General features: G+C 43.1%; 204 protein-coding genes, 3 tRNA genes, 1 other RNA gene, 1 pseudogene and 1 riboswitch (2 of these 210 only partly in view). Of the genes and pseudogenes, 85 read left to right on the forward strand and 124 right to left on the reverse strand.

Annotated features, from left to right (window positions below; all coding sequences use genetic code 11):
- The 9 genes from ribBA to DRB05_RS19840 form a co-directional block, all read right to left on the reverse strand.
- Window positions 1–207 carry the 5' portion of a bifunctional 3,4-dihydroxy-2-butanone-4-phosphate synthase/GTP cyclohydrolase II gene (ribBA, locus tag DRB05_RS19800; RefSeq protein WP_128728446.1) on the reverse strand. It extends 906 nt beyond the left edge of the window, so only the first 207 of its 1,113 coding nucleotides appear in the window; its start codon is at window positions 205–207; its stop codon lies beyond the left edge, outside the window.
- 28 nt (window positions 208–235) lie between these two features.
- Window positions 236–892 carry a riboflavin synthase gene (locus DRB05_RS19805; RefSeq protein WP_128728447.1) on the reverse strand — a complete coding sequence of 219 codons (657 nt, stop codon included), beginning with the start codon at window positions 890–892 and terminating at the stop codon, window positions 236–238.
- A 1-nt stretch (window position 893) separates the two neighbouring features.
- On the reverse strand, window positions 894–2,006 hold the full coding sequence (ribD, locus tag DRB05_RS19810) for a bifunctional diaminohydroxyphosphoribosylaminopyrimidine deaminase/5-amino-6-(5-phosphoribosylamino)uracil reductase RibD (RefSeq protein WP_128728448.1): 1,113 nt from the start codon (window positions 2,004–2,006) through the stop codon (window positions 894–896).
- Window positions 2,003–2,452, reverse strand: a complete 450-nt coding sequence (nrdR, locus tag DRB05_RS19815; protein WP_010372109.1) for a transcriptional regulator NrdR — start codon at window positions 2,450–2,452, stop codon at window positions 2,003–2,005. The genes ribD and nrdR overlap by 4 nt, the downstream gene beginning before the upstream one ends.
- An 85-nt stretch (window positions 2,453–2,537) precedes the next feature.
- Window positions 2,538–3,794: a serine hydroxymethyltransferase gene (glyA, locus tag DRB05_RS19820; protein ID WP_010372111.1), complete on the reverse strand. Its 1,257-nt coding sequence runs from the start codon at window positions 3,792–3,794 to the stop codon at window positions 2,538–2,540.
- A gap of 257 nt (window positions 3,795–4,051) precedes the next feature.
- Window positions 4,052–5,335, reverse strand: a complete 1,284-nt coding sequence (thrC, locus tag DRB05_RS19825; RefSeq protein WP_128728449.1) for a threonine synthase — start codon at window positions 5,333–5,335, stop codon at window positions 4,052–4,054.
- Entirely contained in the window at window positions 5,335–6,273 is a 939-nt protein-coding gene (gene thrB, locus DRB05_RS19830) for a homoserine kinase (protein ID WP_128728450.1), read from the reverse strand. The genes thrC and thrB overlap by 1 nt, the downstream gene beginning before the upstream one ends.
- Before the next feature lie 5 nt (window positions 6,274–6,278).
- Window positions 6,279–8,693 carry a bifunctional aspartate kinase/homoserine dehydrogenase I gene (thrA, locus tag DRB05_RS19835; RefSeq protein WP_128728906.1) on the reverse strand — a complete coding sequence of 805 codons (2,415 nt, stop codon included), beginning with the start codon at window positions 8,691–8,693 and terminating at the stop codon, window positions 6,279–6,281.
- Window positions 8,694–8,933: 240 nt separating this feature from the next.
- On the reverse strand, window positions 8,934–9,299 hold the full coding sequence (locus DRB05_RS19840) for a response regulator (RefSeq protein WP_128728451.1): 366 nt from the start codon (window positions 9,297–9,299) through the stop codon (window positions 8,934–8,936).
- 189 nt (window positions 9,300–9,488) lie between these two features.
- Between DRB05_RS19840 and DRB05_RS19845 the strand changes: the two genes are divergently transcribed.
- The 3 genes from DRB05_RS19845 to DRB05_RS19855 all read left to right on the forward strand — a co-directional run bounded on the left by DRB05_RS19845 (window position 9,489) and on the right by DRB05_RS19855 (window position 13,558).
- A complete protein-coding gene (locus DRB05_RS19845; RefSeq protein ID WP_128728452.1) occupies window positions 9,489–11,249 on the forward strand; it encodes a HAMP domain-containing sensor histidine kinase in 1,761 nt (586 codons plus the stop codon).
- 148 nt (window positions 11,250–11,397) lie between these two features.
- On the forward strand, window positions 11,398–12,312 hold the full coding sequence (rdgC, locus tag DRB05_RS19850) for a recombination-associated protein RdgC (RefSeq protein ID WP_128728453.1): 915 nt from the start codon (window positions 11,398–11,400) through the stop codon (window positions 12,310–12,312).
- A 373-nt stretch (window positions 12,313–12,685) separates the two neighbouring features.
- Window positions 12,686–13,558, forward strand: a complete 873-nt coding sequence (locus DRB05_RS19855) for an EamA family transporter (protein ID WP_240036279.1) — start codon at window positions 12,686–12,688, stop codon at window positions 13,556–13,558.
- Window positions 13,559–13,608: 50 nt separating this feature from the next.
- On the opposite strand, the gene DRB05_RS19860 is transcribed toward DRB05_RS19855, so the two are convergent.
- The gene (locus DRB05_RS19860; RefSeq protein WP_128728455.1) at window positions 13,609–14,448 is read right to left on the reverse strand and encodes an HDOD domain-containing protein; all 840 of its coding nucleotides are present in this window, start codon (window positions 14,446–14,448) and stop codon (window positions 13,609–13,611) included.
- A 394-nt stretch (window positions 14,449–14,842) separates the two neighbouring features.
- On the opposite strand from DRB05_RS19860, the gene DRB05_RS19865 reads away from it, so the two are divergent.
- Window positions 14,843–16,543, forward strand: coding sequence for a Zn-dependent hydrolase (locus tag DRB05_RS19865; RefSeq protein ID WP_128728456.1), 1,701 nt, complete (start codon window positions 14,843–14,845; stop codon window positions 16,541–16,543).
- A gap of 168 nt (window positions 16,544–16,711) precedes the next feature.
- Window positions 16,712–17,329 carry a hypothetical protein gene (locus DRB05_RS19870; RefSeq protein WP_128728457.1) on the forward strand — a complete coding sequence of 206 codons (618 nt, stop codon included), beginning with the start codon at window positions 16,712–16,714 and terminating at the stop codon, window positions 17,327–17,329.
- Window positions 17,330–17,349: 20 nt separating this feature from the next.
- On the opposite strand, the gene DRB05_RS19875 is transcribed toward DRB05_RS19870, so the two are convergent.
- Together DRB05_RS19875 and DRB05_RS19880 are read right to left on the reverse strand one after the other, a co-directional pair.
- A complete protein-coding gene (locus DRB05_RS19875) occupies window positions 17,350–17,802 on the reverse strand; it encodes a hypothetical protein (RefSeq protein WP_128728458.1) in 453 nt (150 codons plus the stop codon).
- A gap of 146 nt (window positions 17,803–17,948) precedes the next feature.
- Window positions 17,949–18,341, reverse strand: coding sequence for an HIT domain-containing protein (locus tag DRB05_RS19880; RefSeq protein ID WP_128728459.1), 393 nt, complete (start codon window positions 18,339–18,341; stop codon window positions 17,949–17,951).
- A 112-nt stretch (window positions 18,342–18,453) separates the two neighbouring features.
- Here DRB05_RS19880 and DRB05_RS19885 point away from each other — a divergent pair, with 112 nt between their 5' ends.
- From DRB05_RS19885 to DRB05_RS19905, 5 genes are all read left to right on the forward strand, one after another.
- Complete coding sequence (locus DRB05_RS19885; protein ID WP_128728460.1) at window positions 18,454–20,685, forward strand: S9 family peptidase; 2,232 nt, start codon at window positions 18,454–18,456, stop codon at window positions 20,683–20,685.
- A gap of 220 nt (window positions 20,686–20,905) precedes the next feature.
- Window positions 20,906–22,546, forward strand: coding sequence for a methyl-accepting chemotaxis protein (locus DRB05_RS19890; protein ID WP_128728461.1), 1,641 nt, complete (start codon window positions 20,906–20,908; stop codon window positions 22,544–22,546).
- A 147-nt stretch (window positions 22,547–22,693) separates the two neighbouring features.
- The gene (gshB, locus tag DRB05_RS19895) at window positions 22,694–23,740 is read left to right on the forward strand and encodes a glutathione synthase (RefSeq protein WP_128728462.1); all 1,047 of its coding nucleotides are present in this window, start codon (window positions 22,694–22,696) and stop codon (window positions 23,738–23,740) included.
- On the forward strand, window positions 23,730–25,703 hold the full coding sequence (locus tag DRB05_RS19900) for a flavohemoglobin expression-modulating QEGLA motif protein (protein ID WP_128728907.1): 1,974 nt from the start codon (window positions 23,730–23,732) through the stop codon (window positions 25,701–25,703). The genes gshB (DRB05_RS19895) and DRB05_RS19900 overlap by 11 nt, the downstream gene beginning before the upstream one ends.
- Before the next feature lie 59 nt (window positions 25,704–25,762).
- Window positions 25,763–26,548, forward strand: coding sequence for a hypothetical protein (locus tag DRB05_RS19905; protein ID WP_128728463.1), 786 nt, complete (start codon window positions 25,763–25,765; stop codon window positions 26,546–26,548).
- Between the two features lie 9 nt (window positions 26,549–26,557).
- Here DRB05_RS19905 and DRB05_RS19910 read toward each other — a convergent pair whose 3' ends face one another.
- Window positions 26,558–26,836, reverse strand: coding sequence for a hypothetical protein (locus DRB05_RS19910; RefSeq protein WP_128728464.1), 279 nt, complete (start codon window positions 26,834–26,836; stop codon window positions 26,558–26,560).
- Entirely contained in the window at window positions 26,833–27,609 is a 777-nt protein-coding gene (gene yaaA / locus DRB05_RS19915; protein ID WP_128728465.1) for a peroxide stress protein YaaA, read from the reverse strand. Before yaaA ends, DRB05_RS19910 begins: the two co-directional genes overlap by 4 nt.
- Window positions 27,610–27,882: 273 nt before the next feature.
- Here yaaA and tal point away from each other — a divergent pair, with 273 nt between their 5' ends.
- Complete coding sequence (gene tal / locus DRB05_RS19920; RefSeq protein WP_128728466.1) at window positions 27,883–28,833, forward strand: transaldolase; 951 nt, start codon at window positions 27,883–27,885, stop codon at window positions 28,831–28,833.
- Window positions 28,834–29,242: 409 nt separating this feature from the next.
- The gene (locus DRB05_RS19925; RefSeq protein ID WP_128728467.1) at window positions 29,243–29,434 is read left to right on the forward strand and encodes a DUF3545 family protein; all 192 of its coding nucleotides are present in this window, start codon (window positions 29,243–29,245) and stop codon (window positions 29,432–29,434) included.
- Between the two features lie 40 nt (window positions 29,435–29,474).
- Here the strand turns inward: DRB05_RS19925 and ung are convergent, their stop codons facing one another.
- From ung to DRB05_RS20030, 21 genes are all read right to left on the reverse strand, one after another.
- Window positions 29,475–30,143 (reverse strand): uracil-DNA glycosylase, encoded by a 669-nt coding sequence (gene ung, locus DRB05_RS19930; protein ID WP_128728468.1) that lies wholly within the window; start codon window positions 30,141–30,143, stop codon window positions 29,475–29,477.
- On the reverse strand, window positions 30,140–30,991 hold the full coding sequence (locus tag DRB05_RS19935; RefSeq protein ID WP_128728469.1) for a cobalamin-binding protein: 852 nt from the start codon (window positions 30,989–30,991) through the stop codon (window positions 30,140–30,142). The genes ung and DRB05_RS19935 overlap by 4 nt, the downstream gene beginning before the upstream one ends.
- Window positions 30,991–31,587, reverse strand: coding sequence for a cob(I)yrinic acid a,c-diamide adenosyltransferase (gene cobO, locus DRB05_RS19940; protein WP_128728470.1), 597 nt, complete (start codon window positions 31,585–31,587; stop codon window positions 30,991–30,993). The genes DRB05_RS19935 and cobO overlap by 1 nt, the downstream gene beginning before the upstream one ends.
- Window position 31,588: 1 nt before the next feature.
- On the reverse strand, window positions 31,589–33,061 hold the full coding sequence (locus DRB05_RS19945; protein WP_128728471.1) for a cobyric acid synthase: 1,473 nt from the start codon (window positions 33,059–33,061) through the stop codon (window positions 31,589–31,591).
- On the reverse strand, window positions 33,058–33,597 hold the full coding sequence (cobU, locus tag DRB05_RS19950) for a bifunctional adenosylcobinamide kinase/adenosylcobinamide-phosphate guanylyltransferase (protein ID WP_128728472.1): 540 nt from the start codon (window positions 33,595–33,597) through the stop codon (window positions 33,058–33,060). The genes DRB05_RS19945 and cobU overlap by 4 nt, the downstream gene beginning before the upstream one ends.
- Window positions 33,597–34,379, reverse strand: coding sequence for an adenosylcobinamide-GDP ribazoletransferase (locus DRB05_RS19955; protein WP_128728473.1), 783 nt, complete (start codon window positions 34,377–34,379; stop codon window positions 33,597–33,599). Before DRB05_RS19955 ends, cobU begins: the two co-directional genes overlap by 1 nt.
- The gene (gene cobT / locus DRB05_RS19960; protein ID WP_128728474.1) at window positions 34,379–35,434 is read right to left on the reverse strand and encodes a nicotinate-nucleotide--dimethylbenzimidazole phosphoribosyltransferase; all 1,056 of its coding nucleotides are present in this window, start codon (window positions 35,432–35,434) and stop codon (window positions 34,379–34,381) included. The genes DRB05_RS19955 and cobT overlap by 1 nt, the downstream gene beginning before the upstream one ends.
- Window positions 35,427–36,452 carry an iron ABC transporter permease gene (locus DRB05_RS19965; RefSeq protein WP_128728475.1) on the reverse strand — a complete coding sequence of 342 codons (1,026 nt, stop codon included), beginning with the start codon at window positions 36,450–36,452 and terminating at the stop codon, window positions 35,427–35,429. The genes cobT and DRB05_RS19965 overlap by 8 nt, the downstream gene beginning before the upstream one ends.
- Window positions 36,449–37,246: an ABC transporter ATP-binding protein gene (locus tag DRB05_RS19970; protein ID WP_128728476.1), complete on the reverse strand. Its 798-nt coding sequence runs from the start codon at window positions 37,244–37,246 to the stop codon at window positions 36,449–36,451. Before DRB05_RS19970 ends, DRB05_RS19965 begins: the two co-directional genes overlap by 4 nt.
- A gap of 69 nt (window positions 37,247–37,315) precedes the next feature.
- Window positions 37,316–37,471, reverse strand: a riboswitch (cobalamin riboswitch).
- Window positions 37,462–38,061, reverse strand: a complete 600-nt coding sequence (locus DRB05_RS19975; protein ID WP_128728477.1) for a histidine phosphatase family protein — start codon at window positions 38,059–38,061, stop codon at window positions 37,462–37,464. It overlaps the preceding riboswitch by 10 nt.
- A gap of 80 nt (window positions 38,062–38,141) precedes the next feature.
- Window positions 38,142–38,354 carry a (Na+)-NQR maturation NqrM gene (nqrM, locus tag DRB05_RS19980; protein ID WP_010372193.1) on the reverse strand — a complete coding sequence of 71 codons (213 nt, stop codon included), beginning with the start codon at window positions 38,352–38,354 and terminating at the stop codon, window positions 38,142–38,144.
- Between the two features lie 100 nt (window positions 38,355–38,454).
- Window positions 38,455–39,486 carry an FAD:protein FMN transferase gene (locus DRB05_RS19985; protein WP_128728478.1) on the reverse strand — a complete coding sequence of 344 codons (1,032 nt, stop codon included), beginning with the start codon at window positions 39,484–39,486 and terminating at the stop codon, window positions 38,455–38,457.
- Window positions 39,487–39,594: 108 nt separating this feature from the next.
- Window positions 39,595–40,821: an NADH:ubiquinone reductase (Na(+)-transporting) subunit F gene (nqrF, locus tag DRB05_RS19990; RefSeq protein WP_128728479.1), complete on the reverse strand. Its 1,227-nt coding sequence runs from the start codon at window positions 40,819–40,821 to the stop codon at window positions 39,595–39,597.
- A 20-nt stretch (window positions 40,822–40,841) separates the two neighbouring features.
- Window positions 40,842–41,450 (reverse strand): NADH:ubiquinone reductase (Na(+)-transporting) subunit E, encoded by a 609-nt coding sequence (nqrE, locus tag DRB05_RS19995; RefSeq protein WP_088529916.1) that lies wholly within the window; start codon window positions 41,448–41,450, stop codon window positions 40,842–40,844.
- Between the two features lie 10 nt (window positions 41,451–41,460).
- A complete protein-coding gene (locus DRB05_RS20000; RefSeq protein WP_128728480.1) occupies window positions 41,461–42,093 on the reverse strand; it encodes an NADH:ubiquinone reductase (Na(+)-transporting) subunit D in 633 nt (210 codons plus the stop codon).
- Window positions 42,093–42,842: a Na(+)-translocating NADH-quinone reductase subunit C gene (locus DRB05_RS20005; RefSeq protein ID WP_128728481.1), complete on the reverse strand. Its 750-nt coding sequence runs from the start codon at window positions 42,840–42,842 to the stop codon at window positions 42,093–42,095. Before DRB05_RS20005 ends, DRB05_RS20000 begins: the two co-directional genes overlap by 1 nt.
- Window positions 42,832–44,034, reverse strand: a complete 1,203-nt coding sequence (locus tag DRB05_RS20010) for an NADH:ubiquinone reductase (Na(+)-transporting) subunit B (protein ID WP_128728482.1) — start codon at window positions 44,032–44,034, stop codon at window positions 42,832–42,834. Before DRB05_RS20010 ends, DRB05_RS20005 begins: the two co-directional genes overlap by 11 nt.
- A 2-nt stretch (window positions 44,035–44,036) precedes the next feature.
- Entirely contained in the window at window positions 44,037–45,380 is a 1,344-nt protein-coding gene (locus DRB05_RS20015) for a Na(+)-translocating NADH-quinone reductase subunit A (protein WP_128728483.1), read from the reverse strand.
- Between the two features lie 427 nt (window positions 45,381–45,807).
- Complete coding sequence (gene fabV / locus DRB05_RS20020) at window positions 45,808–46,998, reverse strand: enoyl-ACP reductase FabV (protein ID WP_128728484.1); 1,191 nt, start codon at window positions 46,996–46,998, stop codon at window positions 45,808–45,810.
- A 105-nt stretch (window positions 46,999–47,103) separates the two neighbouring features.
- Window positions 47,104–47,418 carry a BolA family protein gene (locus tag DRB05_RS20025; RefSeq protein WP_128728485.1) on the reverse strand — a complete coding sequence of 105 codons (315 nt, stop codon included), beginning with the start codon at window positions 47,416–47,418 and terminating at the stop codon, window positions 47,104–47,106.
- Between the two features lie 45 nt (window positions 47,419–47,463).
- Window positions 47,464–48,057 (reverse strand): alpha-ketoglutarate-dependent dioxygenase AlkB, encoded by a 594-nt coding sequence (locus DRB05_RS20030; protein ID WP_128728486.1) that lies wholly within the window; start codon window positions 48,055–48,057, stop codon window positions 47,464–47,466.
- Window positions 48,058–48,095: 38 nt separating this feature from the next.
- On the opposite strand from DRB05_RS20030, the gene DRB05_RS20035 reads away from it, so the two are divergent.
- The 4 genes from DRB05_RS20035 to DRB05_RS20050 are packed head-to-tail and all read left to right on the forward strand — an operon-like array spanning window position 48,096 to window position 51,800.
- A complete protein-coding gene (locus DRB05_RS20035) occupies window positions 48,096–49,226 on the forward strand; it encodes a methyltransferase (protein WP_128728487.1) in 1,131 nt (376 codons plus the stop codon).
- A 4-nt stretch (window positions 49,227–49,230) separates the two neighbouring features.
- The gene (locus DRB05_RS20040; RefSeq protein ID WP_128728488.1) at window positions 49,231–49,788 is read left to right on the forward strand and encodes a YajG family lipoprotein; all 558 of its coding nucleotides are present in this window, start codon (window positions 49,231–49,233) and stop codon (window positions 49,786–49,788) included.
- Entirely contained in the window at window positions 49,788–50,405 is a 618-nt protein-coding gene (locus DRB05_RS20045; RefSeq protein ID WP_128728489.1) for a peptidylprolyl isomerase, read from the forward strand. Before DRB05_RS20040 ends, DRB05_RS20045 begins: the two co-directional genes overlap by 1 nt.
- A 9-nt stretch (window positions 50,406–50,414) precedes the next feature.
- On the forward strand, window positions 50,415–51,800 hold the full coding sequence (locus DRB05_RS20050; protein ID WP_128728490.1) for an MFS transporter: 1,386 nt from the start codon (window positions 50,415–50,417) through the stop codon (window positions 51,798–51,800).
- Between the two features lie 45 nt (window positions 51,801–51,845).
- Here the strand turns inward: DRB05_RS20050 and DRB05_RS20055 are convergent, their stop codons facing one another.
- Entirely contained in the window at window positions 51,846–52,088 is a 243-nt protein-coding gene (locus DRB05_RS20055; protein WP_017216404.1) for a helix-turn-helix transcriptional regulator, read from the reverse strand.
- A gap of 747 nt (window positions 52,089–52,835) precedes the next feature.
- Window positions 52,836–53,174, reverse strand: a complete 339-nt coding sequence (gene erpA, locus DRB05_RS20060; RefSeq protein ID WP_010372235.1) for an iron-sulfur cluster insertion protein ErpA — start codon at window positions 53,172–53,174, stop codon at window positions 52,836–52,838.
- Between the two features lie 295 nt (window positions 53,175–53,469).
- Here erpA and DRB05_RS20065 point away from each other — a divergent pair, with 295 nt between their 5' ends.
- From DRB05_RS20065 to DRB05_RS20085, 5 genes are all read left to right on the forward strand, one after another.
- Window positions 53,470–55,152 (forward strand): chloride channel protein, encoded by a 1,683-nt coding sequence (locus DRB05_RS20065; protein WP_128728491.1) that lies wholly within the window; start codon window positions 53,470–53,472, stop codon window positions 55,150–55,152.
- A gap of 20 nt (window positions 55,153–55,172) precedes the next feature.
- Window positions 55,173–55,607 (forward strand): CopD family protein, encoded by a 435-nt coding sequence (locus tag DRB05_RS20070; RefSeq protein WP_128728492.1) that lies wholly within the window; start codon window positions 55,173–55,175, stop codon window positions 55,605–55,607.
- A gap of 124 nt (window positions 55,608–55,731) precedes the next feature.
- Complete coding sequence (locus DRB05_RS20075; protein WP_128728493.1) at window positions 55,732–56,748, forward strand: aspartate carbamoyltransferase; 1,017 nt, start codon at window positions 55,732–55,734, stop codon at window positions 56,746–56,748.
- Between the two features lie 12 nt (window positions 56,749–56,760).
- The gene (gene hemL, locus DRB05_RS20080) at window positions 56,761–58,041 is read left to right on the forward strand and encodes a glutamate-1-semialdehyde 2,1-aminomutase (RefSeq protein WP_128728494.1); all 1,281 of its coding nucleotides are present in this window, start codon (window positions 56,761–56,763) and stop codon (window positions 58,039–58,041) included.
- Between the two features lie 346 nt (window positions 58,042–58,387).
- Window positions 58,388–60,229, forward strand: a complete 1,842-nt coding sequence (locus DRB05_RS20085) for a methyl-accepting chemotaxis protein (RefSeq protein ID WP_128728495.1) — start codon at window positions 58,388–58,390, stop codon at window positions 60,227–60,229.
- Window positions 60,230–60,273: 44 nt separating this feature from the next.
- On the opposite strand, the gene mrcB is transcribed toward DRB05_RS20085, so the two are convergent.
- The 4 genes from mrcB to DRB05_RS20105 all read right to left on the reverse strand — a co-directional run bounded on the left by mrcB (window position 60,274) and on the right by DRB05_RS20105 (window position 65,757).
- Entirely contained in the window at window positions 60,274–62,595 is a 2,322-nt protein-coding gene (gene mrcB, locus DRB05_RS20090; RefSeq protein WP_128728496.1) for a penicillin-binding protein 1B, read from the reverse strand.
- A 161-nt stretch (window positions 62,596–62,756) separates the two neighbouring features.
- Entirely contained in the window at window positions 62,757–63,986 is a 1,230-nt protein-coding gene (locus tag DRB05_RS20095) for an ammonium transporter (protein ID WP_128728497.1), read from the reverse strand.
- A gap of 13 nt (window positions 63,987–63,999) precedes the next feature.
- Entirely contained in the window at window positions 64,000–64,338 is a 339-nt protein-coding gene (locus DRB05_RS20100; RefSeq protein ID WP_010372259.1) for a P-II family nitrogen regulator, read from the reverse strand.
- Window positions 64,339–64,527: 189 nt separating this feature from the next.
- On the reverse strand, window positions 64,528–65,757 hold the full coding sequence (locus tag DRB05_RS20105; RefSeq protein ID WP_128728498.1) for a diguanylate cyclase: 1,230 nt from the start codon (window positions 65,755–65,757) through the stop codon (window positions 64,528–64,530).
- Between the two features lie 277 nt (window positions 65,758–66,034).
- Here DRB05_RS20105 and DRB05_RS20110 point away from each other — a divergent pair, with 277 nt between their 5' ends.
- The 5 genes from DRB05_RS20110 to serA all read left to right on the forward strand — a co-directional run bounded on the left by DRB05_RS20110 (window position 66,035) and on the right by serA (window position 70,844).
- A complete protein-coding gene (locus DRB05_RS20110; RefSeq protein ID WP_128728499.1) occupies window positions 66,035–67,546 on the forward strand; it encodes a carboxypeptidase in 1,512 nt (503 codons plus the stop codon).
- A gap of 139 nt (window positions 67,547–67,685) precedes the next feature.
- Window positions 67,686–68,219 carry a hypothetical protein gene (locus DRB05_RS20115; RefSeq protein ID WP_128728500.1) on the forward strand — a complete coding sequence of 178 codons (534 nt, stop codon included), beginning with the start codon at window positions 67,686–67,688 and terminating at the stop codon, window positions 68,217–68,219.
- On the forward strand, window positions 68,216–68,845 hold the full coding sequence (locus tag DRB05_RS20120; RefSeq protein ID WP_128728501.1) for a 5-formyltetrahydrofolate cyclo-ligase: 630 nt from the start codon (window positions 68,216–68,218) through the stop codon (window positions 68,843–68,845). Before DRB05_RS20115 ends, DRB05_RS20120 begins: the two co-directional genes overlap by 4 nt.
- Window positions 68,846–68,949: 104 nt before the next feature.
- Window positions 68,950–69,603 (forward strand): ribose-5-phosphate isomerase RpiA, encoded by a 654-nt coding sequence (gene rpiA, locus DRB05_RS20125; RefSeq protein ID WP_128728502.1) that lies wholly within the window; start codon window positions 68,950–68,952, stop codon window positions 69,601–69,603.
- 11 nt (window positions 69,604–69,614) lie between these two features.
- The gene (gene serA, locus DRB05_RS20130; RefSeq protein ID WP_128728503.1) at window positions 69,615–70,844 is read left to right on the forward strand and encodes a phosphoglycerate dehydrogenase; all 1,230 of its coding nucleotides are present in this window, start codon (window positions 69,615–69,617) and stop codon (window positions 70,842–70,844) included.
- A gap of 63 nt (window positions 70,845–70,907) precedes the next feature.
- On the opposite strand, the gene mdh is transcribed toward serA, so the two are convergent.
- Window positions 70,908–71,840, reverse strand: a complete 933-nt coding sequence (gene mdh / locus DRB05_RS20135; protein ID WP_128728504.1) for a malate dehydrogenase — start codon at window positions 71,838–71,840, stop codon at window positions 70,908–70,910.
- A gap of 241 nt (window positions 71,841–72,081) precedes the next feature.
- On the opposite strand from mdh, the gene argR reads away from it, so the two are divergent.
- From argR to DRB05_RS20155, 4 genes are all read left to right on the forward strand, one after another.
- A complete protein-coding gene (gene argR / locus DRB05_RS20140) occupies window positions 72,082–72,549 on the forward strand; it encodes a transcriptional regulator ArgR (RefSeq protein ID WP_095729866.1) in 468 nt (155 codons plus the stop codon).
- 403 nt (window positions 72,550–72,952) lie between these two features.
- Window positions 72,953–73,564 carry an OB-fold-containig protein gene (locus DRB05_RS20145; protein WP_128728505.1) on the forward strand — a complete coding sequence of 204 codons (612 nt, stop codon included), beginning with the start codon at window positions 72,953–72,955 and terminating at the stop codon, window positions 73,562–73,564.
- Window positions 73,565–73,647: 83 nt separating this feature from the next.
- Window positions 73,648–75,825: a hypothetical protein gene (locus tag DRB05_RS20150; RefSeq protein ID WP_128728506.1), complete on the forward strand. Its 2,178-nt coding sequence runs from the start codon at window positions 73,648–73,650 to the stop codon at window positions 75,823–75,825.
- Between the two features lie 71 nt (window positions 75,826–75,896).
- Window positions 75,897–81,395, forward strand: coding sequence for a DNA repair ATPase (locus tag DRB05_RS20155; RefSeq protein WP_128728507.1), 5,499 nt, complete (start codon window positions 75,897–75,899; stop codon window positions 81,393–81,395).
- Window positions 81,396–81,528: 133 nt separating this feature from the next.
- Here the strand turns inward: DRB05_RS20155 and DRB05_RS20160 are convergent, their stop codons facing one another.
- The 6 genes from DRB05_RS20160 to DRB05_RS20185 form a co-directional block, all read right to left on the reverse strand.
- Window positions 81,529–81,930 carry a hypothetical protein gene (locus DRB05_RS20160; RefSeq protein WP_128728508.1) on the reverse strand — a complete coding sequence of 134 codons (402 nt, stop codon included), beginning with the start codon at window positions 81,928–81,930 and terminating at the stop codon, window positions 81,529–81,531.
- A 315-nt stretch (window positions 81,931–82,245) separates the two neighbouring features.
- Window positions 82,246–83,160 (reverse strand): Dyp-type peroxidase, encoded by a 915-nt coding sequence (locus DRB05_RS20165; RefSeq protein ID WP_128728509.1) that lies wholly within the window; start codon window positions 83,158–83,160, stop codon window positions 82,246–82,248.
- Window positions 83,161–83,190: 30 nt separating this feature from the next.
- The gene (locus DRB05_RS20170) at window positions 83,191–84,222 is read right to left on the reverse strand and encodes an ABC transporter ATP-binding protein (protein ID WP_128728510.1); all 1,032 of its coding nucleotides are present in this window, start codon (window positions 84,220–84,222) and stop codon (window positions 83,191–83,193) included.
- Window positions 84,222–85,853, reverse strand: coding sequence for an iron ABC transporter permease (locus DRB05_RS20175; RefSeq protein WP_128728511.1), 1,632 nt, complete (start codon window positions 85,851–85,853; stop codon window positions 84,222–84,224). Before DRB05_RS20175 ends, DRB05_RS20170 begins: the two co-directional genes overlap by 1 nt.
- Window positions 85,853–86,806 (reverse strand): Fe(3+) ABC transporter substrate-binding protein, encoded by a 954-nt coding sequence (locus DRB05_RS20180; RefSeq protein ID WP_240036291.1) that lies wholly within the window; start codon window positions 86,804–86,806, stop codon window positions 85,853–85,855. The genes DRB05_RS20175 and DRB05_RS20180 overlap by 1 nt, the downstream gene beginning before the upstream one ends.
- A 1,394-nt stretch (window positions 86,807–88,200) precedes the next feature.
- Complete coding sequence (locus tag DRB05_RS20185) at window positions 88,201–88,866, reverse strand: DTW domain-containing protein (protein WP_128728513.1); 666 nt, start codon at window positions 88,864–88,866, stop codon at window positions 88,201–88,203.
- Between the two features lie 144 nt (window positions 88,867–89,010).
- Between DRB05_RS20185 and DRB05_RS20190 the strand changes: the two genes are divergently transcribed.
- Entirely contained in the window at window positions 89,011–89,553 is a 543-nt protein-coding gene (locus DRB05_RS20190) for a GNAT family N-acetyltransferase (RefSeq protein ID WP_128728514.1), read from the forward strand.
- A 51-nt stretch (window positions 89,554–89,604) separates the two neighbouring features.
- Here the strand turns inward: DRB05_RS20190 and DRB05_RS20195 are convergent, their stop codons facing one another.
- The 3 genes from DRB05_RS20195 to zntR all read right to left on the reverse strand — a co-directional run bounded on the left by DRB05_RS20195 (window position 89,605) and on the right by zntR (window position 92,541).
- Window positions 89,605–90,699, reverse strand: coding sequence for a 1-acyl-sn-glycerol-3-phosphate acyltransferase (locus DRB05_RS20195; protein ID WP_128728515.1), 1,095 nt, complete (start codon window positions 90,697–90,699; stop codon window positions 89,605–89,607).
- Window positions 90,700–90,866: 167 nt separating this feature from the next.
- Window positions 90,867–92,141, reverse strand: coding sequence for an SO_0444 family Cu/Zn efflux transporter (locus DRB05_RS20200; RefSeq protein ID WP_128728516.1), 1,275 nt, complete (start codon window positions 92,139–92,141; stop codon window positions 90,867–90,869).
- Window positions 92,134–92,541: a Zn(2+)-responsive transcriptional regulator gene (gene zntR, locus DRB05_RS20205; RefSeq protein ID WP_010606066.1), complete on the reverse strand. Its 408-nt coding sequence runs from the start codon at window positions 92,539–92,541 to the stop codon at window positions 92,134–92,136. The genes DRB05_RS20200 and zntR overlap by 8 nt, the downstream gene beginning before the upstream one ends.
- A 91-nt stretch (window positions 92,542–92,632) precedes the next feature.
- Between zntR and DRB05_RS20210 the strand changes: the two are divergent.
- Window positions 92,633–93,579, forward strand: a pseudogene (locus DRB05_RS20210) (D-2-hydroxyacid dehydrogenase).
- A 197-nt stretch (window positions 93,580–93,776) separates the two neighbouring features.
- Window positions 93,777–94,157, forward strand: a complete 381-nt coding sequence (locus DRB05_RS20215) for a DUF3192 domain-containing protein (RefSeq protein WP_128728517.1) — start codon at window positions 93,777–93,779, stop codon at window positions 94,155–94,157.
- A 121-nt stretch (window positions 94,158–94,278) separates the two neighbouring features.
- On the opposite strand, the gene DRB05_RS20220 is transcribed toward DRB05_RS20215, so the two are convergent.
- From DRB05_RS20220 to DRB05_RS20240, 5 genes are all read right to left on the reverse strand, one after another.
- On the reverse strand, window positions 94,279–94,668 hold the full coding sequence (locus DRB05_RS20220; protein WP_128728518.1) for a hypothetical protein: 390 nt from the start codon (window positions 94,666–94,668) through the stop codon (window positions 94,279–94,281).
- A gap of 139 nt (window positions 94,669–94,807) precedes the next feature.
- Window positions 94,808–95,710, reverse strand: a complete 903-nt coding sequence (locus DRB05_RS20225) for a diguanylate cyclase (protein WP_128728519.1) — start codon at window positions 95,708–95,710, stop codon at window positions 94,808–94,810.
- Between the two features lie 9 nt (window positions 95,711–95,719).
- A complete protein-coding gene (locus DRB05_RS20230) occupies window positions 95,720–99,415 on the reverse strand; it encodes a response regulator (RefSeq protein ID WP_128728520.1) in 3,696 nt (1,231 codons plus the stop codon).
- A 68-nt stretch (window positions 99,416–99,483) separates the two neighbouring features.
- A complete protein-coding gene (locus DRB05_RS20235; RefSeq protein ID WP_128728521.1) occupies window positions 99,484–100,884 on the reverse strand; it encodes a PhoH family protein in 1,401 nt (466 codons plus the stop codon).
- Window positions 100,885–100,973: 89 nt separating this feature from the next.
- Window positions 100,974–101,180 carry a hypothetical protein gene (locus tag DRB05_RS20240; RefSeq protein ID WP_128728522.1) on the reverse strand — a complete coding sequence of 69 codons (207 nt, stop codon included), beginning with the start codon at window positions 101,178–101,180 and terminating at the stop codon, window positions 100,974–100,976.
- Between DRB05_RS20240 and rapA the strand changes: the two genes are divergently transcribed.
- The 4 genes from rapA to DRB05_RS20260 all read left to right on the forward strand — a co-directional run bounded on the left by rapA (window position 101,179) and on the right by DRB05_RS20260 (window position 106,933).
- Window positions 101,179–104,076 (forward strand): RNA polymerase-associated protein RapA, encoded by a 2,898-nt coding sequence (gene rapA / locus DRB05_RS20245; protein WP_128728523.1) that lies wholly within the window; start codon window positions 101,179–101,181, stop codon window positions 104,074–104,076. The two genes, DRB05_RS20240 and rapA, sit on opposite strands and share 2 nt — an antisense overlap.
- Window positions 104,077–104,179: 103 nt before the next feature.
- Complete coding sequence (gene rluA, locus DRB05_RS20250) at window positions 104,180–104,833, forward strand: bifunctional tRNA pseudouridine(32) synthase/23S rRNA pseudouridine(746) synthase RluA (protein ID WP_193554590.1); 654 nt, start codon at window positions 104,180–104,182, stop codon at window positions 104,831–104,833.
- 197 nt (window positions 104,834–105,030) lie between these two features.
- A non-coding RNA gene (gene ssrS, locus DRB05_RS20255) (6S RNA) lies at window positions 105,031–105,213 on the forward strand.
- 361 nt (window positions 105,214–105,574) lie between these two features.
- Window positions 105,575–106,933, forward strand: coding sequence for an L-cystine transporter (locus DRB05_RS20260; protein ID WP_128728525.1), 1,359 nt, complete (start codon window positions 105,575–105,577; stop codon window positions 106,931–106,933).
- A gap of 45 nt (window positions 106,934–106,978) precedes the next feature.
- Here DRB05_RS20260 and DRB05_RS20265 read toward each other — a convergent pair whose 3' ends face one another.
- Window positions 106,979–107,428 carry a response regulator gene (locus DRB05_RS20265; protein ID WP_128728526.1) on the reverse strand — a complete coding sequence of 150 codons (450 nt, stop codon included), beginning with the start codon at window positions 107,426–107,428 and terminating at the stop codon, window positions 106,979–106,981.
- A 78-nt stretch (window positions 107,429–107,506) separates the two neighbouring features.
- Window positions 107,507–109,837, reverse strand: a complete 2,331-nt coding sequence (locus DRB05_RS20270) for an ATP-binding protein (protein WP_128728527.1) — start codon at window positions 109,835–109,837, stop codon at window positions 107,507–107,509.
- Between the two features lie 154 nt (window positions 109,838–109,991).
- Between DRB05_RS20270 and yacG the strand changes: the two genes are divergently transcribed.
- Window positions 109,992–110,234 carry a DNA gyrase inhibitor YacG gene (gene yacG, locus DRB05_RS20275; RefSeq protein WP_128728528.1) on the forward strand — a complete coding sequence of 81 codons (243 nt, stop codon included), beginning with the start codon at window positions 109,992–109,994 and terminating at the stop codon, window positions 110,232–110,234.
- 79 nt (window positions 110,235–110,313) lie between these two features.
- Here yacG and DRB05_RS20280 read toward each other — a convergent pair whose 3' ends face one another.
- Window positions 110,314–110,622, reverse strand: coding sequence for a helix-turn-helix transcriptional regulator (locus tag DRB05_RS20280; protein WP_128728529.1), 309 nt, complete (start codon window positions 110,620–110,622; stop codon window positions 110,314–110,316).
- A 377-nt stretch (window positions 110,623–110,999) separates the two neighbouring features.
- Complete coding sequence (locus DRB05_RS20285; protein WP_128728530.1) at window positions 111,000–111,461, reverse strand: Spy/CpxP family protein refolding chaperone; 462 nt, start codon at window positions 111,459–111,461, stop codon at window positions 111,000–111,002.
- 207 nt (window positions 111,462–111,668) lie between these two features.
- Here DRB05_RS20285 and DRB05_RS20290 point away from each other — a divergent pair, with 207 nt between their 5' ends.
- From DRB05_RS20290 to DRB05_RS20300, 3 genes are read left to right on the forward strand one after another with little or no spacing between them, the layout of a single operon-like run.
- The gene (locus DRB05_RS20290) at window positions 111,669–112,355 is read left to right on the forward strand and encodes a response regulator (protein ID WP_128728531.1); all 687 of its coding nucleotides are present in this window, start codon (window positions 111,669–111,671) and stop codon (window positions 112,353–112,355) included.
- 3 nt (window positions 112,356–112,358) lie between these two features.
- A complete protein-coding gene (locus tag DRB05_RS20295; protein WP_128728532.1) occupies window positions 112,359–113,720 on the forward strand; it encodes an ATP-binding protein in 1,362 nt (453 codons plus the stop codon).
- A gap of 2 nt (window positions 113,721–113,722) precedes the next feature.
- Window positions 113,723–114,685, forward strand: coding sequence for an alpha/beta hydrolase (locus DRB05_RS20300; protein ID WP_128728533.1), 963 nt, complete (start codon window positions 113,723–113,725; stop codon window positions 114,683–114,685).
- Here the strand turns inward: DRB05_RS20300 and DRB05_RS20305 are convergent.
- Complete coding sequence (locus DRB05_RS20305) at window positions 114,637–115,443, reverse strand: cation diffusion facilitator family transporter (protein WP_239965702.1); 807 nt, start codon at window positions 115,441–115,443, stop codon at window positions 114,637–114,639. The two genes, DRB05_RS20300 and DRB05_RS20305, sit on opposite strands and share 49 nt — an antisense overlap.
- Here DRB05_RS20305 and DRB05_RS23050 point away from each other — a divergent pair.
- Together DRB05_RS23050 and trmL are read left to right on the forward strand one after the other, a co-directional pair.
- Complete coding sequence (locus DRB05_RS23050; protein ID WP_235956684.1) at window positions 115,388–115,525, forward strand: hypothetical protein; 138 nt, start codon at window positions 115,388–115,390, stop codon at window positions 115,523–115,525. The two genes, DRB05_RS20305 and DRB05_RS23050, sit on opposite strands and share 56 nt — an antisense overlap.
- A gap of 295 nt (window positions 115,526–115,820) precedes the next feature.
- Window positions 115,821–116,285: a tRNA (uridine(34)/cytosine(34)/5-carboxymethylaminomethyluridine(34)-2'-O)-methyltransferase TrmL gene (gene trmL / locus DRB05_RS20310; protein ID WP_128728534.1), complete on the forward strand. Its 465-nt coding sequence runs from the start codon at window positions 115,821–115,823 to the stop codon at window positions 116,283–116,285.
- Between the two features lie 103 nt (window positions 116,286–116,388).
- Here trmL and DRB05_RS20315 read toward each other — a convergent pair whose 3' ends face one another.
- Both DRB05_RS20315 and DRB05_RS20320 read right to left on the reverse strand, forming a co-directional pair.
- Window positions 116,389–116,982 carry a CBS domain-containing protein gene (locus DRB05_RS20315; RefSeq protein WP_128728535.1) on the reverse strand — a complete coding sequence of 198 codons (594 nt, stop codon included), beginning with the start codon at window positions 116,980–116,982 and terminating at the stop codon, window positions 116,389–116,391.
- Window positions 116,983–117,029: 47 nt separating this feature from the next.
- Window positions 117,030–117,305, reverse strand: a complete 276-nt coding sequence (locus tag DRB05_RS20320; RefSeq protein WP_128728536.1) for a hypothetical protein — start codon at window positions 117,303–117,305, stop codon at window positions 117,030–117,032.
- A gap of 416 nt (window positions 117,306–117,721) precedes the next feature.
- On the opposite strand from DRB05_RS20320, the gene cysZ reads away from it, so the two are divergent.
- Together cysZ and DRB05_RS20335 are read left to right on the forward strand one after the other, a co-directional pair.
- Window positions 117,722–118,447, forward strand: coding sequence for a sulfate transporter CysZ (gene cysZ, locus DRB05_RS20330; protein WP_128728538.1), 726 nt, complete (start codon window positions 117,722–117,724; stop codon window positions 118,445–118,447).
- 79 nt (window positions 118,448–118,526) lie between these two features.
- Complete coding sequence (locus tag DRB05_RS20335; RefSeq protein WP_128728539.1) at window positions 118,527–119,744, forward strand: glycerophosphodiester phosphodiesterase family protein; 1,218 nt, start codon at window positions 118,527–118,529, stop codon at window positions 119,742–119,744.
- 335 nt (window positions 119,745–120,079) lie between these two features.
- Here DRB05_RS20335 and DRB05_RS20345 read toward each other — a convergent pair whose 3' ends face one another.
- The 7 genes from DRB05_RS20345 to DRB05_RS20375 all read right to left on the reverse strand — a co-directional run bounded on the left by DRB05_RS20345 (window position 120,080) and on the right by DRB05_RS20375 (window position 127,959).
- Window positions 120,080–121,612 (reverse strand): PepSY-associated TM helix domain-containing protein, encoded by a 1,533-nt coding sequence (locus DRB05_RS20345; RefSeq protein WP_128728909.1) that lies wholly within the window; start codon window positions 121,610–121,612, stop codon window positions 120,080–120,082.
- Window positions 121,613–121,638: 26 nt separating this feature from the next.
- The gene (locus tag DRB05_RS20350; protein ID WP_102057403.1) at window positions 121,639–121,929 is read right to left on the reverse strand and encodes a DUF3649 domain-containing protein; all 291 of its coding nucleotides are present in this window, start codon (window positions 121,927–121,929) and stop codon (window positions 121,639–121,641) included.
- A 59-nt stretch (window positions 121,930–121,988) separates the two neighbouring features.
- Window positions 121,989–124,139 (reverse strand): TonB-dependent receptor, encoded by a 2,151-nt coding sequence (locus tag DRB05_RS20355; protein WP_128728541.1) that lies wholly within the window; start codon window positions 124,137–124,139, stop codon window positions 121,989–121,991.
- Between the two features lie 89 nt (window positions 124,140–124,228).
- Window positions 124,229–125,566, reverse strand: a complete 1,338-nt coding sequence (locus tag DRB05_RS20360) for a histidine kinase sensor domain-containing protein (RefSeq protein ID WP_128728542.1) — start codon at window positions 125,564–125,566, stop codon at window positions 124,229–124,231.
- Window positions 125,563–126,249 carry a response regulator transcription factor gene (locus tag DRB05_RS20365; RefSeq protein ID WP_128728543.1) on the reverse strand — a complete coding sequence of 229 codons (687 nt, stop codon included), beginning with the start codon at window positions 126,247–126,249 and terminating at the stop codon, window positions 125,563–125,565. The genes DRB05_RS20360 and DRB05_RS20365 overlap by 4 nt, the downstream gene beginning before the upstream one ends.
- Before the next feature lie 396 nt (window positions 126,250–126,645).
- Window positions 126,646–127,725: a tyrosine-type recombinase/integrase gene (locus DRB05_RS20370; RefSeq protein WP_128728544.1), complete on the reverse strand. Its 1,080-nt coding sequence runs from the start codon at window positions 127,723–127,725 to the stop codon at window positions 126,646–126,648.
- Window positions 127,726–127,731: 6 nt separating this feature from the next.
- A complete protein-coding gene (locus DRB05_RS20375; protein ID WP_205125742.1) occupies window positions 127,732–127,959 on the reverse strand; it encodes a DUF4224 domain-containing protein in 228 nt (75 codons plus the stop codon).
- Window positions 127,960–128,271: 312 nt separating this feature from the next.
- Between DRB05_RS20375 and DRB05_RS20380 the strand changes: the two genes are divergently transcribed.
- The 3 genes from DRB05_RS20380 to DRB05_RS20390 all read left to right on the forward strand — a co-directional run bounded on the left by DRB05_RS20380 (window position 128,272) and on the right by DRB05_RS20390 (window position 129,967).
- Entirely contained in the window at window positions 128,272–128,979 is a 708-nt protein-coding gene (locus DRB05_RS20380) for a hypothetical protein (RefSeq protein ID WP_128728546.1), read from the forward strand.
- Between the two features lie 36 nt (window positions 128,980–129,015).
- Window positions 129,016–129,228 carry a hypothetical protein gene (locus tag DRB05_RS20385; RefSeq protein ID WP_128728547.1) on the forward strand — a complete coding sequence of 71 codons (213 nt, stop codon included), beginning with the start codon at window positions 129,016–129,018 and terminating at the stop codon, window positions 129,226–129,228.
- A gap of 409 nt (window positions 129,229–129,637) precedes the next feature.
- The gene (locus DRB05_RS20390) at window positions 129,638–129,967 is read left to right on the forward strand and encodes a hypothetical protein (RefSeq protein WP_128728548.1); all 330 of its coding nucleotides are present in this window, start codon (window positions 129,638–129,640) and stop codon (window positions 129,965–129,967) included.
- Window positions 129,968–130,148: 181 nt separating this feature from the next.
- Here DRB05_RS20390 and DRB05_RS20395 read toward each other — a convergent pair whose 3' ends face one another.
- The 7 genes from DRB05_RS20395 to DRB05_RS20425 form a co-directional block, all read right to left on the reverse strand.
- Window positions 130,149–130,736 carry a hypothetical protein gene (locus DRB05_RS20395; RefSeq protein ID WP_128728549.1) on the reverse strand — a complete coding sequence of 196 codons (588 nt, stop codon included), beginning with the start codon at window positions 130,734–130,736 and terminating at the stop codon, window positions 130,149–130,151.
- Window positions 130,737–130,784: 48 nt separating this feature from the next.
- Window positions 130,785–131,840, reverse strand: a complete 1,056-nt coding sequence (locus DRB05_RS20400) for a PIN domain-containing protein (RefSeq protein ID WP_128728550.1) — start codon at window positions 131,838–131,840, stop codon at window positions 130,785–130,787.
- Between the two features lie 164 nt (window positions 131,841–132,004).
- Window positions 132,005–133,669: a conjugal transfer protein TraG N-terminal domain-containing protein gene (locus DRB05_RS20405; RefSeq protein ID WP_128728551.1), complete on the reverse strand. Its 1,665-nt coding sequence runs from the start codon at window positions 133,667–133,669 to the stop codon at window positions 132,005–132,007.
- The gene (locus tag DRB05_RS20410; protein ID WP_128728552.1) at window positions 133,666–134,013 is read right to left on the reverse strand and encodes a hypothetical protein; all 348 of its coding nucleotides are present in this window, start codon (window positions 134,011–134,013) and stop codon (window positions 133,666–133,668) included. Before DRB05_RS20410 ends, DRB05_RS20405 begins: the two co-directional genes overlap by 4 nt.
- Before the next feature lie 140 nt (window positions 134,014–134,153).
- Window positions 134,154–135,083, reverse strand: a complete 930-nt coding sequence (locus DRB05_RS20415) for a hypothetical protein (RefSeq protein WP_128728553.1) — start codon at window positions 135,081–135,083, stop codon at window positions 134,154–134,156.
- Window positions 135,076–135,294 (reverse strand): hypothetical protein, encoded by a 219-nt coding sequence (locus DRB05_RS20420; protein WP_128728554.1) that lies wholly within the window; start codon window positions 135,292–135,294, stop codon window positions 135,076–135,078. Before DRB05_RS20420 ends, DRB05_RS20415 begins: the two co-directional genes overlap by 8 nt.
- 14 nt (window positions 135,295–135,308) lie before the next feature.
- On the reverse strand, window positions 135,309–136,193 hold the full coding sequence (locus DRB05_RS20425) for a phage integrase N-terminal domain-containing protein (RefSeq protein ID WP_128728555.1): 885 nt from the start codon (window positions 136,191–136,193) through the stop codon (window positions 135,309–135,311).
- 732 nt (window positions 136,194–136,925) lie between these two features.
- Here DRB05_RS20425 and DRB05_RS20430 point away from each other — a divergent pair.
- On the forward strand, window positions 136,926–137,516 hold the full coding sequence (locus DRB05_RS20430; RefSeq protein WP_128728556.1) for a sce7726 family protein: 591 nt from the start codon (window positions 136,926–136,928) through the stop codon (window positions 137,514–137,516).
- Here DRB05_RS20430 and DRB05_RS20435 read toward each other — a convergent pair.
- The 7 genes from DRB05_RS20435 to DRB05_RS20465 all read right to left on the reverse strand — a co-directional run bounded on the left by DRB05_RS20435 (window position 137,473) and on the right by DRB05_RS20465 (window position 142,204).
- Window positions 137,473–138,567 carry a beta family protein gene (locus tag DRB05_RS20435; RefSeq protein ID WP_128728557.1) on the reverse strand — a complete coding sequence of 365 codons (1,095 nt, stop codon included), beginning with the start codon at window positions 138,565–138,567 and terminating at the stop codon, window positions 137,473–137,475. The genes DRB05_RS20430 and DRB05_RS20435 overlap by 44 nt on opposite strands.
- A complete protein-coding gene (locus DRB05_RS20440; protein ID WP_128728558.1) occupies window positions 138,564–139,799 on the reverse strand; it encodes an XRE family transcriptional regulator in 1,236 nt (411 codons plus the stop codon). The genes DRB05_RS20435 and DRB05_RS20440 overlap by 4 nt, the downstream gene beginning before the upstream one ends.
- Window positions 139,796–140,314, reverse strand: a complete 519-nt coding sequence (locus tag DRB05_RS20445) for a hypothetical protein (protein ID WP_205125744.1) — start codon at window positions 140,312–140,314, stop codon at window positions 139,796–139,798. Before DRB05_RS20445 ends, DRB05_RS20440 begins: the two co-directional genes overlap by 4 nt.
- 370 nt (window positions 140,315–140,684) lie before the next feature.
- Entirely contained in the window at window positions 140,685–141,482 is a 798-nt protein-coding gene (locus DRB05_RS20450; RefSeq protein ID WP_128728559.1) for a hypothetical protein, read from the reverse strand.
- Window positions 141,483–141,763: 281 nt separating this feature from the next.
- Window positions 141,764–141,839 (reverse strand) — tRNA-Phe (locus tag DRB05_RS20455).
- A gap of 150 nt (window positions 141,840–141,989) precedes the next feature.
- Window positions 141,990–142,065, reverse strand: a tRNA-Thr gene (locus tag DRB05_RS20460).
- Window positions 142,066–142,128: 63 nt separating this feature from the next.
- Window positions 142,129–142,204, reverse strand: a tRNA-Phe gene (locus DRB05_RS20465).
- Window positions 142,205–142,968: 764 nt separating this feature from the next.
- Between DRB05_RS20465 and DRB05_RS20470 the strand changes: the two genes are divergently transcribed.
- The 6 genes from DRB05_RS20470 to DRB05_RS20500 all read left to right on the forward strand — a co-directional run bounded on the left by DRB05_RS20470 (window position 142,969) and on the right by DRB05_RS20500 (window position 152,430).
- Entirely contained in the window at window positions 142,969–145,848 is a 2,880-nt protein-coding gene (locus DRB05_RS20470; protein ID WP_128728560.1) for a hybrid sensor histidine kinase/response regulator, read from the forward strand.
- 576 nt (window positions 145,849–146,424) lie between these two features.
- Window positions 146,425–147,861: a peptide MFS transporter gene (locus tag DRB05_RS20480; RefSeq protein WP_128728561.1), complete on the forward strand. Its 1,437-nt coding sequence runs from the start codon at window positions 146,425–146,427 to the stop codon at window positions 147,859–147,861.
- Window positions 147,862–148,279: 418 nt separating this feature from the next.
- Window positions 148,280–149,326: a 4-hydroxyphenylpyruvate dioxygenase gene (gene hppD, locus DRB05_RS20485; protein WP_128728562.1), complete on the forward strand. Its 1,047-nt coding sequence runs from the start codon at window positions 148,280–148,282 to the stop codon at window positions 149,324–149,326.
- 132 nt (window positions 149,327–149,458) lie between these two features.
- Complete coding sequence (gene fahA, locus DRB05_RS20490; RefSeq protein ID WP_128728563.1) at window positions 149,459–150,772, forward strand: fumarylacetoacetase; 1,314 nt, start codon at window positions 149,459–149,461, stop codon at window positions 150,770–150,772.
- A gap of 142 nt (window positions 150,773–150,914) precedes the next feature.
- Window positions 150,915–151,997 (forward strand): M23 family metallopeptidase, encoded by a 1,083-nt coding sequence (locus tag DRB05_RS20495; protein WP_128728564.1) that lies wholly within the window; start codon window positions 150,915–150,917, stop codon window positions 151,995–151,997.
- A 37-nt stretch (window positions 151,998–152,034) separates the two neighbouring features.
- On the forward strand, window positions 152,035–152,430 hold the full coding sequence (locus tag DRB05_RS20500; RefSeq protein ID WP_128728565.1) for a polymer-forming cytoskeletal protein: 396 nt from the start codon (window positions 152,035–152,037) through the stop codon (window positions 152,428–152,430).
- On the opposite strand, the gene DRB05_RS20505 is transcribed toward DRB05_RS20500, so the two are convergent.
- The gene (locus DRB05_RS20505; protein ID WP_010606036.1) at window positions 152,427–152,897 is read right to left on the reverse strand and encodes a hotdog fold domain-containing protein; all 471 of its coding nucleotides are present in this window, start codon (window positions 152,895–152,897) and stop codon (window positions 152,427–152,429) included. The two genes, DRB05_RS20500 and DRB05_RS20505, sit on opposite strands and share 4 nt — an antisense overlap.
- A gap of 163 nt (window positions 152,898–153,060) precedes the next feature.
- Here DRB05_RS20505 and DRB05_RS20510 point away from each other — a divergent pair, with 163 nt between their 5' ends.
- Entirely contained in the window at window positions 153,061–154,239 is a 1,179-nt protein-coding gene (locus tag DRB05_RS20510) for a multidrug effflux MFS transporter (protein ID WP_128728566.1), read from the forward strand.
- A 363-nt stretch (window positions 154,240–154,602) separates the two neighbouring features.
- On the forward strand, window positions 154,603–155,475 hold the full coding sequence (yghU, locus tag DRB05_RS20515; protein WP_128728567.1) for a glutathione-dependent disulfide-bond oxidoreductase: 873 nt from the start codon (window positions 154,603–154,605) through the stop codon (window positions 155,473–155,475).
- A gap of 199 nt (window positions 155,476–155,674) precedes the next feature.
- Here yghU and DRB05_RS20520 read toward each other — a convergent pair whose 3' ends face one another.
- Both DRB05_RS20520 and DRB05_RS20525 read right to left on the reverse strand, forming a co-directional pair.
- Window positions 155,675–156,232, reverse strand: coding sequence for a GNAT family protein (locus DRB05_RS20520; protein WP_125251611.1), 558 nt, complete (start codon window positions 156,230–156,232; stop codon window positions 155,675–155,677).
- 89 nt (window positions 156,233–156,321) lie between these two features.
- Complete coding sequence (locus DRB05_RS20525) at window positions 156,322–156,927, reverse strand: hypothetical protein (protein ID WP_125251610.1); 606 nt, start codon at window positions 156,925–156,927, stop codon at window positions 156,322–156,324.
- A 1,827-nt stretch (window positions 156,928–158,754) separates the two neighbouring features.
- Between DRB05_RS20525 and DRB05_RS20530 the strand changes: the two genes are divergently transcribed.
- Together DRB05_RS20530 and yeiP are read left to right on the forward strand one after the other, a co-directional pair.
- Window positions 158,755–160,086 carry a tetratricopeptide repeat protein gene (locus DRB05_RS20530; RefSeq protein ID WP_128728568.1) on the forward strand — a complete coding sequence of 444 codons (1,332 nt, stop codon included), beginning with the start codon at window positions 158,755–158,757 and terminating at the stop codon, window positions 160,084–160,086.
- An 83-nt stretch (window positions 160,087–160,169) separates the two neighbouring features.
- Window positions 160,170–160,739, forward strand: a complete 570-nt coding sequence (yeiP, locus tag DRB05_RS20535) for an elongation factor P-like protein YeiP (protein WP_010606026.1) — start codon at window positions 160,170–160,172, stop codon at window positions 160,737–160,739.
- 83 nt (window positions 160,740–160,822) lie between these two features.
- On the opposite strand, the gene DRB05_RS20540 is transcribed toward yeiP, so the two are convergent.
- The 5 genes from DRB05_RS20540 to sixA form a co-directional block, all read right to left on the reverse strand.
- Window positions 160,823–161,662: a DNA ligase gene (locus DRB05_RS20540; protein WP_128728569.1), complete on the reverse strand. Its 840-nt coding sequence runs from the start codon at window positions 161,660–161,662 to the stop codon at window positions 160,823–160,825.
- A 167-nt stretch (window positions 161,663–161,829) separates the two neighbouring features.
- Entirely contained in the window at window positions 161,830–162,483 is a 654-nt protein-coding gene (locus DRB05_RS20545; protein WP_128728570.1) for an HAD family phosphatase, read from the reverse strand.
- Window positions 162,484–162,510: 27 nt separating this feature from the next.
- Complete coding sequence (locus tag DRB05_RS20550; RefSeq protein WP_010374748.1) at window positions 162,511–162,810, reverse strand: hypothetical protein; 300 nt, start codon at window positions 162,808–162,810, stop codon at window positions 162,511–162,513.
- Between the two features lie 83 nt (window positions 162,811–162,893).
- Window positions 162,894–165,197, reverse strand: a complete 2,304-nt coding sequence (locus tag DRB05_RS20555) for a TonB-dependent receptor (RefSeq protein WP_128728571.1) — start codon at window positions 165,195–165,197, stop codon at window positions 162,894–162,896.
- A gap of 554 nt (window positions 165,198–165,751) precedes the next feature.
- Entirely contained in the window at window positions 165,752–166,213 is a 462-nt protein-coding gene (gene sixA, locus DRB05_RS20560) for a phosphohistidine phosphatase SixA (RefSeq protein ID WP_128728572.1), read from the reverse strand.
- 286 nt (window positions 166,214–166,499) lie between these two features.
- Between sixA and DRB05_RS20565 the strand changes: the two genes are divergently transcribed.
- From DRB05_RS20565 to DRB05_RS20585, 4 genes are all read left to right on the forward strand, one after another.
- Window positions 166,500–169,169, forward strand: a complete 2,670-nt coding sequence (locus DRB05_RS20565; RefSeq protein ID WP_128728573.1) for an insulinase family protein — start codon at window positions 166,500–166,502, stop codon at window positions 169,167–169,169.
- A 264-nt stretch (window positions 169,170–169,433) separates the two neighbouring features.
- Window positions 169,434–171,671, forward strand: coding sequence for a bifunctional diguanylate cyclase/phosphodiesterase (locus DRB05_RS20570; RefSeq protein ID WP_128728574.1), 2,238 nt, complete (start codon window positions 169,434–169,436; stop codon window positions 171,669–171,671).
- A gap of 824 nt (window positions 171,672–172,495) precedes the next feature.
- Entirely contained in the window at window positions 172,496–172,891 is a 396-nt protein-coding gene (locus tag DRB05_RS20580; protein WP_128728576.1) for an MmcQ/YjbR family DNA-binding protein, read from the forward strand.
- A gap of 145 nt (window positions 172,892–173,036) precedes the next feature.
- Window positions 173,037–174,047: an ATP-dependent 6-phosphofructokinase gene (locus tag DRB05_RS20585; RefSeq protein WP_128728577.1), complete on the forward strand. Its 1,011-nt coding sequence runs from the start codon at window positions 173,037–173,039 to the stop codon at window positions 174,045–174,047.
- Window positions 174,048–174,105: 58 nt separating this feature from the next.
- Here DRB05_RS20585 and nhaD read toward each other — a convergent pair whose 3' ends face one another.
- On the reverse strand, window positions 174,106–175,554 hold the full coding sequence (nhaD, locus tag DRB05_RS20590) for a sodium:proton antiporter NhaD (protein WP_128728578.1): 1,449 nt from the start codon (window positions 175,552–175,554) through the stop codon (window positions 174,106–174,108).
- Window positions 175,555–175,700: 146 nt separating this feature from the next.
- Between nhaD and DRB05_RS20595 the strand changes: the two genes are divergently transcribed.
- The gene (locus tag DRB05_RS20595; protein ID WP_128728579.1) at window positions 175,701–176,390 is read left to right on the forward strand and encodes a 2OG-Fe(II) oxygenase family protein; all 690 of its coding nucleotides are present in this window, start codon (window positions 175,701–175,703) and stop codon (window positions 176,388–176,390) included.
- Window positions 176,391–176,435: 45 nt separating this feature from the next.
- Here the strand turns inward: DRB05_RS20595 and DRB05_RS20600 are convergent, their stop codons facing one another.
- Window positions 176,436–177,371 (reverse strand): DUF368 domain-containing protein, encoded by a 936-nt coding sequence (locus DRB05_RS20600; RefSeq protein ID WP_128728580.1) that lies wholly within the window; start codon window positions 177,369–177,371, stop codon window positions 176,436–176,438.
- 112 nt (window positions 177,372–177,483) lie between these two features.
- Here DRB05_RS20600 and DRB05_RS20605 point away from each other — a divergent pair, with 112 nt between their 5' ends.
- Window positions 177,484–178,329 carry a DUF3530 family protein gene (locus tag DRB05_RS20605; protein WP_128728581.1) on the forward strand — a complete coding sequence of 282 codons (846 nt, stop codon included), beginning with the start codon at window positions 177,484–177,486 and terminating at the stop codon, window positions 178,327–178,329.
- A gap of 8 nt (window positions 178,330–178,337) precedes the next feature.
- Here DRB05_RS20605 and djlA read toward each other — a convergent pair whose 3' ends face one another.
- Genes djlA through DRB05_RS20620 form a run of 3 tightly spaced genes read right to left on the reverse strand, consistent with a single transcriptional unit; the run spans window position 178,338 to window position 180,869 of the window.
- The gene (djlA, locus tag DRB05_RS20610) at window positions 178,338–179,183 is read right to left on the reverse strand and encodes a co-chaperone DjlA (RefSeq protein WP_128728582.1); all 846 of its coding nucleotides are present in this window, start codon (window positions 179,181–179,183) and stop codon (window positions 178,338–178,340) included.
- Window positions 179,173–179,865, reverse strand: coding sequence for an N-acetylmuramate alpha-1-phosphate uridylyltransferase MurU (gene murU, locus DRB05_RS20615; RefSeq protein ID WP_128728583.1), 693 nt, complete (start codon window positions 179,863–179,865; stop codon window positions 179,173–179,175). Before murU ends, djlA begins: the two co-directional genes overlap by 11 nt.
- An 8-nt stretch (window positions 179,866–179,873) precedes the next feature.
- Complete coding sequence (locus tag DRB05_RS20620) at window positions 179,874–180,869, reverse strand: phosphotransferase (RefSeq protein ID WP_128728584.1); 996 nt, start codon at window positions 180,867–180,869, stop codon at window positions 179,874–179,876.
- Between the two features lie 112 nt (window positions 180,870–180,981).
- Between DRB05_RS20620 and lptD the strand changes: the two genes are divergently transcribed.
- The 7 genes from lptD (at window position 180,982) to DRB05_RS20655 (ending at window position 189,855) form a co-directional block, all read left to right on the forward strand.
- Entirely contained in the window at window positions 180,982–183,228 is a 2,247-nt protein-coding gene (gene lptD / locus DRB05_RS20625) for an LPS assembly protein LptD (protein ID WP_128728585.1), read from the forward strand.
- Between the two features lie 15 nt (window positions 183,229–183,243).
- Entirely contained in the window at window positions 183,244–184,536 is a 1,293-nt protein-coding gene (gene surA, locus DRB05_RS20630) for a peptidylprolyl isomerase SurA (protein ID WP_128728586.1), read from the forward strand.
- Between the two features lie 5 nt (window positions 184,537–184,541).
- Window positions 184,542–185,534: a 4-hydroxythreonine-4-phosphate dehydrogenase PdxA gene (gene pdxA, locus DRB05_RS20635; protein WP_128728587.1), complete on the forward strand. Its 993-nt coding sequence runs from the start codon at window positions 184,542–184,544 to the stop codon at window positions 185,532–185,534.
- A complete protein-coding gene (gene rsmA / locus DRB05_RS20640; protein ID WP_010606006.1) occupies window positions 185,531–186,337 on the forward strand; it encodes a 16S rRNA (adenine(1518)-N(6)/adenine(1519)-N(6))-dimethyltransferase RsmA in 807 nt (268 codons plus the stop codon). Before pdxA ends, rsmA begins: the two co-directional genes overlap by 4 nt.
- Entirely contained in the window at window positions 186,321–186,710 is a 390-nt protein-coding gene (gene apaG / locus DRB05_RS20645; protein ID WP_010374721.1) for a Co2+/Mg2+ efflux protein ApaG, read from the forward strand. The genes rsmA and apaG overlap by 17 nt, the downstream gene beginning before the upstream one ends.
- Window positions 186,711–186,808: 98 nt before the next feature.
- Window positions 186,809–187,606 (forward strand): symmetrical bis(5'-nucleosyl)-tetraphosphatase, encoded by a 798-nt coding sequence (locus DRB05_RS20650; RefSeq protein WP_128728588.1) that lies wholly within the window; start codon window positions 186,809–186,811, stop codon window positions 187,604–187,606.
- Window positions 187,607–187,839: 233 nt separating this feature from the next.
- Complete coding sequence (locus DRB05_RS20655) at window positions 187,840–189,855, forward strand: methyl-accepting chemotaxis protein (RefSeq protein WP_128728589.1); 2,016 nt, start codon at window positions 187,840–187,842, stop codon at window positions 189,853–189,855.
- Between the two features lie 117 nt (window positions 189,856–189,972).
- Here DRB05_RS20655 and gltX read toward each other — a convergent pair whose 3' ends face one another.
- The 4 genes from gltX to proB all read right to left on the reverse strand — a co-directional run bounded on the left by gltX (window position 189,973) and on the right by proB (window position 194,172).
- A complete protein-coding gene (gene gltX / locus DRB05_RS20660; protein WP_128728590.1) occupies window positions 189,973–191,460 on the reverse strand; it encodes a glutamate--tRNA ligase in 1,488 nt (495 codons plus the stop codon).
- Between the two features lie 83 nt (window positions 191,461–191,543).
- Window positions 191,544–191,909, reverse strand: a complete 366-nt coding sequence (locus DRB05_RS20665) for a glutaredoxin (RefSeq protein WP_128728591.1) — start codon at window positions 191,907–191,909, stop codon at window positions 191,544–191,546.
- An 85-nt stretch (window positions 191,910–191,994) separates the two neighbouring features.
- A complete protein-coding gene (locus DRB05_RS20670; protein WP_128728592.1) occupies window positions 191,995–192,963 on the reverse strand; it encodes a GGDEF domain-containing protein in 969 nt (322 codons plus the stop codon).
- 63 nt (window positions 192,964–193,026) lie between these two features.
- Window positions 193,027–194,172: a glutamate 5-kinase gene (gene proB / locus DRB05_RS20675; protein ID WP_128728593.1), complete on the reverse strand. Its 1,146-nt coding sequence runs from the start codon at window positions 194,170–194,172 to the stop codon at window positions 193,027–193,029.
- Window positions 194,173–194,533: 361 nt separating this feature from the next.
- Here proB and DRB05_RS20680 point away from each other — a divergent pair, with 361 nt between their 5' ends.
- On the forward strand, window positions 194,534–194,761 hold the full coding sequence (locus DRB05_RS20680; RefSeq protein WP_128728594.1) for a hypothetical protein: 228 nt from the start codon (window positions 194,534–194,536) through the stop codon (window positions 194,759–194,761).
- A gap of 17 nt (window positions 194,762–194,778) precedes the next feature.
- Here DRB05_RS20680 and DRB05_RS20685 read toward each other — a convergent pair whose 3' ends face one another.
- Entirely contained in the window at window positions 194,779–195,279 is a 501-nt protein-coding gene (locus DRB05_RS20685) for a DUF1543 domain-containing protein (RefSeq protein WP_128728595.1), read from the reverse strand.
- 108 nt (window positions 195,280–195,387) lie between these two features.
- Between DRB05_RS20685 and DRB05_RS20690 the strand changes: the two genes are divergently transcribed.
- Window positions 195,388–197,028, forward strand: coding sequence for an amidohydrolase (locus tag DRB05_RS20690; protein WP_128728596.1), 1,641 nt, complete (start codon window positions 195,388–195,390; stop codon window positions 197,026–197,028).
- Here the strand turns inward: DRB05_RS20690 and DRB05_RS20695 are convergent.
- Window positions 197,019–197,237 carry a YgjV family protein gene (locus tag DRB05_RS20695; RefSeq protein WP_010379202.1) on the reverse strand — a complete coding sequence of 73 codons (219 nt, stop codon included), beginning with the start codon at window positions 197,235–197,237 and terminating at the stop codon, window positions 197,019–197,021. The two genes, DRB05_RS20690 and DRB05_RS20695, sit on opposite strands and share 10 nt — an antisense overlap.
- A gap of 284 nt (window positions 197,238–197,521) precedes the next feature.
- On the opposite strand from DRB05_RS20695, the gene DRB05_RS20700 reads away from it, so the two are divergent.
- Window positions 197,522–198,178 carry a Crp/Fnr family transcriptional regulator gene (locus DRB05_RS20700; protein ID WP_128728597.1) on the forward strand — a complete coding sequence of 219 codons (657 nt, stop codon included), beginning with the start codon at window positions 197,522–197,524 and terminating at the stop codon, window positions 198,176–198,178.
- A gap of 58 nt (window positions 198,179–198,236) precedes the next feature.
- Here the strand turns inward: DRB05_RS20700 and DRB05_RS20705 are convergent, their stop codons facing one another.
- The 8 genes from DRB05_RS20705 to DRB05_RS20740 form a co-directional block, all read right to left on the reverse strand.
- On the reverse strand, window positions 198,237–198,800 hold the full coding sequence (locus DRB05_RS20705) for a phosphoribosyltransferase family protein (protein ID WP_128728598.1): 564 nt from the start codon (window positions 198,798–198,800) through the stop codon (window positions 198,237–198,239).
- A 457-nt stretch (window positions 198,801–199,257) separates the two neighbouring features.
- Window positions 199,258–201,561: a DNA topoisomerase IV subunit A gene (gene parC, locus DRB05_RS20710; protein ID WP_128728599.1), complete on the reverse strand. Its 2,304-nt coding sequence runs from the start codon at window positions 201,559–201,561 to the stop codon at window positions 199,258–199,260.
- 8 nt (window positions 201,562–201,569) lie between these two features.
- Window positions 201,570–202,679 carry a PQQ-dependent sugar dehydrogenase gene (locus DRB05_RS20715; RefSeq protein ID WP_128728600.1) on the reverse strand — a complete coding sequence of 370 codons (1,110 nt, stop codon included), beginning with the start codon at window positions 202,677–202,679 and terminating at the stop codon, window positions 201,570–201,572.
- 1 nt (window position 202,680) lies between these two features.
- Window positions 202,681–204,570, reverse strand: coding sequence for a DNA topoisomerase IV subunit B (gene parE / locus DRB05_RS20720; RefSeq protein WP_128728601.1), 1,890 nt, complete (start codon window positions 204,568–204,570; stop codon window positions 202,681–202,683).
- 77 nt (window positions 204,571–204,647) lie between these two features.
- Window positions 204,648–205,211, reverse strand: coding sequence for a YqiA/YcfP family alpha/beta fold hydrolase (locus DRB05_RS20725; protein ID WP_128728602.1), 564 nt, complete (start codon window positions 205,209–205,211; stop codon window positions 204,648–204,650).
- Window positions 205,196–205,960, reverse strand: coding sequence for a metallophosphoesterase (locus tag DRB05_RS20730; protein WP_128728603.1), 765 nt, complete (start codon window positions 205,958–205,960; stop codon window positions 205,196–205,198). The genes DRB05_RS20725 and DRB05_RS20730 overlap by 16 nt, the downstream gene beginning before the upstream one ends.
- Window positions 205,947–206,402, reverse strand: a complete 456-nt coding sequence (locus DRB05_RS20735) for a DUF1249 domain-containing protein (RefSeq protein WP_128728604.1) — start codon at window positions 206,400–206,402, stop codon at window positions 205,947–205,949. The genes DRB05_RS20730 and DRB05_RS20735 overlap by 14 nt, the downstream gene beginning before the upstream one ends.
- An 11-nt stretch (window positions 206,403–206,413) precedes the next feature.
- Window positions 206,414–207,025, reverse strand: coding sequence for an NUDIX domain-containing protein (locus DRB05_RS20740; protein ID WP_128728605.1), 612 nt, complete (start codon window positions 207,023–207,025; stop codon window positions 206,414–206,416).
- A gap of 247 nt (window positions 207,026–207,272) precedes the next feature.
- On the opposite strand from DRB05_RS20740, the gene tolC reads away from it, so the two are divergent.
- From tolC to DRB05_RS20755, 3 genes are all read left to right on the forward strand, one after another.
- Window positions 207,273–208,619: an outer membrane channel protein TolC gene (tolC, locus tag DRB05_RS20745; RefSeq protein ID WP_128728606.1), complete on the forward strand. Its 1,347-nt coding sequence runs from the start codon at window positions 207,273–207,275 to the stop codon at window positions 208,617–208,619.
- A 105-nt stretch (window positions 208,620–208,724) separates the two neighbouring features.
- Window positions 208,725–209,648: an LpxL/LpxP family Kdo(2)-lipid IV(A) lauroyl/palmitoleoyl acyltransferase gene (lpxL, locus tag DRB05_RS20750; RefSeq protein WP_128728607.1), complete on the forward strand. Its 924-nt coding sequence runs from the start codon at window positions 208,725–208,727 to the stop codon at window positions 209,646–209,648.
- A gap of 26 nt (window positions 209,649–209,674) precedes the next feature.
- Entirely contained in the window at window positions 209,675–210,283 is a 609-nt protein-coding gene (locus DRB05_RS20755; protein ID WP_128728608.1) for a TcpQ domain-containing protein, read from the forward strand.
- Here DRB05_RS20755 and glnE read toward each other — a convergent pair.
- On the reverse strand, window positions 210,280–213,078 hold the full coding sequence (glnE, locus tag DRB05_RS20760) for a bifunctional [glutamate--ammonia ligase]-adenylyl-L-tyrosine phosphorylase/[glutamate--ammonia-ligase] adenylyltransferase (protein ID WP_128728609.1): 2,799 nt from the start codon (window positions 213,076–213,078) through the stop codon (window positions 210,280–210,282). The two genes, DRB05_RS20755 and glnE, sit on opposite strands and share 4 nt — an antisense overlap.
- A gap of 79 nt (window positions 213,079–213,157) precedes the next feature.
- Here glnE and DRB05_RS20765 point away from each other — a divergent pair, with 79 nt between their 5' ends.
- The 7 genes from DRB05_RS20765 to sdhC all read left to right on the forward strand — a co-directional run bounded on the left by DRB05_RS20765 (window position 213,158) and on the right by sdhC (window position 218,036).
- The gene (locus tag DRB05_RS20765) at window positions 213,158–214,051 is read left to right on the forward strand and encodes a hypothetical protein (RefSeq protein WP_128728610.1); all 894 of its coding nucleotides are present in this window, start codon (window positions 213,158–213,160) and stop codon (window positions 214,049–214,051) included.
- 11 nt (window positions 214,052–214,062) lie between these two features.
- Window positions 214,063–214,560 carry a hypothetical protein gene (locus tag DRB05_RS20770; protein ID WP_128728611.1) on the forward strand — a complete coding sequence of 166 codons (498 nt, stop codon included), beginning with the start codon at window positions 214,063–214,065 and terminating at the stop codon, window positions 214,558–214,560.
- A 69-nt stretch (window positions 214,561–214,629) separates the two neighbouring features.
- Window positions 214,630–215,364: a 16S rRNA (uracil(1498)-N(3))-methyltransferase gene (gene rsmE / locus DRB05_RS20775; protein ID WP_128728612.1), complete on the forward strand. Its 735-nt coding sequence runs from the start codon at window positions 214,630–214,632 to the stop codon at window positions 215,362–215,364.
- A 57-nt stretch (window positions 215,365–215,421) separates the two neighbouring features.
- Window positions 215,422–216,381 carry a glutathione synthase gene (gene gshB, locus DRB05_RS20780; RefSeq protein ID WP_010379037.1) on the forward strand — a complete coding sequence of 320 codons (960 nt, stop codon included), beginning with the start codon at window positions 215,422–215,424 and terminating at the stop codon, window positions 216,379–216,381.
- 19 nt (window positions 216,382–216,400) lie between these two features.
- Window positions 216,401–216,958 (forward strand): YqgE/AlgH family protein, encoded by a 558-nt coding sequence (locus tag DRB05_RS20785; RefSeq protein ID WP_128728613.1) that lies wholly within the window; start codon window positions 216,401–216,403, stop codon window positions 216,956–216,958.
- Between the two features lie 42 nt (window positions 216,959–217,000).
- Window positions 217,001–217,450 (forward strand): Holliday junction resolvase RuvX, encoded by a 450-nt coding sequence (gene ruvX / locus DRB05_RS20790; RefSeq protein ID WP_017217006.1) that lies wholly within the window; start codon window positions 217,001–217,003, stop codon window positions 217,448–217,450.
- Window positions 217,451–217,652: 202 nt separating this feature from the next.
- Complete coding sequence (gene sdhC, locus DRB05_RS20795) at window positions 217,653–218,036, forward strand: succinate dehydrogenase, cytochrome b556 subunit (protein WP_128728614.1); 384 nt, start codon at window positions 217,653–217,655, stop codon at window positions 218,034–218,036.
- A gap of 36 nt (window positions 218,037–218,072) precedes the next feature.
- Here the strand turns inward: sdhC and DRB05_RS20800 are convergent, their stop codons facing one another.
- The 12 genes from DRB05_RS20800 to DRB05_RS20855 all read right to left on the reverse strand — a co-directional run.
- Window positions 218,073–218,879: a metal-dependent hydrolase gene (locus tag DRB05_RS20800; RefSeq protein ID WP_128728615.1), complete on the reverse strand. Its 807-nt coding sequence runs from the start codon at window positions 218,877–218,879 to the stop codon at window positions 218,073–218,075.
- A 114-nt stretch (window positions 218,880–218,993) separates the two neighbouring features.
- Window positions 218,994–220,013: a Rieske 2Fe-2S domain-containing protein gene (locus DRB05_RS20805; RefSeq protein WP_128728616.1), complete on the reverse strand. Its 1,020-nt coding sequence runs from the start codon at window positions 220,011–220,013 to the stop codon at window positions 218,994–218,996.
- 17 nt (window positions 220,014–220,030) lie between these two features.
- Complete coding sequence (locus DRB05_RS20810; protein WP_128728617.1) at window positions 220,031–221,026, reverse strand: beta-ketoacyl synthase N-terminal-like domain-containing protein; 996 nt, start codon at window positions 221,024–221,026, stop codon at window positions 220,031–220,033.
- Entirely contained in the window at window positions 221,016–221,480 is a 465-nt protein-coding gene (locus tag DRB05_RS20815) for a 3-hydroxyacyl-ACP dehydratase FabZ family protein (RefSeq protein ID WP_128728618.1), read from the reverse strand. The genes DRB05_RS20810 and DRB05_RS20815 overlap by 11 nt, the downstream gene beginning before the upstream one ends.
- Window positions 221,477–221,797, reverse strand: coding sequence for a phosphopantetheine-binding protein (locus DRB05_RS20820; RefSeq protein ID WP_128728619.1), 321 nt, complete (start codon window positions 221,795–221,797; stop codon window positions 221,477–221,479). The genes DRB05_RS20815 and DRB05_RS20820 overlap by 4 nt, the downstream gene beginning before the upstream one ends.
- A gap of 48 nt (window positions 221,798–221,845) precedes the next feature.
- Complete coding sequence (locus DRB05_RS20825) at window positions 221,846–222,073, reverse strand: acyl carrier protein (RefSeq protein ID WP_128728620.1); 228 nt, start codon at window positions 222,071–222,073, stop codon at window positions 221,846–221,848.
- A 5-nt stretch (window positions 222,074–222,078) separates the two neighbouring features.
- Window positions 222,079–223,443: a salicylate synthase gene (locus DRB05_RS20830; RefSeq protein WP_128728621.1), complete on the reverse strand. Its 1,365-nt coding sequence runs from the start codon at window positions 223,441–223,443 to the stop codon at window positions 222,079–222,081.
- A 3-nt stretch (window positions 223,444–223,446) separates the two neighbouring features.
- Window positions 223,447–225,057 (reverse strand): AMP-binding protein, encoded by a 1,611-nt coding sequence (locus DRB05_RS20835; RefSeq protein WP_128728622.1) that lies wholly within the window; start codon window positions 225,055–225,057, stop codon window positions 223,447–223,449.
- Complete coding sequence (locus DRB05_RS20840) at window positions 225,057–226,337, reverse strand: acyltransferase (RefSeq protein WP_128728623.1); 1,281 nt, start codon at window positions 226,335–226,337, stop codon at window positions 225,057–225,059. Before DRB05_RS20840 ends, DRB05_RS20835 begins: the two co-directional genes overlap by 1 nt.
- A 31-nt stretch (window positions 226,338–226,368) precedes the next feature.
- On the reverse strand, window positions 226,369–227,559 hold the full coding sequence (locus DRB05_RS20845) for a beta-ketoacyl-[acyl-carrier-protein] synthase family protein (RefSeq protein WP_128728624.1): 1,191 nt from the start codon (window positions 227,557–227,559) through the stop codon (window positions 226,369–226,371).
- Window positions 227,560–227,623: 64 nt separating this feature from the next.
- Window positions 227,624–229,390 (reverse strand): non-ribosomal peptide synthetase, encoded by a 1,767-nt coding sequence (locus tag DRB05_RS20850; RefSeq protein ID WP_128728625.1) that lies wholly within the window; start codon window positions 229,388–229,390, stop codon window positions 227,624–227,626.
- Window positions 229,391–229,416: 26 nt separating this feature from the next.
- A protein-coding gene (locus DRB05_RS20855) for an SDR family NAD(P)-dependent oxidoreductase (RefSeq protein WP_128728626.1) crosses the window boundary here: on the reverse strand, window positions 229,417–230,686 show its end. The gene runs 1,760 nt beyond the window's last position; only the last 1,270 of its 3,030 coding nucleotides appear in the window; its start codon lies off the right edge, out of view; its stop codon occupies window positions 229,417–229,419.

A 230,686-nucleotide genomic window follows, 5' to 3' on the forward strand; every position in this document is an offset into this window, starting at 1 on the left:
GTTCAGCTGCTCACAGCGCTCCTGTGTCATGGTCAAACAGATTAACCCGCGACCATATGTTGCCATGAAATTAATTGCATCTGGTGTAATGTGCTCTGCTGCAATGATCAGATCACCTTCATTTTCTCGGTCTTCATCGTCCATCAAAATAACCATTTTACCGGCTTTAATGTCCGCGATGATTTCCTCAGCACTATTTAAACTCATAGTTTTCCCATTTTTACTTTGTCTGTGGCTACTTTATAAAGCCAGCTTTCGCCAATAGACTGGTTGTGAGAGTGGACTCGCTGGCAGCGCTTGGCTCACCCTGAATTAGTCTTTCGAGGTAGCGGGCGATTTGATCAACCTCTAAGTTTAGTTTTGACCCGACTTGAAAACCTGCAATCGTCGTTTCTTGCGCCGTGTGTGGCACTATGGTCAATTTAAAGCGGTTTTGTTCCACGGCATTGACCGTCAAACTGATGCCATCAATGGCAACCGAACCTTTATACGGAATATACTTCATTAGCGATGATGGCGCAGTCAACCAATAGTCAGTCGCTCTGGCATTAGCGGTTATCTCTACCACTTCAGCGATGCCATCCACATGGCCTGACACCAAATGACCGCCAAGGCGTGAAATCGGCTGCAGTGCCTTTTCAAGATTTACCTTTTGGCCTTGTTGGTACTCGGCAAAACGCGTCAAACTTAAGGTTTCGTTAGAAACATCGGCTTTGAAGCCATCATGAAACTTCTCAGTTACGGTCAGGCAAACCCCGTTCGTGGCAATACTATCACCCAAGTTTACATCGCTCATATCAAGAGATGTCGTGGTCACACGAACAATTAAATCGCCGCCCTTGAGCTGCAATTGAGTTAATGTTCCTGTTGCTTCGATAATACCTGTAAACATTTTACTTCTCTTTAGTCGCGATAAGTTTGAGATCAGGCCCCACTTGGCAAACGTCGCCAAACACTAACTCTGGTATTTGCGACATGGCACTCAATGGTGTGGTGTTAAACAGCCCTTTTCCAGCGCCAATTATTTTCGGTGCCAAATAGATGATATATTCATCAATTAGCCCTTGTTCATGCATTACTCCCGCAAGAGTGGCACCGGCCTCAAGCCAAACATAATTACAGTGCTTTTCAGCCAGCTTGTTGAGCACGGCTTTTAGGTCGAGCTTACCGTTGATTTCAGGCACGACAATTTGCTCTACGAAATGAGGCCATTGCACTGAATTATCAATAGTACGGCGGAAAATAATCACTGGAGATGCAATTGTAAATAGCGCAAGATCTGGTGTCAGACGATTTTGTGAGTCAATAATCGCACGTATCGGCTGGCGTAGCTCAGATTGAGGATAATCGGTGTCTTGCAAAAATTCTTCACGAACATTGAGTCTGGCGTTGTCTACCATAACCGTATCGGCTCCGGTCAAGACCACGCAACTTTGCGCGCGGTAGCGCTGTACGTCTAAGCGCGCTGCAGCTGAGGTTATCCACTTACTCTGGCCATTGTTTAATGCGGTTTTCCCATCAACAGAAGCGGCAAGTTTACAGGTCACGAACGGCACTCCATACTCCATTCGTTTCAAAAAACCATTATTTAGTGCCCTAGCTTGTAGCTCTAGCAAACCATAGGCTGTTGTAATGCCCGCGGCTTCTAACATTGCCAATCCACGCCCTGCAACCTGTGGGTTGGGATCAACCATAGCTGCAACCACTCTGCTGACGCCTGCGTCAATCAGACCTTTTGCACACGGCGGCGTTCTACCATAGTGACTACATGGCTCAAGCGTTACATAGGCTGTTGCACCAGCGGCTTTAGCTCCAGCTTGCTTAAGCGCATGTACTTCAGCATGGCCTTCACCTGCTTTTAAGTGTGCGCCTTCGCCGACAATTTCACCGTCTTTTACGATCACACAGCCGACGTTTGGGTTTGGTGTTGTGGTGTATTTACCGCGCTTTGCAAGCGCGATGGCACGGCTCATGTAATCATGGTCTTGCGCTGTGAACTGGCTCAATCCCCCAACCTCGCAATTTCTTCACCAAACTCACGGATATCTTCGAAAGAGCGATATACCGAAGCAAATCGCACATAAGCCACTTTATCGAGCTTTTTGAGCGCTTCCATAATACATTCGCCAATCATGTCGCTTGGTACTTCGCGTTCACCAGTACCCCGAATTTGAGATTTAATTTGGTGCACTACTTCTTCTATTTGTTCTGTGCTGACGGGACGCTTTTCCAGCGCTCGGTGCATGCCATTGAGTAACTTATCTTCATTGAACGGCTCTCTAGTACCATCTTGCTTTATCACGCGCGGCATTAAGAGCTCTGCGCCCTCGAAGGTAGTAAAGCGTTCGTGGCATAAAATGCACTCACGACGGCGACGGACTTGGTGGCCGGAAGCAACCAAACGTGAATCTATCACTTTGGTATCTTTGGCTGTACAGAATGGACAATGCATAGACGCTCTCGTTGACTCAAAAACAAAAAAGGCCGCTTGAATGCGGCCTTAATCATAACAAAAAACTGCTTTTTTGTGAGCGAAATTATGCGTAAACAGGTAATTTAGCGCAAATTGCTTTTACTTTTTCTTTCACTTGTGCCTGTACAGACTCATCGTTGATGTTGTCTAATACGTCACAGATCCAGCCAGCAAGCTCTTTCGACTCAGCTTCTTTAAAGCCACGGCGAGTGATCGCAGGAGAACCGATACGCAGACCAGAAGTAACGAACGGTGAGCGTGGGTCGTTTGGTACAGAGTTTTTGTTTACTGTGATGTTTGCACGGCCAAGCGCTGCATCCGCATCTTTACCTGTGATGTCTTTATCAATCAGGTCAAGTAGGAACAGATGGTTTTCAGTTTTGCCAGAAACCACTTTATAACCACGCTCCTGAAGTACCGCAACCATAGCTTGTGCATTTTTAACCACTTGCTCTTGGTATGACTTGAACTCTGGTTGTAGTGCTTCTTTGAACGCAACCGCTTTTGCAGCGATAACGTGACATAGAGGACCACCTTGGCCACCTGGGAATACCGCAGAGTTTAGCTTTTTGTAGATTTCTTCATCATCACAAGCAGAGATGATAAGACCACCACGAGGACCCGCTAGCGTTTTGTGCGTTGTTGTTGTTACAACGTGTGCATGAGGCACAGGGCTTGGGTAGATACCAGCGGCAACAAGACCTGCAACGTGCGCCATATCAACAAGTAGGTAAGCGCCTACTTTGTCAGCGATTTCGCGGAACTTAGCCCAGTCAACGATACCTGAGTATGCAGAGAAACCGCCGATGATCATTTTTGGCTTGTGCTCAAGTGCTAACGCTTCAACTTGCGCGTAATCGATTTCACCAGTTTCTTCGTTTAGACCGTACTGGATAGCATTGTACGTTTTACCAGAGAAGTTTACGTGTGAACCGTGCGTTAAGTGACCACCGTGAGCAAGGCTCATACCTAGTACAGTGTCATGTGGCTGAAGTAACGCTTGGAATACCGCCGCGTTTGCTTGTGAGCCAGCGTGAGGCTGAACGTTTGCGTAAGTCGAACCAAATAACGCATTGGCGCGGTCAATCGCAAGTTGCTCAACCACGTCAACGTGCTCACAACCGCCGTAGTAACGCTTACCTGGGTAACCTTCAGCATACTTGTTTGTTAGCTGAGAACCCTGCGCTTCAAGTACACGTGGGCTACAGTAGTTCTCAGAAGCGATAAGCTCGATGTGCTCTTCTTGACGTGAAGTTTCTGCTTCAATCGCTGCAAATAGTTCTGGGTCAAAATCTGCAATATTCATGTTACGTTCTAACATGGTTTCTCCTAGGTAAACGTAAGGGTATTTTTAAAGACAATCTAGCATCACAAGATAACCAGTTTGCCTATGAAATCAGCATGGGCATATTTAAGCAGGGATTGAATTTATTTCACACCCCTATCGCGATGATATTTTTTTATTTAAACATTAATATTTTAAATAAGACAACCTAAGTTGCATTTGAAAAGCTAATATAGTCTCGAAATTGACCTTATCTGAATGGGCATTCTACCCACCCAGACAAGCTCTCTGATTTAGTTGAGTTTTGCTAACATTGCTGCCTTCAAAGCATCATAATCCGCGCTAAGTGGCTCAGCTAAACATGGTTTTTGCAATGCATCGGCCAACGGTTTCGGCATATCAAGCTCCTGATTTAAAACACCTTCTACAGATTCTTTAAACTTCGCAGGATGTGCAGTGGCAAGGAAAATCCCGGTTTCATCCGCTTGAGAGTCCAGCGCTAATCCCTCGTAGGCTATCGCAGTGTGCGGCTCGGCCAAGTAACCTTTATCATGTAATTCTTGCATCACTGTTTGAGTGCGTGCTTCCGACACCGAACGTGAATAAAAGTCATGTTTGTTAAAATCCCCTCTTTCCAACATGATTTCAACTCGAGGCCAGTTATTAGGTTTACTCACGTCCATCGCATTAGAAAGTGACTCCAAAGTGTCGTTTGGTTGCCACTCACCCGAGGCGATGTAACGGGGCACTGTATCATTTTGGTTTGTCGTGGCACTTAACTTGGCAATAGGTAATCCAATCGCCGCTGCAATCATCGCTGCACAGACGTTACCGAAGTTACCACTTGGTACTGAAACATGTACTTTATCACGCTGAGACTTAGGTAATTGCGCTAGTGCTTCAAAGTAATAACACACTTGCGCTACTAAGCGGCTGATATTGATTGAGTTTGCCGAATTAAGACCAAGCTTTTGCTTTACCTCGTCATCAAGAAATGCTGACTTCACCATCGCTTGGCAGTCATCAAAGCTACCATCTACAGCATAACAATGAATGTTTTTCCCAAGTGTTGTAAACAGCTTTTGTTGAGCAAGGGAGATTTTGCCATGAGGATAAAGGATCACAACATCGACATTTTCTTTTTCATAAAATGCATGGGCAACGGCGGCGCCTGTATCACCACTTGTTGCCGTGAGGATAGTCACACGCTCACCTTGATTAAACATGCTAATGCATTCCGCCATAAAGCGGCCGCCAAAGTCTTTAAACGCTAATGTTGGACCATGAAACAACTCTAAGCAATGCTGATTCTTAGCAACTTCTACTAGCTTAGCCGGGAAATTAAAGGCGCGTTTTACCATCGCATCGAGCGTATCTTGTGGTAGTTCATCACCAATAAGGTGATGTAGTACCTTGGCACTACGCTCAGCAAAAGGTAATTCAAGTAATGCATCAACATCCGCAATACGCTCAAATGTAGGAGGAAAAAAGACCCCTTGGTTACGGCCTAAACCAATTTTTACCGCTTCTACAAATGAAACAACCTGATGTTCGTCTTTTAAATTCACTAATTTCATTACTTTTGATCCTTTAATTCTCTTGTGCCTTGCGCATCTAATCGGCAAATATGGCTAAAACCCGCTTCATTAATGTAATTTTGTTGCAACCACTGCTGCACTGCATTTGCCTGTTGCTCAGACTTACAAATGCTAAATAGCGTAGGCCCAGCCCCTGAAATGCTCACCAGCTCGGCACCGAGGGCTGGTAGCGCGTCTTTAGCTTCGTTAAAGCCGGCAATGAGTGGTGCTCTCGCTTCCTCGGCAATACTGTCTTTCATCATCGACAGTGCTTTGTCAAATTGACCTGACTGCATCAATAAGCAAAAGCCCGACAGTCGCTGGGCAAATTCCACCGTATCATGCAAAGAAAACTGCTGTGGTAGTGCTTGTCTTGCTTTCGCTGTATTCAACGCAAAGCCAGGGTATGCAATAACATAAAACCAGCTTTCATTATGCGCAACGCTGATTGCTTTACTTGGAATGCAGTCTGCTGTCAGTTGTAGCCCACCAAGGTAGCAGGGCGTGATGTTGTCGTAGTGACGACCACCACTGACCTTAGCTTCAAAGTCGGCCATCAACTCAATAAGCGCCTCTTGGCTTAATTGTGTATTAGCAAAATCATTGAGTGCAGCAAAAGCGGCAACCACAGAGCAAGCACTTGAACCTAGACCTGAACCAACAGGGAGCCCTTTATACAAGGTCATGGCAACCGCAGGCATGTTGGGTGCCACATGCTGTTTAAAGTGCTGTAAGCACTGAAACGCCAAATTATCTTTAGGATCGGCGGAGAGCTTTTCAGCGTATGGACCAATACAATTGAACGTATCACGCTCTGCGGCTTCAACGCTGACCTGATCACCCAGTAAACTGCCATCAATAGGCTGGAGTGCGGCGCCAAGGGCATCAAAGCCAACACAAAAATTGCCCATAGACGCTGGTGCATAAAATGTTTTCATAACTCCTACCTCGACAGCGTTTTTAGGATATCAGCAAATACGCCTGCAGAGGTTACCTCTGCGCCCGCGCCATAACCTCTGATCACAAAAGGCTTTGGTTGATAATATTGGCTTAAAATAGCCAGTGCGTTTTCACCATCGCGAATATCGTACAGAGCGTGCTCTTTATCTACCGCTTCAATGCCAACGCGGCATTTACCGTCTACGATTGAACCGACATAACGTAGCACTTGGCCTTGTGCGTTTGCCGCAGCAATACGTGCTGCGAACGCGTCGTCTAATTGCGGTAATTGCGCCATAAATTCATCAACATTGGCGCCCTCTGCAAACCCTTCAGGCAACACAGATTCAACTTCAATATCACTGAGTTCCAACGGCAGCCCCGATTCACGGGCTATGATAAGCAGCTTACGCGCGACATCCGTACCAGATAAGTCATCACGCGGATCTGGCTCTGTAAAACCGCTTTGTTTGGCTTTCTCTGTCGCTTCGGATAGCGATAAACCGTCCGACAATACGCCAAAGATATACGATAGCGAGCCAGATAAAATGCCACTGAATGAAAGCAGTTCATCTCCTGCGCCAAACAGCAGTTTAAGGTTGTCTAATACAGGGAGTCCGGCGCCAACGTTAGTTTCGTATAGAAAGTGACGGCGCTTAGCTAGTGCAGCTTGCTGCAGTGATTGATAATACTCATAGCTGCCAGTGTTAGCTTTTTTGTTAGCCGCAACGACATGAAAGCCCGCATTAAGAAAATCTAAATAGCCATCGGCAACGAACTGAGCTGCACTACAATCGACAATCACAGGGTTAATTAAATGATTTTGTCTCACAAACTGGCTAACCTGTTGTAAATCAAAGCCAGACTCCGCTTTCTCAAGCGCCAGCTCCCAGTTATCAAACGGTACGCCGTCTGGGTCTAAGTAACACTTACTTGAGTTTGCAATGCCATAAAGATTCAAGCGTATATTGCGTTTTTCAAGCCATGCTTGCTGCTTATGAAACTGCTTCATTAATTCTTGACCCACTAGACCGCAGCCAATTAAGAAAACATCGATGGACGGTACGTGCGTGAAGAAGTTCTCGTGGCACACTTTTACTGCATCTTGGCAAAGTTCACCGTCAACCACCGCCGAAATAGAACTCTCCGTTGAGTCCTGCGCGATGGCAACGATATTCACCTGAGCTTGTGCAAGTGAAGCAAAGAATTTGGCCGCAAGACCTTTGTGCGCTTTCATGTTGTCGCCGACCAAAGTCACGATAGCAAGGTTGCGTTGCACTTCAATTGGGTCGATCAAGCCGGCTTGCGTTTCAAGCTCAAATGCCTGCTCAAGCGCTGCCAGCGCGAGTGTTAAGTCTTGCTCATGAACACAGAAACTGATGCTGAATTCACAAGACGATTGCGTAATAAGGACGATAGATACGTTATCTGCTGCCAGTGCGGAAAATACCCGGGCAGCCATACCAACCTTGCCTTTCATTCCAGGCCCTGCCACGGTCAACATAGCCAGTTTATCAAGGCTCGAAAGCGCTTTTACTGGAGCCTCGCCACCGCCTTGAGCACAAATCAGTGAACCTGGTACTTCTGGGTCATGAGTATTTTTAATTTCACACGGCACATCGGCTTTGGCGCAAGGTAAAATGGTTTTTGGGTGCAGCACTTTAGCGCCAAAATAAGATAGCTCCATGGCTTCTTTATAAGATAACACGTCGACCTTAGTCGCTTTCTTTATCAGGCGAGGATCTGCACTGTAGACACCATCGACGTCAGTCCAGATTTGGCAGATTTCGGCTTCAAGACACGCAGCAGCGACAGCCGCTGAGTAGTCAGAACCATTACGGCCCAGTGTTGTTAGCTCACCCGCTTCATTGCTTCCAGTAAAGCCCGCCATGATATAAAAACGTGACGCTTGGGCACGCACCAACTCTGCAAAACATAATTTACTTAGCTTAAGATCAACTTCAGCATCAAGATACCCGCCCTGCGTTTTTACACAAGCGTCGGCACTGAGCGCCACTGAATCTGATTGCAGCATTGTGTCCATCAGCGCAACGCTAATGCGTTCACCAAAGCTAATAACATAGGCTCTTGCTTGATCTGGGCAATGCCCCAATAACTTAGCCCCATCTAGTTTATTCTTAAGTAATTCAAAGTCAGGCCAGCCTACAACACCACCATACACCGCTTGCACTTCATCGTACAAGCCTTGGCTACGGGATATAAATGACTGCCATTGGGAGTCAAACGCTTCTCCTCGCCCAGCCAAATCAGCAAGCTCAACGAGCTGATCTGTCATGCCACCTGGAGCCGACAGCACGATAAGCGCTTGCTGCTGACCATGATTTTTAACTAGCTCTCTGACTCTTTGTAAACAGGCAAAATCTTTGAGGGAAGACCCTCCAAACTTTAGTACTCTCATCATTTTTCCTCATTCCAAAAACAAAAAAGGCCTGTGTTCGTAGTGAACACAGGCCTTTTTCAAACTCGCACCGACCTATGCCACTATCCCGTCAGGATGGTGGTTGTAATAATGGTCGTAGTGATAATATTCGTTTTCATAATTTTAGAGTGCCTGATGTTTAGCCGCGCTGTCAATACGAAAGAGCAAAATAGATTATGCAAATTTTTAATAGTGACATTTATAATTTGCATAGATAAGCTACCGGATACCAAACTGGTGCAGTAATCCCAACAGCTGCTCAGCTTGAACAGGCTTTTCTAAAAACCCTAATGCTCCCAAATCTTCTACTCTTTTTTTCATCTTGGCTTGAATATCTGCCGAAATAACCACAACATAACATTCAATTCGATTGGCTTTTATTGCTTCTAGCACAGCAATTCCATCAAGTATTGGCATGGTTAAGTCGAGGCACAATAAATCTATTTGCTGAGTTTTCAGCAAATCAATCGCCTGCTGACCATTCTGTGCTTGATGTAAGGTCAGCTCTAATTTGCTCTGTAAGTTTTTAATGACTTGTTTACGGGCGACAGCCGAATCATCGCAAACTAAGACGGAATAACTCATAAGGTGGTCAGTCTTGTACTATTAATCTCAATGGACACAACTATCTTATAACATATTAAACTTTCCTAGGTAAGGCGCTAAAAAGCATATTTAATGAAGATAATTATTTATTTTTAACCATTTATTGGCTAACTTTAAAAGCAGATTATTCAAAGGCGATGAACTTACCGTAGGAGCTCAGCTTAATTCATGCTGCAAAAAAGCCTCTCAAAAAAATTGCTCACCAATGTGCTGTCGGTTTACTTCCTTCTAACCTTTGTCGTCACATGTGGTCAAATCATTGCTGAATACGTCAATACCAAAGACTATATTCGTAATGAACTTACCATGCTGCAAAAAACCTTTAGCCGAAGCTTGACCCGCGCTATTTGGGAACTTAATACAAAGCAAACTGTTACTACAGCAGAAGGCTTGCTCGCGATCCCTATGATCGAAGGGATTATTGTACGTGATGACAGTGGGGAAATTATTTCACAACTCGGTCGCTCGTTAGATATTCACGAACTTTACAGTCAGCAGCTTGTTCAAGAAGAAGCAATAATTGAAGATACGCCATCCGGTTTGTTTGGTTACACCTTTCCGTTGATTTTTGAATTCTCGGGACGCGCAACGCAAGTCGGTGACGTGACACTATTCTCTAGTCGAGAGGTCGTCTTTAGTCGCATCATGATCTCAATTTACTTTTTGATAGGCAATGCAATGATAAAGACAACGTTCTTGATCATTCTATTTTTAATTGCCTTTAGAAAGCTACTTACTGAACCGCTAACCGATCTCACCGAGCAAATAGAAGATTTTGAAGTCGACAACGTTGATGGTCATAAGATTGATATCGGAACCAAAGAGCGCAACGAGCTTAAGATCATGGAAGAGGCGTTTAATAAGCTGATTGACAAGGTCTCTGAATATCGGAAAAAACTCGATCAAACTCAAAAGGAGCTGCTGATCAGCAATGAAAAGCTTGATCAACATAATATTCAGTTGGAGCAAGAGGTCGCACGGAAGACCTCAAACCTTAGCCAAGCGATGATGGATCTCCAGCAACAAAAGTATGAATTAGAAAAGCAGAAGTTAACGCTCACAGAAGAAATTGATTTAAGAAAACAAACAGAAGAAGAGCTACTAACAAAACAAAAAGAGCTTGAGAAATACGTAGATGAGCTGAATATGGCACAAGAGCGCTTAGTGGGCTCTGAAAAAATGGCGGCACTCGGCGGCCTTGTTGCCGGTATTACGCACGATATTAATACTCCTGTTGGTATTGGCGTGACTGCGACGTCGTTCTTGCAGGAGCGCTTAGATCAGCTTGAAGCGGCGTACAACGGAAAAACCTTATCACCAAAAGCGTTAGAAGAATTCATTAGTGAAGCAAAGCAAAGTGCTAGCCTACTTACCACCAATTTAGACCGCGCCTCAGAACTCGTGGCGAGTTTTAAACAAATTGCAGTCGATCAGGCCAGTGAAGCGATTCGTACCATTAACTTTAAACAATACCTCGGTGAAGTGATCCGCTCATTACACCCAAAATTGAAGAAAACTCATCATCAAGTGAATATTGAATGCCCTGAAAACATGACACTAAACTTACCAGCGGGAGCAATTAGTCAAATATTCACGAACCTGATCATGAATTCTTTGATCCATGGTTTTGAAAATCAAGAGCAAGGCCAAATAGATATTAAAATTAAAGAAGACAATGGTATGGTAAATATCGTCTACAAAGACAACGGTAAGGGCGTAAGTAAGGCCCAACTAGACCGGTTGTTTGACCCCTTCTTTACGACCAAACGCGATCAAGGTGGCAGTGGGCTTGGTACCCATATTACCCTAAACCTCGTAAAACAAACCTTGAATGGGGATATCGAAGTAAATAGTGAAGAAGGCAAGGGTCTCACCTACTACATCAGCTTCCCAAAAGACTTACAAAAGCCAATGGCAATGTTTAGCTAACCACACGACAAGCGTCCAATACGCCAAGCTGCAAAGTGGCGTATTGGCGCAAGATACCTTCCCCACCACCAAACATCATCTAGTGGAATACAAGCTGTGACCTTTTTGCTATGATGACCGCAATTTTATTCCAGACGGGCATATTTCTATGTGGTTCAGTAACTTAATCTGCTACAAATTCAAACAAGATGTAACTTACGCACAAGAAGATTTCGAAAAAGCACTCGAACAGGATATTTTTCGTCCTTGTGGTAGTCAAGACATGACCACTTTTGGCTGGACTAAAGCTTTTGGCAAACATGGCCAAATGCTTTCACATTTCTCACAAGACAGTATCTTAGTTTGTGCTAAGCGCGAAGAAAAGGTGCTTCCTGCAGCCGTAGTCAATGAAATGGTCGCCGAAAAAATTGAGCAAATAGAGCAGCAAGAAAATCGTCCAGTAAAGAAAAAAGAAAAAGACGATATTAAAGAAAATATCCTAGCGACTTTATTACCTCAAGCGTTCAAAAAATCGAGCCTACAATTTGCTTTTATCGACCAAAAATCAGGTTGGGTTATTGTAAATAGTGCTAGTTTCAATAAAGCGGAAGAACTACTTGCACTACTGCGTAAATCTCTGGGCACGCTTCCTGTTGTACCTGCGTTTGCAAACTATGATTTAGACTTACAGCTAACACACTGGCTCACCGAGTTTAGTGCACCTGAAGGCTTTGCAATAGGCACCGACGCTGAGTTGCAAGAGCCAGACGACAACGGTGCTCAAGTCAAGTTAAAACAACATGACCTTTCATCAGATGAAATCAAAACGCACCTAGAAAACGGTAAGCGTGTGACTAAACTCGCGTTAGATTGGCGTGAGCGCGTGAAATTCGTTTTACAAAACGATGGTACGTTAAAGCGTTTAAGCTATGCAGAAGCACTTAAGGACCAGAATGCGGATATTCCGAAAGAAGATCTAGCCGTTAAACTTGATGCTGACTTTATTTTGGTCTCGGAAGAAATCAAAGAGTTGTTAGAAGATCTAACCAAAGGCCTTGGTGACGACGAAAGCCTAGAGTCTTAATCTTAGAGTCATCATCCAGAGCTTGTTGAGCTTTTGATACGAAAAATTGATAGCGGATATAGCTATCAATTTTTCTTTATCCAGCTCAATACTCTATCTTCACAAGGTTACTTTGTGCCAATAGCGAACGGACTGCACGCACTCAAGTGCAAACGTATAGTTACTGGCTCGCCACTTTATTTGCACTAACCAACGCATTTGTAGCGCTTTATTTACTCTTCAATGGCATGATAGGAGCCTGGCTTTGGCAGTAACGCTTTGCTAACCTGAATTTCAGGCATCGAAGACAATTTACATCAATAGTCCGATACCCGAAGCAGTAATAAGTACAATTAAACGGAGTTTGACGCGCGTGAATGTAAAAAGCATTTCATTGGCTTTAATAGTAGTGATAATTTGGGGGCTTAACTTTTCGGTCATTAAATTTGGCCTAGCAGAGTTGCCTCCTATTTTATTCTCAGGCTTGCGTTTTTTGGTAGTCGCGATCCCTGCAGTATTCTTTATTCCTTTTCCTAAAACGTCGGTATGGAACGTACTCAGTGTTGGGCTATTTTTAGGTGTGCTTAAGTTTAGCTTGCTGTTTATTGCGATGGAATCAAATGCGTCAGCTGGCATTGCTTCTTTGCTGCTACAAGCCCAAGTCATTTTCACGATTTTGCTAAGTGTTTTGTTGTTAAAGGAAACCATGAATCGCTTTCAAATGGTGGGGATCAGCATCGCAACGTTTGGCTTTAGTTTGTTTTTTATCAACTCGTCTGGGTCAACGACGATATTGGGCGCGGTGCTCATTCTGTTCGCGGCATTATTTTGGTCATTTTCAAACCTCATTATGAAGCGCCTGAAAAGCGTTAATTTACTCCATTTTATTGTTTGGGTAAGCCTTGTGCCGCCATTGCCACTTTTTACACTGTCTTATTTTATTGAAACTGACTCTCCATTGACCTTACTACTGAACACCACAACACAGTCTTGGTTATCCATTGCCTATGTGGGTTATATCTCGACACTGATTGCATTCGCAATATGGGGTTGGCTACTTAAAAATCACAAGGCCGCAGCAGTAACGCCTTTTGCTTTATTAATCCCTATTGTCGGCATTATAGGTTCAGCCTTATTACTTAATGAGCAGTTGATGCTAATGGAAGTTATTGGGGCTGGTTTTATTTTATGTGGCTTAACGATTTCAGTTACAGGTGCTCGGATAAGCAAAATATTTAGAAAGCCCCGAGCCGAGGTTTTGCCCTAAACGCCAAAGACCTCAACAGAGGTCTTTGTATTCAAAGGAAGCAAAAGGCACTAAGCAAACATTGTTTTGACGTCTTCGAGTACACTTAAATAAGTATCATCGGCAAACATGTTCACCTCCTTAATAACCCCCTTTTCTTCATACTGTTTTAATGCTGCGGACTTATCAGACACCTGTAAAATACCTTCTACGATTGCACCCACACGAATAAAGTCGACATAACAAACATGTTCAGGCCGATAATTAGGATTTGCCCAGCTTTCTGCGACCTCGACAAACTCGTCGGTGAATTCCCACTCACGCATTATTGCTCCACCTATCTTACCGCCTAATTTTTGGATGGCATGGGCTAAAAAGCTTGGGTTGGCAAACACTTCTGGGTGGCGTTCAGCCTCTGTCAAAATAGGTAAAACACCGATATTGAACACCAAAGAGGCCAACGTGATTGTATCTCTGTTGAGCGAAGTGTGCTTATTGACACGGAGATAAAAGTCCATTGTCGTTATCGCTTGGCAAGCGACTTTTAACGTTTTCTGCCAAGCTTTGTCCATGTATGTTTTGATGAGTTTGTTATTAGAAACAAATAACTGCTCCATTGCCATTGCAGTAGCAATATTCTTGATTTGTCTAAGACCGATCCGGGTTACCGCTTGGTTTAGGGTATTCACCTTCACCGAACGGCCCATAAAAGCGCTGTTGGCAACTTTTATCATACGCGCAGCAAGAGCTGGGTCATGAGAAATAACGTCAGCCATCTGCATCAGGTTAATTTCAGGATCATCTGCCGCTTGCCTAACACGCACTGCAATTTCAGGTAATGTCGGCAATACCAAGGTGTCGTTATTGATCCTATCAGTTAGAATCGTGAGCAAAGCATTTTCTGTAGACATGAAACCAAATCCCTTAATAACTGAATAAAAGACCCGACTGCAAACGTAAGTTTATAGCAAAAGTAGGCACTGCGCTTGCTGGTGGTCACACTGCTGATTTTTAGTATCTATGACGTAAGTATTGTCTAACTTTCGGATAAAGTTAAGAAAATCTAGGAAAATAATATTTTATTTATATACCATCAATAATTAGCAAGTTAGAATTCAGGGTATACCGTACTTTGCGGCACGCTTTACCGCAAAAATACCGAAAAAGACCCCAAAATGGGCACAAATGATGATCTTTCATGTTAACTGCAGCTTGCGTACCACATACCAATCTAAGTTAACTAAGCACAGTGATACAAAATCGTGTAAGGTGATCGCCACATAATTAAGACAACAAGGGAGCATTATGAAACACTCTATGATTTCAGTTGCAATCGCGCTTGCAACAGGTCTCACCCTAACAGGCTGCTCTGAGCCATCCACTTCTTCTGAAAAACCTAGCTCACAAACTAAACAAGTACAAAAAGATGCCAAGCAATCAGGCTATAAGCTGGTTAATGCATCTCAAGAGCGGCTAGATATTTATACCCCAGTAACGCTAGAAACAGACTTAAGTCACCTAAGCGATAATCAGAAAAAGATGCTAGCTTTACTCATCGACGCTTCGGCTATTATGGATGATTTATTTTGGCAACAAGCGTTCGGCGAAGACAAAGCAACATTCCTAAGCAAAATCTCAGACGAAAAAGTACGCCAATTCGCGGACATTAACTATGGGCCTTGGGATCGTTTAAATGGCGACCAAGTTTTTCTTTCTGGCTTTGAAGAAAAAGCACTGGGCGCGGAGTTTTACCCAAGCGACATCACCAAAGATGAGCTAAATAACGCCGATGTAAAAGATAAATCAGGACTTTATTCTCTTATCCGCCGCGATGAAAACGGCAAGCTATACAGCACTTCTTACTCATCCGCATATAAAGCAGAGTTGGATAAAGCCGCAGCGCTATTACGCCAAGCAAGTAAACTGGCACAAGACAAAGAGTTTGCAAATTACTTAAACTTGCGCGCAGATGCATTAGTCAATAATAGCTACCAAGCGTCTGACTTTGCTTGGATGGACATGAAGAATAACCCGATTGATGTGGTGATTGGCCCAATTGAAACCTATGAAGACCAGCTATTTGGCTATCGCGCCGCTTTTGAATCTTACGTTCTAGTTAAGGACTTGGCGTGGAGTGAGCGTCTCGCTAAGTTTGCCGCTTTTTTACCTGAGCTACAAACTGGCTTGCCAGTTGATGATAAATACAAGCAAGAAGTGCCAGGCTCTGATGCCGACCTAAACGCATATGACGTCATTTATTATGCAGGCCACTCAAACGCTGGTAGTAAAACCATTGCGATTAACCTGCCAAATGACGAAGAGGTGCAACTCCAAAAAGGCACGCGTCGCCTACAGCTTAAAAACGCTATGCGCGCAAAATTCGATAAGATCTTAGTACCGATCGCTGATCAACTTATCGTCCAGGAGCAACGTAAGCACATCACCTTTGATGCTTTCTTTGCTAATACCATGTTCCATGAAGTCGCCCATGGACTAGGTATTAAGAATACCATTACAGGTAAAGGTACTGTGCGCCAATCACTGCAAGAACACGCCAGTGCACTTGAAGAAGGTAAAGCCGATATTCTAGGCCTATACATGGTTGAGCAACTACTTAAAAAAGGCGAGATCACCGAAGGTACGCTTGAGGATTATTACATCACCTTTATGGCTGGTATCTTCCGCTCAGTACGTTTTGGCGCATCCAGTGCACATGGTAAAGCGAACATGATCCGCTTTAACTTCTTTAAAGAAGAAGGCGCATTTTCTAAAAACACGGACGGTCTATATCAAGTGAATATGGAGAAGATGGGCGCAGCGATGGAGAAACTGTCTAACCTTATCCTAACGCTACAAGGTGACGGCGACTATCAAAAAGTCGATCAACTGATCGCCACGCACGGCGATATCAAAGCAGAACTACAAAAAGACCTAGATAAGCTTTCTAAAGCGAACATTCCTGTTGATGTTACCTTTAAGCAAGGTAAGCAGGTGCTAGGACTCTAGTACTAACAAGCGCACCATGCCATAGTGACTGAAGCGCAAGCTAAACGCCTATGGCATGACTTACCCCATTACACTGCAAGTTAAATAAAAATCGCGACATCACCTAAAGTAAACTAGGAACAAGGCCGATAGAAAACAAACATTGTGTTAAAACAAAAAGGAGTTTTTATGACAATGAACTTTCGCATCCATTCTGCATCACTGACTATGGCACCCGCAAAGCCTGCTGCTACACAAGTGAAAGCAGCGTCAGAAGCTGCTACCCCTAAGGGGGATGAAGTACAACAACCATCAGACAAGTCAAATGCTATTGCAGCCTACACTGGTGATATTCCCAATAGTTCACCTTACAATGCACTATTAAACCCAGAAGGTTTTGATTTTGACAATATGTCCCTCAATGAATTTTACGATGTTGTTGATGCGATTCGAACCTTAGAGTTTGATATAGAACGTGCTAGTGGTAATACGGGAAGTTTACGTGATACATTTTGGCATGATGTGATGTCTGTTAAGGGCTCTTTGGAAGGTGTAAATTATGAGAAGCAAGGAATAAAGCCTGACGAAAAAATCAACATTTCACAATTTTATGGGCAGTCAGTAGATGAAGCCAGAAATATGGAAGAAGAGAACTACCGCTCTTTTCATGGTGTATTAGGGTATGCTCAAGAGCAACAAGAAACTGTAGCGCTCATCACTTCCGAATCTTTTATTAAAGAATATCAAGAAAAAGCAATCAGCTTTTTAAAAAGCCAAGAAACTCAACTAATTGATACGCAGGCTTAAGTAGCCTGCGTAATATTGAATTAATTCTCTCGGTATTCGTAACGTACACCACCACGAGTGCCTGTACCACCGCCATTATTCATTAACGCTAAGCGATAGTTACCACGAGGTAGATATCTACCAATATGCGTGCCTCGGTCAATTATTTTGCTATCACGATATAAAATTAGCTCCATATCATGGCCGTCATAGTTTTTCTCTATGGTGAAGAAGTAAGAGTTGCAGCTAATACTAGCGCTAGAAAAGCGAGTTAGGGTAACTTCTTGGCCCACTTTAGCGCTCTTATATCTGGTGTACTTATAAGTCTCACAGCGCCCTCGATTAACACCCTGCTCACCCACCTCCATATTTTCTGCGCTTATCACGACGCCTTGCTGCGAGCTCAACTCACCTCCCGCGAGAGCATAAGACATAGCTGAAGCGCCAACCAAAGAAGCAAGCACAATTGATTTAAATAGATTAGTAACTTTCATAATATTCCTTTGTTTTAGAAGTTATTCTTATTTGGCTTGAGCTGGAAAAGAGAGGTAAAGCTATTATGGAACACCTTTCAAATCCCTTTTACAGAAACAAACTCAATGAAACTTTAATCGACCCTCGTCCCTAATACAATACTTATCTATTCAAAACTCGCTTTTAGCTGCTCAACTTCCTCATCACTATAGGGTTTTGCTGGATAGAGTCCCCAAACCGGTTTTGGCCATGCAATATCGGTTTTAAATCGCGCGATGTGGTGCACATGTAGTTGTGGCACCATATTACCAAGCGCAGCCACATTTAATTTATCTGGGGTAAAGGTGTCTTGCAACAAACGACTGAGCTTGGCCGATTCTTGCCAAAATTGAACTTGCTGCGACCCAGGTAAATCAATAATTTCTTTCGCGCCCACAATCCTAGGTACTAAGATAAACCAAGGGTACTGAGCATCATTCATTAACAACACACTACACAACGGCCACTCGGTAACTAGGATACAGTCTCGTTGTAATTCTTTGGCTAATTCAAATGACATAGTGAACTTCTTTAAATCCGATTTACTCGGCACTCTATCCGAATTTGTTGCTATTGCAAAGTAGCTTCATTACCATCCAATCAGACTTTAAAAATATAACAAGGTGGCTACCGTGCACTCTCGCATTAAACACTACACCATCGCTCTTCCATTAGCACTTGCCTCTGTCACCGCTAGCGCAGAGCAACTAACGCTAGAGCGACTTTTTGACGACCCGTCTCTGTCAGGTAAAGCGCCTGTAAAACTGCAATTTTCTCCTGACGGTTCTCGTGTTACTTATCTTCAAGGTAAAAAAGAAGACTATAACCGTTACGACCTTTGGGAATACAATCTAAAAGACAATACCAACCGCTTGTTGGTAGATTCTGCAGCGCTATTTTCTGGCCCAGAGAACCTCTCAGATGAAGAAAAAGCACGACGTGAGCGTCAACGTATTTTTGGCCGTGGTATTTTAGAATACAAATGGTCAAAAGATGGCAAAGCGCTACTTTTCCCACTCAATGGCGACTTGTACTACTATGAAATCGCTTCAGGTAAGAGCAAGAAACTAACGGAAACTGAAGCATTCGAAACCGATGCTCGCTTCTCACCAAAAGGTAACTTTGTTTCATTTATTCGTGAGCAAAACCTCTATACCATCAATCTCAAGTCAGGCAAAGAAACGCAATTAACTAAAGACGGCGGTGGCGTAATTAAAAACGGCATGGCTGAGTTTGTTGCCCAAGAAGAGATGAGCCGCATGACAGGTTACTGGTGGTCGGGTGATGAGCAACAAATTGCTTTTACTCGCATTGATGAAAGCCCAGTTCAAGAAGCCATTCGTAACGAAATCTATGCCGAAGAAGTCAAGCTATTCAATCAACGATACCCATACACCGGGACTGCTAACGTTGAGATTGAATTAGGTGTTGTAAAGATCAATGACCAAAAGGTGGATTGGATTGATCTAGGCGAAGATAAAGACATTTACATCGCCCGTGCAAACTGGTTGAAAGACAACAAAACATTGTCATATCAGTGGCAAAATCGCTCACAGCAAAAACTGGAACTGCGCTTTTACGATACTAAAAGCAAAAAACAGCAAGTCGCCCTAACCGAAACCAGTGATACCTGGATTAACCTGCATTTTGACCTTGAGTTCTTAAAAGACAAAAAGCATTTCGTTTGGGCATCTGAGCGCGATGGCTTTAAACACCTTTACCTGTACAGAACCAATGGCCAACTTGTGCGCCAAATCACTAAAGGCGATTGGATTGTTGAAAGCCTTCAGGGCATTGATGAGAAAAAAGGTATCGTATACTTCTCTGGCCGCAAAGACACGCCGCTCGAAAGCCACCTATACAGCGTACCACTTTTTAAAGATGGTGAAGCAAAACGTATTACCGAAAAAGGCAGCTATCACAGTGTTGTACTGGCGAAAGATAACCGTACCTTTATCGATAAAAGCTCTTCTGTAAACCGTCCACCAGCCGTTGCGCTACGCAAAGTGAATGGAGACTTTGTTACTTGGCTTGAAGAAAATGCGCTGAATAACGAACATCCGTTAACGCCTTATTTGAGCAATCTAGCTACGCCAGAATATGGCACGCTTAAAGCGGAAGATGGTCAAACCATGTATTACCGCTTATTTAAGCCCGCAAAGCTTGAAAACGGTAAGAAATATCCTGTTATTGTGAACGTGTATGGCGGACCTCATGCACAACGCGTGACCAACAGCTGGCGTAGCAAAAACTTGTATTTCCAATATCTTGCACAGCAAGGTTATGTGATTTTCCAATTAGATAACCGAGGTTCATATAACCGTGGTAAGAAGTTTGAAGATCCAATCTACAAGCATTTAGGCGTCGTGGAAGTAGCCGACCAAATTAAAGGCGTAGAGTTCTTGCGTACGCTAGAGTACGTCGACCCTGAGCGTATCGGTATTTATGGTCATAGCTATGGTGGTTATATGGCGCTGATGACAATGTTTAAAGCTGGCGACTACTTTAAAGCCGGTGTTTCTGGTGCGCCAGTAACTGATTGGGCTCTATATGACACACATTATACTGAGCGTTATCTTGGTCACCCAAATACAAATGCCAAGGGCTATGAGCAAAGTGCAGTGTTCCCTTATGCTGATGGACTAAAGGGCCCGCTGATGATCTATCACGGTATGGCCGATGACAACGTACTATTTACCCATGCAACTAAACTATTTAAACAGTTGCAGGACGAAGTTAAGCCATTTGAAATGATGACTTATCCAGGCTCGAAGCACAGCTTACGTGGCAAAAAAGTACAAACCCACTTGCATCAAACCATTACTGACTTTTTTAATCGTCATTTTGAGGTTGAAGCTAAGTAAACACTTAATAGCGCTCAGCCTCTTATAAGCTGAGCGCTTCTTCTCCTTTTTCAACATTTAGTTCTAATCCATTGGTCTAATTGTTTATTCGTCAAGACTAAGAAAAACTGAAATTATTGTTCTATCTCAAGTTATGACTACTAAGATTAATTAGTATGAATTGATGAGGCGTTCGCGCCGCTTGCTACTTTCAATAATAAAACGACATAAGGATTGCATTATGTCCAAACAGTTTTTCCGAAACCTCACCATCTTCCAGCGACTCGCGTTACTGATCATAGTGGTTATTATTGGCGTTATCCTTCAAAGCGCAGTGAGCTTATCGCAGCAATATGATGCACTCGAAAAGCAGCAATATCATAAAACCCAAAACCTTGTTGAAAATGCCTATAGTTTAGTGGCTTACTTCCATCAACAATATGTATCTGGGGAACTCCCTGAAGCGCAAGCTCAATCCGCAGCCCTTAATGCCGTTGCCGCATTACGATACGAAGGAAATAATTACTTTTGGATCAACGACTATCACCCAAAAATGGTGATGCACCCTTTCAAGAGCGAGCTTAACGGCAAAGATCTCAGCCAATCAAAAGATCCCAACGGCAAGCGCTTATTCGTTGAAATGGTACAAGTGGCAGAAAAAAGTGGAGCAGGATTTGTTCCTTACCTGTGGCCAAAGCCAGGCAAAGATGCTCCTGTCGAGAAAATATCTTATGTCAAAGCATTTACACCTTGGGGTTGGATCATTGGCTCCGGTGTATACCTCGACACGATAGAAGCTGAGTTTTCCTATATTCGAAATTTGCTGTTAATTGAAATGGCTGTACTCATCGTGCTGTTATTCCCGTTTAGCGCACTCATTAGTAAGAGTATTATCGGCCCTATCACACAAGCCAAAGACATGATGAAAGATATCGCACAGGGCGAGGGTGATTTGACTCGACAACTCGACGAGAGTGGTAAAGATGAAGTAACCGCGCTTGCCAAGTACTTTAACTTATATACTGAAAAGATGCGTCATTCCATCGCGACAGTGGCCCATAACGCCAAAGAAGTGGAAACACTGGCCAATCAGGTAAAAGCGGCTGGTGAAGAGAATCTTGCATTTATTGAGTCACAAAATGACAATAGTCGCCAAGTAGCTACTGCTGCAGAACAAATGACCATGCAAGTTCGTGAGATCAGTAGCAATGCAGATACTGCCGAGCATTCCGCCGCAGACGCACGTAATTACAGTGAAAAAGGCAAACAAACAATTTCTCAAACCATCGCCGCCATTAAAAAGCTGTCGGAGCAAATTCAATCTGTGAGCGTGACAACAACGAGTCTTGCACAAGAGAGTCAACATATAGGATCTGTGCTCGATGTTATTCGAGGTATTGCCGAGCAAACTAATTTACTTGCGTTAAACGCGGCGATAGAAGCGGCTCGAGCAGGTGAACAAGGGCGCGGCTTCGCTGTTGTTGCCGATGAAGTACGCACCCTTGCAAGTCGTACGGGACAAAGCACAGATGAAATCCACAACATGATCGAGCGACTGCAAAAAGAAGCGCAGCAAGCCGTAGCTGCGGTTAAAATTAGCCAGCAAATCTCGGAGCAAACAGTGGAACAGGTCCAACATGCAGATAGCGCATTGACAGAGATTGAGCGCCTAATTGACGCTATCTCGGATATGAGCACCCACATCGCCAAAGCCACTGATGAGCAGAGTCTTGCAGCACAAGAAGTCAACGAGCGAATAGCTCAACTTTCTGACTCCACCCACCACTCTTTGGATACCACACACTCACTCAACAATACCAGTGAGCAACTCACACAGGCAAGTCACGAATTGAGTGACATAGTTAACCGCTTTAAAGTATGATATCCGCCTTGCAGAGCACCAGTCAGTGCTCTGCTTCTTGCCCAATAGATGATTGATATTCCTTATCTTGTCGATAAAAATAATCCGTGAGCATCTACGCTATTTTACCGCTATATTGCCAATTTATTTGCTGAGCAAAAATAGCCCGTGAAAATCTGTTTTATTATGTACCCTTGGGAGCGTGTAGAAGCTGAAAACGACAGCACGCTAAGACTTATCCACGAAGCCGTATCACGCGGTCACGTCGTTGCTATCACCACCGTAAACAACCTCACTATTCGCGAAAGTGTCGCCAGTGCCTTCTGTGATGTATTTGTTGCGGGCCAAAAAGTATCTGACAACTTAGTGAGCTTTTACAACAAAGCTGAGTTTAAAAAAGTACAACTTCCTTTGGCAGGTTTTGACGCGATATTTATGCGCGCCAACCCACCGCTTGATACCTTAGCGATGAACTTTTTAGACTCTGTTCGTGATGACACTTTCATTGTCAATGATATTGATGGCCTGCGTATCGCAAATAACAAGCTATACACGGCGTCTTTCCAAGGTATTGCGAGAGAATTTATTCCAAATACGCATGTATCTAAAAACAAAGAGTATTTAGAGCGTATATTCTCTGAATCAGAGCAAGAGAAAATGATCTTAAAGCCGCTTGATGGCTTTGGTGGTCGCGGTGTTATCGTCGTTGAAAAACGCGCGAAGCAAAGCTTTAGTTCACTCCTTGAGTTTTATATTGGTGGCGACGAGGCCGGTAAAGGCAGCAACTATGTCATTTTACAAGACTATGTTGAAGGTGCCGACGAAGGTGATGTTCGTATCCTAATGCTTAACGGCGAACCGATTGGCGCCATGAAACGAGTGCCTGCAGCAAATGAAGTGCGTGCTAACGTGCATGCTGGCGGCAAAGTGGTAAAACACAAACTCACCAACCAAGAAAAAGCATTATGTAAGCATATCGGTCCTAAGCTTGTGCGTGATGGTTTGTACTTTGTAGGCATTGACGTAATAGGCGGCAAGCTTATTGAAGTTAACGTACTCTCGCCTGGTGGGATAACCCGTATTAACCGTTTAAACCGCTGCAAGCTGCAAGTGCAAGTTATCGATTTTGTAGAGAGTGTGGTGCATGCCAAAGAGCTAGTAACGCATCGCAAAAACCAATTCCGCCAAGTAATAGAAGATGCTCATGCTATCTGAACAAGTCATCATTGCCGCGCTTGAAGCCGGTAAACCCATCAGTGGACAATTTGCTGAAGGCGCCTTTCACCTCGAAGTGAGAGAATACGTACCTTATGTCGCCACCGCTGTACACGCAGGCCACCGTACCCGTGCTAGCCTAAAAGGCTTGTTCGCCATTAGCGATGCTGAACGCTTACAAGAAGAAGACCCTTTTACCGATGGCATGATTGAATCATTACCCATCACACTTATCGCGCGTGACTCACGTTACGAATACGATCTTAACCGTGCGCCAGAGCTTGCGATATACAAAGAAGCATGGGGTAAACAAGTGTGGAACCAAGCGCTACCAAATGCAGACATAGATATTAGCTTGTCAAAGCATGCAGCCTATTACCGTGTGCTCAGTGCACTATTAACCACGCTTGAGCGTAAGTTTGGTGCCTGCTTGCTATTTGATGTGCACAGCTATAACTATCAAATTCGTAGCTACCCTTATGCACCAACCTTTAACATTGGCACTGCACAACTGGATACCTTGCGTTTTCGTGCCGTATTAGATGAACTGAAAAAACAGCTAGGGCTGAAAAAACTGGCAGGCCAGCTGGTGGATTGTGCTGAAAATACAGTCTTTCAGGGCCAAGGTTATCAAGCGCACTATGTTACCTGCCACTTTGATAACACCTTAGTGGTACCGCTGGAAGTGAAAAAAGTCTTTATGGACGAAAACAGTGGCGAATTATTCCCTGTGGTGTTTGAAAAACTACAGCGCAACATGCATGTAGCTTTGAGTAAAACGGCAAAAACATTTGCTAAAAATCACTGCTATAAGCCACTTCGCAAAGCAAAATCAGCGTCGCAGCTTGACCCTGCACTGATTAATGTAGACTCTGCACTTTACCGCATAGCCAAAAACCTTGAAACGCTGCATTACGTTAACCCAAGTAATATCGCGCAAGAGAAACGACGCTTTTTCTCGAAACGTCATTACCAGCCTGCGTTTAAATATCGTCCGCTGAAAATTGACCCGTATGAGTTTAAAGAGCAACTCTATCGCTTGCCCGTTGGAAAAATTCAAGATCCGATCGTAAAAGACTTATATCGTAAAGTGATCGATAGCTACGCCACTAAAATCGAACTGATCACCCAAATTGGTCGCGAAGCCTTTTTGTATAACTCGCTACGCTATTATGGTGAGCCGGATTACAACGATATAAATAATGCGACCTTCTTACTGCACGCGCGCGAAACAGAGACCTTGCCAAAAAAAGACATTACAGCCGAGCAAGCCTTGGTACGTTTTAATCAAGCGATTGAGACTATGGGCTTACCTTGCAAGGTCGCGATATCAAGCAAGCTCGTTGCCAAAGCAATGGTCGACAATGGTAAGCGTCTTCTGCTTGTAAATAGCGGTGCGATGCTATCTGAGCTCGATATCAATGCCTTGATAGAGCATGAAATTGGCGTGCACTTACTCACGACTTTAAATGCTGACGCTCAGCAACTAAAAGTGCTGCACTTAGGTCTACCTGGTAATACTTACACCCAAGAAGGCCTTGCCATCTATCGCGAGTATCAATCAGGGCAAATAAATCTGACACGATTAAAGGTACTAGCGCTTAGGGTGATTGCGGTTAATATGCTACTTAAAGGCGATAAATTCTATCAAGTGTATGAGTTTTTAGCTGACTCAGGCGTATTAAACGTCAATGAAGCCTTTGCGCTGACCACACGTATTTTCCGTGGTGGTGGCTTTACTAAAGACCATCTCTACTTAAAAGGCTTTAAAGACATAGTGCAGCTTGCCAATGCTCGCAGCTTGGATAATTTATATCTCGGTAAAACGGGCATTGCACACTTAGATGCGCTGGACGCGTTAGTAGAACAAGGCATCTTTACAAGACCTAAGTATCTGCCGGACACGAGCCGAGATCCAGAGCCAGATGCAATCCTAAGTTATTTAATTTCTTCAATTAAATAGGCCAAATTCGCCACTGTGGTTATACTAGTACTACCTCGTATCGACACAGTGGCTTTGTTTTGAAACAACAGGAAATTGATTTACTCGCTTTTGAACTTGCAAACCTTCGGCTCAAAGCCGATCTTACACTCGCGCCAAAGTATCCCTATTTCTCAGATAAACCCTACCCGCTTGGTCGCTGCTTAGAAATTCGCGATGAAATGTTTAAACTCGTCACAACTGAACTAAAACAAAATTCAGAATGTTTATCTGTACTCAGAAATTATATGCTTAGAGAAAATGCCGAGCTCAAAAAGGTATGGGGTTCACTGCGCGATGAATACTTTCAAAATGCAATGTTTGTAGGAGATTGGTATATAGATACTGCTAACGATACCGTGAACGCAAACAAACCCAGAGTTGAAATTAAGCCCATTGCACAATCAGGCTTTTCAGCCATCACCAGTTTCGAGCAGTTCGTGAAGATTGCCCGATCTTATTGGCAAGTGGATGTGTTTCAAAACACAGCCTTTCCAGCCATCGCACCTTATTTACCGTTAATTTGTGTCAACGCAAAAGGCGCTACTTGGCTAGCAGCGGCTAATGACGATATGATCAAAGTCGCTACCAACAGTGAATTTAAGCTATCTGAGCAAATCCTCTCCCAGCTACCAGAGCCAGACACTAACATAGTATCACGCTGGAAGCAGACCCTAACTGACATCGATTCTTTAGATGACATTTTATTACAAACAGGGAAGCCCGAAGGGTTTTGCCAGCTATACAGAACGGCTGCAAAAGCAGAAGATTTAACATTTAGAGATCGAGTCGTACGCGCCTACATGAGCTTGCCCAAAGGCGCGTAGCATAGTGAATTAGAAGGTAATGGGATAAGTCGGTTTTTCGTCAGTAATTTCCCATTTATCTTCTGTCGGTCTATCTACTCGACATTGATTTTGCTGTTGGAAGCAGCGGTCCTCACAGTTTTGCACTTGCATCGGATCAGAGTAATCTTTGCGGCAACTATGCGAGCACGAACGTGAATCGCCTTCGCAATCGACCGGCACATTGCTAACTCTAGTTGTAAAATGTCCACTACAGCCGCTAACAAACACAGCAGCGAACACGGTTGCTACCCATAATTTTGTTGTCATTGTTCGTCTCTCAAAAACACCGGTTCTTGGGCCTTTTGCGTCGCTTCTTCGCTAAAGCGGTATCCTGCAATATCAAACGCTTTCAAGCTTTCCAAATCCGATACTTGGTTCTCAATGATATACCTTGCCATCATACCGCGCGCTTTTTTCGCGTAAAAACTGATGACTTTGTATTGACCATTTTTACAATCTTTAAAGATAGGTGTGATAATCTCGCCTTTTAACGCTTTCTTATCTACCGCTTTAAAGTACTCGTTTGAAGCTAAGTTCACCAAGTATTGTGTTTGTGCCCCTTCCATGACCTTATTCAGTTTTTCGGCGATTATCGTGCCCCAAAACTCGTATAGGTTTTTGCCACGCGGGTTACTTAACTTTGTACCCATTTCTAAACGATAGGCCTGCATTAAGTCAAGTGGTTTTAGAATGCCATACAGCCCAGATAAGATACGTAAATGATTTTGCGCATAATTTAAATCAGCCTCAGTTAGGCTTTGCGCTTCTAAACCGACATATACATCGCCATTAAAAGCAAAAATAGCTTGTTTAGCATTGTCTTGTGTAAAGGGCTTTGACCACTCGGCAAACCTTGCCGCATTTAAGCCTGCGAGCTTGTCGCTTATCTTCATTAAGCTGCCGATCTGTTGTGGAGATAACTCACGACAAACTTGAATAAGTGACTCGCTATGCTCCAGCAACTCTGGCTGAGTATGCGTCTTGATTGGTGCGGGTGTTTCATAGTCTAGGTTTTTCGCAGGAGAGATAACTGTGATCATGGTTTGCCTATTGACTTAGCTAGTAATTAATGTCAATTTCAACACTATCCCCAAGTAACTTCAAGTGTTTGTCCGCTTTCACTTGGGTTTAAGTAATTCGCTGTAGAAAGTACAGCTTCGCTTTACAACTCGACCTTATATAACAATAACCTTAAATAGCGAGTGTGATATGTCGCCCGATACGGACATATGACCTATTCAGCCATTTAATGGTGTTGCAACATAAGGCGTCTAATATCACTTCGCTGTTATCAATATTGGAATGAGGAACACATGACTTCAGCATTAGATAGGCTAAAACAACATTCATCAATCGTCGCTGACACCGGTGACATTGAAGCCATCCGTAAGCTACAGCCAGAGGATGCAACGACCAACCCTTCTCTTTTACTTAAAGCAGCAGAGACGCCTGCTTATCAGCCTTATCTAACAGAAGCTTGGGATTATGCCAAAGCCAATGAAAGTGACGCTGACAAGCAATTAGCGCTTGCTTGTGACTATTTTGCCGTTGTGATTGGTAAAGAAATCGCGAACTCTGTGCCGGGATATATCTCAACCGAAGTAGACGCACGTTTATCTTTTGATACCGAAGCGACTATCGCAAAAGCAAAAACGCTATTAAATTTATATGAAGCGCAAGGCGTTAGCAAAGACAAAATCTTGATTAAGATTGCATCGACTTGGGAAGGTATTAAAGCCGCTGAAACACTGGAAAAAGAAGGTATTAAGTGTAACCTAACGCTACTATTTAGCGAAGCGCAAGCGCGTGCATGTGCCGATGCAAACGTATTTTTAATTTCGCCATTTGTTGGTCGTATTCTAGATTGGCACGTTGCCAATGGCTTAGAAAAACCAACTGACCCACTACAAGACCCGGGTGTGCAATCTGTTCGTAGTATTTTTGAATTCTATAAGCAGCACGGTTATAAAACCGTTGTAATGGGCGCCAGCTTCAGAAACACAGGTGAAATCCTAGCCCTAACGGGTTGTGATAAGCTCACGATTAGCCCTTCTTTATTAGAAGAGCTTGCTGCAATGCCTGCAAACGAAGATTACTTACTTGAAGCTGACTTTGAGCCTAAAGCAAAACCTGCAGCGCTTAGCGAAAGTGAGTTCCGCTGGTTACATAACCAAGATGCAATGGCCACTGAAAAGCTAGCTGAGGGTATCCGCTCATTTGCCGATGCGCAAGAAACACTAGTTGCACGCTTTAAAGCATTATAAGTGCCTTAAACATTCGAATTCAAAGCGCCGCATAATGCGGCGTTTTTTATAACTTTAAGCCCTACTCCACACTCTGCATTAAAACTCTCCTCCACGCCTTCTTTGACTTTCATCAAACTGTCACTTGCTTTTAACCCAAAAGACACAATTGTGTTTTATTTTTATCCCGTCTGTGGTATATCAATATCACTTGAAGTGAAAATTGATACCGCTACCTTCTGGTTTTGGTACAAAAAACAAGCAACATGGGGTTGTTTGTAACGTACTTTAGCTATCAGACTTTTATCGGTTCCTCATGTAGAGGTTTGCCAAATAGTATGAAGAAATCAACGGTGTCATTGCAGTTGTAGTACTAACAACAACCAAAGCAAATGTCACTTTAGGTTGTTTTTATCAATAGGAGATTTTCATGGATACCCTAGACGAGTTATTAGAATTATTAGAAAGTCCGGATACTAGGAAAAAAACTTCATCTAAGGGCAAAAAGAGAAAATGGCGTGAAATTGAAGCGCTAAAAGATAAACAGCGGCTACGCAAAGAACTACAGGAATTAGATATTTTCGCAGACAATGTTGATTTAGACGAATTTGATTTAAGCTAAAAAGAGCGCCCTTCACGGCGCTCTTTTTGGTTTCTATCTGCTATAGCTCGGCCAATCGCCAATCGATTGGCTGCTTACCCATTTGTGTGAGCAACTGATTGGTTTTACTGAAATGGCCACTTCCAAAGAAACCGCGATGTGCAGAGAGCGGCGAAGGATGTGGTGCGTGTAAAACATGGTGACGATTTGTGTCTATACTCTTACCCTTTTTCTGGGCGTGTGATCCCCAAAGCAAGAAAATAACACCTTCGCTGTGAGCATTCAGCTTTTCAATCACTACATCTGTAAAGCGCTCCCAGCCCAAATGCTTATGTGAATGGGCTTGGCCTTGTTCTACTGTCAACACCGTATTTAACAACAGCACGCCCTGCTTAGCCCAATCAATTAGGTAGCCGTGATTGGGTATGCGAAAACCATCAATATCCTGCACTAACTCTTTATACATATTATTTAACGACGGCGGCGGCTTAATCCCCGGCAGCACAGAGAAACATAGACCATGGGCTTGATTGGGGCCGTGGTAGGGGTCTTGCCCTAAAATTACCACTTTCACCTGATCGAAAGGCGTGACTTTGAACGCTTCAAATACCTGTTCATGGGGCGGAAACACATTTATACCTTGAGCGCGACGCTCTGCCACGTAATCCATGGTTTGTTTAAAGTAATCTTGTTGTTTTTCCTGACCTAACACGTCACTCCACGTTGTCATGCTTCACCTTTTTTCATCATATTATAATGGCTTCGAGAAACGTCGAGTTTACCACATAAATCCGATATTCCCTCGAGCATACGATAGCTATAGCGATGGAGCAGATCGGCATCTACCGAAATAGTTTGTTGATACTTTACCGCCGGGATCGACGGCCATTGCTGCCATGCAATTGCTTTAACTTCTTGTTTGGTCTTTTCTTCAGGGATCACAATCACTTGTGGTGATTTCAACAGAACATTCTCAATGCTAATTTGCGGATAGTCCGTGGTGGCGTCAGCAAAAACATTTTTCACATTACACACAGTAAAGACTTGCTGTAACCAACTTTCGCCTCCCACGGTCATCAGCGGTGATGGCCACAATTGATAAAATACAGCTAAGCTAGCGCTTTGTTTATACTGGTCTTTTAGCTCATTTAAACGTTTAGCAAATAAATCAGCCTGTTGCTGTGCTTGAGCTCCAAGGCCAGTAATTTTACCTAGGCGTAGCAACTCCTCGGGTAGTTTATCTAGATATTTCGCTTCACTGTAAATCACGTCAACACCAAAGCTTTCGAGCTTTTCAAGCATAGGAACGTGACTTGCATTTTTCCACGCAATGATAAGATCAGGCTTAAGTGCCAAAATTTTCTCAACCGAAATGCCTTGATAGTCGCCAACTTGAGGCAGTTGCTTGGCTGATTCTGGATAATCGGCATAGGCGACCGTGCCTACAATCCGCTCCCCAGCTCCTATTACATACAAATTTTCGACAATATGAGGCGCAAGCGCGATGATCCGCTCTGCGGGCTTAGCATTAACGCTAAAGGCCAAGCCTAGTACAATAAATAAGGCGAATTTTAGCATCAGTAGTCAAACCCTTTTTGCGCCTTAATGCCGGCCTCAAACGCATGCTTCACATTACGCACTTCACTCACGGTATCTGCAAGCTCGGTCAGGCGTCGATGTGCACCGCGTCCAGTTACAATCACTGACTGCATGCTAGGACGGTTTTCTAGCGCCGTTATGACTTCGTCCAAATCTAGATAGTCATAGCTCAACATATAGGTAATTTCATCGAGCAATACCAAGTCGATGCTTTCGTCTTGTAGCCATACTTTTGCTTGCTGCCATGTCGCCTGTGCAGCGGCAGTATCGGTTTCACGGTTTTGCGTTTCCCATGTAAAGCCCGTTTTCATGACCGCAAATGGTACGCCGACTTTTTCGAGCAGATTGCGTTCACCACAATCCCAGGTTCCTTTAATAAACTGCACAACTGCTGCGTTCATACCATGACCGACACAACGCGCAACGGTGCCAAAACCAGATGTTGACTTACCTTTACCGTTACCTGTGATCACTTGCAAAATGCCCTGCTCTTGCTGCGCTGCGGCAATTTTTTCATCGACTTGTTGTTTTACTTTTTGCTGTCGTTGCTGATGCTTATCTTGTTGTTCGCTCATGTTATTCCTCAATTATTTTCATCAATTTTTGCCAATCTAAATGTGCTTCACAGCTGTCGGCAAGACGCGTAATTTGCTGCTCTCTGTGCTTCGCTAAATCAATCGCGGCAGTGCCCGCTTGCTTACTACCGGCCCAAGACAAGATAGCCTGTGTGGCGGCGACCGTATCAAATAAACCATGTAAATAGGTGGCTGCAATTTGATTATCTCGGGAGATAAAACCGTCCTGCACATTGTTATTTGGATGTGTGTTAAATCGCAAGAATGGCACCTCTAGTGCCGCTCCAGAAGAAACCCCTGCATGGATCTCATAACCACAAATTTCAGCACTTTGCTCATCCAATTGACAAATGCCAGATACTTGCGTCAGTACTTTTTGTTCTGAGAGTGTGGTCTCAAAGTCAGCCAGACCAAGCCCAGCGACTTCACCGAGTGTTGATTCCACCGCATTTGGATCTCTGATGAACTTACCTAACATTTGCAAACCGCCACACACACCTAGTACCTTACCACCATATCTCAGGTGCCGTTTGATTTCTTCTGCCCAACCCTGTTTGCTTAAGAAGGTTAAATCGCTCAACACATTTTTACTGCCAGGCAATATGATTAGGTCACAAGGACCGATAGATTCTTGATAGCGTACATAACGCAAATCCACTTCAGGGTTTAAGCGCAAGGTGTCAAAGTCGGTGTGATTGCTAATATGAGGAAATAGTAAAACCCTAACACTTAACGATCCCCGTTCACAGATATTGTCCACCGTCACCGCATCTTCTGCATCGAGCGCTAAGCCGTGCAAATAGGGCAATACCCCAAGTACAGGCTTACCCGTTTTTTGCTCGAGCCAGTCAAGTCCTGATTGCAATAACGCAATATCACCACGGAAGCGATTGATCACAAACCCTTTCACCAAGCTTTGTTCATAGTCGCTTAATAGTGCAAGTGTGCCAACCAAGTGTGCGAACACCCCGCCTTTGTCGATATCAGCGATAATGATCACGGGGCACGCGACTTCACAGGCAAACCCCATATTGGCTATGTCATTTTCACGCAGATTGATCTCAGCAGGGCTCCCCGCCCCTTCCACTATGCACAGCTCAAATTGTTCGCTGAGGCGTTGATGTGAGGAAAGTACGGCGTCCAGCGCTACCTTTTTGTAATCATGATAAGCGGCTGCTTCCATATTGCTAATGGCTTTGCCGTGAATGATCACTTGTGCGCCAGTGTCGGAATTTGGCTTAAGTAAAATTGGATTAAAGTCTGTGGATAGCGGGACTTTTGCGGCTTCGGCTTGGAGTGCTTGTGCTCGACCAATTTCACCGCCGCAAGGTGTGACGGCACTATTTAGTGCCATATTTTGCGGCTTAAAAGGTGCAACCGATAAGCCTCTTCGTTGCAGCACCCGGCAAAGTCCCGCAACCAGTGTACTTTTACCGGCATCAGACGTGGTGCCCTGTACCATTAAGGTTTTCATACGTCTTGACCTTTTAAACATTGTGGCAAGCCTGCAATAACAAAATCGACTCTGTCGGCCACTTTAGCAATGTCTTGATGTAGCCAACCAGACTCATCAACAAACTCACGGCTTAGCTCGCCAAGCGGGATTATCCCATGCCCCACTTCATTACTCACCAAAATAACAGTGGCAACGCAGCTTTCTAGTGCCACCAGCAAATGCTCTTTTTTGTCTATGGTCGCGGCTTTACCCATTTCGCATAAGCCAAAACTCAGCCATAAGGTCAAACAATCGATAAGTAACAGCGTATCTTCGCGTGCAGTAGCAATAAGCTTATCAATATGCCATGGCTCTTCTACTAGATGCCAGCGGCTATCGCGCTGCATCTGGTGAGCAAACACTCGGCTTTTCATTTCTTCATCTTGAGCTTTTGCAGTTGCAACATAGTAAAGTTCGTTCACCGCACCTTGCTCTAACAATAGAATAGCGCGCTGCTCTGCCAAGCGACTCTTGCCTGAGCGAGCACCGCCCAGTATTAACTGTATTTGTGCCATTAGAGATGACCCACAATAAAAAGCAAAATAACAAGCTCAGCAAGTTGCTGCGCAGCCCCTAAACAGTCTCCGGTGTAACCACCAAGCTGAGCGTTAAACCATTTAATGCACACAAGTCTTAACACAAATAAGCAAGTACACAGCATCAGCAAGTCGAACAGTGAAAGCGCAAGCCATGGCCAACAGAAAATTAAAATCGCGATGGTAGTGAGCGTAAGGCGAGTCGCCGCAGCACTTGATAGATGTTTCGCTACCGGCTTAACTTTGCTCAGCTCATCAGCCTGTACATAGTTAAGTGCACCGATTAAAGACACCGCAAAGGCACGGCTGAGGCTATGGGCTAAAATAAGTGCAGCGAGTGTCACTGCAAAGTCATTAAAGAGCATGGCCAAAAGCGAAAATTTGGCCAATAACAGCAATATCAGCGCACAACTACCGTATGTACCAAGACGGCTATCTTTCATGATCTCAAGCTTTTGTTCACGACTCCAGCCACCGCCAAAACCGTCAAAAACATCGGCAAGACCATCTTCGTGAAAAGCCCCGGTAAGTAAAATACTCACAGCCAGTGCAACGACGGCGCCGAACATTGGCGCTACACTACTACCGGCAACATAGCCAAGTATGGCCGAGAAGCTAGCAACAAATAAACCAACTAAAGCAAAGTAACCACTCACTTCGTTAAGTTCATCAGATGAAGGGGCAGGATCCAAACGAATTGGCACCCGCGTTAAAAACATCACAGCAAGCTTAAACAGTCGCCACTCTTGTTGCCACTGCATTATGCGTCTACCACTTGCGTAACATGGGCATCGGCAAAGCTTGCCATTTCGCAAAAAAAGCCTAGCGCAGCTTGTAATAATGGAAGCGCTAGAGCGGCGCCCGTTCCCTCACCCAAGCGCATATTTAAATACAGTAATGGCTCAGCGTTTAACTGCTCTAACATTAACTTATGGCCTTGCTCCATAGAGCCGTGAGCAAACACCATATATTGCTTACTATGTGGTGCTATTCTACTTGCCAACATAGCCGCTGCGGTGGAGATGAAGCCATCCACTATAATCACTTTTTGTGCACGAGCAACCGCCAGCATGGCACCAACCATTTGCACAATTTCAAAGCCACCTAGGCGCTGTAAAATTTGTTCTGGCGTCGCAAGCTTATCTTGATGATATTCTAGAGCCTGTTTGATAAGTGCCCGTTTTTTGCAAAGCGTTTCATCGTCAATGCCTGTACCGCGCCCCACACATAATTCCACACTCGCCCCGCTGAGCGCCGCTAAAATTGCAGCTGCAGAACTGGTGTTGCCAATCCCCATTTCACCAAAAGCAATCACGTTGCTACCCGCTTCAATAGCGGACATCACCACTTGCTCTCCATATTCAAGTCCTTGTTTGAGCTGCATTTCACTCATCGCAGGCTGTTTATGGAAGGCATGAGTAATATCGCCAAGTCGCTGTGAGCGCAAATTCGGCGCAGGCTCACATGGCACTAATGTGCCACAATCTACTACGGTTAACTGCCAACCAAGTTGTCGACAAAAGACGTTGATCGCTGCACCGCCCTGCACAAAGTTTGCAACCATTTGCCCAGTCACTTCGCTTGGCGCAATAGAAACACCTTGACTTGCAATACCATGGTCGCCCGCAAAAACAAACATTGTAGGGCGTGTTATTGCTAACTGATCTACGTCTAATTGCGCCTGCCCTTGTGAGAAGATCTGTACTAGCTGCGCAGCCAAAGCTTCAAGCTTACCTAGCGCACCTAGCGGTTTGGTTTTTAAGTCAATGCGCTGTTGAATAAGCGTGTTTAAGCGAGTATCTAACGGTTTAACCATGGGTAACTCCGACGCCTCCAGAGCGGCGATTTTTGAAAATAAGCAATGCTAAGAAGAACACGCTGCCAATGGCGGCGGTAATCACACCCACAGGAAGTTCCTGATTATCGATAAGCGTGCGCGACAATACATCCACCCATAGCATCAAAAGCGAACCGCACAGCGCGGTGGCCACAAGCCCAATGACCTTTGCTTGCGAGATAAAAAAGCGCACGATATGCGGGATCATCAAGCCTACAAATCCGACTCCGCCGCACGCAGCCACAAGTACTGCAGTGAGTAAAGAGCTCAATAACAACATACCTATTCGCACTCGTCCTACATTCACGCCAAGCGTGGTGGCGCTTTCATCTCCGAGCAACAAGGCGTTGAGTGGCCGACGCATCACTAAAAGCGTGATAAAACTCAGCAACACGACCAAACATGGAAGCCATAGCCATTGCCAGCTCGCCCTTGCAAATGAGCCTAGATTCCAAAACAAGATTGCACTGATGGCTTGAGGGTCACTCCAATAAAGCAACAAGCTGGTAAAGGCACTGAACAGAAAAGAAAGTGCGACGCCCGCCAAGAGCATAGTTTCCACCTGCTGTAGTGCATTGCGCTTTGCTACAAATAAAAGCAGTATGATCGACAGCAAACTTCCGACAAATGCAGCCCCAGACATCATTAGGCTAGACTGTGCACCAAATAGCGCAATAAGCACCACCACACCGAATGAAGCACCTGAAGAAATACCAAATAAATAAGGATCAGCTAGCGGGTTACGCGTCACGGTTTGCAAAATAAGACCCGCTATCGCCAGTCCTGCTCCCGCACTCATCGCCAGTAACGTCCGTGGCAGACGAAGTTCAACTACCACCCGTTGTTGAAGTACGTTGGGATCGAAATTAATAATCGCTTGTATAACCGTATGCCAAGATAAATCAATCGCACCGATCTTAAGTGCCATCAGCATGCTAAAACAGCATAAGCTCAATAACAGTATCGAGATCAACGCGATCCGCTTTGCGGCAATCATAACTGATACCCGTAATGAAAGCGTATATGTGGGATCTCACCGTTATTTGGCGGATGACGGACAGTAGAAACCTCTGCACATACCCCAAAAACTTGGCTTAATAGGGTTTCGTTAATGACTTCAAGTGGCGACCCATCTGCAACCAGCTCACCGTTATTTAATACTAATAAGCGATCGCACAAGGCGCTAGCCAAATTTAAGTCGTGAAAAGACGCAATGATAGTAACACCAAGCTGTTTGGCCAGCTCCATAATTTGGATTTGATATTTAATGTCCAAATGGCTGGTGGGCTCATCCATTATCAATACTTGAGGCGCTTGCACCATGGCACGTGCGATCATTGCCCTTTGCCTCTCCCCGCCAGACAAGGAGCTAAAACATTGCTCCAACTTATGGCTCAATCCAACCTGCTCAATGGCATGTAAGATTGCCTGTTTTTCAGCAGCCGTCGTTGTCGCGAGCAGTGATTTGTTCGGTGTTAGACCCATCAATACCATATCAAATAATGGCAGAGAAAACTCAGCGGGGATGTCTTGTAGCACCACAGCAACATGTCTCGCGTAGGCCTTACGTCCATAACTAGCTAGCGGCTTACCGTTGAAAAATAGCGTCCCAGAGCTTGGTGCTGTGTATTGATATAAAGTGCGCAGCAAAGTCGACTTTCCAGCACCATTCGGTCCGAGCAAACCAATAAATTCACCCGAATTAATAGCAAAGCTGAGTGCCTTTAAGATGGCTTTACCACCAAGCTGCACGCTAAGTTTATCGACTTGAAACTGTGGAGTAACTGCCATAGCACCTCTGACTGGGCACGGCAAAGTAGTAGCTTATAGACAAGCGACAACTTTGACTTAAGTCTGCCCGCTTAAGTATATAGATAGGCCTTGGTATCTGACTTATGCAAGAGCCAAGGCTCAAGCACTTACAGTTGCGGGGACAGTTGAGGACTCACACCTCATTCCCAATATCTGCCTATCACGAAATTTGCAATATTATGAAGTCTAGACGTCTAAAATACAACTTTTGGCCAAGCGGTTTGGCTGCTGTCGTAAAACACCTCAACTTTTACTATACCCGCATAGGGAATATCTATCTTCGCTTGGTATGCGGTAAGTTCGGGCGATAGGTCAAGAATAAGTGCTACAAGCGCTTTTATTACTCCTGCATGCGCAACAACAGCGATACACTCTTCACTTGGCGACGCCAAAATGCTGTGCCACCACGTGGTGACCCGATGATGAAAATCATACATAGACTCGCCCTCAGGAGGCGTGTGCAGCCAAGGGTTTTGCCAAAAATCGCCAATACTTGGAGATTGGGTTTCTCGCCAAAGCGTATCATAAGGTTGTCCATCCCATAAACCAAAATCAAATTCGGCGAGATTTGGCTCCACCTCAACAGGGAGTTGATACTGCTTTGCAAAAGCGTTAGCAGTATTCAGGCAGCGCTTTCTTGGAGAGCTAATAATTCGCTGCAGGCCACTTAGGCTCGTTAATGATTGCAGCAATTGCTGAGCACCTATGTTACTGAGTTCGGGATCTGTCACTCCAAGTAAATGGCCTGATAGAGTCGTTTCACCATGACGAACAAAATATAGCTGCCGCTGCATTTTTACTTAACCTGAGGTTTGTTACCCAAAAAGCAAAAACGCAAGCTAAGCTTGCGTTTTCAATTGATATCATTCTACGATTACAGGATCTGGTTTTCTTTCCACATCTCTTCTTTTGCTAACCGCTTTTTGCGTTTGTCGCATGGATCGTCGCAATCACAAATTTTGTCAATGCCCATTGAGCCCAAACCACCACAGCTACTGGCCATGGATTTCTTTTGTACGATAACGCCTACTGCCATCGCAACAGCGATAAGCATAAGTAAACCGAAAGTAAGGAGGAATAAAGACATTATCTAGCCCCTTTTATTGCTACATTGAATTGAGTGACGACGCGCAAATTATACGCTTTCATGACGTCACTCACAATTAAATTATGGGGTGTTGTGCAGCTTAATTCAAGTACGGCTGAAAAGCTTCACTCGCGTAACTCTTGATCCCTTCTGGACTTTTATACATCAAATACACGGGGAGTTGATGCTCAGTGGCATAAGCCTTTGCACGCTCCGTGCCCATCACAGTCAATGCTGTTGCTAGGCCATCAGCCGTCATCGCAGATGGATGTAATACCGTTACCGATACCAGCTCATGTTTAACTGGGCGACCCGTTGTTGGGTCAATAAGGTGTGTAAAGGTTTCACCATCCATTTCATAAAAAATACGATAGTCACCTGAAGTTGCAATACCGTTTTTGCCTGGCTCTATCACGCGATGAATTTGGCGTTGACCAACAGGCGCATCGGGTTTCTCGATAGCAATACGCCACTCACCATCCGGCTTCTTGCCAGAAACGCGTAGCTCACCGCCGATTTCAACCATATAGTCATGAATATCATGGTTTTCAATCACCTCAGCGACCTTATCAATGCCATAACCTTTAGCGGTTGCTGAGAATGATAACTCGAGCCCAGCGATTGTTTTAGCAAGGCCGCTGTCATTTAATACAAGTTTATCGACACCGATACGAGTACGCATATCGTCTAACTCTGACTGTGACGGACGCATTGTTGGCCTTTTGTCAGGACCAAACCCCCACAAATCGATAAGCGGTCCCATGGTAACATCAAGCGTTTTGGTCGACTTCCCAAGGCGGATAGATTCTGCAACTACCAAGCGAAAGTCTTCACTGATAGGCATCACGGTATTCGCTGCTAAACGATTGAACTGGTTAATCTCAGAGTCTGGGATATAGGTGGACATAGATTGATTAACAGCCTTTAATGCTTGCTCAACCTCATCATGCAACTGCGCTTGTCCGAGCGGCTTTTCACCGGGGAATACTTTGATGTTGTATGTCGTGCCCATAGTTTTACCAGACAGCACGATTTCCTTGGTTTCAGGTTTTGCGTCTTGGCACCCTGCTAAAAAAACAAATAAAAACGAAATAATAAAAAATCTAGATAAAAAAGCGTAACTTGCTTGCATCTGAATTCCCTGAGTTTAGTACCAACGGGTATAAAAAAGCCCTCGAGCAAAGCATTTTGCTGGAGGGCTTATATCCTAACTTAAGTTCATTGTTAGACCGAAACCTAATTAACCACCGAAGTCATCAAGTAGGATGTTTTCGTCTTCAACACCTAAGTCTTTAAGCATGTTAATAACTGCTGCGTTCATCATTGGAGGACCACACATGTAGAACTCACAATCTTCTGGCGCTTCATGGTCTTTAAGATAGTTTTCAAAAAGTACGTTATGAATGAAGCCAGTGTAACCTTCCCAGTTATCCTCAGGTTGAGGGTCTGAAAGGGCAACATGCCATTCGAAGTTATCATTTTCTTCAGCTAGGCCGTCAAAGTCTTCCACATAGAACATTTCACGCTTAGAACGAGCACCGTACCAGAAAGACATCTTACGCTTAGAGTTAAGACGTTTAAGCTGATCGAAGATGTGCGAACGCATTGGTGCCATACCAGCACCACCACCAACGAATACCATTTCTGCATCAGTGTCTTTCGCGAAGAACTCACCGAATGGACCAGAAATAGTGACCTTATCACCTTCTTTTAGTGACCAGATGTACGATGACATCTTACCACAAGGTAATGTTAGGTTATTTGGCGGCGGAGTTGCGATACGTACGTTTAGCATGATGATGCCAAACTCTTCTGGGTAGTTAGCCATTGAGTAAGCACGGATCGTTTCGTCGTCAACTTTAGACTCTAGCTTAAAGAAACCAAAACGTTCCCAGTCAGCACGATATTCTTCAGGAATATCAAAGTCTGCATATTTAACATGGTGAGCTGGTGCTTCAATCTGAATGTAACCACCTGCACGGAAAGGTACAACTTCACCTTCAGGGATGCCTAGTTTTAGCTCCTTGATGAAAGTTGCTTTGTTATCGTTAGAGATAACTGTACATTCCCACTTTTTAACACCGAAGATTGATTCTTCAACTTCGATTTCCATGTCGTTTTTAACATTCACCTGACACGCCAGACGACAGCCTTCACGTGCTTCACCTTTAGAGATGTGGTCAAGTTCGGTTGGTAGAATATCACCACCACCCTCTTTAATATGTACGCGACACTGGCCACATGAACCACCGCCACCACATGCAGACGATACGAAAATACCCGCGTTTGCAAGTGCACCTAATAGCTTACCGCCAGCAGGAGTCTTGATCGCTTTTTCAGGATCGCCGTTAATATCAATTGTAACGTCACCGCTTGCTACAAGCTTCGATTTCGCTGCAATGATGATAAGCACTAGCATCACAACGATAGCGATGAACATGCTTACGCCTAATACAATAGTTTCCATCGTATAGTTTCCTCGCTACCTTACAGTGAAATACCAGAGAATGACATGAAGCCAAAGCCCATTAGACCTACAGTAACAAAGGTAATACCTAAGCCACGTAAACCATCAGGAACATCTGCATACTTCATCTTCTCACGAATACCTGCTAACAATACGATAGCAAGTGCCCAACCCACACCTGAACCTAGACCATAAACTACAGATTCACCGAAGTTTAGGTTACGCTCAACCATGAATGATACCGCACCGAAAATCGCACAGTTAACTGTGATTAGCGGTAAGAAGATACCTAGCGCGTTGTATAGAGCTGGGAAGAACTTGTCCAATGTCATTTCTAGAATTTGAACAAGCGCTGCGATTACACCGATAAACGTCAAGAAGCGTAGAAAGCTAAGATCCACTTCAGGGAAGCCTAACCACTCTAGGGCACCTGGCGCTAGCACTGCGTGGTAAACTAAGTTGTTTACTGGTACAGAAATACCTAGCACAACGATTACCGCAATACCTAGACCTAGCGACGTGGTTACTTTCTTAGATACCGCCAAGAAAGTACACATACCTAAGAAGAAAGATAAAGCTAAGTTTTCAATGAAAACTGCTTTGATAAATAAATTAATATATTGTTCCATCTCTCTCCCCTTATGCCTTCGCTTCTACTTGGTCTTTCTTCCAAGTACGCAGTGCCCAAATAAATGCACCTACGATGAAGAACGAACTGAATGGCATAACTAGTAGACCCATAGGCTGATACCAACCACCTTCAGAGATAAGTGGTAAGATTTCAACGCCAAACAATGTGCCCGCACCGAATAGCTCACGGATAAAGCCAACTGTTAGAAGTACAACAGAGTAACCTAAGCCGTTACCAATACCGTCAAGGAACGACATTGTTGGTGGTGACTTCATTGCGTATGCTTCTGCACGACCCATTACGATACAGTTAGTAATGATAAGGCCGATGAACGTTGATAGTTCTTTCGCTGTTGAGTAAACAACGGCTTGAAGCACTTGGTCTACAACGATTACTAGAGATGCAATAATCGTCATTTGTACAATGATACGCACACTAGAAGGGATGTGATTACGGATCATTGAGATAAATAAACTTGAAAACGCAGTAACCAATGTCAACGCGATTGACATGATAAGTGCATTTTTAAGGCTTGAAGTTACCGCTAGTGCAGAACAAATCCCCAACACTTGCAGTGCAATCGGGTTGTTCGCAAAAACAGGACCAAACAAGACTTCCTTCATTTCTTTTGCATTAGCCATTAGTTCAATGCTCCTTTACGTACTTTCGCAAGGAATGGACCAAACGCTTTGTCGCTTGTCCAGAAATCAACTGTGTGATCAACACCGTTAGAGGTAAGCGTTGCACCAGATAGACCGTCTATCTTGTGTTCGTTACCGCCAGCACTGCCTTTAACTACGTCTACAGGAAGCTCTTTACCTTCCCAAAGTGCAGTCCACTTAGGGTTTTGAATTTCGCCACCCAGACCTGGAGTTTCGCTGTGCTTATAAAAGTTGATTGACTTAATTGTCTCACCATCAGCTTCTAGCGCAAGGAAGCCATACATCACACCCCAAAGGCCATAACCTTGGATTGGTAGAATGATAGTAGAGACTTGACCTTGGTCATCTTTTGCAAAATAAACTGGAGAGTTATTCGTGATACGTTGAATACCTGCTTTGTCTTCTTCTTTTGAAAGCTTGTAACTACGTTTGGCATCAAACTTAGTTGCTTCAAAATCAAAGGTTTCCGCTTTGACGTCTTCTACAAACTCACCGGTTTTAAGACTCACAACACGCGATTCGATATTTTGGTTAAAAACTTCAGATACATTTTTAACTTTATCGAAGCCAGCAACGGCTAAAATATTTCGTTGAATATCTTCGTTTTTGTTTGCTTGCTGCATAGGGCGAAGCTGAACCGAAGCAAAAGATACTACGATTGCACACACTAAACATAAGCCAACAACTACGCCGAGCGTTTTGCCCATTGATTCATTATTAGTTGACACGTGCCAATCTCCTCTTCACATTTGACTGCACTACGAAGTGGTCGAATAGTGGAGCAAAAAGGTTAGCGAATAGGATTGCTAACATCATGCCCTCTGGGTATGCCGGGTTAACAACACGGATAAGCACAACCATTACACCGATTAGCGCACCGTATAACCACTTACCTTTGTCTGTGAAAGACGCAGATACAGGGTCTGTTGCCATAAAGAACATACCAAATGCAAAACCACCGAGTACTAAGTGCCAGTGCCAAGGCATAGCAAACGCAGCATTTGTTTCAGAACCGATTGCGTTTAGAACGAATGACATTACAACCATACCGATGAATGTACCTAGTACGATACGCCATGACGCGATTCGAGCATAAACAAGGAACAAACCACCAAGTAAGATTGCTAGTGTTGATGTTTCACCTACAGAGCCTTGGATAAAGCCGTAAAACGCGTTAAACCAAAGGTCCATGTTGTTGTAGTCTAGTGAACCTGCAGTCGCTTGACCTAAGTAAGTTGCACCAGAGAATGAATCAACAGCTGTCCACACTGTGTCACCAGAGATGTCAGCAGGGTATGCGAAGAATAAGAACGCACGGCCTGCAAGTGCTGGGTTTAGGAAGTTACGACCCGTACCGCCGAAGATTTCCTTCGCGATTACAACACCGAACGTAATACCTAAAGCAGCTTGCCATAACGGAATTGTCGCAGGCAGGATAAGCGCAAATAATACCGAGGTTACGAAGAAACCTTCGTTTACTTCGTGTTTACGAACTGACGCGAATAACACTTCCCAGAAACCACCAACTGCAAACACAGTAGCGTAAATAGGCAAGAAGAAACACGCACCATAGAACATCTTGGCACCCCAACCTGCATCAGCGGTTAATTCACCACCAAGCGCTTGGAAAATAGCTACCTGCCAAGTATTGGCAAGCTCAAAACCGTTACCTAGTGCAAGTGCAGCTTGGTGACCGATGTTGAACATACCAAAGAACATTGCAGGGAACGTCGCCATCCACACTAAAATCATAATACGTTTTAGGTCGATGTTATCGCGAACGTGCGTTGCACCTTTGTTTACATAACCAGGAGTGTAGAAGATAGTTGCTACGGCTTCATAAAGCGCGTACCACTTCTCGTGTTTACCACCAGGTTCAAAGTGAGGTTCAATGTCTTCTAAAAATTTCTTTAAGGCCATTTTTAACCTTCCTTCTCGATAGTAGTCAGGCAATCACGCAGGATTGAACCGTACTCATATTTGCCCGGACATACGTAAGTACATAGTGCTAAATCTTCTTCATCTAGCTCTAATGCACCCAACGAAATCGCAGAATCTAGATCACGCGAAATAAGATCACGTAATAATAGCGTTGGCAAAATATCGAGTGGCATAACACGCTCATAGTTACCGATTGGTACCATCGCACGCTTAGAGCCACCAGTAGACGTTGTCATCTTGAACAAACGGCTAGGTGTTAAGTGTGAAATGAATGTACGTGTTACTGAGAATTTGTCACTACCCGGAGCGATCCAGCCAAATAGCTCTTTCTCGCGACCTTCAAGTAATACTGATACTTGAGTATGGTAACGACCAAGGTAAGCGTGAGAGCCAGTTGCTGTTTTACCAGCTAACACAGAGCCAGAAATGACTCGGTTATCACCGTCTTCAAGCTCGCCTGCAACTAAATCTGTTAGCGACGCACCGACATGAGTTTTCACTAAGCGAGGATTCTTAACTCGAGGACCTGCTAAAGCAACAACTCTGTCTGAGTAGATTTCACCTGTTAGGAACAACTTACCAAACGCGATGACATCTTGGTAACCAATGTGCCATACTTGCTTGTTTGTACCTACAGAATCTAGGAAGTGAATGTGAGTACCCACGTTACCTGCTGGGTGAACACCTGCAAACTCATGAACTTCTACTTGTGAGATCGAAGAGCTAGGTACGTTAGCACCCGCTTTCTTACACACAAATACTTTGCCTTCAGTCAAACGAGATACAACCGCTAGACCCGCTTCAAACGCTTCCACGTTTTCCGCGATGATAACAGCAGGATCTGCTGCTAACGGATTAGTATCTGTTGCTGTCACAAAGATTGAGCTAGGTGTTGCACTCGGCACAGCGACACGGCTAAATGGACGTGCACGAAGTGCTGGCCACTGACCAGACTCGATTAGCACTTCCTTCACTTTTTCAGAGTCTAAGTTGCTTAAGTCAGCAGCTGAAAACTTCTCAAAAGTGATTTGCTCGTCGCCTTGAACTTCGATCACAACGGATTGAAGTACACGCTTAGCACCACGGTTAATTTCTTTAACTACACCAGAAGCTGGCGCAGTAAACTTGACGCCTGGGTTCTTTTTATCTTCAAAAAGAACTTGGCCTTTCTTGACTTGGTCATCCACACGAATATGCATGGTAGGACGCATACCGATGAATTCTTCACCTAGCACAGCTACTCGTTTGACAGCAGAACCATCATGAATAACTTGCTGAGGTGCGCCCTCTATTGGTAAGTCCAGACCTTTTTTTATGTTGATCATACGCACTTGCATTACATTAACGGAAAGAAACTGAAAATATCTTTAGTCACCACAGCGCCACCTCGTTTGTACTAAGTATTAGGTATAAAGAGCAGAAAGTTATGAGTCCGGATAGGGTTCCCAAACAGCCCCTTTAAAATACCCCTCAACGCGCACAAAAAAGCAGCGTCGTGATAAAAGTCCTCACATATTTCTCTGATTTTAACATTAATCGTACTGAGTATGCGAGTGGAATTATGAAATTAATACGACTTTAACGTGGATTTGGATTAGTTGAAAAATCCATCACAGAAAGGAGTATAGACCAAAGTGGTATAGATAAAATTTTTCTTACCCTAATCTGCAAAATAAGTAAAAAATTCGCTATTAAACAAAAACGGGCAAAGTACCAATTAGTACTTTGCCCGTAAATTCAAAAACCGTGAAATTAAACGAGATGATTAATTTCTACCGCCGCATTCACATCCGCTTCGTAATCTACGCCGTCTACTCCAAAGCCGAATAGCTTCAAGAATTCATTGTGGTAGCCAACATAATCAGTTAACTCATCGATTGTATCAGTATCAACAGTATCCCAAATGGTCTGTACACGCGCTTGAACACCGTCTTCTAGTTCCTTATAGTTTTGGAACAAGTGACCGCCATCATCAAAACGTGGCGATTGACCATATAGATTTTCAGTAAACAGCCCATGGATTTGCTCGATAGTCCCTTCATATGTGCCATCACCTTTCATCACTTTAAATAGTGCAGAGATATAAAGAGGCATAATTGGAATAGCAGAGCTTGCCTGCGTCACTACCGCATTCAAAGATGATACATACGCTTCGCCTTTAATATCCGCTGTGGTTTCGCGAATTGTCTGCGTCGCACGGTCCAAATCCTCTTTTGCTTTACCAATAGTCGCGTGACCGTAAATTGGCCAAGTCAGCTCCTTACCGATATAAGTGTATGCCGTTGTTTTAAAGCCATCAGCCAGCACATCCGCTTGCTTAAGCGCGTCAATCCAAAGTTCCCAATCTTCACCACCCATCACTTTAACCGTATTGGCGATTTCATCTTCGTTCGCGGCTTCAACCGTCATTTCATCAATGACGCGCTTTGACGTATTCAAGTTTTTAGTTGTGATAGCTGAGCCAATTGGCTTAAGTGTTGAAGAGTAAACTTCATCAGATTTAGGGTCTTTACGACGAGGAGACGCAAGGCTATATATCACTAAATCTATTTTGCCTAATTCAGCTTTAATGGTTTCGATGGTTTTTTGCTTCAACTCATCAGAAAACGCATCGCCATTAATATTTTTAGACCACAAACCCGCTTCTTCTGCAGCTTGCTGGAACGCAGCCGTATTATACCAACCTGCTGATGCGGTTTTCTTCTCTGAACCTTCTTTTTCAAAGAAGATGCCTAGCGTTTTCGCACCAGCACCAAATGCAGCAGTAATACGCGATGCCAAGCCATAACCTGTTGATGCACCAATTACTAATACATTCTTAGGACCATTCTCGATTTGGCCTTGTTGTTTTACGTATTCAATCTGTTCTTGAACGTGTGCTGCACAGCCTACAGGATGTGCATTAGTACAAATAAATCCACGAATTTTTGGTTTGATGACCATAAGAGATCCTATCCATTGATTTGATACAAAATAAAAGTGAGGTTGGACTCACTTTATTAAAATTACTGCGTAGTGTACTGGCAGATATGTAAAACACACATCTGATCAGCTATCGAACTTAGAACCACCCAAGCATTTTGGTGACTCAGGCGTCTGACCTTCCTTTTCTGAAAACTCTTCAGGTGTATAGGCATGAATGGCCAAAGCGTGAATATGATTTTGCAGCTCATCTTTTAGCACTTCATTGATTTTTCGATGACGCTGCAGCAGTCTCTGGCCAATAAATTGTTCGCTTACTACAATGACTTTAAAGTGAGACTCTTCGCCACGACTGTGCATATGGCTTTCATTGATAACGTTCAAGTGCTTGCATGCAACGGCTTCAGCTATCTTGTCATAAATCTGTGATTGCATTGACATTATACTTTGTCTCCTAGAGCAATTCGTGACGCTACTATACGCCGTTCAGCGCGTATTTCCAACACTTCGAAAGGTGAGATTAATGCGCCCTTGGGACACTTTGGTCTGCTTTGGCAAAGCATGTTGATAGTCGCGCTGACTATCACCTTGCATTACCAATAAGCTACCCGTTTCCAATAAAATATCGGTTACAGAGTGACTTACTTTGTGGCGTATTTTGAATTTGCGGGTCGCGCCAAGCGACAGTGAAGCAATTGTAGGCGTCAAACCGAGTTCAGGTTCATCATCACTGTGCCAGCCCATACTGTCTTGACCATCACGATAAAAATTAGCCAATACCGCATTAAAAGGAATATTAAATCTGCGTTCTAGCGTTTGTCTTATCCCTAGCAATACCGAAGGCCAAGGCGCATTTTCAAGTCGCTTCCCCGAATAACTGTAATGCACGTCAGAGTCGGCAATAAAGCGTTCTAGTCGAGGCGTTTGATGGGTCTTACCAAATAAGGTGATGGTATTTTGCTGCCACGCAAGGCTACTCAGTAGTACATTATATAGCGCTAGACTTTTATCGAAGCTAATAGCCTGTGCTTGATAGCTAAAACCGCTCGGCAAGTTCCGTGCTTTGTCTACTGCTCTCATGTTAAACTACCCGCTGCTTTTATTTATAGAATATTCACATGACGACTGATGCAATTCTAGCCGGAAACCCTTTTACGCTACATAGGTTTCCACTCGATCAAAAAAACCGTAGCTTACAAGCTTGGGATTCAGCCGACGAATACCTGTTAGATTATGTCTTTGAACATCACCACGATGCAAACCGTATTCTCATTCTCAACGATAGTTTTGGCGCGTTATGCTGTGCACTTGCCGACAAGCACTGCACGGTAGTGACCGACTCTTATGTGAGTACCCTCGCCTATGAGCATAATTTGGAGGCCAACGGACTCGCAGGCGCTCAGGTTGATGTACTCACTAGCATGGATGAGCTACCACAAGATATCGATCTGATATTAATAAAAATTCCTAAAAATTCAGGGCTATTGCAAGCGCAACTTGCACAGTTAAGTAAACTAACTTCAGGCATTCCCGTAATTGCGGCGGGCAAAGCAAAAGAAATTCACACCTCCACATTAAAAAGCTTTAGCCACTTTTTGACGGAGCCAACGACTAGCTTAGCGGTAAAAAAATCGCGCTTGGTATTCAGCAAGACGTCAGCCAAAGCCATTGATAGTAAATTCCCTGTGTCTTGGCCGCTGGAAAAAACCGATTTTACCTTGTCGAATGAAGCAAATGTTTTCTCACGAGATTCTCTTGATATTGGCGCACGTTTTTTTATTAATTACCTTCCTATGGGTAAGAAACCAATGAAGGTCATTGATCTTGGCTGCGGTAACGGTGTCATTGGATTGATGACGCTCGCAAAAATGCCAAATGCTACCGTCACCTTTATCGACGAGTCGGCGATGGCGGTGCACAGCGCGAAGCAAAATATCGTTAATAATTTACCCGAGCGTGTTGCTGATTGTCAGTTTGTCCAAAACGACTGTCTAACGGGTTTTGAAAATTACGGTGCGGATCTGGTACTGTGTAACCCGCCATTCCATCAGGCCAATGCAATCACAGATCACATCGCTTGGCAGATGTTTTTACAAGCTAAGGCAGCGCTTCGACAAGGGGGTGAGTTAAGAATTATCGGTAACCGCCACTTGGAATATGACGATAAACTCAAGCGTTTGTTCGGTAACAGCAAGACACTAGGCAATAACAAAAAGTTCACTGTTTTAAGTGCAATAAAGAGGAGCTAACTTCATGCGTTTTTCATTGCTGATTATTCTGCTAACCTTGATACTCGTGGGCTGTGAAAGCTCACCACGCAGTGTCATTCTTCATCCGGAATATCAAGGTCCTTCGTCAAACGCGCTCGCCGCCAACGTGGCGGTACAAGTAAACGACCTACGGACTACAAAATACACTATTCGCGTGAAAAACCAAGAACCCGCACTTTACGTACCTGATGCTAATTTACCAGTTAATTTTAATCAGGTATTAACACAAGCTCTCACTGCACATGGCGCGCAAATAACACCGGTCGCTGCAACGCAAATCACTGTGAATATCAATCGCTTTAAAGCCATTATTGAGGAGTCTTTCTCGAACCACCAAAGCGATGCTGAAGCTGACGTCACCGTACTGATAAAGCAAGGGGCTCGCAGTTTCAAAAAGCAATATAAAGGTAACGCTAATTTAAATGGTCCTCTAAAACACGACCAAGCCAAAATCGAAGAACAGCTCAACAACCTAGCTCAACAGGTTGTTACTCGAATCGTTCAAGATCCTGAATTTATTCAATTTGTGAGAGGAAGTTAATGAAAAAAATAATTCTAAGCTTAACCGCCCTATTATTAAGCATGAATGTCTTTGCCGAAATGAGCGGTAAATTTGTACAAAAGAATAATCTATTCCCTCGAGTTCAAATCAATACTAGTAAAGGGCCGATTATTGTCGAACTAGACAGATCGAGAGCCCCAATCACAGTAAATAACTTCTTAACTTACGTGATCAACAAAGATTATAACGGCTCTGTTTTCCATCGAGTTGAGCGTGATGAAGCCAATGAAAAAGACTTTGTTATCCAAGGTGGGGGTTACGACAAAGAATACGATGGTATGTTTGAGCGCGAAGCTATCTTCAATGAAAGCGGTAATGGTCTGAAAAATGATATGTATACCATTGCCATGGCATACCAAGACAACAAACCACACTCTGGTACCAGACAGTTTTTCTTTAATATGGACGACAACGATCACTTGAACCCGGGTAGAGGCTGGGGCTTTGCCGTGTTCGGGAACGTCTCTGAGGGCTATGAAACATTGGACGCAATTATGAAGGTGGAAACCGGCTACAATGAAAAGCTTGGCTATACCTTTATACCTAAAGAGCCCGTCATTATTCTTTCAGTCGAAGTATTAAAACAGCCAGAGTAATACCCTTTTATGTTGATATCATCTAGCTTTTCGCAATATCTTAGTTATTACAAAGACAAACGCCTCTTAACTGTCTTTGCTTTTGGAATAAGTAGCGGTTTTCCTTGGGTATTGATTGGCTCGGTGATGTCAGCTTGGCTTAAAGATGAAGGATTAAGCCGCAGCACCATTGGCCTATTTGGCCTAGTATATGGTGCATATACCATTAATTTTTTGTGGTCCCCACTCGTTGACCGCATAAAAATCCCCTTGCTGTATAATCGCTTAGGACAAAGGCGAAGCTGGATAGCAAGTTGCCAATTTATTATTATTATTGCCACCTTCGCATTAGCCACTATTTCAATTAAAACCCACCTTTCGTATGCTGCATTATTGTGCTTTATTATTGCGTTATTTTCAGCTACCCAAGATATTGCAATAGATGCTTATCGTATCGATATTTTACCAGAAGACGAAAGTGAAAAGGCAACGGCTGCGGCAGCGATGGCGACTTCAGGTTGGTGGTCTGGCTATGCCTTACTTGGTGCCATTCCTTTCTTTATGGCCGATTTACCCGGCTTTAGTTGGCCCATTATCTATCAGATGCTAAGCGTCGTCGTCGTGTGTTTATTAGTGGTCACTTTGTTGGCAAAAGAGCCAAAATCTCATCGCGAGCAAGTACAAGAGCAGCTACAGAAGAGTTACGAACAAAAACTTAACCACCGCGCTTCATCAAATGCTTCCAAAAAGGTCTATGCTTGGCTTGCCGTGACCCTGATTGAACCCTTTAAACGATTTTTTGAAAAGAATGGGGTTAAAACGGCATGTGCTCTACTCGCCTTTATTTTCCTATTTAAGATAGGAGAGGCCTTCTTAGCCCGCATGTCCATCGTATTTTATAAAGAAGTGGGGTTTTCAAACACCCAAATCGGACAATATTCCAAACTTGGGACCGGTGTGATCACCATTGTATTTGCATTTCTTGGCAGTATTTTTAACCACAAGTACGGTATCGTAAAAGGCTTGTTTATCAGTGGCGTCGCTATGGCCGCATCTAATTTAATGTTTTCTTGGATTGCAATTGCAGGCCCCAAAGAACACCTTTACGCACTAGCAATTGTAGTGGATGGCTTTACTCAGGCGTGGTCATTGGTAGCCATGGTGGCGTTTATTTCTATGCTCTGTGATAGAGCATTTAGTGCGACCCACTATGCCTTACTGGCATCACTTGGCAGTTTAGGCCGTACCGTGCTGTCGGGCTATAGCGGTTTTGTGATAGATGATTTGCTTGGAGGTAATTGGGCACTCTTCTTCGCGCTAACAGCGCTTATGGTGCTTCCATCATTATTATTTTTATATTTAATTCGGCACAAGCTTTATGCTATTGAAAAAGCGTATCATGCTAGCAAAAACTAGAGGTGCAGGTCCTTGCACCTTTTACGTTTTTTGCTAACTAAACGCTTATTGATCTTCTTTGATTAGCTGTAAGCCTTCATAAGGATCAACTTCTAGCGCTTCGCAGTAACGTAAAAACTCAATAACATCCAACCGGCGCTCTTGGTTTTCGATCTTACCAATGAATGAATGAGGCGTACCTAACACCTGCGCAAGGCTGCGCATTGTGTGACCTTTCTCGTGGCGCTTTGATTTTAGCCACTTGGTTAGTTTACCGTTTTCTTCAGAAGAAACCGTTTTACCCATCATAATTATACATCTCCTACTAGATGAAAGACTAAATTACCTAAATGAAATATGCCCGTCTCATTTAGTTATACTCTAAATACTACAGTTGTACCTGAACCCAAAACTTTACGAGGTAAAGTATTAAGCCTGCATGAACTTAAAGCTTACTACTACTCACTCTAAGCAAGATTACAGTTTACCCCCATTTTACTACAACTTACCAGATATCCATGGTAAATTGTGCCAAAATTAGTAACAGGTAGACAAATTGTTAACTTGTCCCTATGTACCCAATTAGGTATAGACTAAAACACAAGTAACACCTAATTAATTTTTTACTTTTTCTTAAATTGTTAAGGCCTGTAATATCCAGTAACACTTTAACAAATTTTTTAAAAAATGTACCAGTATTTGAAATAAATTATTTTCCTTTAAAAAATAAAAACTTAAAGCTAACATTTATTAAGAGGTTAAAAAAGAGGCTATTCTTAGATGATTCGATTACTGTTTTTACTGCCAATTCTACTGTGCTTAGGCTGGGTTTACTTCCTTCGCTCAAACGGCGTGCCGCTTAAGCAAGGAAAAAAAGGCTTTATCTACATCTTAGTATTTTCATCTTTTGTTTTAGGTTTTTTCGTCTTAATGATGTATCTAACAGGTAGTTTTTAGCGAATAAAGCAAATTGAGTTGTGGTGGGCAAAAACAAAAAGAGCCATGACCAAAGCATGACTCTTTAACGATATAGCGATATAGCGATTCTAATTTGATTTAGACGCTGAAACTTGCACCACAACCACAGGTGGTCGTTGCATTTGGATTATTTACGAAAAAACGCGCGCCTTCAAGTCCTTCGGTATAATCTACGATGCCGTCGATTAAATACTGAATACTCATAGGATCAACAACCATAGTCACACCATTCTTAACGATTTCTAAGTCACCTGGATTTACTTTTTCATCAAAGGTGAAACCGTATTGAAAGCCTGAGCAACCACCACCTGTTACGTAAACACGTAGTTTAAGATTGGCATTCTCTTCTTCTTCAATAAGTTCTTTTACGCGACTTGCCGCTGCGTCAGAAAACTGAATTGGTAACTGTTCAGACATAGATTTAGACCCCTAATCCTGTAATCCGTAAATTATCTAATACCTGAGTATTTTAATCAAGTATAGCGTTTGTACCAACCCCACCAAGATGCCACATATTTGAAAAACATAGTTTCATCAATACTATCGCCTGAGGCTAATTTCGCTGAGGGTTGTGACGCTTAATGTGATTCAGTTATCACTAGATTAAGAACAATAAAGTAATAATATCTCAGCGGCTTAGTTGCGCTGGCACAAGGACTTAAGATAAAAAATTTGTTATTCTTAACGTGTTTATCACTGTGGAATGACGTTCATGTCGTTGGATGCATTAAGACGAAGCCTTGCAAAACCTAAAACTTCAGCACAACTGTGCCTGCTTGGTGCTGGTGCAGGCCTGCTTGCGGCGATACTTATCATTGCTTTTCGTCTTACTATTGAATTGATCCAAGGCACATTTCTCGACAAACCAGATGACTTTACAGAGCTTTCTGAGCTACACCGGCTATTTTTACCTGTGCTTGCTGCTCTACTCATCGCAGTCTTTGCAGCATTAACAGGGTTTAAGCATTACCGTTTGGGCATTCCATATGTGATTAATCGAATCAAACACCATTACGGTCATATGCCAATTTGGAACTCTGCTAACCAGTTTTTTGGTGGTGCTGTCGCTTTGATCAGTGGCTTTTCTGTTGGTCGAGAAGGACCATCTGTACACATGGGAGCAACAGCCGCGAGTATTTTGTCAGAGCGCTTACATTTACCATTAAATGCTGCACGGACTTTAGCCGGTTGCGGTGTAGCTGCGGGTATTGCCGCCTCATTTAATACCCCGCTAGCAGCAGTGATATTCGTTATGGAAGTCGTGCTAAGGGAGTATAAAATCCATATTTTCGTGCCCGTGATGTTAGCCTCAGTGATCGGTGCAATGAGCACGCAATATGTATTTGGCAATAGCTCTGAGCTGGCACTCATTCATATCACTCCATTGAGCTTTTGGCATTACCCCTATTTAATTATTTGTGGTGCAGCATTAGGGGCAGTTGCTTTCGCTTTTAATCAAAACCTAATGCTGATCATCAAAACTTTTAAGCCCATCAGTATGTTTCCTCGTCTTTTATTAGCGGGGTTAATCGCGGGATTGATTGGCTATGCCGTGCCGGGTGCAATGGGCTCAGGTATGAGTGCTATCACCCAAGCCGTGGAGTCTCCACACAACCTACAGCTACTTACAACAATATTAATTGCTAAGCTGATGGCAACTATATTCGCAATTGGGCTTGGTATACCAGGCGGGCTTATTGGCCCAGTAATTGGGCTTGGGGTTATCATGGGCACTTTGATGTCTTTCTTTGCTCAATTTATTGAACCCAGTGTCGATGTTGCGGGAACTTATGGTGTCCTCGGTATGGCAGGCTTACTTGCTGCAACACTACACGCTCCACTTGCTGCGCTCACTGCGGTAATGGAGCTTACTTCCAACCCAAAAATAATTGTTCCAGCTATGCTAGTGATCACCACAGCTTACGTGACGGCTTTACAGGCATTTGGCAATCGCTCTATTTTTATTCAACAACTAGATTTCCAAGGACTGCCTTACCAAGTATCCCCTGCAAAAGAGGCATTACAGAAAGTAGGAATAGTAGCTGAGATGGATGAGAATTTTAAGCTGCTCTATTCTGACGATAAAGAGCAAATAAAAGAGACCCTGTCTGCTGTTGATAGCCAAACGCCACTCATTGTTTATGACGAACAAAGCGGCTACCGTTTAGCGGAATACGATTTGAACTTAATCTCTGAAGGTAGCGTATCGGTCTCTTATATCGAGCTACAAGGATTAAGTACACAAGCGACCTTAGCTGATGCCTTTGATGTGCTAAAAGACAAGCGTTCGGGCGCGGTGTATATATATAATCAAAAGGATGATAAACAAATACTTGGGTTATTGCGATGGGACCAAATTCGTCACATACTCACCACCAGAAACAGTTTACTCTAGTCTAAAAAGTGGAATTTATAATGAGCTTATTGCTAACGTATAAAGCCTTACATATCTTTTTTATGATTGCCTGGTTTGCAGGGATTTTTAATCTGCCACGTCTCTTTGTATATCACGCGATGACTGAAGAAAAATCTTGCAGCTCAATGCTCAAAATCATGGAGCGCCGTCTGCTCTTTTTTGTAACCCCATTTGCTATTCTCACCGCAGTGTTTGGGGTTTTAATGATTACAGAATACGGACGTGAGTGGTTTAAGCTCAGTATGTGGCTACACTACAAGCTGGCGCTCGTGATTTTAATTTATATTTATCATGGTTATTGCTTTAAATTACTTGCCGACTTTAAACATGATCGCAATCGTAAAAGCGACAAGTTTTATCGTTATTTCAACGAACTTCCCGTACTAATCTTATTAGCCATAGTCTTTCTTGCCGTTTTAAAACCTGCACTGTAACCGTGCATTATTGGGGGTTCTTGGGTATAATATGCGCCCAAGTAACCGCCCATATTCTGCGTGTTATCTGGATGGGTGAGCGACCTTGCAACCCGGTAGTCAATTTGTCTTTAGGAATCGCCAAATGTTCAGTTTCCAAGGTGAAAATATTCTTTCTGTCAACCAATTAGACAGAGATTCAATTGAACACATCTTCTCCATTGCAAAAAAAATGGAACCCTATGCTAAAAAGCAAAAACGTACCCAAGTACTCAATGGGGCGATTTTGGCAAATCTATTCTTTGAACCAAGCACAAGAACACGCGTAAGTTTCGGCACCGCATTTAACCTGCTGGGCGGCCTAGTCCGCGAAACCACCGGGATGCAAAGTTCAGCATTGGCTAAAGGCGAATCTTTGTATGATACCGCCCGCGTGATTTCTGCTTATGCTGACGCCGTGGCAATGCGCCACCCAGATGCAGGCTCAGTAGCCGAATTTGCGACCGGTTCCGACGTTCCTGTCATCAACGGTGGCGATGGTCCTAATGAGCATCCAACTCAAGCACTGTTGGACTTACTGACAATTGACCGAGAGCTTAGCCGCTTTGGTACTGGAATTGACGGCATGCACATCGCGCTAGTCGGTGATTTAAAATATGGTCGCACCGTACATTCCTTATCCAAGTTACTTAGTCACTACAAAGATATCCGCTTTACGATGGTTGCACCTGATGGCTTACAAATGCCTCAGTCTATTTTAGATGTCGTAGACAATGCAGGTCACCGTATTGAAGTCGTGTCTAAAATGGAAGGCAATTTAGCTGCCGATATCGTTTACCAAACCCGTATTCAAGAAGAGCGTTTCCCGTCTCAAGAAGAAGCAAACAAATACCGCGGCGGTTTTAGGATCAGCCAAGCAATTTATGACGCTCACTGTAAACCAAGCTCAGTATTAATGCATCCATTACCACGCGATAGCCGCAGCGATGCAAACGAGCTAGACAACGACCTAAATAACAATAACAACCTAGCTATCTTCCGCCAAGTTCAAAATGGTGTATTGATCCGTATGGCACTTTTTGCCCTAACGCTAGGTGTTGAAAACCAAGTGGAAAAATACGAGGTAGAAGTACCTTGGTTTAGCCGCAAACGTGAAAGCTAAAAAGGATCGACAATGACAATCAGTCAAGACTTATTCAAACGCGCCCAAGACTCAATCCCTGGAGGCGTCAATTCTCCTGTTCGCGCTTTTAATGGTGTAGGTGGTACGCCACTATTTATTACCAAAGCCGAGGGCGTTCACACCTTTGATGCCGATGGTAAACAGTACATTGATTATGTAGGCTCTTGGGGCCCGATGATCTTAGGTCATAACCATCCGGAGATTAAACAAGCAGTGCTTGCAGCGGTTGAAAATGGCCTTTCGTATGGCGCGCCGACGGAAACTGAAATCCTAATGGCGGAAAAAGTAAAAGCGCTAGTACCATCTATTGAAAAAGTGCGCATGGTAAGTTCAGGTACAGAAGCGACCATGAGTGCCATTCGCCTTGCTCGTGGTTACACAGGCCGCGATAAAATCTTAAAGTTTGAAGGCTGTTACCACGGCCACGCTGACTCCTTGCTTGTTAAAGCAGGCTCAGGTGCACTTACCATGGGTGTGCCGAATTCACCTGGTATTCCTGCAGATTTCGCCAAACATACATTAACAGTTTCATTTAATAATCTTGATGAAGTAAAAGCGATTTTTGACCAGTATAAAGATCAAATCGCGTGTGTGATCATCGAGCCTGTTGCTGGAAATATGAACTGTATTCCACCGGTAGAAGGCTTTTTAGAAGGTCTACGCGAAGTATGTACTGACAATCAAAGCGTGCTTATCTTTGACGAAGTAATGACGGGTTTCCGTGTTGCACTTGGTGGTGCTCAGCAGTACTACAACATCACCCCAGACTTGACCTGTTTAGGTAAAGTGATTGGTGGCGGTATGCCTGTGGGTGCATTTGGTGGTAAAAAAGAAATCATGGATTACATCGCCCCAGTTGGCCCTGTTTATCAAGCAGGTACGCTGTCTGGTAACCCAATTGCTATGGCTGCCGGTTTAAAAGCGCTAGAGCTGCTTTCAAAAGAAGGGCTACACGCAGAGCTTGAAGCTAAGAGTAAAGCCCTGTGCGAAGGCTTCCAAGCAGCTGCTGATGAAGCAGGTATCGCGCTTACGACTAACTACGCAGGTGGTATGTTTGGCTTCTTCTTTACTGACGCTAAGAAAGTAACCAGCTATCAGCAAGCAACTGAATGTGACCTAGAGCGCTTCAAAAAGTTCTTCCACCTAATGCTAGATGAAGGCATTTATTTAGCCCCATCTGCATTCGAAGCGGGTTTCGTGAGTACAATGCATTCTGACGAAGAAATCGCTAACACTATCGATGCTGCAAAGCGTGCTTTTGCCAAGTTGTAATCACAGATTAAAACTTACATTAGTTTCTATTTAAAAAGCCCATTCAGGGCTTTTTTTGTTTTTTCAGCTACGCTTTGAATAAGCTTTTCAAAAGCTTCGGTCTATTTAATACCAGTTGTATTAAGTAAATGATCTATCTTGAAGCGGGGAAATAGCTTTAGTAGCAAGGCAAAAATTTTGCTTTTTAGTTGTTCTAAATGAGAAATTTTTAACGAAGCTAATATGCTATTTCACCCTTCAAATTGATTAGAGAATTAATTCAATTGGTATAACCTAGACTCAAGTTATTTAAGCGCATTTAGTTAATAACGCTATGCAAAGTTAAAACTATCATACAGAGGAAGTGATGGCTGGATTTAATACGCTAATTAATCCTGCAACCCGTTTGATGGCGCGGTTGCGATACAAAACCAAAATGGCCGTTGTATTTGGTATTTTATTACTACCGCTAAGCCTCAGCTTGTTTTTTCTGAATGGCGTACTTAACCATTCCATCTCTGTCAGTGAGATGCAAAGACAGGGGCTCACGCTTTACCCTAGCATGTTGGAAAATATATTAGCGGGTAAAGCTTCCGATAATTCAATTTTATTGCAACGCGCTAAGTTGCCCAAAGTGAATGCCGCAGGTGCAAGCGCCCTTGAGCAGCTCTCTATTGCATCTCAACTTGCCGTCGATGATGATCTTGGACGCAGTTACCTGAATCGCACGCTTGTTGAATCTGCGCCAAGATTAATATCGCAAATCAATCAAATTGAAGCGCAAGCACGCGATATCATCAAAAGGGGAAGCTTTACTCCTGATAGCTTTATTGCACTGTCCAATTTAAACAAGGGTCTCCCAGGCGTTACTACACAATTCTCCGGCAAACTCAATATTGCAATCAATGATAGTCAGCAACTCAAAAAGCAGCTCAGTCAACCATTAGCTGAGCTTGAGTCTAGCCTGTCAGATTATCAGCAAGCGGTGAAAACAGGCTTGTTAGATCCTGATGAGCTGGCACTCTCACAAGCGCAATTTAACCGTTACTATCAAAGTTCAAGTGATGCTATCAAGCAGTTTGTTAATGTTGCGACACCCACACTTGCCGCGCTTGTCGCTGAAAAACAAAACCAACAACAGTGGATAAGGAACACTGTTGCCTTGGCTTCACTACTCGCACTAATTATTGCCATTTATCTTATGGTTGGCTTTTACTCCTCTGTCATGGGTACCATTACGACTTTCTCACATGCCGCTCAGAGCGCTTCTCGAGGGGATTTAAGCATCAAAGCGCAGACAACGGGTTCCGACGAGCTTAGTCAAATTATTGAACAATTTAATGCGGTACTAAACGCCTTTATCTCTTTACTTGGTAACGTTCGACTAAGTAGTAACGAGCTGCAGCAAGCAACAAAAACACTCAACCAAATAAGCCAAGATACTGAGAAGGATGTCGCACAGCAGGAGAATAAGATCCAGTCTATCCACCACTCACTCGAGAATATGGCGCAGTCTGCTCGCTCAGTCGAGGACGCCGCATTTAGCGCCACAGAGCTGGCCTCCGTAGCAGCTAAACAAGTAAAACAAAGCAGCGTCAATACCACAGCCTTAGCAGGACAAATGACCGAACTACAAGCTGAGTTTCAACAAAGTCGTGCGGCCTTAGATAAGCTCGCGGAAGACACGCAAAACATTAGCCAAGTGAGTTCTGCGATTAGAGAGATTGCCGAGCAAACCAATTTACTTGCGCTCAATGCCGCGATTGAAGCAGCTCGTGCAGGTGAACAAGGTAGAGGGTTTGCGGTGGTAGCGGATGAGGTTCGAACGCTTGCGCAAAGAACACAGCAACAAACAGAAGAAATACATAATATTATTCAATCACTACAAGCCGCGTCCAGAGACACGCAAGACAAAATGCGTAGCAGTGAAGATAATATGGCGCAAAGTGTTATCGCAGCCAATGAAATCAATGAAGTGCTTCAGCACGCAGAGCAAAGCATGCGAGACATAGATGAACAAGGGAAACTGATCAGTCAGTTAGTGCAACAACAAACCCAAGCGACTGAACACGCATTGAATGAATCATCTGAGATCAGTAACTTAGCACAACATACACTGGGCTCTGCAAGAGCAACTCAAAGCGATGCAAAAAAACTTGGTAAACTATCACAAAGTTTAAATAGAGAAATCGATAAATTTAAAGCCTAAGACTGACAGCTAGTATCAATAGATCCTAGCTGTCATTACTTGGCTCAACATCTGGGCCTTGGTTCGAACATGCTCTCTCTAATAGGTAGCTGTAATACAGGACCACAACTCGGAGGCGATTGCTTGCCCGTTTTCGGGTTGATAAACGCCCAGCGAATGGACTTTGGACGCTCATCAACAATCGCTTGTGGGTTCAGTGGTTTAAGATAACGAATATAGAGCTCAAGCGCACCTTGGCTGCCCGTTAATCCCGTTGGCTTATTATCATCACGACCAATCCAAGCAACGGTGACCGTATTTTGATCAAAGCCTGCAAACCAGCTGTCTCTTAAATCATTACTAGTCCCCGTTTTCCCTGCAAGTTGAATAGAGGGAAAGTGAAGGTTAAGACGTTTAGCCGTTCCTTTTTTGGTTACTCTCTTCATGCCATATTTCGTCATGTATACCGCGTCGCTGTCTAGGGTTTGGCTTTTTTGCACTGGGTGTTCGTATACCAGCTTACCCAGTGAATCGGTAATAGCCATGACACTGGTCAACTTGCTCTGCTTACCGTCTGCAGCAAGTGTGGTGTACGCCTGTGCAATTTCAAAACTGGATAGCTCTAACGCCCCCAACAATAAAGAAGGATAAAGTGGAATAGACTTAGAGACACCAAGATCATTCAAAGTTTGCGCCACTCGATTGACCCCCACATCTAGACCAAGGTTTACTGCTGGAATATTGATGCTATTGCTAAACGCTTCGAACATTGGCACTTGGCCTCTGAATTTATGATCAAAGTTTTCTGGAGACCAGACCCTACCTGAACCATCTGTCACTTCAAGGGGGCTATCATCAAGTAGCATACCTAGGTGATAGTTTGGATTCGACAAAGCGCTCAAATAAATAGCGGGCTTGACCAGTGAACCTATATTGCGCTCGGTGTCTAATACCCGATTAAAACCTGAAAACTTCAACTGACGACCAGCAACTAACGCAGATACGCCCGCTTTTTCAACATTGACTGACAGCATTGCAGTCTCTAGATCTTCCGTTTTAAAGCGACGCTCTAGGTAAGGTAAGCCCTTTTTAACGGCATCTTCCATCGCCGTTTGCTTTTGTAAATCGAGATAGGTAAAAATCCGAATTCCAGAGTCTACGATGTCATCATCAGGCACAAGCTTCTTTAACTCGCGATTCACCAACTCCAAATATCCAGGGTATGACTGCATACGGCTCGCTTTTAGAGGCTGTACATCAATCGGCCTTGCCAGCGCTGCGCGATATTCGGGCGTTGTGATAAGGCCATTTTCTACCATCAACCTTAAGACTAAATCGCGCCTTTCCATTACCCGTTCAGGGTAACGTCTTGGATTATAAAAAGATGGCCCTTTAACCATCGCAACTAGCATAGCGACCTGATCAAACTCAAGCTCATCGACTGGCTTACCAAAATAAAAGTCGGCCGCAAGCCCCATACCATGAACGCCCTGATTATAGGCTTGTCCTAAAAACACTTCGTTTAAATAGGCTTCAAGAATTTCATCTTTGCTGTAACGAAAATCTAAAATCAATGCGATGAATGCTTCATTCACCTTGCGAATTAAGGTGCGATCTCTAGTGAGATAAAAATTCTTTGCGAGCTGTTGCGTAAGCGTGCTACCACCTTGCACGGTTCGCCCAGCTTTGATGTTGGCATACAGCGCACGCAAAATAGACAGCGCAGAAACGCCATGATGTTCGTAAAAGTCTCTATCTTCTACCACTAGCAGTGTTTCTTTTAAAATATTAGGGAATTTATCGAACGGAACAAACTCTCTGTCTTGACGCGATTCATTGCCGATCCGAGCAATTTGCACCGGCTCCAAGCGAGCGCCGGCTAAGCGTCGACCTTGATTATCAACAATATTGGCAAGCTTCTTACCAGCAAAATTAAGCGTAAAAATACGTGCGGTTTCTGGGCCATCGTAGAATTCGAATGCGCGACGATGGATGGTGATTGTGCGACCTTGAACAATGTACTGACCGGTACGACTGATACGATTTACACGGGAATAATTAAGCCGTTTCAGCTCCCACAACACTTCATCCTCATTTAGGAACTGATCAGGGAAAAACTGCATCGATCTGGCATAAACCTGAACAGGAAGTTCCCATTTATTGCCTTCAAACTGCCGGCTTATTTTCGCGTCTAGGTAGATGATATAGATTGCTACAAGGAATATCGCCGCAATGGTCCCCTTCCAAAAGAAAGACCACAATGAGCTCAGTACACGGCTTTTCACTCTTTGCATCTTAGAACCGTTTTGCTGGGTATTGTTTTTACGCGAAGTGTTCGCTTTGACGTTTGATTTTTTGGCAGATGTTCTTTTCTTTTTATCCGTCATGACCCAAGTAAAACTAAAAAATGAATCGCAAGATGGTAGGGTAACCTAAATTAACAACTGCTGAAAGTAGAATAATATTTATAAAGAAAAGTGAGTCCTACTGGACTCACTTTGTTTAGACAACGAGAACTTTACAATATTGACCGAGAGCCAAATTGGTATTACTGTCCGCGAACTGTCACGAACTCGGGATAGGCATCTACGCCACAATCATGTTGATCCATACCACTTAGCTCTTCTTCTTCGCCAACGCGGATCCCCATGCTCGCTTTCAATACACTCCAGACAATATAAGAAGCAATGAAAACAAAACCTAAAATGGTAATAAGTCCCACAGCCTGACCTTGGAAAGTGGCGTCTGAGTTTGAAAATGGCACCATCATCACACCTAGCGCACCACATATACCGTGAACAGAAATAGCACCGACAGGATCATCAATTTTTGCTTTGTCTAGCGCAACGATACTAAACACTACCAATGCACCACCTAGCGCCCCAAGGATCAGTGCTAATACAGGTGTTGGAGAGGCAGGCTCAGCGGTAATGGTCACCAGACCTGCTAGTGCACCATTTAGCACCATAGTTAAATCTGCCTTGCCCCACATTAATTTACACACCAACAGTGCAGCAACCGCACCTGCCGCCGCCGCCGCATTGGTATTTAACATGATTTGGCTGACAGCAATGGCATTTTCTTTATCAGCAAGGAACAGTTGAGAACCACCGTTAAAGCCAAACCATCCCATCCACAAAATAAAGGTGCCAAGTGTCGCCAGGGGCATGTTGGAACCAGGAATTGGATAGATCTCACCGTTTTTTCCATACTTGCCCTTACGTGCACCAAGTAACAGGACACCCGCAAGTGCAGCTGCAGCGCCAGCACCATGTACAATGGCAGAACCTGCAAAATCAACAAAGCCAAGCTCAGATAAGAAACCACCGCCCCATGTCCAATAACCTTCTAGCGGGTAGATAAAGCCAGTTAACACCACACAAAATGCTAAAAACGCCCACAATTTCATACGCTCGGCAACAGCGCCCGAGACAATTGACATAGCCGTTGCAACAAATACCACTTGGAAGAAAAAGTCAGATTGCAGCGCATGGTCGGCGTCGTCAGCAGCACTGCCAATGAGCGTGCCAAGACTTGGTAAAACCCCACCTTCGGCATTATCAACATACATGATGTTGTAACCAATAAGCAGATACATAGTACAAGCAATAGCGTACAGCGCGACGTTCTTGGTGAGGATTTCAGTGGTATTTTTTGAGCGTACTAATCCCGCTTCAAGCATAGCGAATCCGGCTGCCATCCACATAACTAAGACGCCAGAGATCAGAAAGTAAAAAGTATTTAATGAAAATTGTAGTTCTATTATTGTATTTTCCATCGCTTGGCTCCCCTTAAATGGCTTCTTCATCAAGTTCGCCGGTACGGATCCGAACAACTTGGTCTAAGTCGTAAACAAAGATTTTTCCGTCACCAATTTTTCCAGTGAATGCAGCCTTTGTAACCGTTTCCACAACGCGCTCAGCGTTTTCGCTTAACGTCGCAATTTCTATTTTTATTTTTGGAATGAAATCGACTTGATATTCTGCACCGCGATACAGTTCGGTATGGCCGCGCTGACGTCCGAACCCTTTAACGTCAACAACCGTCATGCCTTCAATCCCCAGATCGGCTAACGCTTCACGTACCTCATCAAGCTTAAATGGTTTTATTATTGCACTTATCATTTTCATGCTGAGTCCCCTTAGGACAGTTGATCCTGTTGTATGCAGTAATCCAACCTTTGTGCCAAATTTTTTATTCCTTAATTAACAATGAATTAAAGTGGGGGATGGAATTTTACGCATAAAAAATGCACCATCTAGGTGCATTGATATTAAGACTGAACAGAGTTGGTGCATAAGCACACAAATAACGAAAAACTAATGCGCAATAACGCAATTGCGTTGTTTGTCTTTCGCTTTATAAAGGGCCTTATCTGCCTTGCGCATCACTTCGCTTAAACTCTTTGATTGGCAAGCGGCGAGGCCAATACTGATGGTGCAATAATACTTACCTGCTGGGATATTAAATGCCTGCTGAGCAAGACGTTCCCGGAAATCTTCCAACATTTGCTGCGCCACCTTCATATCGGAGCTTGGAATGAGTAACGCAAACTCTTCGCCACCAATACGTGCGACAATATAGTGGCCAAATGCACTACGCAGTAAATCAGCGACCTGTTTAAGTACATCATCACCGCTTTCATGGCCATATTGATCATTAATAGATTTAAAGTGATCGAGGTCTAACAATGCCAATATATGCTGACCCGGCTTGTTTTTGATTAAACGCTCCGCTTGCTGACAGAAATAGCGGCGATTATAAAGTCCTGTTAAATAGTCTCGATGGGCATATTCTTTGATTTCTGCAATCAAATTAAGCTGTTCCATCGTCTGCATGATACGGCAATGAAACTCTTCACTCATAAACGGCTTTGCCAAAAAGTCATTGGCGCCGTATTTGATAAACTTTGCTGACAAGCCATGGCTTCCGGCGCCAGACAAACCGATGATGGCCAACTCATCTCGCCCACGACTATTGCGAACGGATTTCACCAGCTCAAAACCATCCATCGTCGGCATTGCAAAGTCAGTCAGTAGCAGTTTAATTTCATGGTCAGATAGCAACATCTCCAGTGCCTGTTCACCATCTTCTGCCTCAAGCACCGTAAATAATTGCTTTTCAAGCATTTGCTTCATTACCGCTCGACTAATCACAGAATCATCGGCTATCAACGCCTTGCAACCTTGGTTTCTCAACAATCTAGATGCTAACTTAACCGCATATAGATATGAATCGCGGTTGTCTTTAATCACATAGTCCACCACACCCATTTCAAGCATTTGCTGGCGGCTATATTCATCTATTTTTGAAGTCAGCACCACGGTGGGGATTTTATGACTGAGCGTAAGCTGCACGACCTCTGCGTCCATCGCATCGGGCAGCGTTAAATCAACCAGCGCCAATGTATATTGGTGCTGTGCTAAAAAGGCCTTACTTTCCTTGAGGGACCAAGCAAAATCTATTTCAACATCAAGATGCTGGGCAGCAAGATGTCGCAATACCTGTTGTACGACTTTACTGTCTTCAACAATTAAAATTCTTTGCATGGAATGAAATCTCTTAAGTACAACGAGAAGCGCAGTGAAACAAGAATTTAACGGGGCTAAATACTTTATTACTACATAATTAAGTACCAAATATACGCGAATCTTGAACCAAAAAAAACCAAATCGGCTCAAATTCGTTACTTTTCGATATGTGAGGTTACAACAGCCTATTTTTTCAAACTTGCCGTTTTTTTTGTTCAGTTTGTCTCAATGACTTTGAATTTCGGGTGAAATACTTCTTTAATGCAGACACACTTATTGCATTACCGAGGAAGCAATGAAAAAACTACTGCCCCTATTGATCGTGAGCTGTGCTCTACTCTCGAGGCCAAGCATAGCTGAAGAGCACAACCGCGCCATTGAGATAGATCATAAAATAACAACTGAGCATAGAGCCGAAATAAAAGGCGAACGTATTAACTATACCGCGACAACGGGCACGCAGCCGGTGTGGAACGAAAACGGCGATGCAGTTGCAACGCTGCATTACACGTACTATAAGCGCACAAAAATCAAAGATATGAGCAAGCGACCGCTATTGATATCATTTAACGGTGGTCCTGGCTCTGCTTCCGTGTGGATGCACATTGCCTATACTGGCCCAAGAGTATTAAAAATTGATGACGAAGGGTACCCATTGCAGCCTTACGGCCTGAAAGACAACCCATATTCAGTGCTAGATGTTGCCGATATTGTTTATGTAAACCCAGTCAACACAGGTTATTCTCGCGTACTAAAAAATGCTGAAGGTAAATATCCGACTAAAGCCGAACAAACAAAGATGTTTTTTGGCGTCAATGCTGACGTTAAGTACTTAGCCGAATGGCTCAATACATTTATTCACCGCAATGAGCGCATGCTCTCCCCTAAGTACCTGATTGGTGAGAGCTACGGCACGACTCGAGTGTCAGGCCTTGCGCACGCGATGCAAAACAATCAGTGGCTTTATCTCAATGGCGTGGTGTTGGTATCTCCGACGGAGATCGGCATTAAGCGAGAAGGTCCTGTTAAAGTAGCAAACCGTTTGCCATATTACGCTGCTGCCGCTTGGTACCACAAAGCGTTGTCTTCTGAATTGCAAAATAAAGATTTACTGGAAGTACTGGCTGAGGTTGAACAATATACGATTGAAAAATATCTTCCCGCACTCGCCAAAGGCGCATTTATCAGCCCCCAAGAAAGGCAAAGTGTGACACAGGCCGTCGCTAAATATAGTGGTTTAAGCGAACGTTTTGTGGCTCAAAACAACCTAGATATTCCTACTGCGGCATTTTGGAAAGAACTGTTGCGTGACCGTGGCTATACGCTAGGCCGATTAGACTCACGCTATCTTGGTATTGATAAAAGAGACGCTGGTTCTCGCCCTGATTATTGGCCTGAGCTAACCTCTTGGCTGCATTCATTTACCCCTGCGATTAACCATTACTTCGCAACCGAGCTCACCTATAAAACCGATGTAAAATACAATATGTTTGGCTCCGTTCACCCTTGGGATAACAGCGATAATAATGTCGGTGAGCAATTACGATTAGCAATGGCACAAAACCCTTACCTAAACGTGATGATCCAATCTGGCTATTACGATGGCGCAACGAATTACTTTGATGCCAAATACAATATGTGGCAACTCGATCCGAGCGGAAAAATGCGTGATCGCTTAAGCTTTAAAGGTTATCGCTCCGGGCACATGATGTACCTGCGTCATGAAGATTTACAAAAGTCGAACGAAGATCTCCGCAAGTTTATCTTAAAAACAACACCAAAAGTGGATCAGTCAGCGCTTTACTAAATTTCCAACCAACTGTGGCCGCGCAAGCGGTCACTTATCTTAACGTGCACCAGATTGTAAAAATTTTCTTTTATCCGTCTACAGTTACCTATAATCTAGATATACTCAATACAATCTCTCTACAACTTAGGCACGCACCATGAACGAGCAGTTTAAAGTCGTCTTCGTTGGCATGGCCGACGGTAAGGATCAACAAAGCGCCGCTATCGCAATGGCAGAACGGTTGAAAACCTCACCCTCAAAGATTCAGCAATTTTACGCTGGCAAAAACTTGTTTGCTCCTGCAGATAAAACCAAAGCGTTGAAACAGGTAAAATTACTTGCAAGCGCTGGGATCAATGCCAAGCTGCAAGGCCAAACAACCGCCGCACCAACCAATGCAGATCAAGAGCGCGTATTTGAAGCGCTAGATTACATTACGAGCAGTCTAATACGTATCGAAGAGCGATTAGAGGAACTTGAACAGCGCATAGCCCCCACCACTCATACTGAAATTGAAGATACAGCAGACGAAGAGTGGGAGTCTAAAGAACTATTCGATGAGTTGGACTTTGAACCTAGCCCTCCTGCTAAATCGAAGACTTGGCTATATTATCTGCTCGCTGTACTCATTGTATTATTTATTCTGCTTGGCGTAAGTTTGTTTTTCCCTGAGTGGCTCGCGCTAGAATGAATAAAACTAATAGCAACATAAATAAATCTCAAGTTGTTCGTACTAATTTGAGAAAAATGATTAGAAACGCAAGAAATTCGCTGTCAGCAGAGCAACAGAGAGCAGCTGCGACAAACCTAAACATTAATTTTTTTCAACATATAGAGCTACCTAAAAATGCTAATGTAGGGGTCTATATACAAAACGATGGCGAACTAGATACATCCCTTTTAATTCAATCACTTTGGGATAAAAAACACCAAGTTTTCTTACCTGTAATCCACCCCTTTAATCATGCTAATCTGCTCTTCCAGAAGTATGAAAAAAACTCACCCATGAAGGCAAATCGCTATGCTATCTTGGAACCTAAGTTAGATTGCTCAGCAGTAGCACCGCTTGCATCATTGGATTTACTTTTGATGCCTCTGGTTGCTTTTGATGAGCAAGGTAATCGCCTCGGTATGGGCGGTGGGTACTACGATAGAACATTGGCGTTACACTACGCTGAGCAGCGAGCTAAACCAGCACTTGTTGGTCTTGCTCATGATTGCCAGCAAGTTCCAAGCTTACCAACAGCTGCTTGGGATGTACCGCTCCCAACTATCCTCACTCCAACCAAACTGTACACTTGGCCAAAAAATAATTGAGCAGGCAAATAGTTAAGCGCATTTTGAGGCGCTTTTGACCATGACGCTGACACTTTGATTGAGTTATACTCCATACAACTTCAATGACAACTAAGTGTAGCGTTATGACTCAAGATGAAATGAAAAAAGCCGCAGCATGGGCAGCTTTGAACTATGTAGAAGAAAACACCATTGTTGGGGTTGGTACAGGCTCAACGGTAAATCACTTTATTGATGCGCTTGGCAGTATCAAGGATCAAATCAAAGGGGCAGTATCAAGCTCTGAAGCCTCAACAGAGAAGCTAAAAGCACTTGGTATTGAAGTTTTCGAGTTAAACGATGTGTCAGAGCTTGCGGTATATGTCGATGGCGCAGATGAAATCAATAACACCAACGAAATGATAAAAGGTGGTGGCGCAGCACTGACGCGCGAGAAAATCGTTGCAGCAGTTGCCAAGAAATTTGTTTGTATCGTTGATAATACAAAGCATGTTGAGACGCTAGGCGCATTTCCACTACCTGTTGAAGTGATCCCAATGGCGCGTAGCTACGTGGCAAGAGAGTTACTAAAACTAGGTGGCGATCCGGTTTACCGCCAAGGCGTTATCACAGATAACGGCAATGTCATTCTTGATGTGCATGGCCTAGAAATTAGCGCAGCAAAAGCGCTTGAAGAAAAAATTAACCAGATTGTTGGCGTTGTGACTAACGGCTTATTTGCCGCACGTGGCGCTGACGTTGTAATAACAGGCACTCCAGAAGGGCCTAAAATCAACTAGTGAGATTACAGATGAGCAAGGTTTCGTTATCAAAGGATAAAATTCGAATTTTGTTATTAGAAGGCGTACATCAAAGCGCCGTTGAGACACTAAAGCGCAACGGTTATAGCAACATAGACTACGTTAAAACATCCTTACCGGAGCCTGAGCTGATCGAGCGGATCAAAGATGCTCACTTTGTCGGGATCCGCTCACGTACCCACCTTACAGAGGCAGTACTAGAACAGGCTGAAAAGCTGGTCGCTATTGGCTGCTTCTGCATCGGCACCAACCAAGTAGATTTAGATGCTGCTAAAAAACGTGGTATCGCCGTATTCAACGCCCCATTTTCTAATACCCGCTCTGTAGCTGAGCTCGTATTAGGTGAAATTCTCTTGTTACTGCGCCGTGTTCCTGAACGTAACGCAAAAGCGCATCGCGGAGAGTGGGATAAATCTGCCGACGGCTCGTACGAAGCCCGTGGTAAAACGCTGGGTATTATCGGTTATGGTCACATCGGCACCCAGCTCGGCATTATGGCTGAGAATATCGGTATGAACGTCGAGTTTTATGACATCGAAGATAAGTTAACGCTCGGCAATGCCACGCAGTTACACACGCTTACGCAACTGCTGCAAAGAGCGGACGTAGTCAGTTTACATGTACCAGAGACGCCACAGACCAAAAATCTTATTGGCATGGCTGAAATTGAAGTGATGAAGCAAGGCGCAATCCTAATTAACGCATCACGTGGAACGGTTGTTGATATCGACGCCTTAGCTGAAGCATTAGCGGCTAAGAAACTTTCCGGCGCTGCTATCGATGTATTCCCCGTTGAGCCAAAATCTAATCATGAAGAATTCGTCTCACCACTACGCGAGTTTGATAATGTTCTGCTAACCCCACACGTTGGTGGTTCTACCCAAGAAGCACAAGAAAACATCGGTGTGGAAGTCGCGGGTAAGTTGGCGAAGTATTCAGATAACGGTTCAACAGTCACGGCTGTTAACTTCCCAGAGGTTTCTCTACCTGAATTATCAAACCGAAGTCGTTTATTGCACGTACACGTAAACCGCCCAGGCGTATTAACGCAAATCAACCAAGCGTTCGCTCAGCACGGTATCAATATTGCGGCGCAATACCTACAAACGGATGAATCTATTGGTTACGTGGTTATCGACGTCGATAGTGACCACTCTGAAGTGGCGTTGAAAGAGTTAAGTGCGGTTGAAGGCACTATCAGAGCACGTATTCTTCACTAAGAAGAATCAAGCATAAAAAAACCAGTCACTGTGAAGCGACTGGTTTTTTTGTATCAATTTGGCTTACGCCATGAAATCAACACCTTCTTTGATGTCTTTTTCAAGTGTCGCTAGCATGTCGTCTTTTGCTTTTTGCTCAAACGCGCTTAGCTCACCGTAAGGAAGTAACTTCTCTACACCGTTTTTACCAAGGATGACTGGCTGTGCAAAGAATGTTGCGTCGCCTGTGTTACCTTCAACGTATGCGTACTCAAGTACTTCTTCACCTTGTAAGCCTTTCACTAGTGAGAAGCAGAAACGTGCTGCTGCTGCACCCATTGAAAGTGTAGCTGAACCGCCACCCGCTTTAGCTTCAACCACTTCAGTACCCGCGTTTTGGATACGAGTTGTTAGTGAAGCAACTTCTTCGTCAGTGAACTCAACACCTTCAACTTGAGAAAGTAGAGGTAGAATTGTAGTACCTGAGTGACCACCAATTACTGGGATCTTAACTTCAGCAACGTCTAGACCTTTAAGCTCTGCGATAAAAGTTTCAGCGCGGATAACGTCAAGCGTTGTTACACCGAATACGCGAGCTGGATCATAAGTACCTGCTTTTTTGAACACTTCAGCAACGATTGGTACCGTGCCATTTACTGGGTTTGTGATGATACCAACAAGTGCTTTAGGGCAGTTTCTAACGATACCTTCAGCAAGTGTCTTGATGATACCTGCGTTAACGTTGAATAGGTCAGCACGGTCCATACCAGGCTTACGAGGCATACCAGCTGGGATAAGCACTACGTCAGCACCAGCAAGAGCTGGGTCTAGGTCGTCTTTACCATAACCCGCTACTTTTACCGCAGTTGGGATGTGAGATAAGTCAACTGCAACACCAGGTACAACAGGTGCAACGTCATAAAGCGCTAACTCAGAGCCAGCTGGAAGACCATTTTTAAGCAATAAAGATAGAGCTTGACCGATACCGCCAGCGGCACCTAATACAGCAACTTTCATTTGAATTCTCCATAATTTGAAGGTGGAATTGAGTGTGCAGTAAAGATAATGAAAAGCGCTGTTAAACACAAATTAATCACGGTTATTTTCGAGATTTTTTGACTAATGTCTTAAATAAAAGTGTAAAGATCGCGACACTTTGTCTATTTATGCTTTACGACTGTCATTTTGGTCGCGCAAATTTGGGAATCTTAGTGGTTTTGTGTAGAATTTAAAGATTAGCCGTAAAAGAAGACAGACTATGCAGCCGCAAGAAAAACAAGAAGCACTTATCAAAGCATTTAAAGCCATTTTAAAAGAAGAAAACTTTGGCTCTCAAGGCGAAATTGTTGATGCTCTAAAACAACAAGGGTTTGACAATGTCAGTCAGAGTAAAGTGTCGCGCATGCTGAGCAAGTTTGGTGCTGTACGTACACGCAATGCTAAGCAAGAAATGGTTTACTGTTTACCCGCAGAAATGAGCGTACCGACAGCAAAAAGTCCTTTGCGTCAGTTAGTCGTTGATATTATGCACAACGAAATGATGATTATAATTCGAACCAGCCCGGGGGCTGCACAATTAATTGCAAGATTACTTGACTCTTTAGGTACCGCAGATGGCGTATTAGGTACCATTGCTGGCGATGACACGATTTTCATTGCGCCTGCAAAAGTCTCTGAAATCGACATTACTTTAGACAAAGTAAAAACCCTGTTCGATAACGTTTAGTCTGTTATTTTTATTAGTGCTGACTCACAAGTTAGCACTTACTCTGGTACTTTCCTCTGAGCAATTACGCTTTCTCACTATTACAATAAACAGAATAAACTGCTTATCTTTACAGCAAAAAATGTTTGACATAATATGTCCGTGTGTGGCAACTTTAGAAACGCAAGGTGGGATTTTCTCATTACGCGTGGATAGTTTTTTAAGCTGATTGATTAGCTTCTATAGCTTATTTTCGGCGGCATTTAAGCTCATTGGATCTGCTCGCTATTCTCTTTACTCAATCATCTCACTATCCTATGATACGGAACGGGGATTCAATCGCTCTGACAAATTAGAGACACCTAATAACATTGATAGGCCCCCTACCGCAAAAAATGGAAATACAAGGAACTAAGGAACAGCAATGGAATTTTTAAATACTGCATTTACGTTTCCCACTGTTATTTTTTCAACACTACTACTGATTGTGCTGTTGTTCTGGTTAATTGCTTTACTTGGTTTTGCTGATATCGATATCTTAGAAGGCGATGTTGATATTGAAGCCGAAGGCGCAAGCTCTGGTTCTTTTTGGGAGGTCGCTTTTGGTGGTGTCCCAGTGAGTATTTCATTGAGTTTAATCATCGCGCTAGGCTGGATTACCAGTATTTATGTGCAACAGTTTTTTGCTTACCTGCTGGGTAATGGCATTTTTTACTACCTGATGGGCACGGTATTTATGCTTGCTAGCCTCATTGTTGCATTACCACTAACCGCCGTCATTGTAAGGCCACTACGACGCTTTTTCGAAAGCCAAGAAACCACATCAAAGCAAGCGCTGGTTGGGCTCGAATGCGTTATTGCAACATCAAGAGTTAACAACACGTTTGGTCAAGCCAGAGTATATATTCAAGGAACAGAGCAACTTATCGAAGTGCGCTCGGACGAAGAAAACACTTTCACACTAGGAGACAATGCCTTACTTATCGAACATGACCCCCTTACACATAGCTACACGATTGTGGCTAAACCTTGGTAATAGTACGGAAAATAACGGAATTTAGGAACGAGTTGGCATAGCTAGTACCAACTCAAACAACATAGCGCAACGCAGGAAAAAACATGGAATTTCTAAACAACCTCGGACCGGTGCTCGCAATCGTGGGCATATCCATCGTCATTATTTTTGCCATTCTACTTCTGATTGGAAAGTTCTACCGCAAGGTCGAACAGGGTCAGGCATTGATCATCAACAAGATGAAAAATGAGCCTGATGTCACAACAACGGGCGGCATTGTGCTACCCGTGATCCATAAAATGGAAGTCATGGATATTTCAACTAACCGCATGGTATTGGAGCGTCGTGAAAATAGCGGCCTGATCTGTAAAGACAATATCCGTGCTGACATCGCCATCACTTTTTACATTCGCGTAAACGAAAACAAAGAAGATATCCTACGCGTTGCGAAACAAGTTGGCTGTGCACGTGCCTCGGCACCAGAAACCTTACAAGCATTATTTGAGGCAAAATTCTCCGAAGCCTTGAAAACCGTTGGTAAGCGCATGAATTTTGAGGAGCTATTTACACATCGTAACGAGTTCCGAGATTCTATTAAAGAAGTGATTGGACAAGATTTATCTGGCTATACGTTAGAGGATGTCGCAATTGACTATCTTGAACAAACCTCAATCGACAAGTTAGATCCAAATAACATTCTTGATGCTGAAGGTATTCGCCGTATTACCGAAAAAACCTCACGCCAAAACGTGGAAACTAACCAGCTTAAATGCGATGAAAAAGCACAAATCGACAACCAAAACCAAGCAGCATTTGAAAAAGCCGCAGAAGTCGAGAGACAAAAAGAAGACGCTAGCGCAAGACAGCGCCGTGAAATCGAATCAGTGCGCGCTCGCGAAGCCGCAGAAGCTGAACGTGTTAAGCATGAAGAGCGCTTAAAAGCCGAAGAAGCACGCCTCAAAGCGGACGAAGCAATTGCAATTGCAGAACACAATAAACAGCGTGAAATCGATGTTGCAGAGCAAAATCGCCTTCGCTTACTCGGCATCGAAGAAGAAAAAGTCACACGCTCTCGCCAGATAGAAATTATTGAGCGCGAACGCGAAACCGAAATTTTACGTATCCAAAAAGCCAAAGCACTGGAAGTCGAGCAAAAAGAAATCGCCGATGTCCAACGCGAACGTGTTGCCGTAGAGAAAACCGTTGCTGAAGAACAGGAGCGTATCAAAGACGTACAATGTATTGCAGAAGCTGAACGAGAAAAGCAAGCGAAAATTATTCTTGCTCAAGCAGAAGCCGAAGAGGCGTTGGTTAAAGATATTGAAGCAGCTAAAGCCAAAGAACAAGCTGCTGAATTTAAAGCCCGAGAAATGGAAAAAATGGCTGCGGCGGAGCTGCGTATTGCGAACCAGACCGCTGAGTCGAAGAAAATTCTTGCAGAGGCTGCTCAGGTTGAGGCTGCCGCACCAGGTCTTGCTGAGGCTGATATCATCAAGGCTAAAGCCACTGCAAGTGCGATACAAGGCGAAACAGATGCCAAAGTGCTACAGCAAAAACTAGAAGCCGAAGCGCAAGGTAAACGTGATATTGGCCGTGCCGAGGCCGAAGTACAAGCAGCAATGGCTGAAGCAACTAAGAAGCAAAGTGAAGCCGAAGCACAAGGCAAACGTGAAATTGGTTTGGCAGAAGCTGAAGTACAAGCAGCAATGGCTGAGGCAATTGAAAAACAAGGTGAAGCAGAAGCTATCAACCTTGAGCGTAAGATGTCGGCAGAAGCTAAAGGCCTTACGGAGAAGCTGGAAGCACTTAATAAGATGGATAAAGACGCCCGTGAATACGAAGGCTTTACACTACAGCTAAACCAACAGAAAGAACTGACGCTTGCGAATATCGAAGCGAACAAGCAGGTTTCTGCAAGTCAGGCTGAAGTATTAGGTAAAGCGCTGAGCGGTGCAGATATCAACTTTATGGGCGGCGACGGCCAGTTCTTTAACCAGTTTATGAATGCCATCACAGTAGGCAAGTCAATTGACGGCTTAGTCGGCGAAAGTAAGACGGTACAAACCGTATTCAAAGATCACCTAAACGGTGAGCGTAATTTGATGGACGATCTAAAAGGGGTATTAGCTGGTGCTAATGCGTCGTCAGAAACGCTAAAAAACATCAACATGAGTAAGTTCTTCCAACAACTAAGTAATAGCTCAGATGCGGACAAACAGCAGCTACTCAAGTTACTTGGCGGCTCGTTAAATGGCAGTAAACAAAGCGAACCACTAGAGTAATTAACCTTGAGGAGTCAATCTTCTTGGCTCCTCTCCCCCATTTGCGACAGCGCACAATAGGAAAGTAAAGAATGACGGAAGCAACGCAACAAGCGCCAGAGCGAACGCTCGAACAAGACTCTTATCAACTGATTAAGCGCCGACTTGGTAACTTTGGTAATGATCTAAAAAGCCAAATAGATAAACTCAACCAACAGCGTGTTGACACTTTTGGAAGCACCGAGCTTAAAGTGAAAGGTCGAGCAAGAGTGCGTACTGAGCATAACTGTGTACCGCGCGATATCGTGCTGATCGGCGACAAGCTTATCTTTGCTTACAATGTGTTTATGGGGCTTAAACAAAATACCCAAGTCAGCGATGTATTCACCGTACAAAAGCTGCACTTGCAAGAAGACCACTACGAAATAGAACCTTATCCGCAAGAAACCAAATTCCTCACTGACCAACGTTTCTTACGGGACTTTGATGAACTATACACATATTACAAAGACACCCGGCTACAACATCTATTTGTTAAATCAAACAAGCTCTTTGCGCTATTTCAAATTGGCGAAAAGCTCTCCGATGTTCGTGTGTTCCGCTGGCAAATCGCCAAAGACGAAACCTTAGATTATATTGATAATCGAGGAGAGCGTGACATAGGTGAAGTGGAAAACTTTGACTTTGAATGGCAAAAAACCGACCGCGCCGATCACGTCGAAGGCCGTCACCCACATATTAATGTAAACGACAAAGTGTTTATTGAAGTATCGGGTGGCAAACTCACCGTAAAAATAGAAAACAATACCCAAAGCGGTGAAGGTATTTATCAAGAAGCCGTCGATGACGCCAGCCAATCACTTGCAGATTGTGATTTACGTTTTGCCGAAGTTGGCGAAATGGTGCTGTTAAAGTTACTTCCCTACCGAGAAAAACAGTGGCGTTATTTTATTTATAATTGCCGCACCCAGCAGGTATTGCGCCAAGATGCGCTGGGTGGTGCCTGTGTTCAATTACCTGAGAACCAAGGGATTATTTTTCCTGGTGGCTATTATTTACAATCGGGGCAAACACGCTATTTTGACGACCAACTGGACGATTTAGTTTTCCATCGCCAGATCAAATCACCCAACGGTGAAGATGTACTGTATATCTTCTACGAACCAAACGAGGGTCGTTACGCACTTTTCTCTTACAATATTATTGAGAAAAACCTGCAAAATCCTATCTATTGTCATGGCTATGGTATCTATGATGATGGCTTAGCGCTAACCTTTAAAGCAGAGCCTGAGCCTGAGCGCGTGCACCCTATTCAAATCTGGCAAAGCCCATTTTGTGGCAGCGAGTTTGCCGCACAAGCCCCTCGAGCAACCGGCTTATTTGGCCGGATAGGCAATCCGGATTTAGTACGTGCAATTTCTGATTTATACAGTGTGTTCAAAGCCATTAACGAACAAAGCCCCACGGTCTTTCATTATGAAGATTTAATTGCACTCACCCGCAGTATCTTAGACCGCTATCATTGGCTTGCCGAGGCGGACTTTGCGGATGTCACAGCAAAACTACATGAAATTTTTGAAACCTCGGAGCAGGTACTAGACGAATTTGAAAAGGTAAGCCAAATTGAGGCCGACGCTAGGCGCGCAGAAGCCGAAATCGAACAAGCCATGCAAGATGTGCTTCGCGAGGTAAGACCTGATAGCTTTAAAACAGCCGAGCAATTTGTCCAGAGCTTAGAGTCTCTCAAACGCTTAAAAGGCAAAGTGATAAGCCTTGAAGAAGTGAAGTACATCAATCTTGACGCGCTATCTGCCATGCAGCAGCAGATTGATGAGCAAACCTTGGGTTTAAGCCATAAAACCGCGGAGTTTTTGCAGCAAGATAGTGCTCTGGCGCCCTACTACGAGCAGCTAGATTCCTTAGAGCAAGCCAGAGCGCAAACAGAGAGTGTTACCGAGCTTAACGGCTTTTTGGCGACCTTGGAAACCTTAAGCGCCGAACTTGATTTGCTCAACCATACCATGCTGGATCTCGATATTGACGATAGCCGTGTGCGCACTAAAATTTTGGAAGATGTCAGCGCCATTTATGGTCAAGTAAACCGCGCCAAAGCAGCATTAGAAATTCAGAAAAAGAGCGTGGGCAGTGTTGAAGCAAAAGCCGAATTCGCGGCTCGTTTTAAGCTTTTCAGCCAAAGTATTACCAGCGGTCTAAGCGCGGCCAAAACCCCAGAGCAATGTGACGACCAACTATCTCGCTTACTTATTCAATTAGAAGAGCTCGAGTCTCAATTTAGTCAGTATGATGAGTTTTTAACGGAGATCTTGGCTAAACGTGATGACGTTTATGAGAGCTTTGAGGCGCACAAACAACAGCTCATTGACGAAAGACAGCGCCGCGCCCTGAGCCTAGCAAACGCTGCCGAGCGGATTTTACAGGGGGTGACGCGACGCTCACAAAGTTTCAAAACCTTAGACGACATCAATAGCTATTTTGCCTCCGATCCTATGATTGGCAAGCTTCGCGATTTAACGCAAGAGCTAAAAAGCCTGAGCGATGAAGTGAAAGCGGATGATATTCAAGCCAAACTCAAGGCCTGCAAAGATCAAGCGATCCGCGCTTTGCGAGACAAGCAAGATATTTACATTGATGGTGGCAATACCGTTAAAATCGGCAAACATGCGTTTAGTTTCAATAAACAAATTCTTGATTTGACTTTACTGCCTCGTGGTGAAGAGCTGATGTTACACCTCACTGGCACTGAATATTTTGATCCTATTCCTGACGCCAAGGTCAATCAACAGCTCAATGACGCAAGCAAGTATTGGCAGCAAAACCTGATCTCAGAAAATCGTCACTTGTATCGAGGCGAATACTTAGCAGCTCAAGTATTAGCGGCTGCGGAGCAAGATGGCAACGACTTTAGTCAAGCAGATCTAGAACTTGCCGTTGATGAAGGAAGTTTACTGCCTATCGTACAAAAATTTGCAGAACCCCGATATCAAGAAGGTTATGAAAAAGGCATTCATGATCAAGATGCCAGCCTGATCTTAGCAAATTTACTGAAACAAAAACGACAGCTTGAGTTACTCGTCTACCCTGCCAGCTGTCGAATTGCGGCACAGCTATTTTATACTCAGCAAAGTAAGGCTGAGCTAACTGAATTGGCGTTTCAGGCTACACAAGCAGAGCTGATGGCAACGAAGTTAGATGACCATAGTTTTAGCCAACAGCTAAGCAAAGAATTGAGTGAAAAGATCACCACATTTTGCCAACAAAATTTATCGAGCTATTTGACCGAGCTACACCGTTTTTCAGGCGAGTTAAGCGCTACTTACTTAATTAAAGCCCTTGCCAAGCAAGTCAAGCCGAGACAATTTGACTTAGCTTCACCTGCAAAACACATCAGCGAGCAGTTTATCTCGATGGCAAAGGCCAAAGGCGTTTGGCAACAGCTTGAAGACTCATTAACACATTTGACTAAACTTGCGGACAAATGCCGCCTGTTAAGCAGCTGGCTGCGCGCCTATGGCAGTAAGCAAAATGAAAGTACTGAGACCTTGCTTGAGGCCGCTAACTGCATTTTGCTTTCTACCCAGTTAGATATCACATACCAAGTCAAAGAAGCCGAAATAAAAACCGAAATTTCAGGTTTGATGGGCCAACACCCACGTATCGAGAACCAAGTACTACACCTAGATTATGCAGACTTTTTTGCCCGTAGTAACGAGTATCTCACGGTTCATGTTCCGGCCTACAAACAGTACCAACAGCTAAAAGCGCAAGTGCTTGAGGCACAAAAGCAGCGCTTGCAATTGGATGAGTTTAAACCCAGACCGCTAAGCTCATTTGTACGTAACCAGCTGATTGACAAAGTCTACTTCCCTATTATTGGCGATAACTTAGCAAAGCAAATTGGGGCTGCGGGAAACAATAAGCGCACCGACTTGATGGGCATGTTGCTGCTTATCTCCCCACCGGGCTATGGTAAAACCACGTTAATAGAGTATGTGGCTAACTGCTTAGGACTCACCTTTGTTAAGGTCAACTGTCCATCTATTGGTCACGACCAAGTCTCTTTAGATCCTGCTCAAGCCATCAACGCGACCGCTGCAAAAGAAATCGAGAAGATTAACCAAAGCTTTGAGATGGGCAATAATGTGATGCTGTACCTTGACGATATTCAGCATACCAACCCCGAGTTTTTACAAAAGTTCATCTCTTTATGTGACGGTTCAAGACGCATAGACGGGGTGTGGAATGGCCGCAGTAAAACCTATGATCTCAGAGGCAAAAAGTTTGCCGTTGTGATGGCAGGAAACCCCTACACCGAATCCGGTGAATCCTTTAAGATCCCTGATATGCTTGCCAACCGAGCCGATATTTATAATCTCGGTGACACCCTCAGTGGCTGCGAACAAGAATTTGCCATGAGCTTTATTGAAAATACGCTCACTTCCAATGCAGTGCTTGCGCCGCTTGCTAATCGTGGTATGGAAGACTTATACAAGTTAGTGCGCATTGCCGACAGAGAAGACATCTCCATCAATGAATTGGAGTTTAATTACTCTCAAGCGCAAGTGAATGAAATTGTCAGCGTACTGAAAAAGCTGCTCATTATTCGCAACACCGTGCTCAAAGTAAATGCCCAATATATTGCCTCAGCAGCGCAAGATGATAGCTATCGAACCGAGCCGCCGTTTAAGCTACAAGGCAGTTACCGTAACATGAATAAGATGGCTGAAAAGGTGGTTGCTGCCATGAATGACAGTGAACTTGAAAACCTAATTCAAGATCACTATCGCGGTGAAGCACAAACACTTAGCAAAGGCAGCGAAGAAAACTTACTGAAACTGGCTGAATTACGCGGTACCTTAACAGCTGAAGAAACAACGCGCTGGCATGAAATCAAGGCCGAATATGCCCGCCTGCACCGCAATAGCGATGAGGGTAGTCCTGCACAGCTAGCCGTTGAACAGCTGAGCTTTGTTAATAAATCCCTTTCGCAAATCGCCGCTAAACTCGATAAAGAGCAGCTTAGCTTTGATTACAGCGCGCTGTTGCAACAATTGGCTCAGGTGTTTAATGAACAAGAGTTTGCCACGCAGTTAACTGAACTACGTGAGGCTTTAACGCAGCAACCTTACGCTACACCACTAAAGCAATTGATCGGTTCACAGCAACAAGTCGCAGAGGAAATTGCTGGGCTGCAAAACACCATCAAACACACCGCGAACAACGAGCAGCTACTCGCTAACCTTGGCAAACTCAATGACTTGCTCAGCAACCAAGCGCAAATACAACAAGCATTGGGTCAACAAGGTCAGCAGCAAAATACGCTATTTGAGAACCTGTCTGAGCGCTTAGAAGCGGTGGCACAACCACATATTCAAGTCGACAATCACGTTGATGATAGCAGTGCAAAAGCGCTTGAAGCCGTCACCACTTTGCTGACAAATACCTTAGCAAACTCAAGCGCTGAACAAGTCCAGCAGCAACAGCTAAAAGACGTTTTACAAAAGCTTGAGGAAATTCAATCAAGACCTGTAGTTAGTAACGCTTCACCGGCGAAAAATCCGTACATGTTGTAAGAAATTGTCGCACATAAAAAGCCCAAGGAAGGGCTTTGCACACCAATATATGGCAATGGATGCTAGAAGTAATTTCAGCGCAATTAGCGCTAAAACTAGTTACCAAATTGATATGAATTATCCAAGGCTCAGATTATTTGGACTCTGCGACTTTTTCCATTGAGTACTCACTCCATGACCAAGGGCTGAGCTCAAATATTTTATCGGACTGAGCTTCACCATTAGCGCAAACATCCTCATGTCCGATGATCCGAACAGGCAAACGCTCCGAATATGATTTTTTTAGAATATCAAATTGATATTGAGCTACAGGTGAAGAAAGGTCTAATTGCCATGTAAGTTCATCACCATTGCCGATACAAGCTTCAAAATTAGAGAGCTCTCTCATTACTTCAACTCTAAAGTAAACTGCGTGGTCGTCACTAGCGCCCGATCTTGTGATCAGTTGCTCGACAGTTCCATATACGTCATTTGCAGCACTAACCGACCATGAAAAAAGACACAGTGTAGTCAGGCAGAAGGTTTTTATTCTCATTATATTATCCATTATTAAAGTGATACAAACTTGCTTTTACCAATTCGCTTAAATAAGTGAACTATTTTGAGGGGAGTAAATTATGTTGATAATAACACTGCCCCGCAATTATAATTCCCAAAAAGAATAAGCAGGGAATTATTAATTACAGAAAATTACCATGCTGGATAGTTTGTAACAAGTAAATTTACAACTATTTGGGTTGAGTAAAGGACAGAGATGGCCATCGCCTCAATGGTTGCTATATATCATTTTCTGTCTAATTCCAGATAAGAAGGCCGTTCAGTCAAAATAATATTCAGATCAACTTGCGCCTTATTCCGGCATTTTTGCCATCACTGACAAGAACTCCAAAGATGGCGCAAAAAACGCGGAACCCATATCAGCACTGGAATAATCCAATATGGGGTCGTATTCATCCCCTTCACCCAATCGACTTCTAAGTACCTGCTCAAAAGCATCGCCTTTGGCGCTGCAACTTAGCAACAAGCTTCCTTGTTCAAATACATCACCAAACGGCATGCTTTGGTTAAGCAGTAGCGCATTACCGTTTACGTCTTTCAATTCGGTTAATGCTGCATGATTACAGGGGTCGCAACCTTCAATTAGGTCATTGTCTAAACGTGTACGCCCCATCAACTGTTCTTGCTCAGCGAGCGGCAACGCCTGCCAGCGCAGTAAATCAAACTTCACCCGCTGTACGTGAATATAACTACCGAGATGGTCGGCTGCATTCGGGTTGCGCACAAGTGCAACTTCCCGTTTGTTGCGCCCTCTAGGGGTGTCTGCACCATAAATAAAGCCATTAAAATCACGACCATCTAAGAAACGGAAAGCGCGCACATGTGCCACCATTTCGACTAGGCCATTTAGCATGTGTAGCACACTTTGAGCAAAGATATGATTAACGTCTTCCCGGTCGGAGCGGATCACATAAAGCAAGTCAAAAGGCTGGGTATGCACGGTGTGCTCAGCCTCAACAATATGAGGAAAACTTTTCAGCTCTTTAGGAATAAACTCAGGGTAAATGTGCGGCCAATATTGCGCACCAACTGCGACAAAGCTCGATAACATAGACTCGGAGAATCTATCTTCCAACTCCTCTTGCAAGCGTCCACAATTGGCGAGCGCCGCTCTTAGCGCCTCGTCTTGTCCTTCAAGCACATTGAAGAACAAGTGTAAGCCGTGCAAATTGGCTTCAGCACACACACCTGATTGGGCAAGCGCCATGCTCTACTCCCTGCGTTTATTCATTTGCTATTAAGAAAAGAAATTTACAGCATGTGCCTTAATTTTTAAAGAGATTGGTTGATTTAAGTCGAGCGGTTCATGCGCTGGATGCGGTATTTCGAGCTCTTGACCCTCTAATGCAACACGGTAAATGTACTCTGTTCCCATAAAGCGCTGATTGAGTATTTTAACGCTGCCAAGCTCGGCGTTTTCTAACGTGATGTGCTGCGGTCTCACATACATTTCGCCCTTCGCGTCGAGATCACCGAGCTCAACGAGAGATTTTACGGCACCAAATTGGGTTTCTACTGAAGCGCCATTCACTCGCTGTGCAGGAATATAAATACCCTGACCCAAAAACTCGGCAACCATTTTGCTCTTTGGTCGTTGGAATAATGTTCTCGGCTCGCCCACTTGTGCGATCTTCCCTTTATCCATAATTGCCAGCCGATCGGCAAAAGCAAAAGCTTCTTCTTTCGAGTGACTAACAAAAATCGCGGAAACTTGCTGATCTTTGATTATACGGCGAATATCGTTAATTAACTGAAACCGCACTTGAGCATCTATATTTGAAAACGGCTCATCAAGCAGCAACAGATTTGGCTTGTACGCAAGTGCGCGCGCAATCGCGACACGTTGTTGCTGGCCACCTGAAAGCTCGTGTGGAAAGCGGTCGCTGTAGTCTTGCAGCTGCACCAAATGGAGCATTTCAGCCACTCGGTCTTGACGTTCACGCTTGCTTTTTGAGGTTAAGCCAAACGCGACATTTTGCGCCACAGTGAGGTGTGGGAATAGCGCATAGTCTTGAAACATCATGCCAATATTGCGTTTTTGTGGAGGTACGAAAGTGCCGTTACCATTCATGGCTTTGCCTAAAATACTCACCGAGCCTTGAAATGGTTCGATCAAGCCTGCTATCGCCTTCAGCGTGGTCGTTTTACCGCAGCCACTGGCACCAAGCAAACAAACTATCTCGTTTTGTTCTACGGTCAGATTTAGGCTATCCACAACGGCTTCACCATCATAGCGATAAGAGAGATTTTCAAGCACTAAACTATGCATTAATTTCGCTGCTCCATAGAACGGTTTACAACATAAAGCGGAATTAAACCAACCAACACAATAAATAACGCAGAGACAGAAGCCAACTCCAGCTGCTCATCACTCACATATTGGAAAACGTGTGTTGCCAGTGTTTCATAATTAAAGGGTCGTAATAACAATGCCGCTGGAAGTTCTTTCATACACTCAATAAAAACCAACAATGCTGCGGTTAAAATGCCCCGACGCAGCAATGGCAAATGTATTGATAACATGGTTTTGAAACGATTGCGACCCAACGAAAAGCTTGCCATATCTAGACTTGGGCTGATCCGCTGATAACTCGATTCGACCGCACCTTGCGCAATCGCATAAAATCGTACAACGTAAGCGAAAACCAGCGCAAAAATCGTCCCACTGAACAGCAAACCTGGCTCAAATGAAGTACCTTCAAGCCAAGTATTTAGCTTATCGTCTAATAAAGTGAGTGGAATAAGTACCGCAATTGCCAGCACAGTGCCCGGTAGCGCATATCCGGTACTTGCAAGCTTGCCCGGTAGCATGACCCGTTTACCACTGCTAACTCGCTGGTTAAACACCACCAGCATGCTCATGATAATTAATACCACACTCACCCAAAACGCTATTTTTAAACTTTGCCACGCATACAAGAAAAAGTCGTCATTCCAAGCTTGTTGAAAATAGTCGATGGCGTAATCTGCAAGCACCCATGTAGGCACGATAAAAGCCGCAATAAGAATAAGCCAACAAAAAGCGCTCGCGAGCCAAGCCTGCACCCCTTTAAGATGATAAAGCGTGGTACTGTTAACACTTGATTGGCGCTCGTGCACTACCTGAGTTGGGCGGCTCACTCGCTCCAGTGTTAGGGCTAAAAATAAAAACAGTAGCATAATGCCTGAAATTTTAGCCGCAGCAGTCAGTGAATAATAACCCAACCAAGTATCGTAAACGGCGGTGGTTAGTGTGCTCACAGCAAAGTAATGTACGGTTGCAAAATCTGCCATGCTTTCCATGGCGATCAGCGCGAGCCCTGCCACAATCGCGCCTCGCGACAAAGGTAAACTTACCTTAAAAAAGCTCTGTGAAGGCGACTTACCCATCAATTGGCTAGCTTGAACCAGCTTAAACGACTGCTCCCTTAGCGCCGTTCTAAAAATCAAAAACAAATAAGGATAAAGCACCAGTGCAATCATCACGATAGCACCTGACAAAGTGCGAATATCAAAGAACCAATAATCGTCTGGAGATTGCCAACCAAACCACTCTCGCAGCGCAATTTGCACAGGCCCTGCGTAATCAAGCAAATCGGTATACACGTAAGCAATCAAATAGGTTGGCATCGCAAGAGGTAGCATCAACGACCACTCGAAAAAGCGCCGTCCAGGAAATTCACAATACGCGGTTAGCCAGCCAAGTGGCAGCGCAATCAAAGCGCAGAGGATGCATACACCCACAATCAGCAAAATCGTATTGTGGACATAATCCCACAAAACGGTATCCCAAAGATGAGCGAAGACTTCGGAGTCAGGTTGTAGCGACTCAAAGATTAAAAATATCAGCGGGACTGATAGGCTAAGCCCTATCAGCCACGCAAAACTCTGCCATTTAGACAGTGAAAATGATAATTGCATTAAAGGTCAAATTTTACCTCATCGATTAGCTTAAGCGCTAACGGACGGTATTTACTGATCTCTGACAATGGTAGGCTGTCTTCCTTAAACTCACCCCAAGATGCCACAAGTTTCGATAACTCGACGCCAGGTTTAACCGGGTATTCCATATTCATCGACGCATACATATTTTGCGCCTTATTGTCGGTCATAAACTCTATGAGTTTCAAGGCATTTTCTGTATTTTTAGCGTGCTTGGTCAAGACAACACCAGAAACGTTGATATGTGAACCACGATCTTGTTGATTTGGGAAGTTGATATATACCGCTTCAGCCCAGGCTTTTTGCTTCTCATCTTCCATCATCTTACCAAAGTAATAGCTGTTTCCGATGGCCAAATCACACAACCCTTCTTTTACTGCTTTGACTTGTGCACGGTCGTTACCTTGAGGCTTACGAGCTAAGTTTTTCTTCACGCCTTCAAGCCATTCTTTGGTTTTTGCTTCACCATGATGAGCAATCATAGACGCCACTAAACCAAGGTTGTAGGGATGCTTACCTGAGCGCGTACAAATTTTACCGCGGTATTGTTCATCCGCTAGCGCTTCATACGTAAGCCTATCTAACTTGCCTATGCGGTCTTTTGCAGAATATACGTTGCGCACACGCTTAGTAAGCGCAACCCACTGACCTTCAGGATCTCTGAAGTTAGCTGGGATATTCTTAGTGACCGTTTCACTGTCAATTGCTTGTGTTAAGTTTTCGTCCTCAAGCTGAATTAGCGCACTGAAGTTTGAAGTGAGTACAAGATCGGCACGACTATGTTTGCCTTCACGCTTTACACGCTCAATTAAGCCTTTTTTTGCAAAAACCACATTGGTCTTGATACCAGTTTGCTTGGTGAAGTCATCCAAAATAGGCTGGATCAGAAAAGGTTGTCTAAACGAGTAGATATTAACTTCCTCTGCAGCCATTGCTGGTAGGCAAGTAAGCGTTGCCAGTAAAGTAACAAGTGCTTTTTTCATAAAGACTCCATTAGGTAAACAATAATTATTATCAACTAATTCTACCTGTAATTGTGCCGTTTTACACCCTGAATATTTGAAACTACGCTCAAGATAAAATTAGCGTTGTAGAAAACGGGAGAATTACCTGTGAGATATATCTCACTTAACTACCAGAAATTGAGTAAAGACATGCTGAAATAACACTCGAAATTAAAGTAACCAATTAAAAAATAAAAAGTTATTTATTATTACTAGAAAAAGACTCAAAAAAGATTGGATTTCACTGCTCCCGATTTTTTTTAGTCTGCATATACTTTACAACATCTCAGGAAGAGAGATAAAGGATACACAGGATACGCTCAGGGCAGGACTTGCTAATGGATAAGCACCCACTTAAAGGAATATAGGGAAAAGCGAGCGAGATTGTATGTCACATGGTGTGATTACATTAAAGGACAGGGATTAAAGGTTCATGATGAATCTAGGGATTGCTTCAGGGGAGAGGCTAAACGTTGAAGGATAACGTTACTGCATTGGATATGCAGGTGGTTAAGGATGAGGAAGGAAGGTACATCGGATGTACTGGTAAAATGTGGCTTAGGAGATGCCAATTGTTGCAATTAACAGCGCAACACCTAGCTTGAAGCAATACGTTCAGGCTACCAAGTGCCAAGGTAAAACAAATTGATGATTGGCACTGCTATTTTGGAAAGTAGCAAACAAGGACAATTAGAACAAGGGCTTGTTCTTAGCAAGTGGATGGCAATGGATAAGACAGCGGACGTGTAAAAGGAAGATGGACACAGGGCAAGATGCCTTTATTCGCAAAACGAGAACACCAAGCGATGCCATGGAAGAGGAAAGATTCAGGACGTTGAACTACTCAACTTTGCAGGATGCATTTAGAAGATTCCGTAAGCGCGGCTCAGCAATGGGTCGCGCGCTTCTTATTTTATTCCTATCTATCGTGTGATATTGTGTTTGTGTTGTTAAGGTGAGCGTGCTGTCGAGATAAGTCTCGACCTACCATCATTTTGCTCACCGTGCTGCGCAAATAATGCAGCTTTTTATCGAAATAAATTTCGACCTACCGCCATCTTGCTCGCCGTATTTCGTAAATAATACTGCTTTTTGTCGAGGAAAACCTCGATCTACCAACATTTTGCCTACCGTGCTGCGTAGATAATGCGGCTTTTTGTCGAGATAAATCTCGACCTACCAACATCTTGTTGGCTGTACCGCGTGAACAATACTGTTTTTGTCGAGGTAAACCTCGACCTACCAACATCTTGCTCGCCGTATTTCGTAAATAATGCTGCTTTTTGTCGAGGTAAACCTCGACCTACGGTTTAGGGCCCGGCCTACAGTTTGCTGCGCTTACCTTTTAAGTAGGCATCTCTGAAATCGATAAAGTGCGCGGTTAATTTATCTGCCGCATCCTGCTCACCGCATTCAGCAAACAGTACACACGCGACTTCTGCCGTGCCAAGTTGATGTTCGTGCGGTGCGACTCGCAACTTGTAATCCGAGAGTTTTTCAGGGGCGATGGATAGCACAGGTAAGTTATCGAGATAGGGACTCTTTCTAAACATTTTCTTAGCCTCACGCCATGTGCCATCTAAAAAGATAAATAGCGGTGTTTTATTTTCAGTGCGAGTCACATTAGTAATTACCCTTTCAGGCTCCACGCCCTGCTCTGGGAAAATGACTATTGGTGCATATTGCTCGTCCGAAAGAAGCGCTAATAACGCAGCGTCAGGCTCAGTTCGATCCCAACGAAAGGCATGATTATTTGGGATCACATCGGCAATTAAGCGTCCAGTGTTAGAGGGCTTAAAGCTTTCGTTATGATACATAAGCAAGCACACAGCACAGTCTGCTTTAGCCACTTCAACTTTATCACAAATACATAGAGTCGTGGCTAATAAGCAGCATTCACAGCGCGTAAGCTTTGACCCTCTTGCCTTATATTCACGTTGAGCCGCAGCGATTTGGCGCTGCCTAAGCGCTAGTACTGAATTATTCACTCTGTTCCCCATCTAAAAATGCTGGCGTATTTTAGTAAAGCGCTAGGCTGGCGTCTACGCAAACTTATGTAACTCATTTACTCACCACGCAAGCTTTTGTACTCTATAGTTTTATTGAGCTCTACTCACCTTAGGAGTATACAAATGCAAGTAACGGACTCTGCAAGACTGAGTTATCGCCTACTCACCCCACAAGATGCACAGCTGCTCGCCGATCTTGATAGCGACCCTGAAGTAATGAAATACATCACAGGCGGTCAAACTAACTCACTTGAAGAAGTAAAAGCCGTATATATTCCACGTTTAACCGAATTTACTGATGAGAGCAAAGGCTGGGGGCTTTGGGGCTGTTTCGAGCTGCCACACAAGATGTTTATTGGTTGGGTTTTGGTTCGCCCTGCTAACTTCTTTTCAGAACAAAGAAACTATAAGGATTTAGAGCTGGGTTGGCGTTTTAAACAAGCCACTTGGGGCAAAGGGTTTGCGACAGAGGCAGCACAACACCTTATTCCAGAGCTAATAGCAGCAAACCCTACCTTGACGCACTTTAGCGCTATCGCTGAAGAAGAAAACCTTGGCTCCATCAGCATCATGAAGAAACTTGGGATGAGTTATGTGAAAAAAGGGCTTCACAAAGATATTTTAGGAGATATGGAAGTCGTTTATTATCATAAAGTTCTTAATTAACCGAACAAAAGCGCAACCACTTAACACCAGGGTTGCGCTAGTTCGCTGCTATTAAATGCCTTTGCGACGCAGTGGTTCGGCATACATGCTCAGCACCAATTGCTTCAGCTCTTCAGGTACAGACTCTAATTTAGAGATAAAGTCCTCTTTATCTTCTGGACTAACTTGCGCATCATCGCCTGCTGCTAGGTGATTGGTTGAATGCAGATAGTATAAATCTAAAATCTGTTTATCGATGACATTCGCCAGTTCATCTGGGTTTTCAACATCCGCAGTGATAGGGTCGCCAAATGCAATATGCACATGGCCTTTATCTGAACTAAAGCCCTCGACAATGCTAGCAATGTCTTCGCCTTGTGCTTTCACATATTGGCCAAACTGCTTTTTATGGTATAGCTCTTTAGCCTTAGCAACCGCGCACGGCTCATATTGATAGGAAATAGCAACGGGCACAATTCTTAGCTGCTTTACATAATCTGAAAAATCTAACTTTTGTTTGCGACCATTGAGCTGTAGCATTTTTAACAGTGCTGGATCGGTTTGATCCACTCCGTCCTTTGCACGGCCCTCTTTTTGCGCAATCCAAATGGAGTTACCTTCACTTAGTGAGTCAAAAATATAGGCTGAAAGCTGAGTTAATGCTTTTAGCATTTCTTTTGGCGCTTTTGCCGAACGTTTTACAATAAAACTCTTATTAAGACGCATAAGCTCGGTGATATAAGGTACTTGCAGTAAGTTATCACCAATAGCGATACGCACCGTGCGCATATCCTGCTGATGCAAGCCCCAGTTAACAAGCGCAGGGTCTAACACGATGTCACGGTGATTTGAAATAAATAAATAAGAGGTATTCGAGTCTAATGTTTCAAGGCCAGAATAAGTCACTTTAGACGTCGTTTTATTGATCAAAATTTGTAGGTAGTACGCCACTTCATCTTGTACTTGTTCAATAGTACAAAAATCTCCCCACTTCTTTTTTAGTTTCATTCTTACGAGTGGGCGTGCAATAGCGGGCCAAGCATTCAACCAAGCTGGCAGGTTATATTTGGCAATCACATCAATGAATTGATCATCACCCAGTAGACGTGCCAATGCTGGCACCACTTCATCATCATTATACGGTCTAATGTCAGCGTATTTATCCACTCTACTTCTCAAATTGTCGGATTAACGAATACTGGAACGCATTCTATCGTGTCAAATAAACAGACGCTAAGCATTTCATGTCTGACCACCAAGGCGATATGCCAAGTTGGAACATTAAATGCTTAAACGTCAGGTAATTGTAATACGGTAAAAAGTACCACAATAGTTTATCTTCTAACAACTTTACCTAATTTGAGTATAGCTAATCTTAGTAAGAGTGCTGCTAATAATGCGCCCATTGATACTGTTAACCAATGTGGTAGCACTTCGTGTTCCTCTCCTATCATAGGCGTTACTACAAAACCGTAAGTATTGACCAAATAATCGGTTAAATAGCCAAAGATAAGTGCAACCCCGATGACACCGCCCAAATAGGCAAACACGGCACGACGCCCCAATTCTTTACCAACCACCCCAATTGTGGCGATGTTAGTTGCAGGACCTGCGAGCATAAATACCAATACTGCACCGGGTGACACACCTGCCATTAATAAACCCGCAGCGATTGGAGTTGAAGCGGTCGCACAAATATACATTGGGATACTGATAAGGATCACCACTAGCATGGCGATAATACCGTCGCCCCACTGAGATAAGAAAGACTCAGGGACAAAGGTGTGTACTAACGCAGCAAAGAATAAACCAATAAGTAGCCAAACCGCGGTGTCGGACAATAATTGATTACAGCTGAACTTAACAGCTTCTACAATTTTACCAAAAACCCCTTGGTTTTCAGGTACGGGGGCTGGCTCACAACAGCTTGCCGTAGCTGATGAAGAATCGCAACAACTGGTTACGGCAGGCTCCGTAGTATCACAACAAGACATATTCGCCCCTGCTGTTGCTAATTGCGGGCCAGCAGGCGCACAGCAGCTTGCGCTTACTTTTGCGGTTTCCACTTTTGCGCTGGCGCAACAACTATCATGGCCGTGATGCTTTTCAGTAGGCTTTGGCTCTGAGTGATGATTAGCGTCACAACAGCCGCTAGTCGCGCTTGGTTTATCTGAGGTATTAGGGTGTTTTAGCGATCCAGGCTTATCGTCTTTTTCACTGCCAACGAGCAGCCCTGCTGTAATTGCGCTAACCACGGCCGCAATTGGCCTAATTACTGCCATAAAAGGACCCAGTAGCACATAGGAAACCGAGATAGAGTCTACTCCAGTTTCAGGCGTTGAGACTAAAAATGCGGTCGTCGCACTTTTTGAGCCCCCCGCTCTTCTCAGTCCCACCGCAGCAGGGATAACCCCGCAAGAGCACAGCGGCATAGGCGCCCCAATCAGCGCAGCCTTTATCGTCGTCCAAAACCCCTCTTTCCCTAAATGCTTTTGCAATAGATCTTTTGGAATAAATACATTAAGTAACCCAGCCAATATCAGGCCAAGTAGTAACCACGGGGCAGATACTAAAAATAGCTGCCAAAAATTTACTATCAGTTCATTCATCGATAGCCTCCAAGGCCGTTAAAATCGAGCAGCTCACTGCCGCCTCCTTACCGCCGCAGCATTGCTCTGCTAGCGTCGATAACGATTGTTCAAATTTTTGTAACTCAGCGATCCGCGCTCTCACTAAATCCCGTTTAGTGATAGTCAGCGTTTTCACTTCTTCGCAACTGTGCTGATGCTTTTCAAATTTTATCTTCAGCAAGTCTTGCACTTCTTTGAGGCTAAACCCTACTTCCTTCGCGCGAAGAATAAAGCGCATTTGCTTTTCACTTTGCTCATCAAACAACCGATACCCGCCCTCGCTCCTTGTGCAAGGGTGTAGGAGATCGTTTGCTTCATAATACCTTAACGTGTCGGTTGATACGTTAAGTCGCTTTGCCAGCTCACCAATCTTTACCACTTTACACTCCCAAGTCCTGAAGATTATCCTAGTCGACATTACAAGTATAAACCTTAGAGTTAACTCCAAAGTCAAGAAAAGGATAAAAATAATGCAAATAGTGGTATTAGACGCTAAAACCCTTGCAGGAACCGATCTTTCTCCCATTGCCAAGTTAGGCACATTAACGTCTTACGACACCACATCCAGTGATGAAATCATCACACGCTGTAAAAATGCAGCGGTAATCGTCACCAATAAAGTGAAGTTAAATGAAGAAATAATCGCGGCGTTACCGCAATTACAACTTATTTGTGTTGCGGCCACAGGCGTAAACAACATCGATTTAGCAGCCGCAAAAGCCCATCAAATTACGGTCACTAATGTGGCAGGTTACTCAACTCCCTCTGTGGTGCAGCACACCTTTACTATGCTTGGTAACTTAATGACAAATATTCATCGTTATCAGCAAGACTGCCAAGCAGGACTTTGGCAACAAAGTGACATGTTTTGTCGCTTGGACTACAGCATCAACGAAATTTCGGGCAAAAATTTTGTGATCATAGGCCACGGAACATTAGGAGAAGCCGTCGCAAAAGTCGCGCAAGCATTTGGGCTCAAGTAATTATCGCTGAACGTAGAGGTGTAACCAAGGTTAGAGCAGGACGCGTGGCTTTTGAAGAAGCACTGCGTATTGCGGATATTGTATCTATTCACTGCCCACTTACCGCTGAGACTGAAAACCTGATTACGAGCGCTGAGTTCGCCCTACTTCCAAATCATGCTTATCTTATCAACACCGCAAGAGGCGGAATAGTCAACGAGCAAGCGTTGGTGGATGCACTAACTAACAAGCAAATAGCAGGGGCTGCTGTGGATGTCCTCACACAAGAGCCGGCACAAGCATGCAATCCACTCGTTCAATACCTAGGTGAGAACTTGCTTTTGACACCGCATACGGCGTGGGCAAGTAAAGAGGCCATCGAACGTTTAGTCGGCGAAATTGCCATTAATATTGAAAGTTTTGTGGCCGGCACAACGAGAAACCAAGTGGTCTAGGTTGTTGCTTTAGTGAGTGTTCTCGCTAAATGTTAGTGAAAATTATCAACCAAGAACTGATTAAAAACCAACAACAAATTGATATTTATAGACTTTATTAGTTGGCAAAGAGTTTGCAACCCTTGTGATAATTCAAGCAAAAATAAATGGCTGTTTGCATTATTTGCTCAGCAACAAAATTAAAAAGGAAAACAACAATGAAAAAATTAATGTTAGTGGCTGCGCTTAGCTCTACTCTATTATCAGGCTGTATCGTTGCTGTATCCGACGGTGAAGTAGAGCACGGTTGGGCTTCTGAATACAATTCATCTAACTGGGAACATAAACAGCGTAAAAATCGTGAAAAGATTGCCAACCTTGAAATGGGCGCATCTTACTCATCAGTAAAAGACATGTTTGCAACCCCTGACTTTAGCGAGTTGGTGTCAAAAGACGGCGACAACTATCAAGTGCTGTACTATGCGACTAACAGCAAACACTCGGACGGCAAAGTAACAAAAGATGAGTGCACGCCATTGGTATTCAAAAACAACCAATTGATTGGCTTTGGCGACAACGCACTAAAACAAATTCAGTAAGACTTTATCGCACCAAGGACGGTGGGTAAACTCGCGTGCAGTTGTGCGGCGAGCTCCTTATTTTCCCGTCATCTTCATAAGTTAAAAACGAAACCCTGCCAAATTTTAATAAACCAGCCTATTAAGCTGAGCCGTCCTTTGATACAAGCTCATATCTATACTTCCACTCGAAATAGGCAAGCATGATGACAAACATAGCTTCACAAACAATAAAAGCAATACCAATTAGACTTGCAACGTTAAAATACTGAACAACCACTCCAACACAGACTAACGCCCAAAAAAGATTGCCGAACACCAAAAGCTGCAAACGTTTTATGCTCCTCGACTTTTGAATGGCAAGGCTAAATGAGTACCAGCCATACAACAGATTTGATACTGCGATAAAGATAATGGTTTGTTCAGGTATATGGTAGATCGCACCAATCATTGAGTGGAAAAGCAATACGATTAATCCCACGGATATGGCCGCTATGCAATCCACCCAAATTATCTTACGTTGTATGTTCATAGAATAAGCCTAACACCGCACTAAAAGGCACTAAATATCGGTTAAAGGTCTATAAAGCACGAGCATAGCCAAGCTTTATGCGGTGCACTTCTTGTTCGAATACAGATGCGCACTTGCCCCTGCATATGACTTTAGATGGTTATAATGCATTAATAAATACCGTACTTTGTTGTTTCTGTGCAACAGCAAGAGCATTATCAGCCATTTTTATTAGTTCACCAAGCTCACTGCTACAATGAGTTTCAATATGAGCCGCACCGATGCTAACGCTCACATGCGCACATATTGGAGAAGCAATGTGGGGGATTTTTAAAGCATTGACCGAGGTATGCAGTGCTTCTGCTATCTCATTAATGACGTCGATATTATGCTGAGTTAGCACCAAAGCAAAGCGAGTACCATCGAAACGGCCAATAAATAAGGAGCGCTGGGTTGCGGCTTCTTCTAGCGCTTTGGCAACCTTAAATAAACAATCATCGCCATGCATATAGCCATAGTGCTCATTAAACGTTTTAAAGTAATCCACCTCAACCAGCATAACAGTAAACGCACTGCCATCGGCTTTTGCGCTCTCTAATGCTGAGTTCATGGCTTCATCTAAATACCTGCGATTGGGTAACTCTGTTAAGCCATCTATAGAGGCTAGCTTTTCTAACAGATCATTTTTCTTTTTTATCGCTAAATGATTTTTGATTCTGGCTTTCACAATCAGCGGATTAAACGGTTTGGTTATATAATCTACCGCGCCTAACTCTAAGCCTCTTGCTTCATCCTTAAAGCTCACACTACCTGAAATCACGACAACCGGAATACCGTAAGTACCCGCATCCCTTTTTAGACTTTCTAAAACAGAAAATCCAGCACCATCAGCCATTAGCACATCTAAAATAATCAGGTCAGGTTTGCTTATTTTTAATTCATCAAGACATGAGTTAGGATCCGCGCTATGGGATATCCTTTGACCTTCAGCCAATATATTGCTTAGAACCATCTTGTTTATTGGATCATCGTCAATAATGAATATGTGCTCCGCTTGCTGCATCTTGTAACGCTACCTTTTTAGCTCGATAAAGCACATTACCTGTGAAAGTGCATTTGTTAACACCTCCAAGTCAGTGCGATTTGTTATTGTTGTGATCGTTTTGCTTTGCGTTTCAAGGTCTTTTGCGACTTTCGCTAATCGTTTAAAGCCCAAACCTGCTGCCGCGCCTTTAATTCCATGTGCTAGCTCAAACAATGCCGAGCCTTGCTCGATGTCAGCGACCTGTTCTAGGTAATCATGACAAAGTTTAGCAAATTTATCTAACATTGTTTGCAAAAACGTTTCATTTTGCATCATTTGTGACAGCGCAAACTCATAATCAAAAAATGCTTCTTCTGTTTTATCTAGCTGGAAAATATTGCTTGCCAATGCCTTACACGCCTGCATACTATTAATTGGCTTTACCAAATAATCATTCATACCAACAGCTGTGGCTTTTGCTCGCTCCTCTTTGCTCGCATTGGCGGTTAAAGCGATAACGGGTAGTTCAGTTTCAGACCATGTTTCTCTGATCAGCTTGGTTGCTTGATAGCCATCTATATTTGGCATGTGGATATCCATCAGAATAATATCGGGTCGCAACGATCGACAAATTTCATCGATATCTTCAGCACTTTGTAGCCCTACAGTAGAAATACCGTTTTGCTTCAACATATTCTCAGTAATGTCTAAATTTAAGCTATTATCATCAACCACTAAGCAAAGCGCGCCAGCAACTTGCATACACACGTTGTCGACGGTTTGCGTCATATGGGCAAACTCAGCAAGCCAAGTATAAGCCGATTGGTAAAACACATACTGATTAAGCGCAATATGGTTACTTTGCTCAGGAAACTCCCCTTCACAATGTAGTAATAACGTAGTATTTCCAGGTAAAGAATAAGAAGGGTTAGGCACTACATCTGGTGGAATAACTACAATAGATTTATCAAGCTGAGTGCGCATCTGGTGTAGCTGCTCGATAGATAAAGGCTCTGCGAGACCCTCAAAATAGCTTGGTAGACATTGAGCTTCAGTGGTGAGGCAGTACACTTCTTTGTGACTGTCTACAACCGGACAAGCTCCTTTATCTAGTACCAGCTCGAAGAAAAAGCAGCTTCCTTCGTTGGGGGTTGAGTTTACCCCGATATCGCCGCCAAGGAGTGCAACCTCTTGCTTTACAATTGCAAGACCCAAACCAATACCTTCATGGCGGCGCGTGAAGCTTTCATCTCCTTGAGTAAAGGCATCAAAAAGGTGCTCTACTTCTTGTGATTTGATCCCAACCCCGGTATCCCAAACAGCAAACTTAACGGTTTGCTTTGCAGCTCTATCTAGAAGTAATGTCACCTTCAAACCAACCTTGCCATGATTAGTATACTTAACTGCGTTGCCAAGCAGGTTGACCAAAATCTGCTTTATTTTATCCTCATCGCTGTATAGATAAGGCCAAACCTGAGGGTCGACCTGTAGTTCAAACCCTAAGCCTTTTTGTATACACAAGGGTTTAATCAGCGATTCTATCGCAGTAAATGAATGGCAGGTTTGAAACGTTTCATATTGAATTGTGCCTTGGTGGCTTTCGACTTTGGCAAATTCTAAAATACTGTTGAGCATAGTAAGCAGCTCATTTGCAGCCCCAGAAAGCTGCTGTAATTTTTTATTTTGAACGCGAGTAAGGGTCTCACTTTTGATCATATCCGCCAAACCTAATATGGCATTAATTGGCGTTCTAATTTCATGGCTAATATTGGCGATAAAGCGGCTTTTTGCGAGCGTTGCACGCTCGGCATCTTGCTTCGCTAGTAACAGACCGGTGATATTTTGAATATGGATCACGTAGTATTTAGGGCGCTTGTTTTTATCCCAAACTAAGGAAATACTCAGTTGTAACCAACGATGCTTACCCGACTGTGAAATCGTATGCTCAACAACTTTCTTTTGCTCTTTTAACAGCCCAGCTAGAACAGGCTTTAGATCTTGCCAATTTTGCTCATCAAACAAGCGCTCCAGCTGCTTTTCTCCCGTATTCTTGTCAAGTGATAAGTAACGTTTAGCCGCCTTATTCATCTCCAAGATTTTTCCGCTGATCGCGGCCAAAATAACGCCATTAGGCGCAAATTCGGTCGCAGCTCTAAAGTTCTCTTCAGAGTCTCTCAGGGCATTGTACGCCTCTTGTGCAGCGGTAATGTCCCTTGCCACTCCCAAACAACCAATTAGCTTTCCGGTTTCCGACTTTAATGGGGTGATCGTCAAGAAGTAGGTATTTGCCCCTAGTACAAAGTTAGTTGCGACTTGCTCTTGCAAACGCTCCATCGCCGCTTCTTGCTCAAGTAATATGCTTAGCCCAGATGTCACTTCAGGTTGTGTTTTCGCAACTAAGTCCGACTTATCGACGCCCATAAACTCTTCAAACGCCCGATTGCAGCCAATGAATGAGCCATCGATATTTTTGAAGTAGATGATGTCGGGTACTGAGTCCAGTACCGCATTAAGTAAAGCAGCTTGCCGCTCTTTTATTTCAAAACTTTGTTTTAGTGCCTGCTGTTTGCGCTTAATCTCATCGTCAAGTTCTTGATTATGCTGTTTGAGTGCATGCATTAAGCGAGACTTTTGCTCGACCACCTGCTTGATCTGAATAAACCAAGGTTGCCATTCGGTAGGAATTGGGTAGCTCAAGGTGGCTTGTGGAGAGTGCTCCTGCAAAGACAAATAGTTCACAAAATGCTTTAAAGGTCGAACGAATATTTGCCCGCTTAACCATACAATCGTCACAAAGGTAAAAAGGATAAAAAATAGCAAAAGTGCGAGTTCAAGTAAGACTTCCCGCAGTAGCGGAGCGGCAAACTGCTCATAGCTTTCATGATAATTTAAACTAATGGGTTCTTTGGCTGGCTTGGCAATAAAGTGTAACCCGTGCTGCCAAGGTGTAGCAGAGTTAGTAAGTCTATTGTGATCATGCTCGTAACGCTTGCCAGCTATAATCTCATCACTTTGGTTTTTAAATTCCATCGTACCGTCTAAGGAGCCGATGTTTAACAACCACCTGTCAATAATATCGCTATCGTAGATCATCAATACATGGGCGTTATCCACCGTTGATAGCTTCTTACCGAGCGCAAACATTTGTCTATTGAAAAACTTCACAGGTGGACCAACGACTACATTGCCCAAGCTAAAATCGGGTTCGAACTTGCCTTGAACTAGCCGCGTTATAAAATGACTGCTAGAGGCTTCTCGACGTTTAATATATGCAAAGCCGTCATCTTCTACGTATGCAACTGCATACAACCCACCTTGTAACGCAAGCGCGGCATCAAAAGCAGTGTTAAGCGACAATACGGTTTGCCATCGCTTGGTGGCAAAAAGTGCTTCACTGACTTGCCCACGACCAACAATTTCTCCACCATTGTTAGGTAGCGCATGATAATAATGTTTAGGGTGTTGTTCTATATCTTCCAACCACTCTGGCGGTCTTTTAAATGAAATGGGCTGCGCTAGGTTGACGGCGATACTATCAAGGACAACATGCGCGGCATAAAATTCTTGTTTCAGCTGCTGAGCAACATATTCATACTGTCCAAAACGAACTTTGTACTGACGTTCGAGTTTAATTTGGTAGAGATGGTAGGCTAAGACGAGGACAAGTAGGATGGGTATTATTACCGCCACTAAAATTCCCTTTCGATAACTTTTTAGTGGTAAAAACTCTTTTGTCGCATCCATTTACTGGCTCGTTCCCGTTTGCACACAGTGTTAGCAAAAGAGTAACGAGCCAGTCGGCTCAAGGCAAGTTATAAATTTTCTTCGGCAAAACTTGCCAAGCGGCTTCGTACTACGCCGTTTAAGTTAATGGTAGCGCTGCCTTCAAAGTCTTTAAAGCGCTCAACAATATAAGTTAGCCCAGATGTCACAGGAGTGAGGTAATTACTATCAATCTGGGCGAGATTTCCAGTGCAAATTAATTTAGTCCCCTCACCGCAGCGAGTGATGATGGTTTTTAGCTGTGATGCCGTTAAGTTTTGGCTTTCGTCTAAAATGACAACCGCATTTTGAATACTTCGGCCACGCATAAAGTTCACCGATTTAAACTGAATGTTCGCCTTTTCCATAATGTAATTACGGCTAGTCACAGGGCTTTCATCATGTTTGTGAAGCACTTCTAAGGTATCTGTGATCGCCGCAAGCCAAGGGGCCATTTTCTCTTCTTCCGTGCCAGGTAAGAAGCCGATACTCTCTGCTATTTCAGGGGTATTTCGCGTTACAATTACCTTGTCGTAAATCCCTTTCTCAATGATCATTTCAAGCGCGCAGGCAAGCGCCAATAAGGTTTTTCCACATCCCGCAGGCCCGGTTAGTATCACCAGCTCTATGTCAGTATCAAGTAACGCATCCAGTGCCATACCTTGGTTAATATTCTTCGGTTTCACTCCCCATGCTTGACGGTGCATCAAACGTTCAACACCTAAGTCTTTTAATCGAATATGTTCAGAGTCGTATCCCACAACCCGGGCTGCAAAGTGATTAGTATCATCTATTAAGTATTCATTACAGAACACATCGGGTACGAGCGACTTTGGTACATCATGCACGGTGTAACGCCCATCTTGCTGCGTTTGGCACTCACCTACATTTTGCCAAAAGTCGCCTTCAACTTTTTTAAAGCCACTGGTCAACAACGCAATGTCGTCAATTAGCTGGTCGGTACGGTAATCTTCAACATACTTGAGTCCAGCGCCTTTCGCTTTAAGTCTCATGTTGATGTCTTTGGTAACCAGCACTACTTTTTTGTCACTGTACTGAGTTTGCAGGTGTACAGCACAATTTATAATGCGGTGGTCATTTTCGTTGCCGGGTAACCCGGAGATGGAGTCTTGAAAAAGGTGATCGTTTACAATAATCAATTTACCTGAACTGGGCGTTCGGTGACTTTCTATCCTCAATGTTGGTAGCGCTACCCCCTCTAGCATTTGCTCTGGTGTTGCATCGCGAAGCACATCATCTAACCCACGAATTGCAACTCTTGCGTCTCGGCTCACGTCACTCTTTCGATCTTTAATGTGATCAAGTTCTTCAAGGACAGTCATGGGAATAACGACATCATGTTCTTGGAAGGAGAGGTAAGCGAGTGGTTCATGGAGAAGTACGTTGGTGTCGAGCACGTACACTTTATGGTCTTTGTCTTGTTTTACCATAGCGCATTCCTGTTGTTTACAGATTATTATGCTATACCCAATACACAACGATGTGACTGATTATGTTTTGGATATAGTTCAAGTTTAGTCTATTTGTCACAAAAGTCGCTTTTATGACAGTAGAAAATCCAACTTGCATATTGATAAAAAACAACTAGTTGGCGATTGTCATGCCAACTAAATTGAAAAAGCACCAGCGCTTGATAAATAAAGGCTTGAGTCGCTGTTGTGTATTGAACAAACCGACATGAATAGGTAACATAGCCGCCTTTTTTCTGCATAGACGAGATAACCATGAATTTTTCCTTAGGTCAGCGCTGGATCAGTGATACTGAATCAGATTTAGGATTGGGTACAATAGTGGCACTTGAGGGGCGTCAAGTGACTATTTTATTTCCCGCTAGCGGAGAAAACCGTGTTTACTCAGTACAGGAAGCACCTGTAACTCGAGTCGTATTCAACCCAGGCGATGTGATCCGCCATGTTGAAGAGTGGGAACTACGTGTTGACAGCGTGGAAGAGCAAAATGGACTATTTTGCTATCATGGTACTCGAGTAGATAATGAAGAAGAGACTTCATTTAAAGAGACCTTTCTTGATCACTTCCTCAAGTTCAATAAACCTCAAGATCGTCTGTTTGCAGGCCAAATCGACCGTTTTGATCGCTACACACTGCGCTATCAAACTTGGCAACACCAGTTTGATAAAGAGCAATCTCATCTTAAAGGATTGATAGGTCAGCGCGCTAGCCTTATTCCGCACCAGCTGTATATTGCCGATGAAGTCGGTAAGCGCTTTGCACCTCGCGTACTTCTGTCTGATGAAGTAGGCCTAGGCAAAACCATTGAGGCGGGCATGATTTTACACCAGCAGATTCTCTCTGGTCGTGCCAACCGTGTGTTAATCGTGGTCCCAGAGAACTTACAGCACCAATGGCTTGTAGAGATGCTACGCCGCTTTAACTTGCACTTTTCGATTTTTGACGAAGAACGTTGTAGTGAAGCTTACGCAGATGCACCGAATGTATTCGAAACAGAACAACTAGTTTTGGTTAGTCTAGAGTTTATTACCAAAAAGCGCCGCTGGTTTGAGCAAGCCACACTCGCTGATTGGGATCTACTGATTGTCGATGAAGCACACCACCTGACGGTCACTAAGGAAAAGCCAAGCACTGAATATCAACGTATTGCCGAGCTTTCTCAAGACATTCCTGGACTTATCTTGTTGACTGCAACACCGGACCAACTGGGCCATCGCAGTCATTTTGCCCGTTTACAGCTACTAGACCCTGATAGGTTCTACGACTACGACGCATTTGTTGAAGAAGAAAGTCATTATAAAGAGGTTGCAGAAGCCGCTAACAACTTACTACAAGATAAAAAGCTAGATGCAAAAGAAGAGCAAACACTTTGTACACTGCTAAAAGAAACCGATATTTCTGAGCTTCTAGCAAAGGCACAAAATGGCGATAGCGATGCCAAAGCAGAAATCTTGTCTATGCTATTAGACCGTCATGGTACTGGCCGTATTCTATTTAGAAATAGCCGCAGTGGCATTGATGGCTACCCAAGTCGTTTATTACATCAATACCCAGTACCTTTACCTAAGCAATACAAAACAGCAATGTCGGTAATGGGTAACATTGGCGGTATTCAAAGCCCTGAATTTAATGCGATGCGTGCGTTATTTCCTGAAAAGATCTTCCAAGAGTTTGAAGGTGAAGGAAGCGGCTGGGCACAGTTCGACCCCCGCGTTGAGTGGTTAATTGCTAAATTGAAAGAGTTAAAGCATGAAAAAGTACTGCTTATTTGTGCCAAAGCAGAAACCGCAATCAGCCTTGAGCAAGTATTACGCGAACGCGAAGCCATTAAAGCTGCGGTATTCCACGAAGGCATGTCCATCATTGAACGTGACCGTGCGGCAGCATTTTTTGCAGATGAATACGATAGTGCGCAAGTATTACTTTGCTCAGAAATTGGCTCTGAAGGTCGTAACTTCCAGTTTTCGCATCACTTAGTATTATTTGACCTACCGCTTAACCCTGACTTACTTGAGCAACGTATTGGTCGTCTTGACCGTATTGGGCAAAAACATGACATCAATATTCATGTGCCTTACTTTGAAAACACCGCACAAGAAGTATTACTACGTTGGTATCACGAAGGCTTAGATGCGTTTGAAACCACCAGCACCACGGGGCAAATGCTGTATAAGTCTTTCTCTGATGATTTGTTAGCACTGATCGCCGAGCACAACTGTAACGAAGACGAATTAGACCATTTATTGGAGCAAGCCGCAAAAGAAAATGCTCAGCTGCGAACAAAGATGGAGCAAGGTCGAGACCGCCTACTTGAGCTTCACTCAAGTGGTCAAGGTAAAACAGATAATATTGTTGCTGAACTTGAAGCACTTGATAACGACGTGATTTTGCCTGCGTTTATGATTAATGTGTTTGATACTTTTGGTGTTAACCAGGAAGACAAAGGTGAGAATACGATTATTCTCAAGCCAACCGAACACATGCTAAACCCTTCTTTCCCTTGTTTGAAAGACGATGGCATCACAGTGACTTTTGACCGTAACACCTCACTGTCACAAGAAGACGCGCATTTCATCAGCTGGGATCACCCCATGGTCAGCGGCGTGATGGATATGATCTGTAACGATGACTTTGGTTGTGCGTCAGTGGCGCTGCTCAAAAACAACAAACTACCTGTCGGTACTTTCTTTGTTGAAATGATCTTCGTTGCAGAAGCTTCTGCGCCTAAGTCTCTTCAGGTGGGCCGCTTTTTACCACCAACACCAATTCGTGTCCTAATGGATAAAGGTGGCAATGACTTAGCCCAAAACGTTGCGTTTGATGCATTTAATCAACAGCTTTCTGCCGTTGGTAGGCAAACTGGCAGTAAACTAGTTAATGCCCTACAAAGCGCTATTCACCCGCTTATTACTCAAGCTGGCGATATTGCACAAGCTCAACTTGAAAGCATTCAAGCCAACGCGATGGATAAAATGCAAAAGCAATTAGGTGATGAGCAAGGTCGTTTGCAAGCACTTAAAGCTATCAATCCGAACATCCGTGACGAGGAAGTTCAAGTGTTTGATAAACAAAGAGCTGAGTTGAGCACACACATTGAAAAAGCGCAGCTTAAGTTGGACGCGATTCGTTTAATTGTGGTTGCCAACCAATAAATCTTCCACACCGAAAGAGAGCCTCGGCTCTCTTTCTCGCTACCGCTCACTTAGCAACTCATATATAATACGCGGCTTCGTTCTGTTCATGCTGAGGCAGCTGGTGTTACTAAATTACGCTCCCCCCCTTTCTCCCTATCTTGATATTTTGTACCAAGATGAAGATATGTTGGTGATCAACAAACCAAGCGGGTTACTCACCGTACCGGGTAAAGATCCAAAGCATTGGGACAGCGCTATCGCCAGAGTGAATTTTGTCTACCCTACGGCAAGAATTGTGCACCGCCTTGATATGGCAACATCCGGCGTACTGTGCCTTGCGATGAATAAAGCAGCGCATCGCCATTTGAGTATTCAATTTCAAGACAGGTTAACCCACAAGCACTACATCGCCCGAGTTCATGGCAAATTACAACAGCAAACGGGTTCTGTTGATTTACCGCTGGTGTGTGATTGGCCTAATCGCCCAAAGCAAATGGTTTGTCATGAGACCGGAAAACCTTCATTAACACATTTTGAAGTCATGGAATATGAAGCACAGGCAACACGCGTTAAACTAACCCCCATCACTGGACGCTCTCATCAACTCAGAGTACATATGCTTTCGCTTGGGCATGTAATTCTTGGCGATCGACTATATGCCAAAGGCGAGGCGTTAGCGGCTGCTTCACGTCTACAATTACATGCTGAGATGTTGCAAATTTCACATCCAACAACCAATGAGATGATGACCTTTACCGCACCGGCTCCTTTCTAAGTAACCTGTTTACTGTGTTAGTTAGAAGCGGTTTCGAAACTGTGACCTTCGAAAAATTAAGCAAATTGAGCGTTGCCAGCTAACGCTCAGATTAACGTTTGCTTAGTCACTAAACAAAGCGGGTAAAAAGCACGCGGTTAACACATAAATTGCATTACTATGGTTTCGTGATCGGCATATGTTTTATATACTGTAATTGTTCCCTAGCTCGTAGGACAGCTGATTAAGTCCCTGAGCCGATAAATTTCGTTTAGGATAGCAGTTTGTTTACTATTGAGCATGCTCGGCATGTACCGAGAAGCCTACGGTAGGCTGTTGCTCTCCGCCTTGAACCTCAGGGTTCAAGGGCTGACATCGGCATCCGCGAAGCCGGGGAACAACCTTCCTCATTATGTACCTGATTACCATCGACTTCACGCGCTCTCAAGCCCAATTCAATACGATAAAACCAATAATATAAAAAAACCTCTCGGGTAAGGTAGGGGAAAGAGAGTCAAGAAATAAACGCTAAAACGAGTCTACGAAAGACAATTACAAGCCAGTCTCATATTTTAGTGTTTTATTTACTACAAGTGAGTACCAACTCACCACAAGACATCTTAATATGAAAGAAAAAGCTGTCATAAACTTTCATTTTATTGATAACCTTTTGTTCTATTCCATAGTCAAAGAATATTTTAGCCCAGCCAATAAAACCTCTATAGTAGCGCGTTATTTTCATGTATTTCGAAAGGTATTCTGATGTCTTTTGCTGTTATCGCCGCGTTGGCGGTTTTTATTGCCATACTTTTCGGTCTTTATCGCTTCCAACAGCGCTCCGAAACCCTGTCACGGACGGTATTACTAGGCTTAGTTGCAGGTAGCCTATTTGGACTCGCGCTGCAATTTATTTTCTCTGGTGACTTAACCACCAAACAGACTGTACTAGATTGGGTTGCGATTGTTGGTAGCGGCTATGTCAATCTGCTCAAAATGGTGATTATGCCATTGGTCTTAGTTTCTATGATTGCCGCGGTCGTAAAACTAGATAATCAAGGCTCTCTTGGAAAGATCTCGTTTGTCACTATCGCTATATTAGTGTTTACCACGGCCATCGCTGCCCTTATTGGTATTTTTATCACTCAAGCATTTGGACTAAGTGCAGCAGGCTTAGTAGAAGGCGCACGCGAAACAGCCAGAATAGCGGTACTTGAGGAACGCGCAACAACCGTTGCCGATTTAACCATTCCACAAATGCTGCTTAGCTTTGTACCAACCAATCCATTTGCTGACTTAACAGGCGAGCGCTCTACCTCGATTATCGCCGTAGTGATTTTTGGTGTGTTAACTGGTATTGCCGCTCGTAGAGCTATCATGGAAGAGTCTGATTTAAGTAGTCCTATAAAAAATGCAGTAGAAGGCGCACAGGCCGTTGTACTGAGATTAGTACGTATGATCATCGCCCTCACGCCTTATGGTGTAGCAGGTTTGATGACCAAAGTGATAGCCACATCAAGCATGGCTGACATTATTAGCTTGCTCGGTTTTATTATTGCCTCTTACGTTGCCATTTTGCTGATGTTTGCCGTACATGGTTTGTTAGTCACTTTAGTTGGTGAAAATCCAAAGCATTTCTTCCAAAAAATTTGGCCTGTTTTAACTTTTGCTTTCACCTCACGAAGCTCTGCGGCGACCATCCCACTGAACGTTGAAGCGCAGATCCACAAGCTTAATGTTCCACCTGCGATTGCAAACCTTTCTGCATCGTTTGGTGCGACTATCGGACAAAATGGCTGTGCTGGTATTTATCCTGCTATGCTTGCTGTTATGGTCGCGCCAACCGTAGGAATTGACCCATTCGCACTCGACTTTATTATCTCTTTAGTGGCTATGGTTGCAATTAGCTCATTTGGTATTGCAGGTGTTGGAGGTGGTGCAACTTTCGCAGCGTTAGTGGTGTTACCTGCGATGGGATTACCAGTGACAATTGCTGCGCTACTAATTTCTATTGAGCCATTAATTGATATGGCAAGAACGGCACTCAATGTATCGGGTTCAATGACCGCAGGTACAGTGACAAGTCGCTTGTTAAAGCAAAAGCATACTAACGAAGCAATGTAGTGCTATGACAGCTTAAGGGCCAGTTAGTTATCTGGCCCTACACTTTCAATCAATCACAAGCTTTGCAGTGCCAAGCCAAAAAGACAACAAGGACTTCATTGAATCCACCAGCTCGTGGTATTGGGACGGTTTGGTCATATAAGAATTTGCCCCAAGCAAATAACACTGTTTTATATCTAACTCTGAGTCTGATGTGCTGAACATAATAACTGGAATATGCTTAAGGTTTGCCGCCCCGCGCATCTCAGCTAATACATCTTTGCCGCTTTTTCGGGGCATATTTAAATCAAGAATAATAAGGCTAGGTAATAGCTCAGAGCTATTGAGTTTTTCAATCAATTCAACGCCATCACTTACAAATTGCAACTTCGTATCCACCACGCCGTTATCTTCAAACGCATCACGGATCAATTCTTGGTCGTCGAAATCATCATCTGCAACCAAGATATAGTTCACAGAGTGAAGTCGCTTAATTAAATCATGATGATGGATCATTCACACTCTCCTTAAACTCGCATTAACCTCGAGTTTGTATGCTGATATCAGAGCCGTATCTGTGGCTCTACAGCTAAATTAATTGTCTTGCGCTGAAACAGGCAAGCTAAAGTAGAAAGTAGAGCCTTGCCCTACTTTCGTTTCGACCCATATGCGACCATGATGTCTCTCGACGATTTTTTTACAAATAGCAAGTCCAAGCCCAGTACCGGCATATGCGCTACGACCATGTAATCTTTCGAAAAGATTGAAGATCTGCTCACTAAATTCAGGATCAAAGCCAATTCCGTTATCTTTCACCGCAATAACCAGTTCGTTGTCTTTGCGTTCGCTGCTAATGGTGACTCTTGGCGCTCTTTGTGGCGCACTAAATTTAATCCCATTATTGATTAAGTTTAGCAGCACTCGTTGCAATTGCCTGCGGTCTCCAAATACATCACCAAGCCCTGTGGTATCCACTTGTGCGTTTGATTCTTTAATCACTAACTCAAGATCCAGTAAAGTTTCAGCTAACGCATCATCACCATCAAATGATTTAAATGACTCACCTTTACGATCAATCCGTGAAAAGCTCAGCAACCCTTTAATCAATTTTTGCATTCTTTCGGCTGAATCCATCATGCGTTTGAGATAAGAAGCATGTTTTTCATTGAGCCCCTCAGCTGAACATTGGATCCGATCACCAAACATTTGAATTTTTCTAAGCGGCTCTTGTAAGTCATGAGATGCTAAAAAGGCAAAGCGCTCCAGCTCTTGATTCGATTCTTGTGCTTTCTCAAGTGCTATCGTCAGTAGTTGCTCTGCAGTACGACGCGAGGTGATCTCGTTTTCCAAAGCTTCGGTACGCTTAGTGACTTTTTGCTCTAAAATTGCATTGAGCTTTTTATATCGCTCTGATTTAGCCAGCACATAATTAACCAAGGTATTTCTAAACTTCAATGCACAACTGACTTCAGCTTCTGTCCAAGGGTGAGACTTGCATTTCACATTCTCGACCCATAACTTAAACGAGCTGCGTGGCATTAAGCGATGGCTACCATCATCCAAAAACTCAATGGATTTTTCAGGCTTCCCTCCCCAGTTTTTGGTTTGAATAACTTCTTTTCTAAACCATATGATGAAGTGATTAGCATCCGCAGAAAGTGGCATCAATAACACCCCACTCGCCGTTTTCGCAAAGGCTTTGAATGTTTCGTTAAGCTCACCTAAGTTATGACAATAAAAAATAGAGTCATCCCCAAGTTGGTGCTCTACGAGCCATTGGTAAATAGCTTCAATATCCACCTTTGCGGGAGTTTGCCCGTAGCATTCCAAATCATTCTCAACACGCCACGCGACACCCGTAGCTTTCATCATTTCTTGCAATGCCGCAGACTCATACCGCAGACCATCAGCAAAGAAGATCTCTTTTGCCATACGCTCTGTAACAGTAGAGCTTAATGTCAGTGCATTAGCTTCAGCCATTGCTTCTAAGGATGAGGTTTTGAGAGAGATCAGATAAGATAACATCAACCCCATATACTGGGCGACTTCACGAGTGTTAAATGGCACTACGTGCTTTTCGTAGTGGTGACAAGCAATCAGCCCCCACAATTTACCAGCGACAATAATACTGATAGACATGGTCGCCTTTACACCCATATTACGTAAGTACTGGCAGTGAATTGGCGAAACACTCCGTAAAATACAGGCGCTTAAATCTATTGGCTTATCTTGCGGATAAAGCAGTGAATTTTCGCCATCAACGTCGGCAAGTAAACGAACAGGATTTCTTAAATAAAGTGCTCTTGCTTGTTTTGGAATGTCTGACTCCGGAAAGTGCTGGTTTAAAAACGAATTAAGGCCACTACGCTTCGATTCAGCAACCACCTCACCATTGTACTCGTGATCAAATTTATACAGCATCACCCTGTCAAACTGCGTTAATTCTCTAATTTCTTCCACGGCCATTTCGTAAGAAGCCTGCAAAGATTGAGAGTCAACCATACTAGACAAGGAGTGCTTCATAAGGTGCTGCATTGAATGGTTGCCTTCAATGCCATGCACCGTATTTTGTTCAAGCTCTAAAATCAGCCCTTCTTCGTTTTGGCTAGCAACCACAGAGAATTCAATACGTTTTGAATCTTTGGTTGTTACCGTGGTCACCATCGGATTTAAGCGGTGAATATCAGAGGTCTTATAATTGCTGGCAAGCAACTCAAAAAATGGAGACGCAAAAATCTTTTCAGCATGAGTATTGACTAAAGCGCTAGGTTCAAAGCCTACAAGCTCGGCAAAATTTTCACTAAAGTAACGAAGTTTCAATGTGTTAGCATCAAGTAGCAATAAATAACCATGCGACTGAATCGAGCCTGGAATATGAATTGGCTCTTTGTGACAGTTGTCTAGTGTTGCTTCGAACTTCTCCACCTTTATATGCCCCCCTCCTTTTATCTAGCTTCATCATCGTATCATGGATCCCCACCTAGTATGCAAGCAGCTCGAAGTAGATACACACTCGGTTCACAAAGCGATTAAATGCGATTAGACTTGCACAATTAGGAAGTAAAAAAGTAAGTGTATTATGACAACCACAGTAAAGTGCCCAACCTGCCAACAGGCTGTTGAATGGTCAGATAAAAGTCCATTTCGCCCGTTTTGCTCAAAGCGCTGCCAATTAATTGATTTAGGTGATTGGTCTGACGAATCAAACGCGATTTCTACACCGATAAAAAGTGGTGAACTCACCCCCCAAGATGCGGAAAGTTTGATTGAAGATATAGAAGCGATGCTGGCCAAGAACGACGATAGCTTTTTTAAAGAATAGACCTGCGGGCCGGTTTCCTCGGCCTTCACTCTCTGATATTAGTTTATTAAACTAGTAAAAGAGCAAACTCGACAAATCACTAGCTATCTTTTTTTGCTTGTTCCTCTTCCCCCTTTTGCTCCGTACTTCTCACCTCACTTTGATAGGTTTTAGCTATATGCCCCGCCCCTTCTAAAATATCACTTAGCTGGATCCGGCAAATTTCCGACAATTTAATTAAGGTGCCCAAGCGAAATGAGCTTGTTCCGTTGAGGTAATCGTCTAGTGTGGTGAGACCTATTCCGAGCTTTTGGCTAATGGTTTTTTTAGTATAGCCTCTACGCTTTTTGAGTTCTTTTAGCAGTTCTCGGATCCTAAGTGTCACCTCGTACTCTTCAGGTGTCTGCATGTCTCCCTCAGTGATACCTAGTAACAAACAGCCAACAACAAAGAATACCCTTAGTTACTCTGAAGAAAATAAAAGTTATTGGAAAGTTTGTGTGCGTAAATTAAGAATTTTTCAATTCGACACTATTTCAAAGAGTTATCCGCAGACTCGCTAGATGTACTCCTAATCGAAAAGTACCACAACGCACACATGTTATCAACATGTAACTTAAACCTATGTAAACAGTCGTATTATTCTATACATTGATTGCAATGGATCAGTTCTTTATATCAAACTGGAGTACAGGCTCTTATTTTATAAGAAGATGATAAGTAGCAAGTGATTGATAGAGCCCTTACCAGGAAGGCCAGGGCTAGATTGGAGGAAAACATTGAGATTTAATCTGCCTTTTTATTACCTTTGTGGCTTCGACGTAACTTAAGTGCTTGGAGTTTATCGCGCTGCTCTTCGCTTAGCACATGAAACACTTTGTGACGAGTTTCCATCGAAAGTAGTGCCCACGCTTGCTTTTTATCTTGGCTTTTTTCCAATAAAAGTTGCGCTTGAGTCTTATCAAAATTTGGCGCTAACATGAGTGCTTTCATTTCTTCACGATAACTTGAATGTGCTTCTTTCCCACTTTCTTTTAGCGCTTTTTTGGCAGTTTTGTAGTCCGCATAAATTGTCTTTAGTTGGCCTTGCTGCGCTTCTGTTAACTCTAATAACTTCTGCCCTTTATCTGATAGTAACAACCTTGCTGAGTGTTCAAGATGCCCGCCCGCAGGACCTGCACTTGCGGTGAAGCTGAAAGTCGATACGCCAAGCGCTGTAACTAATGCTAAAGTAGATAGTAATTTCATAATGTTGGCTCCTTGTTCGCCATTGCTTTGTCACCATCAAATTTAGCAAGCGCAAAGAAAAGGAACGTCAGACAGAGGTAAAGTTTTGTCAGTGCTTTGCAAAAAAAAGCAAAGGCAATTTACATAAGGCGTTGAAGTAAGGTGTAATATGCTAGAGCCAAACTATTCAGGCCAACGCCAAACAACAATGCTGGACTAAGTATGACAATGAAACATTCCATTTTACTTATTGATGACGACCAAGAACTTTGCAGCCTGTTAAAAGAATACTTTACTGCTGAAGGCTTTGAGGTGGCGATGGCCCACACTGGAACTGAAGGTCTGAAGCTGGCATTAAAACAAAATTTCGACCTAATATTATTAGACGTAATGCTTCCCGAAATGGATGGTTTTGAAGTACTGAAAGCGCTACGTGTCCAGAAGATGACACCCGTTATTATGTTAACGGCAAAAGGCGATGACTTTGACCGCATCTTTGGTTTGGAGCTAGGTGCTGACGATTATATTCCAAAACCGTTTAACCACCGGGAGCTACTTGCGCGCGTTAAAGCCATTACGCGTCGCGTCGATCATTATAAGCAACACAGTCCGGATGATACCTTTACTATCCATCAATTGCGTTTAGATGTGGCTTCGAGAAGCGCCACTGTTAATGGCGAAATGCTGTCGCTGACGGGCACCGAATACGAAGTACTACACTTACTGGTCAGAACCGCAGGAGAAGTGGTCGACAAGCAGACTATTTCACGACAAGTACTAGGCCGACCACTTGTGCCTTATGATCGCTCTATCGATATGCATGTCTCTAATGTTCGTAAAAAAATTGCCGCATTAAGTGAGCATACTTATATCAAAACGATCCGCGGCGCTGGCTATATTTTTCTAAAGGCGTAATGAATGAAGCGGTATTTACTTGTTAAGGTTTTTGCCTGGTTTTGGCTCACTATCATTGCCACTATGTTGTTGCTACTCGGGATCAGCATGCTACAACCTGATGTTGTGGAAACTCAGCGTATCTCAAAATCCATGCTGCAAAATCTAAAACAATTAGAAAAAGCGTTAATACGCGCAAGCGAGCGTCCTAATTTTGAGTTAAATGAGATCACCAAACTACGTAAAAGAAAGGCGCGAAATATCTATTTGAGCCACCGCGATGCCGAAAAAAGCGTTGCCGCCGATCCCAATATAAAAACGCTGAATTTAGATTTACTCAGTTTTACTGAGGATGCCAAACCGACCGCTATTTTTACCCCAGAGTACAAGGCTTTTGGCCCCCTAGAGCTTACACTTCAAGGTGAAAGTTATCGTCTTTATTTAATTTTTGAAAACCATACTCCAACTGCACTCGTCAAATTAAGAGCCCTACCACTTTGGATAAAAGTCGCGGTCGTACTGGGCGCAAGCTTGTTGCTATGTTTTTGGTTTACTCGAGATCTATTGTTACCTATTAAAGAGCTACAAAAAGCCGCTGCAAAACTTTCTCGTGGAGAGCTGTCGAGCAGAGCCGATATAAATACCAAGCGCCAAGACGAGCTCGGTCAACTGGGTCATGATTTTAACCTAATGGCTGATAAATTAGAGTCTTTAGTTAACAATCAAAAGCGCTTACTTGCTGATATATCCCATGAACTACGTTCACCGCTCACCCGCTTGCAAATGGCCACAGGGCTTGCGGCGGGCCATGCCACTGCGCAAAGCCAAAGTTATATCGAGCGCATTGAGCGCGAAGCTCAGTTAGTTGAAAATATGCTCAGCGATATTTTGCATTTATCTAAGCTTGAAGCGGATCAAGCGCCAATCGATAAACAACTAATTAAGCTCAATGAACTGCTCGACCCGATACTGGAAGATGCTCAGTTTGAAGCACAACAATTGGGGAAGGATCTTGTCGTCTCAGCGCTACCCGAGGCAATACTTTATGGCGACCCAATGCTACTTAACCGCGCATTCGAAAACATTATTCGTAACGCGATTAAATATGCAACTAGCCTTATTAATGTCGAGATTGAAAGTGATGGTAAACACTTGCTATGCACTATCAGTGATGATGGTAAAGGCGTAAATAAAGATCTACTGGACAAGCTTTGCATTCCATTTTTCAGAGTGTCGAGTGCACGTACGCCGACTAAAAATCAAATGGGAGGCTTTGGGTTGGGTCTTGCCATTGCGCAGCATGCGTTAAAAGTACATGACGCCCATATCGAATTTAGTAATAATATTGGTTTGCAGGTCAGTATTCGAATTCCATTACACAGGTAGCCATGTTTTATAGCCAAAGTCAGCAACTTGAATCACATCTTCCTGAAATTGATAAGCACTGGCAAGGCTGCCAAAAAGGCTTTTTTGATACCCCTTATGGTAGGCTATTTTACGCCTACCACATTCCAGAAAAGGCAACGTTCAGCCTAGTATTGGTTAATGGCCGTATTGAATCGGCGCATAAATACAGAGAACTACTGTGGGAGTTGGCGCAAAACAACATAGCGGTATTTACCTATGACCATCCAGGACAAGGCTACTCGCCACGATTACTTAAAGACAAGCAAATCGGCTATGTTAGGCGCTTTGAAGATTATGCCACAACATTGCACTGCTTTATGGATCAAATCGTTGCCGAGCAAAATACCTTACCACTTTTTATATTGGCGCATTCGATGGGTGGTGCCATTACTTGCGACTATTTATCGTTATTTCGGCCTCACAACATTGAGGGAGTGTATTTATCAGCCCCGATGCTTGGGATCAATACGACTCCCTACCCAGCTTGGTTTGCCGAGGGACTGGCGGGCACAGCTTGTTTATTTGGGCTAAGTAAGCATTATGCATTGGGACAAGTGCACTACCACAACAAGCCTTTTCAAGATAATGACCTTACTGATTGCCCAATCAGATATGCGCTATTTAGAGGTCTGTACGATCAATTTCCCGAGCTACAGCTCGGTGGTGTCAGTTTTGCTTGGCTATACACGGCGCTGCATAAATGCCGCTCGCTCCAGAATATTAAATTAGATCTGCCAATCCGTATCGCGACAGCCAGTGAAGACAGCATTGTTGATAATCAGGCGCAGAGTCAATTTGCCGCACACAGAGACAATGTGACACTTACAAAATTTATCGGGAAACATGAACTACTTTGCGAGCAAGATAACACCCGCAAAGCTGTGCTAGATGATTTTTATGCGTTTACAGCGGAGCTACTTACCGCTAAAGAAACAGGGTCTTGATGGATAAGTACATCCATCTCACAATCAAACTCTTCTTTAATGCTAGCAACCACCTCATCTGCAACCTGATGTGCTCGCATCAGCGGCATATCATCGTCAAGCTCTAGATGCAGTTGAATAAACTTGATTTTTCCACCTTGCCTAGTACGCAAATCATGTACTCCGTAAACATCCTCATGACTCGACGCGATAAGTATGATCTGTGCTTTTTCTTCGTCTGGCAGCTCTTTATCCATCAAGTGCGCAGCACTTTCCTTAGCAATATCCCAACTGTTATAAAGTAAATACATCGCCACCAAAATACCAAAAATTGGATCGGCGTAACCTACACCATAAAAGTTAAGCAATACCGCTAGGAGCACAGCAAGGTTTAATAAAATGTCGCCCTTATAATGCAACGAGTCGGCCTTAATGGCGATGGACTGCGTGCGTTTAACCACTTGATACTGCACCGCAACCACCAACAAAGTACACACTATCGCAAATAAACTCACCCACACACCAAACAACGAATGTGGAATTTGGGTTGGATTGATAATGCGCTCTACACCATGAAAAGCCAATAAACTCGCAGAGCCCGCGATAAATGCAGCTTGTCCAAGCCCAGCTAAAGCTTCTGCCTTTCCGTGACCAAATCGATGATCATCGTCCGCAGGACGCAATGCGTAGCTCAGTACAAAGAAATTCATTAAAGAGGCACTAATGTCAAGCAGTGAATCAGTTAAAGAGCCGAGCATAGCGGCACTACCCGAAGACAACCAAGCCCAACATTTAGCCGCGATCATCAATCCCACCATTATTATGGTGAATACACTCGAAAACCTCACCCAAAACTCATAGCTGCGATCCACTGGCACCTCATTTCTTTCATGTTATTTAATCTGAAGTTTGGCTAACTGAAAACCTAAACTTCTGATTAGTCTTCAAACCACTCGCAACATGCTCATGCATCGCGATGCTATTATATTACAGGGTAATGGTTTGAAATGAAAAACAGATTACGGTTGTATACTTTTTCACAACAATCTCTCTTTAAAAGCTGCAGGGTAATGCCTTTCGCTCTATCAAGCGCAGCACATATAAATGTCGACAAGTTTCAGCTATACTGCCGGGCAAAATTTAATAGAGGCCTATCATGTTAGATATCGTTTTATACCAACCCGAGATCCCGCCTAATACTGGCAATATTATTCGTTTGTGTGCCAATACAGGATATTCATTACACCTAATAGAGCCGCTAGGATTTGAATGGGATGATAAACGGGTTAGACGTGCAGGCCTTGATTATCATGAGTTTAGCGAAGTTGAGCGCCACCCAAACTTTGAAGCATACTTAGCCAAACGAAATCCTAAGCGAGTATTTGCTTGCACGACAAAAGGTAGCAAATACCATCATGAAGTAGCCTATGAGGCAGGTGACTGCCTATTGTTTGGCCCTGAAACTCGTGGTTTGCCAGAAGACATTATTTTTTCACTGCCTGAGCCTCAACGAGTCCGTATTCCAATGCGCCCCGATAGCCGCAGTATGAACCTATCTAATGCCGTTTCTGTTTTTGTTTATGAGTCTTGGCGACAACTTGAGTTTGCAGGCGCAAAGTAAGAACCGCTCCTAGCTTCTGCTGCATAGGAGCAAACTTGAAGCACAAAAAAGGCGCCTTACGACGCCTTGCTAACTTTAATTTACATTAACTATAGGGATTCTTTTAAATTTCTGCGTGGTGCAAAATCGTACCAACAATATCACTGAATTTATTTGCCGGTTTCATTGAGTTTACTGCACGTCCACAAGCTTTCATCATATCGATGAGGTCAAAATAACCAACTGGATGCTGAGTCACTTCATCGATCACTAGCAAAAACTCGAAGCCACCTTCTTCCATTGTTTTTAGCACATTGCCAACCACAGTTTGGCTAGTTTGTTTTAAGGTGATTTGACGAAGATCGGATAGTGGGATCATGACATCATTGACGTTTAAATCACGTCTCGTACAGCCACGTCTTTCTGCAATACTCAACACGTAGCGACTACCAATTCTTGCGTTAGAGATCATACCTACAAGCTTTTCTTTGCTATCTACGACAAAGCTTGCTCTGCGGTGCGTTTTATCTAGCACTAACGTAGCTTCATCTATGCTACTGTTTTCATCAATATGCTGCATTGGTGCCAAATGTAAATTGTGCATTAGGCAATGCGCTGGTGCTTGCTCTAGGTTGTCAGTGTTACAAGCTGGGAAGTTATTTTCAGCAAGTTCATGATTTGCAACAGGTTGAGTTTTCAATACTGTATAAGTGTTCATAGATCACCTCTATCTTTAAAATTAATTAAGCACGGAAAAGGACTAAATTAATCTGCGACAGGTGGTGCTCTAATAGACTCGCTTACTGAGTTTGAATAAGAATAGGCTGGTTGCGATTGCGCTATGATAAAGCTACTAGGAACCGCGAAACGATGAGTCGTTGATACAACGCAATCATCTAAATCAGGGCTGGAGCTCGAGTTGTCTAGGTCGACAACGATAGGTGCGATTGAAAGCGTGGTATCACATTTAGCAGCATCGGCCGTTGACACAGTCAACAGACTCAACATACAAAATGTAATCATCCAACGAACTAACCGCATAGTATTCTCACTTCTACTGCCTTACTTTGAGTGTATGGGCAGTTTCTTGCGTTTACAAGTATTATTTCTAATCTATTTACTAAGCTTTTAAATATACTAAGGTTAATTTTTGTACGCACATTCAGCACTGTGTGAGCTGAGATGAATTGTTACTAATCTCCTGTTTGTAGCGCGCCGTTTAGCGTTATACTAACGCTGATATTTTTGGTATGTACCTTAAATCAAAAGAATTAAATCATACCAATTTTCTTAATTAAGTGAGCTATTTTGAGGCGAGAAAATCTTGTCGATAGCCAGGCAAAATTTTGCTATTTAGTTGTTCTAAATGAGAAATTTTTAACGCAGCTAGCGTCAGGTTTACTCCTTCAAATTGAGCAAGTATTAAGACTAATTGGTATTACAACACGAGGTGTACAGTGCAACTATCACGCGGTATCGAGTACTTTATTGCCGGCTTTTCTTTGATCACCCAAAAAGGATTAAAACGTTTTGTATTTATTCCTTTAACAATCAATGTATTGCTATTTGGTGCGTCGCTCTTTTTTCTTTATGACTGGCTGACTCAAGGGTTTACTTACCTCAACGGGTTATTACCAGACTGGCTCAGTTGGTTGGAATGGCTAATGTGGCCAATTGCTATCTTAGTAATACTTTTCAGTTATAGTATGATTTTCACGGTGATAACCAACTTTATTGCTGCGCCTTTCAATGGCTTACTCTCCGAAAAAGTAGAGCTTTACCTGACCAACCAACACATCAATGATGATAAGCTAATTGATACCATAAAAGATGTGCCGCGAATGTTGGGTAGAGAATGGACCAAACTCTGCTACTACCTTCCACGCGCACTCGGCTTTTTCATCTTACTTTGGATGCTGCCGATTGTTGGGCAAATTTTATGGATTATGTTTACATGTTGGATGTACAGCGTGCAATACAATGATTACCCGTTTGATAACCATAAAATTCATTTCAAGCAAATGAAAGATGATTTGAAGAGTAAACAAGGGCTGTCTTATGGCTTTGGCTGTGCGGTATTTATACTGACCTCAATCCCATTTGTTAACCTCATCGTGATGCCCGTTGCAGTGTGCGGAGCTACCAAACTGTGGGTAGAAAACTATCGTCAGCAATATCGCTAAGACGCTCGTATGACTGACATCTAGCTGTCAAAAACTCATGCTTTACTTACCTTTTTTGCAAGTATTAAGCGGAGTCGCTATGCGCCTAACATTAGGCCTTATCTGGTTAACGGTATTTTTACCGGGTTGCCAAACAACAAAACAGTTTGATGTCGGTACACGGCCTCAATTTTTAGTCTCGCAACTTCCAGATGGTGAGCTTAAAGAAAAGCTTGCAAGCTGTTTAGATAAACCAATCAAGCGCACACGTTTTTCCATAGGACATCGCGGTGCGCCACTTTTCTACCCTGAACACACCAAAGAATCATACATTGCCGCCGCAAAAATGGGAGCAGGCACGCTCGAATGCGATGTAACCTTCACCAAAGACAAGACTCTCGTTTGCCGCCATGCACAATGTGATCTTCATGCAACAACCGATATCTTACTAAAACCCCAGCTTGCGGCTAAATGTAAAAAGCCTTTCACACCAGCCAATCCAGACACGAATGAGCCCGCTTTTGCAGAGTGTTGTACCTCAGATCTCACATTAGCGGAGTTTAAACAGCTAACCGGTAAAATGGATGGCGTAAATAATAAAGCCACAACTGCCGCCGAATACGTAAAAGGTACGCCCAATTGGCGTACAGATCTTTATGCAAGTTCTGGAACATTAATGACCCACAGCGAAAGCATTGCTTTATTTAAGCAGCTGGGTGTAAATATGACACCTGAGTTAAAAGAGCCAGAAGTGCCAATGCCCTTTAATGGGTTAAGCCAAAGTCAGCTCGCACAAAAAATGCTGGATGAATATACTGAGCACAATGTCCCCCCATCTCAAGTTTTTCCACAATCCTTTTCTTACCAAGATATTCAGTACTGGATAAAACATGCGCCAGAGTTTGCAAACCATGCCGTATTTCTTGATGGTAGAGAAGCTGGCGAACATTTTGATAGTAACAAACCAAGTACTTGGCAACCGTCAATGGAAGACTTAGCCAAAAATAAGGTAAAAATTATCGCCCCACCAATTTGGATGCTCATTAGCGAAGATAAAAACGGCGAGATCATTCCGTCGCAGTACGCCCTAGCCGCTAAACGCGCAGGATTAAAGATAGTTGCTTGGTCGCTAGAGCGCTCAGGCCCTTTAGCGAACGGCGGTGGTTGGTATTATCAATCCGTAAAGAACGCAATTAAGCATGATGGCGATATACTTAGGGTGCTAGACATATTGGCAAAACAGGTTGGCGTAGTTGCTGTTTTTAGTGACTGGCCCGCCACTACCAGCTTTTACGCCAACTGCATGGGAATTGAGTAAGCCAGCTGCATTAAACTAAAACCCATTAGAAAGTCATTAGCACCTATTTAAAAAGCTGAAAAATTTAGGTTTGTAAGTCCACAGCAAAACCACCAAAATTGATGTGAGTGTTGCTGTGGCGAACCAATAAACTAGCCCTAAAGAGACACCCCACATCGTTGTAGCAAAAGCCAACGTAATGAATAACAGTAAGTATCCGAATATCCTAAATCGTCGTTGTTGACCCACACCGAATGCTCCGTCTCTGTTAGAGAGCTTCACCCTATGTCGTGACAAGGATAAATTCAACAACGCAAAGGCTAAGAAAAGTAATACAAACAAAACAACAATTAACTTCATTGGGCCACCTTAGCTCTGATGTCTTCTTGTCGGCAACGTACAACCCAAAAAGCTGCTACAAAGCAAATAGAGATAAATAATACCGTTAAATCAAATCCAACCATCAGCCAATCGCTATTTATCCAACTAAGCCATATATTATGTTCCGTTGTTAGTGCGTTAAGTATAGGTAGTACCCCATATAGCAAAGCAGCACAGCATAACATTCGCTGCCAAAGCCATTTTTTTGAGGCTAATCCACAATAGAGTATGCATAAACCTAACGTTATAAAAAGTATATGCATTTCCCAAGCTGCTCGGCTTGGAAAGTCTATTGGCAATAACCGATTACCAGCAAAGTAAGACGCTATCGCGATAGGAAGCCCAAGGATCATCGCAATATTTATGCGCTCTATAATACTCGTTAGGATTTTATTAGTGCTACTCACTGCCTTACGCTTTTTCAACCATATCATAAGGCCAGTAGCTACCATCGCTGCGCCAAACAAACCTGATAAAAAGTAAATCCATCTTAGGTAAATATCAGCAAATAGCCCCTCATGTAAATGCTCCAAGAAATCATAAACACTTGCAGCTCCCCCAGCTTTTCCGAGTGAGATTTCGAGCATAACTTTATCTTCAATAGCACGATACTCAAGCAACGAGGCGAATTCGACACCACTTCTCGATTCAAACCAGATCTCAATGTGTTCTTTTTCTGTATTTCTTTCAACGACTCCAACATAACTAACTTTATGTGATTTGAAGCGACGTTTAGCATCGGCCAAAGCAGCTTGAACGCTTAACTCTGTGGGGAGCATCTCGATTATTTGCTGTGACTTTTGCTCTATCTGTGATTGCGCATAAAATTGGCGATGATTTTGCTGACCTTCTCCATAGCGCAGGTCAATAACTGGAGACATAGTGATCCCCATCAGCAGCAATAACCCGCTATAGGTGATCATCAAGTGGAACGGTAGTGGTAGCACACTAAAAATATTGTGAATATCTAGCCAAGAACGCAACCCTTTTTGAGCCCGGAACGTAAAGAACTCAACGAAAATTTTCTTGTGAATAACTAGACCAGTAACTAACCCTATAAGCATTAGCATTGCAGCAATACTGGTTAATATATAGCCTACAAGTTGCGGTACATAATGTAGATTATAATGCAAACGGTAAAGCGCCTCACCTCCGCTAGTTTGTCTATTACGGATAAGCGCTCCCGTCATTGGGTCGAGGCTGCTTTCGTGCCATTGTTTCGCTGTTTTTCTTTCGGCATTCTCAGGTTCTAACCAAGAGATTTCAATAAATGGATCTCTTGATGTGGGAAAGCTTACATACCACTGTGATGCATTATCACCATGTATGCTGAGTTGTCTGGTCGCGATATTCGTTATTGCGCTATCCTCAAGTCCTTTCGAAACCATGATTTCAGGTTTCATCCAACGATCAATTTCGTTTTCAAAATACCCGACACTGCCAGTTACAAAAATGAAGTACAGCATCCACGCAAAAACAACGCCGGTCCACGTATGTAGCCAACTCATAGACTGTCGAAATCTCGCTTTCATTCTCAAATAGCCTTTTCTAGATACATGACTAAAACGCTTAGCAAAACAACTAAAAGCGCAATAAAAAATATTGCTCTAGTAGTGCTTTTAACAGCAAACACCACGATCACAATCAAGGTGTAAATAATAAAACTCGACATCATTCCCGCGACAATACCATCGACTTTATTGTCTGATGGTAAGTACGAAATAAGCATGGCACTCAAGTTAGCGATAACATAACCACCAATCACGCTAAGTAAAACTCGGCAAGTAATATGCGCAGCTGGCGTTGGCTTAAATAAAGGTTTCATTAGCATAATAACCAAATGAAAAGAGCTAACCCTGTAAGTTAGCTCTTTTGACAATAACACTAGAATTGATAGGCAACTGTCAGCCTAATATCGCGACCTGCTTCTTTGATCCCGACGACACCTTCATAACCAGGAATATGACCGTAATCGGCGACACTACCATGGCTACGGTAAGACTCATCTAATAAATTTTGTATTGAAAGGTCGACTCTCAAAGAGTCGAATGGCTCGTAGCTAACATAAGCATCGACTAACTGGTAGCTTGGTTTGTCAATTGTCTCAAGCTTTTCAACCCAACCTAGCTCAATTGAACGGTGAAATACTTCAATATCATTTAAGCTCGCCACATACTTGTAATTCCAGCCAAGTTTAATCTGATCGTTTAAACGATAGTTAAAGTTTACGTTCAATGAGTCTCCAACCGCATTACCTAGACCACCGTATTCGTAGGCAGCCAAGTCAATGTTGTCAACTTCGATGCGGTTTGTGGATGTCGCGTCTGTGGGATCTGGCCAATCAAATATCACATTATCCAATTCAACGTTGTTATGGTTAAAGCTGACAATTACATCAAAATTGTCCGCTTGATAACCACCAACTAGTTCAAAGCCTTCACTACCTAAGTCACCGATATTTTCGTAGAAAACCCCTTCACGCCCTTTAAACTTGTCGAAGACAACACCATTAATTGTGCTAGAGTATACGGATGCTTCAAACATCCAAGTACCATCATTATATTGAATACCGAGTTCAACATTTTCTACTTCTTCAGGAACCAAGTTTGCATTCGGCGTTAGCTCACCGATCGTGAATGCATCTGCAATTTGTCTGCCTCGCAGCGCTTCCGCATAACCAAGTGACAACGTCAAGTTATCAGTAAGGTTGTATAGCAATCCAACATTTTTACTAAAACCATCCTGTTTTTTGGCTGAGAACTCACTGGTTGATGTAACTGGTGCACCAGCTGCATCAGTCTCAACAACCCAAACACCATCAACCTTCACCCAGTTTGCTTCCACACCTTGATGATCCAACTCATAGGAATCAAAACGTAGACCGAAACTTAAACGCAGATCAGGAAAAACTTGCCAATGATCTTGGACATAAGCTCCTAACACAGTACCATCTTCGTCAAAAATCCCACCAAAGTCTTCATAGGAGTGCGAATGTACCTTATCGTTTTTGTGCTCAATTCCATAAGTAATAGAGTGAGTGCCGATATCACTGGTATTGCGAATATCAAAACCTATCGTTTCAATTGAGGCATCCCAGGTATATAACTCGCGCTTGAATGATGACTTTGTTTGGTACACTGTTGTCTCTAAATTCACCAGAGAATTTAAAAACCAGTTGTGGTTAAGCACTAAAGTCTCGCGCTCACCCCAAGATGCAAACAGTGGGTCGCTTTCAAGTGGTGCCCAGTTTGTTTGCTTGCCAAACTCACCGTCCTCTTTTCTTTGTTCGTAGCTAACTGTAATATCTTGAGATTCTGTCAGCTTGGCATTCAGCTTAATAAATCCTAATGTTTGATCTGCTGCGGTTCCAGGAAGCGTATTACCATCACCATCTTCCATATTTTTGCGGCTAACTGTTACATACGAAGCTAAAATACCGATTGAATCAGTTGCCTTACCGTATAAAGATAAACTCTCTTTATGCCCGTCATTGGTAAAATAACTTACTTTGGCAGTTCCACCGAACCTGTCATTTTCATCCAATAGATCCGCCGCACTTTTCGTTTTAAACCGTATTGCGCCACCAACTGCACCGCTTCCTGATGTTGCTTCACCAGCACCAGCTTGTACCTCTACACTTTTCAATAACTCAGGCTCAATGGCAACACGACCTATGTGATGAAATAGTGTACTTGTTTGTGGAGCACCATCTACAGTGACATTCACCATTGAGTCTTCCACTCCACGAACAAAGATTTTTTGTGCAATCCCCAGCGATCCACCAACAGTAACTGAGGGAGTATGGCGGAAAATATCTTCTAGGTCATTTGCTTGGTAGTTAGCTAATACTGCTGGTGTAATTTCGGAGTTTGTTGTTGCCCCGACAACGGTAATTCTTTCGACTTTTTTTAGTTCTTTTTCTGTATCGGATTGCTCTGCGAGTACACCAAAGCTCAGGCTAAAGCAAGCAAGAGAAACGGCTGACGCTATGGTAGTTTTTCTAAAGAAATGACTTTTTTGGGATAAAAATGGCATGATTCATGTCTCAAACAACAGTTAAAAGGCTGAATCAGAATTATTACTATTTAGCTTTCTCAAGCAATCACTTTTACAATTGTTACATTTTACGAAACCGGAATTATTACTTGTACAACCAACCCTCCACTGGCTAAATTACGTGCTGACACGCGCGCTCTAACACTTCTCAAGTGTCGCTTAGCAAGTGCTAAACCAAGACCAAAACTATCACTTTGTGCGAGACGAGCATTGTCCACACGGAAAAATGGCTCAAATACTTTCTCAATAAACTCTTCGGGGATCCCAGGCCCCTGATCTAGCACTTCAACTAAATAATCGTTGCTTATTCGCTGTAGTTTTATCTCGACTTTTTTACCTTCAGGCGTAAAGCGTAAGGCATTACGAATGATATTCTCGATTGCTGGGCACAGTGCTCTATGGCAACTATTTACAACAACGGCACTTTTTGGCGATTCAAATAACAGCGTTCGATCAGGAAACTCAAACTTGGCGTCATCGATCAACACATCCAAAAGGTCTACTAAATCTACGCTTTCCTTCTGTAACATTGGATTTTCATTATCTAGCCAAGCCAAAGTGAGTGAATCTTCGACCAACTTTCTAATCTGTTGAGATTCACGAGCAATACGCTCTAAGTGTCGTTGGCTATCATTCTCTTCAAAGTTACTAACCGCAATATCTAGTCGAGTTAGCGGAGTTCTAAGTTCATGTGACAGATCAGCGATTAGCTGACGTTGACTTGCAATTAGCTCCCCGATCCTTGATGCCATCTGATCGAACGTAGAGGCTAAATGTGAAAACTCGTCATTGCGCTTGCCAAGATACTTTCCAAGTCTTACTTTAAAATTGCCTTTACTAAAAGCACTTGTTGCACTATCCAGCTGTCGCAATGGAATAATGATATGTCGATAAAGAAAGATGGATAATACCGCCAACACTGCCATAGGAATGAGTACCTGAAGCATAAATTTAGTCGTATTCCAGTAGATCCCAGGCCGCATTCGCTCTGGCAACTTTATGAGTAAGCTTGCATTAGAAGACTCGAATGGAAGCTCCATTATTGGATTTGATTCAAAATATAAATGTATTTTCCATTCAATGCTCCGACCAAAGTGATAGCTTCCAACGATATTCTGATCTATTGGCTCTCCAGCTAAATGAATAGCGTCAAAACTCGCGATTGATACCCATGTAGATTCTTCTTCCATCAGGTTTTTTATCCAAGCCTCTAGCGCTTCTTGGTTGTTAGCCAAGTAGAGTCTTTCAGCTTCAGACTTCCAATTCTTCATCTGGATTCTATCGCTTACAGCTATCATACTCATACTTTCTTCTGTTTTAAGTGTTAAGGCATGCAGTAAATAGAAAAAAGCGACCAAACCAGCAGCTAGGATTAAGCTCAGTTTCCACAAAATATTTCGTTTCATTTAAAACAATAACCTTTTCCATGCACAGTTTGTAAACGCTCACCATGCCAGTTTGCTTCATTAAGCTTTCTGCGTACTCGACTTAAGTGCATATCTAAACTCCTATCATATGCTCCTAATTTTTTATTAAGCACAGACAGATATAAGTCAGGTTTGGTTATGATTGTATGTGGCCGTGAAGCAAGCTCCCAAAGCAACTTGAACTGAATTGGTGTGAACTCTAATATTTCGCCATGGACATAAACCGATTGAGTCTGCGAGTTTAGTGTTAGGCCATCAATGGAAATCTCTGACGGTATAGAGAGTTGAATCATATTTTGGCTTCGCCTAAGAATACTTTCCATTCTCAAGAGCAACTCTGTGGAGTTAAAAGGTTTAGCAATATAGTCATCAGCCCCATGCGCCAAACCTATAATGCGCTCCTCCTCGGCCCCCTTTGCAGACACCATTACAACAGGGATCTGACTCGTTGCTCGCAGCTTTTTTAACAAAGAAACACCATCTAATTTTGGCAACATATTGTCCAAAAGGATCAAATCATGTTGCTGTAACTGCGCAACTCGTAATCCCGACTCACCATCAAAGCACTGATCAACTTGATATCCTGACTTTTGCAATAAATCTACCAAGTAGGTACCTAAAGTACAGTCGTCTTCGATTAGCAAGACCTTGCTCTCTCTCACATCAAACCTTTAAAAATGCAAATGATAACCAGTTTCATTTTTGCATATTAAGCACTGTATTTTGAAAAGTAAATCTCAGTTGTAACCAGATGGGTCTATTTTTTGCGAAGATAAGAAATACAAAGTATCAGAAAGCAAAAAACCTCGCGATTGCGAGGTTTTTTAAAGGATGGTGCCCAGAGGCGGAATCGAACCACCGACACGAGGATTTTCAACCCTTAACGCTTGTGCATCTAACATACTGTTTTTACTACACAAACCCACAAAATATTTCCTATAACTTTCGTCTGGTTTAATATTTATGGTTAATTTAGCTAAAATTACTTTGTTTTTAATAGCTTAGAAGTTTTAGCTAAACATACAATTCTTAATTTAAAAATAATGCCTTTTTTATGACTACTTTTCAATGCTTTGTTTTTTCTTATCATCTGGCGATTTAGGCGTGACTGGCGTTACTTGTGAGTAACCTCGCCGATAAACACGCTTTGTTGTTGCCACACTTGAGTGGCCCAATAACTCAAATGCCTGAGTAATCGTCTCACACTCACTTGCTGTCTTAGCTCGTAAATCTCTATCCTGAAAACGCTGATCAGGTTGTAAATCACCACTTTCGATTGCTGCACGCATCGCTTTGTTCCACGCAGTTCTAAAACCGTCGGGAGTCAATGCTTGTTCCTTTCGTGCATTAGCGCTTGATGCAAAGAAATACCAATGCAGTAAAGGCGTTCTGTGCTTTCTAGTGGTACGATAACCATTAATTTGTTTAAGCTCGCTGATGATAAAGCTAAGGTGATCCACCGCTTCGAACTGCAACCGGCTACCTGTTTTTGAAGCTTGAACTTTTAGTCCTTTTTCGTCATCCCAATCTTTGCTGCTAAGTTTAAGCATGTCTGTTTGCCTTAAACCGGTTGCCAGCTTTAGCGCCACATATAATTGCAGCCATCGAGGGCAATACTTAACAAACACTGCCAACTCATCATCTGTGACTAGCCGATCTCTTGGCTGTTCTGGGTTACGTATAATTCCATGAAATGGTGTGTCGTCAATTACGCCCCAACGCACAGCATGAGACATAATGGTGCTCAGTAACGCAAACTCACGATTGCCTCTTACCGGTGCCCCCTCTCGATTCCTAAGATCGAGATATTGATAGGCATGCCTGGCTCTAAGCACTCTTGGGTTCATATGACCAAAACGCTTTATCAAATGCTTTGACGCACTAATATTACTCTTGTGGGTCGACTGTGCCTTAGTGGGTGAAATCTCTTTGAGATAGCGGTCAATCAAATCATGCATCGTTTGACATTCAAAATTAATCGATGCGTAAGCGTAGTAATTGCGAAAAGCTTCACTCAGCGTTTTACCAAGGCGGATATCTTTCTGGCCACTTGCCCTCAAGTAATAGGTATTCCCTTTTTTATTAAAGATCATGCCCTTGGGCAGGTTTGCATTTTCTGCAGAACGTTTTCTTCCCATGACTGCTTACCCCGTGTACAGCTCGTCATCACTAAGCGTAGCCCCGCCACGCTTAATTTGACAGCTCTCGGCAGCACCCAGCTCTGTTTCAATCGTTTTACGCAAAACTTTGGGCCAGCCAAAGGCATCGAGAGTGAAAGTAATATGCATTGAGATCAGTTGCTCAACTTGCTTCTGGCGCTGCTTACGGCCAGTTAACTCAGCAACTTCAGCTTTAGATAGGAATGTGCTCACAAAATCCTCCAACGAATAAGTAACCACGACTAACAACTAGCCGTGAATCAGCTTGGGACTAACCTTATTCGCGATAATCAGAATTTCGCTTTTGCTTATTTCTGCTGATTTCCCAATATTTCAGCGTTTTTTACTTTACTTTATGAGTTTTTAGTTTGCAATAGCTGAAATGAAATTAGAGGGGCGATTTGTAGTATTTGAAAACACCTTATGCAAATAACAATATTTATCATGATGTTAAATTAAGATACTTGTTGTATCCTGACTTTTAAATTTATTACGTTTCTAAGCATGACATAAGGAAAGAAAAACGTGACCAATCCAATTCATCATGTTGAATTCGAAGTAATGGAAACTTGGGCAAGAATGAACTCTTTTGCAAAAAGCTTTGCGGAAATTGCAGAAGACTCTTTTGAAAGCTATTTGGTTGCAAAAGAAAATTATATTCCAATGCCTGACAATGAAGACCCTTCAGCACATTTTATCTCAGAAAAAGAGCTATATGAGGCCTCGTTTAAAACCATCGTATTCGCAGCAATGGCATGTGAAGCAGCTATTTTTGATTTAGCTGCTATACAGCTCGGGGATGATTACGTCGATAAGTATATTGATAAACTAAATCTAGTTAGCAAGTGGGTTGTTATACCAAAGCTCATCTGCGGAAAATCAATGAACATGAAAGGCCCTGCACTAAACTCCTTAAAAGAGCTTACCTATGCTAGAAATGCCTTAGTTCACCTAAAATCATTACCGGTTAAGATGAAAGGCATTGAAGAATCAGTAAAAAAAGCCGAGAAGCAAATAGATAAAATAATTAATACTACTGAAAACGCGTACAAAACTGTTGTTCTACTATCATTGGAGCTCAATCGCCTACTTGGTACACCTGCAGGCGTGTTACCATTCTACGAAGCAAGAACTGAGATTGCTGGCTTCAGTGAAAGCAGCAATAGGTCAGAAACTCTAATAAAAATAATAAACCGATGTAGACAAATTGACTCTCGGGCATCTTCAGAGTAGTTTCGTAATACAAATTGAACTGCCAGATGTGAATGTATGCCATCTCTCAAAGATATTACAAAACTTATCGGGGAAGCTATTCTAGAAACCGTTGAAGAAGGCATCCCCACAAACTCTAAAAATACTGACGAGAGTGACTGTAACTTCTCTAACTCTTACCGCCTAAATAGTGACAATGATATTGTTACTGATTTTGAGGGTCGCAATGCACCTGAAAATGGAGGCGTATGGCTAGAAAAAGGAGCTTAACCTACGTTGCTTATATCAGCTAGCAGCATAGATCATTATTTATTTACCAACATCATCAACTGAAAACTCTAAAAACTCACGGGTATAGTTCTGTAGACAAGCCAAGGTTATTTGTACCTCCTACACATACACATACACATACACATACACATACACATACACATACACATACACAACACAGATAAAGTTTCTGTGCATGACACACACTGATACAAGCTGTGTTTTATCTGCCCAATATAAGACTAAGTTGATAAATGTTTAGTGAAGCCTAGGCAATTTCAAACCAAGGATTTTTTACTAGCTAAAGGTTAGCAACTTTGATAAAAATGAACGACTCGATAAACAACTAACGCTGTCCAAAAAATCAGATTAGCTATCGCTAACATATCATCAATAACAAGGAGGCACTATGCCAAACAAAAAGCAGTTAAGTGTAAACGGAAATGCAATCACTGATTTCAGTGTCGAAGTGAAAAAAGTAAAAAGCAAACACAATGACTCTCAGATTGATATTGTAGACTTAAAAATTTATACAGATGATGGTGAATATCATTACGATATAAGAAAAGATGATCGAGCACCAGATGTATATGTGACTAGAGATTACATTGATAGTTCATTGAAAAAAGCTACCCAAGATTTTTTGAAGGTTGATATATCAGAATATACAGACAGGTTTTACTTGTTCTTTAGCGTTCAAACAATCGGACAAGTTCAATATACAGGTTACAGGCTTTAAAATATTGGAATACTCTAACGTGTCACAGGCTTAGACAATACCCCTGTTTTTTCGGACACAACATGATCTGTCAGAAATGAATGACATTAACGTTTCTGACAGTTCCTGTCCGAACTAATGCAATTTATAATTCAAGCTCGAGTTCACGACGAACGGTGTCATTTTCCCTCACTTTAATATTTTACAAAAGCTTAAATAACTCAGTATCTGAATAATTAACTTCATTTTTTAGTACCAGCTGCAAATGCTCTAGGCTAGAGACTATACCAAGACAGTCTTCATTAGATATATTCAAAGGTGATTTGCTCATTTTAGCAATCATATCTTGAGGAAACTTGATCTCTTGCATACCATCTTCATTAACTGCGCCATATTCCATTTCTGTTTCTGAGTAAAAATCTTTACTATGCGCTACTTCATTTCTCAGCTTTACTAAATTCGATAGGGTTTGATATGTGGCAGAAGTATTATCTGTAACATATACACCTGAGCTCAACAGGAAACCTAAAGCATCTAGCTTTTTAACTAAGTTCATCGATAAAAAAGCTTGTGCATGACGCTTGTAATCATCGCTTTTAAATGTATGAAAAGCCCATGAAATTATTCCATCATTTAGTAAGCTCTCTAACGTAGCAGCACTGACTAAAATAAATGAATATTTATTATTATTTCGAAACAACTCATCATCCTCAATATGTCCTAGTAAGTACTTAGAAGAACCTATCAGACCATGAGCTGTGTTACAGGAGTAAAATGTTTTAACTTTCATCGAGTTTATATGTCCACTTACATTTTAGCCAAAATACATACAAAGCGTTCACTTTTGCCAACTGGAATCATCATAATGAAGTGAAATAGTAGTTCCCTCGTCAACGGAAAAGTCTCCTAATGTGGTTATGTATTCTTGCTTTTCGTCTAGTAAGATTACGATACTCATCGAGTAAACACTATCAAACTCACGTGTAACTTTATAACTGTCAAAAACAATGTATTCTTTCTCTTCGCTATCCCACATCGCATTGTCATAGTCAGGGCCACAAATGTCAGCTTGCATTCCTACTTCAGCCAAAATTGAGATTTCTGCACGTCTACTGTCAACAGTAATGATGTTGGTTTCAACGATATCTATATACTTTAGAACAGGGTCCTCAACATCAGCTTCATAGTCATTCTCATATATAAAGTCACAGTTAATAAAAGCATCACCTAAAGCTTCCAAGAGCCATGCTTCGTTACGTTCAAGTAAGCGGTGTACGACCTCAGATAGGCGCTCTTCAGAGCGATTGTATATATCAAAAAACTCAGCTAAGTGATTAATATAAATAAACTCTTCTTGTTTATCACAAAACCCTTTTAGATCTTTGTCACCGCTAATGACGTAGATTTTCTCCCCGATATCTTTAATCTGAGATTTAAGGCTAAGTAATGATATTGCATCTGGAAATTCGCTTTTCTTTTTCCCATCGCTAAAGGGAAAGCTACCTGAAAAGTACAATGAGAGCAGTTCACTATTACAAATATTATCGGGGCTGATAACTTGCACATTCGCTCCCTCTATAAATGCATACCACTTGGATAACGCCACTTCAATTAGAGAAGGCTCATCACACTTTTCTAAAGCGCTTGTTAACTCTGGAGGTAACAGATCTTCCAATACTTCGAGCTCCTTCATCATACTTTTTTTACTTTGAAGGGCTTTATGTACTTTATTTGCGAATTTCCCCGCAACCTCTTGTTTCACGACCTCTGATATAAAAATTCTAATGCGTTCATCTTTGCCAAGTTCATATAATCGCCTTAGTTGCTGATTCTCTAATTTAAGGCCTTGTTGCACAAACACCTGTGTATCAACAAAGATATTTTTAGTTTCCATCTAGTAATTCCGCTTTATATTGCTTAGTAACTTTATCCACATCTACTTTGAGCAACAAAAATTTATTCCGCAGTACAACAAATATAATTTGCATCTTCAAGCCTAGTTGGATCTATTATCAACTTTAAAGCAGTATCTGAAGATGTAAAAATCACTGAGACTCACTACCCCACACCTTTACTCACCGCTTTTCTGGCAACTTTACCTCCAACCTTTCTAGCAGCTTCTCCGCCGCCTCGACCGGCAGAGCCAGCTCCTTTACTAATGCCCTGAAAGCTTCCAATAGCGCCACCTAAGCCCAAACCAGCATAGGTTAATAACGAGGTCAGGATGAAAGGGAACGCAATAAACATCATATCTGTTATACGCTGGCTGTTCATCATAACGTTAGGCTGCGTTAACACATCAACAACGGGAACGCTCGAGCTATTAGCAACCGTCTGAATAAACGCCTTTTGAAAAACAATTGTAAGCTCCCAGAAGAATGGCCAGAACTGTATCGAAACAAATAGCGCCCCAACGGTCGTAGCCATTTTTATACTATACTGGCTTACCATGAGAACCAAAGGAAAGGCCGCCAATAGAATCAGTATTGCAGCGCCTTTAATCATAGGCGCGGCTGATTGAACTAAACTAGCTTCGGCATAATCAGGAACAGTAGAAACTATATTACCGGCAGTACCCATTAGTCGGTTAAACCAATTGCCAGCAGTCCCCCAAAAACCTTCACTTTGCAGTCCATAGTCTCTTGTTTCTGCGCCTTGAATACGGTGCATGGCCACCTTGCTGAAATAGGCCTTTTCCATTAGCTTATCTTCATACCAGGTATCAGAAACGTCATGGTAAGATACCTGCAAGAGCGCCCATATACTGCTCTTATCATCCTCAGGCATACTATCCCATAGACGCTTACGGAGGCTCATATCGTTACTGCTAACGCTGATACCGCCATAACCTGCTCCGATACCTTGCCACCATTCACGACACGAAGGGAAACCGCCCACTTGGTGAATACACTGGCCACCGTTGCAATCAATTTCCCCGTTACTTTCCGCTTGCTGGCTCTCAGACCATTTAGGGATATTCTTATTGGTTCGCGCTCCTTGCCAACCAGGTAACAAGACTTGAGAATAGAAGCCATTTCCTATGTTTCCGTAGTAAGCGTTATTCATAAATGAATTATGTCCTGGCCACGGTTGAGCATCTGTACGAGGATCATCTATCCACGGCATATTCTTATCGCCTTGGCGTAACGCTCTATTGAGTGCCGGTTGATAACACTGTTTTATAAATTCCTTTGTTTCGATGCGTAGCGCTGTATCAGCAATACGACTATTCAACAAAGTGTTTCTAGCCCCTGTTAAATTAAAACCGCAAGGTAAACTGTCCACCGCTTCAATAGAAAAGCCAGTTCCGTAAGCTCTAGCCAGCCCAATAATAAGAGGAATTCTTAACTCATTATTCGATAGCAAGACCCCCAAATCCTTTGCGGGGCCGTTTTCTTTAAAGAAGCCGTTGTTAATTTCTGGCTGCTTGTAACCTTCACACTGCTTGCTGTATAGCTGAAAGCTATCTACCTTAAGCGGCACCATCGGATAAAAGGCAACTAGAAACACAAACATTTGCATATAGATGCCAATTTCCAGCTTGTTAAGTATGGCCACCTTCGCTTCTTCATCACCTTCAAACGCTTTTATTAATTGGGTTACAATGAACACAATCACAGGTGCAACTATCAGTTTAGTGCTGATAGCAATATCAGTTATAGTGTTGAGGGCATATACCCCTGTAGCAAAAAAATACAGGTCGCTTAGGCTTGTGAATGTCATGCGATCACCGTCAAAATTGGAACGGCTAACAATGCAACCAGAACACGTACTTTCTTAGTTTGTAGATAGTCTGCGTGTGCTTGTGATAGACGCTTGGATCTCACTAACCAAGCGAAGCCTTTTTCAAAGCGAAAAGTCAGCACCAATGAGGCAACGATGACCAGAATATCAGTGATAAAACCAATAGTTACAGTAGATTTATTCATGGCCACTAAGCCAGCAAGGAAACTATCAGCTCCGTTCACTATCGCACTAGGATTACTGATAACAAGGCCTAACAACAAGGCTTGAACCGCCAGAGCTGCAACTGAAATGATAAGGGTATTTTTAAGAAATGTTTTCATACAAAGCTCCGTATTTCGTAAATCAAAAACATCGAGCCGCAGCCAACCCACGCCTCAACTAAATTCTTCTTTTTTGCTCTGATCCACGATGGCCGATGCCTCGTTATTACGTTTACTGGTTTACAGACTCAGCAGGTCTATTAGTCATTGAGTAGTTTGCTTACCTCTAAATTTAATTGATAATCATCATGTTCAAACTCTGAAACCAATGTCTTTTGAATAAACTGGTATAAGGTTTCAATTCGATAACCAAATGTGTGATGCAAGCCTAGGTATATCTTTACCACAGGAGCTCTTGATTGCACCATTGACTTGAATTGCTCATACACAGTTTCACAATCTTTTGCAGTGATGGACTCGATTTGCCAATGGGCTCCATACAGCATTCGGCATTGAGTATAGAGCTTACTGCTAACATGTTTTACTCCAGTATATTTGCGAACAAAGCTTAAATCAGCTCCGGCTGCGATAAGCTCTCTAATTGGCCGAGTCTTTTGTAATTGAATCTTCATTGACGCAACCACTCTATCCATCTTAGCACTATCCACTTCAAGTCCAACCACGTTTTTTTGAATTAACAATCTCATGTACAAATTGAGATGAACGGCTTGTAACCGTTGCATTACAACTATTAACTCAGACGGTACCGGAAACATAAAGTAATTGCTTGGAGCTTGCTCTGCATGTTCCATTGCACCACTCAACAAACCTAAAAACTTACTCGCTAAAAGTTGATCATGTTCGAACCTTGCGCCCAAACTCTTTACGTATAATTGAGTCGATACATTAAGCTTTTGTAATTGAGATAAATTTAGTTCCGCAACTAACTCAGCCAACTTCGTAGCAGTATTAAAGTTAACTTTTAGCTCAACTGCTTTTTGACTCGACAGCTTAAGGCAAAACTCATGCAGCTCACATACTGTCAATTCGGTAATAAACACACCAGCCTGCCTGCTAATTCCAAGTTCTTGAACCGCGGAGTCAATACCATCATAAGCGCTAAGCTCACATATTCCTTGAACTAGCAACTGTGTAGCTTCATTTTTGAAATCAAGTGTCCCTTCAAACATGGCTTCCTCCATGATTGAATTTAGCCAGCTGTCTATCCTTGCGTTGAATGATCCTTGCCAGCTTTTTTAACTTGTACTGTTGCTCACCGTTTACTTTTTCCAGTTCTGTTGAGCGCTGCTTAATAGTGCTTACATCATCTAAAAATTGTGCCCATTCAGCGTCGGGAATGAATATACCTTTCACATCGCGGTACGTTATTTTTTCTGCCATCTAATTGCCCCCCATCATCGACCTAAATATATGACTGTGATCTGCTCTCGGCTGTGGCCGAGTTCATTCGAAACTTGTAATCGCGCTTGTCTATCAATTTGCTTTTGTTCTCGTGTGAGCTGTTTGCTTGTTGGCCCACCGGCAATTGGAGAGCGCCAACCGGTTAGTTCTAAGTAGCGCTTTTGGGCATACATGTGCCTAAGCCCGTGGTTTTTATCTAGCCCTGCTTGGCATGTTTGCCGTTCATACGCTTTGAGTTGTTGAATATAGTTTCGGTCGGGGCGGATCAGCGCGCCTCCACCGACTTGCTTTTGCACTTGTTGAAGTAGATGTCGCTGAGATTCTGTTCTGATAGGAATGACTCTGGGACGACCGCCCTTTGTCCAGCTGGGTTTTAGCACTAACTGTTCGCCTCTAATGGCATAATTAGGTCGAAATTTAATGGCTTCTTCTCTACGTAAGCCAAACTCTCGCTGCAGCCGAAGTGAGAGCTTAACAAGTGGGTCGCTGACTTTATCAAGCTTATTTTGTTCTAGTTCTTTTGCTTTTGACTCGGTAGGTGTGTAGGTTCGCTTTTGCAAATCCAGTGTGATTGCTTGGTTTGCACCATTGTTGGACTTTGGCAGCATCGAGGCTTTACCGATTTTTTCCGCCCACCATCTTACATGACTAAGCCGGTTTTTAATGGTGCCAGCAGATAGCCCTTCTCCCAGCCAGCGCTCAACAAGATAGTTTACGTGTTTGGGTTTGAGTGATTGTACTGATTGCAAGCGATATCCGCCCTGTTTAAGCTGAGCAGAGACCTGGACCAGTACTTTTTTACGCTCAGCCTTAACTCCAAAACTACCGTCTTGATTTCTGAGCATAAGCCCTTGAAGCTGATATTTTAAATTACTCAATACTTGTTCACTCACCGTGTTTATAAATTCGATTACACGTTACCAACCCAACTAACTATTTGAACCAATATCCAAATGGTAAGTTTTAAATGCCAACTGCACGTTGGAGCGTACAATTTCCGTATAAATACGAATAAGGGCACAACAGTTCAAAATGGCCAAATTAGCCTCGCTTTAGATGCTTCCCGTAATGGGCGTGCATGATAAAGCGCATATAAAAATGTGCTCAGCACAGGTCAGTTAGGTCATAACATTTCTCCTATTTGAGTTCGTTAGGGATCGCTTAATTCTCTGCAAAACGCAGGTACAAATAGCCAAATTCAAGGCATAAAAGTGCCTAATTCAGATGAACTAATTTGTAAGGTAAAAAGCCCGAAAGCTTGGTTTTTAGTTGTGAGTAGATCTCACTGGTATGACAAAGCCAAAGGCTTTGTTTGATGACGCGATGACCGATGTCTCGCTATTTTTGGAATCATTTTTAGAGTGTCATAACGCGCTCAGAACGTCAACAATTGATTCGCCCCTCTTTGTTCTGCTTGGTTTAGCGTGGGGTTTACCACCGCGTCACTCCCTCCTTGAAAAGGGAGTGACGCGGTCAATTAAGTACATAATAAAGATGCGATAACCTACCGTATAAATTTTCTAAATAGGTCTTCCTCAACGTGCGAAATATCGAAAAATAATATAGAATTTGATACCAGTATTTGTAGTAAATTAAAAATGTAGAAGGTCATGTTAGAAACTTACGATCAGGAGATCCGACAAGCATTTCATAAGAAAAAATTGAAAATGCAACATGCTAGTGAAGATACTATCGTAGTTGATGAGCTTGGTATTATGCATGGCGCAAAAAGGATAGATATTGCAGTCGTTAACGGATGTATTCACGGCTATGAAATTAAAAGTTCTAAAGATAACTTATTGCGCTTTTCAAACCAATTAACTGCTTATTTAAAGGTTATGCAAAAGCTCACAATAATTCTTGCTCCCAATCACTTTGAGGAAGTACTAAGCCTCGTACCTGACTTCGTAGGTATCACCATCGCGGAGAAAGGCACGAAAGGAGGTATTCATTTTAAATGCTACAGAAAAGCTAAAATGAACCCGAAAGTAGAGCCATTTAGCGTAGCTCACCTTTTATGGAAGGCTGAAGTTATATCGATAATGGAGGAAATCGGAATAACCAAGAACTTAGTTAGCAAGACAAGGCATGAACTTTATAGCCAGCTTGTGGAGCATATAAACCTCTATGAATTAGTTAGAAATATAAAGATAACCTTTAAAAGCCGTGCAAACTGGCGTTCTGAATTACAACCAATGTAAGATGGTGGCTGATTGCAGCCTCTTTCCATGTTCCTAACGTACCTGTGCTGCCATTGTTGATACCACAGTCATAAATTTTTTCATCGCCTTGAGAAAATGTTCTCCCATAGTAGTAATTTTCTTTCGCAGTAATTAGCTTTTTGCATAAACCCTTCATTTGAGCAGGATTGTCTCTGAATGACCCTCCTTTGTATATTATCCACTTATCTTTATACGAATAAACAATCTTTGCCGCAGGCTTCAGCATACGCATGTCTAATGATGTAAATTCTGGTGTCTCTATCGTATAGTCTCCATAGCCTAACTTACTATAAGTATTGCTTATTGAGCGATATAACGCTTGAAAGAATATCCACTCCTTCCTTGCCTGCTCAGCTCCAGGCTTTTTAACATCGCCCAACTCTAAAGAAGTTCCCACTACATAGATCGACCGATAGCCATTTAAATTGTCAATTTGCCCCAATATAGTTTTCACTACTAAAATAACATCGTCAGTGGGTTCATAACTGGCGCCTTTACCAAAATCAATAATTAAGTCTGTTTTGTCCTGAGTACAACCGATAAAAGACTGAAGGCTCGCAATTTGGACTACGCTGCTAGGGCTTGCAAGCTCATCTAGAGAAATACGGATTCCTATTCCTGTATTACATGTTTGCCAACTCCGCTTAACTGCTGCTAAATAACTTTTATCATAGTCAAGTTTGACAACTGGGGAAAATATCCCTTTAACACCTTTCAGCTCATCGAATATAAATTCAGGAACAGTTCTTCCGTCTTGTACATTTTGTAAATGCAAACTTGAGTCTATATCTACTAATGAAGGTAGCAGTCCCCACTTTTGTTTGTATCGAGTAGCAAGCTTCTCAACATGCTCTTCCGGCGACTTTTTTGGTCTCTGTTCCTCAAAGTCATATTCAACTGGAGGTACAACAAATAAAGGGTATATATTTTCTTTAGTTTGTGGATCTAGCCTCAACAAAGCTTGATACTCTCCCTGTCTCCACTTTAGGATTGGAAGATACTTTACATATCCATCACTACTACATATCACTCAAACAACTCCTTTACTTTCCCGTAGCCTACTAATTGGCTAAATAAGGTATAATTATTAAACTCTTTACGTAGCCGACCTGCAACTATCGCTGGGCCCACTCCAAACCTTTGAGCATCACCTAAAATAGCCTTCTCCGTCTTCATTATCCTAGAAACTGAAGTTCTCCATTGCTGAGGGCTAATTAAACTATCTAAAGCAAATTGATCCGCCTGTTTCTCCTTTACATCACTTACTTCTTGATTACCAACATCTTCATCAACAAATTCATTTCCAAAAATATGTAAGTGAAGGAAAACATGTCCAAGTTCGTGCATTAACACGAACCAAAAATTATCCAGCCTATCATGCCGAAATGTCATACCAATTACTGGGTTGCCCCCTTCAGAGAGCATTGCGGCACCATCTAAATAAGTTTTCTCTAGGTGAGGTTCATTTACTAGAATAATCCCCTTACCCAAAAGGTATTCTTTAGCTCTGATTGGCCCGTCTTCATATTGACTTAGGCCCACCAAATCTGGTATCCACGAGTCATTTAGCTCGAAAGAAGGTAACTGAAGTTGCTTTATAGTCTCTTCGGCTTTAGATATAACTCGGGCTTGCCATGCAAGCAGAGATGCTGCATGAGCTGCTTTGCCAGCGAAATTGGCCTTCCGATAAAGAGTAACTTCATAGCTTTGCCCAAAGGAATCTTGGATAAAGCTTTTTACAGCATCTACTGCGTTCCCTATATCACTTATCCAACCTCGCTTTCGCATCTCTACTATTGGAAAAGAAGCCCAATCAAAATCAGACGCCTTCTCCTCAACTAATATGGAGTCTCCATTGTCTTTCACTAACCTCTCGATCCCTACATCCAAAACTTCCACTACCTTAAGAGCTCTTGAAAGGCTTGTTCCTTGATATTGGTTTGACTCCATCATTTGAACTTGCTTCTCGGTCACTCCTAGCCTGTATGCGAGTTCCTCTTGGCTAATATTTTTTGCTATTCGCGCAGATATTACGAATATAGGTAAGTCTTTAACTTTAACCTCATGCTTTACTTCAAAATTACCTTCCTTCAATTGCTTATAGCAGTAAATATCCTCTTCAAGTTCTTTTATTTGACTTTCAATAGAATTAATTTGAATGCTTTGAAGTAATGTTCCATCATGAGTAATAGAGTTGAGTGCGTCGATGAGATCAACCATTAAACCTTTATAGTGTATTAACTCCCTATCGTTAAGTATCATAAAGACTCCTCACGCACTACCACGCCATGAAGTTCAAGCAACACGATTCCTTTTCGACAGCCAGAATGCTTTTCACGTTGGAAAAAATCTAAAAATAATGTTCCTACGTGATCGGCCTTATTATCAGCAAGAAAAAACTCCCCTTCATACTTTTCTTTTTGAGCTCTTCGCCTATCACTAAAGTCTAGTAAAACTTTATCAAGCTTGGTAATGTCAACTCCCTCACGCTCCCAACACGCATCATAGTCACCTGGTAATGGCTTTTTTGTAACATAGCTTCCATCTATATAAAGTTTTGAGCAACCAGCTTCCTTAAGCATGTCTATAGCCTTGCGCAAGCCTTCATACTGGTTTCTTCTATGGGAATTAAAAACGAATAAAGTTTCAAATTCAGTAATAGTTAGAGTATGAACTCCCTCCTGTAAAACAGGCCATGGCGCTGAGGGAATATCAATGAAAGTTACAGGCATTGAATTTACGCAAATTACAAAAATATACCTTTTTATAACATTCATATACAAACAATGCCAGATTTATACCCTTGAATTACAATCAATTGAGAAGCTTTAGCCAAAGTATATCTATCAATATTTATTTTAGTATTTAAAGACATCACAAATTTAGCTTGTAATATAGCTAATTTAGCAAGGATAAGCTCTAAATTAACTAACTTAAAAAATTATTGTCACTAATTAAAATATACGACCAAAAACAGGGCCTCGTCACATTTAATCATAGGAGCGAAAGTAGAGAAGCTGCATCGCACCTATACTGCACTAGAATATTATGATCATCAGAAAAGGAAATTACCTTTGGGGAATAGACAACTGGCACAACAAAGCCCTGCATCGAGGCAGTTCTGATTTAGCTTTGCGAAAGCTGTAATTAAGCTATGGGAATATCGCGGTATCGCTCGATTGGAGCTGCTTCGCGCTCTTTTTTGGGAATTATCGTTCGGCGCACTTTGGCTTTACTTGCCTTCACTTCACCAAATATAAACTTTGCTACACGATCTACTTGCTCTTCTATCACAGACAACAAACCAAGTGGCCGCATCGTTTCAATTAAAGACTTTACTGTCATGTATGCCCATCCCAACTTTTTAGAAAGCTGAGAAATGCTTTGTTGGTAGGTGTCTCGTTTATTGCGTGTAGATAGTTTGCTAGCTTTGATTTTACTGCTTATCAACGCATGTAGCATCAGCATTTTGTGCTGATGTCGTGAATCATACCGGCTTTTAGAGTCGAATAAATGTAACTGAAGACCATAGAGGGGAAGTGTATTCGCTGCTTGTTGGCCATGAATGATTTGCGTGTAGCTTTGAAGTAGTCGGTAGCCTAGCGGGTGTTTTAAATTAAGCCTCAATGTACGGCTATAGCCTTTTGTACATTCTTCAAGCAGCAGAGGCTGTTTTTCATCACTTTTAGCGCTGAGAAGCTGACTCAGCGCATTTTTTACCGCGTTGATAGAATAGCAAAGGTGTTTTGCGATAGATGAAACGCTGGAGTTAAATTTTCCGTGTTTAGCGTGATGATAGGCAATATGGCCCAAAACTAATGTCTGGGTATCAGATTTAGTTTCATGCAGCACTTCTAATGAGAAGGAAACTTGCTTCTTTTTACCTTGGTTGCACAAGTTTTGCTTTGCACTTGGTGCAAATTTATTTTTTTGGTTGTGACTCAATTCATTTTCGACAGGAACGTCGTCAGCAAATTTTTAACTACCTACTAGACACAGGATTACCCTACGGCTAAGATAGCCATATAAACACTTTCGAATGTTTATGAAAGCCGCGTTGGAAACTTAAGTCGCCAAACTTAATCTGAGTTTCTTTATCGCGGTTTTTTGCTTTCTGGCGTTCGCTAAATCGCCTCCGTCATGCGCGACGAAGTTATAGATTTTGTAGGAAATAGGTGTTTTTGTAGGAAACGGTATTTTCAAAATTCGCTGTAAGCGAGAGGGGATGGTGCCCAGAGGCGGAATCGAACCACCGACACGAGGATTTTCAATCCTCTGCTCTACCGACTGAGCTATCTGGGCAAATCTTTTTTAGTATCTGAATCCTTAAAGGGATTTTCAATACACTCCAAAAGCTCTACTGAATGAGCTATCTGGGCAAATCTTTTTTAATGTCTAGGAAACTCTTCTTACTAAGCTAACTAGAAATTATTGGCTGACGCCTAAATTAAATGGTGCCGACTATCCGAGTCGAACGGATGACCTACTGATTACAAGTCAGTTGCTCTACCAACTGAGCTAAGTCGGCACACTAATTCGTGTACCATGCAGTTTCTGCATGCACCACATTGCTAATGCAATGATTTTAATTTGGTGCCCAGAGGCGGAATCGAACCACCGACACGAGGATTTTCAATCCTCTGCTCTACCGACTGAGCTATCTGGGCGTGCGGCGTATTAAACGGGTTTTGCGGTTCTAAGTCAACCCTTTTTTTAAATACATTTATCGTTTGCACAGTTTTCAGACAAAGCGGTTAAAATACCGCTTTTTCGATGAAAAAACGCCCGACTAGCCATGTTTTACTGCATTTATCGGTTTATTTCTATGAGTAAGACAAATTACCGTAGGCCTATAACAAATAGAAATCCACATCTTGAGGCTAATGTACATATAAAGAAGTGAAACAAACAAGAAGGTATATTTTTTATTCTTCCGATATCACAGCTAAACGACACTTACCCACTCTTTTAGATTCTCATCTTTATATAAAGTCAAAATACAGGTAGCTACCTTGCGACAACTCTAGCACTGACCCTCTGATTACGAAGCTAGTTTACGCAGCAGTAGTTAGCCGACATGCCGGCCATTAGTTTACCGCAACTCTCATTCACCTGAGCTACCTATACCTAACTCTGCAAGCAATATTGCCTTTGAGCTAAAGTTTATATTAGCCACCGCAATTACCGTCATGGACACTTATCATTTAACAAAAGAATTAAGTAAAATTTAGCCTCTATCAAACCCCAGCCTTCCAAGCTCTCTTACCGAGACCGACAATGCACTTGTAACAACCTGATTATTCAGAGATTTAAAATAGTCTTACCTCTCACCCTATTACTACTATTGATTGAAAAACGAGAGGTAAAAACTTGCCGAAGGTGATAGGATTACTACAACTACTAAGTATAAATAATTCTTTTGGGATTAAGCATGGCAAATAGCGCGAATACCAATGCAAATGGACGGATACTTTTTTTATTCATCGCAATACTGACTGTTGGACTGTGCAGCGCCGTAGGTGCTTACTTACTGCCAAAGCAAGCTGCAGTCTCTTCCGCGCCGACCGTGAACCTGCAACAGCAAGCAACAACAGTTGCAGCTCCCCTTGCTAAGGTAGTTACACAACATGGTTTTGATAGTGCCAAGCAGATTGTGTCCGCATTAATAGCATCTAACGAACATTTGGGCGCCTATTTGTATGTCAATACAGGGGTGGGACAACCAAACTTGGTATTTCAACAAAGTTCAGGTGAGCAAGTCATTGCATTGAATCGTGAAGAATCTTATATCAAAGGCATGATGCAGGTTTACCACGTCCCACTGCGGTTAGATGAGCAAAGTGTTGGTGAGCTTATTTTGACTTATACCCCACCCGTTTCAGCTGCGTCATCAGGCGACCCGTTCTTTGCTTATATACTACTCGCTGTCGCTATTATTAGTACCTTGCTGATTGTTGTGATTACTGCACGCAAGCTTTCTGGTGCATCGAGTAACGATACTGAAGAGCTTATCTCAGAAATCAATCATCTGACGATGGATAAAAACTATAAGTCGGCGGTTGGTACTTATTATAGTGGTGGCTTGGCTGAGGTTGCTAAAGCAATAAATGCACTATTAAAGCAAGTACAATCATCCATAGAATCCGACCAAGCAACACAAAATGAATTAAAACAGCTTCAAGAAAGTCTCGAAACTGAGGTTCAAGCCCGCACGCTGGCGCTAGAAAAGGCGATTTTAAATGCGGAACGTGCAAGTGATGCAAAAACCACTTTCTTAGCCACCATGAGCCACGAGATCCGCACACCAATGAATGGTGTAATTGGTACCATTGATTTACTACGTCAAACTGATCTTGACGGTGCTCAGCATCGCCTTACCACTATTATTCGCGACTCGGCTTTCTCGTTACTTGGTATACTCGATGATATTCTCGACTTTTCTAAAATTGAGGCGGGTAAATTACGCATAGATAATAGTGCTTTCTCGGTGGCTGAAACCACAGAGGAAGTCGCACGTGTACTTTCATCTGTAGCGAAAAAGCGTAAGCTAGACTTGCAACTATTTATCGCTCCTGACATTCCAACCAATTTAATTGGTGATACCGTCCGCGTGAGGCAAGTACTTTATAACCTTTGCAGTAACGCCATCAAGTTCACGACTACAGACGACTCAATACAAGGTTATGTAAAAATCTCCGTAGAAGTTTCGCAAAATACCTCGGAGCACTATACTTTGCGCTTTACCGTTACAGATAATGGTAAAGGTATGACAAAAGCCCAATTAAGAGAGATTTTTAATCCGTTTATTCAAGCTGAAGGCTCTATCACCCGAGAATTTGGCGGTACAGGACTTGGCCTTTCCATTTGTAAAAGTTTAATCGAGCTCATGCTTGGTAGTATCCATGTTAATTCTGATATTGGCATGGGAAGTGAGTTTGTTGTGGAGTTGCCATTTAGTGTGGATGGCAAAGTAAATTACGCGAACAAGCAAATGTTAAACGGGCGTTCCATTGCCCTACTCACCCCAAATAACGAGAGACGCACTATTTTGAATCGCTACCTATCATTTATGGGTGCAAACGTGATTGCCATCGATGAAAGCGAGATAACTGAACACCAGCACGAAGACCAATTAATTTGGGTGCTCGACGGCTTAGACGGCATGGATAAGGTCAATGAAGAGCTAAGAACCGTAGTCTATTCGCTAGAGAAAAATGAACAACAAGTTGTTGTATTAAGTAAAATGGACGAAGCTGCGCTCAATCATAAAAATATTTTCTACCTCAATGCTTCGCCATTGTGTAAGTCTAGCTTTATGACGGCCATCTTGGTCGCTGCGGGCTTGCATAAACCAAAAGATACCACTCCTTCACGCACTATCAACGACTTCTTAAGCGTTGATGAAGCAAGAGCAACCAACAAATTGGTGTTGTTAGTTGAAGATAACGTATTAAATCAACAAGTGCTGACCGACCAATTACACCTGCTAGGCTATGGCGTCGAAGTTGCGGAAAATGGTGAGGAAGGCCTAGAACTTTGGAAAAAAGAGCACTTTCCTATCGTACTGACTGATTTACATATGCCGAAGATGTCGGGCTACGACATGGTAAAGCATATTAGAGACTATGTAGAAACCGCAACCGATACCATTGAGCAACCATACATCATTGCCGTGACAGCTAATGCACTAAAAGGCGAAAGGGAGCGTTGTGAGGCTGGTGGCATGAATGACTATATTACTAAGCCGGTTGAGTTAAATGTACTAGAAGCAACACTCAATAAGTGTATTGAAAGCTTACCAAAAACACAGCAACCACAACAAAATACTGAGCCATCAGCTGCGTCAGTAGCCGTTAGCCAGGTACAGGCAGGAGAAGAGCAAGAAACAGAGCTAGAGCCTGCTATTAATGAAGCTATGCTTGTAGAGCCTGAAGTTATTGCGACAGAGGGCAGTGAGCCTGCACCAGCTATCAATATGGACATGCTCAACAAGTATGTAAACCATGATGAAGCAAAACGAAATCGCTTTTTCAGAATGTACTTAGAACAAAGTAGTCAGTTAACACGAGATATAAACGGCGCGGTGATCACGATGAGCCAAGAGGAAATCATTGAAGCTTGCCATCAACTTAAGTCTATCTCTAAAACTATCGGTGCCGAAAAAGTAGCAGAAACAGCCATCGAGTTTGAATCTTTGTGTAAAGAAGGCACACTTACCACCGATCAGCTTATTCAGATGCGTGATAAGTTGGAGCAGGACTTTTTAGCCGCTACAGAGTTTATTCAACAATATTTGAGCCAAGAGGCCTAATGATGTGGGGGCACTGCCCCCTCGCAACTCCAGCCTCCACTAGGGGCAAGCGTTTTTTCAACAAGGTAAAGAGAAATGGATCGCAGGGTCGACCTGCACCGACACCTGCAATGAATGGTAAATATCAGCGATATTAATGCTCACGCCATTCATTTAGATATAAACGCCACCCACAAGAATGATCCCTCCCTGAATCACTGACCGCATTTTATTCGCTTTCTGACTCCAAACACTTCCCCTATTAATTTTCACTGAGTATACTGACGCGCTTTTTTAAATTAGTTAGTCGTTACATACAACAAACGCTAGTTGAAATAGGTACTGGCCACCCGTTCAAAAAAAGTACAGGCATGCCTGAGCTCAACAAGTAGATATCTGATTAAGGTTTTTACTCGGTGACTCAACAAGCAATGCCAATCTGCATTGAAAAGTGTTCTATTTACCGCGCATCGTTTCTAACGTTGCATGCTAAGTATATGGCTCATTATTCAGTGTTGATTGAAAACATTAGATGCAATAACGCATTCTTTATAAAAATGGCCAGATACAACACATTGATTAGATTAGGAAGTACATATGAATTCAGTTCCGAAGGCCGGAGAATTTCTGGGTCACCCTAAAGGCCTCTTCTTATTATTTGGTACCGAAATGTGGGAGCGCTTTGGCTACTACGGTATGCGTGCCATCTTAGTTCTTTATCTTGTAGCACAAGTACAAAATGGCGGCTTTGGTTGGAGCAATGCCGACGCACTAAGCCTTTACGGCACATTTACCATGGCCGTTTATCTTACTCCGCTGTTTGGTGGTTGGCTTGCAGATAACGTATTAGGTCAGCGTAAAGCCATCATTATTGGTGGTATTTTAATGGCCGCAGGTCATTTTATTATGGGTATTCCTCACAGTGTTGTGGCAGGACAAGAAGTAAACGTCTTCTACCTTGGCTTAGCACTGCTTTGTCTAGGTAATGGCTTATTCAAGCCTAATATCTCAACGATGGTTGGCGATTTATACCAAGAAGGTGACAAGCGCCGTGACGGTGCATTTACTATCTTCTATATGGGTATCAACTTAGGTGGTGCATTAGGTCCACTTGTTGCCGGTTATGTAGCGGCAGTAGTTAACTGGCAGGCTGGCTTTATCGCGGCGGGTGTAGGTATGATCATTTCTGTGGTTATGCAGCTTATCTTAAGCCAGAAATACCTTGGCGATATCGGTAAAGTACCTTCAGCTAAACTTTCTCAACAGATGTCTGACTCTCTGACAAAAGAGCCGCTTACGAAGAAAGAAAAAGATCGTATTCGTGTTATTTTCACTATGAGTGTTTTCTCAATTATCTTCTGGATGGGTTTTGAGCAGGCAGGTGGCCTGATGAACCTATTCGCAAACGACTATACCAACCGTATGTTTATGGGCTTTGAGATCCCTGCTTCTTGGTTCCAGTCGCTGAACTCTATTTTCATCATCGTATTTGCGCCATTAGTAGCCATGATCTGGTTAAAGCTAGATAACAAAGAGCCAAACTCTCCTGTTAAGTTTGCCATTGGCCTTGTTTTCCTTGCGTTAGGCTTCTTAACTATGATGCTAGCACTTGCAACAGAGGGCGGCGAAGCGGGTGACACACTGCAGATCAGCATGATTTGGTTGGTGTTGTTCTATATGTTCCACACACTTGGCGAACTATGTTTATCACCAATCGGTCTTTCTATGGTAAGTAAATTGGCGCCACTACGTTTAGCATCACTACTAATGGGTATTTGGTTCCTATGTACGGCTGTTGCAAACAAACTTGCTGGTCTTGTGGGCTCTTTCATCGGTGAAGGCCAAGAAGCGATGAAAAATGCGATGAGCATCTTCATTGGTTTAGGTGGCGTAGCCTTGCTGTCTGCTGTGTTAATGTATCTATTAAGCAACAAGCTTGTAGATTGGATGCACGGCGCTGAGGGTAAGCACGAACCTCATACGCAAGAGCATTACCTTGCAGAAGAACTAGAAGTATCCGCTGAGAAGCAATAATATTTGCTGTAAACCACGCTAATTTAGCGTGGTTTACTTCTCTCTCAACAGTCAAATGTAAACATTTAAATACACTTAGCGTCATTTGACCTCTCAATTTAGTGATATGATAAAAAACCTCCTTTTCATGTTACCCCTCAACAAAAAGCATAAAAACCAAATAAAATCATAGTAATAGAGAGCAACCCCAATGAATATCCTGCAAAACTTCTTGCTATTTTCAGTCAAAATTTAAGCAAAAATAATTATCGTCAAGCCAGTATCAATTTTGTGTCTTTTACATGGCAATTGTGCAACTAAATTTACAAACTCTCCTACTGCTATTTACTGCCTCTAACTTCCCCTTTGCAGTAATTTGATTAATCATCCAGTCATAAATACTAACAAGTCACCCAGTGCTTAATACGGGAGTAAAACAATGAGTGAAGTAAATAATCCACTAGGCCTAGTCGGCATCGAGTTTACAGAATATGCAACACCAGACGCTGATTACATGGATAAGGTATTCACTGACTTTGGATTCTCAAAACTAAAGAAATTTAAAGACAAAGATATCGTTTACTACAACCAGCACGATATTCACTTTTTGTTGAATAACGAGCGTGAAGGCTTCTCGGCACAGTTTGCGAAAAGCCACGGTCCGGCAATTTGTTCTATGGGCTGGCGTGTAGAAAATGCGCAAAAGGCATTTGATACTGCGGTTGAGCGTGGTGCAAAACCAGCGACTGATTCAACACACAAAGACCTACCATACCCAGCGATTTACGGTATTGGCGATAGCCTTATCTATTTCATCGAAAACTTTGGCGATAAAGGCTCTATCTACGAGCAAGACTTCGTAGACCTAGAAGAGCAAAAGGTTGTTGAAGACAAAGGCTTTAAGCGCATCGATCACCTAACAAACAATGTTTATAAAGGAACGATGGAAACTTGGGCTAACTTCTATAAAGACGTATTTGGCTTTACTGAAGTTCGTTACTTTGACATCAAAGGTCAAAAAACGGCGCTACTTTCTTATGCACTTAAGTCACCATGTGGCACCTTCTCTATTCCAATCAACGAAGGTAAAGATGACAACAACAACCAAATCGATGAGTACTTAGATGAGTACAATGGTCCAGGAGTACAGCATTTAGCCTTTTTGACTGACGACTTGGTTGGCTCATTAGATAAGCTCGACAAGAGCACCATTGCCACCTTAGATATCGTAGATCACTACTACGACACTATCTTTGACCGTGTGCCTTGGGTTAAAGAAGATAAAGAAAAGATCAAACAGCACCAAATTCTGGTAGATAGCCAAAGCGAAGATTGCTACCTACTACAGATTTTCACTAAAAATCTGTTTGGCCCAATTTTCATCGAAATGATCCAACGTGTTGACGATGGCGGCTTTGGTGAAGGTAACTTCCAAGCGTTATTCGAGTCAATTGAACGTGACCAAGAGCGCCGTGGCGTGATCTAAGTACACCTATTAAATTAATTAAAAAGCAGCTAGCGATAGCTGCTTTTTGTGGTTTATCAAATTGCTATTACGACTTGAGTTTTTCACTTTTGACCATAACTCAAGTTGAAAGCCAAAATTAAAGGAAGGGCAATGTCTCAAATTAACGAAACACACGACATCCAATTAAAGAGTTGGGTAGCTAGTGCGAATGCGACTGGAACTGATTTCCCTATTCAAAACTTACCTTTTGCAGTATTTCGCCGTAAGAACAGTAACGAAGAATTTCGTGGCGGTGTTGCGATTGGCGATCAAGTACTAGATCTTGGTGCTGTTGTTGACGCTAACCTACTTTCAGGTGATGCAGCAGAGGCTGCAGAAGCGGCAAATGCCCCAGCATTAAACGAATTTATGGGTATGGGTCAACAGTACTGGTCAGCTCTAAGACTTGCGCTTTCTCGTGCATTACGTGAAGGCTCTGAACTGCAATCGAGCCTAGAAGGCGCATTGGTTGCACAAGATGACGTGGAATATGCTTTACCTTGCCACATTGGCGATTACACCGACTTTTATACCTCTATCTATCACGCAACAGCGGTGGGTAGCCTGTTCCGCCCTGATAACCCTCTGCTACCAAACTACAAGTGGGTACCAATCGGTTATCATGGTCGCTCTTCATCTATAGGTGTTTCAGGTCAAACATTCCCTCGCCCTAAAGGCCAGACTAAAGCACCTGATGCGGATACCCCATCTTTTGGTCCTTGTAAGCGCCTAGACTACGAGCTTGAGCTAGGTATTTATCTAGGTAAAGGTAATGAACTTGGTGACTCTATCGCGATTAAAGATGCTGAAGATCACGTTTTTGGTTTTTGTTTATTTAATGACTGGTCTGCACGTGACTTACAAGCCTGGGAATATCAACCATTAGGTCCATTCCTTGCGAAAAACTTCGCGTCAACGGTTTCTCCTTGGGTTGTAACCACAGAGGCTCTGGCACCATACCGCACTCAATGGCACCGTGATGAAAACGACCCACAACCGCTGGAATACTTAGAATCAACGCAAAACCGCGAGTCTGGTGCTATTGATATTCGCATGGATGTCTTACTAGAGACTGAAAAAATGCGTAGCGAAGGCGCTAAACCAAGCAAATTGTCTGAATCCAGCTTCAAGTACAGCTATTGGACGGTTGCGCAAATGGTGACACATCACACAGTGAATGGCTGTAACTTTTTACCAGGCGATATGCTAGGTTCGGGTACGCAATCAGGCCCTGAGCACGAAGAAGCGGGTTCATTACTCGAACTATCCCGTGGCGGCAAAGAAACCATTACTCTAGAAAATGGCGAAGAACGTAAGTTCTTAGAAGATGGTGATAAAGTAATTATGCGCGGCTGGTGTGAAGCTAATGGCTATAACCGTATCGGTTTTGGTTCTGTTGAAGGCACTATACTTCCAGCAAAATAATCGCAATTAATTGTGAGTTAATCGCAATTTTATTTACTTTTAAATCAAAGGCATGATGATTTCATGCCTTTTTTTAGTTCTAAAAACTGGAAATTTGACTAAAAATTGTTAGAGTGTAGCGCTGATTTAAATCCGAGGTTGAATGTTGCAAGTACTCAAGCGCCTATATCTAAAGCTGTTTAAGCCAACTCAATTAATTGTTCGTCAAGACGCAACTGTCAAGATGTTGAAATTGCCATCTTGGGTTCAAGCTTGCTCGATTTTGATTTTGCTTGCGCTCGCTATGTGGATAGCCAATGCCTCGCTCAAATTACAAGAAAACGGTGACAAGCTCACTAAAGAGCAACAAAACTTTGCGCAGCTGCAAGCCAAGTGGCAAGCAGAAAAATCACAGCTTCAAGCACGATTAGCACAGCAAAAAGGCATGCTTGACCAACTGTCACAGCAGCACAGTGTGCTTGAGTCATTAGTTGACTCGACCCAAACAACTGACGACAACGTAGCGGAAGGCGAGCTAGAAGAAATATCTTCAGACATTGAAAATCCACAACCAAGCTCTACAGCTGAGTTTGCTCCCCAAGCCAGTCTTCTACTCATTCAACAACGACAGCTCAGCGAACAGCTTGGGCAATCATTCAGCGCTGAAATTGCTGCGATGCAACAATCCATCGATAGTGCGGGATTACAATTATCATCTGATTTCTCAGAAGCGCAAGGTGGCCCCTACTTCCAAGCCGACTTAGAATTGGTAGAAGCCAGCTTTATTAATGCCATTGACCAATACGCAGTTTATGCACAGCTATCGACGATGATTGGCCAACTGCCAGACACATTACCTGTCGCTCAGGAAAAATATTATGTCTCTAGTGCTTTTGGCTTTCGTAAAGACCCAATAACTGGCCGCCGTGCTTATCATAAAGGTATCGATCTCGCAGGTTGGCACAAAACACAGATCGTAGCCCCAGCCTCTGGCACCGTTAAACGAGCGGGGAAAAATGGCGGCTATGGCAATTTTATTGAAATTGAACACGCCAATAACATCACCACACGCTACGGCCACCTTCACACCATCAAGGTAAAAAAAGGCCAGCAGATCAATAAAGGTGACGTAATTGCACTAATGGGCAGCACAGGAAGAAGTACGGCGACACACTTGCACTATGAAGTGATTCAAGGTAAAAAACACCTTAACCCAATTAAAATCGCTCGCGCATTCAATAAGTAACATCTAATTGCAATTACGCTGCGATAGTGAGGCATTCGTGTTTAACTCTTTTAAAAACCAACGAAACGACGTCCCAGCTATTATTGCTCATAGCACTAAAGTCACGGGCGATATTGTCTGTGAAGGTGAACTACAATTAGATGGCACCGTTCATGGTAACCTCGACATAGAAAAACTAATCATCGGCAATAAAGGTTTAGTACAAGGTAATATCCAAGCCAATGAGCTGACTATATTAGGCAAAGTGGAAGGTAATATTCAGGCTAAACAAGTCACGCTGCTTCCCAGCGCTCAAGTTTTTGGCAACATAGAACACGAAACCCTAACGATCGAAGCCGGTGCGCACGTCGATGGAAAACTAACACACCGTAATGAGCGAGCCAATAACGTCACGGCAATTGACTCTTCTGGTGATCAAACCATAAACAATTAAGATCTTTTCGCGCTGATATACATATTAATGTCGGCGTGGAATACCTTCTCCCCTGCAGTATTAAAGACCTCCACCGGTACAACTAACTCTTCTTTATCTTGCCATGCTCTTGGGTACTCTATTTGCGCCACGGCATGCAGATCGGTCTCGGCTTTGGCTAAGTATTGCACTGACATCCCCTTTGGGATCCAGCGATGGGTCTTATGATCGATGGTCGCGTCTGTCATGACTCCAGCACATAGCTCCGCAAGATTACACTGTGCAATCGCATGAACCGTGCCTATGTGGTTATGAATGGCTTTACGGTTGCGAATGGTCGCCCTACAAACGCCAGGCTTCAATTGTGTGATTTTAGGCTTGATGGTACCAAAGTAAGGAGCTTTACGACATACCGCCTTACTGAACATCCATTTACCAAATGGCAACCAACTCATCCTTTTATAAATTTTTAAAAGTGGTGCAGACATAAGATTTTTCTATAATGATTTTGCTTAAAATTAACACATCTGACCAGTTAATCAACCATCTATAATTATCAGCGAATAAAATATCTTAAAAATTTGCTAAATCGGCGCTTTGTCCTGTCTTTTCTCGTTCTCCACAATACAATAGCGACCAAAAGGAGACGCCATGACCCAATCAAACTCAAAAGCACTGATTTTTATTCTCGCTTTACTTGTTATCTTTTGCCCTTTAGGTATCGATCTCTATCTACCTGCATTTGTGGATATGCAGTCCAGTCTTCAAGTATCGGAAAGCCAAATTCAACAAACAGTGAGTATCTATATGCTAGCTGTGGGTCTTGGGCAGTTGATAGCAGGTCCGCTTGCGGATAAATATGGTCGTAAGCCGATTGCGCTAGTTGGAATAATTTTATTTGCGCTTGGTGCTATAATGGCAAGCTATGCCTCCACTTGGCCACTCATGATGGTAGCTCGAGTGCTGCAAGGCTTGGGGGCGTGTGCTACTTTTGTCAGCGCCTTTGCCATTGTTCGTGATAGTTTTGGGCACAAAGGCAGTGGCCAAATGATCACTTACCTCAATGGTATTGTATGTTTTATCCCAGCGTTAGCGCCAATTTTAGGTGCATGGCTCACTGTCGAATTTGGCTGGCAGAGTAATTTTAGCTTTTTGTTTGGCTTTGCCGTTCTTGGCCTCATCTTAGTTTCTCTTATCTATAAAGAGACTCGCCCCGAAGATACACATTACAGCGGTCATATCCTAGATTTGAGACGTTTTAAGCCAATGCTCAGTAGCTCAACTTTTTTATACAATGCCGCCTTAACGATGCTTGGTATGGCAGCAATGCTGGTATTTGTGATCTCAGCTCCGGGGTGGATCATGGCAAAAATGGGCGGCAGTGTTTCCGACTTTACCTTTTGGTTTACTGGCAACGCGGCGTTGAGTATTGTCGCAAGTTTTGTTGCTCCCCACTTCATCAAACGCAATAGCCAAAAGTCATTAACTTTCGGTCTCGCCGTTTTTAGCTTTAGTGGTCTGTTGCTACTGGCTTTGCCACAAACTGAAATAGCGCATTTTGTACTGCCAATGTATATGGCATCAATTGGCTTTGCATTTACGATCGGAGCTGCGGCTGGTAAAGCGTTATCAGGGTTTGCTAAACAAGCAGGGACGGCCTCAGCGTTGATTGGAGTATTACAGATGAGCGGTGCGGGTGTGCTTGCAACCATGACGCAACCACTGGCACTGGATGCCCCCATGCAACTTGCCTTGCACTTATTACTGGCGTTACCTTTCTTGCTATTACTAGCCACAAAGCATCGCCACCAGCTTCACAGCGCAGCTTAAACATTATTTATCGTAACAGTAGTAAAATTGTCACAACTAACAATGATAATAATCATACAGACAGCATCAGTGTTAAGGACGGCGGTACATAATGCTACCAAGTATGTGAGCAAGGTAGCAATGCAGCCTGTTTAGCAACACAAACTGTTGTGTTTTAACTCCCAACCAATTCAAGAATGTCGGTCTTTTGATCGGCATTTTTTATTTTACTACTTTCCCCCACCTTTTGTTGATAGCTTGTTCATATCCCTCTCTTAAGATCTGGATAAAACGAGTAAGCCTGTGACCACAGAAGTTTGTTCATTTCCATTTCACTTCTACACTCTATAATGGATTTGGACAGTCACAGAAGGAGTTCATAAAATGAGTACATCGGGTTATACCCCACCTAAAGTTTGGCAGTGGCCATGGCAAAGTGGCGATGGTAGTAAATTCGCAAATATCAACCGCCCTACTGCAGGCGCAAGATTCGAAAAGTCCCTACCGCAAGGCAAACACCCGTTACAACTCTACTCCCTAGCAACCCCAAACGGCGTGAAAGTGACTATCTTGCTAGAAGAGCTTTTAGCAGCCGGGGTAAAAGAAGCAGAATATGATGCCTTTTTAATTAATATCATGGAAGGTGAGCAATTTAGCTCAGGGTTTGTTGCACTTAATCCAAATTCTAAGATCCCCGCGTTATTAGATACCAGCACCAAGGAACCTACCAAAATCTTTGAGTCTGGCTCAATTTTGCTTTATTTAGCTGAAAAGTTCCAAAAGTTCATTCCACAAGATCCCACAAAACGCACCGAGTGTCTCAACTGGTTATTTTGGCAAATGGGGGCTGCGCCGCTTCTTGGTGGTGGATTTGGCCACTTCTATGCCTACGCACCCGAGCACTACGAATATCCAATCAACCGCTACACGATGGAAGTGAAGCGCCAACTGGATTTACTGAATCAACACCTAGCTACAAGAGAATATATTTGTGGCGATGAATACACTATCGCGGATATGGCAATCTGGCCGTGGTATGGCGTGCTAGCCCAAGGGCACCTATATGATGCGGCAGAGTTTTTAGACGTCAATGGCTATGAACACGTGATCCGCTGGGCTGGACTCATCGCCTCAAGAGATGCGGTCAAACGCGGAAAAATGGTAAATAGAACATGGGGAGAACCTCATGAGCAGCTTCATGAACGGCACGACGCCAGCGACTTTGATACCAACACCCAAGACAAACTAGAGCCATAACCACACCTTGGTTTAACAGGGGGGGTTTGATTAATCAGATTTAATCAAACCCGATTGTCTGTGTATCAGAAAAGATAGTGTTAGCACCTTGCTAGAAGCGCAAAAAGCTTTTGCTGGTATTAGAAGTCTTAGCTCGTTTGAGAAGTTATTAGGGGACGTCTTAAGAGTGAAGGTGCAAAATCAACTGATAACGTACTTGTTATATTTCTATGAATTCGGGCTTGATTAAACCAAAGCACTTCAGATCATGAAACTCACCTTTCCAGTAACCACTGGCGCGCCGAATTCCCTCTTCTTTAAAGCCAAGCTTTTTCAAAATTGATTCAGAAGCAATATTCCCAATCATGGTATCACCCTGAATTCTATATAATTCGTGAAAAGGTGTGTCTACTGAAAAGGCCAGCTCAATGATTTTACTTATCGCTTCGGAAGCATACCCAAGCCCCCAATAAAAAGAAGATAGCTCGTACCCTAACCCTGCATTTTTCATTTTTGGATTCCACGAATTGAAACCACAAGTACCTATAAGCTTCCCTGAATCTTTAAGTCGGATGGCCCAGCGAATACCCATATTTTCGGCGAAACGGCTATTGAAAAAATCTATCAACGCTAACGATTGCGCTTCAGTTTTATATGCTTCAATATCGTAAAACTTAACCACGTTTTCGTCGGAAAAAATAGCTAACAAAGCAAGACTGTCATCTCTTGATAGTTTATTAAGAATTAACCGAGATGTTTCTAGTTCTGGAAATTTCATATAAATTCTCTTTGAATTAACGTCGCAATAAAAGGCGAGCGGTAGCGAGTCCAGCCCACGCTTTTAGTGGGCGATTTTTAATTGCCTTGTTAGTTGTTTTTTTCATTTAGAACGCCATTTTTCCTTAGTTCTCTAAGCAACGCAGAAACTTCTTGCTTAAGGGTTTTGTGGGAATCCTTTAAGATTTTAGCGTAATCAACAAGCGCTGAATAATGTGCGATAGCTTGATTTTTATGTACTTCTAGTTGGGATTCAGCGTACAGTTTTTCGGAAAACTCCCATTTTGAAACCAGATCGTTATTCATGCGATAGGAGTCAATCATACCCTTGGCAAGAGTGTATGTTCTTACGATCTGCTTTCTTAAGTCATTGTTTGGTATACGCCCAATTAGAAAGCTATTGCCGTTGTATACGTTAAAGAAGTCGCTAACAAGAGGATAGTAGTATGCAAGGCCGTGACCATCATCAAGCGATTCTAATCTCGCCCCCATGGATTCTTGGTACCTTTCAAATACAGTTTCGATCTCATCGTGTATAGCTTGAAGCAGGCCCGAAATTATTTTCTCTTCATTTTCTTCGGAATGCTTAACTTGATTCTCGTGCGATTTCTGCGTAGCTTTTAACGAAAAGTAACCGGCAAGAAACCCTCCTACAACAGCACCCGCGACAGCGGAACCAAATGTACTCCAATCCATGCAACATCCTCTCAATTATTTCGGGCAACTAACACTTTAGTATTTATGCGACACGCAGTTTGTATTGCACAATCGCTTGTTGGACTGAGCTGCTACCTGCCCGGTGTGACAGAGTTGGTGTTGTTTATGCTATGGGAATTTGCTTTTTAGATACATTAGCCAAATCATTTGGTTTGAACAGCTAATCTATTATTAATTAAGCTTTCCCTGCATTGCTCAGCGCTTATTATGTGTTCATTACACCTAAATTTGCCTTAATAAGCAATTATATTTTTTACGCGTACAGAGGCCGCTAACCTGAGCAATTAAGCAGGTTAACTGCTTGATTTTACACAGCAGCCCTAATCAAGCATCCCCTCCTTGGTTAATATCAAAGCGCATCCATGCGCTTCTCGTTCATTCTTTTTAGACGACGAAAAAGAACGAACCAAGAAAACGTCGCCCCAGCATCACACTCAATCCTCAAACCCTAAGCCGATATAGTGCAACCGTCTTGTAAGGCACGTCCCTATACCAGACAAGACTTGGCCGACATCCTGTCGGCACATTGCATATCGGCTTATGCTTTTCGGGTGTGATGGAGGGGAAATCGCGCTGTCTGTTAGTTCTGGTTTCATCTCCTGAAGCAGCTAAGTCGCTTACAAGCACCACAAGAATTTATCAGCGCCTTGTGTCTCCCTCATCACACCCGAAAGTAAATTGCCAATGAGTCATTTCAACGCATGGATGCGTGAAAAGCGGTGACAGGGACAGGGATGTCCCTTACATAGCGGTGACGTTCATATTGGCAATTTACTTGAGGAGTCAGTGTGATGTTGGGAGTGCCCTTTCTTTTGCATACTTGTTCTTTGGGCATCAAAGAAAAGTAAGTCGTAGCCCATGGAGGGGCGTCGAAACCTGTCAGGAGGACATATTAGCCTTACCCTCCTTGGCTTATATCAAAGCGCATCCATGCGCTTCTCGTTCATTCTTTTGAAACGACGCGATCGAGCGAACCAAGAAAACGTCGCCCCAGCATCACACTCAATCCTCAAACCCTAAGCCGATATAGTGCAACCGTCTTGTAAGGCACGTCCTTGTGCCTGACAAGACTTGGCCGACATCCTGTCGGCACATTGCATATCGGCTTATGCTTTTCGGGTGTGATGGTGGGGGAATAAGTCGCTTGTGAGATCGTCTACGGCTTTTATGATTAAGTTGCTTACAAGCACCACAAAAACGATCCGAGTGAGCACCTAATTAACAGTCTAAATTGTTTTGTGGGAGGTGATTTACCCGCCGAGCTGTTATGTTTTTCGGGTGTGGTAAAGGGGATTAGTATTGACTGCAAGTTCTAGTTTTTCTCTCAAAAGCAGCTAATTTTCCTACAAGCACCAAAAAAAGCTTTCAGCACCGTTTTCCTCCCTCATCACACCCGAAAGTAAATTGCCAATGAGTCATTTCAACGCATGGATGCGTGAAAAGCGGTGACAGGGCCAAGGATAGCCCTTACACCGCGGTCACGTTCATATTGGCAATTTAATTGAGGAGTCAGTGTGATGTTGGGAGTGCCCTTTCTTTTGCATACTTGTTCTTTGGGCATCAAAGAAAGTAAGTCGTAGCCCATGGATGGGCGTCCAAAGCTGTCAGGAGGACAACAAACCAACACAGCGAGATTCAATACCTCCCAAAACAAAATCGTAACAATTCAGTGATGTAGATTTCGCCAGAACTATGTATTATAAGCCTGTTAAAAGCTTAGGAACGGGTGCGCCCGTACGTGAAGCGAATGGATACTAAAATCAATAACTGTGCTTATGGAACTTTTTGCGCGAATGGAATGATATTATGATCAAGAAAACCGCCATCATCATTGCAATATTGGCAGCTATCAGCGGCTGTAAATCGCTGGTTTATAAAGGCAATAAACTTTACGAAGCGGGTATGTACCGCCAAGCTGCTGAATATTATTCACAAGCACTCGCGGAAGACCCCGAGGATCTTGAAGCAAAGCAAGGCTTAACACTGGCGCGAGACAAGCTTATAGATAAAGGTCTTATCGATGTGCGTATGCTTCGCTTAGCAAATAACTACACGGCAGCAGCGACCAGACTTGAGGAAATCGTAAAAAACCAAGCACAATGGCAGATGAAACCGAATGGTGCAATGGCAAATACCCAAAGAGAAGAGCTTGATTACGCGAGGCAATGGTTACTCGACGAAGCCCGCTCGCTCTCAAACACCCCCTACCCCGACAAGTTTAAGCTTTTTGAACATAACTATCGCCACCTGATCAGCAATGCGCAATTAGCAAGCGCCATGAGCATCCACTACGACACGCTAAGAACGCAAGCGCAGAAAAAGTGTGATGAACTTGCAGGACAAGTCAGCGGACAACGCTTCTATTTAAAAAGTTTCACCGAAAAATACTGTTTAGCGTGGCAAACTCCAAAACGTTTACGTGTAGATAACCAAGATAAAAGTCGTTATTTTGCGATGAACATACGAGATCGTGTCGATATTGGCTTGCGCTTTGGCAACTCAATCAAAGGACAATACAGCGCATTTATTTCAAACCTAAATACGGCATTTAATAACAGCCTCTGGTTTGATAGTAATGGTAGCCAACAGCTTTCATTAGAGCTATACGCAGATGCGGACTATTACCGTACCAGTAACCAATATATTCAGCGTAAGCATTATCAACAGAAAGTTGAACGACCTGATCCAAATAACTTAGATAACACGCATACCGCAGAAGTCACAAGAGAGTTCACGTATCCCGTGACCATCTACGATGAAAAATTTGATATCAATGTCAATTATGAGGCGAGTTTAGCCCATCGTTATATCAAAGGCAGTGCAAGCGATAGTAAGCATAACAAAACCCGCGCACATCAGGCTGATTTTGAGCAACTTAATATCACACCACTGTCTCCAGACTTTCTTAACCTTTCACAGGTAACAGAAAAGACATTTGACGAATTACTAAAAAAATTCTCTCAAGATCTTACGCTAACTTGGAAGCAAAATTACTGTGGACAGGCACTTGGCACCAATAAAGGCGAAAATATCCTGCGCTGTGCCAAGCTTGAGCCCGAGCATGACTATATCAACCGTTGGTTTGACCAGCACTTTGGGATCAAGTACTCAGAAATGACGACTTTATACGGTATTTGAGGCTTAGAGTGAATTTTGAAACTCGCCAAAAAGCCGAAAAATGATTATATTGTGCCAACTTTATTTGTATTAGGAATTAAGCTATGCCAAAGGCAAGTGAAATTAAAAAACATGCCGCGATCGAGTATAACGGCCGCGTAATGATTGTTCGTGATATTGAGCGCTCAGTACCACAAGGTCGCGCTGGTGGTAGCCTATATCGTATGCGTATGTACGATGTAGTAGATAACTCTAAAGTAGATGAAACGTTTAAAGCGGAAGAGATGCTGACACTTGCAGATCTTAACCGCCGCCCTGCAATGCTTTCATATGTAGATGGTGATGAATATGTGTTTATGGACGATGAAGATTACACGCCATACCACCTAAATAAAGAGTCTATTGCTGAGCAGTTGTTATTTATCGATGAATCAACGAAAGGTTTATCTATCGTCGTGGTTCAGGGCATGCCTGTTTCTATCGACTTACCTTCAAGCGTAGAGCTTGTGATTGAAGATACCTCTCCTTCAATCAAGGGGGCATCTGCTAGTGCTAGAACAAAGCCTGCGACATTAACAACAGGCCTTGTTGTTCAAGTTCCTGAGCATATTTCAAGCGGTGACAAAATTAAGATCAACACTGCTGAATCTAAGTTCATGGGCCGTGCAGAATAAGCCCATTGCGCTTTTGATAGCGAGCCGTAGTGCTCGCTAGCGTATAAAAACCCCCAAGTTTTCTTTGCAGCGGTAGTGCCATTCTATAATTTTGGCCTTACTCTTAAAAATCGCGCGAAACGCGGTTTACCAAACTTAGTATATCCTTGATATCGATAGGTAATTTGGCTACCAATCGGTGGTGGTGATGCACGCTCTTCGTCGCTAAACCCTGATCCGACTTTAAACTCCTTACCTTGTGCATTCTTCACCAGAAGCGATCCCATCATTCCTTGGTACTTTCCTTTACCGGGTAAATGCTTAATCACGATGGCTTCGTCATCCAAATACGGCTTATATTTTAACACGTTGGTTGTTCTTCCATCTTCGTGCTTAGCATTTTTAGCATGCAAAATGACCCCTTCACCACCTCGTTTTAATACACTATGGTAATAATCGTTTAGCTCCTCAACGGAGCCAAATGATAGCTGCTTGACGGGTTTAATGTGTGATAACTCAGTATGGCTGAGAAGGCTTAAGTAACGCTCATGACGCTTAGCGAATATTTCTGTAGAATTTGGTGCGTCAAATACATAATAAGTCACTTGACGCCAGTGTTCGTTATTAGGGGCGTGGCGCCTTGCAATCGCACTCACAAAAGCGAAGTTATTGTACCCAGCCCACAACTCGCCATCTAACCAAGTATCAGGTAATCCTTGCGTGAACCAGTCTGGTGCTTTAATTAAGTGACCGCCACGCGTACGCAGTTGAGAGCCATCCCAAATGGCCCTCACACCATCGAACTTTTCACTAACAAGATAATTAGAAATATCTTCGTTGCCTTGATATACCGAAGCAAGCTGGATTTTTGTGTCGGTTTCATTTCCATAAAGGAGATTGGAAAAACCTAATAATAGACAGAATAAGAATGGTAAATATCGCATAGCATAATCCTTTGCAGTGGATATTTAATACCAGCGACTAGGTGCATTGTTTACGTTCACTGATATTAAAAATTAATAAATTTCATGCTTAAAGATTACACAACAATCGAAGTTTGTAAAATCAAACAAGCTTTGACTAAAAGGCCCCCTCTTTATAGCAATCCGTATTAGCTTTCAGGACAAAGCCAGTCAAAAACCGCTTCGAGATCGGTAAATGAATGATCAGCAAGACTTAAATCTTGCTTAGCTGAGTGCATGTTTGGTACAACAACCGTGGTTAACCCAGCTTCTTTGGCTGAAGTTAACCCTGTGTAGGTATCTTCTATTGCCACAGCTTCATGTGGCGCAATTTTTAGCGCAGCGAGCGCTTTGCGATAAGGTTCAGGATGAGGCTTTGGCCGTTCGACATCGTCTTTGCACACTATCGCAGAAAACAGCTCTAGTAGCTGATAGTGTCGTAAAACTGGGAGCGCTTCTGCTCTGCTGCTTCCAGTCACGAGTGCGATCGAACAACGTTTTGAGGTTTGTTCAACAATTTGTTTTGCAAAATGCATTAATCTGGGGAGTACTTCCGCAGCTGTTGCGACAAAGACGATATTTTTTTCATCACATAAATCACGGGCAGAAGGCGCAAGTTGGTGCCTTTCTTTAAGTATATTGGCGGCTTTAAGCGTTGGTACACCCGAAAACTCATCACAAAAATCATGCTCCGTATAAGTAACTTGATACGGGGCTAACACCTTCATCCAACTTTGGTAATGGAGTGCTTCTGAATCAACTAATGTACCGTCAAAATCAAATAAAACTGCCTGAAAACGCATTTACACTCCTTAATTTGGTTGTATTAATTAACCGTTGATCCCTGCTGGTGGCTCAGCAGTAGCTTCTTCACCGCTATCAACTTCAACTAATGTATAGCCCCGTGGCTGTCTAATTACTTTTAGAATTGGCTTATCGAAAGCTGACTTCAGTCTATCTGCATCCGCTTGCAACTCTTCCATCGAACGACCAAAGGGTGCAGCACCCGTTTCAGACCAGTTCGTTACCTTGCCATTTAAGTTATATTCCACTTCATGGATTTGATATAAAGCCGCTTCATCTTTTGTCGCTTCACAATATATCACCCGATAATTCCAAAAACCTGACATATCCACTCCTAACATAAAAATTTCATTAAAAAGCCCGCTTAACGCGGGCTTTAGTTACTCTATTATAATCACTGTAGCGTGAATTAGAAGAATTTCACTTTGAATTCAGCACCAATGAAGCGCGCTTCATTTAGCATACCCGTGTTGTTATTGAAGTCTACACCACCGATAACCACTTGCTCATCAAATAGGTTACGAACAAAGGCTGACACTTCATATTCGTTATCGCCTTCAGACCACATATAACCAGCACGCAGGCCTGTTTCAAACAACGCTTCACCTTCAAACTCTACTGATTTGTATAAGAAGAAGTCTACTTCACTACGATAAGACATATCACCATAGACGAAGAACTCGCCATCTTCTAACTCTTTCGTATAGCGAAGTGTTGCGTTTGCAATCCACTCAGGAGCGTGAGGTAAGCTGTTACCATCCAAAATTGCTCGCGCCTCAGGGCCATTAGTACCTTCAACCATATAAGTTGGATCAGTCACTGTACACTGCGCACAAACCGCTACAGCTAAGTTTTTATCTTCCAACTCGGTTTTGTTATAGCTCAGATTAAATGTTGCATTTAGCTCGTCTGTTAACACCCACTCGGTATCGAGTTCGAAGCCATAACCAGTTGTTTTATCAGTATTCACTAAGCGGTTGAAATTCGAACCACCACCTACAGCCGTTAGCTGTTGGTCATCCATTTGATAGTAAAATACCGTCGCGTTTACGCGGCCTTGGCCATCAAGTACATCAGATTTAATGCCCGCTTCGATTGAGTTGGTCGTTTCTGACTTAGCAACAGTCACTTCATCACCAAACAAAATACGACCTTGAACACTTGGTGCACGGAAACCGTTAGCAACGCGACCAAACAAGTTTACATCATCAGTTAGCTTGTAAGTGGCACTTAAATCCCAGCTTACGTGGCTATCGCTTGGGTTAGCGGTATCGTCAAGTACATCTGGAGAACCGTTCCAAGGTGTTGGGTTCTTAGTACGCTTGGCGTAAAACTCTTTCTCGTCGTCAGAATAACGCAAGCCAGCTGTTACTTTTAAATCATCAGATACGGTGTAATCAAAAGAACCAAATACTGCCCATGCTGATGTGTCTTGATCTTGGTAAGCATAACCATTTTGCACGCCATACTGTGCATATGCAGAATCATAACCATTAGTATTGAAGCTATAGCTTTCAATCATTAGGTCTTCTTCAAATAAGAAGACACCAACTTGGTAGTTGTAATCGCCAGAAAAGTTGCTTGATAAGCGCAGCTCTTGCGTGTACTGATTATGCTCAGGAATAACATCCGCAGTTTCTGAAGTAAATATGATCAAACCAGGGCCTGAAACACCTGCATCATTTGGACCGTAACCACCATCAACGTCTGCGCGTGAGTAGATTTCAGCACTTTCCCAAGCAGTGATTGACGTCACGGTATGCTCAGGTAAGTCCCACTCAAGTTTTAGGCTCAAACCTTGAGTTTCAACCTGTTGCGTCGAACGAGAGGCTGCATCATGGTATACCACATCGTTATCATACAATGGGTTAATGTTATTTGTGCCTTTCTCGATCAGATTTGCGCGAAATGCAATTGGGCGACCATCTAAATCACGGTAGTGGTAATTCAATAAGCCGTTGAAGTCATCGCCTTCATATAAGAATTGAACACGAACGGCTTGCTCGCTGTAACCGCCTAACGAATCTTTTTTCTCAAAACCTGGCGCTTTTACATCGATATAATCTTCTTGTTCCTGCCACAAGGCAGAAATACGTGTTGAGATACGGTCGGTTACTGAGCCGCCTACCGCACCTTCAAAGTCCACTGCACCACGGCTACCATAAGAAACAGCAGCATAGCCATCAAATTCTTGACTTGGTCTAACAGTGTCAAATTTAACAAGACCTGCAGGTGTATTACGGCCAAATAGCGTGCCCTGAGGACCACGTAATACTTCAATACGTGCAATATCGAATACAGGGAAGCCTTTTAGAATTGGGTTTTCTTGAACCACTTCATCAACAACCAAAGATACAGGTTGTGACGCATTTAGATCGAAATCTGTGTTACCTAAACCACGTACGTAAAAACGTGGGAAAGTACGACCAAACGAAGATTCTACCGATAGACTTGGGATCTTCGCGTTCATAAAGCGAATGTCCATACCCGCTGAGCTATAAGCATTCAAGTTATCACCTTGAAGTGCAGAAACAGATACAGGTACTTCCTGCGCGTTTTCAACACGTTTACGAGCGGTGATTTGAATAACTTCCAATTGATTTTTTTTGGCTTGCTCTTCCTCAGCAAGTGAAGAAAATGAAGTACCTGCCACAGCAGAGAACAACGTAGCATTTATTAGGGTAGCTAACGTAGATCTTTTCATTGCTTTCATGTTGGTTTTCGACCTTTTAGTGCACTCTTTGTTCAACGGTTTAAAATTTGGGCGCCGTTTCACTAGGCGTGAACGTTCAATTTTTCGCGATTAAAATGTAAAAACGCGGACCTTACAGTCGAGAGTGCGATACAACTTTGTAAGGCTGAACGAGACGGCGGTAATTATAGCAGGTAAATTCTACTTTGCTTTATAAACCGAACTAAAAAATCAATTTTTTTGTAACTTTTAGCGACGTTAGCTGACAGTTTACGACATTTAGCAACAAAAAACACAAAAAAGCGGACAATTGTCCTTTAAACTTATGGCTATATAAGTTCCAAAAAACCAAATTTACCGATAACAGAACCATAACACAGTGGTCGAAACTGTGCTGGTTATCTGAACAATACGATTTGCGCCCAAACAAATGTACTGACTGTTCCGGTAATCATGATTGCGGTGCCAAGGCTATGACACCGGTGTAATGATAAAGTTCAAACAAAATTAAAAAGAGGACATTAGACCGATTAAAGGTAAGTTTTAGCCTTTCTACATTAAAATATGAGAAAAATTTAAGGTAATTGCATCGAAGTAAATTCCGCTCGGCCTGTTTGCTCATTGTACTCAATGATAGCGACAGCTGCGGTTGAAAAAATAGGCATAGTATCGGGACATAAGCGGTCAACTAGATAACTTACGACAGGCATATGTGCCACTAAAATCCAGGTTTGGTGTTCAGGATGCAAAGAAATAAGCGTTTCTAAATAATCAATGGCTGTGTGTGCTGAGCCACTCGGCACGATATCTGCGCAGGTTTCAACCAATTGGGGAGCTTGTACAGCAAGCACTTGCTCGGCCGTTTGCTGCGCTCTGGTAAACGGACTTATTAATGCCGCATCTATCTCAAAGTACTGTTTCAACCATTGACCCATATCCTTGGCTTGTTGTAACCCCAGCTCAGTTAAGTTTCTACTCGCATCATCGGCCTGCATTGGCTCAGCTTCACCATGACGCATTATCAAGATAGTCTTCATACTGTTCAGCACCTTCTGTTTATATCACCCAGCATATATTTATCTCATGAACAATGAGATCCGCATTTAAGCTATTGTCGCTAATGGCCTTTCCCTTTTATGCCGCTCACAACAGAGGATCTTATGCTTACTGACTACTCATATATGCAATTCGATATTATTTTCTTCTAAACCGGTAGCTATCTCACTGGTTTGTTCGCTATATTAAAACAAATGAAGGATTAACACGAAATGAAATTCTAATTACCTTCAGTTATCTTTTAACTAATCTATCGGCAGCAGCATATTGAAACTGAGTAATAATGATAATCGGCAGTACCAATTCCTAACACTGGACAATGGTCTTAGAATCTTATTGATTAATGACGATTCAACCGCCAAGTGCGCCGTATCATTAACCGTTAACGTTGGTCACTTTGACGATCCTGAAAATCGCCAAGGTATGGCGCACTTTTTGGAACATATGCTGTTTCTTGGTACCGTTGAACACCCCGATTCTGGCGGGTTTTCGCAGTTTATTAGTCAATATGGTGGCCAGAGTAACGCCTGGACTGGCACCGAGCACTCAAGCTATTATTTTGACTGTGACGCCGAACGATTAGATGAAGCGCTAGAACGCTTTAGCCAGTTTTTTGTATCTCCACTGCTGAACGAAAGCGATACCGAAAAAGAACGCGAAGCCATTGATGCCGAGTTTAAAATGAAAATCAAAGATGATGGCCGTCGCATTTACCAAGTTCACAAAGAAACCATCAATCCTAAGCATCCTTTTGCCAAGTTTTCTGTTGGTACGCGCGACACTCTAGCGGATCGTAATGGCAATATAGCCAGTGAACTACGCGCATTTTTTAATAAGTATTATAAAGCTCAGTGGATGACTCTTGTTGTTGCCGGACCACAACCTTTGACAACCTTGGAATCCTACAGTTTACCGTTTGCGAAAATAATTGGTACTAAAGAGGAAAAGCCCACGATACAAGCCCCAATGTATCGTGAATGCGACTTACAATTAGAGTTAAAGATCAAACCCCGAAAGCATATGCAAAAGCTTATTGTCAGTTTTGCTATGCCCAACCCTACAGACTTATACCGTCATAAAAGTGTGAGCTTTTTAGCCCATTTGTTGGGGTATGAAGGTAAAGGCTCGCTGTACTCTATCCTCAAATCACAAGGTTGGATCAATGCACTATCGGCTGGTGGTGGGATCACAGGTAGTAATTTCAGAGACTTTAACATCAGTTTTGCACTGACCGATGAAGGGATTGAATACTATGAAGACATAGTGGAAATGCTCTTTGAGTACTTGGCGCTAATTAAGCAGAACACCGCAGCGCTGCCACGTCTTTACCAAGATAAAAGTACATTATTGAATATCGCGTTCGATAACCAAGAAGTCGGCCGAATGTTGGACTGGGTAAATTCAATCAGCGTTAATATGCACCACTATGAGGAAGAAGATTTTCTCTATGGTGATTATCGCATGGATGGCTTTTCACAAGAGCAGCACGAAAAACTACTGATGCATCTGTGCCCTACCAATATGCGCCTCGTGCTTATCCACCCTAATGCAGAGGTAAATAAAAAGGCCAAGTGGTACAACACGCCATACAGTGTCTCACCGATAGCAAAGGACTGGATTGAGTCGCTCTATAATGTGCATATGCCTTTACCACAAATGTCGCTACCACTAATTAATCCATACCTTAGTGCGAAAAATCCACTCCACGATGTAGAGAGCGATCAAGATACGCCGATCCGACTTGCTGATCAGCCAGGGTTTGAGTTTTGGTTTAAGCAGGACTTAACTTTTAGAGTCACCAAAGGGCATTTTTATCTCGAAATAGACTCTGCCCCATCCGTTACTAGTCACAAGCATATGGCACTCTCCCGTCTATTTGCCGATCTATTTATGGATGCAGTCGCAGAACGTTTTTATAGCGCAGAACTAGCAGGCCTTAGTTATCACATAAATTCTCACCAAGGGGGTCTAACATTACATACTGCTGGACTTACTGGTAACCAAATCACCTTAGTTTTAGAGCTGGTCGAGGCGCTATTGAATCAACCAATTCATGCTGCTCGTTTTGCCGAATATAAGAAGCAACTTATTCGCCACTGGAGAAGTCACAATAAAAATAAGCCAGTTAGCGAACTATTTAGCCGGCTGGGGGCACATTTGATGCCATGGAACCCAAGCCCTGAAGATTTAGCCAGTGCACTTAAAAGTGCCAGTTTTAATGAATTTCAGCTATTTCGAAAGCAGTTCTTTTCAGCAATCCACGTCAAAGCCTTTATGCATGGTAACTGGCAACTAAAACATGCTGAAAAATTAAAAACATCAGTCCACGGGCTGTTTTCAAGCAGCGAAATTTTAGAAGATTTAAAGCGCCCCTTAAACGAGTTAACTAGACTGACTGAACAACACATCGAACGCGAAGGCAGTGATCATGCCTTTATTGAATATTTTCAATCACGCACCGATTCCGTTAAAGAAAAAGTCACCATGATGGCGATTAATAATCTTATTAATCAAGATTACTTCGAACAATTGAGGACCAAAGAGCAACTTGGTTACTTAGTTGGCGCGGGGTATGCACCATTCAATACGCGTGCGGGAATTGCTTTTTACATTCAATCGCCCAACTTTGATAGTGAATACCTACTAACTAGACATAATGCATTTCTGAAGTGTTTCGCTAAGCAATTGCGTCAATTGGATGAGTCTGACTGGCAACGTTCAAAAGAAAGCTTATTACTACATATTTCTGAGAGAGACAAAAACCTAAGACTTAGAGCACAACGGTTGTGGATCTCAATTACCAATGACTTTCACCAGTTTGATATGCAACAAAGGTTAATCCAAGCTTTGACCAATTTAGAATTGGAGGACATGATTACCTATATAGATAAGATGCTAGAGCCAAGTGCTCCGCGATTGATTTTAAAGTGTAATTAGCAGTTCTAGTGTAAGCAAGGGACGCTTATCGCACTTTCACTTACTATCAAGGCTTTTTTCACTTAGCACACAGACCTCAGGCTTTATTTGAGCTTAGTAAATATTCAGCGTTACTTGTTAGTACAATGAATTTCATCCTAAACTTTGCTTCACTATTGTAAAAAGCCTGAATTAACCTGAATTTCCCCTTAATCAACGTTTTCCTTTTGACTACAACACTAGCTTGATTTAGATTAAAGGTTGCAGTTATGAATTACGCACTTTATGAGCCTAAAAATAAAAACAATAACAATCAACACTCTACTTTTATCACTGATTTCGTACTCGTCGTACGCCAGTGACGTGAGTGTGTTAACTGCAGCCCAGCTCGCTTGGTTTGTGCCATGTGTTATTGCTCTACTTAGCATCCCCTACTTAATCTGGTCAAACCATCAACTTAAGAAGTCTACATTTCAACTTAAGCACTCAGAACAACGATTTAAAAGCACCATTGAAGGCAGTGGCGATACGCTTTGGGATTGGAATATTCAATCAGGAGAAATTGTACGGATCAATGACAAGTACGGTATGAACTCCGCAAAGCCCGGCAGCATCATACCCAACCAGCATAGGATCCACCCACAAGACTTATTAATCGTCGAAAAACTGATGAAGCAGCATTTCGCAGAAAAAACCCCTTTTTTTGAAGCGAGCTACCGAATTAAAGATGAACTAGGTCAGTATCACTGGGTGTTAGACAGAGGTAAAATTATTGAGAAAGACGCCAATCTCAACCCTCTGAGAATGACAGGCACAGTTCGCGATATCAGCCACTTTAAGAGCACTGAGGAGAGGTTAAACCTGTTTGCGAAATGTGTAGAGTCGCTCACTGACGCAATTGCAATTTACGATAAGCACTATAATCTAGTTGATCTAAATCCAAGCTACTTGAAACTATTTGGTGGTCAACGGGAACATTATCTGAATAAACATTTCAATTTACCAGGCTATGATCAAAAGTTTGTCGCTCAAGTAAAAGCCCAACTTAAGCAAACTGAACACTGGCAAGAAGAGTTAAAACTACGAAATGCAGCCGATGTACTCTTGCCAATTGAAATAACCATAGATGAAATTAAAAATAACCATGGCCAGATCAGCAACTATGTAGTTGTTTATTCTGATTTAACCGAGCGTAAAAAAGCGGAATCTCAACTCCACAATTTGTCGAATCGCGACCGTACAACAGGTCTTCCCAATCGCAACTTATTCTTCACTAATCTACAAAAACTATCTCAGCAGGGCACTCACCATGCTTTACTTGTTTTTGATTTAGATAACTTTAAAAAAATCAACGACTCATTAGGACATCAGCTTGGTGATACTCTGCTTGCAAAACTCGCAATGCGACTGAATAAGCTCGCCCGCCAACAAGATACTTTTTATCGCCTAGGTGGTGATGAGTTTGCGCTGGTTATTTCTGGCACCAATGATATTCACACCATTACACGAACAGCAAAACAGTTTTTGGCTGCGATTGCGACACCTTTTAAAATTGCCAATCATGAGTTAGTGATCACCTCGTCTGTAGGAATTGTGCTTTGCCCTGAAGATGGTAAATCACCTGAAAGTTTACTAAAAAATGCAGATACAGCGATGTATCATGCGAAACAAAAAGGCAATCACTACTTGTTCTTCAATGACTCGATGAACGAACAAGCGGTAAAGCGTTTACAAATAGAAAACCTGATGCGTTATGGCCTCAAAGAAGATCACTTTGTCGTCTACTATCAGCCAAAAATGAATATTAAAACCGGTGAACTGGTTGGTATGGAAGCACTCGTCCGTTTCATTACCCCGAAAAAAGGGGTGATAAGTCCAGGTGTGTTTATTCCTATCGCGGAAGAAACTGGGCAGATCATCGAAATTGGTGAAGTCGTTTTAGACAAAGCATGCCGCGATGTTAAACATTGGATTGATAAAGGGCTGTTTAATGGCAGAGTTGCGGTGAATTTATCAGCAAAACAGTTTAGCCTGCCAGATCTCACAACTCGGATCGATATCATCTTGCAAAAAAATCAACTTCCCTCTTATTTTCTTGAATTAGAAATCACGGAAGGAACAGTAATGGACGATCCAAAAGAAGCAATTTCGATAATGCGCTCGCTTAGTGCGAGGGGAATACATTTAGCCATGGATGACTTTGGCACCGGCTATTCCTCGCTGGCTTATCTCAAGCAATTTCCACTGAATACACTTAAGGTAGACAAGGCATTTATCGACGATATGAACAATGAACGTGGTAGAAACATGGTAGACTCCATCGTTACTATTGCGCACAACTTAGACCTTCACGTTGTTGCTGAAGGTGTTGAAAATGAAGAACAACTTAATATTTTAGAGCAACTGAATTGCCAAACGGTTCAGGGCTACTACTACTCAAAACCGCTATCAAGCAGTGAATTTGAACAGTTCTTGAAACAACATGCTCCGAGCGAGAAACCAAACCTTCAACTCGTACAGTAGCCCTATTTCATTTAACCTAGCTCCATTTACGCTTTCCAACTAACTAAATTCGCGCAACGACGCATCCAAGCTCTACGGTAGTGCACCCGAAAAAGAATAAGCGCCGCAGGGCCCGTAATTAATGCTAAGCTCAGCCAGCGCTTTCTAGGCATTCCAGTCCAGAGGGTTTGAAGATAAATTACCACAGCACAGACCAAGGATATGATTGTAAAAGCCACTGATACTCCTGAAGTTTTTCATCTATCAAGTAAACCAAGGGCTTTTCTCCTTGGCGCAGAAACATCGCATTTCGATACTATTTACTAATGCGGCCGACGAGTCTACACAACGTTCAATATTTAATCAATACAGAAATTATTGTTGCATATTTTTGTATTATTTAATTTAATAGCGGACTGTTTAGAGGTATAGCATTACGTAAGGAGTGCTATTCCGTAACTTTCCCTGATTAGGGAAACAGAGACAAGTGGGGAAATTTTTACGGTCAACTAGCAATGATTTCCTAGCTTAGTCCACTTAGGTTATGAGAGTGTTTTTAGCATAATTTGTGAAGCCAGCTTAGTCCTTAACTGGAAATTAAAAGTTAGCTTTTCTAATATTGTAGACGACTGAAATTTTGGTGCTTTTACACACTGTATTTATTTTAATCGTCAACTGTGAGTTAAACCGATACAAATCGGTCAGTTATTCAATAATTGTCTGCGTTATAACGCCATAGTATAGACTTTCTGATAGTTTTTACTGATAGACGATTACAGTATTATCACAAGAGCTGCTAAACTTACTCTCATGTAGTATTAACTGTTACTTCAAGGACACGGGCTATGGATCAGAAAAGCGTACATGAATATTTGCAGGCCAAGCCTGCTACCTTTATCACTAAGCCTTTTGCGCAAGACGTAGATGTGTACAAAGTTCAGCATAAAATGTTTGCAACTCTAACTGAGGGGAAGGAGGGGCAAATAGATGAAAATGGTGAACCTGTTTGGTGGTTAAATGTAAAATGCGACCCTGACGAAGCATTGTTACTTAGAGACAAGTATTCATCTGTTGTGCCTGGTTATCACATGAATAAGCGGCTTTGGAATACAGTCATCTTGGATGGCACTATTCCAGAAGACGAAATAAAGAAAATGATCGATGATTCTTATCAAATCGTCGTAGATAACCTACCGACCGCACAACGTGAAGAACTTGCTAGCAAGATCACGCAACGTTAATTAAAACGCATTTAGGTAAAGCTAAATGCCGTTTTACCTTTCTATCTCCCTACACTTATTGGCTATCTTTAATGTCGATCAACTTGTCTTAAAGTTACTCTGGTAGTATACAAAAAGAATAACCAAGTAACGTTAGAGTGACGACATGACAAAACGGATAGCAGTACTGACAAGTGGCGGGGACGCGCCGGGTATGAACTCGGCAATTCGGGCTATCACGTTAAGTGCCCTAAGTTCCGGATTTCAATGCTTTGGTTTTTTTCATGGTTATAATGGTCTAATTAACCAAGAATATACTGAGCTCAATACTGATTCTGTCACAGATATCACCCAACTTGGTGGCACAATTCTAAAAAGTGCCCGCTGCCCTGCGATGCTAGGACCCTCAGGCGTCCTTCAAGCCGCAAACGCACTTAGAAAACTCCATATTGACGTACTTATTGTGATTGGTGGTGATGGCTCACTTAAAGGATTGCAAGTATTAGCAGAGCACTGGCAAGGTCAACTAGTCGGTATTCCCGCTACTATAGATAACGACCTCTCGGGATGTGACAACACCATTGGTTTTTCCACCGCCATCAATACTGCGACTTCTGCAATAGATAAAATCCGCGATACTGCAAATGCCTTTGAGCGGGTCTTTATCACCGAGGTAATGGGTCGTCATAACGGACATATCGCTTACCATGTAGGCATAGCGACAGGCGCTGAGGCTATCATTTCATTTGAAAACTGCACGGCAGAGAATACCTCTCAGGTCTTAGCTCATCTCAAAAATGCCATAAAGCATCAACATCAACACGGTAGCTTTTTGATTATACTAGCGGAAAATTTATGGCCAGGTGGCGCTCAAGCGCTTCAAACAGAGTTAAATAACAATGCCGATATCAATTGCGCACTTTGCGTGTTAGGCCATATTCAACGAGGCGGCGCACCATCTGTTGAAGATAGAATGCTCGCAACGGAATTAGGGGTAGCTGCTGTGGAAGTGATTAATGGTAACATCAAAGCAAACACTGATGTTGCGACGCCCGTTATGGTGGGAAAAATACATGGTGCAATTGTAGTTACTGAAGTCGAGAAAGTGCTAAATATGGAAAAGCCAGTATCACAGGAATGGGTACAACGATATCAACACTACCTCGCCGAGCGATAAATGCAGTGAGAGTGAAACACATATTTATTATTCACTCTCACTACGTCTTACCTAAGCGCTAGCCAAACACACTAAAAGCAGATTCGTTGAGCCACAGGTGACATAAAATACTCGCGATATAACCAAGCAAGATCACAGGTGCCCATTTTAGGTGCCCCATAAAAGTATAATAGCCTCTAGCCTGACCCATGAGTGCTACCCCAGCCGCCGAGCCAATAGAGAGTAAACTCCCTCCTACCCCTGCTGTGAGCGTGATCAACAACCAATGGCCGTGTGACATTTCAGGTTGCATCGACAGCACAGCAAACATTACAGGAATGTTATCGATCACAGCGGAGATAACCCCTAAGAATACGTTAGCATAGGTTGCAGACCATTCACCGTATAATATCTCTGACATTAAACTTAAATAGCCGAGAAACCCCAAACCGCCAACACACATAACGATACCGTAGAAAAATAATAAGGTATCCCACTCAGCGCGTGAAACTTTGCTAAAGACATCGAATGGCACAACACTTCCTAGCTTCTCGAGACGCTCTTGATCCCCTTCTCTTTCCGCCATCGCTCGCTTTCGTGCTAATGACCCCGGTAACGTCATTCTCAGGAAGTAACCAAAAAACTGTAGGTAACCGAGGCCCATCATCATGCCAAGTACCGGTGGTAAATGCAGCAAACTGTGTGAAAGCACAGCAGTTGCAACAGTCAATAGGAACAAAGTTAAAATTCTTAAAGCACCGCGCTTAAGCTCTACTCTTTCGTAAACTGCACTGGGCTTTCTATCCGCCACAAAATAACTCATTACGACTGCTGGTACGATGTAATTAACCAGTGAAGGAACAAAAAGCGCTAAGAACTCACTGAAATGTACCATACCGGCTTGCCATACCATCAAAGTGGTAATGTCACCAAAGGGGCTGAATGCTCCACCAGCATTGGCAGCTATCACGATATTGATACAGCTTAAATTGATAAACTCTTTGTCACCTTCAGCTACCTTCATCACCACGGCACACATTAGCAAGGCTGTGGTTAGATTGTCTGCAATTGGAGAGATAAAAAAGGATAAGAACCCAGTGATCCAAAAGAGATTCTTATAACTAAAACCCTTTTGGATCATCCATGCTCGTAGCGCATCAAAAAGGCGGCGCTCCTCAAGCGCGTTGATATAAGTCATCGCAACCAGCAAGAACAACATCAACTCCGCAAATTCTAACAAATTGTGCCGAAATGCGTGCTCGGTAACATCAGGTTGTCCCTGATTAACGTAATACGCCCCAATCATGAGCCAAATGATGCCTGCCGCCACAAGCACTGGCTTTGATTTTCGCATATGGAGTTTTTCTTCAAGCATTACAAGTGCGTATGCTAAAACGAAGACAACAATACAAACCAAACCGAGTGTCGAGCTAGTAAGATCTAAGGTGCCTTGAGCCGCCAAGGCTGGTGATGGGATCACGGATATGACCCATGCGCAACAGAATAGCAGTAGTCCATTGATTTTCATTTTTTTGCCTATCGATGAGTGCAGAGGGATGGCATTTCAGCCAAACTCACTTTAGCATAGATAAAAAATAATCAGCATTGGACTGAAGTCTAAGGCATCCTGTTTACAGTAGTACAAACAGGCTCATACATCAGCAGTAGGTATTTATGCTTCAACTTTCGCAGCAACAACAAACAGAATTACAGCAAAAATTGAGCAACGAAGGCTTTGCACGGATTGAAAATATTCTAGACGATACAAACGCTCAACAACTACATGAGTGCCTCTGTAATCTAGACTACCAGCTCGCACTGTTTCATAACGGGACAGCAAAATCAGTCAAGGACAGTGATATTCTTGCCTTAACACCACAAGAGCAGCAAGCCTTGCTTGAAGATATACATAGTTATGCTTCGCGTGGTGTTGGTTTTATGTATGGCCGCCATTCCATAGCATCCTCAAGCCCTGAGACTCTGCAAAGGCTCTACAGTGATCTCAACAGTAACGCTATACAGTCGTGCTTTTCAGCAATTTCTAGCCAGAATATTATCCGTACCTCAGCCCAAGCAACGCGCTTTATAGGTGGCCAGTATTTAACGCGACATAATGATATTGTAGAAGCTGAGGGCCGGGTTTATGCCTATGTACTCAGCCTAAGCAAAAGTTGGCACCCTGACTGGGGCGGGCTACTGCAGTTTTTTGAACCCGATGGCACACCCACTAAAAGTTATGCACCTAAGTTTAATTCACTGGTGGTTTTCGATGTGAGTAAAATTCATTCTGTGACTTACGTCGCGCCATTTGCAAAAGCGCCGCGACTCTCTGTCACGGGATGGTTTAGAACAATAGACATATAGGCGTTCGTTGAGCTTACGTATCTATTGTTCTAGATGTCTATTTTATTAATATTTTTCGCTTATCTTTTCGATGGTTAAGATCAACGCAAGGCCAGCGACGGCAAGCGCAATACATGCCAGCGTATTCGGGTCTTGACCGTACAGCGTACTGTATTGCGCAGGCAGAATGTTGGCCTGACTCAATGGCTTTTCGATACCACTGGAGTTCACGTAAGTCGTAAGCACTTGTTTCCAAGGCCACAATAAATTAAGCGAGCCCAGCAAAAAGCCAGCTAGTAGCGAGAACGTTACTTGCTGATAGTGCGCCAATAGCCAGCTGAGTAGACGCGAAAACGACATTAACCCCACAATACAACCGAGTAAGAATAGACTCACTAAGCCAAATTCAAGCTGGTTCACCGCACTGAGTACATGGCCATACATACCCAGCAACAGTAGAATAAAGCTCCCTGAGATCCCAGGTAAGATCATCGCGCAAATGGCGATAGCACCTGAAATAAAAAACATCCAATGAGATGCTTGCGCTTCAGCCGGTGAAAGGGAAGTAATAGCAAAAGCTATGATAGCACCGACTGCGCAGGCGATAATATTTTGGCCACTCCAATGAGAGACCTGTTTTGCAACATAGATAAAAGATGCGACGATAAGACCAAAGAAAAATGACCATACCAGTGTTTGGTGTGCCTCCAATAAATAAGTGATCACCTTCGCCAAAGACGCTGCACTGATGAGCAAACCAGAAAATACCGCCAGTAAGAAGCCACCATCAATGTGCTGCCAAGTGGCTTTTAGACCGTCACGGCGCAATGTGCTCAAGGCCTGTAAATTTACACTTTTAATGGCATTTAAAAAACGTGCATAGATACCAGTAATAAAAGCGATGGTACCACCAGAAACGCCCGGGACCACATCCGCAGCGCCCATTCCAGCCCCTTTTAAAAACATAAAGAGATAGTCTCGTTTGCTATCTTTGTACTGCACAAATTTCTCCTTTCATTTTCACTGCCGAGCAGTTTAACCCAAAAAATAGCGACAGCTAAAGCTTTCACTTAACTGGTCGATAACAAATTATGATGTTTTATGCGCTTGTACCATGATCATAAGAACGCTTTTATTACTCGCAACCTCTATATCCATCACGACTTTTGCAGCAGAGCACATTGATGCAGCACCGCTTGGTTCTCTGTATCAGCAAGACGCTAATCGCTTCTACGAGCCATCGCAGCTAATCAAGCTGGAAAGTGAAAATGAAAGCTTTTATGTGTTTCATCAAGAATATATGGCAGCCGCTCGCGAAGGCATCGTGATCTTATTGCCCGACATGCAAACTCCACCGCTCAATAACAGCGGCATAAGCTTTCTTGCAAAGCGATTAAGCGACGATGGTTATGATACTTATACCCTCACTCCGCCCGATCTTTCTTATGCACCGAGTTTGCTGGAGCAAGACATCGTGCTCCCCGACGCTGAAAAGCCTGTTCAGAAACTGATTTCACCCATTTCTGAATCAAATCTCGATGAATATAAAATGGCCTTGGTCAGCCGCTTCGAGGTACTTTATAACACGCTATCCATGACTCAAACAGAAAAGTTGGTGGTTGTCGCATTTGGTAATAGCGCAGGTTTATTCGGTGAGTATTTAGCAACACTGCCCAACCTACGTATAGATGCATTTGCCGTTGTTAGCCCACAATTGCCTAATGCAACACGGCAAAAGCATCTGGCATCCAACCTTTCTCTGATAAGCCCTGCTTTGCTGGATGTTTACTACAGTTTTGACAATCCAATTGTGGTCGATAATACGCAGGATAGAGCGCGCTGGGCAAGAAAGAATAGTAAGCTTGATTATCGCCAACGGGAGCTTTTTGGAGAAAAAACCGATCCTCTCCAACATCAAAGACTCAGAAAGGAATTACTCGGCTTTTTACGCGTCTTATAGTTTTCAGGTTAGCTCTTTTTTAAATATTCATAAGCAGACTGAATGTCTTGGCTTTTGCGCTTTGCCACTTCCATCATATGCTTAGGCAAGCCTTGTGACACCAATTTATCAGGGTGATGCTGCGACATCAATTTGCGATAGGCTTTTTTGATATCACGCTCATTGGCCTCTTCACTCAACCCCAGTACAGCCAGCGCTTTAACACGGTTTAAGCCATTATCTTGTGATGCCGGTTGACGGCCGCCCTGTTGCTGGTGTTGGTGTTGCGATCTCCCCGACGCCTGCGAGCGGCGAAATTCAAATTCTGCTTGGTAGCGCTTTAGCAGGAATAAAAAGTGGGTTTCTGCAAAGCCTAAATACTTACTAACCTGTTTAAGTAAGGCCTTCTCCGCGTCAGACACATGACCATCACAAAATGCCATTTGAATCTGAATTTCTAAAAACAGCTGTCTCAAATCATAGCGTCTAGCAAAAGCCTCTTTAAAATCAGTCACAGCCTCTTTTATCGAAAAGTCACCGCTTTTTCCCGCTGTAAACGCATGTTGCGCTTCTTTTCGCTCTTCACCCTGCAAGCCCATTTCACTCATAAATGCAGACGCGGCTTGAATGTGGATTTCGCTGACACGACCATTAGATTTTGCAATATGTCCCATCACAGAAAAACAGCTGGAAAAGAACAAAGCTTGGCGCTCATGTAAATCTTCACCTTTCATGAAACCTTGAAAGCCACCGACCTTATCAAAATCCTGACGCAAACTTTTATCAAATAAATGGCCGAGATAAAAACCTAAAATAGCGCCTAACCAACGACCAAATAAAAAGCCGAAAATTGTGCCTAATAACTTACCCCACATCGCTATATCCTAACTTATCATTGATCATTTTTAGTCGCTCCGGCGTGCCGATGTCGTCCCATGCGCCTAAATACAGTTCAGTAGAAACTTTATGCTGCTCAAGCCCACTGCGCAGCAACGGCCCTAGTTTTATAAAGCCAGCCCCAAGCTCGGCAAAAAAACTTTGGTGATATTTACCAATGCCGGACAAGGTATACTTTTGCTGATTGAGCGGCTGATGGGCAAGACAAAAGTCGCCTTCAGGGTTATGTTCGGGATTTTCTACCAATACAATGTGCGCTTCGCAATGGCCCTCTGCTGCGCTGCCGAGCTGTAACTGCACCAAGCTGCTAACATCATAGTCCGTAAAAATATCGCCATTGAGTACAATAAAGCTGTCATCCTGTTCACATAACATCGGCAGAGCTTGAATGATTCCACCTGCGGTTTCTAATCCCCCCTCAGGTTCATCACTGTACTCAATATTGACACCAAATTGACTACCATTACCGAAATAGTCTTTTATCACCTGACCTTGCCATGCAAGATTTATCACGATATCGCAGATCCCAGCCGCTTTTAAGCGCTCGAGATGGTGCTCTAGTAGTGGTTTTCCTGCAACGTTAAGCATAGGTTTTGGTTGGTTTGCGGTCAGTGGCATCATACGTTTACCACGACCAGCAGATAAAATTATCGCTTTCATTATTACTTCTATTTTGTGCCTAATTTGGCCTGAGCTTGAGGCATTATGTCATTCTCTAGCCAGCTTGCAAGCCACTGAAATTCTTTATACTTATTCGCCACTTCAACGAGGTAGTGTAAGGTTGGCAAAATATTTTCTAAGTACCCGCCTTTGCCGTCTCGCTGCAATAGGCGAGTAAAAATTCCGGCCGCTTTAAGGTGCCTTTGCATCCCCGTTAAGTCAAAGTAATGTTGGTAGGTACTAAAATCCATACCGCCTAATAAATTTGCCGCTTTTAAGCAATCAAAGCTATGTTGCTGAAGCTCAGTTAACTCATGTGCATCAAGGCGAGTATAACAATCCCGCAACAAAGAAACCGCATCATAAGTGACAGGTCCTTGTACCGCATCCTGATAATCAATGAGATACCACTGAGACTGATGACATATCAGGTTGCGACTATGAAAGTCTCGATGCATCGTAACCTGCGGCTGACGAGTCATCGCATCAACGAGTTTCAACTTCACATTATGCCACTGCACTTGTTGATATTCGGTGGGTGTTAAGCCAAGCCATTTTGTTACAAGCCACTCATAAAAGATATTAAGTTCCATATCAACGAACCCAGCATCATAGGGTTTCATCCATTCACTCTTTGGTGTTTTGGCTATTTTAGGAATAAGCGCTATCAACGCACGATAGTCCTCTAGCCGAGAAGGCAATGCCAACCTATCGGCCAAATGCTCAGAACCCAAATCTTGTAACAGTAACAGCCCTTGCTCTTCTTTACGCGCAAGGATTTGTGGCACATTGAGCCCTTGCTTTGCAAACACCGTATTTAAACCAATAAAAGGGGCATTATCGAGTTTATCGACCGGTGTCTCCATTAAGATCCACGACTTCGTTTGTTGTTTGACGCGATAATAACGGCGGAAACTGGCATCCGAGGTGATAGCCTCACATGTAAAATCGTCGCTTTGTAGTGTTTGCTGAATAAACTCGACGCGCTGGTTTTGACTATTCATGGATTTACTATTACACCTTCTACTTGTAAATATTTAAATGCTACTGTATTTCCGACAGTTTTCATTTATCATGATGAGCTTATTATTAAATGCTCAGCTAATAGGTTATTAAATGCGCAAAATTTGGGGCTTGGCTGTATTATCCGCTATTCATTCTACAGCTTTTGCTAATACGAACATTGTCACCGCACAATGTAAAGACTATATGCAGCCAGAAAACTGGAAGCCGTTAGCCTCGCTGCCCAAACATGCCATTGATATCGTTGCCGATGACTTAGAACTACAAGGTACTGATAGTGCTGAGTTTTCTGGCAATGTGGTGATTAACACTGAAACCATGAGCTTAGAAGCTAGACGTGCGCTAATCGATAAAAAAGAAGGCCTGCTCAGCGCTTCTGGACCACTACTCTATCGTGATCAATTTACCAAAGTTCACAGTAATGGGCTATTCGCGGATTTAAATGCTAACACCGTGAGCTTGCTTGGTGCTGAATATGAATTAACAGACCAGCAGGGCCGAGGTGGTGCAGAGAAATTGCATGCCTCTGGCAGCAAAATTTCACTCGACAACTCCAGCTTTACCACGTGTCCTGCTGATGACCCATTTTGGAGTATCGAGGCAAGCAGTATTGTACTTTCTCGTGAAGACGGTTGGGGTGAGACCTATAATACGGTGTTCAAAATTATGGACACGCCTATTATTTATTTACCCTACTTTACGTTTCCAATCGATGATAGACGAAAATCTGGCTTGCTGACGCCAACAATTTCTAGCTCGAATAAGTTTGGTTTAGAGCTGATCACCCCTTATTATCTCAATCTAGCCCCTAACTATGATGCGACCTTAACGCCAAGATACATGGCCAATAAAGGATTTCAGCTTATTACCGAGTTCAGATATCTAACTGAACAACATCAAGGTAAAATCGGGGTAGAATATCTCAGTAAGGATGATTCAGAGCCACAGCTAGACGATCGCTATTTAGTGCATTGGCAACAAAAAAGCTATTTAAGTGATAAATGGCGCGCATTTGTTGATGTCACCAATGTCAGTGACGATAACTACCTCACTGACTTAACATCCGAGTACGCCAACGAAACCGACACCCAATTGTATCGTACCGGCAGTTTGAGTTATCTAGGTGACGACTGGTTGGTTGACTTAAAACTGCAAGATTTTGAAGTATTGGGTGATCATAGAGAATCCTACACTGCACTACCGCAAATTAGCTTCCGTACACGTGACAGTTATGAACTTGTTGGCCTTGATTGGGACTTTGAGGGTGAGTTTGCCTATTTTCAAAATGATACATTGGCAATCTCTGAAGCATCGAGGTTACATTTAGAACCTCGCGTGTCTTTTTCGCGCAGCGACTACGCTTGGTCATTTACCTCAGAAGCACGTCTACTTCACACTCGCTACGAACAAAATATAGATGCCCCCGATACAGACTATGAAGAGTCCGTCACACGTACCTTGCCAAGTTTACGAGTACATGGACAACTGAATTTTGAACGCAGTACCGAGTTCTTTTTTGAACAAGGTACACAAACACTTGAGCCGCAAATTCAGTACCTTTACACACCGCACAGAGAGCAAAGCCAAATTGGCTGGTACGACACGGCTAAGTTACAAGATGACTTCATTGGTCTGTTTAGAGCACGCCGCTACTCAGGTTATGACCGTATTGCAGAAGCCAACCAATTCACCGTGGGGGCAACCACTCGTGTATTCGATAGCAGTAATGTCGAACGCTTTAACTTCAGTGCAGGTCAAATCATTTACCTCGAGTCATCTGTAAAGCCTTCTGAACAGCTGTTTACTGATGATACTAACTATAATGCACTGTTTGCCGCCGAATCCATGTTACATTGGCATAAGCGGTGGTACCTTTCGGGTGGGGTACAATATGACGTGGATAGCAAAGAGTTAGTGCAGTCTCACTTTACCCTGGACTATAAAGGAGACAACAAGCAGTTAGTACAATTGAACCATCGTTATGTTAATGATGTCTCAGACTATGAAATTGACCAAGTCGGTCTATTTACAAGTTTACCAATTGACGATAACTGGCAATTTGTAGCAAGCTATCACCGTGATATGACAGCAAACAGAAGCGTTGAATCCTTTGTGGGTGTTCAATATCAGTCTTGTTGTTGGGCCATTCAGGTGACTGCGAATCGTCAAATTGAAACAAACTTAAACCAAACACTTACCAATGATGAAGCAGTGTTTGATTCTGGCTTCAGCCTGAAATTTGTCCTTACAGGGCTTGGAAGCCAAAGCAGTGGTGATGCAAGTAAACTCCTTCAACAGGGTATTTTTGGTTACCGTAGACCGTATTTTTTGAATAAATAGAATTTAGAAAGCCGTATGAATTTAAAAAAGTTTTTATTAGTGGCCTCATTAAGTGCAGGCCTGTTTACTCAAGCACATGCTGAGCGTGTAAAGCTAGATACTGTTGTTGCCACGGTAAATGATGGTGTAATTTTACAAAGCGAAGTCGACCAAATAATAAATCGGGTTAAAGAACAGGCTGAGCAACAAGGCACAGAACTTCCTAGCGATAGAACATTACGCTTGCAAGCCATCGATAAACTCATTGAGCAATCTTTAATGTTGCAACTGGGTGATCGCATGGGTATGCAAATTTCTGATGCACAATTAGACCAGACCATTGCAAATATTGCCCAAGATCAGGGCGGTACTATCGCTGACTTACGTCGCTCAGTGGAAGCGAGTGGCGAAAGCTTTCAGGCATATCGAGAAGAGATCCGTAAAGAAATAACCACAAGCCAAGTGCGTCGTGCTAGCGTTGATCGCCGTATTTATATTAGCCCTCAAGAGGTTACTAACCTACAAAAAATCTTGAGTGAGCAAACAGGTAGCTCAGAAGAATACGATATCGGCCATATCTTGATTAAAATCCCAAACAAAGCGACCCCAGAAGAGATTGAAGACGCTCGTGAGCGTGCTGATAACGTGATTAAATTTTTGAACGAAGGCAAAGAATTTAAGCGTATCGCAATTGCCTCCTCGAGCGGCTCAAAAGCGCTAGATGGTGGTCAACTAGGCTGGATGGGGATTAACGAAATGCCAACCTTGTTCGCTGAAGCGATTAAAGGCGCGAAAAAAGATGACATCGTTGGTCCACTGCGCTCAGGCGCGGGTTTCCACATTCTAAAAGTACAAGATATTCGTGGTCGTGAAGTTGTTGAAACTGTCGAGGTGCGTTCACGTCATATCTTAATCAAGCCGTCAATTATCCTAAGTGAAGAAAAAGCACGCTCGATGCTAGCGGGCTTTGTAAAAGACTTGCGCGCAGGTACCGCTAACTTTGCAGAACTGGCTAAAGAATATTCTGAAGACCCAGGCTCTGCACTTAAAGGTGGTGAATACGATTGGACAGATCCGACTACATACGTACCAGCGTTTAGAGACACTTTGTTGTCGCTAGAAAAAGATCAGATCAGTGAACCATTTAGAAGTACATTTGGCTGGCACATAGTACAACTGCTAGATAAACGCGTAGCCGATAAAACAGAACAAGCCAAGTTAAATCGCGCACACCGTCTGCTGTTTAACCGTAAATTTAAAGAAGAAAGCTTTAAATGGATTAAAGAAATGCGTGACCAAGCGCATATTGAAATTATCGAAACGGAATAACGGCTATGACACTCAGAATCGCAATTACACCAGGTGAGCCTGCAGGTATTGGCCCAGATCTTGTTATCAAACTGGCTCAGCATGCATGGCCTGCTCAGTTGGTTGCGGTGGCTGATAAAAGCATTCTAGAAAAACGTGCCAAAGAACTTGGTGAGCAAATCAAGTTACTGCCATTTGATAGTGATGCTACGCCTGAAGCGGCACCCGCTGGTGCCATTTACTACCTTCAAGTAGACAAAGGTGCTGAAGTGATCGCTGGTCAATTAGATGAAACTAATGGCCATTATGTGCTCGAAACCTTGCGCATTGCCTCTGAAAAAAATATGGATGGGACATTCGCAGCGGTAGTCACGGGCCCTGTTCATAAAGGTATAATTAACCAAGCTGGGATCTCGTTTAGCGGTCATACTGAGTACTTTGCACAGCAGTCTGATACCGCTGATGTCGTTATGCTACTCGCAACCGAAGGGCTGCGTGTAGCGCTAGTAACGACGCATATCCCACTGGCGTATGTATCAAAGGCGATAACGCCTGAGCGTCTCAGCAAAGTCATTCATATTTTACATCACGACCTACAAACCAAGTTTGGTATTGAACAACCAAGAGTATTAGTTTGTGGATTAAATCCGCACGCTGGAGAAAGTGGTCATCTTGGTCGTGAAGAAATAGAAACCATTGAGCCAACACTGGAAATGCTGAATAAACAAGGCATGAACTTGGTTGGACCGCTGCCAGCTGACACCCTTTTCCAAGCTAAATATTTAGATAATGCTGATGCTGTGCTTGCAATGTATCACGATCAGGGCTTACCTGTGTTAAAATATAAAGGTTTTGGAAACTCAGTAAACATCACCCTAGGATTACCTTTTGTTCGCACATCGGTCGATCACGGTACAGCGCTTGATTTAGCCGGCTCTGGTGATGTTGAAGTGGGTAGTTTTGAATTAGCGATCCGCGAAGCAATTAAGCTCGCAACCAAAAAAGCACAGAATGCATGACAGATAAAGTACATCTCGGACACAGAGCGCGTAAACGCTTTGGTCAAAACTTCTTAAATGACAACAATATTATCGACAAGATAGTAACTGCTATCGACCCAAAACCTGAAGACAATCTGGTTGAGATCGGTCCTGGCTTGGGTGCTATCACTGAGCCAGTTTGTGATTTAAGTGGTCACCTAACCGTTGTAGAACTCGATAAAGATCTTGCCGAGCGCTTGATCCATCATCCATTTTTGGGACCTAAATTAACAGTTCACCAAGGTGATGCGATGAAGTTTGACTTCTCTTCTTTAATCAAAGAAGGGGAAAAACTAAAGATCTTTGGTAACTTACCTTACAACGTATCAACCCCTTTGCTATTTCACCTATTTGAATTTGCCGATCAAGTCGAGCATATGCACTTTATGCTGCAAAAAGAAGTGGTTAACCGCATGGTTGCGGGCCCGGGTAGTAAAGCTTTTGGCCGCTTAAGCGTAATGACGCAGTACTATTGTCACGCTATTCCTGTGATTGAAGTACCACCACATTGCTTTAAACCTGCACCAAAAGTTGACTCGGCCGTTGTTCGATTGATCCCAAAAGATCCGTCACAACGTACAGCTAAGAGCACTAAACTTTTGAATACTGTATGTTTGGAAGCGTTCAATCAACGTCGCAAAACACTAAGAAATAGCTTATCGAACCTGTTAACCGAAGAGCAGTTGCGAAACCTAGGTATCGACCCTACGCTTCGCGCTGAGAATCTGTCGCTTAACCAGTTTATTGAAATTGCAAATTGGATATATGACAACTCAAACTAATATTGGCTCACCGATCAAAGTATCGGTGGAGACCTTTTACGTTGAAGCGCAATCACAGCCTGAAAAGGACAAATATGTGTTTGCCTACACAATTACCATCAAAAACCATAGCTTATGTAACGCTAAGCTACATAGTCGCTATTGGCTCATTACCGATGCGAATGGCAAAGAGACCGAAGTAGAAGGCGATGGTGTTGTCGGTGAGCAGCCTACCATTCGTCCTGGTGAAAGCTATCAGTACACCAGCGGCGCGGTACTCGATACCCCAGTTGGTACGATGGAAGGCTATTATTTAATGCGTAATGAGTTTGGCACCGAGTTTAAAGCGCCAATCAATGTATTTAGACTCTCCTGTCCAAATATTTTGCATTAATATCGTTTTTATTTTGCGGAAGCGGGTTTGCCCCGCGTTCCTCATACATGCTAGACATCGGAATAAAAACATCGAGTTATAAAAAACACAGGTAATAGATGGCAAAATACGCAATTGGAGACTTGCAAGGCTGCTTCACTCCACTCATCGGGCTACTCGACCAAGTCGACTTTAACCCAAGCCAAGACCATTTATACTTTGTCGGTGACATCATCGCCAGAGGGCCTGACTCACTTGCTTGCCTCGAGTTCCTCTATCAACATGCTGGCTCTATTAGCATTACACTCGGCAATCACGATCTCCACTTTTTAGCTTGTCTTGCTTTGGGAACCGCTGCGAACCCAAAAGATAATTTAGACGCGGTTTTTGCCAGCCCTAAATGCCAGAAATATGCTAACTTATTACGTGCACAGCCCCTCGCTATTTGGCTTGAAACGCAGCAAACTTTTATTTCTCATGCAGGTATTCATCCAAGCTGGAGTATTACGCAAGCGCTAGAGTATGCACGCTTTGCCGAAGCTATTTATCAATCAACAAAAGCCCCTGAGTTTTACGCCAATATGTACGGCGCTCACCCTGGACTTGAACTCGATAAGCTCGGTGAGCAAGATAAGTTTAAAGCCATTGTTAACGTCTTCACTCGAATGCGCTTTCTAAAACAAAATGGCGAACTGGATCTTAAGAACAAATCTGGCCTAAAAGATGCTGCTGATCTCACTCCGTGGTTTGAACTCAGCCAAACACCAGCCGACACTACCCTACTTTTCGGCCACTGGGCTGCTTTAGAAGGCGAAACTAACAAAAAAAATATTATTGCCCTCGACACCGGCTGCGTGTGGGGAGGCCCTATGACGATGGTAAATATCGACAGTGGCGAAAAGTATCAGCACAGTTAACCCATTTAGCGGCCCTAAATCAACGATAAGGTAAACACTTACTTCAATTTTTATGAAACTGAACTACATTCGAAGAAAACCTGAAGCTTTTATTTTTATCCGTTGAGCTGCTATTTTTTGTAATCCGACCTTTTTTACTGAAATTTTTTGTCACATCTGCTATAAAATACTTAACTTATCCGCAATAAATCCGATAAGTATCCGTATTGCTTTGTAAATTTTGTAGGACAGCTATGAATTTGACTGTTAGCCAACGTATTTGGGGTGGTTTTATTACCATCACTTTGTTGCTTCTTCTTATCGGGGGCAATTCTTTATTAAGAATTGCAAACATTGACAACTCAACTCAGCAGGTTAATAACCTGTCTCTACCTGCGCTCTCGAAGAGCTCTGCGCTGCAAGTAGAGTTCACTTTAATGAGCAAAATGGCTCAGGGAAGTTTTTACGCGCGCTCAGAGACTGAGCTGGCGACGCTTAAACAACAATTCACTGAGCGTCAGAAGATCTTTGACAAAACCTACTCTGAGCTGCAGCAGGTCGTTGCCGCTAATAATAAACTAGCCTCAAGCAGCCGTGATGTTGGCAAAAGTTACGATGCTTTCGTCAAAGCGATGAACAGCTTGCTAAACGAGAAAACATCTGAGCTTTCGCTACGCGACAAGTTGAAAGAACAGCTATCAACTATCGATATTGCCGCAGAAGATGCGACAATGGTGACAGTTGATATTATCGATCTGGATGGCTTGGAAGATGCTGACAAGCGCGCTTTTCAAGCTGCAAATAACTTAGAAAACAACTTTTCTTCGGTTGTAACCAGCGCCAACGATATTGTCACTGTTGAAGATATCAATACGCTGGAAATTGTAAGTAGAGATCAAAGCTATCTCGTTGAAGAGTTAGGTCGTAATATTGATTTAATTCGCGGCCCAGTTAGCACACTAGATAGTAGTTTGTTTGCTGATCTCGAAGGTTATTACACTAACTTGAAAGATGCCGTCACTGGCAGTAATAGCATCGCAGAAAATCAAAAACGCTTGATCAATGCATTAGCCGAAACGCGTAAAGAATTATCAGACGCAGAGAAAACCACAAAAGCCGCTCTATCTCAGCTAGATGACTTACTCTCTGAAGCAAGCCAAGTCGCCTTTAACTTACAGCAAGGCGTACGTGCCGATGTAGGCACAGCAAACCTATGGACTTGGATTGGGATGATTGTGGCAACGCTAATGGCCGTGGGTGTTGCTTACATTACCGTTAGCCGAATCACGAAACCACTATCGGAAGTAAACCGAGTTTTAAACATTGTCGCCAGTGGCGATATGACACAGCGCTTAGATGATACGGCAAAAGATGAGTTTGGCGAACTATCTAAAAGTTGTAACACGCTGATCTCAAGCTTGCGTGAACTTATCACTGGCATTATTTCTCGTTCAACACAGCTCGCTGCAGCGTCCGAAGAGACATCGACCATCACAACAGAGTCAAGCCAAGCAATTAAGAATCAGCAGGCGCAAGTAGAGCAAGCAGCTACCGCTACAACTGAGATGAGTAGTACGTCCCACGGTGTGAGTAACAGCGCGCATCAGGCATTACAAGAAATTAAAAATGCTGATAAAGAAGCTGAGCGTGTCAAAGGTATCTCACATGAGAACAAACATACCATTGAGCAACTCGCAAGAGAGGTAGATGAAGCCTCTCGCGTGATTAACAAACTACACCAAGACAGCGCGTCGATAGGTAGTATTTTGGATGTTATCCGTGGCATTGCCGAGCAGACTAACCTCCTTGCACTAAACGCAGCAATCGAAGCGGCCCGTGCTGGTGAACAGGGTCGTGGCTTCGCTGTGGTAGCAGACGAAGTGCGCTCGCTTGCAAGTAAGACTCAAGAATCGACTCAAGAAATTCAAGCAATGATTGAATCCTTACAAGCTGGTGCCGAAGAAGCTGTAGGTGCAATGTCGAAAGGCAAACAGCAGGCGGAGTCATGCGTAACTCAGAGCGACCTTGCTAATGAAGCACTCAACTCTATTACTGCTGCCGTTTCTCAAGCCCACGATGTGAGTGAAGAGATTGCAAACGCTGCGAATGAGCAACAGCAAGTAGCACAGGAAATTAGCGAACGTTTAGAGTCGATTGTAACCATTGCAGAGCAAACAGCTGAAGGGGCAAGCCAAACTTCAATCTCCAGTTCTGAGGTCGCTAAACTCGCCGAAGAGTTACGCTTATCAGTAGAGCAGTTTAAAGTATAAATACACAACGATGAAACACTCATGGATTGCATGGGCGTTTCATCACCTTAAGTGATACTAAAAGCTCAGTTAATAAAAAAGCCGCTCATTAGCGGCTTTTTTCATGTAGTCTCGTCATTACGCGATAGACGGATACTCACGGTATGCTTTTTCAAGCTTTTTAGCTTGCTTTTTAGATACACCAATATGCTCTAGCGCCACTCTTAAACGCGCACGAGAAAGGTCTGAGCCTAACACTTCCATCGCATCTACTACTGAAGTCGATGATGTTTTGCCTGTAATAGCAACGAAAATAGGCTCTAAGAACTCTTTTATCTTCAACTCATGGTGTGTCGAAACGGCCTTTGCGATAGAGAAGATCTCAGACTTGTTCCACGTACGCAGCTTTTCCAATTCCCAAATAAAGAATTGCAGAGCTTGACGAACCACTTCTTCGTCCGCTTTGCCAGCCGTTAATAACGCGGGATCGTATTCAGGTAAACCCGCTACAAAGTGACCGGCTAGCCCCACCAAATCAGATAGCGTGTTGATACGCGCTTTGGCTTCAGGAAGTACGCGAGCCAACATATCACCGTTAAACTTCCAGTCAACAAAGCGCTGGATAAGCTCGGCATCGGTTAGGTTTTCGCGGATCCACAGACCGTTTAACCAGTTAAGCTTGTCGATATCAAAGATAGGCCCACCAAGTGATACGCGTTTCATATCAAAGTGTTCAATCATCTCAGCCAAAGTGAACTTTTCACGCTCATCCGGCATTGACCAACCCATACGACCTAAATAGTTAAGCAGTGCTTCTGGTAAGAAACCCATTTCTTTGTAGTAGTTAATTGAAGTTGGGTTTTTACGCTTTGACAACTTAGACTTATCAGGGTTACGAAGTAGCGGTAGGTGACCAAGTACAGGCGCTTCCCAGCCGAAGTCTTCGTACAACTTTAGTAGTTTAGGTGCAGAGTTGATCCACTCTTCACCGCGGAAGATATGGCTTATCTTCATGTGATGGTCATCTACTACGTTCGCAAGGAAGTAAGTTGGGAAGCCGTCAGCTTTCAACAATACTTGCATGTCTACGTTTTCCCATGGGATCTCAATCTCACCGCGCAGGTAATCATTAAATTTAAATGTGCCATCTTCTGGGATCTTCATGCGGATAACGTAAGGCTTACCTGCTTCAAGGTTTGCCTTTACTTCTTCTTCAGATAAACGTAAGCCACGGCCGTCATATTTAGGACGCAAGCCTTCTGCCATCTGCTCTTCACGCATTTGGTCTAGCTCTTCAGCCGTTGCAAAACAGTAAAACGCTTTACCATCATCTACAAGCTGCTGTGCAAACTTTTTATATAAGTCAGAACGCTCTGATTGACGGTATGGACCAAACTCGCCACCTACATCCGGACCATGATCCCAGTCAAGCCCTAACCAGCGCAAGCTGTCCATGATAGCTTGCTCAGACTCAACTGTACTACGTACCTGATCGGTATCTTCAATTCGTAATACAAACTCACCACCTTGCTGCTTCGCAAAGCAATAGTTGAATAAGGCAATATAAGCCGTTCCTAAATGCGGATCACCTGTTGGAGAGGGTGCAACACGAGTACGGATAGTCATCAAAATTCTCTTAAAAATAGATTAGTCGATTAATGGCGCTATGCTAGCATAGCGCCTGATTAGCGCATAGTAAGGCGCGTGAATTAAGCTGCTTTTTCAAGCTTTTCTAGATAAGCAACAATGTCATTGGATTCGTACAACCAAGTGACTTTGCCTTGCTCTTCGATTCGCAAGCATGGCACCTTCACCTTACCACCCTGCTCTAGCAGCTCTTGGCGATATTGCTCATCATTTTTGGCATCACGGGTTTCAAGCTTAAGCCCTTCACGCTTGGCTGCACGGCGCACTTTAACGCAAAATGGACATGCCTTAAATTGATATAACTTTAAGTTTGCCGTCATTGCATCTAGCTTTTGCTGTTGTTCTGCGGCACGTTTTTTACTGCGTGGGGTAAAAATAAAATCAAAAAGTAAAATCAGACGTCCTAAAAACCATCTTACAAATTGCATAACGTTTCCCAAACCTTTGCTAAATTCGCTAAAAAATAGGTTGGGGAGTTTAGCATAATCTTTAAGCGCTATATATAAGGTGAGTTTAAAACAGTTCTATTTCCACGCATGCGTATTGTGATTCAGTTAACCCTAAAGTGAGGTAATTTGTGACTTGGTTTCTGCCATGCTCTTTGGAATGGTAAAGCGCTAAATCGGCTTTATGAACTTGCTCTGAAACTTGCAATGTATCGACCACTTCGGTAAAACCTAAGCTCACAGAAACATGTTCTACTTGTGGAAATCGGCTAGAATCAATTGCCTTCCTCAAGCGCTCAAGCGCAATTGCTGCAGAGTCGTCATCGCGACTTTGAAATAGCACCGCAAACTCTTCACCGCCATAGCGAAACACATAGTCTTCTGCTCTAAAGTTAGCTTTGATCTTTTGCGCTACCAACAGGATCACTTCATCGCCAATCACATGACCAAAATTGTCGTTTACCTGTTTAAAGTGATCGATATCTACCATCGCTAAATACCATTTGCGCTCTTCACTGTCATCACGGCATACCGTAAACCCATCCCCATTGGTTATTTCCATCACTTTTTCATCAAACGTTTGGCGATTGAGTAGATCGGAGAGCGGATCGATACGAGCAAAGTACAACGTTGCCATTTGATGTGCAAAAACAGTGAGTAAGTGCTTCATTAAAGTCGCAGTGGTGAGATTTACTTGGCCTTCTATATATAAAAAACCAACGAGCTGAGCTTGGTGATAAAACGGGATGACACTATCGCCGTGGTATTGAATGAGATGTTTGTCGTCTTGGCGCTGCTGTAATTTATCTACCACCGCATCCACTGGCCCCACCACAACACAAAAGTCGCGATGGCTCACAAATATGGATTTGGGGACTTCTTTTTCCGATAAGCTTTTGCTGAAATAAAACGCGTAACTTTCCTTACAAACACCGGAGATCACCCGCTCAAGTGCCTGTGTTAACACCAGTTCACTCTTTTGCGCTAAAAGCTCTAGGGCCAACTCATGACCACAAGGTGAATAGCTGATAGACATTCAAGACCTCTTAGCAAACGCGACTCTAATAAGTGTAGAACAGCTATCTGAATTTACTGCAATTTATATCGTATTTATCGCATCTTGATGATCAGGCTGGTTTAACACAACTAAATTATCACGATGAATAATTTCCTCCGCGCTCTCACAACCAAGGCGCTGCGCAAACTCACTGCTGTGGCAGCCAAGCACAAGGCTGAGCTCTTGATTATCTAGACTGGTCAACCCTTGTGCTTTGAGTTTGCCTTTTTGACAAAATACCTGTACCAACTCACCACGCTGAAATTGGCCTTCAACGGCAATAATTCCCTTGGCGAGTAAGCTTGCACCTTGGTGACATATCGCCTTGATAGCCCCACTATCACAAATTATCCTGCCTGTTGATTTAGGGCCAGAAAGCAACCAGCGCTTGCGTCCTCCAACAGGCGCGTCAAACTTCAAAAACGTCGTGCTTGGTGCGGTTTGGTTGAGTACTTGCGGTAAAATGTCATATTCGCTGCCTTTTGCTATCACGACATCAACGCCTGCTCTTTGAGCAATGTCCGCCGCTTGTAGCTTCGTAGCCATGCCACCCGTGCCAAGCTGTGTACCACTGCCACCCGCCAGTGCTCTAAGTTCATCATTTATATGTGTTACTTGCTCTATTAACTGCGCATCTGGATTGGCTCTGGGATCCGCAGTAAAGAGACCATGCTGATCGGTGAGTAATATCAATTTATCAGCATTTGCTAAAATTGCGACGTAGGCTGAGAGGTTGTCGTTATCGCCAACTTTGATTTCAGATGTTGCCACTGCATCGTTTTCATTTATGATTGGCACGACATGATGCTCTAAAAGCTTAGTGAGCATGTCCCGTGCCGTTAGATAACGTTCGCGGTGTTCAAGATCGGCTCGTGTCAGTAGCATTTGCGCCACATTGACGTCGTAAATACTAAACAATGACTGCCATAAATGAATTAATTGGCCTTGCCCAATCGCAGCCAACATCTGTTTTTCAGCTAGTGAATGACCAATTGGTTGCTGTAATACACCGCGCCCTGCGGCCACAGCACCGCTAGAGACAACAATGACTTGGTGGCCTGCTTGGCGTAACGTTACACACTGCCTTACCAGCTCAACAAGTCTGGGTTTGTTTAAGGTCTGGCTGCCTGCAGTTAAAACACTTGTGCCGAGCTTGATAACAATGGTTTGTTTATTGTTTTTGGTCATAGTATTTGTTGGTTTTTACAGCGATAGGCTTTCGTTATACCACGGACCTTCCCCCCTCCCAAGTAATAATACCAATTGCATTAACTCTCCAACCAATTTGAAGGGTGAAATACCATATTAGCGTCGTTAAAAATTTCTCATTTAGAACAACTAAATAGCAAAATTTTTGCCTTGCTACTAAAGCTATTCCTCCGCTTCAAATAGCTCATTTAATTAATACAATTGGTATAAACTCATGAATTTTATTTCTAACTCAGAGTGAATTGGTATAATCCGCCGCACTGATTTCGATCAAGGCTTTTTTGCACCGTGTGTGAGAGAGTGATCACTGTTCAATTAAGAATAACTAGCTGAGTTCAGAATGAAAAAACACAAAAAGAACAAAGAGATTATGATGCTGCCTTTGCTGTTTGTGGTGATCTTAATGTGTGTGGGTGGCCATTTTATTTTGCAACCTAGCTACAAAGACAGCCACATAGTTGAGTATTCTCTAGCTGCACTGCCATTTTTAATGTTCGCCATTGTGATTGTCGCTATCAAAATAGCTATAAAGGCAGATAACGATGAAAGCAATGAAGGTGAGGGTTAGAATATCCCTCACATTGGTTATAGAGGATAATAACCAAACCACAACGGGGTAAGCGGTGTTGATTGGCCACTGTGCGAGAGCTTGATATTTAAGTTTTGATCAAATAAATCAATCGCAAAGCAGTCATCCACATCATGTAAATCGTCTTTATGAATATGGCTAAAGCCGTTAAGCAAAAACGTTTTTGCCTTCTCTTTTGCTTCATCCGCATTCGTTGCAACGAACAGCCCAAAGTCATGCGCCTCAACTAAACTATCAGGCTTATATCCTCCCAAGTTCACAAAATACAAATGCTCAGCTTGCTCAACACGCTCTTCGGTAAGTTCAATAGCATAGCCATCGGCATGTTCAATGATTGTGTAGCTATCCATATGCACCGAGTTTTTATCACCAACCCATTGCTGCTTTAATTTTGGATAAGCTTCTTCAATTGTATTTGCCGCGACAAAGCGCACATCATGCATTTCAATATGGCAACCTTGAATACGGCCGCCTAGGTATACAACAAACAACTTCACTTTGACACTCCACTCCTTTAAAACCCAAGTATACTCTCAACTCAAAGACTTGGCTTTATTGAGTTAGATGATTATTCTGAATAAACACTCTCAGTGAAGGACAATATAATGAAAAAAACATTCCTCGCGCTTTTGGCTAGCTTTAGCCTGTCATCAACAGCTCAAGTAACCGTAATTCACAATGTAAATGGTTATACACCGACTAAATCACAGCAAGTTGAGCGCTTTTCTTCTTTGGTCATTAAAGACGGTAAAGTCGTAAAAACGAGTCCAAAGGATCTCAGCGCCCAATATCCGAGTGCAACCAAATTTGATGGTGAGGGAAAAACCCTATTACCTGGTTTAATTGATGCACATGGCCACATCATAGGCCTTGGCAACAATTTACTCACACTCGACGTACGCGGTAGCAAAACCATTGCAGAAGTAGGAAAGCGGCTTAGCCACTACGCAAAAACCCATGAAGGTGAATGGATAATAGGTCGAGGCTGGGATCAAACCTTATGGCCCGGCGGACAGTTCCCAACCGCAGCCGATCTCGACAAATACGTAAAAGATAAGCCCGTCATGCTCACTCGAGTAGATGGTCATGCTATTTGGGTAAACTCAAAGGCGATGGCGCTTGCCAACATTTCGAAATCAACAAAGACGCCTGAAGGCGGTGAAATCATTACACTGAATAGCGGTATGCCGAGCGGAATTTTTATCGACAAAGCGGAAGATCTTATTCGCACTCATGTCCCTGCTCAGTCGGATGCACAGGTAAATAAGGCACTGAATAAAGCCGGAGAACACTTGCTGAGTCTAGGCATTACCTCAGCCCATGATGCCGGGATTGACTACACTACGTGGCAGGTTTACCAAGCACGCGCTAAGGAACACTCAATGCCTCTACGTGTCTACGCTATGCTCAGTGCAAGCTCACCTAAACTCGCGGAGATGTTAGACGCCGGAGTAATCAAAGATACACGAGATCAACTCTCTATTCGTAGTGTAAAAATTTATGCTGATGGTGCACTTGGCAGCCGAGGTGCGGCACTTATTCGCGACTATCATGATCGCAAAGGCCACAAAGGGCTGATGCTCGAAAATCAAGCGACGCTTGAAGCATTGATCACCCAAGCCATACGCAGCGGCTACAGCGCACACACGCACGCCATTGGCGATAGAGCGAATCGCATCGTGCTCGACTCATACCAACACGTTTTTAAAAAAGCAGGTGGCAGACTGCTCAGAAATCGCATTGAGCACGCACAAATTGTCCATCCAGATGATATCCCCCGCTTTAAGACGTTAGATATCATTCCATCAATGCAGCCTGTTCATGCCACATCTGATATGCATATGGCCGAAAAGCGCCTAGACGACAAACAACTTAGCGGCGCTTACGCATGGCAAACATTCTTAAAGCAAGGAAGTAGAGTGGCGGCGGGTTCTGACTTTCCAGTGGAGCTTGCAAACCCCTTCCATGGTCTGCATGCCGCAATCACCAGACAAGACCATCAGGATTTACCCAAAGATGGCTGGCGCCCAACAGAAAAGCTAAGCAGAGAACAAGCACTACAAGCATTTACTGTTGATGCTGCGTATGCCGCATTTCAAGAGTATAAACTGGGAAGTTTAGAACAAGGAAAGTGGGCCGATTTTATTTTAATCGACCAAGATTACTTTACCGTAACCGAAGATAAAATTGATGATATTAAAGTCGAGCAGACGTGGATTGCAGGTGAGCTTAAATATCAGCGTTGATCTTTTTGTAATTTAACCAAGTGGTAGGTGTTAACTAGTGCCAATAGACCATTAGTTAATGCCACCGGCCAAGCTTGTATAAGTGCACCATAGGCAGTAAAACAAATACAACCCATTAAATTGAACCAACGCAACTTAGCAACATCGCTCATCATCAAAGAAACGACCAAAAAAGCAGAGGCTAAATAGCCTAAATATTCCCAACTCATTTGTCCTCTCCCCTAAGTTGCGTTAGCATATAGTTTATGCTCGGATTTACGTATCGAGCAGAATAAAAAGGCTAACCCACAAGCCCCTAGAAATTAGCACCAATAAATTAGCTCTAACACGGGAAGTGGGGGTTTAATGGTAATATCGTTTATTAAATTCTTCGCCACAGCGCTGAGATAAAACCGATACTACTTAAACGGTGTGAGTTAGCGTAAAACTGAAAAATTCATGCTAACGTCATTATAGTTTAATAAATAGGACATTTGTCCGAAGAGCCATCTAGATGTTTCAATATCATTTTTCAACCAATTTGGTCGAACAGTTACTCGCTTTTGCTGGTAATAGTTTTCAGCACAGCAAAAAAGAAGTCTTGATCCACCAAGATGAACCATTGAGTAAACTCATATTGGTGACCAGTGGTACTGTGTCTTTTAGTTATGATGTCGGTAACGGCCGCCGCTTATTGCTCGGTCAGCTGGACTGTAACAACACGCTAATTGGTGAAATCGAAGCGCTGAATCACCAGCCTTGTATTTATACCGTGACTTGCTTGAGTGATGTAACCTATCACCTCATTGAGCTAAAATATTGGCGAAAATTACTACTAGAGCAACCGGAACTGAGCCTATATACCGCGCAGACCATCGCCGCTAAGTTTACTGAAAATCAAAAGATAAATTTAGACAAGTTGCTGCTCCCGCTTAGCTACAACATCGCTAAAGATTGTTTATTACGTGCCGAGAATTCAAATCCAACTTTACTTCGTGCCTACTCAACGGTAAGTGCTGAAGCCGAAAGATTTGCGACCACTGAGCGTGCATATCGTCGTGTGGTCAGTGAATTGGTCGAAAAGGGCTTGATAGTACGCAGTAGTGAAGGCTTAAAGCCGGTCGATATTGATGCGCTTGAGGATTTTGTTGATAGCTTCGCGCAAGCTTAATCTTTCTCGATAAGAATAACTAGGGCGAGTACTTGCTCGCCCTTGAGTACTGATTAGCTTATTTTGCAAATAGGTGTTTAATATTTGCTAAGTCAGACTTTCCATCCACTAATTCTTCCGGTGTTAAACCTGATAGCTCGTGAGGAAATACCAGCCACTCATCAGACTCGTGAATAAAATAATCTGGTGTCATTGGTACTTTCTTGTTCGCAGGCTTGTAGTATGGGCAAGCAACACGAATATCGCTAGGCAAGTTCAAACGCATTAGCTCTGCGAGCTTTTCTTTCAACGCAAAAATGCTGCGACCAGAGTCAAACACATCATCAACGATTAGTAATGAATCGCCAGCATTTGCATTTTCAACGATGTAATGCAGGCCGTGTACTTTGATTTCTTTAGATTGCTTACCAATGCCATAGTAAGAAGAAGTACGCACTGCGATATGATCAGTCTCTATACCTTTGTAATCGTAATATTCTTGAACTGCAATACCAATAGGCGCACCACCACGCCAAATACCGATAATAAAGTCAGGTCTAAATCCGTCTTCATAAACTTTAGCGGCTAAGCGAAATGAATCTTCTAGCAATTGTTGCGCTGTGATATAGCACTTATCTGACATAAATACCCCGTTAGGAAGCCCGTGTAATGGTGACAAGCAGCAAGCGCTGCCAATTGATACCAATTACAATTATTTGCAAGTCATAGGCACTTGTGTGATTGGTATAACCGAATATTTTAACGTAAAGCGCAATAAAATGCTGCAATAATAGTGTCTTTTTATTTTCATTTTTTGATTTGGGACGCCGTATCCTAAAGTTAAAGATCGCCGGGTGAACCGGCTCCTACACAAAGTTCAATGGGTGAACAGACACCGCATAGCGTTATTTAATTGGTGGCAACGAGTTCACCTCGCGATGTGCTAAGCTGCTAAAAGATCGCCGGGTGAACCGGCTCCTACACAAAGTTCAATGGGTGAACAGAAATCTACACAGGGTTGTTAATTTGGTGGGAGCGAGTTCACCTCGCGATGGTTTTCAAGAGATAAAAATAAGGCCGCGGTGGGCGGCCTATATCGGTTATTCTTCGGTATCTACGCTAGCGTCATTGCCTTCTGGTGTCTCGCCACCACTGTGCTCTAAGTCATAGCTATCAACACGCTGTAATCCGCGCGGTAACTTATTACCTCTACGACCTCGCTCACCGTAATAGTGCTCTAAATCACTCGGCTTTAAGGTTAGCTTGCGCTTACCTGCATGTAAGGTAACAGAAACACCTTCAGGTACTACCGCTAACACTTTGACAAACTCTTCGCGGCTTTGCACTTTCGCGCTAGGGATTGAGATAATCTTATTCCCCTTACCTTTACCAAGCTTAGGTAAATCACGTAATGGGAATAGCAGCATTCTGCCTTCGCTCGAAATCGCCATACACATATCGGTGGCAACATCGAATACTTGAATTGGCGCCATCAAATGGGCACCTTTTGGTACACTAACGAACGCTTTACCATTTTTGTTTTTGCTCACCATATCGGCAAAATCGCTAATAAAGCCGTAACCGCCATCAGTCGCCATCAGGTAAGTCGACTTTTCTTCGCCCATGACTACATGTTCAAAGTTACATCCTGGCGCCAAGTTAAAGCGACCCGTCATCGGTTCACCCTGACTTCGGGCTGAAGGTAAACTATGCGCATCGGTTGCAAAGGCTCGCCCTGAGGTATCCAAGAACACCGCAGGCTGATTACTCTTGCCTTTCGCAGAAGCTTTATAACTGTCTCCTGAGCGGTAATTTAGTCCTTCAGCATCGATATCGTGACCCTTTGCAAAACGCGCCCAACCTTTTTCAGATAGCACAACAGTTACAGACTCTGATGGGATCAAATCTTTTTCGCTAAGCGCTTTGGCTTCACCACGCTCAACTACCGGTGAGCGTCTATCATCGCCATACAATTCAGCAGCTTCTTGAATTTCCTTTTTCATCAACGTCGACATGCGACGTTCAGAGCCTAAGGTTTTTTCCAGTCCATCGCGCTCTTTTTCAAGCTCATCTTGCTCACCACGGATCTTCATTTCTTCAAGCTTTGCAAGGTGGCGTAATTTCAGGTCTAGAATTGCTTCTGCCTGCTTATCTGAAAGACCAAAACGCGCTATTAACTCTTCTTTTGGCTTGTCTTCGTTGCGAATGATTTCGATGACTTCATCGATATTCAAAAACGCAATCATCAAACCTTCAAGAATATGCAAACGCGCAAGTACTTTGTCTAAACGATACTGCAAACGTCTACGTACCGTTTCACGACGGAATACTAACCACTCAGATAAAATCTGACGCAAGTCTTTAACTTGTGGACGGCCGTCTAAACCAATCATATTGATGTTAACACGGTAGTTCTTTTCAAGATCCGTCGTGGCAAATAGGTGTGCCATTAATGGCTCGACCTTAACTCGATTTGAGCGCGGTACGATGACGATACGCGTCGGATTTTCATGGTCCGATTCGTCACGTAAATCCGCTACCATGGGGAGTTTCTTCGCTGTCATTTGCGCTGCTATCTGCTCTAGCACCTTGGCACCCGAACATTGGTGTGGCAACGCGGTGATCACCACTTCGCCTTGCTCTTCGGTGTACACAGCACGCATCTTGATTGAGCCTCGACCTGTGGTGTAAAGCTTTTTGATTTCTTCTTGCGGCGTAATGATTTCCGCATCGGTTGGATAGTCAGGCGCTTTGACCAATTCTAGAATTTCTTCTAGTTCGGATTTAGGCTTATCCAATAACAAACAACAAGCTTCAGCAACTTCACGCACGTTGTGCGGTGGAATATCAGTTGCCATTCCCACCGCAATACCTGTCACCCCATTCAATAAGATATGTGGTAAACGCGCGGGTAACACTTGTGGCTCATCTAAGGTACCATCAAAGTTAGCGGTCCAATCAACCGTACCTTGACCAAGCTCTTTCAGCAGTACTTCTGAAAACTTAGATAAACGTGCCTCGGTATAACGCATCGCAGCAAATGACTTAGGATCATCCGCAGCACCCCAGTTACCTTGGCCATCCACCAACGGATAGCGATAAGAGAACGGCTGCGCCATGAGAACCATGGCCTCATAACAAGCACTATCGCCATGAGGATGATATTTACCCAATACGTCACCGACGGTACGGGCAGATTTTTTGTATTTTGCTTGAGCAGATAAGCCCAGCTCACTCATCGCATATACAATACGACGTTGTACAGGCTTCAGGCCGTCACCAATATGTGGTAACGCCCTATCCATGATCACATACATGGAGTAGTTCAGGTAGGCATCTTCAGTAAAACGCCCCATCGGAAGTTGTTCAATGCCTTGCAAGGACAAGGCTTGAGGATCTGTCATGTTACACCTTACTTGTTGTTGTAGCTGATGCGATATATCGCATTGGCGTAATCATCGGAAACGAGCAGGCTACCGTCGCTAAGCTCTGCAATTGCGGCAGGTCGACCATAGGTTGTTTCGTTTTCCATAAAGCCGGTAAGGAAAGGCTCATAGCCTCTAATTTGGCCATCTTGCACGTTTGCTCGCATTACTCGATAGCCCACCTTTTTGCTGCGGTTCCAAGAGCCATGTTCAGCAACAAAAAGCTGATGTTTCATTGCCTTTGGAAATTGCTCGCCACGGTAAAAGTGAATGCCCAGCGGTGCAACGTGTGCTTGTAATGCAAGTGCTGGCATGGTGTAGTCAGTCACCGATTTACCCTCGCCAAATTCAGGGTCTAGCACACTGCCGCCATGAACATACGGAAAGCCAAAATGCTGACCTATTTCGTCAACGCGGTTAATTTCACATGGTGGAATGTCATCTCCCATCATGTCGCGACCATTATCGCTAAACCATAACTTTCCGGTTACTGGGTGATAATCAAAACCCACTGAGTTACGCACGCCTTTGGCAATCGTCGAAAGCTTTTTCGTCTCAAGATTTAGTGAAAATATACGGCCAAACTTAGGGTCTTCGGCACAAATATTACAAGGCACGCCAACAGGAATGATCAGTTCACCTTCAGGCGATACTGTCAGGTACTTCCAGCCATGGTGACGTTTGTCAGGCAAATCATCGAACACCACTTCTTTTATCGGTGCCTTGAGGTTTTTTGCGATTTGCTTAAAACGTACAATACGCTCAACTTCAGCAACATATAAGTCACCATCTTTTAGGGCGATACCGGAGGGCATATTCAGCCCTTCTGCAACTAAGATTTTCTTGTCGGCTACACCATCACGATTATTGTCAATGAGTGCGTGAACTTTGCCCGCTTTGCGAGAGCCAACGTACACAGTGCCGTCTTTGCCCACCGCCATTTGTCTTGCATTCTCAACATCTTTAGCAAAATAGCTCAGCTCATACCCTTTAGGTACTGAAAGGCGCGAAAGCATATCGTTTGCCAGTGCTTGTGAGCTTAATAGCGCAGCTGCCAGCGTCGTCGCTATCGTGGTCAATTTACTATGTATTTTCATGTTAAACCTCTGCCTTATCTCCGTGCTGTTCAAGCCAAATTTTACGGTCGCCAGAGCGCTTTTTAGCTAGCAGCATATCCATCATTTCGAGGGTTTGCTCAGGCTCATCTAATGTCAGCTGAACTAAACGCCTAGTATTTGGATCCATAGTGGTTTCACGCAATTGCAACGGGTTCATTTCACCCAATCCTTTAAAGCGCTGTACGTTAACTTTACCGCGTTTCTTTTCGGCCTCAATACGGTCTAAAATGCCCTTTTTCTCATCTTCATCAAGAGCATAGTAAACCTCCTTACCAACATCGATACGAAATAGCGGCGGCATAGCAACAAAAACATGTCCCTTACGAACAAGCTCTGGAAAGTGTCTTACAAAGAGCGCGCATAACAAAGTAGCAATATGAAGTCCGTCGGAGTCTGCATCCGCAAGGATACATATTTTACCATAGCGTAGACCAGATAAGTCTTCAGAGTCAGGGTCGATACCTAAGGCAACAGAAATATCATGTACTTCTTGCGAGGCTAAGATCTGCCCAGATTCCACCTCCCAAGTATTTAGGATTTTACCGCGCAGTGGCATGATTGCTTGGAATTCGCGGTCTCGTGCTTGTTTTGCCGAGCCACCTGCTGAATCCCCTTCCACCAAAAAGATTTCTGAGCGTTCGGTTTCACTTCCAGAACAATCGGTTAATTTACCCGGTAAAGCAGGACCCGAAGTGACTTTTTTACGAACCACTTTTTTCGCAGCACGCAAACGTTTTTGCGCATTGCTGATACACAGTTCAGCAAGTAACTCTGCAGTTTCAGTGTGTTCGTTCAACCATAGACTAAAGGCGTCTTTGACAATGCCTGATACAAAAGTAGCGCACGAACGTGATGACAGCTTTTCTTTGGTTTGACCGGCAAATTGTGGGTCTTGCATCTTAACCGACAAGACATAACTACAGCGATCCCAAACATCATCAGGCGTCAGTTTCACGCCACGCGGGATCAGGTTTCTGAATTCACAAAACTCCCGCATCGCTTCAAGTAAGCCTTGGCGTAACCCATTTACATGGGTTCCACCTTGTGCCGTTGGAATTAGGTTTACATAGCTTTCAGCGATAGATTCGCCGCCCTCTGGCAACCAATGAAGCGCCCAATCAACCCCTTCGGTTGAGCCACTGAAACTGCCTGTAAATGGAGATTTCGGCAGCACTTCATAGCCTTCAGCGCTGTCTTTTAGGTAATCCTCAAGACCTGCCTCATAGTGCCATTCTTGCGTTTCTTTCGTCTGTTTATTTACAAAACGAATTCTAAGCCCAGGACACAATACAGCCTTGGCTTTGAGCAAGTGGTTTAACTTAGTAATTGAGAAGTTAGCTGAGTCAAAATAACTCGCGTCGGGCCAAAAGTGTACTGAGGTGCCGGTATTACGCTTACCAACACTTCCTGTCACTCGTAAGTCTTCGACTTTATCGCCGTTTTCAAATGCCATTTCATAGATTTGCGCATCGCGTTTAACGGTAATTTCGACTCGAGTCGACAACGCGTTAACAACTGATATACCCACCCCATGAAGACCACCGGAGAACTGGTAGTTTTTATTGGAAAACTTGCCCCCGGCATGAAGTTTGGTCAGGATCAATTCAACCCCAGGCACGCCCTCTTCTGGGTGAATGTCCACAGGCATTCCTCGACCGTCATCGATGACTTCAAAAGAGTTGTCTTCGTGCAAGATCACGTCAATTTTGGTGGCATGTCCGGCTAAGGCTTCATCGACACTGTTATCGATAACCTCTTGGCCTAAATGATTAGGTCTGGTGGTATCGGTATACATGCCTGGACGGCGCTTAACTGGCTCTAAGCCATTGAGTACCTCAATAGCTTCGGCATTATAGTTTTGCTGACTCATAGGCTAGTTCTAGTTATCTTTTTATCCGCTAGTATATGCACAACGTACAGCTTTGAGCAGAGCTTTGTGCATAAATTCTAATTTTTGATAGTTAAAAATTTGGTGATGGTGTCAAAATAGCGTGGAAATTCAATAAAGCTATGATCCCCACCAAACTCAATAATTTGACGACAGTGGCTATAATAACGCACAGCCTCTTCAAAAGGCAGCACCTCGTCGCCCGTTTGTTGCAATAATAGCAAGTTTTCTGGATTACTAAGCTGCTCGACATACAAGGATTTTAACGCATCAATATGCTCATGCAGCAGCTCATAATGACAATCCTGATAAGGATTGTATTGTGGTCCAAGGTAGCCATTTAATAATGAAAAAGGCCTAACTGCAGGGTTTATCACCACCGCTTTACAGCCAAGATGTTGCGAAAAGTAGGTGGCGTAATAGCCGCCTAACGAGCTACCTAATAACACAGTATCAGAATCAATGACGCTATCCAACTGTGCCAATGCGACTCTCGGGTCATAATGCAGTCTTGGAGCAATATATGGCGTTTGTTTATCCAACATATATTCACCAAATGCCGTTGCTTTATAGGATAGCTCAGAGCTATTAAAGCCGTGAATATAAACTACTTTCCGAGCCATTTTACCTCTGTTGTTATAGCGCTTTTACTAAATGCGATGACACGATAAGCAGGACCCAAATCAGACTGACACCAGTCCTTTGTGTGCTTATCAAATTGGATTGATGTTGCAGGCGTAGCATAGATAGGTAAAGTGCGAAATTGTTGTTGATATTCATTGTGCACATGACCATGAAATAGCCCTGAAGCTTGCCCTGAGTCCACCAACAGGTTTAACAGTGCAGGACCATTTTCGAGCATGTGTTTATCTAAATAGCCATCAATCGGCCTAGGATGGTGGTGAGTAAAAACAATCGTATTATTGTTAAGCATGTCTTTGAGCGCCGCTAAGTGTGACTTAGCGCACCATCCGGCGGGAGTTTCACCTTTTGAATTTGACAATAGCACTTGGCCAAACGGACCTGAGATGCGCTTATGACGAACGATTTGCCCTATACTCATTTCTTCGAGTAAAGCTAGCTCGTCGTGGTTACCCGGCACCCAAAGCACAGGGCATTGCAACTCACTCTCCCTCACTATACGGGCAAACTCATGATAAGAAGCCGCACTGTGATCTTGTGTTAAATCACCGCCAAACACCACACAATCAAAATGCTCCTTGGCCATCGCGGCCAGAGTGCGCTTAAGGTTAGCGGCGGTATTTACTGCAAAGTATTCCCCAGCGGGCGTGGCAAACAAATGACAATCCGTAAAATGGCCAATACGAATTTGCGCAGTATCGAACTGTAGCTCAAGATCAAACCAAGCCATTGTTAACATCCCAGTTTAAATGCACGCGGCCTTTTTCTAAGCACACCATAAGCCAATCAGCTAAAAACGCATTAATTTGATATTTTTCATCTTTTTGATGCATATCTGGATTTGGGTAACCATAGGATGGCTTTATTCGGCGATGATAATCACGGTGAATGACTTCGGCCACTTTAGCATCATGATAAAGGCGCACAGACAACGAAAAGTGTGGTAAATGGGCGCTTATCGTCGCCATTTGCTCGATGTGAACGTCCGTTGTGTATTTACTGACCCCAGCTACGCTCAAACAGTAGCGTGCAGACGCTAAGTCAATCACTCGGCTTTCGCCGACCACTTCTTCAGGTAGCAATTTTAGCGCCCGTAAATAATTACGTTCGCACAGTGTGATATAACGGGGCAGAGATTGAATATACTGCTTTGAGCTCAGCACTTGTGACAAAAATACGACTCCTAAACTGCTTCTATCCGCGCTTTATTTAATGCCAACCATTGTAGACTAATTACAGTGGCAGCGTTATCGATTTCCTCATTATCAAGGCGCGCGAGGGCTTCATCAAATGGCATTACATGCACTTTGATATCTTCACCTTCTTCAGCCAGCCCATAGACTCCACCCGCTTCAGATAAATCAGCAAGCGCTAAATACAAATATAGTCGCTCTGTTGTACCACCAGGGCTTGATAAATAAGAGCGCATATAAATGAGCTTATCAAGCTCAAGTCCAGCTTCTTCTTTGGCTTCCTTTCTCGCAACAAACTCATAATCTTCGCTCCCTTCAGCCATACCTGCAATACATTCCAAAAGCCAAGGGGAACTTTTTGAAGCCAACGCCCCTATTCGAACTTGTTCAATAAGCAGCACGCTATCAGTAATAGGATCGTACGGCAGTATTGCAACTGCATGACCGCGTTCTAAGATCTCGCGTGTTATAAGCTCTGATACCCCACCATTAAATAGTGCATGGGTAAACTGGTACTTGTGAATGGTAAAAAAGCCATTGAAGATTGTTTCGATTGAAGAAACAGTGACATCGACTTTACTGAACTGACTCAAAGGTTTCATAAAATAATCCTGCATTTTTTTACAGCAATGGTTTAAAAGCTAACCAATCACCCTTATATTAGGGTCATGCCTGAATAAGTAAACGAAGTCGTTTACCTTTAACTTTTTCCACTTTACAATACCCAAGTGGTATTAATATATTCTGTTACACTTGTTGGCGATGATTTACGCATTGGGTCTTTAATTGGGCCGCAAAAACAGGGTAACATGCTGACAGTATAAAAATTGTCTAAGGACTGAGCGAAAAATGAAAAAAACTCTACTATCATTAGTCGTTGGGTTGTCGTGCGCACTTTCAAGCAGCCTGTCCCACGCGGAAGACCTACTGCAAGTATACGACATTGCAACTGCTAACGATCCTACCGTATTAAAAGCTAAAGCGCAGGCTGATGCGCAAAAATATGCTCAAGACCAAGCGTTAGGTGTATTACTACCTCAGCTTGGCTTTCAAATGAGCTATACCGATGTCACGTCAGAAGGTGCGTTGAGCGAGCAACATGACGGCACAGGTTATACATTACATGAGTCTGACACAGATACTTTTCAACGTTCAATTTCCCTAAACCAAACCATTTTTAATATGGCATCTTGGCAGGGGCTATCGATCGCTGAAAAACGTGCAATGCAAGCATCGACTCAATATGAGCAGCAAAAGCAGACTTTGATCGTCCGTATCGCTGAAGGCTATTTTAATGTGCTAAGCGCGTTAGATAGCTTAGAATTTGTACAAGCAGAGAAGCGTGCTATTGAACGTCAACTAGAGCAGACAAAACAGCGCTACGAAGTAGGTCTGACTGCAATTACAGACGTGCATGAAGCAAGAGCGCAATTTGACCGTGCAGTTGCTGACGAAATTATAGCAGGTAATGCTGTTGAAACGGCACGTGAAACATTACGTACAATTACGGGTAAGTATCACGCTAAACTAGATAAGTTGAATACTGAAACCTTCTCAACTGTAAAGCCTACGCAAAATACGAGCGATTTTATCGAGATTGCAAAAGCGAAGAACCTAGATCTTCAAGTTGCAAAATCTGCGGTAGACATCGCCAAAGATCAAATTGATTTGGCTCAAGCTGGACACTACCCAACACTAAACTTAAACGCTACTTATTCTGATTCATTAGCTGACAGTGCAGGTAGACAACACGCACCACGTAGTGACAGAACTTCAGTAGGTTTAACGTTAGACGTACCAATTTACACAGGTGGTCGTACGGTTGCAGCAACCGATCAAGCTCGTGCAAACTTTGTTGCTAGCAGCGAAGATATGGAAGCGGCAATGCGTAACATGACGCGCTCAGTGATCACGTCTTATAACCAAGTGGTGTCTGACGTTGCAACTTACCGTGCGCTAGAGCAAGCAGTTGTTTCTGCAGAAAGTGCGTTGCAAGCAACGGAAGCTGGTTTTGATGTAGGTACCCGTACCATCGTGGACGTACTGGTCAGCACACAAAACCTTTATAACGCGAAGCGTAACCTTGCTGATATTCGTTATCGCTATGTACTATCATCGCTACGTTTAAAGCAAGCTGCAGGTACGCTATCTCGTGCCGACCTTGAAGCAATCAACCAAGGTTTGATTGAAGGCTAAGTACTTCGATTATCACCTCTGAAAAGGCCAGCTATGCTGGCTTTTTGTATTTTTACAGCAATATAGATAAACTAGCCGCTTAAATTAAGTCTTAGGTATATTACTTTGGTTACTCACTCACCTTTCAAATGGTCATTCTTAGCACCTAAATTTTGGCTGACTTGGCTTGGTGTTTTCGCCCTGTATTTAATCTCATGGCTCCCGCAAAGTGTTCAATTTGCACTGGGCAGAGGCCTTGGACGTCTGGTCCATAAATATATGAAGCGTCGCCGTCATATTGCTGATGTCAATTTGAAACTTTGCTTTCCCCACCTAAGTGAATCAGAACACAAAGCTATGCTACTAAAAAACATGGAAAATACCGGCATAGCAACACTTGAAACGGGGATGGCATGGTGGTGGCCACAGTGGCGCATCAATCAAGTGGTAGGCTCGATTAAAGGGCTAGAACATATTGAAGCCGTGCAAAAGCAAGGAAAAGGGGTACTTATGCTGGTTCCCCATATGTTGCATCTTGAGATGGCCAGCCGAGTGCTAGGCACTAAAATGCAAGGTGTTGGCTTTTATCGCCCACACAATAACCCACTTATGGAGTTTTTTATGACCCGTGGGCGACTACGCTCAAATGAGTACTTAGTCACCAAGCGAGACGTCAAAGGGTTATTGAAAACACTCTCAAGCAAACGCGTTTGTTATTACTTGCCAGATCAAGATTATGGCCGCAAGCGCTGTGAATTCGCACCTTTCTTTGCAGTTCCTGATGCAGCAACAACAACTGGTACTTTATTATTTTCTGCAAGCAAAAAGGCTGAGACTTTAAGCTTACACTGTACGAGAGACGCAAAAGGGATGTATCATTTAGATATACAACCTATTTTAGAATCATTCCCAAGTGGCAATAATCTTGCGGATGTTACTCGCGTCAACGAGAGAATGGAGCAAGCAATCAATTGTGCGCCGGATCAATACATGTGGGTACATCGTCGCTTTAAAACGCGACCTGATGAAAAGGCACCTTCGTTTTATTAGGGCTTAGAGTCTTGGAGTAGTTTGAAATGGCTAAGAAGAAAAAAAATAAATTATCGTCAATCTGGTTTTGGACTAAACACCTATCACTAGGTGTGTTACTCATTTGGGCTGCCTACTATTTCCTTTTTGGTGCTTCTAAAGATATGAACTTTAGGGAGACCACCAATGTTGCAGCGCAAGGCCTGTCGCAATTTTACGAAAGCTTTAGAAACAGCATGAGCAATCGTGATACTGATCGTGAAAAGTACGTTATCACACTCGGGAAACCGACCTATCCTCTTGATGATGCACTGGCGCAAAGGGCACTTGCTGTTAAACCATCTAATCCTAAATGGACCGGTGAAAAGCAACCAAGACGCTTTGATACAGGCGACACCTTAAAAGATGTGCTTACCAAGCAAGCCAAAGAAGAAGGTGTGGAACTATTTTGGTATCTAGAGCGTGATTACGTGGTGAAATATAATTTCCGTCTTGATACTGACTTTATTACGGCTCTTTACCAAGTTGGAACGGCGATAAACGACGACTTTGAATTTCAAGTCTATACTTTTTTCTGTCCGCGAGAGCGCGCCGCGGTTATCACCGAAAACCCACCAATCTATGTACGTGAAAACTGCCGTAAGCTAGCGGGTTAAGCCAGTACCCGCTGCCAAATTTGAACGACTTGTTGAGCGTGTTGGTCAAATGCTTCACGCTCCACAACTCTACCTAATTGATTTAAGCTATTAAAATGGTATTGATCTCTAAACAAACAATATGCAGAGATTAAATGCTTCATTTCATCACCATCAATCACTTCAACTTCACCCGCTTGCTCCAAAATACGAATATTATCTGGATAAGAACAAAGTGCTGGATACTGACTGCTATATCGTAAAACAATGTACTGACTGATAAATTCAATATCCGTCATGCCGCCAATTCCCTGCTTTAAGTCAAAGTGACTGTCACTATCTTGGTTAAGGTGGGCTCGCATTTTTTCACGCATATTGCGAACATCTTCCGCTAATTTAGGCACGTCTCGCTGCTGCATTAGTATTGCATGACGTATTTCCTCAAATCGTGCGGCCATTTTCGACTCACCTAACACCATACGAGCTCTCACTAGCGCCTGATGCTCCCAAGTCCAAGCTTGCTCTAACTGGTATTGGTAAAAGCTTTCTAGATTGATAGCAAGTAAGCCCGAATTTCCTTCAGGGCGAAGTCGAGTGTCTAATTCGTAAAGCATGCCAGAGAGCGTTTTGGTATTGAACAAATGCATTAAGCGCTGCGCTAGCTTCATATAAAACTGTCTTGACGAGATAGGTTTATCACCTTGAGTTTGACTTTCGCCGTCACGATTATGCACAAACACTAGGTCTAGATCTGAGTTATAGCCAAGCTCATACCCTCCAGCCTTACCATAGGCGATTACAGCAAAGCCTTTTTCTTCTATTGTTGCACCTTCAGGTGCACCAAAACGCGCCACCATATGCCCCCAAGCAATATCAACGGCCTTTGCAATAATCGCCTCAGCAAGCGCAGTTAGATGATCGCTCACCTTCATAATATCCAACACGCCTGTGGCATCTGCAGCTGCAACTTTTAGCTGATGCGTTTGTTTAAATTGTCGCAGCGCTTCCATCTGAAGCTCAACATCTTGTTCATCTATACGCAAAAATGCTTGCTGGATCTCATTTTTATAGGCCGTTAATGGCAAAGGTTTATAAAGAGTTTGCGGATCAATAAGTTCATCAAGGAGAATTGGATATTTAGCTATATGCTCAGCAATCCACGCGCTATGACAACAAAGCTTGATAAGTTGAGTCAACGCACCGTGATTTTCATACAGTAGCTCCAAATAGGCTGTACGAGACGCCACTTTATTGATCACACTGAGCACGCGAGCGAGCGCAGGCTCCATGTTTTGTTTACTGAGCTCTCGTAATAAAGCAGGCATTAACTTATCGAGAATATCGCGACCACGAGTGCCCGCCTGCTTTTTACTTAGCCCTTGCTTAAACTCCATCAAGTCAGTTTGCCATGTATCAAAACACGGTGCAGCTCGGCACTGGCCCAGCTGCGCGATTTCTCCCGTTTGCCACGCATAAACCGCGCTATCGTCTTCATCTAATTCTTCTTCAGGCGGTTCACCAATGACTTGACTAAACTCAGCTCGAATATGCTGCGTCACAACCTTTAGCATTTGCTCTACTTCAGCGTAATCGTTACATTGCAATAAGTGGCTCAGGCGCAGACAGTCTATGTTGTTATCGGGTAAAGTTTGCGTTTGTTTGTCGTCAAATGCTTGAAGGTATTGCTCAACTTTACGCAGCACTAAATAGTTCTCATGCAGACGATTTTTGACCTCGACAGGGACAATCTCAAGCGCTTCAAGCTCTTCTAATGCTTGTAACAAAGAAGGGGTTTGTAATGGCGTTTCGCGACCGCCGCGTATCAGTTGCAAAGCCTGCACGATAAACTCTACTTCTCGAATGCCACCCGCGCCCAGTTTAATGTTATTTGTTAAGCCTTTGCGTCTCACTTCTTGGGCAATCATGTTTTTCATCTTTCGCAGTGAATCTATCACAGAAAAGTCGATATAGCGGCGATAGACGAACGGCCGAATTAGGTCGTAAAACTCCTGCCAATACGGCGATGGCTCGCCAATTGGCCGCGCCTTTAACATCGCATAGCGCTCCCATTCGCGACCTTGATCTTGGTAATAATCTTCCATTGCTGCATAACTCATCACCAAAGGACCACTGTCTCCAAATGGTCTTAAACGCATATCGACTCTGAATACCTGACCATCAATCGTGACTTGATTTAGCGCCGAAATAAGTTTTTGTGCCACTCGAGTGTAAAAAACTTGCGCCTCAACACTACGCCGACCACCGGATGTATCGACGCTTCTTGGATAGGCAAAGATCAAATCAATATCAGAGGAAAAATTCAGCTCCTTACCGCCAAGCTTCCCCATGCCTAATACCGTCATGGGTATCGGGCTACCATCTTCATCTTTTGGTGAGCCTGATGATTGCGCTTCTACGCTTAAGTATGCCCATTGATAAGCATTTGAAATCAAGGTATCGGACAGCTGCGAGACGTAGCGGATACTGTCATCAATCTCATTGCCTGCGACCAAATCCAGCCACATCACTTTAAGCCAATACTTTAATCGATAGTGACGCAGTTGTTGCCAAGCTTGCTTTTCTTCAATCAATGGCGCGGAAAAGTCAAACACATCAGGACAATCGCGCATTTGCATCTGTGTATCATCAAGCAGCCAAGCTCCCCACTCAGGAAATCGTGCAAGTGTACGCTCGGCAAAATCACTTAGCGCCAGCAACCGTGCCAGTTTGGGCTCCATCGGCGCGTCACCATAAATCATTTGGTACCGCTCTTGCGCAAGCGTATTTAGCGCTGCTTGAACAAACAATTCCGACATAAAAAACTCCCCGGTAGACTGGCTCTCTTTGTGAGCAGTGTTATAGTAACTCTATCTAAAACACAACCTTACACCGAGTATGAGTTACTTGTCTTTAAACAATATCAACTTTTTAGCGATTTTGATTTGCTTTGCCATTGTCTGCGGTTTAACGATATCGCTACGCTTAATGATCCAACGTAGCGCCAATCATCTACTTGATGATGAGCTCGCACAACGTGACAACTTTGCACTTGGGATCAGCTATGCCAGTCAAGTGACGATGCTGTGTATTTGTGTTGCTTACTTATTTAATGATTTAGGCGTGGTGAGAGCACAAACACACCCTCTGCAAGTTGCCTTGCATATTGGGTTGATCATTGCCTTTGTATACTTTGGCCAATGGATCCATCGCAAATGGATTTTGTACCAGTTTGACGAAGAAGAAGCGATTTTAAAACAGAATATCTGCGCTGCTATGGTGGACTCAGGCATGTTACTCGGTAATACCATTTTGGTACTCGGCTTATATCATTGGGTGCATCCGAAAGGCTGGAGTGATTTATTAGTCGTGGCCCTCGGCTTTATGCTATTGCAACTGCTTTTCGCGTTAGATAGTAAAATCAGAGAAAGTCGTTTTGCCAAGCTTAATCAAGGCGCTTCATTGCAGCAAAATTTTAATCTCAGAAACACTTCTATCGGCATTCGTTATGCGGGTAAATCTATCGGTCTCTCCTTAGCCATGTATGCGGGACTGCACAGCGCTCCCTACCACGGAGCAAAAGTGGTAGAAAACTTGTTTTCAGTTGTCATGCATTGCGGTGTAATGTGGCTTTTCCTTTACATCGGCAGTTACGTGTTACTGCACTTATCCTTACCTAAGGTCAATATTGGTCTAGAGGTAGACCACCAAGATAACGTTGGCATAGCGTGCTTGGAGTTTGCGGTTTTCTGCTCCATAGGCTATTTACTTATTAACTTGTTTTCGGTGTAACGCAATACTGCATGAATGTTTTAAGTGATGGATTTTTACTGGTCGATAGTAATTGGGATTTTAGCCAAGAACTCGTCGAACATTTGCAAAATGTGCGCGCTAACCATGCCAGCAACATAGTTATCGCAGGTGACAATACTAAGCAAATGCTCAAGATGATGTTTAAAGAACAAATAAAAGACTATTGCTATTGCGACTTTAGCAATGAAATCAGCGTTTCTGAACTTGCGAGCTATTTGCATCGTCACCATAACATTCATGCCGTGCTGCTCTATTCTCTTGACTACCATTTAGCCACCGAGGAGCAGCGCTTCATTTTTGATTCCCTTCATCCACTCCGGTTTTTAATTGAACAATCTTTGCAAGGTTTTCAAGTTACTAAACTACATTCACAAGCGACTATCAATCACTTATCCTGCCATCCTGATACCGCAGGCCTGCCCGACCCTGACTTGATGCTTGCCAAGCTCACCGGGTTACTATGTGGTAAAGCTAAAGTGCTGGGATAATAGAGCCTATAGACTAACCGCGCACAAGCGCTTACCATTGCCACAAAACAGCAACTGAATAATCGAATTATGCGTATTCCACACATTTATCACAACTCACCTTTGGCCATTGGTGTGCCAGTTACTTTAGATGACGACGCTGCTGGGCACATAGGCCGAGTACTTAGAATGACAACCAAAGATAAAGTCAGCCTGTTCAACGGACAAGGCGGCGAATACCTATGTCAATTAAGTGAAGTTGGGAAAAAGAAAGTCGTTGCTGTGCCTGAGTCATTTGAAGACAAAAATGTAGAATCTCCACTTGCCATACACCTTGGACAAGGGATCTCTCGCGGCGATAAAATGGACTTCACTATTCAAAAGTCGGTAGAGCTGGGTGTGAGCGAAATTACTCCTTTGTTTACCACACGCTGTGGCGTTAAATTAAGTGGTGAGCGTCTAGTAAAAAAACACCAGCAATGGCAAAAGATTGCAATTGCCGCAGCCGAGCAATCCGGGCGCAATACCATCACCATAATTCACCCGCCGATGGAGTTGTCTGAGTGGCTTGCACAGCAAAGCGACGAGCTAAAAATTACGCTACATCCTCGTGCAGAACATTCAATAAAAACACTGCCGTATACTCAGTCTGGGATCCGCTTTTTAGTAGGACCAGAAGGCGGTTTTACCGATGAAGAGCTAGACGCCACTGCTCAACAGCGGTTTGTTGATGTCCGTTTAGGCCCACGTGTACTTCGTACAGAAACCGCAGCGCTAACGGTACTGAGCGCACTACAGCTGCAATTTGGCGATTTAGCACTTTAAATACACCGAGCAACCCCCATATCATGGGTAAACTCAGCAAGCGCAATGGGAGCGTCTATGACGATTAAATTAGGGATCATTTCCGATCCAATCAGTGGCTTTAACATTAAAAAAGACACCGGGTTTGCCATGATGCTGGCGGCACAGCAGCGCGGCTATGAATTGTATTACATGGAAATGAATGACCTTTTCTTGTACCAAGGCGTTGCCAAAGCGACCGCAGCAAAAGCGCAGGTATTTGACGATACTTCCCATTGGTATGAACTAGCTGAGAAACAAGAAATCGATTTAGGCGACCTTGACGTTATTTTAATGCGTAAAGATCCGCCTTTTGATACCGAATATATTTACGCCACTTATATTCTTGAGCGCGCCGAACTTGCGGGTTCGCTGGTGGTAAATAAACCACAAAGCCTGCGCGACGCCAATGAAAAGCTATTTACAGCGTGGTTTAGCGAACATACTCCAGATACTTTGGTTACACGTAATCAATCACAAATTCGCGAGTTTTTAGCTAAACATGGCGATATCATTCTCAAGCCTTTAGATGGGATGGGCGGCGCGTCTATTTTTAGAGTAAAACAAGATGACGCAAATATTGGTGTGATCTGCGAAACGCTTACCGAGCATGGTTCTCGCTATGCTATGGCGCAAAACTATATTCCAGCCATTAAAGACGGTGATAAGCGCGTGTTAGTGGTAGACGGTGAAGTGATGCCATACTGCTTAGCTCGCATTCCACAAGGCGGTGAAACTCGTGGTAATCTCGCGGCAGGCGGCCGTGGTGAAGCAAGACCTATTAGCGAATCGGACCGGAAAATTGCCGAAGCCATTGCCCCAACGTTAAAGGCAAAGGGTCTGATATTCGTTGGCCTAGATATCATTGGCGATAAGCTCACCGAGATCAACGTCACCGCACCAACTTGTGTGAAAGAAATTGAAGCAGCATATGACATTTCAATTATGGATAAGTTTTATGATGCGATCGAGCGAAAACTCGACCATACTAAAAACTAACCATTAAGGGGGTCTGGTTATGAAATCACTCGCTAATCACTTTTTAGTGGCAATGCCCAGCATGGACGACCCTTTTTTCAATCATACGGTAACCTATCTTTGTGAACACAGCGAAGATGGCGCGATGGGGTTGGTGGTAAACCACCCTATCGATATCACCGTGGGCGAATTGCTTGATCAAATTGATATAGATAATGATAAGTCTAGTCATGCGGCTAAGGTAAATATCTACGCTGGCGGGCCGGTTCACACCGATAGAGGCTTTGTATTACACACGCCAAAGTTTGGTTACGCCTCAAGCCAAGAACTTAGCTCTGAAATTATGATCACCACTTCCAAAGACGTCTTAGCCTCTTTAACATCGGCACACTCTCCTGAAGGGTTTATCATTACCTTGGGATATGCAGGCTGGGTTAGCGGCCAACTTGAGGAAGAACTCAAAGACAACACTTGGTTGGTTGTCGAGGCTGACCCCGAAATCATATTTAATACACCACCCGAAAAACGTTGGGAAAAAGCAGTGCAAATGCTTGGTATCGACGTTGCACAATTAAGCTCACAAGCAGGCCATGCTTAACTAGCCTGCCATTTTGAGCTTAGGTTAATAAACGAAGTATTCATGGAAAACAAAAAAGAAAAAGTACCAAAAGGTAAACGTAGCGTCATCGGTTTTGACTTTGGCACTAAAAGTATCGGCTTGGCCATCGGCCAAGAAATCACCGCAACCGCATCAAGTTTGGGTGCCGTTAAGGCAAACGATGGCATCCCAAATTGGGATGACATTGCGGTATTTATTAACGAATGGCAACCTGATTTATTAGTAGTTGGCTTACCACTGAATATGGATGGTACTAATCAAGATTTAACATTCAGGGCAAAAAAGTTTGCCAACCGCCTGCATAACCACTTCCGGTTGCCGGTAGAAACGCAAGACGAGCGCTTGACGACAGCAGACGCCAGGGCACGCTTATTTGAACAAGGTGGCTATAAGAACCTTGCAAAAGGTAAGGTAGATGGCATGTCTGCTTGTATCATTCTTGAAAGCTACTTTGAAGCAATGTGGGAGTGATATCTCTGAGCGAATGCTAAAAGCTTTGTTTTTGGCGCTAGAGTCCCCCACCTTACACATGACTCAGCGCGCACGATAAGTATATAAATAATAAAAATTTAATAGAGTCCGGTAGCAAATCTGAATATATTTATAACTTGTGTCAATGTTGCATTTTTCGTAAAATGCGTAAACAAAATGTCTATCGTAAACGGAAGTTAGTATGAATAAAAGTAAGAAACGACCGGTCTTTATTAGTCTTCATAAAGTGAAAGTGCCGATCACGGCTTATGTGTCTTTTGCACATAGGGTAACAGGTGTACTATTTTTTCTTTCTTTCCCTCTTGTGCTATACGCTTTCTATCTGAGCTTAGCTTCAGAAGCGGGTTTTAATACCGTTGTATCAGCGCTTGACCACTGGTTTGTTAAGCTGATCACCTTAGGAGTTTTCACTGCCTTTATCTACCATGTTTTTGCTGGTATCAAGCACATGATCAACGATATGGGCTATGGTGAAGAACTTGATTCAGCGAAGAAGATGTCTTACGTCGTGTTATTCGCCACTGCAGTGGCTGTAATTGGCATGGCTTATAAGCTTTTTGGCTAGTTTTAATTGCCTCGCCAACTCGGCGAGGCGATTTCACTATAAAGACGCTAAAATTGATAAGTCAAAATGTGTATCTGGATGAAAGTCAGCTTCATAGAAGCGCTCAATTAATTGCATAAAATAGGGGATCACCCCTTGTTGCCCTACCATAAAATCAGACTCTCGAAGCCAAACTTTTAGTGCTTTGGCGCTTTTACCATCACTACTTGCCATTGTGTGCATGGTTTTTTCCAAAAAGCGTGCAAATTTTAGATAAACCTCACTCATCACTTGATTTAAAAATGCCTTATCTTTATACGTAGTCATATACAGATCATAGGCAACCGAGCGGTGATCAATTTCTTCTAAGGCATGCCATTTCCAAAATTCTGCGACTGATGGTGCACAAATATCTAGCCAATCATGGGTCAGCAAAGCTTCACTCGCCACAGCGGTCAAATGCTCTAAACACACCGTTAAGGCTAAGCAATATTGGTCACTATTATTGTTTGCTACATAAGCGCTATTAAATAAAAATGGCGCTTCTAAGCGGGCCAGCGAGTAGCCGTTTTCCCTACAACATGTTTTGTTATAAATGCTGTGATACTTGCTGTGCACCGCTTCTTGCATCATGAAGATACGCACTGCACTTTTAGTCTCTGGATCTTCAATACTAGATAGGCTTTTTTTTAAGCTATCAATGAAAAACTTTTCACCACTCGGTAAAGCGATAGAAAACGCATTAATCAGAATAAACTTAAAATATGCCTCTCCGTCATAGTCATGAATAAAGCAACCATCAAAATCAAACGGTGGCGCACTGAATTTACTCGCGACTTTTTCAACCTCTGTAGAAAGATACATAGAAAGGTTCCCTATTCAAAAATTGTAATTCTGTATTGGGAGACTTAGTCAATATCAATGGGTTTTCATTGATATCGTAAAAACACAATACTGCCGTCCCCCCTAAAACTGATATCAATCAGAAGTTGGTGACTCAATATAGAATTGTGTTGCCCACTTTCTAAATTGTCGGATTGGACCATCAACTCTACTTATTGGCGGGTTTACTAGATATTTTTTTCGCTCCCAAATATCAAAATCTTTAGCCAATTCAGCCGCAAGTTTTGGGATTAAAAAGCTAAGCATTTGCGAGTCGCGATTTTCTTTACCGGTTTTTTGAATCGAAACCGCCAAACGAATACAAATAGAGTGTTCATCTATTGGGGTAGAATGTAGAAAGGTTCTCGCAGACGGAAATTTGTTCGCTGATAGTGCATGAACTTGCTGCAATCCTAAGCCAAATAAACGGACGCGTGTAACAGAGTCAACATCGCCAGTTTGAGTAGAAATTTGGCTTATCGACTGCCAAGTAGCGACCGCACCATCATATTCAACCGACTCGATTTCACCGACCTTATTTGCCCCGTGTACCACGCTGAAATGTGCAATATCTACCCCATTTTCAGCAATTTCTTGCACATGGGTATTCAATATCCAAATACACTCTTCATGCAACACAGGCTCAGTCCACCCCGTTAAGTCAACCGGCTCAATATCCCAACTTGGCTGGCGCTTTTTGTCTCGCTCCGGTGACCACCAAACCATCACCATTCCGTTGACAATTTTACTGGGAAAAGTACCAATCTTAACTTTTATGGGTTTTTGCATTTCAGGGACATCATCACAGCTGCCGGAGCAATCAAACCTCCAGCCATGAAAAGGACAGCGAATAGACTCTCCTTGTACAATGCCTCCAAAGCCCAAGTGTGCACCGAGATGGGGGCAAAAAGCATTGACGACGTTAATCTCACCGCTTTGTGCACGATAAACAACGACTTCTTCACCACACACTCTCGTTGCCTCTACGCCCTTAACCGGGATATCAGCCGCCATTGCCACGGCATACCACCCTTCAGGATAAGGAGAAAAAGGATAACGCTGATTGTTCAGTATATTCCTTGAAGAGTATTCGAGCGCTTCTTTACCTACTAACATATCTCTATCTCTCAGTTTTATTTAGATATTTCATACGTTTGATAGCGACCATCTATCATTTGACAAGCAACAAGGAAGTGCTTTTCTGGCTGCTTATTTAATAACACAACGGCAAGTGCAAACTGGAAGCTCAATGACGCCTCTGCAAGATACCCAAAGCGCTTAGTTAAATTTATAATCTTGGTACCATCTCCTTCAGTGATTGAGTCAAGATTGCCTTCAACATCCGTAGTAAGCTCTGTGGTAACTAAACAACTTACGTACTGCGGCTCATTGATTTTTTCAAGCAAAGCGGCTTCATCATCATAAGATCCTACAAGTGAGACCTTAGCTACTGCGATATCACGATGAGCCTCACTAGTCGAGATCAATGCACTGGCAGAAGCTTTCGCAAACTTTCGACCTTCAGCAAGCGAGTTTACCGAATGCTCGATTGCTTCAGCGATGATCTCTCGACTTCCATTGCTGACACCACCAACGAGTGAAATTGGCGACTCAGTCGCAGTCAACGTGTGTTCAATTGCATGCTTAAAAGCTTGAGAAGCACCGCTTTGCTCACCGATAAAGGTCAAACTTTCGCCGCAAATGTTGAATAGTATAGAAATGTTCGCTGAGTATAGGTTTGCAAGTTCCATTAGCAACTGAGTCGGTCTTAACCTTGCTATTTCGGCGTTAACCGTCGACACATCTTGTGTCCAAGCATGTTTAGTGCGCTCGTCAACCTTTACATCACGCTCACCAATTGAGCAAACCGTATATATGTTTGCATTTTCAAGTACCTCTGGTTTCGTTGAAAATGGTGAAGTATTAATGGCCTCACCAGATGCCGCGACCAATAAGCATTGGCTTTCCGACATATTATTCAAATCACGCTTTTTTTTAATATAATTTGAATATTGGATCTGCTCTAGCCCAATTAATCTATCGTTATCTATATTAATATCTGAAAATGTATTAAATATTTCATTTTCTAAAGATGCTCCAACACCTAAGATATACGCATTATAAATCATGTCCTTTCCATCCTGCTTGCAATGCTATATTTTTTATATGTGATCGCATTTGTTCATTAGCAAAGCGTTGTAGTTTTAACATCAGTTCCGAGTCGGCAACCACAGCTCCCGTTGCATCATAGATTTTAGCTTTACAAATAAGATAACCGTCTCCATGGTGTGCTATTTTGCTTTTAATGGTTAGCACTTGATTAGGCGTCACAAAGCTTCTGAACTTGGCAGAGCGAACAGTCGCTAAATAAGCCATCTCTTCAAAATTTTTGCTTAGCATGTGAATATAGCCACCTGCTTGCGCCATCATTTCGATAAGGATCACGCCAGGAATAATCGGGTTTCCAGGAAAGTGCCCTTCAAAGATCGGCGCCCTTTCGGGCACCTCACTTTCGCAGACGATCGCATCCAAGCTGTTATGCTCAATAATCCGATCAATAAGCTGGTTATACTCTATGTTCATGCAGGAACAGCCCCTTGCTCTTCAACCAGCTCTAGTACACTTTCAACAAAGTTACTAAGGCGGAATACGCTATCTTCAGCATTTGGAGCTTGCTCACTTGCACGGTTCATCCACTCTTCTGAAGGAATGGAAATTCCAAACTCACTTTCGATGTCAAAGATAACATTCAAAAAGTCGACACTATCTAGTCCCAAATCCGCATTTAAAATGTGATGCGGCTCTATTTTTTCAATATTTAGATCTTCCAGGTCACATTGCTCTAAAATAAGTGCTGTGATTTTTTCGTAAGCTTCGTCATAAGAGATTGAGTTGCTCATTTTGCTATCCTTTGTTTTTTATTTGAAAATATTGGGGTTAATAATTTTTTAGAGCGATAAATCGTGAATATCGTCTATTAATTGTGAAATCGGCTTATTATTAAATAGCCACTCCATCGGGATCTCTAATCCAGACTCTTTTTTGGCACGAAGAATGAACTTCATAGCCAAAACAGAATTGCCACCTGATTCACTGAAGCTTTTATTCAAGTCAGCGTCATTAATCTTTAGCGTGTCGACAAATAACGTTGTTAAGTTCCCACGATCTACTGACATGTGCTTTATCCTAGTTCTTCTTCAAAAGTGACGTAGTTTGCAACGCAGCTCATTTTCTCGCATGTTTCGACAAACTCTCGCTCTGGCCTTGAGTTCTTAACAATCCCAGCACCAGCTTGCAGCCAAGAGCTGCCGTTATGATTGAATATAGAGCGCAACACTAAAGCGGCATCAAGACAACCATCTTGTTTCACCATAAACACGGAGCCACTGTACAATTTGCGTGGTTCAGGCTCAGTGACGCGGATAAAATCAACCGAATTTAACTTGTCTATTCCTGATGCGGTCACGGCAGGAAACAGCTTAATGAATGCATCCCATTTATTTTTGTCTTCACTCAGCTCGCCAACTACCATAGACGCTAAATGCTGAACGGTGCCGCGCTCGACCACATGCATAAACTGATCAACAATCACGCTTTCTTTGTCACACACTGCTTCCAGCTCTTCAACGGATAGGCGCACTGACATCGCGTGCTCTGCAATTTCTTTTGGGTCACTCAAAAGATCTTGTTTCAGCATCCATGTTTCTTCTGCATTGTTACCCAGCGCTCTCGTACCAGCTAACGGTTGGGTATAAACTTTTCTGTTTACATCAACCTTAACCACCAGCTCAGGGCTGTATCCCGCTGCTGAGCAACCATCGATGTCGAACATAAATGAACGTACAGGGGTGTTATTTAGACGACCATTTACAAATGTATTTATCATGTCGACTTTATTGGCAAGACGAACACGTCGCGAGAGGATCACTTTTTCAAATGCGCCTTGCTTAATCTTCTCAATCGCAAGCTGTACGCTGTCTTTGTACTCCTGCTCATGGCGATGTAAGTCTTCCAGCTCAATTCCTAATTTAACTGGTAGCGTCGGCTCACTGATATGTTCAGCGACATTCTCTAGTTGTACTAACCATTCATCCACCTCAGTCTGAGCGAGACCATCGACCAGCTTCACCTCAATATGCTTGTCTCTTTCCAATGTGAGTACCACTTGTGGAACTACAATACGCAGTAGTTCACTTGGCTCATCAAGTCGTTGAACCGAAATACCGTGTGTTAAATAGGCAAGCTCAAAGTTAGCGAATCCAAAACAAATTGGATCTTTAACACCGCATTGCTCCAATGCCGCTTCAATACCTGTAGACAACCCTTGGTACGAAACCGGCTGTAATGCCCCTTGTTTACCTGCGAGCAATTGACCATTTGCATCAAGTGACACTTCGTAGACACAACCTAAGCCAACTTGCCAAGTGCCATTGTCTTCATAAATAAAAAGCTCTTTTTGCTGCAGGCCACTTTTTCGGATCCCTTTTATCCACTGTGAAGCGTCTATGCCACCAGCTATTTCGTATTGTAAATATCCTTTATTCACGCTCTATTCCTCGTAGAGTTTGATGAGTTGATGCTTGTCCGTTTTACCTATGGGAGTAAGCGGTAATTGATTAATTAGTTTTATTTCATCCGGCAGTTTGTAGGCAGGAAGATTGTGTTCATGTAACCGAGCACGTACTTTACTTTCGTCGAGCTCTGACTGCTTCACGACAAATAACACGGTTTTTTCGCCTTGTTCAGTACAAGGCACAGCAACTAAACAACTGTGAATTATCTTATTCCCTTCAAGGAGCACATCTTCCACATCAGCTGGTGAAAATTTCTCGCCAAAACGATTGATCTGCTCTTTTGCTCTTCCCATAATTTGAATACAGCCATCCGCTCTTCTTTTTGCGAGATCTCCTGTGATAAACCAACCGTCAGCAGTAAAGTCTTTGTGATTTGCTTGCTCATTAAAGAGGTAGCCATGAATGGTGTAAGGGCCTTTAGTGATCAGTTCACCTACTTCACCAGGTAATACATCTTGCAAGCTAGAAGATACGATGCGAACCTTATCCTCTGGGCTGGCTGGAGAGCCTTGCGAGTGAATAATTTGCTCTAACGAATCACCTTTCTTAGAACAGCAAAGCAAACCTTCAGACATGCCAAACACTTGTTGTAATTCACACTGCAATTCATCAATTACACTTTTGGCTTTATCTGGAGCAAAATACGCCCCCCCAACTTGAATTTGACGTAATGAAGAAAACTCACTAACCGCTAGCTTTTTAGATTCAACAAACATATCCGCTAGCGAAGGCACTAACGCGGTATGTGTGATTGAGTTGCTTTCTACAATCGTAATAAGGGACAAAATATTATTGGCATCTCCCAAATACGCAGCTCCCCCATTAGCAAGCACCCCCAACACACCAGGACATCCTAGGGCAAAATTGTGCGCTACAGGAAGCGCAGCCAGATACCTTACGGTTTCGTCTAAGTGGCAGTGGGCAGACATCATTTCAATGTTATAGATATAGTCACTATGCGTTCGTGGTATTAATTTAGAACGACCAGTAGTCCCACCCGATAGAAGAATAAAAGCGACTTCCTCGGGCTCACTGTATTCGCAGCACCTGAGTATCTCTTCAAAGCATTGCTCAGGTTGAGGCAACAAAGTATGAACGGCTGTTTTCGTTAGCGGTTTCGCCGGCATGCAGTCAAGAAATATGTTTTGGATCTGCTCCGACTTATCAAGCCAATCAAGAATAAGTTGTTCTGTAGGCTCATCCGCATAATGACCTATGTAAGCAACAGAACTCGAGTCTTGGATCACCCCACTGACTTCATTTACACTGTGCGCAGGCAACGCCAAAACAGGAATAGCGCCAATACGTATTAATGCAAAAAAGCTGATGAAAAACTCCACCCGGTTACGTAACCTTATGGTGACCCGCGCATCTTTTGAAATACCCAACGCGGCAAAATAGCCGGCATTTGCTGTTATCTTTGATGCTAATTGCGCATAGGTGACACGATGAGCTTCATCTTGTAATGCAAGACGATCGCCGTGCAATGCACAAGACTCCAGCAACCAATCACATAGCGTTTTTCTCTTCCAGTTACTAAGCTCTGCTCGTTGTTTTAAAGCGCTTGAGGAAATTGGCGGATACATTAGCCGAGCTCCTTAAGTTCTTGATTAAAGTTACGGCTAAACTCAGCAAGTTCAGATTCAAATAACGATACTCTAAAGCGTATTTCATCAGCTTGATTACGGCTTGGTAGTATTGAAATAAACCGCATATATTCTTCATTCGGTGTGTCAAAACTCACCGGTCCTCCCGCACCAAAATCAAACATGTCATAGCTGATATGCATGAGGTTATTACACATAATCGCGGGTTCGTAGATGGCGTCAAAAACGGGTCGTATCGCAAACTGTTTATAGTTTTTGTTCGTAATGTGCTTATCAAGCCAAGCAAACTCTTGCTCTATCCTTTGCGCATGCTCCACCATTGAAAATACGGATGTACGTATTTTTTTGGCGATATCAATGGAGGTTATAGAACGAAGCTCAGTGCTCGTTAACTCTGTTTTTGGATAGTAAAGGTGGTTGCCAAGCGGTTTATCAATGTCGGTAAATTGTCGAATGTCATATACCGTATATAAGCTAGTCACCTCTGAATTTGGTGTACGGCTTAACATTGCATGATGCGCACTTTTCCACGCCAGAGCATATAAATAATCAGAAAGTGGGACGCCATGCGGTGTAATATAAGTCAGCAAGTTGTCTAGCGTTTTACCGCCAAAAGTAAATTCAGCGGTGGCGATCGCACTCTCACCTTGTCTTGCATCTGATGCAAGTGAAACTTGGCGAATGCTATCGTGGTACTCGCCTTGGTGTTCATCATTATTCGGTAGCGGATCCTTTGCTTGATAACAACCGACTACCTCTTCGCGATAGGCTGCAACAACAGCCGCAAGAAAATCAAAAAAGGCCCCGCCATCCGCAATCGCATGCCATACGCTCAGACCTAATACGGTGTGATCATCATAATTTGTCTGCTTTACGGCAAACAAAGGGACCTTTAAACTTGTTGCTGAAAACTTATGCTTTCTGCGTTTTGAGTTGTCAGGCAAATACATCTGCCAATCTTGCTCTGTTATGCCTCCCTCATCAGCAAAACGTTTATCTACTCGTTGAAAGCTGAAGCTGATCCCTTTAAAACAATCGATATACACATTTTGATCTTGCTCTACCCCACTGACCTTACGGCCAGAAAAATATGGATAGCGTTCAACAGCCTGCGACAAGGCACTAAACAACTTTGCGTCATCCAAAGGGTAGTCGTATTCAAGCACATAATCCGTCCACGTATCGAGTAGCAGATCAACCCCGCCTAGTGCACAAGGTGGTGGTGGAGATACTGGCGAAATTAGTTTTTCATATTGCATGTTATGTCCCTTAAATTCCTATTGCAGAGATTTATGAACGTTTATATTTTGAAAATACAAGGGACACGTTTTGCCCACCGAAACCAAACGAGTTTGACAAAATATGATTTACAGGGCGTTGACGTACTGATTCAGGCGTAACCACGACAATGTTGTCATGCTCACAGGTACCGTCGTAGTTAATTGTCGGTGGGACAACATCTTCTATAATACTTTTCACACTAAAGACATTTTGCACGATCCCAGAGGCATTCAAGCAATGGCCTGTCATTGACTTTATTGACGTCACGGGTATCGACATGCCTTGAAACAGGTCGCTCAATGTGTCCGATTCAAGCTTGTCATTTTCAGGAGTACTGGTGCCATGCGCATTCACAAAAGTAATGTCTTTCAATTCAAGCTCAGCTGCTTTAACTGCGCTGCTCATTGCACTTAGGATCTTATGCCCTTTGGGGTTACTTCTCGTTCTGTGATAGTTGTCAGTGGTACTTGCACAACCTGCAAGCTCAGCATAAATATTGTGGCCATGTTGTATCGCATAATCCTCACTTTCGAGAATTATTGCTCCTGCCCCCTCCCCTATCACAAAGCCATCGCGACTCGCGCTAAATGGTCTTGATGCAGTTTCTGGCGAGTCATTACGTGTCGATAACGCTGATAAGTTGGAGAACTTTGTGATTGTTTCTCTGGACACAGAGCAATCAGAAGCGATAACTAAGATACGATTTGCAAGTCCAGACTGAATGGCATTAAAAGCCATTTGTAATGTTGAAGCCGATGATGCACAGGCAGTAGAAACCAAAGTGGGATAATCTTTAACCTGATATTTTTCTGCAATTCGCGCCGCAAGATTTGACTCGTAGAAGAAGGTCGTAAAGTGATCTTCAATACCTGAGTCCGCATTTTCCTTGGCGAAACGCGGTTCAATATCATACAAACCGTTAGGCAAACTATAATAGCAGCGGTCAAAACCTTCATCGTCTGCGGCAATTGCCTCATCGACTACTTTCTCTAGTAACTGCTCTAAAATCCCTCGAGGTGTTCCAAAGGTGCGATTATCTCGGTAATAAGCAGCAATATGTGTTTTCATACCTGTTGTATCAAAGCGATCGATTGCCTTGACCGCTGATACTCCAGCGTCAAGTTGTTGCCAACAGTGCTCTACCGTATGACCTAACCCTGTAGACACACCCATTCCAGTAATTACAACTTTATTTTTCATTTGTTATTCCTGATTTCGATTTTAAAAATAAAATGAAACGCCATTCCTTGTTGTGCTCTTTTGTTTATTTTCCGCTCAAGAATGCCATCAATGCCTCTGGCGTTTTCAAGCGATAGAAGTCGTTAACATCAATTGCAATATTCAGCCGTTTTCTTAAATTTCTTACCAATAGCATCGCAAGTACACTGCTGCCTCCAGCATGAAAGAAATCATCAGCCATCATGAAGTTAGGCTGCCCTAACATTTCACGGAAGAGGTGTAACAACTGCTCATTAATACCTGTAGGTAATTTGGAAGTAGCCGCTGACGAAGTAGAAAATAAGGATTTTATTTTTTCGCGATCAACTTTTTGGTTGATATTCAGAGGCAGTGTGGTTGAGACAAGTATTTGGGTAGGGATCATATAACTGGGTAGGTGCGCACTAAGCTCGCTTCTCACCTCCTCGCTACTCAGCGTTTCATCTTCTACCTGAACGAACAGTGCCAGTTGTTTTTTGCTCTCGTCTGTCGTTGATGAAAGTACAAAACATTGAGCATATTTCACTTGTGCTAGTGTAGCTGTGACAGCCTCTATCTCGGCCAACTCAATGCGATAGCCGTTCAGCTTAACCAACCCCTGACGACGTCCCCGGTAATGGATCACACCTTGCGCATTTTTAATTGCCAGATCACCTGTCTTGTATAGTTTCTCCGATAAGTTATCGAATTTATTTGGGACAAAAACTTCAGCTGTTTTTGCAGCGTCGTGTAAATAACCTTTTGCAACCGCTACGCCCGTTACCCAAATCTCCCCTTCTTCACCGTACGGCACAACTTGTCCTTGCTCATTGACAATGTAAATGCCAACACAATTTATTGCTTCTCCAATCGCGGGGACATCTTGTTCATCCGATAAAGGAGATAAGCATGAGTATTGAGTCACAACATGTGTTTCTGACGGGCCATATTGGTTCACCAATCGTGTTTGGAGACCTGCAAATAAGGCTCTGATCTCAGGTGTAATAAGCAGCTTTTCACCAGCGACTATCACCACCTGCAGAGTTACAGGGCGAAGTTCAGGGCAAAGTTTTGCTTCTTCAGCTAGGGCTTGAAGAACTGGAGACGGCATGAAAATACGTTCGATACTCTGCTGACATAACTTTCTCAACAAAGCCTTGGGATCACGAACGTCTTCCTTTGTGGTGATCACAAGCTCTGCGCCGCTATAAAAACACGTCAATATTTCTTGTACAGCAACATCAAAACTAATCGAAGTAAATTGAATTGTACGGTATGACTTGCCAATTTCGGGTTCCAATTCTTGCTGGACCTGAAGCAGATTTGCAATCGCGGAATGCGTCATCTCGACCCCTTTAGGTTTTCCTGTCGAGCCTGATGTGTAAATAATGTAAGCGGTGTCTGTGGAATAGTTTGCCCCACATGTTCCCTTTGCCACGCGTGTAATTAAAAGAGGCGAATCATCTGTTAGCCAGCTATCCAAATAAATAAAATTTGCATCGTAATCTAAATTTTCAGCGATCTGACGCGTCGTTAAGATAGCTGCTGGCTGACTTTGAGCTAACATATAGTCGACGCGTTTAGCAGGCAAATCAGGATCGATGGGAATGTAGGGAATGCGAGCACCAAAACAAGCATTTACCGATGCTGCTAATGCCATAGACCGAGGCAAACAAATAGCAACCGCTTGAGATGCTGAAATCGCATTATTCAATACCGCAACCAGTTGCGCTGTCTTATCGCACAGCTGGGCATATGTTAGGCTATGGTTATCATCGCGTATGGCACACGAATTCATCACTCGCTCTGAGTGACTGAAAGATAAGTCCGTCATTTAGAACCTTCCTTAGACTAGGTAAATTAACGATCAGCGCGACAAGTAAGTTTGGTAATTACCTTCTCGACAGCTTCTTTAAATGGCGGATTTTTGCGTCCAAGTAGGCGATTCATATCTACCGTATACTTAGTTCCAATGAGTCGTTCAGTGGATTCTGGAAGCATTGAAGTCAACTTATCAGCCACCGACGCGGATCTATCAAAATAGACCGTCCTCTTTTGCTTTCGTATGCCGTCTAAAATTTGTGGAAGAACTTGTTCTACCGACAACAATGCATCATTCCCATAAGCGTTGGTCGCCATCGACATCGGCGTTGCAACAAGCGGTAGGTTGAGATCGGTCACTCTTATATTGTTTCCCATATTCTCAACAGACAGAGTACCCATATACGCTTTAAGTGCCTGTTTACTTGCCGCATAACACGCAAACATTGGAGAAGGATAGTTGGTTACAATAGACTGAGAATTAACAATTTGCCCCCCGCCTTGCTCTATCATTTGAGCAAGAAATAGTTGGGTCATTTCAACCGCAGCGATGTAATTGACTTGCGCTGTTCTGTCTGCATCGTGGGCTTGTACACTGGACATGGAAAGGACGCTTTTTCTCAGTGACATACCAGCATTATTAATGACAATATCAATACCATGGAATTGCTGCATCGTCTTTTCGTAAATGTCTTTTCGTGCACTTTCGTCACAAATGTCAGCCTGAATAAAGAGGCACTTAGTGTTTTTTCTCAGCATATTCATGCTTTTCTTATCAAACTCTCGTCGTCCAATAAGTACTAAGTGTGCGCCAAGCTCACTTAACTTCATTGCCAAGCTCAAGCCAATTCCAGATGTGGCGCCTGTAATTAATATGCGCTTGCCGCGATAAAACGCCTTATTGCTTTCAGTTGGCGTTTTAAGGGGTAAACAGAGTTTAAATAACAACTTAAAGGTATTAATCCAAACTCGCTTAACACTGATTTGGTGTTCGAGTGCATGCTTCAAGCGTTCAGTGACAACCGCAATTTCAGACTCAGTCATGTCTCGCGGCATATTGAGTCGAGACATAAAAATAAGTAAGTTCGCATGCGTGATCAGCATATTAGAAACCACTGGCTCAAACAGCATTTTGCGCGCTTTTGCTGAAGGAAAATATGTTTGATTCAGCACCAGCTTAATCAGCCCCCCTTCCCCTCTCACAGCAGAAAATACCTTCGACTTAGAGATTGCAGTTTCTAATCCCGTACGAAATTGAGCATAAGTTTGTGTGATTTGAGATTCGTTTAGGCGTGAAGATAAGTCCTCA

The organism is Pseudoalteromonas sp. A757 (assembly GCF_004103285.1).
In the GTDB taxonomy this organism is placed as follows: Bacteria; Pseudomonadota; Gammaproteobacteria; order Enterobacterales; family Alteromonadaceae; genus Pseudoalteromonas; species Pseudoalteromonas galatheae.

What these genes read in the sequence shown, in the direction of transcription:
- DRB05_RS20355 (WP_128728541.1), bottom strand. Translation starts at nt 124,139, where the DNA reads ATGCCATTTTTATCCCAAAAAAGTCATTTCTTTAGAAAAACTACCATA.
- surA (WP_128728586.1), top strand. Translation starts at nt 183,244, where the DNA reads ATGAATTTAAAAAAGTTTTTATTAGTGGCCTCATTAAGTGCAGGCCTG.
- DRB05_RS20160 (WP_128728508.1), bottom strand. Translation starts at nt 81,930, where the DNA reads ATGAGAATAAAAACCTTCTGCCTGACTACACTGTGTCTTTTTTCATGG.
- DRB05_RS20585 (WP_128728577.1), top strand. Translation starts at nt 173,037, where the DNA reads ATGACAAAACGGATAGCAGTACTGACAAGTGGCGGGGACGCGCCGGGT.
- DRB05_RS20700 (WP_128728597.1), top strand. Translation starts at nt 197,522, where the DNA reads ATGTTTCAATATCATTTTTCAACCAATTTGGTCGAACAGTTACTCGCT.
- mdh (WP_128728504.1), bottom strand. Translation starts at nt 71,840, where the DNA reads ATGAAAGTTGCTGTATTAGGTGCCGCTGGCGGTATCGGTCAAGCTCTA.
- nrdR (WP_010372109.1), bottom strand. Translation starts at nt 2,452, where the DNA reads ATGCATTGTCCATTCTGTACAGCCAAAGATACCAAAGTGATAGATTCA.
- DRB05_RS20695 (WP_010379202.1), bottom strand. Translation starts at nt 197,237, where the DNA reads ATGAGTTGGGAATATTTAGGCTATTTAGCCTCTGCTTTTTTGGTCGTT.
- DRB05_RS20605 (WP_128728581.1), top strand. Translation starts at nt 177,484, where the DNA reads ATGATCATAAGAACGCTTTTATTACTCGCAACCTCTATATCCATCACG.
- sixA (WP_128728572.1), bottom strand. Translation starts at nt 166,213, where the DNA reads ATGAAGACTATCTTGATAATGCGTCATGGTGAAGCTGAGCCAATGCAG.
- DRB05_RS20845 (WP_128728624.1), bottom strand. Translation starts at nt 227,559, where the DNA reads ATGAAAAATAAAGTTGTAATTACTGGAATGGGTGTGTCTACAGGGTTA.
- DRB05_RS20815 (WP_128728618.1), bottom strand. Translation starts at nt 221,480, where the DNA reads ATGAACATAGAGTATAACCAGCTTATTGATCGGATTATTGAGCATAAC.
- DRB05_RS20105 (WP_128728498.1), bottom strand. Translation starts at nt 65,757, where the DNA reads ATGCAAAGAATTTTAATTGTTGAAGACAGTAAAGTCGTACAACAGGTA.
- DRB05_RS20050 (WP_128728490.1), top strand. Translation starts at nt 50,415, where the DNA reads ATGTTGATATCATCTAGCTTTTCGCAATATCTTAGTTATTACAAAGAC.
- DRB05_RS20670 (WP_128728592.1), bottom strand. Translation starts at nt 192,963, where the DNA reads ATGTCTATCAGCTATTCACCTTGTGGTCATGAGTTGGCCCTAGAGCTT.
- yaaA (WP_128728465.1), bottom strand. Translation starts at nt 27,609, where the DNA reads ATGATCACAGTTATCTCTCCTGCGAAAAACCTAGACTATGAAACACCC.
- rdgC (WP_128728453.1), top strand. Translation starts at nt 11,398, where the DNA reads ATGTGGTTCAGTAACTTAATCTGCTACAAATTCAAACAAGATGTAACT.
- DRB05_RS20510 (WP_128728566.1), top strand. Translation starts at nt 153,061, where the DNA reads ATGACCCAATCAAACTCAAAAGCACTGATTTTTATTCTCGCTTTACTT.
- DRB05_RS20030 (WP_128728486.1), bottom strand. Translation starts at nt 48,057, where the DNA reads ATGAGAGCAGTAGACAAAGCACGGAACTTGCCGAGCGGTTTTAGCTAT.
- DRB05_RS19845 (WP_128728452.1), top strand. Translation starts at nt 9,489, where the DNA reads ATGCTGCAAAAAAGCCTCTCAAAAAAATTGCTCACCAATGTGCTGTCG.
- rapA (WP_128728523.1), top strand. Translation starts at nt 101,179, where the DNA reads ATGAATTTTTCCTTAGGTCAGCGCTGGATCAGTGATACTGAATCAGAT.
- DRB05_RS20755 (WP_128728608.1), top strand. Translation starts at nt 209,675, where the DNA reads ATGGCTAAGAAGAAAAAAAATAAATTATCGTCAATCTGGTTTTGGACT.
- DRB05_RS20555 (WP_128728571.1), bottom strand. Translation starts at nt 165,197, where the DNA reads ATGAAAGCAATGAAAAGATCTACGTTAGCTACCCTAATAAATGCTACG.
- DRB05_RS20010 (WP_128728482.1), bottom strand. Translation starts at nt 44,034, where the DNA reads ATGGCCTTAAAGAAATTTTTAGAAGACATTGAACCTCACTTTGAACCT.
- DRB05_RS20240 (WP_128728522.1), bottom strand. Translation starts at nt 101,180, where the DNA reads ATGGTTATCTCGTCTATGCAGAAAAAAGGCGGCTATGTTACCTATTCA.
- DRB05_RS19860 (WP_128728455.1), bottom strand. Translation starts at nt 14,448, where the DNA reads ATGTCTACAGAAAATGCTTTGCTCACGATTCTAACTGATAGGATCAAT.
- DRB05_RS20265 (WP_128728526.1), bottom strand. Translation starts at nt 107,428, where the DNA reads ATGATCCATCATCATGATTTAATTAAGCGACTTCACTCTGTGAACTAT.
- DRB05_RS19900 (WP_128728907.1), top strand. Translation starts at nt 23,730, where the DNA reads ATGCTATCTGAACAAGTCATCATTGCCGCGCTTGAAGCCGGTAAACCC.
- DRB05_RS20175 (WP_128728511.1), bottom strand. Translation starts at nt 85,853, where the DNA reads ATGCAATTATCATTTTCACTGTCTAAATGGCAGAGTTTTGCGTGGCTG.
- DRB05_RS19880 (WP_128728459.1), bottom strand. Translation starts at nt 18,341, where the DNA reads ATGTCATTTGAATTAGCCAAAGAATTACAACGAGACTGTATCCTAGTT.
- DRB05_RS19955 (WP_128728473.1), bottom strand. Translation starts at nt 34,379, where the DNA reads ATGCAGTGGCAACAAGAGTGGCGACTGTTTAAGCTTGCTGTGATGTTT.
- DRB05_RS20730 (WP_128728603.1), bottom strand. Translation starts at nt 205,960, where the DNA reads ATGGCTTGGTTTGATCTTGAGCTACAGTTCGATACTGCGCAAATTCGT.
- DRB05_RS20440 (WP_128728558.1), bottom strand. Translation starts at nt 139,799, where the DNA reads ATGATACTTAACGATAGGGAGTTAATACACTATAAAGGTTTAATGGTT.
- DRB05_RS20225 (WP_128728519.1), bottom strand. Translation starts at nt 95,710, where the DNA reads ATGCAGCAAGCGGAGCACATATTCATTATTGACGATGATCCAATAAAC.
- DRB05_RS20690 (WP_128728596.1), top strand. Translation starts at nt 195,388, where the DNA reads ATGAAAAAAACATTCCTCGCGCTTTTGGCTAGCTTTAGCCTGTCATCA.
- DRB05_RS20420 (WP_128728554.1), bottom strand. Translation starts at nt 135,294, where the DNA reads ATGGCAGAAAAAATAACGTACCGCGATGTGAAAGGTATATTCATTCCC.
- DRB05_RS20095 (WP_128728497.1), bottom strand. Translation starts at nt 63,986, where the DNA reads ATGGAAAATACAATAATAGAACTACAATTTTCATTAAATACTTTTTAC.
- DRB05_RS20025 (WP_128728485.1), bottom strand. Translation starts at nt 47,418, where the DNA reads ATGTCAATGCAATCACAGATTTATGACAAGATAGCTGAAGCCGTTGCA.
- nqrF (WP_128728479.1), bottom strand. Translation starts at nt 40,821, where the DNA reads ATGGAAACTATTGTATTAGGCGTAAGCATGTTCATCGCTATCGTTGTG.
- DRB05_RS20100 (WP_010372259.1), bottom strand. Translation starts at nt 64,338, where the DNA reads ATGAAAATGATAAGTGCAATAATAAAACCATTTAAGCTTGATGAGGTA.
- gltX (WP_128728590.1), bottom strand. Translation starts at nt 191,460, where the DNA reads ATGACTATCCGTACTCGTGTTGCACCCTCTCCAACAGGTGATCCGCAT.
- DRB05_RS20235 (WP_128728521.1), bottom strand. Translation starts at nt 100,884, where the DNA reads ATGGTAAAACAAGACAAAGACCATAAAGTGTACGTGCTCGACACCAAC.
- DRB05_RS20370 (WP_128728544.1), bottom strand. Translation starts at nt 127,725, where the DNA reads ATGGGAAGAAAACGTTCTGCAGAAAATGCAAACCTGCCCAAGGGCATG.
- DRB05_RS20550 (WP_010374748.1), bottom strand. Translation starts at nt 162,810, where the DNA reads ATGTCAGGTTTTTGGAATTATCGGGTGATATATTGTGAAGCGACAAAA.
- DRB05_RS20395 (WP_128728549.1), bottom strand. Translation starts at nt 130,736, where the DNA reads ATGAAAGTTAAAACATTTTACTCCTGTAACACAGCTCATGGTCTGATA.
- DRB05_RS19910 (WP_128728464.1), bottom strand. Translation starts at nt 26,836, where the DNA reads ATGACAACAAAATTATGGGTAGCAACCGTGTTCGCTGCTGTGTTTGTT.
- DRB05_RS20215 (WP_128728517.1), top strand. Translation starts at nt 93,777, where the DNA reads ATGAAAAAATTAATGTTAGTGGCTGCGCTTAGCTCTACTCTATTATCA.
- proB (WP_128728593.1), bottom strand. Translation starts at nt 194,172, where the DNA reads ATGACCAAAAACAATAAACAAACCATTGTTATCAAGCTCGGCACAAGT.
- DRB05_RS20725 (WP_128728602.1), bottom strand. Translation starts at nt 205,211, where the DNA reads ATGGCTCGGAAAGTAGTTTATATTCACGGCTTTAATAGCTCTGAGCTA.
- DRB05_RS20230 (WP_128728520.1), bottom strand. Translation starts at nt 99,415, where the DNA reads ATGGATGCGACAAAAGAGTTTTTACCACTAAAAAGTTATCGAAAGGGA.
- DRB05_RS20785 (WP_128728613.1), top strand. Translation starts at nt 216,401, where the DNA reads ATGAAATCACTCGCTAATCACTTTTTAGTGGCAATGCCCAGCATGGAC.
- DRB05_RS20545 (WP_128728570.1), bottom strand. Translation starts at nt 162,483, where the DNA reads ATGCGTTTTCAGGCAGTTTTATTTGATTTTGACGGTACATTAGTTGAT.
- DRB05_RS19925 (WP_128728467.1), top strand. Translation starts at nt 29,243, where the DNA reads ATGGATACCCTAGACGAGTTATTAGAATTATTAGAAAGTCCGGATACT.
- rsmA (WP_010606006.1), top strand. Translation starts at nt 185,531, where the DNA reads ATGACAGATAAAGTACATCTCGGACACAGAGCGCGTAAACGCTTTGGT.
- nhaD (WP_128728578.1), bottom strand. Translation starts at nt 175,554, where the DNA reads ATGAAAATCAATGGACTACTGCTATTCTGTTGCGCATGGGTCATATCC.
- DRB05_RS20015 (WP_128728483.1), bottom strand. Translation starts at nt 45,380, where the DNA reads ATGATCAACATAAAAAAAGGTCTGGACTTACCAATAGAGGGCGCACCT.
- DRB05_RS20220 (WP_128728518.1), bottom strand. Translation starts at nt 94,668, where the DNA reads ATGAACATACAACGTAAGATAATTTGGGTGGATTGCATAGCGGCCATA.
- DRB05_RS20045 (WP_128728489.1), top strand. Translation starts at nt 49,788, where the DNA reads ATGAAAAAAATAATTCTAAGCTTAACCGCCCTATTATTAAGCATGAAT.
- DRB05_RS19965 (WP_128728475.1), bottom strand. Translation starts at nt 36,452, where the DNA reads ATGATTGCCGCAAAGCGGATCGCGTTGATCTCGATACTGTTATTGAGC.
- DRB05_RS20150 (WP_128728506.1), top strand. Translation starts at nt 73,648, where the DNA reads ATGGAATTTCTAAACAACCTCGGACCGGTGCTCGCAATCGTGGGCATA.
- DRB05_RS20200 (WP_128728516.1), bottom strand. Translation starts at nt 92,141, where the DNA reads ATGAATGAACTGATAGTAAATTTTTGGCAGCTATTTTTAGTATCTGCC.
- DRB05_RS20770 (WP_128728611.1), top strand. Translation starts at nt 214,063, where the DNA reads ATGAATGTTTTAAGTGATGGATTTTTACTGGTCGATAGTAATTGGGAT.
- tal (WP_128728466.1), top strand. Translation starts at nt 27,883, where the DNA reads ATGACTTCAGCATTAGATAGGCTAAAACAACATTCATCAATCGTCGCT.
- DRB05_RS20620 (WP_128728584.1), bottom strand. Translation starts at nt 180,869, where the DNA reads ATGAATAGTCAAAACCAGCGCGTCGAGTTTATTCAGCAAACACTACAA.
- cobU (WP_128728472.1), bottom strand. Translation starts at nt 33,597, where the DNA reads ATGGCACAAATACAGTTAATACTGGGCGGTGCTCGCTCAGGCAAGAGT.
- DRB05_RS19875 (WP_128728458.1), bottom strand. Translation starts at nt 17,802, where the DNA reads ATGAAAGTTACTAATCTATTTAAATCAATTGTGCTTGCTTCTTTGGTT.
- DRB05_RS20390 (WP_128728548.1), top strand. Translation starts at nt 129,638, where the DNA reads ATGCCAAACAAAAAGCAGTTAAGTGTAAACGGAAATGCAATCACTGAT.
- DRB05_RS20470 (WP_128728560.1), top strand. Translation starts at nt 142,969, where the DNA reads ATGGCAAATAGCGCGAATACCAATGCAAATGGACGGATACTTTTTTTA.
- argR (WP_095729866.1), top strand. Translation starts at nt 72,082, where the DNA reads ATGCAGCCGCAAGAAAAACAAGAAGCACTTATCAAAGCATTTAAAGCC.
- DRB05_RS20405 (WP_128728551.1), bottom strand. Translation starts at nt 133,669, where the DNA reads ATGACATTCACAAGCCTAAGCGACCTGTATTTTTTTGCTACAGGGGTA.
- thrC (WP_128728449.1), bottom strand. Translation starts at nt 5,335, where the DNA reads ATGAAATTAGTGAATTTAAAAGACGAACATCAGGTTGTTTCATTTGTA.
- DRB05_RS20280 (WP_128728529.1), bottom strand. Translation starts at nt 110,622, where the DNA reads ATGCAGACACCTGAAGAGTACGAGGTGACACTTAGGATCCGAGAACTG.
- gshB (WP_010379037.1), top strand. Translation starts at nt 215,422, where the DNA reads ATGACGATTAAATTAGGGATCATTTCCGATCCAATCAGTGGCTTTAAC.
- DRB05_RS20320 (WP_128728536.1), bottom strand. Translation starts at nt 117,305, where the DNA reads ATGCGGTTAGTTCGTTGGATGATTACATTTTGTATGTTGAGTCTGTTG.
- DRB05_RS20705 (WP_128728598.1), bottom strand. Translation starts at nt 198,800, where the DNA reads ATGTCAGATAAGTGCTATATCACAGCGCAACAATTGCTAGAAGATTCA.
- DRB05_RS20120 (WP_128728501.1), top strand. Translation starts at nt 68,216, where the DNA reads ATGAATAAAACTAATAGCAACATAAATAAATCTCAAGTTGTTCGTACT.
- rsmE (WP_128728612.1), top strand. Translation starts at nt 214,630, where the DNA reads ATGCGTATTCCACACATTTATCACAACTCACCTTTGGCCATTGGTGTG.
- DRB05_RS20580 (WP_128728576.1), top strand. Translation starts at nt 172,496, where the DNA reads ATGGATCAGAAAAGCGTACATGAATATTTGCAGGCCAAGCCTGCTACC.
- DRB05_RS20290 (WP_128728531.1), top strand. Translation starts at nt 111,669, where the DNA reads ATGAAACATTCCATTTTACTTATTGATGACGACCAAGAACTTTGCAGC.
- DRB05_RS20350 (WP_102057403.1), bottom strand. Translation starts at nt 121,929, where the DNA reads ATGAAACCTTTATTTAAGCCAACGCCAGCTGCGCATATTACTTGCCGA.
- DRB05_RS20180 (WP_240036291.1), bottom strand. Translation starts at nt 86,806, where the DNA reads ATGGCTGCAGAGGAAGTTAATATCTACTCGTTTAGACAACCTTTTCTG.
- DRB05_RS20165 (WP_128728509.1), bottom strand. Translation starts at nt 83,160, where the DNA reads ATGGCGCTTGCCCAATCAGGTGTGTGTGCTGAAGCCAATTTGCACGGC.
- fabV (WP_128728484.1), bottom strand. Translation starts at nt 46,998, where the DNA reads ATGGTCATCAAACCAAAAATTCGTGGATTTATTTGTACTAATGCACAT.
- DRB05_RS20260 (WP_128728525.1), top strand. Translation starts at nt 105,575, where the DNA reads ATGTCTTTTGCTGTTATCGCCGCGTTGGCGGTTTTTATTGCCATACTT.
- DRB05_RS20505 (WP_010606036.1), bottom strand. Translation starts at nt 152,897, where the DNA reads ATGTCTGCACCACTTTTAAAAATTTATAAAAGGATGAGTTGGTTGCCA.
- DRB05_RS20570 (WP_128728574.1), top strand. Translation starts at nt 169,434, where the DNA reads ATGAGCCTAAAAATAAAAACAATAACAATCAACACTCTACTTTTATCA.
- DRB05_RS19935 (WP_128728469.1), bottom strand. Translation starts at nt 30,991, where the DNA reads ATGCTAAAATTCGCCTTATTTATTGTACTAGGCTTGGCCTTTAGCGTT.
- DRB05_RS20075 (WP_128728493.1), top strand. Translation starts at nt 55,732, where the DNA reads ATGTTCAGTTTCCAAGGTGAAAATATTCTTTCTGTCAACCAATTAGAC.
- DRB05_RS20145 (WP_128728505.1), top strand. Translation starts at nt 72,953, where the DNA reads ATGGAATTTTTAAATACTGCATTTACGTTTCCCACTGTTATTTTTTCA.
- DRB05_RS20800 (WP_128728615.1), bottom strand. Translation starts at nt 218,879, where the DNA reads ATGTATCTTTCTACAGAGGTTGAAAAAGTCGCGAGTAAATTCAGTGCG.
- DRB05_RS20680 (WP_128728594.1), top strand. Translation starts at nt 194,534, where the DNA reads ATGAAAAAACACAAAAAGAACAAAGAGATTATGATGCTGCCTTTGCTG.
- thrB (WP_128728450.1), bottom strand. Translation starts at nt 6,273, where the DNA reads ATGAAAACATTTTATGCACCAGCGTCTATGGGCAATTTTTGTGTTGGC.
- DRB05_RS20810 (WP_128728617.1), bottom strand. Translation starts at nt 221,026, where the DNA reads ATGATTTATAATGCGTATATCTTAGGTGTTGGAGCATCTTTAGAAAAT.
- DRB05_RS20155 (WP_128728507.1), top strand. Translation starts at nt 75,897, where the DNA reads ATGACGGAAGCAACGCAACAAGCGCCAGAGCGAACGCTCGAACAAGAC.
- DRB05_RS19865 (WP_128728456.1), top strand. Translation starts at nt 14,843, where the DNA reads ATGAAACACTCTATGATTTCAGTTGCAATCGCGCTTGCAACAGGTCTC.
- DRB05_RS20595 (WP_128728579.1), top strand. Translation starts at nt 175,701, where the DNA reads ATGCTTCAACTTTCGCAGCAACAACAAACAGAATTACAGCAAAAATTG.
- serA (WP_128728503.1), top strand. Translation starts at nt 69,615, where the DNA reads ATGAGCAAGGTTTCGTTATCAAAGGATAAAATTCGAATTTTGTTATTA.
- DRB05_RS20115 (WP_128728500.1), top strand. Translation starts at nt 67,686, where the DNA reads ATGAACGAGCAGTTTAAAGTCGTCTTCGTTGGCATGGCCGACGGTAAG.
- DRB05_RS20070 (WP_128728492.1), top strand. Translation starts at nt 55,173, where the DNA reads ATGAGCTTATTGCTAACGTATAAAGCCTTACATATCTTTTTTATGATT.
- hemL (WP_128728494.1), top strand. Translation starts at nt 56,761, where the DNA reads ATGACAATCAGTCAAGACTTATTCAAACGCGCCCAAGACTCAATCCCT.
- trmL (WP_128728534.1), top strand. Translation starts at nt 115,821, where the DNA reads ATGTTAGATATCGTTTTATACCAACCCGAGATCCCGCCTAATACTGGC.
- DRB05_RS20480 (WP_128728561.1), top strand. Translation starts at nt 146,425, where the DNA reads ATGAATTCAGTTCCGAAGGCCGGAGAATTTCTGGGTCACCCTAAAGGC.
- mrcB (WP_128728496.1), bottom strand. Translation starts at nt 62,595, where the DNA reads ATGACGGATAAAAAGAAAAGAACATCTGCCAAAAAATCAAACGTCAAA.
- glnE (WP_128728609.1), bottom strand. Translation starts at nt 213,078, where the DNA reads ATGTCGGAATTGTTTGTTCAAGCAGCGCTAAATACGCTTGCGCAAGAG.
- DRB05_RS20540 (WP_128728569.1), bottom strand. Translation starts at nt 161,662, where the DNA reads ATGCGATATTTACCATTCTTATTCTGTCTATTATTAGGTTTTTCCAAT.
- DRB05_RS20530 (WP_128728568.1), top strand. Translation starts at nt 158,755, where the DNA reads ATGATCAAGAAAACCGCCATCATCATTGCAATATTGGCAGCTATCAGC.
- DRB05_RS20300 (WP_128728533.1), top strand. Translation starts at nt 113,723, where the DNA reads ATGTTTTATAGCCAAAGTCAGCAACTTGAATCACATCTTCCTGAAATT.
- glyA (WP_010372111.1), bottom strand. Translation starts at nt 3,794, where the DNA reads ATGTTAGAACGTAACATGAATATTGCAGATTTTGACCCAGAACTATTT.
- sdhC (WP_128728614.1), top strand. Translation starts at nt 217,653, where the DNA reads ATGAATAAAAGTAAGAAACGACCGGTCTTTATTAGTCTTCATAAAGTG.
- yeiP (WP_010606026.1), top strand. Translation starts at nt 160,170, where the DNA reads ATGCCAAAGGCAAGTGAAATTAAAAAACATGCCGCGATCGAGTATAAC.
- DRB05_RS19840 (WP_128728451.1), bottom strand. Translation starts at nt 9,299, where the DNA reads ATGAGTTATTCCGTCTTAGTTTGCGATGATTCGGCTGTCGCCCGTAAA.
- DRB05_RS20315 (WP_128728535.1), bottom strand. Translation starts at nt 116,982, where the DNA reads ATGAACACTTATACAGTATTGAAAACTCAACCTGTTGCAAATCATGAA.
- rpiA (WP_128728502.1), top strand. Translation starts at nt 68,950, where the DNA reads ATGACTCAAGATGAAATGAAAAAAGCCGCAGCATGGGCAGCTTTGAAC.
- DRB05_RS20000 (WP_128728480.1), bottom strand. Translation starts at nt 42,093, where the DNA reads ATGGCTAATGCAAAAGAAATGAAGGAAGTCTTGTTTGGTCCTGTTTTT.
- DRB05_RS19870 (WP_128728457.1), top strand. Translation starts at nt 16,712, where the DNA reads ATGACAATGAACTTTCGCATCCATTCTGCATCACTGACTATGGCACCC.
- DRB05_RS20110 (WP_128728499.1), top strand. Translation starts at nt 66,035, where the DNA reads ATGAAAAAACTACTGCCCCTATTGATCGTGAGCTGTGCTCTACTCTCG.
- DRB05_RS20430 (WP_128728556.1), top strand. Translation starts at nt 136,926, where the DNA reads ATGTTAGAAACTTACGATCAGGAGATCCGACAAGCATTTCATAAGAAA.
- DRB05_RS20190 (WP_128728514.1), top strand. Translation starts at nt 89,011, where the DNA reads ATGCAAGTAACGGACTCTGCAAGACTGAGTTATCGCCTACTCACCCCA.
- apaG (WP_010374721.1), top strand. Translation starts at nt 186,321, where the DNA reads ATGACAACTCAAACTAATATTGGCTCACCGATCAAAGTATCGGTGGAG.
- yacG (WP_128728528.1), top strand. Translation starts at nt 109,992, where the DNA reads ATGACAACCACAGTAAAGTGCCCAACCTGCCAACAGGCTGTTGAATGG.
- DRB05_RS20040 (WP_128728488.1), top strand. Translation starts at nt 49,231, where the DNA reads ATGCGTTTTTCATTGCTGATTATTCTGCTAACCTTGATACTCGTGGGC.
- DRB05_RS19945 (WP_128728471.1), bottom strand. Translation starts at nt 33,061, where the DNA reads ATGAAAACCTTAATGGTACAGGGCACCACGTCTGATGCCGGTAAAAGT.
- DRB05_RS20055 (WP_017216404.1), bottom strand. Translation starts at nt 52,088, where the DNA reads ATGATGGGTAAAACGGTTTCTTCTGAAGAAAACGGTAAACTAACCAAG.
- lptD (WP_128728585.1), top strand. Translation starts at nt 180,982, where the DNA reads ATGCGCAAAATTTGGGGCTTGGCTGTATTATCCGCTATTCATTCTACA.
- DRB05_RS20665 (WP_128728591.1), bottom strand. Translation starts at nt 191,909, where the DNA reads ATGCAATTTGTAAGATGGTTTTTAGGACGTCTGATTTTACTTTTTGAT.
- nqrE (WP_088529916.1), bottom strand. Translation starts at nt 41,450, where the DNA reads ATGGAACAATATATTAATTTATTTATCAAAGCAGTTTTCATTGAAAAC.
- DRB05_RS23050 (WP_235956684.1), top strand. Translation starts at nt 115,388, where the DNA reads ATGTCAAGCAGTGAATCAGTTAAAGAGCCGAGCATAGCGGCACTACCC.
- DRB05_RS20345 (WP_128728909.1), bottom strand. Translation starts at nt 121,612, where the DNA reads ATGAGTTGGCTACATACGTGGACCGGCGTTGTTTTTGCGTGGATGCTG.
- cobO (WP_128728470.1), bottom strand. Translation starts at nt 31,587, where the DNA reads ATGAGCGAACAACAAGATAAGCATCAGCAACGACAGCAAAAAGTAAAA.
- DRB05_RS19805 (WP_128728447.1), bottom strand. Translation starts at nt 892, where the DNA reads ATGTTTACAGGTATTATCGAAGCAACAGGAACATTAACTCAATTGCAG.
- yghU (WP_128728567.1), top strand. Translation starts at nt 154,603, where the DNA reads ATGAGTACATCGGGTTATACCCCACCTAAAGTTTGGCAGTGGCCATGG.
- fahA (WP_128728563.1), top strand. Translation starts at nt 149,459, where the DNA reads ATGTCTCAAATTAACGAAACACACGACATCCAATTAAAGAGTTGGGTA.
- DRB05_RS20850 (WP_128728625.1), bottom strand. Translation starts at nt 229,390, where the DNA reads ATGACGGACTTATCTTTCAGTCACTCAGAGCGAGTGATGAATTCGTGT.
- djlA (WP_128728582.1), bottom strand. Translation starts at nt 179,183, where the DNA reads ATGTGGGGTAAGTTATTAGGCACAATTTTCGGCTTTTTATTTGGTCGT.
- parC (WP_128728599.1), bottom strand. Translation starts at nt 201,561, where the DNA reads ATGACAGATCCTCAAGCCTTGTCCTTGCAAGGCATTGAACAACTTCCG.
- DRB05_RS19985 (WP_128728478.1), bottom strand. Translation starts at nt 39,486, where the DNA reads ATGCAAGCAAGTTACGCTTTTTTATCTAGATTTTTTATTATTTCGTTT.
- parE (WP_128728601.1), bottom strand. Translation starts at nt 204,570, where the DNA reads ATGAGTCAGCAAAACTATAATGCCGAAGCTATTGAGGTACTCAATGGC.
- DRB05_RS19975 (WP_128728477.1), bottom strand. Translation starts at nt 38,061, where the DNA reads ATGCAGCGGCAGCTATATTTTGTTCGTCATGGTGAAACGACTCTATCA.
- DRB05_RS20385 (WP_128728547.1), top strand. Translation starts at nt 129,016, where the DNA reads ATGCCATCTCTCAAAGATATTACAAAACTTATCGGGGAAGCTATTCTA.
- DRB05_RS20740 (WP_128728605.1), bottom strand. Translation starts at nt 207,025, where the DNA reads ATGAAACCTTTGAGTCAGTTCAGTAAAGTCGATGTCACTGTTTCTTCA.
- DRB05_RS20285 (WP_128728530.1), bottom strand. Translation starts at nt 111,461, where the DNA reads ATGAAATTACTATCTACTTTAGCATTAGTTACAGCGCTTGGCGTATCG.
- erpA (WP_010372235.1), bottom strand. Translation starts at nt 53,174, where the DNA reads ATGTCTGAACAGTTACCAATTCAGTTTTCTGACGCAGCGGCAAGTCGC.
- murU (WP_128728583.1), bottom strand. Translation starts at nt 179,865, where the DNA reads ATGAAAGCGATAATTTTATCTGCTGGTCGTGGTAAACGTATGATGCCA.
- DRB05_RS20820 (WP_128728619.1), bottom strand. Translation starts at nt 221,797, where the DNA reads ATGAGCAACTCAATCTCTTATGACGAAGCTTACGAAAAAATCACAGCA.
- cobT (WP_128728474.1), bottom strand. Translation starts at nt 35,434, where the DNA reads ATGGTTAAACCGTTAGATACTCGCTTAAACACGCTTATTCAACAGCGC.
- DRB05_RS20525 (WP_125251610.1), bottom strand. Translation starts at nt 156,927, where the DNA reads ATGGATTGGAGTACATTTGGTTCCGCTGTCGCGGGTGCTGTTGTAGGA.
- DRB05_RS20360 (WP_128728542.1), bottom strand. Translation starts at nt 125,566, where the DNA reads ATGAAACGAAATATTTTGTGGAAACTGAGCTTAATCCTAGCTGCTGGT.
- thrA (WP_128728906.1), bottom strand. Translation starts at nt 8,693, where the DNA reads ATGAGAGTACTAAAGTTTGGAGGGTCTTCCCTCAAAGATTTTGCCTGT.
- DRB05_RS20035 (WP_128728487.1), top strand. Translation starts at nt 48,096, where the DNA reads ATGACGACTGATGCAATTCTAGCCGGAAACCCTTTTACGCTACATAGG.
- nqrM (WP_010372193.1), bottom strand. Translation starts at nt 38,354, where the DNA reads ATGTCTTTATTCCTCCTTACTTTCGGTTTACTTATGCTTATCGCTGTT.
- DRB05_RS19890 (WP_128728461.1), top strand. Translation starts at nt 20,906, where the DNA reads ATGTCCAAACAGTTTTTCCGAAACCTCACCATCTTCCAGCGACTCGCG.
- DRB05_RS20085 (WP_128728495.1), top strand. Translation starts at nt 58,388, where the DNA reads ATGGCTGGATTTAATACGCTAATTAATCCTGCAACCCGTTTGATGGCG.
- ruvX (WP_017217006.1), top strand. Translation starts at nt 217,001, where the DNA reads ATGGAAAACAAAAAAGAAAAAGTACCAAAAGGTAAACGTAGCGTCATC.
- DRB05_RS20495 (WP_128728564.1), top strand. Translation starts at nt 150,915, where the DNA reads ATGTTGCAAGTACTCAAGCGCCTATATCTAAAGCTGTTTAAGCCAACT.
- DRB05_RS20400 (WP_128728550.1), bottom strand. Translation starts at nt 131,840, where the DNA reads ATGGAAACTAAAAATATCTTTGTTGATACACAGGTGTTTGTGCAACAA.
- tolC (WP_128728606.1), top strand. Translation starts at nt 207,273, where the DNA reads ATGAAAAAAACTCTACTATCATTAGTCGTTGGGTTGTCGTGCGCACTT.
- DRB05_RS19970 (WP_128728476.1), bottom strand. Translation starts at nt 37,246, where the DNA reads ATGGCAGTTACTCCACAGTTTCAAGTCGATAAACTTAGCGTGCAGCTT.
- DRB05_RS20295 (WP_128728532.1), top strand. Translation starts at nt 112,359, where the DNA reads ATGAAGCGGTATTTACTTGTTAAGGTTTTTGCCTGGTTTTGGCTCACT.
- DRB05_RS20655 (WP_128728589.1), top strand. Translation starts at nt 187,840, where the DNA reads ATGAATTTGACTGTTAGCCAACGTATTTGGGGTGGTTTTATTACCATC.
- DRB05_RS20765 (WP_128728610.1), top strand. Translation starts at nt 213,158, where the DNA reads ATGAGTTACTTGTCTTTAAACAATATCAACTTTTTAGCGATTTTGATT.
- pdxA (WP_128728587.1), top strand. Translation starts at nt 184,542, where the DNA reads ATGACACTCAGAATCGCAATTACACCAGGTGAGCCTGCAGGTATTGGC.
- ung (WP_128728468.1), bottom strand. Translation starts at nt 30,143, where the DNA reads ATGACAACGTGGAGTGACGTGTTAGGTCAGGAAAAACAACAAGATTAC.
- DRB05_RS20650 (WP_128728588.1), top strand. Translation starts at nt 186,809, where the DNA reads ATGGCAAAATACGCAATTGGAGACTTGCAAGGCTGCTTCACTCCACTC.
- hppD (WP_128728562.1), top strand. Translation starts at nt 148,280, where the DNA reads ATGAGTGAAGTAAATAATCCACTAGGCCTAGTCGGCATCGAGTTTACA.
- DRB05_RS20825 (WP_128728620.1), bottom strand. Translation starts at nt 222,073, where the DNA reads ATGTCAGTAGATCGTGGGAACTTAACAACGTTATTTGTCGACACGCTA.
- DRB05_RS20805 (WP_128728616.1), bottom strand. Translation starts at nt 220,013, where the DNA reads ATGTTAGTAGGTAAAGAAGCGCTCGAATACTCTTCAAGGAATATACTG.
- DRB05_RS20445 (WP_205125744.1), bottom strand. Translation starts at nt 140,314, where the DNA reads ATGAATGTTATAAAAAGGTATATTTTTGTAATTTGCGTAAATTCAATG.
- DRB05_RS20840 (WP_128728623.1), bottom strand. Translation starts at nt 226,337, where the DNA reads ATGCAATATGAAAAACTAATTTCGCCAGTATCTCCACCACCACCTTGT.
- DRB05_RS20410 (WP_128728552.1), bottom strand. Translation starts at nt 134,013, where the DNA reads ATGAAAACATTTCTTAAAAATACCCTTATCATTTCAGTTGCAGCTCTG.
- DRB05_RS20520 (WP_125251611.1), bottom strand. Translation starts at nt 156,232, where the DNA reads ATGAAATTTCCAGAACTAGAAACATCTCGGTTAATTCTTAATAAACTA.
- DRB05_RS20335 (WP_128728539.1), top strand. Translation starts at nt 118,527, where the DNA reads ATGCGCCTAACATTAGGCCTTATCTGGTTAACGGTATTTTTACCGGGT.
- DRB05_RS20170 (WP_128728510.1), bottom strand. Translation starts at nt 84,222, where the DNA reads ATGCATAGTTTAGTGCTTGAAAATCTCTCTTATCGCTATGATGGTGAA.
- DRB05_RS20835 (WP_128728622.1), bottom strand. Translation starts at nt 225,057, where the DNA reads ATGTATCCGCCAATTTCCTCAAGCGCTTTAAAACAACGAGCAGAGCTT.
- DRB05_RS20715 (WP_128728600.1), bottom strand. Translation starts at nt 202,679, where the DNA reads ATGAAAATACATAGTAAATTGACCACGATAGCGACGACGCTGGCAGCT.
- DRB05_RS20065 (WP_128728491.1), top strand. Translation starts at nt 53,470, where the DNA reads ATGTCGTTGGATGCATTAAGACGAAGCCTTGCAAAACCTAAAACTTCA.
- DRB05_RS20415 (WP_128728553.1), bottom strand. Translation starts at nt 135,083, where the DNA reads ATGTTTGAAGGGACACTTGATTTCAAAAATGAAGCTACACAGTTGCTA.